The 221,570-nt window shown below is 34.3% G+C and carries 181 protein-coding genes, 4 tRNA genes and 1 pseudogene; 110 read left to right on the forward strand and 76 right to left on the reverse strand.

The window, feature by feature from the left end; genetic code table 11:
• Positions 1-174: 174 nt before the first annotated feature.
• The 4 genes from GJV77_RS01075 to GJV77_RS01090 all read left to right on the forward strand — a co-directional run bounded on the left by GJV77_RS01075 (position 175) and on the right by GJV77_RS01090 (position 5,988).
• Positions 175-2,607: a TonB-dependent receptor gene (locus tag GJV77_RS01075; RefSeq protein ID WP_155034513.1), complete on the forward strand. Its 2,433-nt coding sequence runs from the start codon at positions 175-177 to the stop codon at positions 2,605-2,607.
• A 15-nt stretch (positions 2,608-2,622) separates the two neighbouring features.
• Positions 2,623-3,888 carry a hypothetical protein gene (locus tag GJV77_RS01080; protein WP_155034514.1) on the forward strand — a complete coding sequence of 422 codons (1,266 nt, stop codon included), beginning with the start codon at positions 2,623-2,625 and terminating at the stop codon, positions 3,886-3,888.
• A gap of 290 nt (positions 3,889-4,178) precedes the next feature.
• Positions 4,179-5,018, forward strand: a complete 840-nt coding sequence (locus GJV77_RS01085) for a mechanosensitive ion channel family protein (RefSeq protein ID WP_155034515.1) — start codon at positions 4,179-4,181, stop codon at positions 5,016-5,018.
• Positions 5,019-5,055: 37 nt separating this feature from the next.
• Entirely contained in the window at positions 5,056-5,988 is a 933-nt protein-coding gene (locus GJV77_RS01090; protein WP_155034516.1) for a glycoside hydrolase family 25 protein, read from the forward strand.
• 1 nt (position 5,989) lies between these two features.
• Here the strand turns inward: GJV77_RS01090 and GJV77_RS01095 are convergent, their stop codons facing one another.
• Positions 5,990-7,075, reverse strand: a complete 1,086-nt coding sequence (locus tag GJV77_RS01095; RefSeq protein ID WP_155034517.1) for an ABC transporter permease — start codon at positions 7,073-7,075, stop codon at positions 5,990-5,992.
• A 32-nt stretch (positions 7,076-7,107) separates the two neighbouring features.
• Positions 7,108-9,291, reverse strand: a complete 2,184-nt coding sequence (locus GJV77_RS01100) for a carboxy terminal-processing peptidase (RefSeq protein WP_155034518.1) — start codon at positions 9,289-9,291, stop codon at positions 7,108-7,110.
• Between the two features lie 182 nt (positions 9,292-9,473).
• Between GJV77_RS01100 and surE the strand changes: the two genes are divergently transcribed.
• Genes surE through GJV77_RS01130 form a run of 6 tightly spaced genes read left to right on the forward strand, consistent with a single transcriptional unit; the run spans position 9,474 to position 14,021 of the window.
• On the forward strand, positions 9,474-10,241 hold the full coding sequence (gene surE / locus GJV77_RS01105) for a 5'/3'-nucleotidase SurE (RefSeq protein ID WP_193563666.1): 768 nt from the start codon (positions 9,474-9,476) through the stop codon (positions 10,239-10,241).
• Positions 10,229-10,519, forward strand: coding sequence for a hypothetical protein (locus tag GJV77_RS01110; protein ID WP_240142793.1), 291 nt, complete (start codon positions 10,229-10,231; stop codon positions 10,517-10,519). Before surE ends, GJV77_RS01110 begins: the two co-directional genes overlap by 13 nt.
• A complete protein-coding gene (gene lpxB, locus GJV77_RS01115; protein ID WP_155034520.1) occupies positions 10,520-11,644 on the forward strand; it encodes a lipid-A-disaccharide synthase in 1,125 nt (374 codons plus the stop codon). It abuts the gene before it with no gap.
• Between the two features lie 14 nt (positions 11,645-11,658).
• Positions 11,659-12,258, forward strand: a complete 600-nt coding sequence (locus tag GJV77_RS01120; RefSeq protein WP_155034521.1) for a C40 family peptidase — start codon at positions 11,659-11,661, stop codon at positions 12,256-12,258.
• Positions 12,259-12,306: 48 nt separating this feature from the next.
• Positions 12,307-12,831, forward strand: coding sequence for a hypothetical protein (locus tag GJV77_RS01125; RefSeq protein WP_155034522.1), 525 nt, complete (start codon positions 12,307-12,309; stop codon positions 12,829-12,831).
• A 26-nt stretch (positions 12,832-12,857) separates the two neighbouring features.
• Entirely contained in the window at positions 12,858-14,021 is a 1,164-nt protein-coding gene (locus GJV77_RS01130; RefSeq protein ID WP_162521547.1) for a ComEC/Rec2 family competence protein, read from the forward strand.
• A 235-nt stretch (positions 14,022-14,256) separates the two neighbouring features.
• On the opposite strand, the gene GJV77_RS01135 is transcribed toward GJV77_RS01130, so the two are convergent.
• The 6 genes from GJV77_RS01135 to GJV77_RS01160 form a co-directional block, all read right to left on the reverse strand.
• Positions 14,257-14,709, reverse strand: coding sequence for a thioredoxin family protein (locus GJV77_RS01135; RefSeq protein ID WP_155034524.1), 453 nt, complete (start codon positions 14,707-14,709; stop codon positions 14,257-14,259).
• 25 nt (positions 14,710-14,734) lie between these two features.
• Positions 14,735-16,843, reverse strand: coding sequence for a peptide MFS transporter (locus GJV77_RS01140; RefSeq protein WP_155034525.1), 2,109 nt, complete (start codon positions 16,841-16,843; stop codon positions 14,735-14,737).
• A gap of 1,145 nt (positions 16,844-17,988) precedes the next feature.
• The gene (locus tag GJV77_RS01145) at positions 17,989-19,626 is read right to left on the reverse strand and encodes an MFS transporter (RefSeq protein ID WP_155034526.1); all 1,638 of its coding nucleotides are present in this window, start codon (positions 19,624-19,626) and stop codon (positions 17,989-17,991) included.
• 131 nt (positions 19,627-19,757) lie between these two features.
• Positions 19,758-21,296, reverse strand: coding sequence for a peptide MFS transporter (locus tag GJV77_RS01150; protein ID WP_155034527.1), 1,539 nt, complete (start codon positions 21,294-21,296; stop codon positions 19,758-19,760).
• Positions 21,297-21,334: 38 nt separating this feature from the next.
• Entirely contained in the window at positions 21,335-23,107 is a 1,773-nt protein-coding gene (locus GJV77_RS01155) for a peptide MFS transporter (RefSeq protein ID WP_155034528.1), read from the reverse strand.
• Positions 23,108-23,182: 75 nt separating this feature from the next.
• The gene (locus GJV77_RS01160; RefSeq protein ID WP_155034529.1) at positions 23,183-25,348 is read right to left on the reverse strand and encodes a S9 family peptidase; all 2,166 of its coding nucleotides are present in this window, start codon (positions 25,346-25,348) and stop codon (positions 23,183-23,185) included.
• A gap of 397 nt (positions 25,349-25,745) precedes the next feature.
• Here GJV77_RS01160 and GJV77_RS01165 point away from each other — a divergent pair, with 397 nt between their 5' ends.
• The 3 genes from GJV77_RS01165 to GJV77_RS01175 all read left to right on the forward strand — a co-directional run bounded on the left by GJV77_RS01165 (position 25,746) and on the right by GJV77_RS01175 (position 29,718).
• Positions 25,746-27,062 carry a hydroxymethylglutaryl-CoA reductase, degradative gene (locus GJV77_RS01165; RefSeq protein ID WP_155034530.1) on the forward strand — a complete coding sequence of 439 codons (1,317 nt, stop codon included), beginning with the start codon at positions 25,746-25,748 and terminating at the stop codon, positions 27,060-27,062.
• Positions 27,062-27,973 (forward strand): GYDIA family GHMP kinase, encoded by a 912-nt coding sequence (locus tag GJV77_RS01170; RefSeq protein WP_155034531.1) that lies wholly within the window; start codon positions 27,062-27,064, stop codon positions 27,971-27,973. Before GJV77_RS01165 ends, GJV77_RS01170 begins: the two co-directional genes overlap by 1 nt.
• Positions 27,974-28,989: 1,016 nt before the next feature.
• On the forward strand, positions 28,990-29,718 hold the full coding sequence (locus GJV77_RS01175) for a YqjF family protein (RefSeq protein WP_155034532.1): 729 nt from the start codon (positions 28,990-28,992) through the stop codon (positions 29,716-29,718).
• Between the two features lie 466 nt (positions 29,719-30,184).
• On the opposite strand, the gene GJV77_RS01180 is transcribed toward GJV77_RS01175, so the two are convergent.
• Positions 30,185-30,733, reverse strand: coding sequence for a hypothetical protein (locus GJV77_RS01180; RefSeq protein ID WP_155034533.1), 549 nt, complete (start codon positions 30,731-30,733; stop codon positions 30,185-30,187).
• Positions 30,734-30,845: 112 nt separating this feature from the next.
• Between GJV77_RS01180 and GJV77_RS01185 the strand changes: the two genes are divergently transcribed.
• The 11 genes from GJV77_RS01185 to GJV77_RS01235 all read left to right on the forward strand — a co-directional run bounded on the left by GJV77_RS01185 (position 30,846) and on the right by GJV77_RS01235 (position 40,550).
• The gene (locus GJV77_RS01185) at positions 30,846-32,057 is read left to right on the forward strand and encodes a BaiN/RdsA family NAD(P)/FAD-dependent oxidoreductase (RefSeq protein ID WP_155034534.1); all 1,212 of its coding nucleotides are present in this window, start codon (positions 30,846-30,848) and stop codon (positions 32,055-32,057) included.
• Between the two features lie 3 nt (positions 32,058-32,060).
• Complete coding sequence (locus tag GJV77_RS01190) at positions 32,061-32,543, forward strand: PH domain-containing protein (protein ID WP_155034535.1); 483 nt, start codon at positions 32,061-32,063, stop codon at positions 32,541-32,543.
• 368 nt (positions 32,544-32,911) lie between these two features.
• Complete coding sequence (locus GJV77_RS01195) at positions 32,912-33,502, forward strand: DUF6266 family protein (RefSeq protein ID WP_317162540.1); 591 nt, start codon at positions 32,912-32,914, stop codon at positions 33,500-33,502.
• A gap of 116 nt (positions 33,503-33,618) precedes the next feature.
• Complete coding sequence (locus tag GJV77_RS01200) at positions 33,619-34,704, forward strand: diphosphomevalonate/mevalonate 3,5-bisphosphate decarboxylase family protein (RefSeq protein ID WP_155034536.1); 1,086 nt, start codon at positions 33,619-33,621, stop codon at positions 34,702-34,704.
• A gap of 63 nt (positions 34,705-34,767) precedes the next feature.
• A complete protein-coding gene (locus tag GJV77_RS01205) occupies positions 34,768-35,181 on the forward strand; it encodes a hypothetical protein (RefSeq protein ID WP_155034537.1) in 414 nt (137 codons plus the stop codon).
• Between the two features lie 36 nt (positions 35,182-35,217).
• Positions 35,218-35,811, forward strand: a complete 594-nt coding sequence (locus tag GJV77_RS01210) for a penicillin-binding protein activator LpoB (RefSeq protein ID WP_155034538.1) — start codon at positions 35,218-35,220, stop codon at positions 35,809-35,811.
• Positions 35,812-35,824: 13 nt separating this feature from the next.
• Complete coding sequence (locus tag GJV77_RS01215) at positions 35,825-37,258, forward strand: COG3014 family protein (RefSeq protein ID WP_155034539.1); 1,434 nt, start codon at positions 35,825-35,827, stop codon at positions 37,256-37,258.
• Positions 37,259-37,261: 3 nt separating this feature from the next.
• Entirely contained in the window at positions 37,262-37,615 is a 354-nt protein-coding gene (locus tag GJV77_RS01220) for a cysteine-rich CWC family protein (protein ID WP_155034540.1), read from the forward strand.
• A 71-nt stretch (positions 37,616-37,686) separates the two neighbouring features.
• A complete protein-coding gene (locus GJV77_RS01225; protein WP_155034541.1) occupies positions 37,687-38,625 on the forward strand; it encodes a mevalonate kinase family protein in 939 nt (312 codons plus the stop codon).
• A 48-nt stretch (positions 38,626-38,673) separates the two neighbouring features.
• Complete coding sequence (locus GJV77_RS01230; protein ID WP_155034542.1) at positions 38,674-39,597, forward strand: geranylgeranylglycerol-phosphate geranylgeranyltransferase; 924 nt, start codon at positions 38,674-38,676, stop codon at positions 39,595-39,597.
• A gap of 74 nt (positions 39,598-39,671) precedes the next feature.
• Positions 39,672-40,550 carry a pseudouridine synthase gene (locus GJV77_RS01235; protein ID WP_155034543.1) on the forward strand — a complete coding sequence of 293 codons (879 nt, stop codon included), beginning with the start codon at positions 39,672-39,674 and terminating at the stop codon, positions 40,548-40,550.
• A 36-nt stretch (positions 40,551-40,586) separates the two neighbouring features.
• On the opposite strand, the gene GJV77_RS01240 is transcribed toward GJV77_RS01235, so the two are convergent.
• Both GJV77_RS01240 and GJV77_RS01245 read right to left on the reverse strand, forming a co-directional pair.
• Complete coding sequence (locus tag GJV77_RS01240; protein ID WP_155034544.1) at positions 40,587-41,318, reverse strand: pirin family protein; 732 nt, start codon at positions 41,316-41,318, stop codon at positions 40,587-40,589.
• Between the two features lie 163 nt (positions 41,319-41,481).
• Positions 41,482-42,747 carry an acetyl-CoA hydrolase/transferase family protein gene (locus GJV77_RS01245; protein WP_155034545.1) on the reverse strand — a complete coding sequence of 422 codons (1,266 nt, stop codon included), beginning with the start codon at positions 42,745-42,747 and terminating at the stop codon, positions 41,482-41,484.
• A 168-nt stretch (positions 42,748-42,915) separates the two neighbouring features.
• Between GJV77_RS01245 and map the strand changes: the two genes are divergently transcribed.
• The 6 genes from map to pruA all read left to right on the forward strand — a co-directional run bounded on the left by map (position 42,916) and on the right by pruA (position 48,839).
• The gene (gene map, locus GJV77_RS01250; RefSeq protein ID WP_155034546.1) at positions 42,916-43,734 is read left to right on the forward strand and encodes a type I methionyl aminopeptidase; all 819 of its coding nucleotides are present in this window, start codon (positions 42,916-42,918) and stop codon (positions 43,732-43,734) included.
• A gap of 18 nt (positions 43,735-43,752) precedes the next feature.
• Positions 43,753-44,523: a class I SAM-dependent methyltransferase gene (locus GJV77_RS01255; RefSeq protein WP_155034547.1), complete on the forward strand. Its 771-nt coding sequence runs from the start codon at positions 43,753-43,755 to the stop codon at positions 44,521-44,523.
• A gap of 104 nt (positions 44,524-44,627) precedes the next feature.
• A complete protein-coding gene (gene hxpB, locus GJV77_RS01260; protein WP_162853980.1) occupies positions 44,628-45,302 on the forward strand; it encodes a hexitol phosphatase HxpB in 675 nt (224 codons plus the stop codon).
• Positions 45,303-45,315: 13 nt separating this feature from the next.
• On the forward strand, positions 45,316-46,569 hold the full coding sequence (locus tag GJV77_RS01265) for a type IX secretion system plug protein (RefSeq protein ID WP_155034549.1): 1,254 nt from the start codon (positions 45,316-45,318) through the stop codon (positions 46,567-46,569).
• Positions 46,570-46,754: 185 nt separating this feature from the next.
• Positions 46,755-47,141: a Co2+/Mg2+ efflux protein ApaG gene (gene apaG / locus GJV77_RS01270; protein ID WP_155034550.1), complete on the forward strand. Its 387-nt coding sequence runs from the start codon at positions 46,755-46,757 to the stop codon at positions 47,139-47,141.
• Positions 47,142-47,213: 72 nt separating this feature from the next.
• Positions 47,214-48,839 (forward strand): L-glutamate gamma-semialdehyde dehydrogenase, encoded by a 1,626-nt coding sequence (gene pruA / locus GJV77_RS01275; protein ID WP_155034551.1) that lies wholly within the window; start codon positions 47,214-47,216, stop codon positions 48,837-48,839.
• Positions 48,840-48,953: 114 nt separating this feature from the next.
• On the opposite strand, the gene rsmG is transcribed toward pruA, so the two are convergent.
• Positions 48,954-49,583, reverse strand: coding sequence for a 16S rRNA (guanine(527)-N(7))-methyltransferase RsmG (gene rsmG, locus GJV77_RS01280; RefSeq protein ID WP_155034552.1), 630 nt, complete (start codon positions 49,581-49,583; stop codon positions 48,954-48,956).
• 118 nt (positions 49,584-49,701) lie between these two features.
• On the opposite strand from rsmG, the gene GJV77_RS01285 reads away from it, so the two are divergent.
• Both GJV77_RS01285 and GJV77_RS01290 read left to right on the forward strand, forming a co-directional pair.
• A complete protein-coding gene (locus GJV77_RS01285; RefSeq protein WP_155034553.1) occupies positions 49,702-50,892 on the forward strand; it encodes a pyridoxal phosphate-dependent aminotransferase in 1,191 nt (396 codons plus the stop codon).
• 45 nt (positions 50,893-50,937) lie between these two features.
• Positions 50,938-51,516 carry a Crp/Fnr family transcriptional regulator gene (locus GJV77_RS01290; RefSeq protein ID WP_162521548.1) on the forward strand — a complete coding sequence of 193 codons (579 nt, stop codon included), beginning with the start codon at positions 50,938-50,940 and terminating at the stop codon, positions 51,514-51,516.
• 72 nt (positions 51,517-51,588) lie between these two features.
• Here the strand turns inward: GJV77_RS01290 and gpmI are convergent, their stop codons facing one another.
• Positions 51,589-53,106, reverse strand: coding sequence for a 2,3-bisphosphoglycerate-independent phosphoglycerate mutase (gene gpmI / locus GJV77_RS01295; protein ID WP_155034554.1), 1,518 nt, complete (start codon positions 53,104-53,106; stop codon positions 51,589-51,591).
• Positions 53,107-53,940: 834 nt separating this feature from the next.
• Here gpmI and GJV77_RS01300 point away from each other — a divergent pair.
• Positions 53,941-54,687 (forward strand): murein L,D-transpeptidase catalytic domain family protein, encoded by a 747-nt coding sequence (locus GJV77_RS01300; protein WP_155034555.1) that lies wholly within the window; start codon positions 53,941-53,943, stop codon positions 54,685-54,687.
• Between the two features lie 108 nt (positions 54,688-54,795).
• Here GJV77_RS01300 and GJV77_RS01305 read toward each other — a convergent pair whose 3' ends face one another.
• On the reverse strand, positions 54,796-56,388 hold the full coding sequence (locus tag GJV77_RS01305) for a L,D-transpeptidase family protein (RefSeq protein ID WP_155034556.1): 1,593 nt from the start codon (positions 56,386-56,388) through the stop codon (positions 54,796-54,798).
• Positions 56,389-56,620: 232 nt separating this feature from the next.
• Between GJV77_RS01305 and GJV77_RS01310 the strand changes: the two genes are divergently transcribed.
• Positions 56,621-58,510: a TonB-dependent receptor plug domain-containing protein gene (locus GJV77_RS01310; protein ID WP_155034557.1), complete on the forward strand. Its 1,890-nt coding sequence runs from the start codon at positions 56,621-56,623 to the stop codon at positions 58,508-58,510.
• 130 nt (positions 58,511-58,640) lie between these two features.
• Here the strand turns inward: GJV77_RS01310 and GJV77_RS01315 are convergent, their stop codons facing one another.
• The 7 genes from GJV77_RS01315 to GJV77_RS01345 form a co-directional block, all read right to left on the reverse strand.
• The gene (locus tag GJV77_RS01315; RefSeq protein WP_155034558.1) at positions 58,641-59,291 is read right to left on the reverse strand and encodes a WG repeat-containing protein; all 651 of its coding nucleotides are present in this window, start codon (positions 59,289-59,291) and stop codon (positions 58,641-58,643) included.
• Positions 59,292-59,324: 33 nt separating this feature from the next.
• On the reverse strand, positions 59,325-60,071 hold the full coding sequence (locus GJV77_RS01320; RefSeq protein ID WP_155034559.1) for an SDR family NAD(P)-dependent oxidoreductase: 747 nt from the start codon (positions 60,069-60,071) through the stop codon (positions 59,325-59,327).
• A 27-nt stretch (positions 60,072-60,098) separates the two neighbouring features.
• Positions 60,099-62,369 carry an AsmA family protein gene (locus GJV77_RS01325; RefSeq protein ID WP_155034560.1) on the reverse strand — a complete coding sequence of 757 codons (2,271 nt, stop codon included), beginning with the start codon at positions 62,367-62,369 and terminating at the stop codon, positions 60,099-60,101.
• Positions 62,370-62,424: 55 nt separating this feature from the next.
• On the reverse strand, positions 62,425-62,997 hold the full coding sequence (locus tag GJV77_RS01330) for a pentapeptide repeat-containing protein (protein ID WP_155034561.1): 573 nt from the start codon (positions 62,995-62,997) through the stop codon (positions 62,425-62,427).
• A 97-nt stretch (positions 62,998-63,094) separates the two neighbouring features.
• A complete protein-coding gene (locus GJV77_RS01335) occupies positions 63,095-64,237 on the reverse strand; it encodes a glutathionylspermidine synthase family protein (protein ID WP_155034562.1) in 1,143 nt (380 codons plus the stop codon).
• Between the two features lie 9 nt (positions 64,238-64,246).
• Positions 64,247-64,618, reverse strand: coding sequence for a hypothetical protein (locus tag GJV77_RS01340; protein ID WP_155034563.1), 372 nt, complete (start codon positions 64,616-64,618; stop codon positions 64,247-64,249).
• 2 nt (positions 64,619-64,620) lie between these two features.
• Positions 64,621-64,926 (reverse strand): hypothetical protein, encoded by a 306-nt coding sequence (locus GJV77_RS01345; protein ID WP_155034564.1) that lies wholly within the window; start codon positions 64,924-64,926, stop codon positions 64,621-64,623.
• Positions 64,927-65,133: 207 nt separating this feature from the next.
• On the opposite strand from GJV77_RS01345, the gene GJV77_RS01350 reads away from it, so the two are divergent.
• Entirely contained in the window at positions 65,134-66,009 is an 876-nt protein-coding gene (locus tag GJV77_RS01350; protein WP_155034565.1) for a helix-turn-helix domain-containing protein, read from the forward strand.
• Positions 66,010-66,050: 41 nt separating this feature from the next.
• On the opposite strand, the gene GJV77_RS01355 is transcribed toward GJV77_RS01350, so the two are convergent.
• The 3 genes from GJV77_RS01355 to GJV77_RS01365 all read right to left on the reverse strand — a co-directional run bounded on the left by GJV77_RS01355 (position 66,051) and on the right by GJV77_RS01365 (position 67,681).
• A tRNA-Trp gene (locus GJV77_RS01355) sits at positions 66,051-66,121 on the reverse strand.
• Positions 66,122-66,172: 51 nt separating this feature from the next.
• Entirely contained in the window at positions 66,173-66,547 is a 375-nt protein-coding gene (locus GJV77_RS01360) for a DUF983 domain-containing protein (RefSeq protein WP_155034566.1), read from the reverse strand.
• Positions 66,548-66,715: 168 nt separating this feature from the next.
• Complete coding sequence (locus GJV77_RS01365; protein WP_193563667.1) at positions 66,716-67,681, reverse strand: hypothetical protein; 966 nt, start codon at positions 67,679-67,681, stop codon at positions 66,716-66,718.
• A 284-nt stretch (positions 67,682-67,965) separates the two neighbouring features.
• Here GJV77_RS01365 and GJV77_RS01370 point away from each other — a divergent pair, with 284 nt between their 5' ends.
• Positions 67,966-68,541 carry a cytochrome b/b6 domain-containing protein gene (locus tag GJV77_RS01370; RefSeq protein WP_155034567.1) on the forward strand — a complete coding sequence of 192 codons (576 nt, stop codon included), beginning with the start codon at positions 67,966-67,968 and terminating at the stop codon, positions 68,539-68,541.
• A gap of 64 nt (positions 68,542-68,605) precedes the next feature.
• On the forward strand, positions 68,606-69,043 hold the full coding sequence (locus GJV77_RS01375; protein ID WP_155034568.1) for a hypothetical protein: 438 nt from the start codon (positions 68,606-68,608) through the stop codon (positions 69,041-69,043).
• A 780-nt stretch (positions 69,044-69,823) separates the two neighbouring features.
• Here the strand turns inward: GJV77_RS01375 and GJV77_RS01380 are convergent.
• From GJV77_RS01380 to mce, 3 genes are all read right to left on the reverse strand, one after another.
• Positions 69,824-69,897 (reverse strand) — tRNA-Ile (locus tag GJV77_RS01380).
• A gap of 23 nt (positions 69,898-69,920) precedes the next feature.
• A tRNA-Ile gene (locus GJV77_RS01385) sits at positions 69,921-69,997 on the reverse strand.
• Positions 69,998-70,066: 69 nt separating this feature from the next.
• Positions 70,067-70,468, reverse strand: a complete 402-nt coding sequence (mce, locus tag GJV77_RS01390) for a methylmalonyl-CoA epimerase (protein WP_155034569.1) — start codon at positions 70,466-70,468, stop codon at positions 70,067-70,069.
• Positions 70,469-70,535: 67 nt separating this feature from the next.
• Here mce and rbfA point away from each other — a divergent pair, with 67 nt between their 5' ends.
• The 8 genes from rbfA (at position 70,536) to GJV77_RS01430 (ending at position 81,194) form a co-directional block, all read left to right on the forward strand.
• Positions 70,536-70,928, forward strand: coding sequence for a 30S ribosome-binding factor RbfA (gene rbfA, locus GJV77_RS01395; protein ID WP_155034570.1), 393 nt, complete (start codon positions 70,536-70,538; stop codon positions 70,926-70,928).
• Positions 70,929-72,143 (forward strand): ABC transporter permease, encoded by a 1,215-nt coding sequence (locus GJV77_RS01400; protein ID WP_155034571.1) that lies wholly within the window; start codon positions 70,929-70,931, stop codon positions 72,141-72,143.
• 296 nt (positions 72,144-72,439) lie between these two features.
• On the forward strand, positions 72,440-74,968 hold the full coding sequence (locus GJV77_RS01405; protein WP_155034572.1) for a tetratricopeptide repeat protein: 2,529 nt from the start codon (positions 72,440-72,442) through the stop codon (positions 74,966-74,968).
• Positions 74,968-76,749: an HSP90 family protein gene (locus GJV77_RS01410; RefSeq protein ID WP_155034573.1), complete on the forward strand. Its 1,782-nt coding sequence runs from the start codon at positions 74,968-74,970 to the stop codon at positions 76,747-76,749. The genes GJV77_RS01405 and GJV77_RS01410 overlap by 1 nt, the downstream gene beginning before the upstream one ends.
• A gap of 5 nt (positions 76,750-76,754) precedes the next feature.
• Positions 76,755-77,831 (forward strand): hypothetical protein, encoded by a 1,077-nt coding sequence (locus tag GJV77_RS01415; protein ID WP_162521549.1) that lies wholly within the window; start codon positions 76,755-76,757, stop codon positions 77,829-77,831.
• A gap of 2 nt (positions 77,832-77,833) precedes the next feature.
• Positions 77,834-78,898, forward strand: coding sequence for a hypothetical protein (locus tag GJV77_RS01420; RefSeq protein WP_155034574.1), 1,065 nt, complete (start codon positions 77,834-77,836; stop codon positions 78,896-78,898).
• A 108-nt stretch (positions 78,899-79,006) separates the two neighbouring features.
• Complete coding sequence (locus GJV77_RS01425) at positions 79,007-80,080, forward strand: hypothetical protein (protein ID WP_155034575.1); 1,074 nt, start codon at positions 79,007-79,009, stop codon at positions 80,078-80,080.
• A 31-nt stretch (positions 80,081-80,111) separates the two neighbouring features.
• Positions 80,112-81,194, forward strand: a complete 1,083-nt coding sequence (locus GJV77_RS01430) for a hypothetical protein (protein ID WP_155034576.1) — start codon at positions 80,112-80,114, stop codon at positions 81,192-81,194.
• A 35-nt stretch (positions 81,195-81,229) separates the two neighbouring features.
• Here GJV77_RS01430 and GJV77_RS01435 read toward each other — a convergent pair whose 3' ends face one another.
• Positions 81,230-82,342: a hypothetical protein gene (locus GJV77_RS01435; RefSeq protein ID WP_155034577.1), complete on the reverse strand. Its 1,113-nt coding sequence runs from the start codon at positions 82,340-82,342 to the stop codon at positions 81,230-81,232.
• A gap of 375 nt (positions 82,343-82,717) precedes the next feature.
• On the opposite strand from GJV77_RS01435, the gene GJV77_RS01440 reads away from it, so the two are divergent.
• Entirely contained in the window at positions 82,718-83,716 is a 999-nt protein-coding gene (locus GJV77_RS01440; RefSeq protein ID WP_155034578.1) for a 2-hydroxyacid dehydrogenase, read from the forward strand.
• Complete coding sequence (locus tag GJV77_RS01445; RefSeq protein ID WP_155034579.1) at positions 83,717-83,974, forward strand: hypothetical protein; 258 nt, start codon at positions 83,717-83,719, stop codon at positions 83,972-83,974. It abuts the gene before it with no gap.
• Between the two features lie 132 nt (positions 83,975-84,106).
• On the opposite strand, the gene GJV77_RS01450 is transcribed toward GJV77_RS01445, so the two are convergent.
• The gene (locus tag GJV77_RS01450) at positions 84,107-86,473 is read right to left on the reverse strand and encodes an outer membrane beta-barrel family protein (protein WP_155034580.1); all 2,367 of its coding nucleotides are present in this window, start codon (positions 86,471-86,473) and stop codon (positions 84,107-84,109) included.
• Positions 86,474-87,098: 625 nt separating this feature from the next.
• Positions 87,099-89,483 (reverse strand): outer membrane beta-barrel family protein, encoded by a 2,385-nt coding sequence (locus tag GJV77_RS01455; RefSeq protein ID WP_155034581.1) that lies wholly within the window; start codon positions 89,481-89,483, stop codon positions 87,099-87,101.
• 352 nt (positions 89,484-89,835) lie between these two features.
• Between GJV77_RS01455 and GJV77_RS01460 the strand changes: the two genes are divergently transcribed.
• A complete protein-coding gene (locus GJV77_RS01460) occupies positions 89,836-90,120 on the forward strand; it encodes a helix-turn-helix domain-containing protein (protein ID WP_155034582.1) in 285 nt (94 codons plus the stop codon).
• A gap of 28 nt (positions 90,121-90,148) precedes the next feature.
• Here GJV77_RS01460 and GJV77_RS01465 read toward each other — a convergent pair whose 3' ends face one another.
• From GJV77_RS01465 to GJV77_RS01490, 6 genes are all read right to left on the reverse strand, one after another.
• Positions 90,149-91,150: a beta-ketoacyl-ACP synthase III gene (locus GJV77_RS01465; RefSeq protein WP_155034583.1), complete on the reverse strand. Its 1,002-nt coding sequence runs from the start codon at positions 91,148-91,150 to the stop codon at positions 90,149-90,151.
• 155 nt (positions 91,151-91,305) lie between these two features.
• Entirely contained in the window at positions 91,306-92,205 is a 900-nt protein-coding gene (locus GJV77_RS15025; protein WP_162521550.1) for a helix-turn-helix domain-containing protein, read from the reverse strand.
• A 100-nt stretch (positions 92,206-92,305) separates the two neighbouring features.
• Positions 92,306-95,485, reverse strand: a complete 3,180-nt coding sequence (locus tag GJV77_RS01475) for an efflux RND transporter permease subunit (protein ID WP_155034584.1) — start codon at positions 95,483-95,485, stop codon at positions 92,306-92,308.
• Between the two features lie 22 nt (positions 95,486-95,507).
• On the reverse strand, positions 95,508-96,572 hold the full coding sequence (locus tag GJV77_RS01480) for an efflux RND transporter periplasmic adaptor subunit (RefSeq protein ID WP_155034585.1): 1,065 nt from the start codon (positions 96,570-96,572) through the stop codon (positions 95,508-95,510).
• Positions 96,573-96,597: 25 nt separating this feature from the next.
• On the reverse strand, positions 96,598-97,926 hold the full coding sequence (locus GJV77_RS01485) for a TolC family protein (protein ID WP_155034586.1): 1,329 nt from the start codon (positions 97,924-97,926) through the stop codon (positions 96,598-96,600).
• Positions 97,927-97,942: 16 nt separating this feature from the next.
• Positions 97,943-98,542 carry a TetR/AcrR family transcriptional regulator gene (locus tag GJV77_RS01490; protein WP_155034587.1) on the reverse strand — a complete coding sequence of 200 codons (600 nt, stop codon included), beginning with the start codon at positions 98,540-98,542 and terminating at the stop codon, positions 97,943-97,945.
• 626 nt (positions 98,543-99,168) lie between these two features.
• On the opposite strand from GJV77_RS01490, the gene GJV77_RS01495 reads away from it, so the two are divergent.
• Together GJV77_RS01495 and GJV77_RS01500 are read left to right on the forward strand one after the other, a co-directional pair.
• Positions 99,169-100,146, forward strand: coding sequence for a polyprenyl synthetase family protein (locus GJV77_RS01495; RefSeq protein WP_155034588.1), 978 nt, complete (start codon positions 99,169-99,171; stop codon positions 100,144-100,146).
• A gap of 60 nt (positions 100,147-100,206) precedes the next feature.
• Entirely contained in the window at positions 100,207-100,551 is a 345-nt protein-coding gene (locus tag GJV77_RS01500; RefSeq protein ID WP_155034589.1) for a hypothetical protein, read from the forward strand.
• Positions 100,552-100,612: 61 nt separating this feature from the next.
• On the opposite strand, the gene GJV77_RS01505 is transcribed toward GJV77_RS01500, so the two are convergent.
• Positions 100,613-101,188, reverse strand: coding sequence for a hypothetical protein (locus GJV77_RS01505; protein WP_155034590.1), 576 nt, complete (start codon positions 101,186-101,188; stop codon positions 100,613-100,615).
• A gap of 116 nt (positions 101,189-101,304) precedes the next feature.
• Here GJV77_RS01505 and GJV77_RS01510 point away from each other — a divergent pair, with 116 nt between their 5' ends.
• The 8 genes from GJV77_RS01510 (at position 101,305) to dgt (ending at position 112,811) form a co-directional block, all read left to right on the forward strand.
• Complete coding sequence (locus GJV77_RS01510; protein ID WP_155034591.1) at positions 101,305-104,076, forward strand: 2-oxoglutarate dehydrogenase E1 component; 2,772 nt, start codon at positions 101,305-101,307, stop codon at positions 104,074-104,076.
• Positions 104,077-104,126: 50 nt separating this feature from the next.
• Positions 104,127-105,347 carry a 2-oxoglutarate dehydrogenase complex dihydrolipoyllysine-residue succinyltransferase gene (gene odhB / locus GJV77_RS01515; RefSeq protein ID WP_155034592.1) on the forward strand — a complete coding sequence of 407 codons (1,221 nt, stop codon included), beginning with the start codon at positions 104,127-104,129 and terminating at the stop codon, positions 105,345-105,347.
• A 307-nt stretch (positions 105,348-105,654) separates the two neighbouring features.
• The gene (locus GJV77_RS01520) at positions 105,655-106,632 is read left to right on the forward strand and encodes a ribonucleotide-diphosphate reductase subunit beta (RefSeq protein ID WP_155034593.1); all 978 of its coding nucleotides are present in this window, start codon (positions 105,655-105,657) and stop codon (positions 106,630-106,632) included.
• Positions 106,633-106,650: 18 nt separating this feature from the next.
• Complete coding sequence (locus GJV77_RS01525; RefSeq protein ID WP_155034594.1) at positions 106,651-109,044, forward strand: ribonucleoside-diphosphate reductase subunit alpha; 2,394 nt, start codon at positions 106,651-106,653, stop codon at positions 109,042-109,044.
• Positions 109,045-109,156: 112 nt separating this feature from the next.
• Positions 109,157-109,384, forward strand: coding sequence for a hypothetical protein (locus GJV77_RS01530; protein WP_155034595.1), 228 nt, complete (start codon positions 109,157-109,159; stop codon positions 109,382-109,384).
• Positions 109,385-109,530: 146 nt separating this feature from the next.
• Positions 109,531-110,607 carry a hypothetical protein gene (locus GJV77_RS01535; protein WP_155034596.1) on the forward strand — a complete coding sequence of 359 codons (1,077 nt, stop codon included), beginning with the start codon at positions 109,531-109,533 and terminating at the stop codon, positions 110,605-110,607.
• Positions 110,608-110,744: 137 nt separating this feature from the next.
• Positions 110,745-111,449, forward strand: a complete 705-nt coding sequence (locus GJV77_RS01540) for an AAA family ATPase (protein WP_155034684.1) — start codon at positions 110,745-110,747, stop codon at positions 111,447-111,449.
• 24 nt (positions 111,450-111,473) lie between these two features.
• On the forward strand, positions 111,474-112,811 hold the full coding sequence (gene dgt, locus GJV77_RS01545; RefSeq protein WP_155034597.1) for a dGTP triphosphohydrolase: 1,338 nt from the start codon (positions 111,474-111,476) through the stop codon (positions 112,809-112,811).
• An 88-nt stretch (positions 112,812-112,899) separates the two neighbouring features.
• On the opposite strand, the gene rpmA is transcribed toward dgt, so the two are convergent.
• Positions 112,900-113,160: a 50S ribosomal protein L27 gene (gene rpmA / locus GJV77_RS01550; RefSeq protein WP_155034598.1), complete on the reverse strand. Its 261-nt coding sequence runs from the start codon at positions 113,158-113,160 to the stop codon at positions 112,900-112,902.
• Between the two features lie 27 nt (positions 113,161-113,187).
• Positions 113,188-113,544: pseudogene (rplU, locus tag GJV77_RS01555) on the reverse strand (50S ribosomal protein L21); the annotation flags it as partial.
• A 342-nt stretch (positions 113,545-113,886) separates the two neighbouring features.
• On the opposite strand from rplU, the gene GJV77_RS01560 reads away from it, so the two are divergent.
• The 3 genes from GJV77_RS01560 (at position 113,887) to GJV77_RS01570 (ending at position 117,745) form a co-directional block, all read left to right on the forward strand.
• The gene (locus tag GJV77_RS01560; RefSeq protein ID WP_155034600.1) at positions 113,887-115,206 is read left to right on the forward strand and encodes a M16 family metallopeptidase; all 1,320 of its coding nucleotides are present in this window, start codon (positions 113,887-113,889) and stop codon (positions 115,204-115,206) included.
• Positions 115,207-115,223: 17 nt separating this feature from the next.
• Positions 115,224-117,278, forward strand: a complete 2,055-nt coding sequence (locus GJV77_RS01565) for a M16 family metallopeptidase (RefSeq protein ID WP_155034601.1) — start codon at positions 115,224-115,226, stop codon at positions 117,276-117,278.
• Positions 117,279-117,367: 89 nt separating this feature from the next.
• Positions 117,368-117,745 (forward strand): heavy-metal-associated domain-containing protein, encoded by a 378-nt coding sequence (locus GJV77_RS01570; RefSeq protein WP_155034602.1) that lies wholly within the window; start codon positions 117,368-117,370, stop codon positions 117,743-117,745.
• A gap of 360 nt (positions 117,746-118,105) precedes the next feature.
• On the opposite strand, the gene gldD is transcribed toward GJV77_RS01570, so the two are convergent.
• The 3 genes from gldD to mutY are packed head-to-tail and all read right to left on the reverse strand — an operon-like array spanning position 118,106 to position 120,239.
• Positions 118,106-118,705: a gliding motility lipoprotein GldD gene (gldD, locus tag GJV77_RS01575; protein WP_155034603.1), complete on the reverse strand. Its 600-nt coding sequence runs from the start codon at positions 118,703-118,705 to the stop codon at positions 118,106-118,108.
• A gap of 20 nt (positions 118,706-118,725) precedes the next feature.
• Positions 118,726-119,175 carry a single-stranded DNA-binding protein gene (locus GJV77_RS01580; RefSeq protein WP_155034604.1) on the reverse strand — a complete coding sequence of 150 codons (450 nt, stop codon included), beginning with the start codon at positions 119,173-119,175 and terminating at the stop codon, positions 118,726-118,728.
• 17 nt (positions 119,176-119,192) lie between these two features.
• Positions 119,193-120,239: an A/G-specific adenine glycosylase gene (mutY, locus tag GJV77_RS01585; protein ID WP_155034605.1), complete on the reverse strand. Its 1,047-nt coding sequence runs from the start codon at positions 120,237-120,239 to the stop codon at positions 119,193-119,195.
• Between the two features lie 138 nt (positions 120,240-120,377).
• Between mutY and GJV77_RS01590 the strand changes: the two genes are divergently transcribed.
• The gene (locus GJV77_RS01590; protein ID WP_155034606.1) at positions 120,378-120,674 is read left to right on the forward strand and encodes an HU family DNA-binding protein; all 297 of its coding nucleotides are present in this window, start codon (positions 120,378-120,380) and stop codon (positions 120,672-120,674) included.
• Between the two features lie 288 nt (positions 120,675-120,962).
• A complete protein-coding gene (locus tag GJV77_RS01595) occupies positions 120,963-122,519 on the forward strand; it encodes an Rne/Rng family ribonuclease (RefSeq protein ID WP_155034607.1) in 1,557 nt (518 codons plus the stop codon).
• A 48-nt stretch (positions 122,520-122,567) separates the two neighbouring features.
• On the opposite strand, the gene pbpC is transcribed toward GJV77_RS01595, so the two are convergent.
• The 3 genes from pbpC to GJV77_RS01610 all read right to left on the reverse strand — a co-directional run bounded on the left by pbpC (position 122,568) and on the right by GJV77_RS01610 (position 130,971).
• Complete coding sequence (pbpC, locus tag GJV77_RS01600; RefSeq protein WP_155034608.1) at positions 122,568-124,949, reverse strand: penicillin-binding protein 1C; 2,382 nt, start codon at positions 124,947-124,949, stop codon at positions 122,568-122,570.
• Positions 124,950-125,010: 61 nt separating this feature from the next.
• The gene (locus GJV77_RS01605) at positions 125,011-130,518 is read right to left on the reverse strand and encodes an alpha-2-macroglobulin family protein (RefSeq protein ID WP_155034609.1); all 5,508 of its coding nucleotides are present in this window, start codon (positions 130,516-130,518) and stop codon (positions 125,011-125,013) included.
• Positions 130,519-130,530: 12 nt separating this feature from the next.
• On the reverse strand, positions 130,531-130,971 hold the full coding sequence (locus tag GJV77_RS01610) for a nucleoside deaminase (protein WP_155034610.1): 441 nt from the start codon (positions 130,969-130,971) through the stop codon (positions 130,531-130,533).
• Positions 130,972-131,046: 75 nt separating this feature from the next.
• Between GJV77_RS01610 and GJV77_RS01615 the strand changes: the two genes are divergently transcribed.
• The 3 genes from GJV77_RS01615 to GJV77_RS01625 are packed head-to-tail and all read left to right on the forward strand — an operon-like array spanning position 131,047 to position 134,722.
• On the forward strand, positions 131,047-132,813 hold the full coding sequence (locus GJV77_RS01615) for a 1-deoxy-D-xylulose-5-phosphate synthase (RefSeq protein ID WP_155034611.1): 1,767 nt from the start codon (positions 131,047-131,049) through the stop codon (positions 132,811-132,813).
• Positions 132,814-132,816: 3 nt separating this feature from the next.
• Entirely contained in the window at positions 132,817-134,031 is a 1,215-nt protein-coding gene (locus tag GJV77_RS01620) for a DUF3078 domain-containing protein (RefSeq protein WP_240142794.1), read from the forward strand.
• 10 nt (positions 134,032-134,041) lie between these two features.
• Complete coding sequence (locus GJV77_RS01625) at positions 134,042-134,722, forward strand: porin family protein (RefSeq protein ID WP_155034612.1); 681 nt, start codon at positions 134,042-134,044, stop codon at positions 134,720-134,722.
• A gap of 3 nt (positions 134,723-134,725) precedes the next feature.
• On the opposite strand, the gene GJV77_RS01630 is transcribed toward GJV77_RS01625, so the two are convergent.
• From GJV77_RS01630 to GJV77_RS01660, 7 genes are all read right to left on the reverse strand, one after another.
• Entirely contained in the window at positions 134,726-135,361 is a 636-nt protein-coding gene (locus GJV77_RS01630; protein ID WP_155034613.1) for a hypothetical protein, read from the reverse strand.
• 26 nt (positions 135,362-135,387) lie between these two features.
• A complete protein-coding gene (gene rpoN / locus GJV77_RS01635; RefSeq protein WP_155034614.1) occupies positions 135,388-136,845 on the reverse strand; it encodes an RNA polymerase factor sigma-54 in 1,458 nt (485 codons plus the stop codon).
• 111 nt (positions 136,846-136,956) lie between these two features.
• The gene (gene asnS, locus GJV77_RS01640; protein ID WP_155034615.1) at positions 136,957-138,390 is read right to left on the reverse strand and encodes an asparagine--tRNA ligase; all 1,434 of its coding nucleotides are present in this window, start codon (positions 138,388-138,390) and stop codon (positions 136,957-136,959) included.
• 188 nt (positions 138,391-138,578) lie between these two features.
• Positions 138,579-139,664, reverse strand: a complete 1,086-nt coding sequence (locus GJV77_RS01645; RefSeq protein ID WP_155034616.1) for a Glu/Leu/Phe/Val dehydrogenase dimerization domain-containing protein — start codon at positions 139,662-139,664, stop codon at positions 138,579-138,581.
• 338 nt (positions 139,665-140,002) lie between these two features.
• Positions 140,003-140,566 (reverse strand): ribosome recycling factor, encoded by a 564-nt coding sequence (gene frr / locus GJV77_RS01650; protein ID WP_155034617.1) that lies wholly within the window; start codon positions 140,564-140,566, stop codon positions 140,003-140,005.
• Positions 140,567-140,574: 8 nt separating this feature from the next.
• The gene (pyrH, locus tag GJV77_RS01655) at positions 140,575-141,294 is read right to left on the reverse strand and encodes a UMP kinase (protein ID WP_155034618.1); all 720 of its coding nucleotides are present in this window, start codon (positions 141,292-141,294) and stop codon (positions 140,575-140,577) included.
• 45 nt (positions 141,295-141,339) lie between these two features.
• Positions 141,340-142,134 (reverse strand): patatin-like phospholipase family protein, encoded by a 795-nt coding sequence (locus GJV77_RS01660; RefSeq protein ID WP_155034619.1) that lies wholly within the window; start codon positions 142,132-142,134, stop codon positions 141,340-141,342.
• A 75-nt stretch (positions 142,135-142,209) separates the two neighbouring features.
• On the opposite strand from GJV77_RS01660, the gene GJV77_RS01665 reads away from it, so the two are divergent.
• Positions 142,210-142,809, forward strand: a complete 600-nt coding sequence (locus GJV77_RS01665; RefSeq protein WP_155034620.1) for a thioredoxin family protein — start codon at positions 142,210-142,212, stop codon at positions 142,807-142,809.
• Positions 142,810-142,987: 178 nt separating this feature from the next.
• Here GJV77_RS01665 and GJV77_RS01670 read toward each other — a convergent pair whose 3' ends face one another.
• Positions 142,988-143,611, reverse strand: coding sequence for a YiiX/YebB-like N1pC/P60 family cysteine hydrolase (locus GJV77_RS01670; protein ID WP_155034621.1), 624 nt, complete (start codon positions 143,609-143,611; stop codon positions 142,988-142,990).
• Positions 143,612-143,922: 311 nt separating this feature from the next.
• Between GJV77_RS01670 and GJV77_RS01675 the strand changes: the two genes are divergently transcribed.
• Positions 143,923-144,414, forward strand: coding sequence for a 3'-5' exonuclease (locus GJV77_RS01675; RefSeq protein WP_155034622.1), 492 nt, complete (start codon positions 143,923-143,925; stop codon positions 144,412-144,414).
• A 375-nt stretch (positions 144,415-144,789) separates the two neighbouring features.
• Here the strand turns inward: GJV77_RS01675 and truB are convergent, their stop codons facing one another.
• From truB to GJV77_RS01695, 4 genes are read right to left on the reverse strand one after another with little or no spacing between them, the layout of a single operon-like run.
• Positions 144,790-145,506, reverse strand: a complete 717-nt coding sequence (gene truB, locus GJV77_RS01680; protein ID WP_155034623.1) for a tRNA pseudouridine(55) synthase TruB — start codon at positions 145,504-145,506, stop codon at positions 144,790-144,792.
• A gap of 2 nt (positions 145,507-145,508) precedes the next feature.
• A complete protein-coding gene (locus tag GJV77_RS01685; protein ID WP_155034624.1) occupies positions 145,509-146,315 on the reverse strand; it encodes an undecaprenyl-diphosphate phosphatase in 807 nt (268 codons plus the stop codon).
• Between the two features lie 23 nt (positions 146,316-146,338).
• On the reverse strand, positions 146,339-146,575 hold the full coding sequence (locus tag GJV77_RS01690) for a DUF3098 domain-containing protein (protein ID WP_155034625.1): 237 nt from the start codon (positions 146,573-146,575) through the stop codon (positions 146,339-146,341).
• Positions 146,576-146,585: 10 nt separating this feature from the next.
• Positions 146,586-147,467 carry a cell division protein FtsX gene (locus tag GJV77_RS01695; RefSeq protein WP_155034626.1) on the reverse strand — a complete coding sequence of 294 codons (882 nt, stop codon included), beginning with the start codon at positions 147,465-147,467 and terminating at the stop codon, positions 146,586-146,588.
• A 173-nt stretch (positions 147,468-147,640) separates the two neighbouring features.
• On the opposite strand from GJV77_RS01695, the gene leuS reads away from it, so the two are divergent.
• The gene (leuS, locus tag GJV77_RS01700) at positions 147,641-150,454 is read left to right on the forward strand and encodes a leucine--tRNA ligase (protein WP_155034627.1); all 2,814 of its coding nucleotides are present in this window, start codon (positions 147,641-147,643) and stop codon (positions 150,452-150,454) included.
• A gap of 86 nt (positions 150,455-150,540) precedes the next feature.
• Here the strand turns inward: leuS and GJV77_RS01705 are convergent, their stop codons facing one another.
• Positions 150,541-150,921: an SPOR domain-containing protein gene (locus tag GJV77_RS01705; RefSeq protein WP_155034628.1), complete on the reverse strand. Its 381-nt coding sequence runs from the start codon at positions 150,919-150,921 to the stop codon at positions 150,541-150,543.
• A 217-nt stretch (positions 150,922-151,138) separates the two neighbouring features.
• Here GJV77_RS01705 and GJV77_RS01710 point away from each other — a divergent pair, with 217 nt between their 5' ends.
• The 27 genes from GJV77_RS01710 to tsaB all read left to right on the forward strand — a co-directional run bounded on the left by GJV77_RS01710 (position 151,139) and on the right by tsaB (position 185,546).
• The gene (locus GJV77_RS01710) at positions 151,139-152,419 is read left to right on the forward strand and encodes a cytochrome c3 family protein (protein ID WP_155034629.1); all 1,281 of its coding nucleotides are present in this window, start codon (positions 151,139-151,141) and stop codon (positions 152,417-152,419) included.
• A 38-nt stretch (positions 152,420-152,457) separates the two neighbouring features.
• On the forward strand, positions 152,458-155,520 hold the full coding sequence (locus GJV77_RS01715; RefSeq protein WP_155034630.1) for a TAT-variant-translocated molybdopterin oxidoreductase: 3,063 nt from the start codon (positions 152,458-152,460) through the stop codon (positions 155,518-155,520).
• 39 nt (positions 155,521-155,559) lie between these two features.
• The gene (gene nrfD, locus GJV77_RS01720; RefSeq protein ID WP_155034631.1) at positions 155,560-156,969 is read left to right on the forward strand and encodes an NrfD/PsrC family molybdoenzyme membrane anchor subunit; all 1,410 of its coding nucleotides are present in this window, start codon (positions 155,560-155,562) and stop codon (positions 156,967-156,969) included.
• Between the two features lie 6 nt (positions 156,970-156,975).
• Entirely contained in the window at positions 156,976-157,497 is a 522-nt protein-coding gene (locus tag GJV77_RS01725) for a DUF3341 domain-containing protein (protein ID WP_155034632.1), read from the forward strand.
• A 7-nt stretch (positions 157,498-157,504) separates the two neighbouring features.
• Positions 157,505-158,053 (forward strand): c-type cytochrome, encoded by a 549-nt coding sequence (locus GJV77_RS01730; RefSeq protein ID WP_155034633.1) that lies wholly within the window; start codon positions 157,505-157,507, stop codon positions 158,051-158,053.
• Between the two features lie 31 nt (positions 158,054-158,084).
• Positions 158,085-159,383 (forward strand): quinol:cytochrome C oxidoreductase, encoded by a 1,299-nt coding sequence (locus tag GJV77_RS01735; RefSeq protein WP_155034634.1) that lies wholly within the window; start codon positions 158,085-158,087, stop codon positions 159,381-159,383.
• Between the two features lie 17 nt (positions 159,384-159,400).
• Complete coding sequence (locus tag GJV77_RS01740) at positions 159,401-160,543, forward strand: cytochrome c oxidase subunit II (RefSeq protein ID WP_155034635.1); 1,143 nt, start codon at positions 159,401-159,403, stop codon at positions 160,541-160,543.
• A gap of 33 nt (positions 160,544-160,576) precedes the next feature.
• Positions 160,577-162,379, forward strand: a complete 1,803-nt coding sequence (locus GJV77_RS01745; protein ID WP_155034636.1) for a cytochrome c oxidase subunit I — start codon at positions 160,577-160,579, stop codon at positions 162,377-162,379.
• 70 nt (positions 162,380-162,449) lie between these two features.
• The gene (gene ruvB / locus GJV77_RS01750; RefSeq protein WP_155034637.1) at positions 162,450-163,475 is read left to right on the forward strand and encodes a Holliday junction branch migration DNA helicase RuvB; all 1,026 of its coding nucleotides are present in this window, start codon (positions 162,450-162,452) and stop codon (positions 163,473-163,475) included.
• Between the two features lie 6 nt (positions 163,476-163,481).
• Positions 163,482-164,408, forward strand: a complete 927-nt coding sequence (gene queG, locus GJV77_RS01755) for a tRNA epoxyqueuosine(34) reductase QueG (protein WP_155034638.1) — start codon at positions 163,482-163,484, stop codon at positions 164,406-164,408.
• Between the two features lie 63 nt (positions 164,409-164,471).
• A complete protein-coding gene (locus GJV77_RS01760; protein ID WP_155034639.1) occupies positions 164,472-166,751 on the forward strand; it encodes an NADP-dependent malic enzyme in 2,280 nt (759 codons plus the stop codon).
• A 101-nt stretch (positions 166,752-166,852) separates the two neighbouring features.
• On the forward strand, positions 166,853-167,434 hold the full coding sequence (ruvA, locus tag GJV77_RS01765; protein ID WP_155034686.1) for a Holliday junction branch migration protein RuvA: 582 nt from the start codon (positions 166,853-166,855) through the stop codon (positions 167,432-167,434).
• Between the two features lie 126 nt (positions 167,435-167,560).
• Positions 167,561-174,919, forward strand: a complete 7,359-nt coding sequence (gene sov / locus GJV77_RS01770) for a T9SS outer membrane translocon Sov/SprA (protein ID WP_449406769.1) — start codon at positions 167,561-167,563, stop codon at positions 174,917-174,919.
• Positions 174,920-175,383: 464 nt separating this feature from the next.
• A complete protein-coding gene (gene gcvH / locus GJV77_RS01775) occupies positions 175,384-175,764 on the forward strand; it encodes a glycine cleavage system protein GcvH (RefSeq protein ID WP_155034640.1) in 381 nt (126 codons plus the stop codon).
• An 85-nt stretch (positions 175,765-175,849) separates the two neighbouring features.
• Positions 175,850-176,131 (forward strand): VanZ family protein, encoded by a 282-nt coding sequence (locus GJV77_RS01780; RefSeq protein ID WP_240142796.1) that lies wholly within the window; start codon positions 175,850-175,852, stop codon positions 176,129-176,131.
• A 51-nt stretch (positions 176,132-176,182) separates the two neighbouring features.
• Positions 176,183-176,929, forward strand: a complete 747-nt coding sequence (deoC, locus tag GJV77_RS01785; RefSeq protein WP_155034642.1) for a deoxyribose-phosphate aldolase — start codon at positions 176,183-176,185, stop codon at positions 176,927-176,929.
• Positions 176,930-177,021: 92 nt separating this feature from the next.
• Positions 177,022-177,936, forward strand: a complete 915-nt coding sequence (gene cyoE / locus GJV77_RS01790) for a heme o synthase (protein WP_155034643.1) — start codon at positions 177,022-177,024, stop codon at positions 177,934-177,936.
• Positions 177,937-177,938: 2 nt separating this feature from the next.
• Positions 177,939-178,520 (forward strand): cytochrome c oxidase subunit 3, encoded by a 582-nt coding sequence (locus GJV77_RS01795; RefSeq protein ID WP_155034644.1) that lies wholly within the window; start codon positions 177,939-177,941, stop codon positions 178,518-178,520.
• 44 nt (positions 178,521-178,564) lie between these two features.
• On the forward strand, positions 178,565-179,569 hold the full coding sequence (locus GJV77_RS01800; RefSeq protein ID WP_155034645.1) for a cytochrome c oxidase subunit 3: 1,005 nt from the start codon (positions 178,565-178,567) through the stop codon (positions 179,567-179,569).
• Positions 179,570-179,590: 21 nt separating this feature from the next.
• Positions 179,591-179,947 (forward strand): cytochrome C oxidase subunit IV family protein, encoded by a 357-nt coding sequence (locus tag GJV77_RS01805; RefSeq protein WP_155034646.1) that lies wholly within the window; start codon positions 179,591-179,593, stop codon positions 179,945-179,947.
• A gap of 81 nt (positions 179,948-180,028) precedes the next feature.
• Positions 180,029-180,685 (forward strand): hypothetical protein, encoded by a 657-nt coding sequence (locus GJV77_RS01810; RefSeq protein WP_240142797.1) that lies wholly within the window; start codon positions 180,029-180,031, stop codon positions 180,683-180,685.
• A gap of 1 nt (position 180,686) precedes the next feature.
• The gene (locus GJV77_RS01815) at positions 180,687-181,310 is read left to right on the forward strand and encodes an SCO family protein (RefSeq protein WP_155034647.1); all 624 of its coding nucleotides are present in this window, start codon (positions 180,687-180,689) and stop codon (positions 181,308-181,310) included.
• The gene (locus GJV77_RS01820; RefSeq protein WP_155034648.1) at positions 181,310-181,855 is read left to right on the forward strand and encodes a DUF420 domain-containing protein; all 546 of its coding nucleotides are present in this window, start codon (positions 181,310-181,312) and stop codon (positions 181,853-181,855) included. Before GJV77_RS01815 ends, GJV77_RS01820 begins: the two co-directional genes overlap by 1 nt.
• A 26-nt stretch (positions 181,856-181,881) precedes the next feature.
• The gene (locus tag GJV77_RS01825; RefSeq protein ID WP_193563668.1) at positions 181,882-182,109 is read left to right on the forward strand and encodes a hypothetical protein; all 228 of its coding nucleotides are present in this window, start codon (positions 181,882-181,884) and stop codon (positions 182,107-182,109) included.
• A 107-nt stretch (positions 182,110-182,216) separates the two neighbouring features.
• Positions 182,217-183,617 carry a TolC family protein gene (locus GJV77_RS01830; RefSeq protein WP_240142798.1) on the forward strand — a complete coding sequence of 467 codons (1,401 nt, stop codon included), beginning with the start codon at positions 182,217-182,219 and terminating at the stop codon, positions 183,615-183,617.
• Positions 183,618-183,622: 5 nt separating this feature from the next.
• Entirely contained in the window at positions 183,623-184,867 is a 1,245-nt protein-coding gene (locus GJV77_RS01835; protein WP_155034650.1) for an efflux RND transporter periplasmic adaptor subunit, read from the forward strand.
• 1 nt (position 184,868) lies between these two features.
• Positions 184,869-185,546, forward strand: a complete 678-nt coding sequence (gene tsaB, locus GJV77_RS01840) for a tRNA (adenosine(37)-N6)-threonylcarbamoyltransferase complex dimerization subunit type 1 TsaB (protein WP_155034651.1) — start codon at positions 184,869-184,871, stop codon at positions 185,544-185,546.
• Between the two features lie 2 nt (positions 185,547-185,548).
• On the opposite strand, the gene GJV77_RS01845 is transcribed toward tsaB, so the two are convergent.
• Both GJV77_RS01845 and GJV77_RS01850 read right to left on the reverse strand, forming a co-directional pair.
• Positions 185,549-186,316, reverse strand: coding sequence for a mechanosensitive ion channel family protein (locus tag GJV77_RS01845; protein WP_155034652.1), 768 nt, complete (start codon positions 186,314-186,316; stop codon positions 185,549-185,551).
• Between the two features lie 2 nt (positions 186,317-186,318).
• Entirely contained in the window at positions 186,319-188,331 is a 2,013-nt protein-coding gene (locus GJV77_RS01850) for a thioredoxin domain-containing protein (RefSeq protein WP_155034653.1), read from the reverse strand.
• Positions 188,332-189,190: 859 nt separating this feature from the next.
• Here GJV77_RS01850 and GJV77_RS01855 point away from each other — a divergent pair.
• On the forward strand, positions 189,191-191,470 hold the full coding sequence (locus GJV77_RS01855; protein WP_155034654.1) for an inorganic phosphate transporter: 2,280 nt from the start codon (positions 189,191-189,193) through the stop codon (positions 191,468-191,470).
• A gap of 331 nt (positions 191,471-191,801) precedes the next feature.
• Here the strand turns inward: GJV77_RS01855 and GJV77_RS01860 are convergent, their stop codons facing one another.
• Positions 191,802-192,701, reverse strand: coding sequence for a NifU family protein (locus tag GJV77_RS01860; RefSeq protein WP_155034655.1), 900 nt, complete (start codon positions 192,699-192,701; stop codon positions 191,802-191,804).
• 116 nt (positions 192,702-192,817) lie between these two features.
• Here GJV77_RS01860 and GJV77_RS01865 point away from each other — a divergent pair, with 116 nt between their 5' ends.
• The 3 genes from GJV77_RS01865 to GJV77_RS01875 are packed head-to-tail and all read left to right on the forward strand — an operon-like array spanning position 192,818 to position 196,996.
• The gene (locus tag GJV77_RS01865) at positions 192,818-195,421 is read left to right on the forward strand and encodes a T9SS type B sorting domain-containing protein (RefSeq protein ID WP_155034656.1); all 2,604 of its coding nucleotides are present in this window, start codon (positions 192,818-192,820) and stop codon (positions 195,419-195,421) included.
• 6 nt (positions 195,422-195,427) lie between these two features.
• Complete coding sequence (locus GJV77_RS01870) at positions 195,428-196,435, forward strand: PorP/SprF family type IX secretion system membrane protein (RefSeq protein WP_155034657.1); 1,008 nt, start codon at positions 195,428-195,430, stop codon at positions 196,433-196,435.
• 45 nt (positions 196,436-196,480) lie between these two features.
• Complete coding sequence (locus GJV77_RS01875; RefSeq protein WP_155034658.1) at positions 196,481-196,996, forward strand: gamma carbonic anhydrase family protein; 516 nt, start codon at positions 196,481-196,483, stop codon at positions 196,994-196,996.
• 78 nt (positions 196,997-197,074) lie between these two features.
• On the opposite strand, the gene murI is transcribed toward GJV77_RS01875, so the two are convergent.
• The 8 genes from murI to GJV77_RS01915 form a co-directional block, all read right to left on the reverse strand.
• Positions 197,075-197,854, reverse strand: a complete 780-nt coding sequence (gene murI / locus GJV77_RS01880) for a glutamate racemase (protein ID WP_155034659.1) — start codon at positions 197,852-197,854, stop codon at positions 197,075-197,077.
• A 71-nt stretch (positions 197,855-197,925) separates the two neighbouring features.
• Positions 197,926-198,441 (reverse strand): OmpH family outer membrane protein, encoded by a 516-nt coding sequence (locus GJV77_RS01885; protein ID WP_155034660.1) that lies wholly within the window; start codon positions 198,439-198,441, stop codon positions 197,926-197,928.
• Between the two features lie 49 nt (positions 198,442-198,490).
• Entirely contained in the window at positions 198,491-199,756 is a 1,266-nt protein-coding gene (locus GJV77_RS01890; protein ID WP_155034661.1) for an OmpH family outer membrane protein, read from the reverse strand.
• A gap of 26 nt (positions 199,757-199,782) precedes the next feature.
• Positions 199,783-202,449: an outer membrane protein assembly factor BamA gene (gene bamA / locus GJV77_RS01895; RefSeq protein ID WP_155034662.1), complete on the reverse strand. Its 2,667-nt coding sequence runs from the start codon at positions 202,447-202,449 to the stop codon at positions 199,783-199,785.
• A 12-nt stretch (positions 202,450-202,461) separates the two neighbouring features.
• Complete coding sequence (locus GJV77_RS01900) at positions 202,462-203,202, reverse strand: isoprenyl transferase (protein ID WP_155034663.1); 741 nt, start codon at positions 203,200-203,202, stop codon at positions 202,462-202,464.
• A 4-nt stretch (positions 203,203-203,206) separates the two neighbouring features.
• A complete protein-coding gene (porG, locus tag GJV77_RS01905) occupies positions 203,207-203,926 on the reverse strand; it encodes a type IX secretion system protein PorG (RefSeq protein WP_155034664.1) in 720 nt (239 codons plus the stop codon).
• Between the two features lie 135 nt (positions 203,927-204,061).
• Positions 204,062-204,946, reverse strand: a complete 885-nt coding sequence (locus GJV77_RS01910) for an NAD kinase (RefSeq protein WP_155034665.1) — start codon at positions 204,944-204,946, stop codon at positions 204,062-204,064.
• Entirely contained in the window at positions 204,946-205,614 is a 669-nt protein-coding gene (locus tag GJV77_RS01915; protein WP_155034666.1) for a CBS domain-containing protein, read from the reverse strand. The genes GJV77_RS01910 and GJV77_RS01915 overlap by 1 nt, the downstream gene beginning before the upstream one ends.
• Before the next feature lie 94 nt (positions 205,615-205,708).
• Between GJV77_RS01915 and GJV77_RS01920 the strand changes: the two genes are divergently transcribed.
• The 8 genes from GJV77_RS01920 (at position 205,709) to clpX (ending at position 214,516) form a co-directional block, all read left to right on the forward strand.
• Positions 205,709-206,422 (forward strand): pyridoxine 5'-phosphate synthase, encoded by a 714-nt coding sequence (locus GJV77_RS01920; protein WP_155034667.1) that lies wholly within the window; start codon positions 205,709-205,711, stop codon positions 206,420-206,422.
• Positions 206,422-207,198 carry an alpha/beta fold hydrolase gene (locus GJV77_RS01925; RefSeq protein WP_155034668.1) on the forward strand — a complete coding sequence of 259 codons (777 nt, stop codon included), beginning with the start codon at positions 206,422-206,424 and terminating at the stop codon, positions 207,196-207,198. Before GJV77_RS01920 ends, GJV77_RS01925 begins: the two co-directional genes overlap by 1 nt.
• A 651-nt stretch (positions 207,199-207,849) precedes the next feature.
• Positions 207,850-209,097, forward strand: coding sequence for an OmpP1/FadL family transporter (locus tag GJV77_RS01930; RefSeq protein ID WP_155034669.1), 1,248 nt, complete (start codon positions 207,850-207,852; stop codon positions 209,095-209,097).
• A 19-nt stretch (positions 209,098-209,116) separates the two neighbouring features.
• On the forward strand, positions 209,117-210,718 hold the full coding sequence (locus tag GJV77_RS01935; protein WP_155034670.1) for an SGNH/GDSL hydrolase family protein: 1,602 nt from the start codon (positions 209,117-209,119) through the stop codon (positions 210,716-210,718).
• Positions 210,719-210,747: 29 nt separating this feature from the next.
• Positions 210,748-211,089: a phage holin family protein gene (locus tag GJV77_RS01940; RefSeq protein WP_155034671.1), complete on the forward strand. Its 342-nt coding sequence runs from the start codon at positions 210,748-210,750 to the stop codon at positions 211,087-211,089.
• Between the two features lie 114 nt (positions 211,090-211,203).
• Complete coding sequence (gene tig / locus GJV77_RS01945; protein ID WP_155034672.1) at positions 211,204-212,529, forward strand: trigger factor; 1,326 nt, start codon at positions 211,204-211,206, stop codon at positions 212,527-212,529.
• Positions 212,530-212,611: 82 nt separating this feature from the next.
• On the forward strand, positions 212,612-213,271 hold the full coding sequence (gene clpP / locus GJV77_RS01950) for an ATP-dependent Clp endopeptidase proteolytic subunit ClpP (protein WP_155034673.1): 660 nt from the start codon (positions 212,612-212,614) through the stop codon (positions 213,269-213,271).
• 3 nt (positions 213,272-213,274) lie between these two features.
• The gene (clpX, locus tag GJV77_RS01955; RefSeq protein ID WP_155034674.1) at positions 213,275-214,516 is read left to right on the forward strand and encodes an ATP-dependent Clp protease ATP-binding subunit ClpX; all 1,242 of its coding nucleotides are present in this window, start codon (positions 213,275-213,277) and stop codon (positions 214,514-214,516) included.
• A 46-nt stretch (positions 214,517-214,562) separates the two neighbouring features.
• On the opposite strand, the gene GJV77_RS01960 is transcribed toward clpX, so the two are convergent.
• The 4 genes from GJV77_RS01960 to GJV77_RS01975 all read right to left on the reverse strand — a co-directional run bounded on the left by GJV77_RS01960 (position 214,563) and on the right by GJV77_RS01975 (position 217,739).
• Positions 214,563-214,904, reverse strand: a complete 342-nt coding sequence (locus GJV77_RS01960) for a hypothetical protein (protein ID WP_155034675.1) — start codon at positions 214,902-214,904, stop codon at positions 214,563-214,565.
• A 129-nt stretch (positions 214,905-215,033) separates the two neighbouring features.
• Positions 215,034-215,708, reverse strand: a complete 675-nt coding sequence (locus tag GJV77_RS01965; RefSeq protein WP_155034676.1) for a response regulator — start codon at positions 215,706-215,708, stop codon at positions 215,034-215,036.
• Positions 215,701-217,440 carry a tetratricopeptide repeat-containing sensor histidine kinase gene (locus GJV77_RS01970; protein WP_155034677.1) on the reverse strand — a complete coding sequence of 580 codons (1,740 nt, stop codon included), beginning with the start codon at positions 217,438-217,440 and terminating at the stop codon, positions 215,701-215,703. The genes GJV77_RS01965 and GJV77_RS01970 overlap by 8 nt, the downstream gene beginning before the upstream one ends.
• A gap of 35 nt (positions 217,441-217,475) precedes the next feature.
• Positions 217,476-217,739, reverse strand: coding sequence for a hypothetical protein (locus GJV77_RS01975; RefSeq protein ID WP_155034678.1), 264 nt, complete (start codon positions 217,737-217,739; stop codon positions 217,476-217,478).
• A gap of 259 nt (positions 217,740-217,998) precedes the next feature.
• On the opposite strand from GJV77_RS01975, the gene GJV77_RS01980 reads away from it, so the two are divergent.
• Positions 217,999-218,943 carry a hypothetical protein gene (locus tag GJV77_RS01980; RefSeq protein ID WP_155034679.1) on the forward strand — a complete coding sequence of 315 codons (945 nt, stop codon included), beginning with the start codon at positions 217,999-218,001 and terminating at the stop codon, positions 218,941-218,943.
• A 12-nt stretch (positions 218,944-218,955) separates the two neighbouring features.
• Positions 218,956-219,111 (forward strand): transposase, encoded by a 156-nt coding sequence (locus GJV77_RS01985; protein ID WP_240142799.1) that lies wholly within the window; start codon positions 218,956-218,958, stop codon positions 219,109-219,111.
• Positions 219,112-219,248: 137 nt separating this feature from the next.
• Here the strand turns inward: GJV77_RS01985 and GJV77_RS01990 are convergent.
• The 3 genes from GJV77_RS01990 to GJV77_RS02000 form a co-directional block, all read right to left on the reverse strand.
• A tRNA-Leu gene (locus tag GJV77_RS01990) sits at positions 219,249-219,334 on the reverse strand.
• A gap of 276 nt (positions 219,335-219,610) precedes the next feature.
• Positions 219,611-220,489, reverse strand: a complete 879-nt coding sequence (locus GJV77_RS01995; RefSeq protein WP_155034680.1) for a DUF3806 domain-containing protein — start codon at positions 220,487-220,489, stop codon at positions 219,611-219,613.
• A gap of 153 nt (positions 220,490-220,642) precedes the next feature.
• Positions 220,643-221,176 (reverse strand): RNA methyltransferase, encoded by a 534-nt coding sequence (locus GJV77_RS02000; RefSeq protein ID WP_155034681.1) that lies wholly within the window; start codon positions 221,174-221,176, stop codon positions 220,643-220,645.
• Positions 221,177-221,570: the final 394 nt, after the last annotated feature.

Genomic DNA, 221,570 nt, shown 5'->3' on the forward strand with positions numbered 1-221,570 from the left:
GAGTCCTTTTACCCGCACAAAGCCTCTTCAATCGAAGGGGCTTTTTTATTTTCCTCTCTTTTCTATTCTTTTTTAGAGGATTGCTAATTGTGTATATAATACTGTGATTAGCGTATATCGTGGCTTGTATATTTGCTTTAGTTTATAATAATTCTAAATAATACAAATATATAGATGTTTAAAATTGACAAGAAATACGTACTGAGTTGGTTGTTTTTTCTCTTACTATACGTTACCAATGGAGTAGCACAATCGGGAGGAATAATAAAGGGGGTTGTATTATTAGATAATGGACAAAGCGCTATAGGAGCAACCGTTGAAGTAAAAGGATTGGGCGTTTTGGCAGTTACAGATGAGCAAGGTGCTTTTTCAATTTCTAATTTAACAACAGGTAGTTATGAAGTGTTAGTCACCTACTTCGGAAAAGAACCAGTAAGTAAGTCTGTGAAAGTATCGGATAGTGCGATGTCCTCTTTACACTATGTCTTAGATGTGGATCAAGTACATCACTTATCCGAAGTGGTAATGACTATGAAGTCTGAAAATGAAAAAGCTAAGAGAGCTATAGTTAAAGCCGAGATAGTAGACACAAAAGCAGTACAAGAGCAAGCTGTAACACTAGTGGAGATGATGAATAGATCGGCAGGTATTCGCGTTCGTCAAAGTGGTGGTCTGGGAAGTAATACAAATATTGTGCTTAATGGTTTTCAAGGAAAGTCAATTAAATTATTAAAAGATGGAATTCCTTTAGATTATTTAGGTGCGGGGTATAATATCTCAAGTACACCTGTTAATATGATGGAACGTGTGGAGGTGTACAAAGGTGTTTTGCCCACAACTATTGGGGCAGATGCTCTAGGTGGGGCGATCAATATGGTGTCAAAAAAGGTTAATGATCGATCAGTTGCTGTCTCTTATGAGTTAGGATCATTTAACACGCATAGAGTTTCTTTTAACTTTAACCATACTAGCGATGATAATCGATTTTTTATCGGAACAGATTTATTTTATAATTATTCTGATAATAATTATCGTGTAGATGCACGAGTAGTAAATCCTGAGACTGCTACAGTAGATGTTGAGCGGGTGCGTTTGTTTCACAATCGTTATCGACAGTTTTACAGTGAATTGTATGGGGGAGTTTACAATTTGTCTTGGGCAGATGAATTGCGATTTGGAATAAATAGTTTTCTAGTAAAAAGAGATAATCAGTTTGCTGCATTGATGGAAAGACCATTTGGTGCTTCCTATGCAGAGGAAAAAGCAGTAGCTATTCCTACTTTGCGCTATAAGAAATCGTTTGATGAAGGAAAGGGACAACTAGATCAGTTTTTTGCTTATAGTGAGATAAAGGGGAAGCAGGTAGATACTTTAAGAGGCTCTTATGATTGGCATGGTCAATATCACCCACCTATCAATACAGGAAGTGTAGGTGAATCTGGGAGGCCAACATTGGCAAATCTTACCTTTACAAATTTTACGTCGAGAACAGGTCTAAGTTATCAATTGTCAGATAGACATCGTATAGATATGAATGTTGTGATCAACGATTACCTACGCAAAGGGAGTGATGTGTACGGCCCGACTAGTATAGGAGATCATCCAGTAGATTTATTAAGCTTACCAGCAGAATACACTAAAGTAGTGGGAGCAATTGGTTGGAATGGGGTATTTGTCAATGAATTTATTGAAAGTTTATTACAAGTTAAGTATTATATGACTTCGGCCCGTGGGCAAGAAGTAAATGGAAGGACAGGATATCTCAAAGATCAAACGTCACGTGCTGAATCAAGTAAATTCGGAATAGCACAATCACTAAAACTTAATATCACAGAAGCATCATACTTGCGTTTGTCAGGAGAGTTAGCTACCCGTTTACCAGATCAGACGGAAATTTTGGGTGATGGATCCTATATATTGTCGAACACGAGTATTAAGCCAGAGCAAAGTATCAATTTTAATGTCGGTTTTACCAGTCAATTGGGACAGAAGTGGACAGTTGAAGGAAATGGGTTTTATCGTCTGACTGAAGATATGATTTTGACAGCGCCAATTAATTTGATTTTTGCACAGAGTACAAATGTTGAGTCTGTAAAGGGCATAGGAGTGGAGTTGGATTTGAGTTATGTACCTTGGTCATGGTTAACTTTTCAAGGAAATATCACTTATCAGGATTATCGCTTATTTGATATACAAGAGCCCTTAATGAAATATTTAGAAGGGGCTAGACTTCGTAATACTCCCTATTTATTTTCAAATTTAGGAGCAACTTTTCAATTTTCAAATGTGTTATCTAGACAAGATGCTTTACGAGCATACTATAACTTTAGCTATGTACATGCATATTATTTGAACTATATTCCTAAAGATGCTGAGCCTGGTGGACTACTTGGGTTGTGGGGTAAAGCTAAGGTAGATGCACCTAATATTATTCCTAGCCAAGCAGTACATAACCTAGGTGTTTTGTGGAAGCCAAAGCAATCTCTTCCGTTAACCATTAATGTTGAATGTAAAAATATCTTAGACAGTAATATCTATGACAACTTTAAGATTCAGAATGCTGGAAGGAGTTTTCATGTGAAGTTAAGTTATATGTTGAATTATTAATTATAAAATAGAGTAATGAAAAGACAGAATTTTAAATCAAGTATTATAATAGGAGCCTTAGCATTGTTGCTTAGCTCTTGTAGTTCAAGTGATGATTCGACTGTCGGGAGTCAAAATCCGGTAGAAGATTCGAAAGGAAAGTACGTGGTTTTGACTGCAGAATGGCAAGTAAATGATGGATCAGGGTATTACGCTACCTATGATGAGATGCCAACAGGAGAAGTGGATAATATAGGAGGGTATTCTATACAGGCAAGAAATTATGGTGGTTTTAGACACTATAAAGACTGGGTATTTAGCCGCGCGAATTTAGCAGGGGAGACGGGGATTTTACGTTATAGCATCGGAGCAAATGGGAAACTGAAAGAGAGTGGATTCATTAAATGTGGGACATCTGCTCAGCATGTAATAGTAGATGAAACGACAGGGTTTTACTTCGACGGAGAACGTGGAAATAATAAAGTACAAAAGTTTAACCCTAGTACAATGCAGCGTATAGGAGAGTTAGACTTGACATCAGCAATCGAAAAAGGAGAAGGTATTAGTAAGAATGTTTTTACAGGGATACAAACATTAGCAAGTAAGGAGGGTAAATTATTTGTAAGTATAACTTATTCACCAGAGAAGGGCAATGGAAATATTGATAATACAGGTCAATATACATTGGCAGTAGTTGATATTGCAAGTGGTCAGGTAGAAAAAACAATTACACATCATAAAGCTAGAAATCACGGCTATTCAGTGTCAGAATATCCAGCTTGGACTTTAGGAGACGATGGAGCCTTGTATTTTATGACTTTAGGTTGGGATTTTAATGAGAAAAGAGAGTTAGTGCAACAAAATGCTTTTATATTTAGAATTAAGGCTGGAGAAACGGAATTTGACAAGAAATGGGAGTTAAATACGAGAGATTTAGGGTTGCCAGACGGGGCAAGTTTATGGAGTTTCCGTACGTTGAATGGTAAATTGTATATAGATGCTTCTATTGAGAAAACATCACCGATGTCTACTAATTTCTATAATAATATTTATGCATTTTATGCAGTTGATATTGCCTCAAAACAAGTAGAAAGAATTAAAGGTGTTCCTAATACTGTTTTTGGGTTGTCAACAGGTAATGTTGAAATTGTAGATAATCAAGTATTTTTACGAGTTATAAATAGAGAGGAGGGGTTAAATGCTTATTACAAAGTAGATACAAGTGATTTTTCAGCTATTCCTGCGTTTAATGTTATTCGTGGAGGAGAGGCCAGTGGATTTATTCGATTAAGTGTAAAATAGAGCTAATCAATGCTATATATGAACACATACCTTTAGCCCTAAAGGTATGTGTTTTTTTATGAGCTTTTTTAAATAATAAAAAAACAGTATGTAAAAAGATATACAGCCTAATAAGTTAGATTGTGAATGTGTTTTAGATAACCTCTTATTGTAGCGCAATAATACTAAAATAGCTGTATTTTTGTTTCTATAAGTAAGGAATGAAAGCCCCAATATTGATGCTTAGTAGATGTGACTTTTAGGCAAAAGGGGTGTCTCAAAATATAAGAGAATAAACAGCACAAGTAATTATGTTAGATCTAAAGAATTTTCTTTCCCAGTTGTTAGAATATGAATTATATACGAGTAAGTCAATTTCAATAACGATAGGAACAGTTATATTTATAGCGTTCACATTGACGGTTACCAAATATGGATTGCGCATCCTAAAGAATACATTTATGAAGATGGCGACACCAGATGTAGCTGCGCGATTAGGAAGTGTATTTAATTTTGTTAATTATTTCATCTACTTAATTATCTTCTTGTTTATATTAAATGTTGTAGGGATTAATATCAGTATGTTTTTGACAACCTCTGCCGCTTTATTTGTAGGGCTAGGGTTTGCCTTACAAGATATTTTCAGAGACTTGATAGCAGGTATATATATCTTGATAGATAAAACATTGAATGTAGGCGATGTAATCGAAACACAAGGGCAGGTAGCAAGGGTTAAGACAATAAATTTGCGCTGTACTATTGTAGAGACACGTAATATGAAAGATATTGTTATCCCCAACCGCAAATTGATTGATGACATAGTGTATAATTGGACTCATGAAGACCCAGTTGTGCGTGCACGCATAGACGTCGGAGCATATATAGGTACAGACTGTGAGCTGATCAAGGCAGTGCTATTATCAGCCGTTGAGAATAATAAAGATGTATTAAAAGATCCAAAACCTATTGTTTTTATCGATGCATTTGGAGAGTCATCAATTCGCTTTATCCTTTATTATTTTATTGATAACTCTTTTGATAATGATCGTATCGGAAGTGATATACGGTTTGAGATAGATAAAAAATTTAAGTTGAATGGTATAAAACTACCAGTACCTGTTTTAAAATTAGATCAAGAGAAAGAAGTTTAAAATAAGCTGTGTTTTAAAGTTATTTTTAATAAAGAAAATGAGTGTATCTGGAAATAAGCAAAGCAAGGTAAAAGGAGAAGATGTATTAAAACAATTACCACGTACAACAACTCAACGTACTACTAACACAAGAAAAAGAAAGACTACGTCTAGATCAAAGAAAACAAAGCAAAGAAATAGTAATAGTGCAATCAAGAAATTGACATGGTTGGTCGCTATTTTTGTATTTATTGGTTTAGGTGTTTGGTTTGGTGTAAAATATAAGCATGCATTAGATTATTTTTTTAGTGATTTACGCGCAAAAAAAACGGAGAAGAATATGTTTGACTTTCGAACAGCTGAGGTTGTTGCTCGACATGAAGGCAAATTATTTGGTATCGATGTGTCCCATTATCAGTCAGCTATTTCATGGTCTAAGGTAGATTCAGTCATTGGGAAAGCTCCAGTAGAATTTGCATTTATCCGAGCTACGATGGGCAAAGATAGTCAGGATAAAAGATATGTAGAGAACTGGCGTGGTGCGGGTGCTAATCATATAATTAGAGGAGCATATCATTATTATCGCCCTGATGAAAACTCAACGGAACAAGCAAATAACTTTATTAAGAATGTAACGCTGACAGAAGGAGACTTTCCTCCTATATTAGACATTGAAGATTTACCAAAGAAGCAGTCTATGGAAAACCTTAAAGTTGGGTTGAAAAACTGGATAGCTATTGTAGAGGCACATTACAAGGTAAAACCGGTTTTGTATTCAGGAGAACATTATTACAATAACTATCTACACAGAGAGTTTCCAGATCATATTATTTGGATTGCTAATTATAATTTCTTCGTTGAAGAAATTAAAGATCATTGGCACTTTTGGCAATTTACAGAGAATGGTCGTATAAAAGGTATAAAAGGAAAAGTAGATTTAAATGTGTATAATGGCACAAAAGCAGATATACGTAAATTATTGATTAAATAAACTATTGTTTAACGTCTAGAGCATCTCTTAGTGCATTACCGATTAGCATGAAACTAACTACTAATAAGAACATAGCAAATCCAGGTAAAAGAGCTAAATAAGGTTTTCCTAAGAGAATGTAATTGTAGTTTTCTTTAATCATCGCCCCCCAGCTTGGTGTTGGCACTTGAGTCCCTAAACCTAAGAAGCTAAGACCACTTTCCATCAGAATAGCTGATGCGAAATTAGCTGCTGAGATAACAATGACTGGTGCCATACAGTTTGGCAAAATATGCTTTGTAATAATACGATAATCGTTGTAGCCTAGTGCACGAGCAGCCGTTATGTACTGCTGTTCTTTAGTGCTAATCACTTGGCCTCTAACTACACGGGCCACTTCTACCCACATGGTTAATCCTACAGCGATAAAGACTTGCCAAAAGCCTTTGCCTAAGGCTAATGTAATAGCAATAACAAGTAGTAATGTTGGAATAGACCAGAATACATTGATTAGCCACAAGATACAAGTGTCTATTTTTCCTCCATAATATCCGGCAATTGCCCCTAGGCTAATACCGATAACTAAGGATATAAGCACGGCTACAAATCCGATAGATAGAGAAACACGTGATCCGATGAGTAGTCGACTTAGGTAATCTCTTCCTTGATTATCAGTGCCTAACCAAAAGTTTTTTGTACGAACAATCTCGTTGATATTCTCCGTTTTAAAGGAATGCAAGGATAGTTGCTTGTAATCTTCAAGATCAGGTCTATCACTATAGGTTTTGTAAAAAAGAATGTCATTTTGGACATAATAGGTACTTATAGCAATCTGTTTTAAAGGCTCTTTTCTTCCTGTCCAATATTCGCTAAAACTTCTTTTATAGTCATCGGGAAGTTGTATATAATCAACTGAAAACCCTGGTTGTTTTGAATGTAATGCAAGATCGCCTGTATTAGCATTTGCAGTATAATCTGGAATATAGAAATAAGCCGTCAAGGATACGACGCTAATAAATATGATAAAGTAAAAAGACAAAACGCCCCAAAAATTCTTTTTAAATTTTTGGAGCGCTAATCTTGTATAAGAATAACTTGTTTGTGGCATTTTAATTAGATGCTATACATTGTTATAAGTTATTATTTCGCTTTTTCAGCACTAAAGCTTTTTAAGTCATTTAGGATATTAACTCCTTCTTCGATATATACATCACCTTGTAAGCGCTCATGCCATCTATCTCGTTTATCTTCTAAAATTGTGTCTGTTGCTACTCGTTCAATTTCACTTGGTAAAGAAGAGAATTTCAATGTGTTTTTATACTTTGAAATTGCTTTAAACTTTTTCGCTTTTTCCTCGATTTGTTTTTGACGTTCTTGGTATTTATCAAGGTTAAGAGCAAAAGTCTTTTCGTCTTTACGTTGATTAATCCATTGAGCATTTTCATCAATTAAGTTAAATTGCTCATTCGTTTTTATACGATTTCTACTCAAGTTAACGATAGGTGTAAAGTCATTTTTATAAGCTACATAATCAGCTCTTTCAATTTTATCCCATGGCATAGCATTGTCTAAGTCTCTTTCTCCCATGTCGATGTAGGAGTATCTATCTGGTAATATTATATCACTTAATACACCTTCTCTTTGTGTAGAACCTCCATTAATTCTATAAAACTTTTGTAGAGTAACTTTTAACGCTCCTAGGTCACCGAAAGGTTGTTTGCTTAGTAGTTCGTTTAGATCCACTAAGTTTTGAACAGTTCCTTTACCATAAGTATGTTCGCTTCCGATGATTATACCTCTTTTGTAATCTTGTATCGCAGCAGCAAAAATTTCAGATGCTGAAGCAGAGAAGTTATTTACTAACACAACAAGAGGACCTTCCCATACGATAGGAGTTCCTTTGTCATCTAGTACTTGCTGTTTTCCTTTTGAGGATTTCACTTGAACTACTGGGCCTTCTTTGGCAAATAACCCCATCATGTCAACAACTGTAGAAAGAGATCCTCCTCCGTTGTTACGCAAGTCCATAATGATTCCTTCAATACCTTGCTGTTTTAGCTCTTTAATTTCTTTTTGAACATCAGTAAACGCATTTCTACGGTCTTTGTTCTCGAAGTCAATATAGAATTTAGGTAAGTGAATTAATCCGTATTTTTTGCCATTCAGTTCGATAACAGCTGATTTAGCATATGTTTCTTCTATTTCAATCATTTCACGCATTAAAGAAATTACGCTAATAGTACCATCTATTTTTTTGATTGTTAAGTAAACTTTTGTCTCTTTTTTTCCTTTAATAAGTTTCACAACATTATCAAGGCGCATACCAACAACATCAATTGGCTCTTCATCAGCAGTCTGTGCTACCTTCAGAATGATATCACCAACCTCTATTTTTTTGCTTTTTTCGGCAGGTCCCCCAGGTACTAGTTCGTTGATTTCAACACCTTCAGGTTTCTTTCTTAAAACGGCACCAATTCCCTCGAAACTACCACTCATACTAGCATCGAATTTCTCTTTGTCTTCAGGAGCAAAGTAGAAAGTATGTGGGTCATAACGCTCAACAATTGCATTAAGATAGATTGAGAACCAATCTTTTCTCTCTAAATCATTTAACATGTCGAAGTACTCGTTAAGAGATTTTAAAGTGCTATCTCTTGCTTCTTCTTCTAGTTGTTCAAATGATTTTTTCTCAACTGGTTTAGTGTCTTTTTTAGTATCTTTTTTGATAGTTTCAATACTATCTTCATCTTCTTCAATAACTTCTTTACCTTCTTGTATCTTTAAGTTATCTGTTAATGTAGAAAGTACATTTAGTTTCAATTGTTTTTCCCAACGGGCTTTTAATTCTTCTTGATCCTTAGCATAAGGAAGACTGTCATAATCAGCGTCAAAAGTTTCGTCAATTGTAAAGTCAAATGGTTTTGCTAATACTTCAGCATAAATACTTTTGGCCTCTTGCATGCGTTGTGTGATACGATTGTACGATAAATCGAAGAAAGATAAATCTTTCATTAATATCATATCGTCAATTAGTAGCTCGTATTCAGAGAATTCAGCCATATCCTGTTGAGTGAAATAACGCTTCATAGGGTCTAAAGACTTTAGATATTCTTTATAGACCTTTTGAGAGAATTTATCATCGATTTTGGGAGGATCATAATGTGTACGATCCAATAGATAAGTAACTAACTCTAGTAAGAGTTGGTCTTTTTCTGGACTTTCTTTAGGTTCTTTAGGCATAAAGCTCCATAATAGAGCAGATATACCTAGTAAGATTAAAATAACCTTATAATTTCTTTTCATAAATAACTTAATAGCATTCATTAATAAGTTTTCAACTAAAGTAGTTAAAAAAGTAAAGATACGGACTAGTAACCAAATAATTATTTGTTAAAATGGAAATATAGTATCTAATGACTACTTTTTTATGGTTAGACAAGATTAGTAAAGCTTTAAAATCAGCTAATATTTACTATTTTAGCGAATGTAAATAAAAATAAGAGATGATGCAAAAACCTTTAATATTAGTAACTAATGATGATGGTATAACTGCTCCTGGAATTAGAGCTTTGATTTCGGTGATGAAAGAGATCGGAGATGTAATTGTTGTAGCGCCAGATAGTGCTCAATCTGGAATGGGACACGCTGTGACAATCAATAATACATTGACATTAGAGAAAGTAATGATTGATGAAGGATTAGAAGCAGAATACGCTTGTTCGGGAACGCCAGTTGACTGTGTAAAGATAGCGTTGGGGCAAATATTGGATCGCAAGCCTGATTTATGTGTGTCAGGAGTAAATCACGGTTCTAATTCGTCTATTAACGTAATATATTCAGGGACAATGAGTGCTGCGTTAGAAGCAGGTATGAGTGGTATTCCAGCTATAGGTTTTTCACTACTAGATTTTAGTTGGAACGCAGACTTTGAACATATCAAACCTTTTATTATGAAAATTACACGAGAGGCTTTGAACAAAGGTATTCCGGCTGATGTAGTATTCAATGTTAATTTTCCAAGACTTAGTTCAGATGAGATCAAAGGAGTGAAAGTTTGTCGTCAAGCTAAAGCTACATGGGTAGAAACGTTTGATAAACGTATCAGTCCACATGGGAAAGAATACTATTGGCTTAAGGGAGAATTCATTAATCAAGATAAAGGAGAAGATACGGATGAATGGGCTTTAGATAATGGATATATATCGTTAGTACCTGTTCATTTTGATATGACTTCTCATCATTCAATTAAAAGCATTAATGCATGGGATCTATAATGGATAGTCGTCTAGTAGGTATGTTGGTTGGTTTCTTGTCAGGACTTGTTGTAACGATAATAGGTTCAGAGATTTACTTGCTTTTATTTACTCATTTTGATTTGTTTAGTGACTTTGACTTTATAATAAAAACAGGGTTGTTAGGAAGAATCATGGCGATAGGAAGCCTATTCAATTTAGCTTTGTTTACTTTTTTTATTACAAAACGTTACGACTTTTATGCGAGAGGGTGTATTTTAGCAGTCTTTATCATAACTTTGATTACATTTATTATCTAGATGAAGTATTATATTATAGCAGGAGAAGCATCAGGAGATTTGCATGGTTCTAATTTGATGAAATCTATTTATAAGAAAGACCCTCAAGCAGATATTCGCTTTTGGGGAGGGGAATTGATGGAAGGTGTCGGAGGGAAGCTAATCAAGCATTATAAAGACCTCGCTTTTATGGGGTTTATAGAAGTAGTTCAGAATTTACGTACCATTTTACGCAATATTTCATTGTGCAAAAAAGATATTGAATCATTTAATCCTGATGTTTTAATCTTTATCGATTATCCTGGCTTTAATATGCGTATAGCAAAGTGGGCAAAGAAGATAGGAATACCAACACATTACTATATTTCGCCACAGATATGGGCATGGAAAGAAAATAGAATAAAGGCAATCAAGCGCGACGTCGATTATATGTATGTTATTCTGCCTTTTGAGAAAGACTTTTATGAGCAGAAGCACAATTATCCTGTGACATTTGTTGGACATCCGTTGATAGATGCTATTGCACACTATCGGGAGAAAGAACATGAAGATTTTAGAGTCAAACACAACTTAGATGAGCGGCCAATCATCGCATTGCTACCTGGAAGTAGAAAACAAGAGATAAGTCGTTTGTTGGGAGAAATGCTTTCCGTGATACACAACTATCCACAATATCAATTTGTAATAGCTGGTGCGCCTGGTCAAGAACCTGTATTTTACGAGCAATTTATTCAAGATAAAAACATTTCATTTGTGTTTAATGAGACTTACGCCTTGTTAAATATAGCTCATGCAGCTTTAGTAACATCGGGTACGGCTACTTTGGAGACGGCTTTATTCCGTGTGCCTCAAGTAGTTTTATACAAAGGAAATCAGATATCATATGAAATAGCTAAGCGAATTATTACCTTGCGATATATTTCATTAGTAAATTTGATAATGGATGATGATGTTGTTGTAGAATTAATCCAAGGGGATTGTAATTCTAAGCGTATTGAAGAAGAATTTAAAAAAATAGTAGAAGGTGATGATCGAGAAAAGCTATTGACAAACTACGATAAGTTAATAACAAAACTTGGTGGTGCTGGAGCAAGTGATCATGTGGCGGATGAAATAATAAAAAATAGTAAACACCTACTTAATTAGTAAATAAGAGCACTATGAAAGTACTAAAGAATATAGTTTTACCCCTTTTGTTACTTAGTTCTGTATCAATTAATGCCTCTGTACAAGACAAGTTAGAACTAAATAATAATCCTGTAAAGGCACAGACCATAGTGCTGAAAGAGAGTAAACAAGTTGATGAAGACATTCAAGCACAGCTTGATGTGTTATTAGATGAGTTTATGGAGGAGCTAGATAAGACTGCATATATGATTACAGATGATATATTAAGTACTGCTTTTGACTATGAAGGTGTACGATATCGCTATGGGGGGACTTCATATTCGGGTATTGACTGCTCTGGATTAATTGTTAATGCTTTTGCTAGTACAGATTTGAACTTGCCCCGTACTTCTAGAGATTTAGCAAGAGTGGGTGAGAAAGTGAAGAAGAGCAAAGCTAAGAAGGGGGATCTTATATTTTTTAATACAAGAGGAAACCGCATTAGTCATGTAGGAATAATTACTGAGGTGACGCCAGATGACATTAAATTCATCCACTCCTCAACGAGTAGGGGGGTAATTGTTTCTTCTATCAATGAAAATTATTATAAGAGACGGTTTGTTCAGATAAATCGTGTGTTATCAGATAATTAAGTTTATCTTTTAAAGATATTTTGGAGAGAGTTTTGATGCTTTTTATATATGAAAGTATTGAAATTCTCTTTTTTATTTTATGCTATATTTCTTTGTGTAGGGATTATCTTACAAAGCTATGTGGCTTTTGTTTTTAGTATTGTCGTTCTTGTTATTTCACTTTGTTTTTTGTGGATAACTAGTTGGAAGGCCTATAAGGTAAGAGCGGTTCGATTAAATGCTATCCTCTATGGAGGAAGTATTAGTTTGATCTTTTTTTGTTTGGGTCATCTAAGTATGAGCTTTCAAGTGTTTAAAAAGTCATTAATTGATTTAAGTCATACGAATGAATCCTCACTAGTTTTTGTTATCGAACAGAATTTGCCCTCAAGTACGGTAAATAATAATCGTTATATCGCTAGAATCATTAACGTTGATGATCAGATAATTAATAAACCTTTGCTGGTTAATTATTTCAATAAAAATGGTGAAGAATTAGCAGTTGCCCGTACTTATTATTCTAAATCAACTCCTAGAGTTCTTAATTCATCAAAAATAAAGGAAGTTTTGATTATCAAAGGTATATGTATGTAACTTTTCAGATAACAGAACAGGTTTATATGTCAGACGTTTTGGAATTAGGTGAAAGTAATTTGTGGAGAGATCGATTGCGTAGGTTTAGAGAGTTTCTGATAAACAATGTTAGTCATGAAGAGCAATTGACTACAACAGCTAAATCATTTGTCTTAGCTCTTGTTTTTGGTGATAGAAGTATGCTAGATGCAGATATAAAAAGCAAATTCAGCACACTTGGTATTATGCATATTTTAGCGATTTCGGGTTTACACATTGGCATAATCTACCTGTTGCTTTTAGGGGTAGTAAGTTACTTTAATCGCAAAGTACGCTTTGTTTTAATAACTATTGCCCTATGGTTTTTTGTCTTCCTATCCGGTTTTTCTCCTCCTGTGTATCGAGCTGTTCTGATGTTTAGCTTTATCAGTTTGAGTTTTGTGCTCAATCGAGATACTAATTTAGCGAATAGTGTAGGAATAGCATTGGTCGTTAGCCTTTTACTAGAGCCTTTGTTAATATATAATGTAAGCTTTCAATTATCCTATTTAGCAGTATTAAGTATTGTATTTTTCTATCCTTTAGTAGGTCGAATTAAGGGCAAATATAAATTAGTAAATTACTTTATTGATATACTATTAATCTCTACAGTAGTCCAAGTAGGACTTATTCCCTTACAATTATACTATTTTGAGCAGTTTTCATTTGGGTTTTTAATCGGGAATTTAATTGCTATACCTGCAGTGACTATCTTACTTATTCTCTCCATTTTCAATGTATTTATACTAGTGATTTTTGGACGCATCTCTTTTGTCTTTACAGAAGTTTTGAATATAACAACTGCTGGGTTTACTTGGGTGATCGATCAGTTACAGTGGTTTAGTTTTTTAGTTTTTGAAGGAGTGAAGATTAATCAGTATCAAATTGGTATCTACTTTATGTCAATTATATGTTTGTATTTTATTTATCGTACAAGGAAAAAACTATGGTTAATCCCTTTACTGTGTTCGTTTAATTTGTTTGCAATTCTCTCTAATAGTAAGTTATATGATGATGTTCATAAGGAATACCTAGTGTTTCCTTATGTTTATAAAAAGGATACTGTAAAGTTTTTTTACTATCAGAATGATGCGTTAAAGCACGTTTATTTTTTAGAAGCGGAAAAGGTTGTGCGTATTTTGCCCTTTCAACAATATACCTTTTTGTTTTAACTGAAGATAGTCCATACTATTTATCATCGGTTCATTACGAATATCTAATTGTCAGTGGGAAAGTTCAAATTAACTATGATCGATTGTTTTCTCAGTGTCGGTTTAAAGAAGTCATTATTGGTAATCGTACACCTTTTTGGATTAGGAAATATATAAAAGATAGTTGTACAAAAAACAATATCCCTTTTCACGATGTATATGAAAAGGGATATTGGCAATTATAAAATGGATATATCTATATCTGATTTAATAGTTTTTCTGGAGTTTGGTAACCGACAATAGTTTTATTTACATTTCCTTTGTCGTCAAAGATAACCATTGATGGGTATCCGGGAATTCTTAAAAACTCGGTAAAATCATGTGTTGCATTTTTGTGCTTTCTATCTGAATCAAAACCAGGATTGGTATATTTCACTCCTTTGTAATTGATAGTTTCATTTCCTTCCGCATTAAACTTTACAGCATAATAGTTCTTGTTGATGTATTCAATTACTCCTTGATCTGAAAAAGTATTAGCATCTAGCATTTTACAAGGACCACACCAGCTTGTAAAAGCATCTACAAAGATAGGCTTTGGGTCATTTTTCTGAGCCTCGAGGGCTTCATTAAAAGATATCCAATTGATAGACTGTGCTTGTATAGTTAGAGTCGTTAGTGATAGTGCTAAGAATAAAAATAGTTTTCTCATGAATTCAATCCGTTTGTTTTTAATGTTATTTTACTCCGTGCATTAATTTTTTAAGCACTGGGTTTAATGCAATAACCAAAATACCTGCTATAATTGGTACTACTGTAAAAATTAAGAAAAATACTGAAAGAGAGTATTTCTCAGTAATCACCTCAATTTGCCCTCCTAATTTGGCTGCTAGATTATTTCCTATTGCGATGGCAAGATACCACATTCCAAACATTAAAGCAATCATTCTTGGAGGTACTAATTTCGATACATAGGACAGTCCAACAGGTGAGGAGAATAACTCACCTAAGGTGTGGAAGAAGTAAGCGAATACAAGCCACATCATAGAGACTCTTGTGCCCTCTGTGATACCATGTGATCCATAAGCTAAAATCCCAAAACCAATAGCCATAATAATTAATCCTAATCCATATTTAATAGATGCTGGTGGATTGTACCTTGAATCCCATAGTTTTGATACTAGAGAAGCTAATGCGATAATAAAGAATGAGTTTAGGATAGAAAACCAAGAAGCTGTGATCTCTATCTGATTGTCATTAAGGGCAGTAACTTCTGCTTGGACGATTGTTGCTTGTTTATCTGCTTTTTCAAATTCGCTAATTAAAAGGTCCTTTTGCTTATTAGATAAGATATTGTAATTTCCTAGTTCTTTGTATATTTCAACAGGTTGACCTATTTCATAAGTTTCCAATTGAGAAATACTAGCTGTATGCTTGACTACATTATCTCCTTCTTTTGGTTGATTTGCTGCAGATAAAGCAATGTACTCATAAATTGGTTGGTTGTGTTTATCAACTACAGGCTTTTGATTATCATCTAGTATTTGTTGTTTAATTGCTGAATATGTAACTTCATATGTGGTTGACGACATATCACGTGACAACATCCAAATTGCAGTACCCCAAACACCAATAAAAGTAATTGCCAAAACGATGTTTGAAATAAATGCTTTTTTGATAGTCTGTTTAGCCAATAAAATTAGCACCCACGATATAATAATTAGCGGTACTACAGTCAATAGAATATTGAAAATATTAAATATAGTTGCTGCATTTCCTGACAGTATACGCTGTGTATTATCTCTTGCAAATACAATTAGTGAAGTAGCTCCTTGTTCGAAAGACATCCAAAAGAAAATGGTGAAGAAGGCAAATACAATTACTGCAATCATTCGATCTCTTACGATTCTTGGATAACGAATGATACGAGAGATAATCAAATAGAGAAATATTAATAGTCCAGCTAAGATTACGACTGTTTTTCCATCATACCCTAAGATAGTTTCAGGAAATAAACGTATTTGTCCAACGATAAAGAAAGCATCATCGAAAGCGTATAAAAATCCAATAATTGAAGTAATGATTATAAGTATATAATCTGTGACTGTAAAAGGGTTGCGCTTCTTGCTCTCCTCTGGTTCTTCAACAGCATTAGCAAAAGTCTCTTCATTTACTTCTGCAATCTGAATGTTTTTGTTTGGAACATCTCCAATGTTTCCAAAAATTGGTTTGGCTAACCAAAATTGTAATGTTCCTAAAAGCATGAAGATACCTGCTAGTCCAAAACCATAGTGCCACCCAATGCGTTCACCAATGTATCCACATAACATCATTCCGAAGAAAGCTCCGGCATTCACTCCCATGTAGAAAATGGTATAAGCTCCGTCTTTTTTCTCAGGAAAAGATTTATACATTTCAGATAGGATAGAAGTCATATTTGGCTTAAAGAACCCAGTTCCTATTACTAGTAGTATTAAGCCTAAATACATAAAGAATTCAGTCTCTAGTGTCATGGAAGCATGTCCCAAAGTCATAATTAAAGATCCCAAGACTACAGCCCAACGATAGCCAATATATTTGTCCGCTATGATTCCTCCAAAGATGGGAGTAATGTATAATAGTAAGGCATAGGTAGCAAAGATTGCACTGGCATCTACCATGTTCATTTCCCAACCGGGGTTAAGTCCAATTACAGACATCGTTAAGAATTGAATAAGTAATACGCGCATTCCGTAGAAGGAGAATCGCTCCCACATCTCTGTAAAGAATAGAACGAATAATCCAGAAGGGTGACCAAGGACTTTGCTGTCGAAAAAGTCCGGTTGTGTCTTAGTGTCTACTTTCATTATTTATTTCATGTTTTAAGGTTTGTCTTTTTATTTTGATTGTCAAGGCTCTAAAAATAGTAAATTAAAGTTAATAGTAAAGATTATTTGAAAATTTAAGACATATATTTGTGTGAATGAGACAGGTTTGAATACTATTTAGAGATGAGTCTATGCTAGTCTTATCTCATAAAAAGCAATCGTAAGAGTCATGTGTCAAGTAAAAGCAATAGCTATTTGTATTGTTTAAAATGAGAAAATAGCTCGTTTAGCTCTATTGGATTTGTATTACATAAGGACTAATACAAAATACTTGTAGAGGTATTTTGCAATTCTAGAAATATCCTAATAATTTAGTGTGAAAAGTGAGTCCGAGAACTACCGTACCAATATTAGTTTCTAATAAATAGGGGAGACTAAGGGAAGTGTGCTAGCATTTTTTGATGTACTTTAGGTAGAAGTACCAAAAATAAGGTGAATTGAAGAAGGTTTACAAGGGTAAAGGATAAAGCCTTGCAAATACTGCTGTTAATTGTTGAACTGATGATGAAATAAATAAAGTAGAAGACATACTATCCTTTTTACATTTCGAAAAGCTATTATTTTGTCTATTATGGTATTAGTATGATACTAAATAGGGGATTTTTTCTAATAAAAAGTCATTTGTTTTAGGGTATAGTGATTTTAAAATAAGGACTTTTGTTGCCAAGCTTGTGCAATGCGTGCAGAATACGTGCAGTTTACGAGCCCAGAAGCAGGTTCTTGGCAAGGAAAGTGCAGGAATACTGCACGTATAGGTCAAGAAAGTTTGGGATAAGATTGTCTGTTGGGAAATGATTAGTTACAATAGTCGAACTGTTTTTAAAAAACTAGGCTGACTAAAGTATTCGATAGCGTGATTTATAAGAGGGTATGAATATCTGTTTGACGTGAGAAGGGTAGCAAATTAATATTTTTCTTAGGAAATAAGGTAGAACTACATTTTTAAGATTTGTATGATAGTTAGATATGTTTTGCGATTGACTACTTGTGTTCTTGCTATATCCTTGTTTTAATAGAAAACGGAGATACATAAAGTTTTATGTATAGATAGAACTTTTTGGATATATTTGAAAAAAAGCACGCTAACTATTAGCGTGCTTTTGTATAATTATCGTGTAAATTATTTATTTACTCCTTTTTTCTAATGGTCGAATGATTAATCTATCATAGATCATAAGTGTTACTACTGAGAATATTCCAATACCAAAAATAACGTACCATATTTTATTAGGGTTATAGGTATTCCATAACATATCTACCATTTCCCAATGGGACATACCTAGTTTTTGTTCAGCAAGTGCAAAATATTCATTCTTAGAGAAAGGTAAGTGTACTTGGCTGATGTCTATGCTTTTAGTGGTTGCAAAATCTTTAAAAGATTGGGCGACTATTGACCAATCTACGTTTTCAGCTTTTAAATTGAATTGTTTTTCAAATGCTGAAATAGGCATATTTAATGCTTTAGCTCCTTGTTCTATGAATTGTTCATGGGTAACTACTTCAGGCATTTTAATACCTCTTCCAGTCATCTCTGTTTTTAGTAGAGAAAGTTTATCTGACCATGATTGATATAGGTTTCCAGAAATATATTCTGTGACTTTATAGCTGGCAGCTACAGGTAAAAAGTAAGTGCTTTGATAAAGTCCCTCTTTACCTTTTGGTGTAATTAGGGCGATAAATGAGGATACCGTAGGGCTAGACATCATTTCTCCAATAGAGAAAACCATTGTGCCTATAATTGTAAATATGGGATTGTGGGTATAGAACGTAAGTCCAACTCCAATACTAGCAATAATAGCTCCTCTGATCACGGCATTGATATGACGCATTTTTGTAACGAAGTATGAGATACTCACCTGACAAATGATAATCATAAACGAGTCGATGTTAGTAAACCACTCAGGTTTTACTTGTCCATCTTGTGTCATTAATCGTCCTAAGAAAGGAATATTTTCATTTAACCAGCCACTCAATGCAGCTGAGTTTACCCAATCTTCAATGAAGTTTGGTAAAGTATTGAATAGTTGGTTAAACATTGTCCAAAAACCAACCATTAGGATTAAAAGTACTCCAAGCCTTACATCTCTTAACGCTTCAAAAATCCCCATAATAGAGTCTTTGATTGCTTTACCAATAGAATCTTTTGGTTTCTCTGTTTTAGGTTCTTTGTAAAAGAAAAGCAGTACTAATAAGTTGATACAAATTACGATTGCTGCCTGGATGAAGATTATTTTCCAGCCATAAGTTGTACGTAAACCTGAAGACATCGTTGGTCCAATAAAACCACCAATATTTACCATCATATAGAAAATACCAAAACCTACGGTACCCGTTGATTCGTCAGTATTTCTCGCTATAATAGCTGATGCTACAGGCTTAAAGAATGCGGCTCCAATGGCAACTAATAAAAATGCTAGATAGACATTCGTAAAGGTACTTACTTCTCCTAGTAGGTAATACCCCATAATCATAATGATAAAGGCTATAGTTAGGGATATTTTATAACCTATTCGGTCAGCTATAACACCAAATACTAAAGGTAAAAAATAGAGAGTACTAACAATTCCCCCCATAATACTTCCTTTTTGTATGTGGTCAAACCCAAGGCCTCCTGTGTCTGTTGACCCTACTAAATAAAGACCTAATAAGGTGTAAATTCCGTACCAAGCCCAACGTTCCATCAGCTCCATAAAGCTTCCTATCCAGAAGTTTTTATTGAAAGACGTCAAGGTTTGAAAAAAAGATTTTTTATTCTGTGACATAATCGTATTAGAAGATGTTTGATTAAGGGTGTAAGTTACTTCCTAATTTCTGTTTTTCAATGAGAAAAGTGCATAAAAAAGCACCTAATTATTTAGGTGCTTCTTTAAAATATACTTTTTTATAGAATTAGTTATCTTACTTCTTGCATTAATTTTTTCATCAATGGAGATAAGGCAATTAAAACTACCCCTGCAATAACGGCATATAAACCTAAGTCTTTATACCCATCTGTGTAAGCGATTAAAGCATCATAATTAGGGTGGTTACCAGTTGGTACTTCTGAACGTGTTTTAGACATCGCTGCTCCCAAAAGACCGGCTACATATTGTCCGTATGCACTTGCTAAGAACCACATTCCCATCATCATTCCTTGTAAGTTCGCTGTCGATAATTTTGTCATAATCGATAGACCTATTGGCGACAGACATAACTCCCCTAATGTAATTACTAACAGAGCAAAAGTAAAGAAGTCTAGTGATGTCATACCTACTGTGTCTGCGAAGAAACGTGTTCCAAATAAGGCATAGTATCCTGCACCTAAAAGAATAAAACCTAAACCGAATTTCATCACTGTGTTTGGTTCTATTTTCTTTTTAGCCATCCATATCCATAGAAGACCTAATAATGGAGCAATAAATATGATAAAGAAAGCCCCTCCAGAGTTATTTACACCATTTGGATCTAAGTGCATACCCAACAAATCAGAGTTTAGGTTCTTAGCTGCAAAGATACTTAGTGATCCACCTGCTTGTTCATAAATACCAAAGAATAGGATAGAAAAGAAGATAAAGACTAAAGCTGCAATAATCTTTTTACGCTCTGAACTATTTAACTTTGTCATTTCATAGAATAAATAGATAAGAGCTAGTGGACCTACAGTATACATAAAGTAAGCAGTATAGTCTGTATTGTCAATCATAAATACAATAACAGGAACCATAGCGAAAGTCAGAATATAGGTACCTATTTCTTTCCATAGAGGCATTCTGATTTCCTTACCGTCTTTCGTGATTTCTTTTGGTTGTAAACCAATTGGACCTAAGTGTCTTTTTGTAAATACGAAGTTTACTAAACTGATTAGCATTACAAAAGCAGCAAGTCCAAAAGCAACACTCCAACGGTGTGCTTCATCAATTGTATCTTGTAATAAGTGACCTTTACCAATAGCAATACATAAGTATCCTCCAATCAATGCTCCTAGGTTGATACCCGCATAGAATAGCGAGAATCCTGCATCTGTACGCGAGTCTCCTTTTTTGTATAGATATCCTACCATTGTAGAAATATTTGGCTTGAAGAAACCTGTACCGATAACGGTGAATGCAATTCCCAAGAAGAAATATGCGTGTGGATCAACAGCCAGAATAATACTACCTAAGATCATCATTGAGCCTCCCCAGAATAGAGATTTACGGAAACCTAATATTTTGTCTGCAAATAAACCTCCTAAGAATGTAAATGCGTAAACGAATGCCTGCGTAGCTCCATATTGTAAGTTCGCTTGGGCTTCTCCAAAATTTAGTTGGTCAATCATAAAGAAAACCAACATACCTCTCATTCCGTAGAAACTAAAGCGTTCCCACATTTCTGAGAAGAATAGACTCCAAATTTGTTTAGGGTATTTACCCTCAAAATTTTGAATATCTTCTAATGTCTGTGTTTGACTCATTGTTTTTATATTTTATATTGTGCAATGCACGGATGTTCTTAACGAACACCGTGCATTAGTTTTTTCAATAGTGGATTGACTAACATCACTAAAATAGCAGCAGCTGCAGGGATGATAGTAAATAGGAAGAAGAAGTGACTCAATGAATATTCTTCTCTGATGTTTTCAATTTGTCCCCCTAGTATAGCTGCAAATTTTTGTGCAATAGCAAGGGCTAAGTACCACATACCAAACATAAATGCAAGCATTTTTCCTGGTACTAGTTTAGAGACATAAGACAGTCCTACTGGAGAGATAAATAATTCTCCTAAGGTATGGAATAAGTAGGTAAGAACTAAGAACATCATCGACATTTTTACTCCTTCACTTGCTCCCATAGAACCTAAACCTAAGATTAAAAACCCGATTGCAACGAATAATAATCCTATTCCGTATTTGAATGCTGCAGATGGGTTGTATTTAGAATCCCATAGTTTAGACACTGACGACGCTAAGGCGATAATAAAGAATGAGTTAAGAATTGAGAACCAAGAAACAGTGATTTCAGAAGATTCTTTACTAAACTCTTGGTTTAACATATAGATGGCCATTGCCCAGATTGCTGCAAAACAAATGAATAGAATTATATTTGATAATGCGATCTTTTTCCATGTAGCTTTAGCTAATAGTATTAATACCCAAGAAATGATCAGTAAAGGAATAATCGTCAAACAAGTGTTAATAATGTTGAAAATTAATAAGGCGGGACCTTCTAAAGTTCTATCCACATAGTCTCTTGCTACTAATACTAACGATGTAGCTCCTTGTTCGAAACTCATAAAGAAGAACATCAAAAAGAAAGCAAGTAGAATAACAGCAAACATTCTATCTCTGATGATTTTTCCATAACGTAGAATACGTGAAATCACTAAGTATAAGAAAGTTATTAAGGCTAATACAGCCATAATGTTTTGTCCTCTCAATATATCTGTATCTAAGAAAGAGAATAAGTCTAATACACCGTTTTTAGATAGTGGATCGTTAAAGGCATACAATAGACCAATTACAGATACAATTGCTATTAAAACATAGTCGATTGTAGTATATGGATTTTTAGTTTCTTCGTCTTCTTTTATTTGTTCAGGTGTTTTATCAACAGTAGTATTTACTTCTTTCAATTCTCCTAAAGTACCCATCAATGGTTTTGCTAACCAAAACTGTATTGTACCTAATAACATGAAGATACCTGCTAAACCAAATCCATAGTGCCATCCTTCTGTTTCTGCTAAGTATCCACAAAGCATCATACCGAAGAACGCTCCTGAGTTTACTCCCATGTAGAAGATAGTATAAGCACCATCTTTTTTCTCTGGAAGTGATTTGTACATCTCTCCTAAGATAGAAGGCATGTTTGGTTTAAAGAATCCTGTACCAATTACTAAACAGGCTAATCCTAAGAAAAACCATAGTTTTGAAAAACCTTCAGCAGCCATAGATGCGTGACCTAGTGTCATGATAATAGCTCCAATAATAACTGCCCAACGCGAGCCGATATATTTATCAGCGATTACTCCACCTAATATTGGTGTAAGGTATAATAGCATGGCATATGTTCCGTAAAGTGCACCTGCTTGTTCTGCAGACCATCCCCAACCAGAGAAAGGATCATCAAATAGTACCTTTGCTGTTAAGAATTGAATCAATAATACTCTCATCCCATAGAATGAGAAACGTTCCCACATTTCAGTAAAGAACAGAACGAACAGACCTGCTGGGTGTCCTAGTACTTTCGAATCGAAAAGACCTGCTTTAGTAGCTGTTTCTGCTGCCATTTAAATAAAAATTATTAGTTTGTTTAAATTAAGTACGTTATAAAAGATTGTTTTTCGGTGGTATAAATCTGTGTTTTATAAGTTGTTTAAGACAAAATTAGTCATCTTAGTGTATAATTGTAGTCTAGTATTACCTCCGTAAATGCCGTGATTTCTATCAGGGTAGATTAGCCAATCAAAGTCTTTGTTTTTTTGTACTAATGTTTCTACCATTGCCATTGCATTTTGAACGTGAACATTGTCATCTGCTGTTCCGTGGATTAGTAGGTATTTTCCTGTTAATTGATCTGCATGTGTGAAAGGTGAATTGTCATCATAGCCTTTAGGGTTTTCTTGAGGTGTGGTCATGTAGCGCTCTGTGTAGATACTGTCGTAGTATCTCCAGTTGATTACGGGTGCTACAGCGATTGCCATTTTAAATACGTCATTTCCTTGAAGTAAACAGTTTGAAGACATAAAACCTCCGTAACTCCATCCCCAAATACCTATTCTTGTTGCATCTACATAACTTTGTTGCCCTAAATGTTTTGCAACATTTATTTGATCTTCTACTTCATATTTTCCTAGTTGTAGCTGAGTTACTTTTTTGAAATCTGCACCTCTAAAACCTGTACCTCTACCGTCTACTGTTACTACGATATAACCTTGTTGAGTTAGCATAATATGCCAATAGTCGTTTGAGTCAAACCATTTGTCTGCTACTTGTTGTGAACCTGGTCCACTGTACTGATACATGAATACAGGGTATTTTTTAGCAGGGTCAAAGTCTTTAGGTTTCATTACCCATGCATTAAGTTGTAAACCATCAGTAGTTGGCAGTTGTACAAACTCTTTTTCGGGTAAATTGTAAGCTGTAAGTTTGTCTTCTAGCGTTTCATTATTTAAAATCTCTTTGATCTTTCTTCCTGTTTTAGCGTCGTTTAAGGTATAGACAGGAGCGTGCTTACTAGAAGAATAGGTATTGATATATACATCAAGATTAGGGCTAAAAATAGCGCTATTTGTCCCTGTTTGTGTAGAAAGTCTTTTTTTGTTTTTTCCTTTAAGACTGATAGAATAAATATCTCTATAGATAGACCCTTGTTCTACGGATTGGAAATACAAGGTTTTATTTTTGTTGTCAATTCCATAGTAGTCAGTTACTTCCCAATTTCCTTTTGTGATTTGGTTGATTAGTCTACCTTCCTTGTTGTAGTGATATAGGTGGTTGTAGCCATCTCTTTCACTTAACCAAATAAAGTCATTATTATCTTGAAATGTAATACTTTGAATATCAACATAAGCTTTGTCTGTTTCGTTTAGAATCAGTTTTTTATCTAAAGTATTTCCATTGATAAAGAATAGCTTTAAATCATTTTGGTGTCTATTGATGATTTGAGCACTTAAGTATTTGTTGTCATTTGTCCATTTGATTCTAGGAATATAGAAATCATTGAACTCAGACAAGTTGACATCCGCTGTCTTAGCTGTCGCCACGTCATAGATATGTATAGTAACTTCAGAGTTCTTCTCACCTGCTTTGGGATATTTGAATTTATCTTGAGTAGGATATAGACCTGTGCCATAGATATCCATTGAATATTCCGGCACCTCAGTTTCATCGAATTTTACATAAGCTAATTTGTCACCATCTTTACTCCAATCAAACATTTTAACGATGCTGAATTCTTCTTCATACACCCAATCAGCAATACCGTTAATCACGTGATTTTTCTTTCCATCATCTGTTACCTGCTGAGTGCTTCTATTAGCAATATTGTAGATATACAAATTGTTTTGATAGGCATATGCTATTTTAGAACCATCATTTGAAAAAGTTGGTTCCATTACTGGGTGGTCGGCTATCTTAACGAGTGACTTTGTTTCTGTGTTGTACAAGAAATAATCAGCAGTTGCCGATCTTCTATAGATAGCTTTGCTATTTGTTCCAATGAGAATTTGCTTTTCATTGTGATCAAATACATAACTATCTATGTTTTTAATAGCAGAGAAATCTTCTGTACTAAAGATAGTTGTGTTTTTCTCTAAGGTTTGGAAACTATATAGGTTGATTCCTTGATTATCACTTGAAGTATTTTCAATACGTGCATACTGGTTACTGTGCTCCATAGCATTTACGGACTGCATCGCTTTTGTACGGAAAGTACCGTCCCAAATTTCAGTAAGTTCAATCTTTTTTTGAGCGAACCCAATTTGTGATGCTATAACACAAATTAGTAGGGTAAAGTTAAGGTGTTTCATTATGTATTTAATCGAAAAAACTTTCAATTTTAATGAAAAAATATGATTTACACCAATTTATTTTTAGAATTAACCAATAAAAGCTTAATTCTATTGACACACTTTTGGTAATAAAATTCACAATTCACTGAACAAATATTATTAATTCTTCTTTTTTTGGTTTTTTTAACCTTGTATCTGTGTTCTATTATTGTTGCATAAATAAAAAATAGAATGTGTTAGCTATCTATGCATTTTTGTTATTTTTATGCTATTTAAATAATTAATTGTATAAATAGTGGGCTAGATTTTTTAATAGTTTATTTTTTTCTTTTTGTTACTTTTAAATAGGTAAAGGTGTAGTTTGTTTTAGTCCTTCGTATAAAACTTTATCTTTGTTATTTAAAAGAAGATTATAATGACTGCTAATATTAATGGTTTTTCAAAATTAAGTAAACACGATAAAATTAATTGGATCGCTCAGACCTATTTTTCTGATGCGAACGATATTGTTGAGCTGATTGAACAATATTGGAATACAGATGAGGAGCTACAAAAGCTACACGATGAGTTTATTGAAAATACAATTACAAATTTTTACTTGCCGTTTGGTGTAGCACCCAACTTTAAGATTAATGATCGTTGGTATACAATTCCAATGGTTATCGAGGAGAGTTCTGTTGTAGCCGCTGCTTCAAAGGCAGCTAAGTTTTGGTCTGAAAGAGGCGGGTTTAAAGCGACAGTACTTGGAACAGAAAAAATAGGTCAAGTACACTTCATTTATAAGGGAGATAAGGATAAATTACAGAGTTACATTGATAGTCTGCAGCAAACTTTTTTAGACGATACTCTATCAATTACTCAAAATATGCAGAAGAGAGGTGGTGGTATCTCCGCTATTGTTTTAAGAGATAAAACAGAAGATTTGGCAAATTACTATCAACTACACGTTACTTTTGAGACCAAGGATAGTATGGGCGCTAATTTTATCAATTCATGCCTAGAGCAAATTGCTAAGACGTTAAAACATGGTGCTTTGAGTTACAGTGAATTTACAGAAGAGGAAAAGGAAATTGATGTGGTAATGAGTATTTTGTCAAACTATGTTCCTAATTGTGTTGTACGTGCGGAAGTAAGTTGCCCTATTGCTGATCTAAAAGGAAAAGATATAGCTGACCCTCAATTATTTGCTGAAAAGTTTGTTCAAGCAGTTCGTATAGCTGAAATAGAGCCATTTCGGGCAGTTACTCACAACAAAGGAGTGATGAATGGGGTAGATGCTGTTGTAGTGGCTACGGGTAATGATTTTAGAGCAATAGAAGCAGGTGTCCACGCTTATGCTTCTCGCGATGGTCAGTATAGAAGTTTGTCACATGCTAGTATTGAAGATGGTGTATTCCGTTTTTGGATTGATTTACCTTTAGCTTTAGGGACAGTAGGAGGATTGACTTCTTTGCATCCAATGGTGAAAGTTGCATTACAGATGCTACAAAAGCCGTCAGCAGCCGAATTAATGCAAGTTATAGCTGTCGCAGGTTTGGCTCAGAACTTTGCAGCTGTCAAGTCATTGACAACTACTGGAATTCAACAAGGCCATATGAAAATGCACTTGATGAATATTCTGAATCAGTTTAAAGCAACAGATGCAGAGCGTGTAAAAGTTGTTGCTCATTTTGAAAAGCACGTTGTTTCACATAGTGCTGTGGTTGAGTTATTAGAAAGTCTAAGAAAATAATGACAAAAGAGTTTTATAGTAATGGGAAGCTCCTGTTATCAGGTGAATACGTTGTCTTAGAAGGGGCGGTTGCTTTTGCATTGCCTACTAAGTTTGGTCAATCATTAAGTATTGTTGAGACTGAGACTGATTGTATCCACTGGGTAAGTTATGATGTAGATGGTCAGGTTTGGATGGAGGAAGAGGTAGATTTAACTGATATAGCCGGTGATCATACCATAATAAATAAATCAACGTATTATACTACATTAGTGCAAGTGCTACGTGCTGCACATAGACAAAATCCAACTGTACTTATTCGAGGTTTTGAAGTAACTTCTAAGCTTACTTTTCCGCGTTTATGGGGGTTAGGGACTTCTTCTACTTGGATTAATAATATAGCCCAATGGTTAGCTATTAACCCGTATCAATTACTTAATGAGTCATTTGGAGGGAGTGGTTATGATATTGCTTGCGCGCAGTATCCCCAAGGTTTGTTTTATACCTTAACAAAGTCAATAAACCCCTCAATAGAGCTGGTTTCATTTCAGCCGTCATTTATTAGTTCTATTTATTTTGTGTATTTGAATCAAAAGAAAAGTAGTAAAGAAGCAATTGCTAACTTTAAAGCCAATCACAACTTACTCGATGAATCTATAGGACGGATTTCTGAGATCAGTAAGGAACTGGCTGTTAGTAAATCTTTAGCTAAGTTTACTGCATTGGTTGAAGAGCATGAGCAAATTATGAGTAATGTTTTAGGGATACAGCCTATAAAAAAGCTCTTGTTTGAAGATTTTGAAGGAACTATTAAGAGCTTAGGAGGATGGGGTGGTGATTTTGTAATGGTTCTTTGTGAAACTAATCCGAAGGAGTATTTTCAAAGCAAAGGATACGAGACTATATTGTCTTTTGAGGAAATGATTTTATAGTTCAATTTATAAGGGATTGTCTTGGAATGGTGTGTTAACGGTTATTGGGAGTTTTTACGTATACGAAGAGATTTTTTGTGATTTGAATAATGTATTTTTAATGTTATGTATCTGATTAATATTGTAATACATGTAAAAATATACGGAATTTTCAAAGGATAGATCCCCGTTTTTCAATCAGGCACTATCTGAATTTACGTAATGTTTTATCCTTTTAACTAGTTTAATCACTGTACTCAGTTGTGCCAATAGGGTATTAATTAACAAATTAAGGAAGGAAAAATCCTAAAGGTAGAGTTGACCTGTATTCAATTAGTTCAGTTTTATGTATGAACAGAGTCTTTGGGCTAGCCTCGATAAACACAATCTTTAAGATAATCTCCTTTATACAATTGTATTTGGAATAGGTATAAAATGAAAGCATAGCGATGTTCGATCGCTATGCTTTGCTTGAAAAGAAAATTGTTTTGTTGTCCCATCGCCCTATATCGCTAATTCAGATTATCGTGTTGTAGATTTAGAATTATATAGGTCGCTTTATTGTAATGAACTCGTTAAGAGTTATATTATTCTAATTGTCTAAATACAGACTAATAAATTAGTTGCTTGTATTTAATGTGTTAAAATTAAGTGTTTTAATGATTTTAGTATAATGTTTTATAATAAAATATATTATTTTTTTCGGTGTTTTAAGTGATTATTGGTGTTATTTAGTTTTTATTTGTGAAAATATTGTTGGTTTTGTTCATTGTGAGAATTTTTGACAACCATTGTTTTAGAAGTTTTTAGTATATTCGCATTTATTCAAAACAACAATAAACAAAATTCAACGAAACGAGATAGTTTATCAATTGAGCAAATTGGAAGACTGTCAGCTCAGAGGGTGTCTATTTAGGCACCCTTATTTTTTAAATTTACTTTTTTTGGAAAAGTTAGGTGGTATTCTTATTAAGAGTAATAGTCTGTTAGTTAACAATTAGCGCTGAAATGTATTATCTTTAATAAAAATATTGATTATGAGTAAAATATCTGATGTATTGTCAAGTGTAGAACATCGACCTTGGTCTCTTCCTCAAAGAGAGTGGGTGTATTATCAAGAGTGGAATCGCTTATTGTTTTTGCACTTTGAAATTCCATTTGAAGATTTGCGTGCTTTAGTACCAGAAGGGCTGGAATTGGATAGTTTTGAAGGGAAATATTACATATCCATCGTTCCTTTTACGATGGAGAGTATACGTCCTAAGTTTTTACCATCTGTTTCTTACATTTCGGATTTCGATGAATTGAATGTGCGTACATATGTTAAATATGGAAATAGAGGAGGAGTATATTTTTTGAATATTGAAGCAGGTAAGCGGTTGTCAGCATTTGTTTCTCGTCTATTATCTGGTTTACCATATGAGAAAGCTAAGATGAAAAGGAGTAAAGGACAATATCTTTCTTTGAATGAAGAAAAGAAATTTTTCTTCAAAGCGAAGTTTACTGTTGGAAAACCCGTTGTTGAAAAAACTGCACTGCAGTTATGGTTGACAGAACGTTATTGTTTATATGTTTTTGACAATGAAGAATTATTCAGTTATGATATTCATCATAAGGAATGGGATATAAAGGAAATAGCTTTTGAAGATTTAGTGTTTAACTACCGTTTTGGTAATATCCACTTGACAGAGGATAATTACATTTGTCCGAATTACTCAGAAGGAATAATTGTCGTTTCTTGGGGTAGGGAGAAGGTTAGTGTGTAATATTTGCTGACTTACTTGTAAGGTATAAAGAGGGGGTGTTGTAGCGAAGAGCTATTTTGAGATAATAACTTTCGAAAGGTTATTATTTTACGATCTCTTTCTTAGTCATAGTTTTTATTAGTATCAGAGATGTACTTGTATAAAAGTAGGATTTTTCTGATTATAGGGGGTCTTCTGTTATTCAGGTTATCTTACTTTTTAGTGCAAACGATCTTAATATGTCAGCTAATACCTCTAAGTTATCGAGATTCATTTCTTGAATATGTAATAGGTAGAGCAATGCGTCTTTATCTGCTGTATTGATTAATGTGTCTATATCTATGAGAAGTATCTTTAAGAGTTGTGGAGAAATCTTGTATTTCTTGTTCTGTTTTAAAGTCTTCGATAGGTATAGAATTACAAACGACTCTTAATAGTTGAGCCGTTTGTTGTATCATTCTAAGTACTAAATCTCCTTTTTCCTATGTTAACGCACAGGACGTAAAGTATTGCTGAAAGTGACTTTAAAAGGAGTCTCTTTGTCACTATTGTTTTTCATGATATAGATGAATTTAAACATTTTAGCATGATCAGTAGTGATAACTACATCTCCTTTAGTATAGTTGTCATAAACTGTAATATCTGCAGTATTTTCTACTCGAATAGACTTTGCAATTCCAGTAGATAGATTGCTCATGACCATTGATTTAGAAAAGGTCTTAACCTCGTTTTTTATGGTGATATCTTCTCCTTTGTATCCTTGTGTAAGAATGATAACAGAGTACTTATCTTCTGTCGCACGCATTCCTTTTAAGTAGGCTTCTTTTGTTTTTTCTGTAACTGAACGGAAATCATCTCTTACTTGCGCATAGTCTGGTAAGTCAATAACATCAGCCGCTTCTGGCAAACGATCTTCATTTTTAATTTCTTCAATTCGTTCTTCTATAGTAATGTCTTTCTTAGGTGTGCTGATATGCGAAGCGGACTTACACATAGCGAATAAAGCAATTAAAGCTAAATAGGGTAGTTTTTTCATATTCTTAAATTAACGATGATAAGTATGCGATCGTAAGTAAGTATCTTTGTGGCGTAAAGGTAAATTTATTTTAAGCATATTAAAATATTGAAAAGTTAAAAATTGAGAATTGATGAGATACGATGTCATTATTGTAGGCGGAGGGGCTGCGGGTTTTTTTACAGCTATCAACATAGGCGAACAAAATAAAGTACTAAAAATAGCGATTATAGAAAGAGGAAAGGAAGTGCTTTCTAAGGTTAGAATTTCAGGAGGAGGGAGATGTAATGTAACGCATGCTTGTTTTGATCCTAAAGAGTTGACTCAATTCTATCCGAGAGGCGAAAAGGAATTGTTAGGGCCATTTCATCAGTTTTGTTCTGGAGATACGATTGCTTGGTTTGCTGATCGAGGAGTGAATTTAAAAATAGAAGAAGATGGTCGTATGTTTCCTGATACAGACTCTTCACAGACAATAATTGATTGTTTTTTGAAGGAAGCAAAGCGATTGCGTATTGATGTTTTGACAGGAGTCAGTGTACAGCGTTTCTTTGAAAAAGAGAATAGTTGGAAGTTAGATACTTCCAAAGGAGATTTTGAATGCGAGTCACTAGTTGTTACTACAGGGAGTAACCCTAAAATATGGGGGCAGATGGAAAACTTAGGACACACAATTGTAGAGCCAGTACCTTCTTTGTTTACTTTTAATATTAAAGATAAAAGGATAAAAGACTTAATGGGAATTGCTGCTCCTGCTACTGTAAGTGTGAAAGGGACAAAATTAGAAGCTAGCGGTCCATTGTTGATTACGCATTGGGGAATGAGTGGACCTGCTATATTAAGGTTGTCAGCGTGGGGAGCACGTATCCTGGCTGATAAACAATATCAATTCCATATTCAAGTCAATTGGGTACCTCAATATGATGTTAATTCGATATTTGAGCATTTGCAAGAGATTCGTAAAGAGCAATCTAAAAAGACAGTGATTAAAAGAAGTTTGTATGAGTTGTCTAATCGTTTATGGGAACGCATTGTGTCTGCTAGTGATATATCTGCTGATGTTAAATGGGCAGATTTGAACAATAAGCAGTTAAAAGCATTAGCCGGGGAATTGACAGAAGCCTCTTTTCAGGTGAATGGTAAAAGTACATTTAAAGATGAATTCGTAACTGCTGGAGGAATTGATTTGAAAGAAATAAACTTTAAGACGATGCAAAGCAAAATAAAAGAAAACCTTTACTTTGCGGGAGAAGTTATGAATATAGATGCTATTACAGGAGGGTTTAATTTTCAAAATGCATGGACTACTTCCTATATAGCAGCTCGTACAATCGCTAATAAATAATTTATGAAATATAATTATTACAATATCAGTAGTCGAATTATTCTCCTTATTATTAGTATAGGGCCTTTTTTAGGAGCAGGTCTTTATTTCTTAATTCAAGGAGTAGGTATTGCTAAAATAATGTCTGTTTTTTTATTCTTTTTATTTTTAGTGTTCTTCTATAAGTCAATGTGTATGAATGTAACAATTGACGAAGAAGGAATCACTTATAAAAGTTTATTTAAACAACAAACTTTTGGATGGGAACAAGTACACGATGTGTTAATTGTAGTTCGTCAGCGACGTTCAGTTCCTGATTATTACAAATTTTCGGATTGGTTTGGAGCTGGGTATTATGGAAAAAGTTATTTTATTTTGTTTCGAACTACTCCGGCGTTTCCGGAGAATCCAATGTTTATGTTCAGTGCCCCTGTGGGGCCGCATTATATAAGTGTGCAGTACAGGAAAGGTATGGAAGATTTAGTGGATAAATATTTAGATCAATAGTCAAACAGGTGTTCTTCTTTGTTTGTGTACGTTTTTGATTGTTCGACTTTTATGGGGGTATTTTAGGAGATTCGGTGTCTATATGCTTTTTTGTCGAAGGAATGTGCTAATATACTTTGGGCTATCCTCTATAGGAATGTTCGTGAAACCAGAGGCTAGAAGATCAAAAAACAAATAGTGTAATACAAATAATGAAACTTTTTAAATAATAATTCTTCTCTAAAACGTTTTTACTGACATCGTCATAGGTGTAATAAATACACTATCTTACAGATAACAAATAATAGATTTACCTTGCCAATAAAAAATGGCAGAAGCAAAAAAAGGAATTTTAGGTGGTGTCACTGGTAAAGTTGGACCTGTGGTAGGTGTTCAGTGGCGTAATAGTTTTTTTTTGGAGGAGTAAAGCAGAGCGTAGTAATAAGTCTGCTACTGAGAAGCAATTACTTCAACAAGCAAAAATGACATTAGTCTCTTCATTTTTAGCGAAGGCAAGGTCATTTATTAACAGGTATAATCCTAAGGTTATGGGTAAAAAGTCTTTGATAAATGGTGTTGAGCAGCAATCTTCACATTTGTTAAAGCGAGGTGTAGGAATACAAGATAATAAACCTTATTTATTTCTTAATCTAGTGACTATGTCTATAGGTTCACTTCCTGTCGCTTATATCAATAGGATCACTATACTAAGTGATGGGCAAGTAGAGATAGTGTGGGAGGACAATAGTTTTAACGGGATTACAATGGATACGTACCTGTTATCTGTGGTGTTATTTCATCCGGATCTAGAGGAACTTCATATCTGTGAGGATGTCGGACAGCGCGTAGATAAATTAGGGTATATCAGCTTACCAAATCATTGGACGAGTAGTATTATACATGTCTGGACAATGTGGAAGAACAGTGAAGAAACACTTAATAGTACTAGTGTATATTATCAGATTTATAGTGAAATTTAGTATAGGAAGTTGTTGTTTTGTGTGTTGTGTAAAAGGAGAATTTAGTTACTTTTTTATGGAATAGATGAGGTATCAATAAAAGATAGTATTTTTGTCTTTCAAGAAATAAAAAAACAATGAAGATAGAAGATTTTATATATAGTCATGAAATAGATTTGTCAGCTGTACAAACAGGTAGCCTTACGTGGAGCGCTCCTAGTAATATTGCTTTGGTAAAATACTGGGGTAAAGTAGGAGATCAAATACCTGCAAATCCATCGTTGAGTTTTACTTTGTCAAAATGCAAAACAATTACAACTCTTGATTATAGTGTAAAGTCTGAGAAGGGGATAAGTTTTGATTTATTGTTTGAAGGACAACCTAAAGAGGACTTTAAGCCTAAAGTTCAAAAATTCTTTGAACGCATAGTAAAGTATTGTCCTTATATAGAGCAATATCACTTTGTGATTGATACAACAAACACTTTTCCTCATAGTTCAGGAATTGCTTCGTCTGCATCTGGAATGGCGGCTATGGCAGTAAATATAATGTCGCTTGAGAAAGAATTAAATCCAGTGATGAGTGAAGAATATTTTAATCAAAAAGCTTCATTTTTGGCTCGATTGGGGTCTGGTAGTGCTTGTAGGAGTGTGAGTGGCAGTGTAGTTGTTTGGGGAACACAAGAAGACGTATCGGGTAGTTCAGATCTGTATGGAGTAGAATTTCCTTATAGTTTACACGAGAATTTTAAAGGGTACCGCGATGTAATTTTGCTGGTTGATAAAGGAGAGAAACAAGTTTCGAGTACTTTAGGGCATAACTTAATGAATGGTCATCCATATGCGGAGCAACGTTTTGCTCAAGCGCATGAGAACATGACAAAATTAAGAGCAATTCTAGAACAAGGAAATATTCCGGAATTTATTGCGTTAGTAGAAAGTGAAGCTTTGACTCTTCATGCAATGATGATGACTTCAATGCCTTATTTTATTTTAATGAAGCCTAATACCCTTCAAATAATAGAAAAAATATGGGCATTTAGAGAAAAAACGAGTATACCTGTTTGTTTCACCTTAGATGCAGGGGCTAATGTACATGTTTTGTTCCCTAAAGATAATGAGCGTTTTGTCATGGATTTTATCAATGAAGAGTTAGCAGTATTTTGCGAGAATGCACAATATATAGCAGATGAAATGGGAGCGGGAGCTATACGTATTAAATAATTTTTGTACCTTTATATAGTGGTATATTTATTGTCTAATGTTTAATAAACTAAAATATTGGTTATGAAAAATTGGATTAAAATATTTGGAATAGCATTAGGATTGTTGTCTGTAGGACAAACAGTCCATGCACAAGAGTTAGTAGAAGATCAGAATCCAGACTACAGAAATAGTATGTATAAGTATGTGGCAATCTCGGATTCATTGACTACTACATTAAGTACGACTATACAAGATACTTATAAAGCATACGATTGGTATGAAGTGAAGCAAGAGCGAAAAGCACAGCGAAAACTTTGGAGACATGAAGAACGTATGACAAGAGCAAAGTATGGAAGAAGCTATTATAACGATTACTATGGCAATGGATATAATGGCTATTACAATAGTTACTATAATAATGGTTATAACAACAGTTGGAATTGGTTTAGACCAAGTATTGGATTTAAAACAGGTAATTGGTTCTTCTCAATTTAGAATTGAATCTATCAGAAAAATTAAATAAAAAAAACTATGCAAATGAAACGTATTGCGTTAGCAGCAATCTTAGCAGTGTCAGGATTGTTTATATCGTCTTGTGGACGTCAAGTAACTAGAGTAAGCACAGATGAAACAATCGATATCAGTGGTCGTTGGAATAATACAGATTCAAGAGAAGTTGCTCAACAAATGACTAGACAGATTATGGAAGGGCCTTGGATTTACAATTTTCAAGATGAAAATGAAGGAAAACGTCCTGTGGTTATTGTAGGTATGGTATACAACAAAAGTCATGAGCATATTGAAGCAGAAACTTTCGTAAAAGATATCGAACAAGCATTTATTCAAACACAGCGTGTACGTCTTGTACAAGGTGGGAAAAAACGTGAAGAGTTAAGAGGTGAGCGTGCTGACCAACAGACTAATGCATCTGTATCTTCAATGAAAAAATTTGGTTTAGAACAGGGAGCGGATTTTATGCTTCAAGGTTCTATTAATTCAATTGTTGATGCACATAAAAAACAAAAGGTAGTTTATTATCAAGTTAATTTAGAGTTGACTAATATTCAAACAAATGAAGTGGTTTGGGTAGGAGATAAGAAAATTGCTAAATATGTAAAACGTTAATAAATAGACATTCATGGTTTTAGGTAGAACCATTGATATAATGCAAAGAACATCAGTGCTTATTGTGCTGATGTTCTTCCTATTTGGATGTGCATCGTATCACGATAGAATTACGGATTATTATACCAAAGTAGGAGCGGGTGATTATGTGGAGGCAGAAAAGGCTTTGGATAAAAATTCATTGATTCAGAAAGACAGGAATAAACTTCTTTTTTTAATGGAGAAGGGAAGGTTGGCGCATTTGAAAGGAGCTTATGAAGAAAGCAATACCTATTTTAATGAGGCGGATCTTCTAATAGAGGATGCGGTCACGAAAGTAGGAGATGTTGCTGTAGGATTATTCTTGAATTCAATGTCTCAAAGTTATAAAGGAGAAGAGTTTGAGATTTTTATGATTCACTATTATAAATCTTTAAACTATTTATACTTAGGGCTTAGTCAGGAGGCATTAGTAGAAGCTAGACGAATTACATTACAGAATTATTCTCAGGGAGATAAGTATAAGGATAAGTCAACAAGGTATTCAAAAGATGCGTTCTCCTTAATTTTACAAGGTATGATATACGAATCAACGGGTAACTATAATGATGCTTTTATTTCTTATCGAAACGCGGTTGAGGTGTATAAAACGAGTAAAGGTACTTACTACGGTGTTTCTATGCCTGAACAGTTGAAGCACGATGTGATACGCTTAGCAGCCTATAATGGTTTTACAGGAGAACAACGTGCTTATGAAAAAGAGTTCGGGATCAAGGCGAATGCTGATAAGTCAAAAGAAGGTCGTGAGTTAGTTTTGTTTTGGGAAAATGGTATGGCACCCATAAAGGAAGAAGAGAATGTTATTTTTACACTAGTAGAAGGAGAGAAGGGAAGTTTGTTTTTTACCAATGCTCTAGGGATAATGATTCCAATTGACTTAGGTATTAGTGGAAGTACATCATTTAATGGGGTACACAGTTTAAACATAGCATATCCCAAATACATAGTTCAACCAACGCCTTATTTTAGTGCGTTTGTAAAAGACTCTAAGGGCGATACGAAACAATTACAATTAGTAGAAGATATTGATGCTTTGGCTGTTATGACTTTAAAGGAAAGAGCAGGTAAGGAATTAGGAAAGATACTTACTCGTATGGCTGTTAAGAAATCAGCGGAATATGCCTTAAAAGCAGCAGCTAAGTCGAATGGGCAAAACGGCGATGCAAATGCAGTGTTAGAGGGGATCGGTTTTGGAGTGCAATTGTTTAATATGCTTTCAGAGAAAGCGGATACAAGAAACTGGCAATCCATTCCAGCAAAGATTAGTTATGTTCGTTTGCCTTTACAATCTGGTGAGAATACGATTGATGTAGTTATGGAACGTCCTTCAGGACAACGGACTACACATAGTATAACTCTTGACGGAAAAAAGGGAATTCAGTTTTATAATTTTGCTACAATGCGCTAAGAAATGGAAAAGAATAAAGTATGTACCCATTGTAAACAAGAAATAGTGTGTAAGGCTGATGACATTGTCAATTGTGCATGTTCTCAAGTAGAGCTAGCTGAAACAACACGTATTTTCTTAAAACAGAGTTATCACAAATGTCTGTGTAATTCATGTCTAGAGAAGTTTAATGAACTCGTTCTTTCTGCTAAAGGGAAGGAGTTGCCAACGCGCAGGAGTGAGATGGTAGAAGGTTTACATTACTATATTGAAAATGGTTATTTTGTCTTCACAGAATACTATCATTTACTAAAAGGATATTGCTGTCAAAACGGGTGTAGACATTGTGTTTATGGCTTTAAAAACAGATATTTATAAAAAATAATACAAATTAATACTCATGTGTTTTATATTGATTACTTTTGCAAAGTAAAATTTACAAATTAGCTATGAAAGGACCTTTATTTTATTCAAAAATACTTCTATTTGGTGAGTATGGAATTATCAAAGATTCGAAAGGATTGTCTATTCCTTACAACTTCTATAATGGAGCATTGAAGGTAGAAGAAAACTTAGAAGGGTTTGCTTTAAAGTCAAACGAGAGTTTGCGTAATTTTGCATTCTATTTAAAGGATTTACAAGAAGGAGAGCCTAGCTTGGTTCAATTTAATATTGACGAGTTATTGACTGATATTAATAACGGTTTATATTTTGATTCAAGTATCCCACAAGGGTATGGTGTAGGAAGTAGTGGTGCTTTGGTAGCAGCGATTTATGATCAATACGCTAAAGATAAAATCACTGTTTTAGAGAATTTAACGAAGGATAAGCTTTTAGCTCTAAAAGGCATTTTTGGAAAAATGGAGTCTTTTTTTCATGGAACAAGTTCAGGATTAGACCCATTAAATAGTTATCTGAGCTTACCGATCTTAATCAACTCTAAAGATAATATTGAGCCTGCAGGGATTCCTTCACAAATAGTTGATGGTAAAGGAGCTGTATTTTTGATTGATAGTGGTATAGTTGGTGAAACCGCTCCGATGATCACAATCTTTATGGAGAAGTTGAAAGACCATGGGTTTAGAAATGTTTTGAAAGAGGAGTTTATTAAACATACAGATAATTGTGTAGAAAACTTTTTAAAGGGAGACTTCAAAAGTTTGTTCAGCAATACAAAGCAATTGTCTTCCGTAGTGTTTAATCACTTTAAACCAATGATACCAGAGCAATTTCATCAAGTATGGCAAAAAGGTATTGAAACAAACGATTACTATTTGAAGTTGTGTGGGTCAGGAGGTGGAGGATATATTCTTGGATTTACTCCTGATATAGACAAAGCAAAAGAATCACTGAAAGACTATGAGCTAGAGGTAGTCTATCAGTTTTAGAAATATAGTTATAACCTTTCGCAAGAGCGATTAAAACAAGCCTAATTTATGTTATCTAGGAAAAATAAAGTACTGTTAGCTAAAATTTTCAGCTTGTTCTCTGTTGTGAGAGGTTATAATATTTTGATAATTGTCATCGCTCAATATTTGGCGTCAATATTTATATTTGCGCCTGAATTAAGAGCATTAGATGTGCTTTTGGATTGGCGATTATTTCTAATTATATTTTCATCTTCCTTAGCAATCGCAGGAGGGTATATCATTAATAACTTTTACGATGCTGAAAAAGATCTGATTAATAGACCATTTAAGTCTATGGTAGATCGACTAGTTAGTCAAGCAACAAAACTACGTGTATATTTTGCATTAAACTTTGTGTCTGTAGTTTTGCTCTTACCGGTGTCTGTTCATGCATCAGTTTTTTTTGCTCTATATATTTTTCTACTTTGGTTTTATTCACATAAATTGAAAAAGTATCCATTGATAGGGAATATAATGGCTTCATTGTTAGCAATCTTACCGTTCTTCGGTATTTTTATGTATTTCCAATCCTATCATATAGGTGTATTTATACATGCTTTCTTTTTATTCATGATTATTTTTACTCGTGAAATTTTGAAAGATATGGAGAATATTAGAGGGGACTTTGCTAATAATTATCAGACATTGCCCGTTCGTTTTGGTGAATCTTATACAAAAAGAGTTGTCACTGTATTAGTATTTATTTCATTCATTCCTATAATTGTACTAACAACCTATATGGATATTGGCTATATGAATTATTATTTCTATAGTAGTATGGTTGTTTTGGTTTTGTTTTTGATTCTTTTGTGGAAAGTGAATACAATAGAGGAATATCATAAACTTCACATCTGTTTGAAGTTATTAATTCTACTTGGAGTATTTTCTATTGTATTAATAAAACCTGAAGTTATAGCAAGTGGTCAGACCTTGTTAAGAGAAACTTTGTAAGTTTCCTCACTAAATTTCGCAACACATCTAGTTGAAATATTAAGTTTAATTATCTTTGCAAAAATAATTTATATATGAATAACGGTAAGTCAAATTCGAGAAACAGTAATAAACCACGTGGGGGTAAGAGTACCGATAAGAAAAAATCTTTTAAAGGAGGTGCTAGTGAAGGAAAGAAGTTATTTGGTAAATCGAATAAGCCATTTGACAAAAAGCCTAAACCTGTTAAACAAGTAAAAGAATCGGAGGATATTCGATTGAATAAATATATTGGAAATTCAGGCATATGTTCTCGTAGAGAAGCAGACGTATATATTGTGTCTGGTAATGTAAAAGTGAATGGAGAAGTAATCACAGAGTTAGGTTATCGAGTAAAGCCTACAGATGTTGTGAACTTTGATGGAACTGTCATTACTCCAGAAAAACGTGTATATGTGCTATTGAATAAACCTAAAGGTTTTTCGACTATTAATGAAGAGATTATTAGTCCAGAAAACGTATTGTCATTGATAAAGGGTAGTTCAAAATATCCTGTAGCACCAGTAGGAAGAATGGATAAAACAACCTTAGGATTAATGTTGTTTACAAATGATACGAACCTATTGCAGAAGTTGAATTCACCAGAACAAAGAAGTTCTAAAATGTATCAAGTTTCGATTGATAAGAATTTAAAATACGACGATTTAGAAAAAATCCAAAAAGGGGTATATATCGATGAGCGTAGAGTTTTTGTTGAGGAAATAGCTTATGTAGAGGATCAACCGAAAACAGAGATTGGTATCAAGTTAAAAGCCTCGAATGTTAAGTTGGTACGTGCTATTTTTGAAAGCTTAGGGTATAATGTAATCAAAGTAGATCGCGTAATGTATGGACAATTGACTAAATGGAATTTACCAAGAGGTAAATGGAGATTCTTGACAGAAGAGGAAGTTCGTAACTTGAAAAATGGTTAAATAAATAATAATAAGCTCGGCATTTACCGAGCTTATTTATTTTAGGTAATCGGGTAATTCCATAGGAATATCCATTAGCAATATTTTTGCATTTTCTGTAGCTGAAAGTGTGATTTCGTCTTTTTCTATAATACCTATTGCATCTCTTCTCCCTAAAGATGTATTTTCAATAAATATACTTCCTTCTAATACGAAAAGATATAAGCCATTATTTTTCTCTTTTTTAGTATACTCTAATTGTTTGTCTTTATCTAGGTCAGCAAGAGAAAACCAAGCATCTTGATGAATCCAAACACCGTTATCATCAGGATTAGGTGATAATATTTGATCCCATTTGTTAAGTCTGTTTTCTGGATTGAGAGTAATTTGATCATACCGAGGTTTCACATTTAATTTGTTTGGGAATAGCCAGATTTGTAAAAACTGGGAAGGTACGTCGTCATTAGGATTAAATTCACTATGGTTAATACCAGTGCCAGCACTCATTATTTGTATTTCTCCTGTTTTAATAATCGTTCCATTGCCAATACTGTCTTTATGAGAGAGTTCGCCACTTAGTGGGATTGAAATGATTTCCATATTATCATGAGGATGAGTTCCAAACCCCATACCAGGAGCCACCAAGTCATCATTGAGAACTCTTAGTACTCCAAAGTGTACTCTATCTTCATTTTTATAATTAGCAAAGCTAAATGTATGATATGATTTTAGCCAACCATGATCTGCATAACCTCTACTATTGGCTCTGATAATAATATTGTTTTTCATAGTTCTCTCATGTTTTGTTATTCTAGACAAAGATAGCTTAAGCTTTACAGATTATACTTAATGTGGGTTAAGAATGGCAGGCTTATATCTACTTATAATAAGCAAAAAAAACGAGCAACTTATGTTTTAAGTTGCTCGTTATCGTTTATTAGAAATAGAGAGTTTATCTAATAGATTGATAATACTCTTTTACAATGTCTTCTCTAAAGTTAGGATGAGCAATATTTGCTAAGGCTTGTACGCGTTGATCAATAGACTTGCCTCTAAGGTCAGCTACTCCGAATTCAGTAACAACGAATTGAGCATGCGCACGAGAAGTAACTACACCAGCACCCGCTTTTAAAGCAGGTACTATTTTATTTTTTCCTTTTTTAGTAGTTGCAGATAAGGCTATGATGGCTTTACCTCCTTTACTCATCGTAGCTCCTCTCATAAAGTCAACTTGTCCTCCAACTCCAGAGTATAAGCGATGACCAATTGAGTCAGCACAGATTTGTCCTGTCACGTCAATCTCAACAGCAGAGTTAATTGCAACTACGTTAGGGTTTTGTCGAATGATAAAAGGATCATTTGTATGTGAGCATTCTTTGAAAACAAAGAAAGGATTGTCATTGATATAATTATATAGTTTTTCTGTACCAACACAGAAAGTAGACATTGCTTTATTGTTGGTAGTTTTTTGTCTAGAACAGTCTAAAGCACCTGCTTCAATTAAGTCAATAACACCGTCGGCAAACATTTCAGTATGTAAACCTAGGTATTTGTGATTTTTTAATTTTTGTAATACAGCTTCAGGTATTGAACCAATCCCCATTTGTAGAGTACTACCATCTTCAATCATTTCAGCGATGTATGCTCCAATTTTGTCTTCAGCATCACTGATCGTGGCAGAATATTCTGTCAAGATAGGTGTGTCATATTCTACCATTACATCAATGTGAGAAGAGTGAATAGTAGCATCACCGAATGTGCGAGGAAGGTATTTGTTTACTTGTGCAATAACTAATTTTGCGTTAGCAATAGCTGCAGGCTCTGCTACTACTGAAGGACCTAAAGAACAGAAACCATTAGCATCAGGTGTTGAGACTTGTAGAAGTACCACATCTAAAGCAACTAAATTTTCTCTAAATAGCTTAGGTAACTCACTTAGAAAAACAGGTGTATACGTACCGTTACCTGCTTTAATTGTATGTCTAACGTTACCTCCAATAAAGAATGAGTTTACTTTGAAACTATCTTTAAATTTTGGATCAGCATAAGGTGCTTTTCCTAAGGTATGAATATGACAAAATTCAACATTGGATAGCTCATCTGCTCTTTCAACAATAGCATCTATCAAGTGATTAGGTGTAGATGCTACAGAGTGTACATATATTCGGTCGTTAGATTTAATTAATTTGGCTGCTTGTACGGCGGTCAAGTTTTTCATCAGTGTGTATTGTAAAAAAAATTAATACTCTAATTGTTTCCGCTAGGGAATAAAATAAATTGGACTAATTTACGCTTTTGTCGATGATTCCCAAAGTAAAAACTATAGGTATTCATTTTTTTCATTGAATCTAATGATGTAATTTTGTAAGACAAAAAAATACAAGGTATGATTATTCCAAAAACTCAAGAAGAAATAGAGTTAATGAGACAAAGCGCCCTTTTAGTTTCTAAGACATTAGGGATGCTAGCAACCGAACTAAAGCCAGGAGTAACGACTTTAGAATTAGATAGAAAAGCAGAAGAATTCATTAGAGATCATGGAGCTGTTCCTGGTTTCAAAGGTTTGTATGGATGTCCTTCTACTATTTTGACAAGTGTTAATGAGCAGATTGTTCATGGACTACCTACAGATAAGCCGATTGAAGAAGGAGATATTGTATCAATAGATTGTGGTACAGTGATGAATGGATTTTATGGTGATCATGCTTATACTTTTGAAGTAGGAGAGGTAGATGCAGAAGTTAAGCGTTTACTACAAGTAACAAAGGAGTCACTTTATGTAGGTATTCGCGAATTTCGTATAGGAAACCGTGTAGAAGATGTCGGAAGTGCTATTCAAAGATATTGTGAAGCAGAAGGATATACAGTAGTACGTGAATTAGTAGGACACGGATTGGGTCGTAAAATGCATGAGTCTCCTGAAATGCCAAACTATGGTAAACCAGGTAGAGGTAAGAAATTTATCGAAGGACAAGTTGTTGCTATTGAACCAATGATCAACTTAGGAACGCGTAATATTAAACAACTAAATGATGGTTGGACAATTGTTACACGTGACGGTAAGCCATCAGCTCATTTTGAGCACGATGTGGCTATGGTAAACGGTAAACCAGAATTGTTATCTACTTTCCAATACATTTATCAAGCATTGGGTATTACTAGTAATGAAGAAGATGAGTTTAGAGCAAAACCATTAGTTCTTTAGTATACTCTTGTTTGTTTTATGAAAAAAATATTCAAAGCAATACTAAACATAGTACCTCGGCCGATTCTCATTCGGCTGAGTTATATTGTTCGTCCTGTTTTGGCTTTGTACTTAAAAGGCAGTACGTATACTGACCCAATTGACGGTAAGAGTTTTCGTTCATTTTTACCGTATGGATATGCCAAACAACGATCAAATGTACTATCACCTAGTACACTTTCTTTGGAAAGACATCGTTTGTTGTGGCTTTATTTGCAGAATGAAACAGACTTTTTTAAAAAATCAAAATTAGTGTTGCACTTTGCGCCTGAACAAGCATTCTATAAGCGCTTTAGGAAGCAAAAAAACTTAACTTATACTACGACTGATTTAGAGTCTCCTTTAGCAGATGTGAAAGCTGATATCTGTAACTTGCCTTTTAAGGATAATAGTTTTGATGTGATTTTTTGTAATCATGTCTTAGAACATATCCCAAATGACACAAAAGCAATGACTGAATTGTATCGTATATTAAAGCCTGGGGGAATGGGGATTTTTCAAGTGCCCCAAGATTTGAATAGAACTGTTACTTTTCAAGATGATTCTATTACTGATCCCAAAGAACGCACACGTATATTCGGCCAATATGATCATGTTCGTATATATGGGCAGGATTATTTTGATAAATTGAGAAAGGTAGGTTTTCGAGTAGAGGAAGTAGATTATACTACTACATTTTCTAAAGAAGATATAGAACGATATTGTTTAGCTGCAGGTGAGATTATTCCTGTATGTTTTAAAGATATATAGAATTGTTATGCTCCTATAGGAGCATTTTTTATTTTATGTAGAGTTCAAGTTAGGCCTAAATATTTCTGTATCTTCGTATGGTATTCAATGAAATGATTAAAACTATGATAGATACTGTAATATTTGATATGGATGGAACTCTAATTGATTCCGAAAAGTTTTGGCAACAAGCAGAACGAGAGATTTTCACAAGTCTTGGAGCTGTATGGAAAGAGGAAATAGCCAATCAAACTACAGGGAAAACAGTACGAGAGGTATCGGAATTGTGGTATAGCCTTTATCCTTGGGAAGGACGTACTTTTGATCAAGTAGAACAAGATGTCATTGATCGAGTAGGAGTCCTTATGCAACAAGATGGCCGGGCAAAAGAAGGGGTTTTGGAAACGCTTGAATTTCTTTGTGAGAGTGGTATTAAGATTGGTCTAGCTACGAATTCTCCTGTCCAATTAATTCATATCGCCCTAGAGAAGTTAGGTATTTCAAAGTATTTTGAAACATTAGTATCTGCCTTCGATGTCCCTGAAGGGAAGCCTGCTCCAGATGTTTATCTTAAAGCTGCGAAAGACTTAGGGTCATTACCTAAGAATTGCATAGCTGTAGAGGACTCTATTACAGGGTCAAAAGCGGGTAGCAATGCTGGAATGACTGTTGTAGCAATACCTGATAACCTTCCGTTTGATGACATTCGTTTTGACTTTGTTGATTACAAATTGCATAGTATGAAAGAGTTTTCGGATCGCATAAGTGGTGTTTTAAAAAAAGGTATATTAGAGTCTTAAAAAAAATATCATTATGTCATTACGCGTCTTTTTTTCTATTATTGCTTTACTCTTAATGATTGTGACTCGTGGACAAGTGCCTCAAAACAAGACGGCGGACTATATTAAATCAGCTGGTTTTGTAAGAGGAAACCAATCTACTTTTCCTCACTTTAAACTGGGAGAATCATTTACTTTAGAGTTTGATGATCTGTATGCAGATGAAGGTAATTACTATTATCGTGTCATTGCTTATAATTATGATTGGTCACCTTCTGACTTGCGTAAGATTGAATATGTAACAGGAATGGACAATCAACGTATTCGTACGTATGAAAATTCATTCAATACTTTACAGGATTATACACATTACTCTTTAACTCTTCCTAATACACAGTACTCAATAACGAAGAGTGGTAATTATACTTTGGAGATTTACGATGATAATAATGAAGTTGTCATTCGTAGAAAGTTTGTTTTGTATGAAGATGCAATCAATGTACCTATTCAAGTAAAACGTACGAGAAACTTGGAGTTTTATGATACTAAGCAACGACTTGAATTCACGGTGCCATTAGGGGATGTAGAATATCAGAATCCTTTAAAAAATATAAGAGTGGCCATTTTTCAAAATGGTCGTTGGGATACATTCTTGAAAGATATTACTCCTCAATATACAGTTGCTACTGATTTAGTTTATAAGTATGATGCAGAAACACAGTTTTGGGGGGATAATCAATATTTGAATTTTGACAATAGTGATATTCGTCAAGTTAATAATATGATTGGCGCAACTAATGTAACGAATGGAATATACAATACTTATTTACATATTAATGATAGTCGTCGCGATAAGACTTATACTTATTTTCCAGATTTGAATGGACATTTTTATCCGAGAACAATTAATAAGTTTAAAAAAGTAGCAATTGAGGGTGAGTATAGTTGGGTTTATTTTACTTATAGTCCACCTCTTGATATGCCTGTGGGATCAGATTACTATGTTACAGGAATGTTTAATGATTATGAATTGACTGCTACAAATAAGTTGGAGCTTAATGATGAGACTGGATTGTATGAGAAAGCTATTCTAATCAAACAGGGTTTTACCAATTTTAAATATACAGTAACGGTAAATGGAAAAGTAGCTCCAGAATGGAATGCAGATGGAAACTTTGCTTTTACGACTAATACTTACCAAGTTATCGTTTATTACAGAGGAACATTAGATAGGTATGACAGAGCGATAGGATACGGTTTTGTCAATGCACAAGATATTACTTATTAATGCGTCTTTAGTAGGATTAATTCTCTACAAACGACAGTAGTCGCTAAACTGACTGAAGTATTGGATTTTTAGTCTTTTTACTGTAAAAGGTTTTTTTATCATTTACTTTAAAAGCATTTTAACCTTATTCATTGTGGATTCTATAAGTAAATGTTTAGTTTTGAACTGTCATTATAGCAATAATTATGATTACGAAGGTAACCAAAGGGGTGAAGATATCTGTTAAGACGAACTACGAAGGGAGTTTTTACAGAAAAAATAAGCTTAGTTATGCTTTTACATATGAAATAACTATTGAAAATAATTCCGATAGAATGATTCAAATTGATTCCCGATTTTGGAAGATATTTGATGTGTCTAAAGGGTATGAGTACATTGAAGGAGACGGTATAGTTGGTAAGCAACCAATTTTGCTCCCCAATGATGTACACAGCTATCAAAGTGGGTGTGTTTTAAGTTCAGCTATGGGATCTATGGAAGGAAACTATCTTGTGGAAGATTTAATTGATAAGGAGCAGTTTAAAGTGGTTATACCTCGCTTTCAATTGATCGCACCATTTAGTATGAACTAAACATTATATCCTTATTTTTTATATATATTTGTAATAATTCAATTTTTAATAAACTACATAAACTTTAAAAATATGCCAAAAGGAATCTACAATGTTCCCAAAGCTTTTAACGAGCCTGTAAAAACATATGCTCCAGGGACTAAAGAGAGAGAATTAACTTTAAACTCTTTCAAAGAGCAATATAATTCTCAAGTTGATATTCCATTATATATCGGTGGAGAAGAAATTAGAACCGGAAATACAAAAGACTTATTTCCTCCTTTTGATCACAAACATAAATTAGGTGTTTATCATCAAGCGGACAAAGCTTTAGTTGAGAAAGCAGTTTCTACAGCATTGGAGGCTAAAAAGAAATGGGCAGCTATGCCATGGGAGCACAGAGCTTCTATTTTCTTAAAAGCAGCTGAGTTATTAGCAGGACCATACCGTGCAAAAATCAATGCAGCAACAATGATTGCTCAAGCAAAAACGCTTCACCAAGCGGAAATTGATTCAGCATGTGAGTTTATTGACTTCTTAAGATTTAATGTAGAGTATATGACTCAGATTTATTCAGAACAACCAACGTCTACTGATGGTGTTTGGAATAGGTTAGAGCACAGACCATTAGAAGGGTTTGTATACGCTATTACTCCATTTAACTTTACTGCAATTGCTGGTAACTTACCTACTTCTGTAGCTATGATGGGTAACGTAGTTGTATGGAAACCATCTGCAACTCAAATTTACTCTGCTAGAGTAATTGTTGAGGTGCTTAAAGAAGCTGGTCTTCCTGACGGTGTAATTAACGTAGTATATGGTAATTCAGCAATGATTACAGATACTTTATTAGCAAGTCCTGACTTTGCGGGTATTCACTTTACAGGTTCTACAGGAGTATTTAATAGTATGTGGGCTAAAATTGGTCAAAACATTAATAACTATAAGACTTACCCAAGAATTGTTGGTGAGACTGGTGGTAAAGATTTCGTAGTTGCACATCCATCTGCTTGTCCAAAAGAGGTTGCTGTGGCATTGACTAGAGGAGCTTTTGAATATCAAGGACAAAAATGTTCGGCTGCTTCTAGAGCGTATGTTCCTGCTTCTATGTGGAATCAAGTGAAAGATTATATGGCTGCTGATTTAGCTACGATTAAAATGGGAACTCCAGAAGACCCTACAAACTTTGTGTCTTCAGTTATTTCTGAAGGTTCTTTCGATAAATTGGCTAAAGCGATTGATGAAGCAAATGCTGCATCTGATGCTGAAGTTGTATTAGGAGGTAAATATGATAAGTCTGTGGGATATTTTATTGAGCCTACAGTTATTTTAACTTCTAACCCTAAATATGATACAATGCAAACTGAGTTGTTTGGACCTGTATTAACTATCTATGTTTACGAAGATACTAAATGGGAAGAAACTTTAAAATTAGTTGATGAAACTTCAGCTTATGCATTGACAGGGGCTATTTTTGCTAAATGTCGTTATGCAGTAGTTGAAGCTACTAAAGCTTTAGAAAATGCTGCTGGTAATTTCTATATCAATGACAAACCAACAGGTGCTGTTGTAGGACAACAACCTTTCGGTGGTGCTAGAGCATCTGGTACTAACGATAAGGCTGGATCTATCTTGAACTTACTTCGTTGGGTATCTCCTAGAACGATTAAAGAAACTTTCGTTCCTGCAACTGATTATAAATATCCATTCTTAGGATAATCTATATTTAGAATACAAAAAAGACCTCTCAAAAGAGGTCTTTTTTTTGCATATAGTATAAATAAAAAGGCAAGTCTAATATGACTCGCCTTCATTATTTCTAGGTGATTTCTTCTATCCTTTGTATTTTAAAGGTAAATACACTACTTTTTTTGTATCGAAAAATTCATCATCAAAAATATTCTTCAATTCGAATTCGACAGCTTTAGGAAAGTCCTTTAACTCTTCTGTTAGGTCTCCTCCTTTTAGGTAGAGAATACCATTCGTAAATTCGTGATTGTTCTCTTTCTTAGTTTTATGTCTAATCCAGCTTACAAAGTCTGGCATATTGGTCACTGCACGACTTACGATGAAGTCAAACTTCTCATCAACTGTTTCAGCTCTTTTTTGTTCAGCAACAACATTCTTTAATTCTAAAGCATTGATAACTTCGTTAACAACGCGTATTTTTTTTGCGATAATATCTATTAGGTAGAATTTTGTTTCGGGATATAAAATAGCTAAAGGAATCCCTGGGAATCCTCCCCCAGTACCAACATCTAATATTGAGGCACCTGGTAAAAACTCCATCACTTTAGCAATGCCTAAAGAATGCAAAACGTGTTTTGTATATAATTCGTGTATATCTTTTCGCGAGATTACATTAATCTTAGCGTTCCATTCAGTATATACTTCCTCTAGTTTTTCGAACTGTGAAATCTGTTCAGGTGTTAGATTTGGAAAATGTTTTAAAATTTCTTCCATGACTTAAATTTTGGTAAAAGTAGCCTTTTTATGGGGAAAAATTTAATAGAAAAAGAAAATATGAAGTATTATTAATTACCTTTGGTAGGTTAAGAATAAAAAAGTAACTGTATTTGGCATGAATAATAAGTTTTTATCTGATAGAATCCAAAGTCTTACAACTTCTCAGACTTTGGCAATGGCTGCAAAAGCTAGAGAATTAAAATCACAAGGGAAAGACATTATCAGTCTTAGTTTAGGAGAACCAGACTTTAATGCTCCCGAATTTATTAAGGATTCAGCTATACAGGCTATTAAAGAGAACTATAGTAAATATCCTCCAGTAGATGGTTACCCTGAGTTAAAAGAAGCAATTAGCAAAAAGTTTAAAAGAGATAATAATTTGAATTATTCTCCTAGCCAGATTGTTGTTTCTACTGGGGCTAAACAATCATTGTACAATGTAGCTCAAGTAATGATTAACCCTGGTGATGAAGTGGTTATTCCAGCTCCATATTGGGTTAGTTACGCTGAGATTGTAAAGATTGCAGGTGGTATTCCAGTTGAAGTTACGACGTCTATTGATAGTGATTTTAAAATTACTCCAGCACAACTGGATCAAGCGATTACACCAAAGACAAAAATGATCTGGTTCTGCTCTCCTTGTAATCCTAGTGGATCTGTTTACAGTAAAGAAGAGTTTGAAGCTTTAGCAGAGATATTGAATAAGTATCCTGATGTTTTTATTTTATCAGATGAGATTTACGAACATATCAACTTTACAGGTTCGCATTGTAGTATTGGTACAATAGGTAATTTGAACGAACGTACAATTACAGTAAATGGTATTGCTAAGGCATTTGCTATGACAGGATACCGTATTGGTTATATTGGTGCGCCTGAGTTCATTGCTAAAGCATGTACTAAAATTCAGGGACAAGTAACTTCAGGTGCCAATAGTATTGCTCAACGTGCTACTATAACGGCTTTAGAAGCTGATCCTAGTGTATTAAACGAGATGGTACAAGCTTTTAAAAATAGAAGAGACTTAGTTGTAGGCTTATTACGTGACATTCCTGGTGTAAAGATTAACGTTCCAGAGGGAGCTTTCTATGTATTCCCAGATATTTCAGCTTTCTTTGGTAAGACACTAAATGGGGTGCATATAAAAGATGCTAATGACTTTTCAATGTATTTACTTGACAAAGCAAATGTTGCAACAGTAACAGGTGAAGCTTTCGGTAATCCAAACTGTGTACGGATGTCTTATGCGACTAGCGAAGACCAATTGAAAGAAGCATTCAGAAGAATTAGAGAAGTACTTGTTTAATGTTAATTAATTGACTCTTTTTAAAGAGTAATTTATTCATTTAGTGTGGATTTATTATTAAAGAACATAGCAAATCATATACACCTGACTAAGGAAGAAGAAGCAATTGTCTTAGCTTCATTCGAAACAGTTAAGGTACCGGCTAAGTCAATGATATTGAAAGCAGGGGAGGTTTGCGTTTCGTCTTCATTTGTTCTTTCGGGTATTTTACGAAATTATTGTGTCGATGAACAGGCTGTTGAGCACACGATGAGCTTTGCGACGACAAACTGGTGGGTGGCTGATATGTATAGTTTTTTATCTCAGAAAGAGGGAGGGTCTTATATAGAGGCTGTTGAAGATGCAATTATCATGACACTAACGCGAGAAAACCAAATAAAATTATTTGATCACGTACCTAAAATGGAAAGGTATTTTCGTATCTTGATTGAACGATCATTAGTAGCAAATCAACAAAGGCTAATGGATAACCTATCTTTACCTGCAGAGATTAGGTATGAGCACTTCTGTCAGCGATATGCGACTATCAAGTATGCTCTACCTCAAAAACAGATTGCTTCATACTTAGGGATAACTCCTGAGTTTTTCAGTAAAATGAAAAAGCGAATGTTGACAGGTAAATAAAATATATGTCTATTTTTTAATGTGTTTTATAAATAAAAAGACCATGCTCTAATTAGCATGGTCTTTTTTGTTTTATACCAGTGAATATCTTGTCATCTCTTTTGGTTGTTCTACCCCGATTAACTTTAATATGGTAGGAGCTAAATCTCCAAGTACTCCATTTTTAATCTCTTTAATATCCTTATCAACTAAGATAATTGGAACAGGATTGGTGGTATGAGCAGTATTTGGTGTCCCATCAGGATTAATCATTACTTCACAGTTACCGTGATCAGCTAATATGATTACTGTGTATTCATTTTCAATAGCAGTTTCTACTACTTCTTTCACACATTGGTCTACCGCTTCACAAGCTTGAATAGCCGCACTCATTACTCCCGTATGTCCTACCATGTCCCCATTAGCAAAATTAAGACATACAAAGTCAGCTTCTCGCTTACGTAATTCAGGTATAAGTGCATTCTTAAGATCATAAGCACTCATTTCAGGCTTTAAATCATAAGTTGCTACTTTGGGTGAAGGACATAAAATACGTTGCTCTCCGTCGAATGGCAATTCTCTACCTCCAGAGAAGAAGAAAGTTACGTGTGGATATTTTTCAGTTTCAGCAATGCGTATTTGTTTTTTATTGTGTTTTTCTAGTACTTCACCTAGTGTATTTTCTAAGTTTGCCTTGTCATATACAACATGAACATTTTTAAAGGTATCATCATAGTTTGTCAATGTAACAAAATACAACGGTAATTTGTGCATATCTTGTTCTGGGAAATCTTCTTGAGAAAGTACTTGTGTTAATTCACGTCCACGGTCAGTACGGAAGTTGAAAAAGATTACCACATCATCAGCTTCTATATTACCTATTGGTTTGTCATTTGTGTCAACGATTACTACTGGTTTTAAGAATTCATCAGTAATGTCGTTTGCATAACTTTGTTGTACAGCTTCGACTGGATTAGTAGCATGAGTTCCTTGTCCATTGACAAGTAAGTGGTAGGCAAGAGCAACGCGTTCCCATCTTTTATCTCTATCCATCGCGTAGTATCTACCTACGAGAGAAGCTAATTTCGCTGTAGTGCCAACGAGTTTTTCTTCTAACTCTGCTACGTGCTTAACACCTGACTTTGGATCTACATCTCTACCATCAGTAAAAGCATGTATAAATACGTTTTCAACTTGTGCGTCACTAGCAGCTTTTACTAATCCATATAAGTGTTGTTCATGCGAATGGACACCACCATCTGAAAGTAGACCTAAGAAATGAACTTTTTTATTGTTTTTCTTAGCATATTCAAAGGCATTTTGTAATTCAATTTCTTTTGCAATATCATTACTTTCAACAGCCATATTGATTTTTACTAAGTCTTGGTAGACTATTCTACCAGCACCAAGGTTCATGTGACCAACTTCAGAGTTTCCCATCTGCCCTTCAGGAAGACCTACATTTAAACCATCTGTTAGAACATAAGTATTTGGATATTTTTGATATAGAGAATCAATATAAGGAGTATTTGCGTGTTCGATAGCTGATACTTTTGGATCTTGTGTTTGTCCCCAACCATCTAAAATCATTAAGATTACCTTTTTATTCATAGCTATATAATATTTAATCGTGTATGTAGTACAAAGTTACGTATTCCTTAGCCGAAGTGCATAATGAATGAGCTAAATACTTTATTTAAATGTTAGTTTTATTTTGAAGTTAGCCTTGTACTGATTAGTTTGTTTTTATACTATGTATTGGACAAATAGTCGAAGTAATTGATATTTAAATGATCGTATTTGTATTAGAGCGTGAAACCTAGTTAGGTAGCAAAGTCTAGGTAGCAAAGTCTAGGTGTAAAGTCTAGGTGTAAAGTCACCAGTAAATCTATTACTGTAATTTTTGATTGGGATAGGTTTGCTAGTGTCTATATAGTCTTCATTTTTAGAGCGCCATACAGAAGTAATCATCATTAATATGACTAGTTTTTCAAGGTTGATAATTTTTTGTAAGAGTTTATCTACTTTGATCAATCTACTTGTTTTGAGAGTCTTAAATATTGTTTCAACCTGCCATTTTATATTATAAGTATCTATAATAACTTCCGCTAATGTAAATTGTAAATTAGCATAAAGTCAAATCTAAAAAGGAAAAATTCTTGCAATTTTAGTTTGTTCCTGAAAGGGAAGTGTAGGGAATATGATAAGGAGGTGGTCGGGAGATTTTGACTAAAAATATCCCGACCACCTCCTTATCATATCCCGATCATAAAAAAAACGTGCAAGAATCAAAAAAAAAATTCTCAATTTATACAGAAAGGTAAGAGGGGGCTTCATGCAAAAATTTCTTCATAGTTTAGAAAAATTATCTATGAACTTATAAGATAATTTCTAACTTTACGTTTATTAGGTAAGTAGATGTGTTAAACAATTTAATCAAGTGAAATGAAACTAAAGTATGTCGGGCTAATTGCAGCTGTTTTTTCTTCTATATGGACTGTAAATGCAAATTATCATAGTGACACGTATATTACAAATGAAGAGCGTTGGAAAAATGTGATGGAAATTAATAGAGAAACAAAGAGTGATGACAGTTTTGAAGAAGTTGTAACTTCTACTTATAACTCACTTGAATTAAATTCGTATGAGGCTCCTTCTTTAAAAGTTTTTACATCTGCGTTAAGAGGATATTACAAAATGGTTGAAGAGGGTAATATTCAGAATGCAAAGCTTACAATTGTTGACTTTAGTTTGTCTTCGTCTAAGCAACGTTTATGGGTTATAGACATGAACAACAATGAAGTAGTGCTTCAATCTTATGTAGCACACGGAAGGAAGACAGGTGACGAGTTTGCTACAACATTTTCAAACAGAGTTAATTCTCATATGAGTAGTCTTGGATTTTATATTACAGGTGAAACATATATGGGACGTAATGGTTTTTCGATGCGTTTAGATGGTGTAGAAAAAGGAATAAATGATAATGCTAGACGTAGAGCGATTGTAGTTCATGGAGCGGATTATGCTTCAGAAGAATTAGTAGAAAGACAAGGGAAGTTAGGACGCAGCTATGGCTGTCCAGCTGTACCAATGGAAGTAAACAGAACATTGATTGAGTTGATTAAGGATCATTCATGTTTGTTTATCTACTTCCCTAGTAATGATTATATATCGAGATCGTCAATTGTATAGTCAAATTATATTTCAAAGATTTACTTGACATAAGTTATATTTGCCAACAATGACAAAGCCAGAATTAATCAATTCTGGCTTTGTCATTGTTGGAGTAGTTTTAAACTCTTATTTTAATCGTTTATACAGATCGTTATCAAAGTTGTAAACGTCTTTAAATTCAGTTATTTTTCCGTGTTTATCGACTTGTATTGTCCAATATAGTTGGTGAATATAGATTGGTGTTTTTGAAACACCGTAGTTAGTCGTTTCATGAGAATCAAGTACCTCTTTTATTTTTTCTTCTGAGATATCTTTATTTTGTACTTGGAAGATGTATTCAGCTAGTGAAAAAGGATCTTGGACACGTACACATCCTGAACTCATATTTCTATTGGTTCTATTAAAATAACCACGGTTTGGGGTGTCGTGTAAATAAACTGAGTGATTGTTGTTAAACATAAACTTTATTCGGCCTAATGTATTTCCTGGCCCTCCTTTTTGTACATAGCGATAAGATCCATATTTTTCAGCGTTCCAGTTTTCTGGAGAAATCTCTTTTCCTGTTGCTCTTTCATAAATAGTAAAATTACGCTTATTAAAGTAAGTGGAATCTTTAATAGCCTTTGGAGTAACATCATTCTTAAGAATAGTAGGTGGTACAGTCCATGTTGGATTAATAGAAATGACCGTTAGCTTAGAGGTTAATATTGGAGTCATTCTTTTCGTTGTACCTACAATTACTTTATGCGAACGAATAGTATCCTGCTTAGCTACTGTAACTAAAGAAAAATCAGGTATATTAATCAGTATATAGTTCTCACCTAAATCGTGTGGAAACCATCTCCATCTTTCTAAGTTGAGAATTAGTTTTTCTTTAATTCTAGATTCTTCATTTACAACAGCTTTGACTAGATCAGCAGAAGGCAATCCTGTTACAGTTAGTTTCTTATCTGATTGGAATTTCTCAATAGATGACTTTAAAGGTTCGTTGTATATATCATCTATTGCAATAGAATCACTTAATCTTGAAATAAAATTCAAGTGTTTTTTTAGGGTTTTAATTCCTTCAATAGTATCGTTGAGTACAAGGTCTTGAGTAATGGCTTGTAGAGTATCTTCTTGTATTTTATATAGATCTTCCAGCTTATGCTTTAGAGATCCATATACTTGATGAGTTGGTCTTAGACTATCAAAGGCTTGTGTAATTGTTTTGTTTTTTAGCGCACTTAATAAATATGCACTTGCATCTATTTCTTTAGGCTTTAGGTCCCATTCTTTTGAAATCTTTCTTGGGTTAACGACTCCATTGTAGTAGTTGTTTACGTTTTTCAAAAAGCTTGTATTAAATAGTATATCGGCTTGTGCTTTCTGCAATGGGTTTAGTTCCTCATACATTTTGTGATAGTAAGTCAAACTGTCTATGTGTAGACCTTTTTTTTGCAGAATACCCTCTTTGTAGTTGTTTTCAATTACATTAATGTATTGTTGTCTATTGGTATTGTCATACCACAGTGTTTCAGGTTTATCTGCACTGTATAAGGCGATGATTTCTTTTTTTTGTTTAACCAATAAAAGGCTATCAACTTTGACAGGTACTTGTTTGATAACGATATCTTTGACATCATTTAAAAGCTGTTCGTCTAAGCCTTGCTTTTGTCCTTGGTCTTTACAAGAAAATAAAATTGAGCTTAAGAAAAGGATATAGTATAATTTTTTCATTTTAAGAAAATAAGGGCGAAATTAAGAATATTTTTTGTTTTTCTTATACCCCTAGTATCTTTAATATCACAATATGTGCATCTTTATTGTTTGTACAAGCATTACAATTCATGGATAGCTATGAGAGTTTTAGCACAAATACTGGACTAGTATAAATTAGTAAACCGGACTACCTGAAGCGTTTTTAAGAGCATTACATTTGCCATGAATAACTATTTGAATTAATTGTACAATGAGAACACTTTTTTTGACGAGCATGTTATCTCTAACTTCTTTGGCGGTATTTGCACAAGAAAATGGAGAGAAAACAAAAGGGATAAAGGAAACTGAGACAACGAATATAGAAGAGATTGTAATCTATAATCAGCGTTTACAATTGCCGAGCACTTTAAAAAATAGAAATATTACCATCATTGACCAACAAGTAATAAAGCAATTGCCAGTGTCCTCTGTAAATGAGCTACTGAGTTATAGTGCAGGGGTAGATATTCGCCAACGTGGACCATTTGGTACTCAAGCGGATTTGAGTATTGATGGAGGAAGTTTCGAACAGAATATACTATTGTTGAATGGACAGAAGATCTCTGATCCTCAGACAGGACATAATAGTTTAAATATTCCTATTCCACTTGAGGCAATAGAACGCATTGAGATTGTTCGCGGACCTTCAGCTCGTTTATATGGAGTGAATAGCTTGACAGGGGTTGTAAATATAGTTACGAAGAATCCTAAAAAAGATGGAGTATTTGCTCATTTGTACGGAGGTACTAACTTCAAAAAAGATAAAGAAAATGACCATGGAGAAGTTTATAACGGTCGAGGTATTCAAGTAGGAGGTACTTTAGTTGGCAAAAAGAGTAATCACATGTTGTTTGGTAGTCACGACTCTAGTAACGGATATCGATACAATACAGCATTTCACAATAATAAAGCCTTTTATCAGGGTAATTTTATTCCAAATGAGAATAACAGTATAATGGTTTTAGGAGGATATGCTAGGAGTTCGTTTGGAGCAAATGGTTTTTATGCAGCTCCAGGGGATAAGGAGTCTAAAGAAGTTGTATCGACAACGATGTTTAATATTAGTTCCAGACATTATTTAAATGATCGTTTTACACTATTGCCTAGTGTTGCTTATCGCTATAATTTCGACGATTACCGTTATTTTAGGCATAACCTTGACAGAGCGAGAAGTAGACACTATTCGCATGCGATAACTTCAAATCTAAGAGGAGAGTATTTGACAGACTTTGCTAAATTATCATTTGGAGGAGAAATGCGCTATGAAGAGATTAACTCTACCAATATTGGAGATCACAGTAAAGTTAACTATGGTTTGTATGCAGAGATGCAAAAAGAGTTTTTTAATCGGTTAAATGTTAATGTAGGAGCATACATCAATTACAATACACAATATGGATGGGAATTCTTTCCTGGTATTGATGCAAGCTATATTGTTAACGATCATTGGAAAGTATTGTTTAACGCAGGTACAGCGAGTAGATTACCAAGCTTTACCGATTTGTATTTAGATCAAAGACCTGGAAATATTGGTAATCCTGCCTTAGAACCAGAACGCGCCTATCAAATAGAGATAGGAGGTAAATATCAAAAGAATCGCTTCACAGCAGAAGCATTTGCTTTTTATAGAGATATAGATGATTTTATTGATTGGATTCGCGTTGATACTTCTAATCCTTATCAACCGTATAATGCGATGAAAAATAAGACAAAGGGGGTAAATACTAAAGTAAACTATCAACTGGGTAGTAATGCTTCTTTATGGAACTTGGGACTTTCTTATACATACTTGGATCCAAAAATTGAAAATAGTGACCCTACGAAATTGTCAAAATATGCAATTGAAAGTCTTAGAAACCAGTTAGTAGCTACGGTAAACTACTCGCATAAGAATTTTAATGCAACGTTAGCAAATCGCTATAGCGAGCGTATAAGCTATAAGAGTTATTGGGTAACAGATGTACGTTTGAATTATACATTAGACAAATATAATATGTATATCGATGCTCAAAACATATTTGATACCACGTTTATTGAGGCAGGAGCTGTTCCAATGCCTGGTAGATGGTTTTCAGTTGGTGTTCGTTATAACGGACTATAATAAATTGTAATGAAAAAGAAGATTATCCTTCGAGTTGTTGATGTATTTTCTTTTCAACGAGAAATGAACAGTTAGTAAATAAAGCGAGAAGTGAAGAATAAGGGAGCCTATAGAGCTCCCTTATTGTTTTTTATAAATCGGCAATTTTAATACCTTTTTTGTTAATGATGAAAGATTGTAATTTAACTTCTACTTGGGCTTGGCCGTCTTCAAAGTTACTAGCATATTCATATTGAAACGGGATAACTACATTCCCTTTTTTGTCAAGGTAACCAAAAAGATTGTCTTTTGATGCTAATACTAATCCATCAGAGAAACTACCTACATATTCTAGGGTTGGCTCAATAGCTATTACTCCAGTGGTATCAAAGAAGCCCCATAATCCGTTTTCGTAAAAAGCGATTAACCCTTCACTACTTGTATGTAATTCTTCGTACTGGAAGGGAATAATAATCGTCCCTTTATTATTAATAGCTCCTTGTAAGTCATCAAAAGTGACTATTGAGATATTGTCAACAAAAGACTCTATCTCCGTAAACAAGGGCTCAATAAATAAATCACCTGTTTTCTTTTTAATACCAAACAAAGCTAAATCCATGTCCTGGAACCAGTAAAGGCCATTAGTGAATTTGAAGTCAGGGTCGTTTTTGATATCTATGACTATAGTATCACTATCAGCTCTTTTATCCATCAGCAAGCGATGATGATTAGTAAGGGGAGCTCCCCAGCTAGTGACAAAAAATGAGCTGAAAAGAAAAATAAAGTTTCCTATTTTTTTCATATTTGACTGAAATACAAAATTGTAAGTGCCTGCTTAGTTTTTGTTGATTACTGTTGAGCTTGCCTGTGCTTTAGGAAAGATAGTAATATCTGCTAACTGAACATAGTCAGGAGCATTTACTACATAAGCAATGGTATTAGCAATGTCAGAGGCTTGTAATGGAGTGTATCCTCTGTAAACATTATCTGCCTTACTTTTATCCCCTTTAAAACGGACAATAGAGAATTCTGTCTCTACTGCACCTGGAGCAATATTCGTTACTTTAATTCCTGTATTTACTAGATCTAAACGCAAACCTTTTGAAATAGTTTCAACTGCTGATTTAGAAGCACAATAGACAGTACCATTCTGGTAAGTTTCTTTTCCAGCAATCGAAGATAGGTTTACAATATGTCCACTGTGTTGTGGTAACATCATAGGTAAAACGGCTTTAGTTACATAAATTAGCCCTTTAACATTGATGTCTATCATCGCTTCTAGATCCGTTAGATTAGCTTCTTGAAAAGGAGCTAGTCCATGGGCATTACCTGCATTATTAATCAACACATCAACTTGTTTCCAAGTGGATGGTAATGACTCAATTGCATCAAATGTCTGTTGTTTGTCGCTTACGTCAAAAGTTAGGATATGTACTTCTGTTTTAGCTTGTAATTCTTTTTTAAGCTCTTCGAGTTTGTCTAATCTTCTTCCACATAGAATAAGACGATAGTTGTTTGCTAGGGCGATAGCTGTAGCTCTTCCGATGCCTGATGAAGCACCTGTTATTAAGGCAGTTTTCATTTGATAGTTATGTTGCTTTTATTATAGTTACAAAATTGTTTGGCGTAGTCCTTGCAGAATGCACAACCAAAGGTAATTAAAGAATGACTTTTCTTCAACTTTTTGGACTTCTTTAATTGCTACATTCTTCACCTCTCCTTTTGAATTATTATGAATAATGAGGTTACCTATAGCAGAGAGGGTTCGACGTTTTACTTTTCCGTTTTTTCGATAGAGTGAGACTCTCAAGTCATGGTATTTTATCCCAAAATTACCCGTTGCACTTTGTGCATTTCCTTTAAAGTCAAAAGTAACGACATCAATGCTACCTTCTGTAGAGGCTTTGATATACGGTTGTAGAAATGGTTGCATTGCACCAGCAGGGAAGTCTTTAATATTTCCTTTGATTCGAAAATTATCCGCTTTATTCATTACGTTGAATGACCAATCTACGTGAAGTGGGGCAGCATTCATAAATTGAGCATCTACAGCGATTGTTGTACTAGGTACTTGTTTTTTATTGTATCCGCTGACTAAGTGATTTATAGTAGCATTAAATTGCCCAAAGGTTAGTTTTCCTGGGGCAATAGCTTTTGGACTAGTTTCCTCATAGGTCAGTAGAGAGTTTTTAATAAGTGTTTGATCAATGGAGATCCCTAACTTTAAGTCTCTTAATTTTTTACTGAACAGAGGCTTGTTACTCATATTGTGTGGAGGAGTTTTATCTCTAAGGATATTAGCATTTACTTGATTAGCTATTAACTTTTTGGCGTAGAAAAGCGGTTTACCTCTGTCCCAGTTTAGTTCATAGTCTGTTATTTTTACACTTTTGGCCTTTATCCAAAAGATATCATCTGCATACTTAAATGTTTTGACCATGCCTTGTCTAGATAAGGTCGGCAGGTAAGAAAATTCTGTAAGACTTAGTTGTTGATTATCCTTTATAAGACTTTCAATCTTCAATTCATAGTGCTTATTTGTTCGATAGGTTATTCTATTTGCTTTTAAATAGGTAGAAGTAAATGTAAAAGGAATTTGTTTGCGTACACTTAGTCCATTGATGGTGAGATTACGAAACGTTGTGTTGATATCTTCTACTTCTAGTATCTCTTTTTTGTTATTGCGTAGAGATAGACGAGTATTTGTAGTATTGATTGAGTCAATTGTTATATCTGGTAAGTCTAGCGTTTGTTTGTTACTAATTACTGCATTGGTCGTTTTCTTTTTGTTATTAGCCTGCAATTGTATCCATCCACCTTGTGTTTTCAGGGATTGGATGTGAATAGTATCTGTGGATGTCTTTCTAAATTCTTTTAGAGATACGTTTAGGTTATTTAATGCCCAAATGTTATCTTTCTTAGCTTCAATACTATCAATAGCAACGTGATGAATTGCTATTTCTATAGGATTGTTTTTTGGCTTCGTGTTCTTTTTAATTATACTATTTGTCTTTGGCTGTTCCTTTGTTGATGAAGGTATCGTAAGCTTTACAGTAGTAGCTTTGACTTCATCGATTGCAAGTTTAATTTGGTCTTCGAGTGCCAACTGTATTCCAGTAAGGTGTAAATCGGGAATCCATAGCATTGGTTCGCGGCCATTTATTGTTATGCTGTCATTTGCATAAACCTTGAAGTGCTGAATGTCTAACTGATGTTTAGTTAGCTTTGTTTCTTGTGTTGTCAGGTATCGCTTTTCATCGATGAGATGATACATTGTATCCCATTGTATATTTAATTTTTCATAAGTAAAGGGGAGACCTTGATGATCATCAGTCGTGTCAAATTTTACTTCTTGAATTGCAATATTTACATTGTCTAATGAGGTGTTTGTCTGTTGAGTTTTGCGATCGATGAATTGCAATTTACCTTGTATTATGTTTATCTGAGTTAGGTCAATTTCACTTGTTTTTTGTACAGACTTCTTACTTTGTAAACTATCCCTTTTTGCTTTCCATAGGGTAAGTGTAGGCTTATTAAGCGTGATATAATTAGCCTTTAGTCTGTGTTCCTTAAGGAGTGTCCATATTTCAACTCCTTGTATCTCAATTGAAGAGACTGTTCCGTCAAGTTTTGTTTCATTTATGATTAGGCTATCTTTCTTAGGTTTTATTGATAGTCCTTCAAGTGTTAGCTTCCTTAACGCTAGAGAATAGTTGATTCCTGTATAAGTAAATTCGTATGGTGTATGATTTTTTTCTGCAATTATTTTTGGAAGTTCACGTCGTATAAAGCGGTCAAAAGCATATTGCCCCAATGTGTATAGCACAAGGAGGAAAAGGAATAGACCACTTATTTTGAGGAAGTTCTTTTTAAATGCCATTTCTTAATTTCTGTTGAATTCGATTCTAATTTACGGAAATTAATATTGAATTTTACTATTTTAGGACTAATTGATGTTTGGATAATAAACCAGCTAAGCCATCTTTTGAAAAGATTGCTTTTTTAAGTTTAGTAGATTGAGGATCAATATCGTAATTGTAACTGGTGTAGAAGTCTGCTCTTTCGGCAATAGCCTTAGTAAATACAGCTCGGTACAAGTTGCAATTGTCAAACATAGCCATTGTTAGGTCTGTTTCCATGAAGTCTGCACTAATCAGACTACAATTAGTGAAGAGTTGTTTTTTTAGTTTAAGCCCATAGAATTGAGCAAACTCTAAATTACAATCTGTGAAGGTAAACTCATAGATAGTTTGGTCGATCTGAGCAAAATTAACATTGGTGAAATTACACTGATTAAAGTGACAAGATCGCAAACCAACATAATTAATAGCCGCTTCTTTAAAGTTGCAGTTAATGAAATCACTATCTATAAATAACGTTGCTAGAAATGAGCATTGTGTAAAATCACAGTTGATAAATTTACAATTTTCAAATTCTTTAAAAGAGATTGCATTTAGATCAAAGGTAGTATCTGAGTAAGTTTTATCATAGATAAATTCAGGAGTCATAGGCTGTGATAAATATAGGGTGTATTAGTAATATGTTATTTGATGAGGTGGTGGTCAAAAAAAGCTGATAGCTCAAGACTATCAGCTTATGAATTGTTTATTCTATTATATGAGGTATAAATCTACTTTTGTCCGTGGTGATCAGTTGATTGCTTTCTCGGAAAGTGATCCCACAAGGTTGTTGTCCAATTAACCAGCTACCTATTATTGAATAGCCTGTTGTTTCTTGATGTAAATTAGCCAAAGCTTGGCAAATATATCCTTCATCACCATACTCTCCAGGTGTTGCTTCAACGATTTGCCCATTTTTGTACAAGGTTACATTTGCACCTTCTCTGGATAAGAAAGGTTTTTTTACATAATCTTTCATTCTATGTGGCTCATCAAAGTAGGCTTCTAATAATAATGGGTGGTTTGGGTATAGTTTCCATAAAATTGGCAATATTGCTTTGTTTGAAAGCAATAGTTTCCAAGATGGTTCAATCCAATTGGCCTGTGCTATATCATTCGGAATATGGAGTGAGAACCGCTCGTATATCAGCCATTCCCATGGGTATAACTTAAATATATCTGTGATTACTTCATCTTCTAGATCAGTAAATGTCTCTCCGTCCCAACCAATATCTTCGACAAAGACTAGTTTGGTTTGTATTCCTGCTTGTATCGCACAATCTCTTAGGTACTCTACGTTTGTTAAGTCTTCTAAATGATCTTTTATACAGCTAAAATGTAGTATATGACCTTTTAAATAGGGCTTGATTTCTTTCCAGGTATGTATTAGCTGATCGTGAACAGAGTTGAATTGATCTACTCTAGAGCCAAAGTAGTGCTGCATCCACTGCCATTGTATGACTCCTGTCTCGAAGAGTGAAGTAGGTGTATCTGCATTAAATTCTAGTACTTTGAGTTGTTTTAACTTGTGATCATACGCAAAGTCAAAGCGACCATAGATACTTGGAGAGTCATTCTCCCAGCTGTTCTCAATGTGCTCTTGAATGTATAAGGGGATGTGAAACTGATCATATAGTTTGTTGCTGATCACGTGTTCCACTGCTTCTAGACACATTGTCCACAATTCAGCAGTTGCCTCAAAAACTTCATCAGCAAAGTCTTCAGAAATACTATAGTAATATTCTTCGATCCAATAAGGAATATTGTTTTCGTCTGTATGGAAGCCAAAACCATTATCTTCTAATCGTTTTTTCCATTCTCTATCAACCGTTAGGTATTTAATCTTCATTGGTGTTGCTTAAGAAGTTGCGCCACTTGACTTTGCTTTAGAAGTACTTCCAAAGCCTCCTCGTGTCGTTGTTTTTACAGCATTTGCTTTAGCTGTGTTAGTTCCTACATTAGACTGAGGGTGTAAACCATTACTCGTATATCCCATACCAGCGCCCATCATTGGACGGAATGCCATATACCATAATAAGGCGCTTCCCATTCCTCCACCATGTGAACGTTGGTTTTGATACTGATCGGTTACTTCGGTGTATTGTGCAGTACTATCTGCTCGCATATATACGCGTTGTGCCTCTTCTTTTGGTTCATTCACTCTTGAACATGAAGCTAAGGCTGCTGTGATTAAAACTAGACTTACCGCTTTACTACTCTTTCTATTCATAATTACTCAACAGTTACATAAATTGGTGCCTTCACTAATGTCGTGATTTGTTCATTATTCCAGCCTTTTACTTCTTTGACTGTTTTTATTGTATCTCTTTTTTCGATGATTAACTGACCATTTGCCCATACTTTTTGATCAGTGATGTGGAAGATACTATCACCTACTGCTACTGACTTTAAAGAGACTTCTCTTGCTGATTTCTTGTCTAGTGTTGCTAAGTTATTCTGAGAACGAGAAGAACCTGTACATGAGGTTATCGTTAGGAATAGTCCTAACAGTACAACTAAAGTATATATCTTTTTCATTCGATTGTTTGATTTAGGGTTAAAGATAAGAAAGTTTACTAAAAATGGAAGTATATGACTTATAGGTTTATCTCAATAGGATCTTTTTTATTTTGTGAAGTAAATTCGTCTTTATCTTCTATTTTTGTATTTACTTCTAAGACTACTTCAATATTTGTCTAGTCTAGATGGAAGATGAAAGAGTAGTATATTCTAATTTTATTGTCTATGAGTGACATTACTGTATTGCAAATGGGAGATCTTACGCATGATCAAAATAGAAGTGTTTTTTATGCGAATACGATTCCAAAACATTTAATGACAAACCACGAACACATTGCTAAGCCACATAAGCACAATTTTTATGTTTGTATGTTGTTTACTAAGGGTAGTGGTAAGCACGAAATAGACTTTAATACTTATGATGTGATTCCAGGGAGTGTTTTTATGATGGCACCTGGGCAAACACATAGCTGGGTATTGTCAGAGGATATAGATGGCTATATTTTCTTCCATACGCAAGAGTTTTTTGATTTATATTACGTTCGTGAGACCATAAGAGAATACCCTGTTTTTCGTTCTGTTTTTGCGCCTAATGGGTTCTATGTCTCAGGGAAGGAATTAATGAGTATATCGACATGGTTTCAGCTGATGGTTGAAGAGTTTTTACAGCAGCAATGGAAAAAGAATCAGCTGCTGTTAAATCTAGTTTCGTTATTTTATATTGAGGCCAATCGAAAATTGCTGACAGATGAAACGTTGAGTATGCAGTACAATTCAGCTTATTACAACCATTTTCAAGCCTTTGAAGATCTGTTGGAGAAATTCTTTATTTTTGAAAAGTCGGCTGCGGTGTATGCAAATAAATTAAATATGACGCAAAAGCATCTTAATCGCATATGCCGTACACTGGTGAATCAAACGACAACGGATATAATCTTAGATCGCGTAGTGCTGGAAGGAAAGCGTATGTTGATGTACACAGGTAAAAGTTTTTCTGAAATTGCCCTAGATTTAGGATATGAAGATTATTCTTATTTTTCTAAAGTGTTTAAAAAAAGGGCTGGTTGTACACCTAAAGAGTTTCAAAAACGTTATGAATAAAAAAAGCTCCTTTACAATTGTAAAGGAGCTTTTTCGTTGTGCACGGGTGGAGGGATTCGAACCCCCATCAACGGTTTTGGAGACCGCTATTCTACCCTTGAACTACACCCGTTTCTGCGTTTCGTGGGGCAAATATAATAACTTTTATTTTAATAATCCTAGCCTATTCGTCATCTTTTTTATAAAAGATATTTAACCACATGATTCTTGATACTCGGTAGTTGAACGTCCATAAAACAAATACTAAAACGACAATCGCTATAAATGCCTGAAGCATAGTTATGTTAAGTCCAAATGCACTGTTTAGAATTAAACGGATCACCATAACTGCTACCATTTCTGCTACTGTTAAAGCATAACTTACATACATTGCTCCAAAGTAAAATCCTGTCTCTCGGTGAAAGTTATATCCACAAGAACTACATTCTTTTGTCATTTTAGGCATGCGGAAAGTGATTGGGTTTCCTTTATCGTGAAATATTTTCTCTTTATTACAGTTAGGACATTTTCCTCCTATTACTTTACTTAAATATGACATAATCTTCTTTTTGTGCAAATTTCGCTAAAAAAATGAAACATAACTTGGTTAATATACTTGAATTATTGTCTAATTCGGACATTTTTACCTCAAAAGTGATACTCGCTACTAGTAGTGCATAAAAAAAGGAGATTGTACAATCTCCTTTTTTGCTTGACCTTAAGTCGGTTATTTTTTCTTTAAGTTACCATACTCGTCATATAGTTCCTCATTGATTGGCTCTGGGTTGATTAGATTACCATACTCATCGTATAGCTCTTCATTAATCGGTTCTTTGTTAATTAAGTTGCCGTATTCGTCGTATAATTCCTCATTGATTGGTTGAGTATTAATTAAATTACCATATTCATCATATTGTTCTTCTTTGATGTCTAAATAATCTAGTGCATTTGTATTGTTCTGTTTGTCATAGTACTCATCGTAATCTTTGTAAAGATTAGCAATTTCCTCTAGTGTCAATACTCTGTTTTCTTCATCTACGATACCATTTTCTTTATTTCGGTATTCTTCTATAAGATCACGTTTTTGCGTTTCATAAGCTTTTTTAGCAATATTTCGCTGTGCGTAGTAGATTTTGCGATCGTATTTGTATTGTTTGTATATCCTCTTTGTTTCTATTTTATATTCGTGATTTAAATCTCTTAGAACAGTTTTTAAGTCTTTTTCCTCTTCTTTAACGGTATTGTTTTTCTTGATAATAGCCCATTGATCGATTTGTTCTTTGTTTAATGTTCTACTAATAAAGTTCTCATACGATACAAATAATTTTCGTACACGAGCTTCTTTTTCAATAGGGTGCATTATCTTATTACTGTTTATGGTAAAAAGATCTCTTTTGATGTATTCATTTTTGATATTGAAAGCTATAGCTTGTTCGTTTGTCAGTTTTAATTCTTGTTGGTTGTCTAAAATTAATTTGACATCTGTATATTCTACGATTACATTTTCTTCTTTTTTCTGATCTCTTTCTTTTTCAGCTTTTTTCTGTGCCTTTAAAAGTTCTTTCTCAGCCTTTCGAATCTCTTTTTCGGCTTCTTTTTCAGCTTTTAAGGTCTCCTTATCTTCTCCATTTTGAGCAAATGAGGTAGAGGTAATAGCAATGGTTGCTAGAAGTATGGTAAATATTCTTTTCATTCCAATTTTTTTTATATTTTCTTTTCCCTAATTAAAATCAATATTACAAATTTATAATAAATAATGGTATGTTAATTTGCTTTTGCTTCCTTTTTATCTACTCGAATTTAAAAAGAAAGTTTTTCGTTCAAACACAATTCCTTTGATTTCTTATAACGTTTGATATAGGTGTTTATTGTATGGGGTTTAATTCTTTTGTATTGTTAATTAAATGAGTTTTATTTATTTATAATCATATTATATTTGTATTTTAATGGTTTGAAATGTAGTAGGAATTATATAAGATGACAAAAGGATATAGTGTTTTTTATCGATTGATGCATTGGTCAATAGCGATAGTTATGTTATTATTACTATTGACGATTATACTTCGTATGACTTGGCTTAATAAATCGGCGATGAGTGAACTGATACTGTCTTATGCTAGTCAGCACGATATTAGTATCTCTAAAGGTGATGCTATTAATATGGCTAAGACTATTCGCTATCCGATGTGGCGTTGGCATATTTACCTAGGTTATGTATTATTAGGGTTGTTTGCTATTCGTATCTTTGCAGGTATATTTAATATTATTCACTTTCAAAATCCTTTCAAACAGAATATTACTTTTAAAGTTCGTTTTCAACGCTTGGTGTATATTGTTTTTTATTTGAGTGTGATTGTTTCGTTAATCACTGGTTTGATGTTGGAATTCGGTATTACGAAGTATGTAAACTTGGTAAAAGATATTCATAAAGCATCGATTTATTATTTTGCCATCTTTCTTGGTTTACACTTTATAGGAATCCTCATTGCTGAGTTTACTTATGAGCGCGGTATAGTTTCTAGGATGGTTAATGGAAGAGATAAATTCGAATGATTTTTTTGCTAGATTAGATTGTGTATAGTATTTTAGTTTGTAATTAACTAAAAATACGGCTTAAATGAAATCATTCTTCTTATTGATTGTAATATTTTTTATAGGTGGTACTTTTAAGGGAAGTGCTCAGCAATTAATGACTTCTCAATTCTTTGAATACATAGATACACAGGATATGGGTAATATCAAGGAAGAATTGGAACTTTTTCGATTTGCCGTACTTGGTAGCAGAGAAAAAGAAGGGAAGCACTCAACCGCTTTTCAGAAGAAAAGTTCCTTAGGAGAGGAGTATATTACAATAGTTGTAGACTCTGTGTATTTTAAAATTTTTTACAAAACAACTTTTTCACCTACTTATGATCATTACAAACAGCAATTGTTAATAGGGAGTAAGAATTATCTTAAAACGTTGAATAACACAAAATACTATGGGCTTTATGATATAATTGTAGGTTTTAACGATGAAACAAAGGTGATTTCATTTATTAAAGAAGTCAAGTAAACCTATTGTTTCTTTGGTTGAATTACATCTCGTCACGTCTTTTTTTTAAATCATAAAAGTTTACAATTAGTATAGCAGTGGTTATTCACGTAAAGTTATAATGATATTATGTGTTAGGTCAAATATGTAATAAGTGAGTCACTGAACAGTCGTTTTATTTCCTCTTAATCATGAATAGGCTAAAGGGTAGTGACTATCATATTGTACCGATAGAATTGATAGCAAATTATTGTTTCAGTCAATCGTTTTTTTTATTTTCAAACATTTTTCTTCTTATCTATTCTATTACTAAAAGGAAGGAGTAGATCGATATTTGCCTATATAGGCATACATACTTTAGTCTTTTAAAACACCTGAAACTTAGGTAGAAAATAGGGCTTTTGTTGCCAAGCTTGTGCTATGCCTGCAGTATACGTGCAGTATAGTAGCCCAGAAACATGTTCTTGGCAAGGAAAGTGCACGCATACTGCACGTATAGGTCAAGAATGTGTGGTTAAGATATAGTGCTATGGGGATTATAGTCTATAAGTCGCTCAACTTGTGTTGACGAATTAGAATAAATTGATCTGTTAATAATAAATAGAGTTTCAGTTACTCAATTGTTTAAGTGAAGTTCAGTTTTGAACTATGTATTTAAAGTACGCAAAATCGTTTTTTAGAGTCTGGTATATTGTATTGTAAGTTGATCAAAATTTTAAGGAATGAACTAAAGTTTTTTCCTGAATGAACTCCCCTAAAAAAATAAACCCCTCATACACAAATTGTTGAAGGGTTCTTTTGTGGTCCCACCTGGGCTCGAACCAGGGACATGCTGATTATGAGTCAGCTACTCTAACCAACTGAGTTATAGGACCGGTCTCTTGACCGTAAAATTTCGTGGTGGTCCCACCTGGGCTCGAACCAGGGACTTGCTGATTATGAGTCAGCTACTCTAACCAACTGAGTTATAGGACCAGTTAAAGCTGCGTTTAACGGGTGCAATATTACTGCGTTTTATTGGTTTTTGCAAGAGAAAAAACAAAATTATCTAATTTCTTGACATAATTCTATTAGGACTCCGTTGGTCGTTTTTGGGTGAAGAAAGGCAACTAGCTTATTGTCAGCACCTTTTTTGGGTGTTTCGTTTATTACTGAGAATCCTTCTGCTTTCAGACGTAGAATTTCTTCTTTTATATTATCTACTTCAAAAGCGATATGGTGAATACCTTCACCTTTTTTTTCGATGAATTTAGCGATAGGACTATCTGGATTTGTTGCTTCTAGAAGTTCTATTTTGTTCGGTCCTGTTTGAAAAAAAGAGGTGGTTACTCCTTCGCTTTCGACTGTTTCTTGTTTGTATGCGGGTGTATTGAATAGTTTTTCAAATAATAAGTTAGAGGCTTTTATGTCTTTGACAGCAATGCCTATATGTTCAATCTTTTTCATATCTTTATTTTTGGGTGATATACAAATATAACAAAGTTTGCAATTTAAAAAATTGTATTTTTGCAGCATGGAAACGAATAGACAGAAAAAAATGGGGGCATTATTGCAAAATGATATCGTTGATATTTTGCAAGGAGAAGTGCGTAAAAACGGGATATCAAATTTGATTATCTCTGTTTCTAAAGTTAATATATCATCAGATTTATCTATAGCTAAAGTATATTTGAGTATTTTCCCTGTGGATAAAGGGGGGGAGTTGTTGAAAGCTATTCAATCTAATTCGCCTTTAATTAAACATGAATTAGCAAAACGCGTTAGACATCAATTGCGAAAAGTACCAGATTTAAACTTCTATATAGATGATAGCTTAGAGTATATTGACCAAATCGATAAGGCATTAAAAGGGGATGAAAACCCAATTGAAAACCGTGATTTATTGGAAAAAAGAAAAAAGAAATAATTGAACTTCTCGTACTACATCGCTAAGCGATACGCTTTTAGTAAAAGTAAGAATAAAGCGATTAATATTATAACAGCAATTGCTTCTGCTGGTATAATTGTGAGTGCTATTGCGATGTTTGTAGTATTATCTGTATTTAGTGGGTTGCGTACCTATTCTTTATCATTTGTCAATGATTTAGATCCTGATTTAAAGGTTTATCCTGAGGAAGGAAAGAGCTTCTTCGTAGGAGATAATCAAGTGCAGCAGTTGTGGGAGTCAGGACTTTTTGAAGGTGTTAGTCGTGTCATAGAGGATAGGGTGCTTATCAATTATAAAGAAAAGCAAACGGTAGTCTATATCAAAGGGGTAGATTCTGATTTTACCTATGTGAGTGATTATGATGAAAAAGTTGAGTACGGCAATTGGCTTGAATATGATACCAAAGAGTGTGTAGTTGGGCTAGGTGTAGCTAGACTACTTTCTTTGGGGTTATATGATAATGAAAACTCTTTTGAAGCAATAGCTATTAAGCCTGGAAAAGGGGTTATTGATAACCCTGAGTCTGGATTTCTACGCAAGAATTTCTTTCCTGTGGGAGTCTATTATGTATCTAATGATGAGCTTGATGACAAGTATATTTTTGCTGAGATAGATGAGGTTCGCCAATTATTAAGTCTTTCTGATAGACATATTAGCAGTTTGGAGCTGAAGTTGACTCAAGGAGTATCTGAGCGAGAAGCAAAGAAATTGTTGGGACAAGTCTTTGGGACAAGTGTTCTGGTTAAGAATAAAATTCAGTTAAACGATGCTTTGTATCGCATGTTGAATACGGAGAATTTTGTAGTTTATTTAATTTTTGTCTTGGTCGTTATCATGGCTCTATTTACGTTAGTGGGTGCATTGATTATGATAATTTTAGAGAAACAAGCAAATATTCGTACGCTGTTTAACTTAGGGGTTGAGCAGAAAAGCTTGAAGCGTGTGTTTCTATATCAAGGACTGATTATCACTATTGTTGGTAGTGTGATGGGTATATTTTTAGGTGTGCTATTGGTTCTTTTACAAGAAAAATTTAGTTTATTGATGATTCGAGAAGGGTTAGCCTATCCTGTTGAATTTGACTTTTACAATGTTGTCATTGTGTTTTTATCGATTACTGTGTTAGGGTATGTGGCATCTTATATAGCCTCAACTCGTGTAAATAGAAATTACTTAGATCTGCCAAAAGAGTAATAATCGATTAAATCTATCTTATATTTTTAATTTTTATGTTTGACACTTGATTTTTTTAAGTGTTCATATTCCTGTGTTTGAAGTTATAGCTTACTAGGAAAACGCTCCAATGTAAAATACCTTGGTTTTAGTGTATTTAGGTACATATTATTTTGTATTTTTAGTTCTGAATATCGGTTTTAGAATGTTACTATAAAATAGTGTCTTATTTGTAATAAGAGGCTTAATTATATTTGGTTGTTTTTTTAAAATCGGTTTAATACAATAAAATAAATACACTTGATTAGATTAAAGTTATGGGAACATTTAATACAGAATACTTGAATTATGTAAGTCAGGTAGCAAACGATTCAAAATCTTTGGTTGATCACGCGCGTGAGCTACTTCAGTTAAACAATTATGAAGATCCGCATATGTGGTTTAAAGCACATGCAGTATGTATGTTTGCTACTCAAATTGGAGAAGAAAGTGAGGAGATTATCAAGTTATACAATCAGTTGTTTGAAGAATCAAATTGTATTCATAGTGGGATGAGATTAAATGAAGCAGATTACCGTTTGTGGTTTGCAGATGTTCAGGAGTTAAATAGAGTATATATCGAAAAAGGGTACGCACGTGCGTATGCCTATCAATATGAGTTATACGAAAGAGGGCGTTATGGCTTTAAAAATAAAGAAATTTGCAAAGAACTATTAGATAAAGGTTGTTTAAGTGGTGATGATTATTGTCAAATATACAAAGGGAACTGTATATACTACGGTATCTTTGGCTATGAAGAGAATAGAGAAGAAGGGTTGCGATTAGTTACTGAAATAGCAGATCGCACAGGAGGAGATTTAGCTGAGTTGTTCTTATTAAATATGAAGACTCGTTCATGTGAAACGAGTGAAGAGTTATGGGCAATTATTGAACAATATGATAAACTGCTTAACATAGATAAGAAAGGGAAGTATATACTCGCTGATTACTATCTACGTGTAGAAAATGATGCGAAAGCTGTCGAGTCTTTATTAGAAGGAATTGATAACGGTAGTCCATTTTGCAATTACCTTATGGGGTTATTAATTGTCAATGGTCGTTTTGCTTCGTTTGGTTATACAGAAGAACAAGGAAGGGCTTATTTAGATGTAGCTTTTGATTATGGTGTTATTCACGCAGGATTTATACAAGGCTATTTTTATTTGTATCCAGTAGATGGAGGAGCAAATGATTTTGAGCATGCACTTCCTTATTTAAAAGCTGCTGCACTGTATAATTCTCCAGAGGCATTACTTGAATTGGCAATGTTATCAATGTATCATAACGATTATAAAGATATTGCGCAAGGGAGGGTATATTTGGATAGAGCAGTAGAAGAAGAATTTGTTAAAGCGTATACAGAAAAAGCTTATATGCTGTTAGATTTCCCTGAAGTAGAACGCAATGTTCCTGAAGCAAAACGATTGTTGGAACTAGCGATGGATAAAGGAAATGATTATGCACCTTACCGTTTGGGATTAGGATATCAAAATGCTGAGTTTGAGGAAGAGTCAGATTATGAAAAAGCTTTGTATCTATATGAATTAGCTGCAGAGCGCAATAATTTGTCAGGATTGGAAATGGCAGGAAGATATAATCGATATGGTTATGTAAATGAGCCTAATCTAGCAAAAGCTATAGCGCATTATGAGCGTGGAATTGCCGATTTTGGGTCAGATTATTGTCGCGTAGAATTAGCTATGATGTTAGTGAATGGAGAAGGACAAGAGCCAGATGCAGTTCGTGCAGAGCAATTGTTTCATGAGGCATTGGAAAACGGGTATATATACGCATCGTTACGACTTGGATTTTTATATGAAGATGGTTATTTAGGAGAATCAGATCCAGTTAAAGCGAGAGAATATTTTGAAAAAGGTGCTTTAGGCGAGCAGCCATTGGCAGAGTCAGTGTACCATTTGGGACGTTGTTATCGCTATGGAATTGGAGGAGAAGAAGATCACGTGAAAGCAATGGAGTTATTCGAGCAAGCATTAGAATTAGGTTTTGTAGATGCGAATGTAGATATTGCTTTAGCTTATGAAGAAGGAACTTGTGGAAAGGAGAGTAATCCTCAAGAAGCGATTAAATACATGAGTATAGCTGCTGAGGCAGGTATTAATTATGCGCAGTATAAGTTAGGATCTTATTATCTTTTTGGTTATGACATGGACGTTAATTTAGAAGAAGGTAAAAAGTGGTTGATGTCTGCTGTAGATAATGGTTCTCCATTAGCTATGCTAACGATGGGGGATTATTACTTATATGGATATGAACCAGAAACTGTCTATGATCCTGCTTTTGAGTTTTACAAAGGAGCCGAAGAAAGAGGCTATATATCGGAAGGATTAGGTATCTGTTATCAATATGGTGTAGGAGTAGAAAAAGATGAGACACTAGCTTATAGTTGTTATACACGTGCAGCAGAACGTGGATACGATTCGGCTACTTACCGTTTAGCACAATGTTATTATTTTGGAATTGGTACAGATAAAGACAGAGTAGAGGCGTTTCATTATTTTAAAGAAGTTGCGGATAGAGGTAATATAGATGCAGCTGGTTATGTAGGGATAATGTTAGTAAGTGGAGATGGTGTAGAGCAAGATGCAGAATATGGGGTAAGTTATCTAATACAAGCGGCAGATGCGGATAATGATTTAGCTCAATATGAATTGGCAAATTGTTATTTGAAGGGTGAAGGAGTAGAACAAAGTGATGATCTGGCAATGGAATGGTATAGTAAAGCTGCAGAGAACGGAAATGAGGACGCTCAAAAAATAATAGGAGGGCCACGTAAACGAAGAAGATAATGGAGGATAATCAGAAACAATATCAATTTCAAGTAAATATGAAAGGAATGATAGAGTTGTTGTCAGAGCATATTTATAGCTCTCCGACAGTCTTTATCAGAGAATTACTACAAAATGGGATGGATGCCGTTACTATGCGTAAAGGTATTGATCCAACATTTATAGGACAGATAACAGTAACATTTAATGGAGATCAGTTAATCTTTCAAGACAACGGTATTGGTTTAACACAAGATGATGTTCATCAATTTTTATCAGTAATAGGACAGAGTTCAAAACGTGGAGAGTTAGCCGACAAGGATTTGATTGGAAAATTTGGGATTGGTTTGTTGTCTTGTTTGGTTGTTAGCGAAACGATTGTGGTAGAGACTCGATCTCTTTATAAAGAAGAGTCTGTTCGCTGGATAGGACATGCAGATGGTACTTATGATGTAGAACAAATTGACTTATTACCTGAAATAGGGACAAAAGTTATTTTGAATGCAAAGAGAGCTTGGCGTACACTATTTAAGAAATCAGAGGTAAAAGAAAATATCTTGTTTTATGGTAGTGCTCTACCAATAGCAGTGAGCTTAGTAGAGGAAGATACGACAGAGTTAATATTAGATGGTAATCCAGTATGGTTAGATCCAGAAAGTTCTAAGGAGGACTTGTTGCATTATGGAAAAGAGGTATTTAAGACTAAATTTTTAGATGTATTTAGACTTGAATCAACTACAGGGGAACTTCAAGGTGTAGCTTATATTATCCCTAATAAAGTAAATTCAAGCTCAACCAAAGAGCACAAGATCTTCCTAAAGCGCATGTATTTGTGTGATCAGGCTACAAATTTATTGCCTGAATGGACTTCTTTTGTTCGCTGTATTATTAATTCAAATGCATTGCAGCCTACAGCTTCAAGAGAATCATTGATGAATAATACGGTTCTACAAGAGACTAAAAAAGAGTTGAGTGAGTGTTTTAAAGACTATCTAAAGACTCTATCCCTGACCAATATCGATGTACTAGAAAAGATTATTTCGATACATCATATATACATTAAATCTCTAGCAGCAATAGATACAGAGATAATGAAAATGTTTGAAGATTATCTACCTTTTGAAACAAATCAAGGGTTGATGTCATTTGGAATGATTAAGGAGTCTTACCGAGAGATTTATTATACCCCTTCGTTAGACGACTATAGACAGATTCGTCGAATAGCAGGTTCTCAAAAGAAATTAGTTATAAATGCGGCCTATAGTTATGAGACTGATTTAATAGATAAAATTAAGCGATTGAATTCGGATTTAATAATTGAAAAGATTGCTCCGAATGATATTTTACAAGAGTTTGAAGCTGCTATTGTAAAAGATGATACTATTCATGAGTTTGTCAATAAGGCAAATGCAGTATTGAAAAAACATTATTGTAAGGCAGAAGTCAAACGATTTGAGCCTAAAGATACAACTGCTATATACATAGCAAATGAAGATGCGCTGTCTAGTAAGAATATACAGAGTTTGTCAGAATCTGCTAATCCATTTGCTTCCACATTAAAGCATTTCAAAAAACAAGAAGAGGTAATGCCGACGCTTTGCTTTAATCAACAAAATGAGTTGGTTGAAAAAATTATGGTGATCGATGATCAGGAGTTGTTTGAAGCTTTGATTAATGTATTGTATGTACAATCATTGATGTTAGGAGGGTACACGATTAATAAGCGAGAAATGGATACTTTTAATGATGCATTATATCAGTTTATGATTCTGGGAATGTCTAGTTTTTTACCTAAAATATAAGTGTAGTGTATAGACTAGAAATACAGAAAATACTATTAGCTATAGAAGAGAATTTTTCTGATCCAGAGTATTGTATGAATTTGTTGAAGCAAGGTATACAAATAGCAGATAAACACAATGATTTGGCTTGGGGTATAGACCTGCGCTATGATTTAATTCACGAAGAGCGAGCAACGTCTTCTTGTAGTGAGAGTATAGCAGCATTTGCTTGGATATTAAATATATGTGATCTGTATCCTGAGGAATTTGACGAGTCAGAGTTTATGTTAGAGTATCAATGGATGTTGTGCTCTGCTTATAGCAATTCACTTTTAACACTCGATCAGATAAATGAAGTTGCCAAAGACCTATATATTCGACTGGATAGAAATAATTTATCTAAGCGAGGATATTATTTTACAATGGCCGAGTTTGCACATAATTTGGGAGATTATGTGACGAGTGAAGAATATATAGCAAAAGGAGTTCTAGAAGCTTATGACGACGAGAATACTGAAGCCAGTGAATATGACTATCGCATAGAGCATTTGTGTTTGATTAAGGATTTTGATCAAGCTATTCGGTTGATGGATCAGATGGAGGTCAAAAAGTTAGCTGCTTTTGCACTGCCTTTTGAAACTTATTGTGCAATGGCATATACGATGGCACGTGCAAATGATAAACGAGCAATAATATATCTCAATAGAGCTAAAGAGGCTTTCGATCATTTGAAAGAGGTTAATAGTTCAATGCTGTATAGCGTTGTTCGTTTAACCTATGCCATGTACCAATTGGGTGATGAAATGTATTTGCAATTATATGAACGTATAGCGGAATGGGAAATTGATGCAGAAGATGACTTACTATATATGTTAAGTAGACACATGACTGTGATCTTTCGCAAAGGCGGAACCTTAACTTTAAACCTTTCTTCTCGATTGATTTTCTATGAAGAAACAGGGATCTACGATTTAGGTCAGTTAGCTGTTTATTATGAAGGTGTTGCTAAGCAATTAGCGACTCAATTTGATCATCGCAATGGGAGTTTGTTTGCGTCAAGTGAATATTCAGAATTGCTATTAGAAAACACAAAAAAAGACTAGTCATGAATTATAACTTGGAAATACAAAAAATTCTGCTGAAAGTAGAGCAGATGGAAAAATTTAGTGATAAAGTTGTTGCTTTGAAAGAGGCAATTCAAATAGCAGATCAACATAATGATATTGATTGGGGATTTGATTTGCGTTTAGATTTGATAAGAAATGAACGGAATACTTCGCGCTGTGAAGAGAGTTTCCCTGCTTTTGCTTGGATATTAGCTACAAGTGATAAAAATGAAGGATATTTTGAAGAGTCAGATTTTTTGTGGGAATATAAATGGATGTTCTGTTCGGCTTATCGCAATGTTTCTATTCCTTTAGAACAAGTATTGGAGATTGGAGAAGATTTAAAAGCACGCTTAACTAAAAATGGATATAGTCTAAGAGCGTATTACAATGTAATGACAGGCTTACATCTACACTTAAGAGATTATGCGAAGGCTCAAGAATATGTAGCTTTAGCAGATAATGAGGTGATTGATGATATGACGAATTGCCCAGCTTGTGAATTGGATACTAAAGTGGAGATATTAGTTGATTTAGGAAAAATGGAAGAAGCTTTGGCAAAAGCACAAGATCTTATTAATAAGAAACTAACATGTTATTCAATGCCTTTTCAAACGTTTTGTTGTTTTGCTTATAATTTATATCTTTTAGAAGATGATCGTGCAACTACGTATTTTGATAAGGCACTAGAAGAGTATTATGCTCATGATAAATACGATAGTTCAGTGGGGTATTCAATGGCTCAATTGATTTGTTATATGCACGCAACTAATCATCCAGATACTTGGACGTTCTTTAGTCGTGTAGCTGAATGGCAGTTGGGAGCAGAAGATGTTCATATTTATAATTTTGCAAGATATATGAGCGTAATAACGAAAGGTAAAGGAGAAGTAAACTTGGCATTATCCCCTCAGTTACCTTACTATAGAGCAGACGGTGTATATGATATTTCAGTTTTGCACGCTTACTTTAAGCAATTAGCTTTTGAATATGCAGATGCTTTTGATCGACGAAATAAACAGGACGGTGTGTACCGTCAAGAAGTAGAGAGTTTACTTCGATAGATAATAAAAGCGGAAAGAATATATTCTCTTTTCGCTTTTTTATTGTGTGTTATGCTACACGTACTAGGAAATGAATAACTAAGTAATAGAAAATGATTAGACTAATAGATGGATAACTATATATTAGAAATACACAAAACATTATTAAAGAGTCAAGGTTTATCTAATCCACAAGATCGGATAAAACTAATTAATAGTGCAGTTGCATTAGCAGATAAACACAATGATGTTCTTTGGGGATTTGAGACGCGAATGTTTTTGATTAATGCAGAAAATTATACACCTAGCTCTCGTTATAGTTTTCCAGCATTTGCTTGGATTCTAGACCAACATGAGCGAAATATAGGGTTATTTGAGGAGAAGGAGTTTTTACTAGAGTATAAGTGGCTTTTAGGAACTGCTTATGGGTTGACAAGTATTTCGCTGGATCAAATTCATCGAATAGCTAATGATTTTAAGGAAAAGCTGCTGGCAAATGGATATAGTTTACGGGGATTGTATCACCTTGAGGCTTTAGGGTTACAGCAATTTAGAGATTTCGAAAAGGCAAAAGAAGTGATAGCATTAATTAAAGCATCGCCTTTAGATGAGTTATCTGACAATCCACCTTTTGAACAAACGTTAGAGGTGTTTAATTATTTAGGTACTGGAGATATTGATGCAGCATTAATTGCAGCCCAAGAGTTATTTTTGGATCGATATGAAGGACTGAATACTGCTTTTGAGACCTATACTATTTTTGCAATGGAGTTTTATCGAATAAAAGATTCTCGTCAATTTGAATACTTTGAGTTAGCCCAAAGAAAACTTCCTGTTTTTGATTCAAATGACTGTATAACAAATATTCGTTCTCGAGTTTTGTATATGTACTTATTACATCAATACGAAGATGAGGTTTGTTGGGATTATTTTGAAAAAATATGTATATGGGCACATGAGAGTGATGATTATTATTCTTTCTTTTTTCTAAAGTACGCTTCTTGTATGTTGAAAAATGGAGGAAAACGCAAGTTTAGTTTCCCTGTTTATTTGCCATATTATAGAGAAGGGATGTATGATTTAGGAGAGTTATTTGTCTATTTTAAGGCTAGAGCATTGGAATATGCGCTAGCTTTTGATAAGCGAAATAACAATGGAAATTTTGTAAGAGAATTAGATAATTTGTTAGCTTTAAGTAAATAGGTTTTAAGATAATCAGAAAAGAATACAAATCATGGCAACTAATTACGGTTTAGAAATACAGAAATTGTTACTACAAGTAGGAAGTAGTAAAGATGCTCGTAAAAATATAAAACTGCTAAAGCAAGGAGTCAATTTGGCTGATGCCAGTCAGGATTTAGATTGGGGGATTGACTTGCGAATGCGGTTGATTAATATGGAGTCTGAAATATTTGAGTGTAAGGAGAGTTTTCCTGCTTTTTCATGGATGTTAGAAAAGTATAATAGTAATCCAGATTATTTTGATGATGAAGATTTCTTATGGTTTTATAATGCCATGTTTTCTTCATGTACTACCAGTGTTTCTATATCAAAAGAAAAGATGATTGAAATCGTGGAAGATTACAAGGTAAAATTAGTAGTAGCGGGGTATAGTTTACGTTCTTATTATCATTTATTAGCGTTATTTTATATTCGTACCAAAAACTTTGAAAAGTCTTTAGAAGTAATTGATTTAGCTGAAGCAACAATTATTGATGCTCTGAGTGGAGGAAGTAATCAGACATGGGAAAAGGAGATGAGGGTAGGAAACTTATTAGCCTTAGATAGCTTAGAGGAAGCACTCGTAGTTATACAGCCACTGTTTTTAGTTCGTGATGAGTATAATCTTACGGCATCTTGTGCTTATATTGAAATAGCCTTTCACTATGCTAAATTAAGAGAAGACGAGATTGCTAAAGAGTATTTATCAACTGGGTTGAGTTTGTTTGATTTAGGAGCTCTATATAATACGAATTACGTTGTGACTACAAAAGCGATGCTGATGTATTTACTCAATCGATATGATATGGAAGGAACTTATTCTCTTTTTGAAGAACTAAGTCGATGGGGAGAAGAAATTGAAGATTTCTTGTTTTTCTTTTTTGCGAAGTTTGCGGCTGTTATATTTAAAGGAGGTGGGAAAGCTAGATTAGATTTACAATCTCATTTATCCATATATCAAGATACTGGAGAGTATGATTTGCATGTATTGCATGAGTTTTATAAAACGAAGGCTTTCGAATTAGCAGATCAATTTGACTTGAGGAATGGTAATACTTGGCAACGTGATGAATTAGAACGTTTGTTAATGAACTAAACAAAGAAAGGAGACTACAATAGCTCCTTTTTATATTAAAATAAACTTATTTGTCCTTCTGAAGTAGAGGTGTTGTTTTTCTTTTCCTTCTTTTTACTGTCTGATTTACTGTTTTTGGGCTCAACGAAATCTTTTGTTGTAGATGCTGTATTTGCCTCAAATATATCTCCTTGTATAGTTAACTTTTCTTCATCTAAGTTGTTTATACTAGGCATATTAATTGTTGCTGATACGTCGTTATTTAAACCTCTTTTAGGGAAGTCAAAGTATGCTGCAAAAGTACCTGTTTCTTTTTGAAGCTTATCGTTTTTAGAGTTTTCTTTTGATGTGTCATCTAGTTCTAGAATAAGATGGTTGTTTTCATCAAGTGTCTCACTAAATAATAGAGAAGAATTCTCTAAAGGAATGTCTTTTGTTTGTCTTGATTGAGTATTAATTTCTTGTTTTTCAAGAGTATCTAGTTGGCTAGTTACATTTAATTCACTTTGTTCGTTAGAAATCAAGTCATTACAATTTGGAATTATCTTGATTTCATCAAATGATCCATCTAGTCTAAATTGAATAGTAGTCTTGTTTGTATTATCTATTTCCTCGTTTTCTAAGTTTTTTTCAACTAACGGTTGTTGTGCGTTGGTTGTTGTATCGATTACCTTGGCACAAGGAGTTTTGCCAGTGTTTTCTTGTTGGTCAAGTGTTTCTTGTACCGGAAAAAGCAAAGGATTGATGTTAGTTTGAACCTCACGATTCATATGTAAGTCAATGGTCTCCTCTTCAAGATCTCTAAAATCATCTTCTTTTGCAAAGATGTCCACCTTGTCTTTTAATTCTAAGATCAGTTTCTTTATCTTCTTTATGTATATATGATCATTGAATATGCCTTTTTCTTCTACAGACTGTATTAACTTGAATAAAGAGTATGCTTCGTGATATTTAAGTATAATCGAATGCTTTTTGTTGTGATCAAGAATTGATGTTTGTTTTTGTATGTTTTTCGCTTTGTCTTCCAACTTAGTTATAAGATCTTCTTTTACACTAATTAAAAGTGCATCTGTAACATTTTCAATGATATAGTCATTGGTTTGTTTGACCATTTGTATAACTGTGAGTAAGATATCATTATTAAGTTTAAGTTGAATTTTTGCAATCATTGTGAGGTATTGAAAAAGCTTGTTTTGTATAGTAAATGAGAAGGCACAAAATAATGAAAAATTCTCGTAATTTCTACTTATATAATGAAATTAATTAGCCGTTTAAATTGTCGTGTAGTTATGCCTGTTTTTATTTATTCTAGTGAAAGAAATGCTGTGAGTAAACGTTTAGATTTCTAAGTAATTTTGAAATAAATAATATCTTACGCAGACTTGATTTACTTGTTATTTTTACATAAAAACAAGTGCTTTTACGTATTTATAAGTTGATTTATAAGTGGGATATATGGGGAATAATGAGTAAATTTATTAGTTCGAAAATCAATGTATATTTTCACTTACCACAAATAAAATATAATATTAAAACACACATTTATGAAAATAGCTTTTTTCTCATCACAACCTTACGATATTACTTTTTTTAATAAGTGTAATAAAGACTTCGGTTTTGATTTAGATTACTTTGACATGGCTTTAGACGAACAGTCAGTTAACTTGGTGACAAGTGAGTTTGATGTAATCTGTGTTTTTGTCAATGATAAAGTTGATGCAGGAGTTATAGAAGTTCTTAGTGAACGAGGTGTTAAATACATTGCTTTGCGTTGTGCGGGGTTTAACAATGTAGATTTAGAAGTAGCACATAAAAAGGGAATACGCGTATGTAGAGTACCAGCTTATTCGCCAGAAGCAGTTGCTGAACATACTTTAGCTATGCTATTTACATTAAACCGAAAAATACATAAGGCGTATAACCGTGTGCGCGAGCAGAATTATTCTCTTAATGGACTATTAGGAACAAATATTTATAAGAAAACAGTAGGGGTTATCGGCACAGGGAATATAGGAGCTGTTTTTTGTCGTATGATGAAAGCCTTAGGGACAGAAGTGCTAGCGTACGATTTGTATCCTAATGAACAATTGAAGGCGGAAGGAATTAGATATGTCGATTTGGATACTATTTTCAGTCAATCGGATATTATTTCTTTACATTGTCCATTGACACCAGAGACCCTGCATTTGATTAATGATGATTCTATTGTAAAGATGAAATCAGGTGTAATGCTGATCAATACTAGTAGAGGTAAATTGATAGATACTAATGCTGTGATCCAAGGTTTACGTGAAAAGAAAATAGGAGCGCTAGGTATTGACGTTTATGAGCAAGAAGAGAAGGTGTTTTTTAGAGATTTATCAGAGACTATATTGGAGGACGAAAGGTTACAGTTGTTAACGTCTTTTCCTAATGTTTTAGTGACCGCACATCAAGCTTTCTTTACTGATGAAGCATTAACTCAGATAGCCTTTGTTACTTTAGATAATTTAAAGCAATTAGATGCTACTAATGAGATAATAGGTAGAAATGCTGAGTTATAAATGTATGTCATCAAGCGCAAAACTTTTATAGCACTTAAAGGGAATGTGATTGATTATCACACTGTGTCAGATTGTTTAGGAAGTAATCGTCGAATGGTTGATTATTTTGCAAAAGAGTGGACAACTCTGGTGGGTAAGAATGAAATAATTTATACCCGAAATCCTGAAGGTAGAACACGGTTACTATCTTCGCGTATCAATAGTTTATCTAATATATTAAGCAATAATCCAATTGAGGAAGGTACAATATGGACATAATGTATTTGAATATGCATGTCGATGTGATTATAATTAGTAGATAAGCTTACTGTGAGTAAGCTATTATGTGGCGATGATAAAAAAGAACACCTGCTAAGGTGTTCTTTTACTAACTAAGTCAATCATATCTATTTATATGTTACTACGGTTTTTATCTTCGAAGTTTACTTCTTTAATTGCTTTTTTGTTTTTACTATTACCAAATTGATAGGTAGCGCCAATTATAATTTTTCGTGAGCTCCAATCGTTACTGTAGGTTTGTGTATTGTCTGTGAAATACATTGTCCCAGAACTTTTACCCGTATTGAATATATCATATAGGGTTAGGTTTACGCTAAGTTTATCTTCTAGTAACTTTAATTTTAAACCAGTGGATAAAGTCATGTATTCGTTGTATTTAGTATTGTCTTCTTTGTTGGGTAACATGTGATACCAATTTAAGAAGGCATTAATCGTTTTCTCTTGATTAAGGTTAATTGTATTCTGAGAATAGTAGCTAAAGGTCGAGCCAGGCATTCTTTTTTGTTTCGCTTCAGCTGAATAAAAAGGTGATGAAAAATAATAGTTTGCACCTGTACTAGTTTCCCACCAAGAGATAACTTTATTATTGTATGATACGTCAATACCATAGTTGTCGCTATTGAGCATGTTGTACCAAGATTCCTTAAAATAGCCATTCTCAAGTACGCTCAATTGATCAAATGAATCAACTATATGATAGTAATTTAATGAAAAGGATAAGGTACTCTTGAATACATAGTTTAATTCATAATTATCGGTAAAAGATGGATTTAAATTCGGGTTACCAGAAGTATAAGAATAGGTGTTACCATAATATTTGAATGGGTTTAAAATATAAGAATTAGGTCTATTGATACGTTTGGAATAACTAAAACTAAAAGCGTGGTCATCGTGAGGGTTATATGCTATATAAGCTGTGGGAAACCATTTGTGATATGATTTTGAGAATTTCTCGTTACTGTCAATTAAAGTGCCTTTAACTTCAGTTTGTTCAAATCTAAGGCCTCCTTTTATTTCCCATTTATCACTTAACTTTTTGCCTAGGCTTATGTAAGCGGCATAGTTGTCCTCTTTATAATTAAACTTGTTGCTCTTAGTGGGATCATAGAGTGGTGTGCCATCTTCAATCGTATAGAAATACACTTTAGATTTGTTATCAAAGTTTGTGAACTTAGCTCCAGTTTCTATATTAATCCATTTTAGATCATAGTTCAAGTCGATATTAGCACTCCATACATTGTAGTTTAATAAACTTTGATTGAGTATTTGATTTTTTAATGTATTCGCGCTGTTGAAATCATTTATCTGGGCTTTTGTCTCAGGGCTATTGTTAAAATAGTTTATTCCAAAAGATAATTTATTGCCCAAGGTATCTAGTTTTTGATCATAAAAAACATTGAACGTATGATAAGAAGTTTTATCATCATTATAAATTGTAGATTTTAATATTGAGTCATTTACTACTCTTGGCACTGAAAAATATTCCATAACTCCATTCTTAGTGTTATTACTATTTGAGTTTGTATAGTTATAGGTCAATCCCACTAGTGCTAAGTCAGTAACCTGATAGTTAGTAGTAAAATCAATACTTTGGCTTTTATACTCACCTGTTTGATTACTAGTGTTTTCTAATCCATTTTTTGTGCCAGTATAGGAATAATTGTTTTTGATTTCGTTGCGTCCATCATTTGCATTAGCTTTTAAGGAAAAGTTCCATTTGTCTTTCTGATAGTTGATGTTGCTATTGATACCCATAGTACGTTTATTATTGTAACTAAAGCTGCCTCCAACTGAGCCATAGAGTCCTTGGCGCTTGTTTTTTTTAAGGATAATATTGATTAATCCACTATTTCCTGCCGCTTCGTATTTAGCGGGAGGACTAGTGATAACTTCTATTTTTTCTATATCGTCAGAGCGAAGTGTTTTTAAGTAGTTTGCTAATGCATCACCATCTAAGTGTATGATTCGATCATCTATCATCACTGTGACACTACTTTTTCCTATAATAGATATTTTATCATTTTGTACTTTAACCATTGGTGTATTCGACAGGGACTCCATTGCATCCATTCCTTGAGCCGTAATGCTATTTGACGTATTAAACACTAATCGGTCTGCTTTTCGTTCGATTAGTTTCTTTTCAGCCTTTATGACAATTTCTTCTAATTGATTATTTCCCTCCACTAGTATATCTTCTAATACAATGTCTTGCGCAAGATGTATATTTAGTTCCTTTAAGATACTTCCTAGATATAGGGCTTTTAGTTTGTATTGACCAGTAGCTAGATTATCAATGTTGAAAATCCCCAATTCATTAGAGAATGCTTGTTTGATAAGAACTTCATCTTTTTGCAGTTGTATTTCAGCATATTCGATTGGTACCTTTTCTTTGGTTAATACTTTTCCTTTGATACTGAATTGTGCTTGTGAGATTAGGCTACAAAGTAGTAAAATCAATGTTATTGTAAGTCTATTCATAGCTTTGATTGTTTTTCTTTATATGTTAAAACGTATATTGTTGTTTTATGTTTTACTTAATTTTTTAAATATTTGATTTGTTATTGTTTTTTTTAAAATCAATATAGGTAAAATTATAGCTCTTCAAAATAGCATTTTAACGTTATTGTCTTACAAAAATATTAACTTACCTATTTCTTACATTAGTCATATATTCATAAACGCCTTTTAAATCCTACTAACTAATTCTTTAATAAGTATTGTATTATAAAATGGATGTGGTTACTGCAATTGATAATCTAGTTACAGACCTTTTTTTCCCAGCTTTCTTGACCTATACTTGCAGAATGCGTGCACTTTGCTTGCCAAGGATCTAATCCTGGGGTAGTATACTGCACGAATACTGCATTTATAGCTATAACTTGGCAACAAATGTTTGTATTCTAACTTCTTTAAGAGTTAAAAACAAGTTACCTAGTTAAAAAAAAATTAGCACTTTCGTTTAGTAGCAGACTAATAATTTAGTAGAGAAAACCAATATCTTATCGAAAAAAACAATATGTAGTCTTTTTATGTAGTAATCTTAGGTTATTTTGTTTGATAATTATCAAGGCCTTCTCTTGATTACGTCAAGCACTATATATTTTTATTTTCTACTTTTTTCGTCAGTATTTCCTCCTTGGTGTTCTTTTACTTTGATTTTAGCGTTACCAAAAGAATAACTAATTCCTACATTGATATAACGCTGGTCATAATCTGTCTTATATTTTTGTCTAATATCATTAGTTGTAGTATATACCGTTTTTGCATAAGAGCGGAAGATGTCATCCGCGTAGATAGACATATTTAGCTTGTTATCTAGCATGCTATACTTTACACCAACCCCCAATTTGAAGGAAGGATCTAACTCCCATAAATTAGCTTTTACTTTTGATTCATAAGTAAAGTCAACTTGTGCACTAAGTGATTTTTCAGTGTTGAAGTAAATCGTGTTATTCGTTGAAAAGAATACTGCGCCTCCATCTTTAAAATTTATACTTACATCTTTGATTAGTTTATTTTCTAAATAAAATGCGTTTACATTCAACTGTGATTGTAGCCAAGGAAGTCTATTGTACATATAGTTTACACTTAGTGAGTAATAGGTAGAATTCATAATGTTGTCTCTTAAGTAGATTTGTCTGTTTAGCTCTTTGTCAATTGTAGGGTATTGAGAAAACATATTGTCCGCTTTGGAGTAAGTTAGGGTTGTAGTCAATTTGTTTTTATAGGTGTGACTTAATTCTACCTTATTGGTATAAGAGGGTTCTAATTTAGGGTTTCCACTAGCTATAGCGTAAGCTGATACATACCATTGAAAAGGATTTAATTCCCAAAAAGCAGGCCTTCTAATTCGTCTATTATAGTTTAAAATGAATGTATTGTCATCGTTTAATGTATGGGATATATATAAAGTTGGAAATAGTTTAGTGTAGTTTTTTTTGCTTTCAGTTTCGTATGTAACTGAATAACCTTTTGTTTGAGTGTTTTCTAAACGCAAGCCAGCTTGTACTGTCCATTTGTCATTTATTTTTTTGTTTGCACTAGCATAGATAGCTTGGGTATTTTCGTTGTATTGGAAGTTATCTTTCTGTTTTATATCTTCTACTGCATGACCATTAGTTAGATCATAAAAGTTATTCTTGTTTTTTGTTGTCACAAAACTTGTTTTTATTCCATAAGATAAATTCATCCAATTCAATGGTTGTTCAATATCAACTTTCGCACTGATATTTTCGATGTTTTGGTTTCCAGTGGTTGAAGCTATTAACAACTTATCACCAATGTTATTAACACCTTCTGTTTTTGTGTTGAAAAGTCTTGTTTGATCATTAGTATAATTGAAGTAATCTAGGTCTGAATTTAATTTAGTTCCTAGAGTATCAATATTATGTGTTAGGTGTAGGTTTACAGCATGGCTATTGTTTACCCCTGTATTTTTAGCGTTAGTATAGATGTTTTGAACAGAGTTATCAACATAGTTATTCACAGTTATGTGATCGGTATCATCTGACTTTGGATCATATACATTACCCATGTATTGTATTCCTATTGAAGTTTTGTTGTTGAGCTGATAATCTAGTTGAAAGTTTCCAGCGATGTTATTGTTGTTGTCAAAACGAATGGATTGACCATCCCATAGTTTTTCAGGATAGTATATAGTAGCATTTTCGTTGATTTGGCTTTTTCCTAACGCTGTGCTGAAACTACTTTTGATAGAGACTTTACCTTTATTATAGCTGAATACATTGCTTAATCGGTATGTTCCTTTGCGACCTTGTTTATAGCCTGTACTGATGCTATTGTTCCATGCATTAGCTCGGTTTTCTTTCAGTACAATATTAATCAATCCGCTATCTCCTTCTGCTTCGTATTTTGCTGGTGGAGTTGTGATTACTTCTATTTTTTTAATGGAATTAGAAGGTAGGCTTTTTAAGTATTGTATAAGTTCTTCTCCATTCAGTTGAACAAATTTGTCGTTTATCATTACGCGTAATTCATTTTTACCAATAAGTTTGATTGATTGATTGTCAACTTGTAGTCCTGGAGTTAGTTTTAATAACTCTACAGCGTCATTGTTGATGGCATGAACAGAGTTTTCAATATTAAATACAGTGCGATCAGCTTTACGTTCAAATACTTTTTTATTTGTTTTAACGACAATTTCCTCTAATTGGGTATCTTGTTCTATGATGACTGTTCCTAGATCTATAGGTTTATTTATGAAAATTTCTTTATCGAAGTGCTTTTTACCTAAACTATATATTTGTACTAGATAAGTTGCTTCCTTTATACTATCTATAGTAAATGAACCATCTGTTGAGGTGTAAGATTGCTTAGCTATAGCCCCATTACTCTTTAATAGGTAAATTTCCGCGAAATCAACTGGAGATTGATTAGATGTTTGGATATTACCTGTCAGAGAGTTTTGCGCATAATTATTTGTAATTGATAGTAGAATAATGCTAATTAAGGATGCTAGTGTTTTCATGTTGATTTGTTTTACACTATAGGTTTCACCAATTTTGTTCCAATTAGTTTTTATTTTGTAATCATTTGTAAATCAGTGTTTTTTATTGCTGATAATTTTATGAGTTGTTCATTTTCGTACAATTTTTTTGCGGTAATGAACAATAAGTGCTACTTAGTGAGTGTTCAGTGAGATATTATTTTTTCTCTAAGTTAGAGATTCTATGGTCTTTTAAAAAGTATATTATAGGTTATTTTACTTACTTATTCTTAAATCATTGTGTTAAGTGTCTTAAAATTATTAGTTAATTGTGTAATTTGTTAAGATATTAATGTTACTTTTGTAGTAGAAAAGTAAAGTTAATCGTGTGAATATGGATACAGATAAAATAAAAGAGAGAAGAAAGGCCCTAGGTTTTTCTCAGGAGTATGTAGCTATGAAGCTAGGTATATCGCAAAAAGCGTATTCTGATATAGAAAGTGGTAAAACTAAGTTGAAAACAGAAGTGCTTAATGAAATAGCCGAAATTTTAGAAATTTCTCCATTTTCAGTATGTCCAATTGCATGTGACTGTACCAAAACGTTAGAAAAAAAGCATGAACGCTTGCTTAATTATCTTTCAGATAAAGGTATTGCAGTTCCCAAAGAATATTTATAAAAAAAGAGGCAATTAATTGCCTCTTTTTTTATATTGTCCATTTAAGTATACTAGCTCCCCAAGAGAAGCCTGCTCCGAAGGCTGTTAGTAATAAACGATCTCCTTTTTTGAATTTTTCTTTATGCTCCCATATACACAATGGAATAGTCGCTGCTATAGTATTTCCATAATAGGTAATATTATTTAAGGCTTTATCTGATTCGATACCTATTTCTTTTCCAACAGCATCTATAATGCGTTTGTTTGCTTGATGAGGTACTAACCAATCAATATCATTTATTGTGAAATTATTGCGATTTAGCAAATCTTTACATGCTTCAGACATACCGATAACTGCATTTTTGAAGACTACTTTGCCATCTTGTTTGATGTAGGCTTTTTCTTTGTCTTCGTTGCTGCTGTTCAAAGGATATAGTGAGCCTCCTCCTTCTATATTTAGGTATTCTTTTCCAAGGCCGTTACTTAATAGTAGGGCATCTGTGATTCCTTCCTCATCGGTTGGCTCTAGCCATACCACACCAGCGCCATCTCCAAATAAGATATTCGTTGATCGGTCATTAATATCTACGAAAGTACTGATCTTATCAGCTCCTATTACTAATATATTTGAGTACCTCCCTGTTTCTACTAATGAAGCCCCCATATCTAAGGCATATAAAAAACCAGAGCATGCAGCATTTATGTCAAAAGCCCATACATTTTTTAAGTTTAGTTTACCACAGATGATATTTGCGGTGGAAGGCATCGGCATATCAGGTGTCGAGGTGGCAACAATAATTGCATCAATTGAGGAAAGTTCTTTGTTATGATTTACTAAAAGGTTCTCTATTGCGCGAATAGCCATATCTGAAGTAGCTAAATCTTTATCTAATATGCGACGTTCTTTAATTCCTGTTCGCTTGGTAATCCATTCGTCGTTTGTGTTTGATATTTTCTCTAAGTCTTCATTTGTTCGTTTATTCTCAGGAACATATCCACCGATAGCTGTAATGCTAGGGTAGGTTGTTTTTTTTTGTGGTTTATTTGTCATGTAGCAACTTTTTTATACTAGTTTTTTGCTTCAAACAATGTGATATACGTTGTGTTTATTGCGAATTCAAATGTCTCTTATTTTTCTATGAGGTAAGTAGAGATTTAAACGTTTTAATTTGTTATAAAGACGTATTTATACTAAAACCTTCTGAATTAATATTGCTTGTTTTTGAAGTCTGTAGGTGTTGTATTGGTATGCGTTTTAAAGAATTTACTGAACATTGATAGATCGGTGAAGTTCAATTCTGATACAACTTCAGATACTGTTGTCTTTGGATTTTTTAGTAACATTTTAGCTTCGAGTATTATAGTTTCAGAAATAATATCTTTAGGCGTTTTATTTAATACTTCTACAATTACCTTTGTTAAATGTTTTCTACTGATGTATAAGTGGTCTGCATAGAATTGTACACTTCTCTCTTTCTTGAAGTGTGCTGATACGAGATATAAAAATTGCTTTGAAATCTCATCTCTACGTATAGGTTTATCTGTTTCTTTTTTGAGGATTGTTTTCCCGTGAAACTCTCCGATTTCATACATTAGAATGCAAAAGTGATGAAGCACTTGGTTTTTAGCGAATAAGTGATCACTATTGTAGCTTAATTTTTTAAGTTTGAACAAGTGGTAGTTTACCTCTTTTAGACAAGAGCGGTTTAAGGATATTATTTTAGGGTATTGGGAGGATAAGAATTGAACTAAGCTATTTGCTTTTAGGTGAAAGCCCGCTTCTAAGATCATATCAGGATCAATAAAAATGGTCTTGACGGCAAAGTCCTTAGAACAATTTTTAATTTCAAAAAATTGCTGGGTTAGAACAATTAGTAAATCTCCTTTTTTGATAATCTGTGGTTCTAAATTTACTGTGACTTCGCATTGTCCTGCTGTTACTAGTATCAATCCAAATGTTGTAAATTGATAAGGTTTATTTACTACGAAATATTTACTGTGTTTCGGACCAATGTCTAGGATGACTAGGCGAGGATCCGTAAGCACATTGATATAGCGTTTGGCTATGTCCTGATGGGTGTAAACTTGTATATGTGATCTAGGCACTGCTTGAGATTATTTAGGTTGTTCGTTTCTGTAAATAGACAAAAAAGGGAGATAAAAATACTAGTTTTATCCCCTTTTTTGATTGTATTGTTACAACTTCCTAGTTGTGTTTTTTTGGTTCAAATTCGTCAACGTAATCTTTGTTTAGTGTATACTCTTGGCTGATTAGGCTTGAATAATCAATAGGTTCTTTTTTACCAAAGAAATTGCTAATCTTGTCAAAGATGTAATAAACTATAGGAACAATTACCAAGGTTAAAAGTAATGAGGAAAGTAGCCCTCCTATAATTACAATGGCTAGTCCATTGTTCATCTCCGCTCCCGCACCATCTGCCAATGCAATTGGAATCATACCGATAACCATAGCTATCGTTGTCATTAAAATAGGACGTAACCTAGCGTGGTTAGCTGCAATTAGAGCATCGTGTACACTATCTCCCGCTTGAACGCGATGGTTAGCAAAGTCAACTAACAAGATGGCATTTTTACATACTAAACCAATCAACATAATAATTCCTAAAATGGTAAATATGTTTAATGATATATTAGTAAGCGCCATAGCTAGTAGGGCTCCAATGAACGATAGAGGAACTGAAAAGATTACAATAAACGGTTTACTGAAACTATCGTATAGTGCTACCATTACTAAGTAAACTAAGATGATTGCTGCTAATAAAGCTATTCCAAGTGTTCCAAAACCTTCTTGTTGATCTTCCATAGATCCAGACCATAAATAATTAACTCCTGGTTTCTTTTCTAGTGTGTCAAATTTTGATGTCCACTCATCAGCGATAGCTCCTGCAGAACGTCCGATGGTTTGTGATTTAATAGTTACTGACGGTGTTTTATCTCTTCTTTCAAGGACAGATGGCCCTGAACTATAAATTACTTGTGCAAATTGTTGTAATTTGATTTGTTGACCCATTGCATTTGTGAACGTGATATCTTTGACATCGTCTATTGTCCTTCTAGCATAATCCTGAAAGCGTATGTTAATGTCATATTCATATTCTCCTGCTCTAAATTTACCATCAGTGTTTCCGTTAAAGGCAGTTTGCATGGTCATACCGACAGTATACATATCTAGTCCTAGTGCTGCCATTTTATCTCGATCAACTTGTACATTGATTTCTGGACTTCCTGTTTCAGCAGTCAGCTTAACTTCCATTGAACCTGGTATCTGCTCCAAGAGTTCTTTTGCTTGAATGGCAAAGTCCATGGCGTCATCTATCGTTGATCCCGTTACTGTTAGTGAAATAGGTGCTTCCTCAGCTCCCATCATTCCCACGGGTACTGTTTTTACTTTTGCATTAACAACAATTGGAATTAGTTCATTCTTCAATTTAGCTGCATAAACAAATGAGTTTTCTTTACGCAATTTCTTGTCAGTTAGTATAACTTGTATCTCTGATTTGTATTTTGTCGCTTGAATACCTCCATACCCTTCTGATGATTGCCCTACTGTAGTGATCATGTCAACTATTTCTGGTTTCGTTCTTAGGTAAGTTTCTACTTCTTGTGTTAGCTGGTTTGTTTGCTGAACAGATGCGTCTTTATCTAGTTCTAACTGTACTAAGAACTCGCCTTTATCTGTTTTTGGGAAAAAGTCAAACCCTATGTATCCCATTGGCAGTAATGCTATAGATACAAAGAAAGATATTCCTACTACAATGATTACGATAATTGTATTTTTAGTTGATTTTAATGACCATACAAGTAAATCTGATATACCGTGTGTAAAACTATTTAACCCTTTTTCAAATCCATGGATAATCTTACCAAAAAAAGATGTTGGCTTGATTACTTCTATTTTTCCAAATCTAGAAAACAACCAAGGAACAACGGTAAAGGACACTAATAAGGATAGCATGGTGGCTATAATTACAGTAACACAGAATTGTTTAATAATGTTCGGTACTAATCCTGACGACATAGCTATAGGGAGAAATACGACAACGATTACTAAGGTAATTGCTGTAACTGTAAAACCTATTTCTTTTGCACCATCGTAAGAAGCGCGAACTTTGTTTTTTCCCATTTCCATGTGGCGGTGTATATTTTCAATTACCACAATAGCATCATCTACTAGGATACCTACTACTAGTGAAAGGGCCAATAAACTCAGTAAGTTTAGTGTATAGTCAAATAAGTACAATCCTATAAATGTAGCTACTAAGGATAAAGGTATTGCTACCATTACGATTACTGCATTTCTCAAACTATGTAAGAAGAACAACATTACAAAAGCTACTAATACGATCGCCAGGAATAAGTCAAACATTACTCCATCTGCTGCCTCTAAGGTAAAGTCAGAGGTGTCATTGGCAATATTAAAATGTATATCTGAATCCGCATAGTTCTTTTCTACTTCTGTGATTGCCTGTTTGGTCAATTGACTTACAGATACTGCATTTGCATCTGACTGTTTGATCACTTGCATTAAGATCGTTGATTCTTGATTGAATCGAGCTATTTTCTCTATTTCTTTGATCCCGTCTTGTACGTCTGCGATTTCTCCTAGACGGATATCTATTCCTCCTTGAGAAGCGATTACTAGATTACGCATCTCTTCAATATCTTTGTATTTACCTGCTAGACGAATAATGGTCTGCTTGTCATCTGTCTTAACATTTCCTGTTGGGAAATCAAGGTTTGAAGCTAATATTACTTGCTGTACCATTGGCACATTTAACCCATAAGCTTCTAATCTTTTTGGGTCAAGTAAAACTTGTATTTGCCTTTCTTCTCCTCCTATAAGGTCTACTTTTGCTACTCCATTAATACGTGAAAAAATTGGTTGAATCTTTTTGTCTAATAAATCATAGAGCTCTTTTTCACTTAAATTACTCGTGATACTCAAGGTCATAATCGGTAAATCACTCAAAGAGTATTTTTGAAGTGAGGGTGGATCTACGTCCTTTGGTAAGTCTTTTAGGATTGCATTAATTTTTCGTTGTGCATCATTCAGTGAAAGGTCAGCGTCAGCATCAGAGTTTAGGTAAATCATAATGGTTGATAGACTTTCGAATGACATCGCTTCTACTTTTTTTACATTTTCAAGGGAAGCGACTGCATCTTCTATCTTTTTTGTAACGGTGTTTTCTATTTCTGAAGGTGATGCTCCTGGGTAGACGGTTGCTACTGTAATTACGTTAATTTCAAATTTTGGAATTAACTCGTAACTAAGGTTTTTGTAACTAAATATTCCCCCAAGTAATAGCGCAATAAACATTACGATGATTATACTTGGACGTTTTATAGAAATTTCTGCTATTTTCATATTTAATGCTTGTTGATTGACATTAGTCAATGATTGTTATTGGACTATTATCACTTAGATTGATTTGTCCAGATGTAATAATTGTCTCTCCTGCTTTCAATCCATCAAGCACCTCTACTAGGTCTCCAAAATTTCTTCCAGCGACAACTTTGGTTTCGATTGCTTTGCCATTTTTTGCTATAAATACTGTGTTCGAACTAACACTTCCAACGAAGGCATTTCTAGGAATTAACAATAAAGGAGTGTCTTGATCTGCACTAGCATCAAAATATGCTGAACCATACATTCCAGCTCTTAGTTTTGCTTTTTCATTGTTGTTTTCAACGAGTAAATCTACAGGATAGTTTAATGTAGCATCAGCTTTTGGCGCAATAAATGTTACTTTGCCTTGAAAATCAATGTTCGGTAATACGCTAGCTTTTATTTTGATAATATCTCCCTCAGTTAGCGTAGCTACATGACTTTCATCTACATTGACTCTTAGTTTTAGTCTTTGTACATTTACTATGTCAAACATTGGCACTCCTGGACCTACGAAAGTTCCTATTTCAATGTGCTTTTTATTTATAATTCCATTTATAGGTGCTTTGACATTAGCATTACTAGCTGTGATTTTTGCGGAATTCAAATTCGCCTCAGCATTTTTAAGCATCATTTGTACTTGATCAAGTTGTTGTTTAGTTACACCTCCTGTATCATATGCACTTTCAAATCTCGCTGCATCTGCTTTTGCAGTAGCATAGGCAGAAGTTGCGTTCTGTAGTTGTACATTGATTTGATCGATGTTTACACGTGCTAAGATTTGCCCTTGTGTAACTTTTTGTCCTTCTTTTACAAATATTTGAGTTATTCTGCCTGGAGTTTCTGCAGAGACTATTACTTCATGCTCTGGCAAAAAGTTACCGTTAACTTTGTATTGCGTATCTGTTTTTTGAAGTGTTGCTTTTTGTGTTCGGACACTTACTGTAGCACTCTTTTGTGCTACAATTGCTGTTTCTTCAGCGTTTTTGGCTTTATTGTTATTTAATATATATACGGCTCCACCAATTAAGAAGAGAACGACTAAGGCTGTAATTATTTTTTTCATTGGAGTTCTTTTTTCTGATGACTATCTATTCTGCTAAGGTTGATAGATTACCCTTTGCTTTTATTAATTGAATTTCTGCTAGTTTGAAGTCTAATAGTGAATTGGTATAGTTGTTTTCTGCTTCAGTAAATGCATTTTCGGCATTTAGAAGATCTGTTAGTGTAGCTAAACCATGCTTATAGTTGTTTTGAATGTTTCCTAAAATACTTTTAGCTAGTGTTACATTTTCTTTTTGAATATTGATTGTTATTAATGCATTCTCAATACTCTTTTGTGCATTTCTAAAATCTAGATCAAGTGCTTGTTTTGTATCTGCTATTTGTAAGTCAACCTTCTTTAATTCGACATTTACCTGTTTTACTTTTGCTCTTGTTTCAAAACCGTTGAATAATGGTATTTTTAGACTTACCCCTACTACTGCATTACTCGTCCAAAAAACGCCTTCACTTGGTTTGCCTCCCCATACAAAATCATCGCCAAACCCTTGGTAGCTCATTGTTCCAAAGGCAGCAAGGGATGGATAGTAGTCTGCTAGTGTTGCTTTTTTCTTGTAGTAGAGTAAATCCTTTTGTTTTTCTAATAGGTGTAATTCAGTTCTATTGTTTACATCATTTTCTGCCAATACTATTGATTCATCTATTGTGAATGTATTGTCTGGAAAATTTAGATCTGTATCTAAGGGCATTCCCATAAAAAACTTTAATGCATTTTGTTGAAGTTCAACTGCATTCATTACTTGCTGTTTTTTAGCTTGAAGATTACTCAGTGCTACTGTTGTTCTGTCTAAGTCTATTTTAGTTGCTAATCCATTGGAATATAACCCCTCAATGATTTCCTTTATTTTTGTTGTACTATTTATTGTTGTTTCAAATGTTCTAAGCATTTCTTTAGTTTGGAAAACTTGGTAGTATGTCGTCGAGACTTTTTCGATGATTTGCTCATCCGTCAGCTCTTTGTTTATCACATAGAATTCCTTTGCTGTGCGTGCCGCTTTTAGTCCCATGAATACAGCTTGATTGAAGAGTACTTGGGTTAAGGTTGCTGAAGCTTGTGAATTCCACTCTTTATTGAAGGGGATCATTTGTGTTTGTCCTCCCATGGTCAAGGGCATTTCTTGAATTAGGGGGTTGTTTGTCAGATTTGCTTCTACGTTGAGATGAGGTAAGGCATTAGCTCTTACTTCTTCTATCTGATATTGACTGTTTTCGATATCAAGTGAGGCTTGTTTTGCCTCAGCTTTATGTTCTAAAGCATACTGAAGTGCCTGTTGAAGGGTTAGTTCGCTCGACTGGGCCGAAGTATAGGTGATACCTCCTATTAAGAATAGTAAACCTATGTATAGGTGTTTGTACATCTTTTTGATTAATTATTTATAGTTCTTTTTTTAGTTTTAGAAACAAGGCTCTTCCTTCTTCTGTTGCAATACTTCGAATGAAATATTCAAGGTGTAAGGCGTGTAATTCTGAGTAAGCATATTCAGACTCGGGAAAGTAATCTAGATCTTCTACTGCAATCAATGATGCGATGTGAAAACGCGAGATAAAGTCTATGTCTATATCTGCTCGATAAACTCCTTCTGTAATTCCTTTTATAATGTTTGCCTCTATTAATTTGACATATTTTTTTTCATGAAATACCTTTTGTTTGTGTGCTAACTTTGGGTAGTATTTTGACAATTGGTAGAAACAGCCTGTTGAGTCAACCAAAAGCAAATCATTAATTTTTTTATGTGCATTTAATAACTCTGGAATTGCCTCTTGATTTAGTGATAAAGTTGTCTCTAATAGCTTAAGAAAATTTGCATTTATACTCGCTAAGCTTTTTTCAATTAATTCTGGTTTCGAGCTGTAATGTTGGTAAATGGTTTTTTTTGAAATGGCTAAGTCATTAGCAATATCATCCATCGTTACGGTTTTAAATCCTTGTTTTAGAAATAATTCTGTTGCTTTTTCTAGTATTTTTTTATCCATTATTCTATTGTTTTGTAGTACAAATATAGTTAGGAAACTTTTTCTCTGTAGAAGTTTTTCTGTTTATTTATGAAAACTTTAGCAAATATTATTGTTTCTGTTTTATTGTAATAAATTGATAGTTAAGTAAATATGTTGTGTTTTGATGGAAACTTTTTAGATGTATTTAGTTTCTTTGTTTGTAGGTGACTATTGAGAGAGTGGTTTAATTTGGGAGTTTTGATTTTGAATAAGGTGATGATATTCTGTCTTACTGTTTATTTTAAATAAGGGATAAGTCATTAGAACTATTGACCTGTTGGAGGTGGGGAGGTTTGCATTGGATTTTTTTTCGTTTTTTGATGGTTTCTAAAGTTATAGGGAAATCATCAGAATGTGATTAGGACATGGTCGGGATATTTTTAGCTTAAATATCCTGACCATATCCCAATCACCTCTCGATCATATCCCGACCATTGAAAAAAGGAAGTCGGATCATTTTGGATGACATTACTACGTTAGTTTGTTAAAATGATTTAATTGTTATGTATCTCGATGTGTTTCAGTAGAAATAAAGTCAGAAATAAGAGGTGTGTATAAGTTATGAACTTCCGAAAAAACACGTATTTTTACGAAAATTTTAAAAAATGCAATCAATAGTAAAATATAAAGAGCAAATAGCAGAGTTTATTGATTCTATTTCATTGACAGGTACTCCAAAAGAACTATACGACCCGATATCATATATATTATCACTAGGAGGAAAACAAATTCGTCCAGTTTTGACTTTAATGGCGGCGGATATTTTTGGGATAGATTCTAGAAAGGCAATTTATGCGGCTACAGCGATTGAGCTGTTTCACAATTTTTCATTAATGCACGATGATATTATGGATGATGCTCCACTGAGACGTGGACATCAAACTGTTCATGAGAAATGGAATGTAAATACAGCTATTTTATCTGGAGATGCCATGCTAATTTTGGCATATCAATATTTTGAAAATTATGAACCAGTTATTTTTAGAGATTTGGCGAAGCTGTTTAGTAAAACAGCGATAGAAGTATGCGAAGGTCAGCAATGGGACATTTGTTTTGAAGAACGCAATGATGTTGCGATTCCAGAATATATTCAGATGATTAAGTTTAAGACAGCTGTATTAGTTGGTGCTGCACTTAAAATGGGTGCTATTGTAGCAGAAACGACTGAGGATAATGCAAATAAAATTTATGACTTTGGTTTAAATTTAGGAATTGCTTTCCAATTACAAGATGATTATCTAGACGCTTTTGGAGATGAGGCTACATTTGGAAAGACGATTGGAGGAGATATTCTTGAGAATAAGAAGACGTACTTATATCTGAAAGCTTTGATTAATGGTACAGATGCACAAAAAGAAGAGTTAGAGAAGTTTTTTTCAACGACTAGTTGTAACGACAAACAAGTTAAGATTAATCGCGTTAAGGAATTATTCGTTGAAACTAAATCAGCAGAAGATTCTCAAAAACTGATCGAGGAATATACTTCAATTGCATTGAGGTTATTAGATGAAATGGATATTGCAGAAGAGAAAAAAGAGCAATTGCGTATCTTTAGTAATGAATTGATGAATAGACGAGTATAACGGATCGAAAAATAGTATTTTAGAAATTTATTGAAGACATTTGGTCGTAAATAGTAGTTTATGCAAGAATTGGTAACTTTTATTGAAGAGCGAGTAGTAAAAAAGGATTTTTTCGAAGACTTGGTTTCTCAGATACAAAAGGACTTTCAGACAGCTGTTGATGTAGATATTGTTTTTACAGCTTCTACACCTGAGGTTTTAGTAAGTCAAGTGGAAGGAGAATTACACCGCGTAATAAGTTCGACTACGGTGTCTCGATTTTCTAATTTACTTTATCGAATTGATGTTCCTGAAAGCGATGTGAAATCAATTTCAGGGGTTGATATTCAGGAGTTTGTTCGTCAAATTACGTATTTAATTATCAAAAGAGAATTTCAAAAAGTATATATACGCAAGACGTTGTAAAATAAAAACACCAATCCCAAAATGGTTTGTGATTGGTGTTTTTTACTTTTATAGAATTGATTTAAAAGTACATTCGTACAAATGGCATATATGCACTTCCGTAAACCATGTCTTTTTCTTTAAAAAGGACATTGTATCTAATGCCAACAGTAACAGGACCACTACTATATCCAATTCCTAAGAATAACGCAGTATTCCAGAAGTTAGCCTCTCTTTTTTCTGCATCTTTATAGGTATAAGTATTGTTTACTCTTAATTGCTCTAATTCAGCAGAGAGTTGAAGTTGAGGGATTGGGTTGGATAGGGCAATCAAGCTACCTCCATAGATCCAAGATTGATACTCTCGGATTGAATTATAGTAATAGCCTCGGTCCTTACTCTTAATGTAACTGCCTTGTAATCCAATACCTGCGCTAAAATAAGGGTTGAATTGGTACAAAGCACTAGGAGCTATCATAAGGTCAGTATAGCCACTTCCGATTCCTAGCCCAAAGCCTCCTCCGAATTTCCAATTTTTATTAAAATCATAATTTTTTGCTTCATTTTCCTTTTCTTGTGCGATAATTGAAATGCTATTAGTTAAAAAAAATGAAATTGTCAAAAAAAAGGGCATTATGTTAGTAGAATATCTTTTCATGTTGTGGGAATTTAGTAGAATAGTGTATAAAAATAAGTAAAAGTTTGTACAATTGTCATATAAGAGTTGTATTTTTGTAGTTATAATATTTAAACAAAAGGTCTTTAGACGAAATTATGGATAGATATTCCTTTTTAAATGCGGCTCACACAGCATTTTTTGCAGATTTATATGATCAATATTTAGAAAGTCCAGATAGCGTAGAACCTAGCTGGAGAGCTTTCTTTCAAGGATTTGACTTTGCAAATGAATACAACGATGGGCCTGTTGAGCAGTTATCGCAAGCTTATACATCAAGTAAGAGTGTTAGTGGAGATAGTTCAGCGCAGTTAGGGCAAATTCAAAAAGAATTTGCTGTATTAAGATTAATTGACGCATACAGAACTTATGGGCATTTATTGACTAAAACAAACCCATTAAGAGACAGAAATGTAGAGCATCCAGATTTAAGTTTAGAGAAGTTTGGTCTTTCTCAAGCAGATTTGAATGTTAATTTTGAGGCTGCAAAAACTATACAACTACCAACTACAACATTAGGGCAAATAATTGCTCAATTAGAGAAAATTTACTGTACCACATTAGGTATTGAGTACAAGTACATCACGAATGAGTCGACTGTACAATGGATTCAAGATCACTATGAAGCTACAGAAGCAAAATTTGATAATGAAGAGAAAAAAGAAATCTTGCACAAGTTAATTGAAGCAGTTTCTTTTGAAAACTTCTTAAACACAAAGTACGTAGGACAAAAACGTTTCTCATTAGAGGGGCTTGAAGCTGCAATACCAGCGATGGACTTCTTGATGGATGCTGCTGCTGAAAAAGGGGTAGAGGAAATCGTGGTAGGAATGGCACACCGTGGTCGTCTTAATGTGTTAGCAAACGTATTCAAAAAGCCAGCACAAGATATTTTTGCTGAGTTTGATGGTAAAGATTATGATGCAGTTGAAGGTTTTGACGGTGATGTTAAATATCATTTGGGACTTACTTCTACTCGTAAAACTCGTTCTGGTAAAAACATTCACGTTAATTTGACGCCAAATCCTTCTCACTTAGAGACTGTAGGAGCTGTTATTGAAGGTATTGCTCGAGCGAAGCAAGATACTGTTTTTGTCGATCAACCAGCTAAAGTATTACCTATCGCTCTTCATGGAGACGCGGCTATTTCAGGACAAGGTATTGTTTATGAAATTGTTCAAATGGCTAAATTAAGAGGATACAATACTCAAGGAACTATCCACGTGGTGTTGAATAATCAAGTTGGTTTTACTACAAACTATACTGATGGTCGTTCGTCAACGTATTCTACAGATATTGCTAAAGTAACTCAATCTCCAGTATTGCACGTAAATGCTGATGATACTGAAGCGGCTGTAAGAGCATTCTTATTTGCATTGGATTATCGTATGCACTTCGGAACAGATGTGTTTATCGACTTAGTAGGTTACCGTAAGTATGGACATAATGAAGGTGATGAGCCTAAGTTTACCCAGCCAATTCTTTATAAATTGATCTCTAAACATCCTAATTCTCGTAATATCTATAACGCTAGATTACTTGAAGATAAGATTGTTGATGATGCATTTGTAAAGTCATTAGAACAGCAATATAAAGATGTATTGGAGCAGGAATTATCAACTTCTCGTGAAGGAGAGTTCGCTAAAGTGAGAACTTTCATGGAAGAGAATTGGGAAGGATTCCATATTGCTGACCGCGATAAAATGGTAGCTGATTACGATACAAAAATTTCTAAAGAGGAATTAACAAGTATTGCAGAAGTTATTACCGAATTGCCAGGTGATAAGAAATTTATTAATAAAGTTAAGAAGCTTATCGGAGACAGAAAAACGATGTTCTTCGAGAAAGATGCTTTAGATTGGGCGATGGGTGAGTTGTTAGCTTATGGATCTTTATTGACTGAAGGGTATGATGTACGTATGTCAGGACAAGATGTAGAGCGTGGTACTTTCTCTCACAGACATGCTGTTGTGAAAACAGAAGATACTGAAGAGCCAATTATCTTACTTAATCAATTAAAAGAGCAAAAAGGTAAATTGAGAATTTTCAATTCTCTTTTAGCAGAATATGCTGTTTTAGGATTTGAGTATGGATATGCATTGACTAATCCAAATACATTAACAATCTGGGAAGCACAGTTTGGAGATTTCTCTAATGGTGCTCAGATTATGATGGATCAATATATTTCTGCAGCTGAAGATAAGTGGAGTAACCAAAATGGTATCGTGATGTTATTGCCTCATGGATATGAAAACCAAGGTGCTGAACACTCTTCTGCTAGATTAGAGCGCTATTTACAGTTGTGTGCTGAAAGTAATATGTTCGTTACGAATATTACTACTCCAGCTAACTTCTTCCACTTAATGAGAAGACAAATGATTACTGACTTCAGAAAGCCATTGATCAATATGTCTCCTAAGAGTTTATTAAGACATCCTGCTGCTGTATCATCGATTAGTGAGTTTACAGATGGTAAGTTCCAATATGTGATTGATGACGCAAATGTAAATGCTGCTGATGTTAAGTCTGTGGTATTGTGTAGTGGTAAGTTTTACTATGACTTGGTAGCTAAGCGTGAAGAATTAGGACGAAAAGATATTGCTTTTGTACGTATAGAGCAGTTGTTCCCATTGCCGATTGAGCAGATTGCAGAAGTATTCGCGAAGTATACAAATGCAGATGACTATGTATGGGCACAGGAAGAGCCTAAAAACATGGGAGCGTATAGTCATATGTTGATGAACTTTGATTTGAAACCATTGCGTTATGCAGGTAATCAAGCATTTAGTGCGCCAGCTTCAGGAAGTTCAGTACGTTCTAAAAAACGTTACGCTGAGGCAATCGCAAAAGTATTCGACAAGAATTTATAAAGAAAAAAAACGTATTTTTACATAACAATATTTAAATAAAGCAAATACAGATGAGCATCTTAGAAATGAAAGTTCCTTCACCAGGTGAGTCAATTACTGAAGTGGAAATCGCTACTTGGTTAGTAAAAGATGGGGATTACGTTGAAAAAGACCAAGCTATTGCTGAAGTAGATTCAGATAAAGCAACTTTAGAATTACCAGCTGAAGAAAGTGGTATTATCACTTTGAAAGCGGAAGAAGGTGATGCAGTTGCTGTAGGTCAAGTAGTATGTCTAATCGATATGAGCGCTGCAAAACCTGCAGGAGGTGCTTCAGTAGAAGCTAAGCCAGCTCAAGAGGCTCCTAAGGCAGAAGCTCCTAAAGTAGAAGCAGCTCCAGCTGCTGCAAATACTTATGCAACAGGATCAGCTTCTCCAGCAGCTAAAAAGATTTTAGATGAGAAGAATATTAATCCAGCTACAATAACTGGTACTGGAAAAGATGGTAGAGTTACTAAAGAAGATGCAGTAAATGCTAAACCATCTATGGGTACTCCAACAGGAGGACCTAGAGGTGAAGAGCGTAAGAAAATGTCTATGTTACGTCGTAAAGTTGCTGAGCGTTTAGTTGAAGCTAAAAATACGACTGCTATGTTAACTACTTTCAATGAAGTTAACTTAACAAATGTAAACAAATTAAGAGCTGAGTACAAAGAAGCGTTCAAAGCGAAACATGGTGTTAGCTTAGGATTTATGTCTTTCTTTACTAAAGCTGTTACTCGTGCTTTAGCATTGTACCCAGATGTAAACTCTATGATCGATGGTCAAGAGCAAATTAAATATGACTTCGCTGATATCTCTATCGCTGTATCAGGTCCTAAAGGATTAATGGTACCAGTAGTGAGAAATGCTGAGTTATTATCATTCCGTGGTGTAGAAGCTGAAATTAAACGTTTAGCTCTAAGAGCACGTGATGGTCAAATTACTGTTGACGAAATGACAGGAGGTACTTTCACTATAACTAATGGTGGTGTATTCGGATCTATGTTATCTACTCCAATTATTAACCCTCCTCAGTCAGGTATCTTAGGAATGCACAATATCATCGAGCGTCCTATAGCTGTAAATGGTAAAGTGGAGATTCACCCAATGATGTATGTAGCGTTATCTTATGACCACAGAATCATCGATGGACGTGAGTCGGTAGGTTTCTTAGTAGCTGTAAAAGAGGCGTTAGAAAACCCAACAGAATTATTAATGGATAATAATCCTAAGAAAGCTTTAGAACTTTAGTAGTTTTAGACTTTAGAAATAGATTAGACGGCAACTGTTTTAGTTGCCGTTTTTTTGTTGTATAGTTGAGGTTTTTCGCTGTCTTTAATAGGTCTGAGGACTATAAGGAGATATTTATTGTGATTTTAAGTTGTTGTGCGTTAGTGATTTGTGTAACTAGTTGATTATTAGTAATTGTTGATAACTATGCTTTTTTGTGAATAAGTTCGAATGTTAATCTTTTTAAATTGGAGGTAAAAAGTTTAATCTTTGTAGATATACCAATCTTCGATTGAAGAACATTTTTAAACTTAAAAATCAAATTGTTATGATAAATCAAGAGCCTATTTTAACCGAAAATAAGAATCGTTTTGTTATTTTTCCAATTAAACACCATGATATTTGGGACTGGTATAAAAAAATGGAGGCTAGTTTTTGGACAGCAGAGGAGATTGATTTACAGCAAGATTTGGTCGATTGGAATAATAAGTTAAACGATGATGAACGTTACTTCATCAAACATATTCTTGCCTTTTTTGCTGCGTCTGATGGTATTGTAAACGAAAACTTAGCAGAGAATTTTGTGAATGAAGTTCAATATCCAGAAGCTAAGTTTTTTTACGGATTTCAGATTATGATGGAAAATATTCACAGCGAAACCTATTCTTTGTTAATTGATACGTATGTGAAGAATGAAGAGGAGAAAGATCAATTGTTTCGCGCAATAGAAGTATTTCCTGCGATTAAAGAAAAGGCTGAGTGGGCATTAAAATGGATTGAATCAGATTCATTTGCAGAGCGTTTGATTGCTTTTGCAGCTGTTGAGGGAATTTTCTTCTCGGGAGCATTTTGTTCTATTTTCTGGTTAAAGAAAAGAGGTTTAATGCCTGGGCTGACATTCTCTAATGAATTAATTTCAAGAGACGAGGGTGTACATTGTGACTTTGCGGTACACTTACATAATAATCACTTAATAAATAAAGTATCAAAAGAGCGTATTAGAGAAATTTTAGTCAACGCCTTAAATATTGAAAGAGAGTTTATCACAGAATCTTTACCAGTTAGTTTAATTGGAATGAATGCTACTTTGATGACACAATACTTAGAGTTTGTAACAGATAGACTATTGGTAGAGTTAGGATGTGCAAAAGAGTATAACGTAGGTAATCCATTTGATTTTATGGACATGATTTCATTACAAGGGAAAACAAATTTCTTTGAGAAGCGTGTATCAGAATATCAGAAATCAGGTGTTATTTCAAAAGAAGAGGGTGGAAATACAATTAGCTTTGATGCTGATTTTTAATTTTTAAAGAAGAAAAGTATGTATGTAATAAAAAGAGATGGAAGAAGAGAACCTGTTAGTTTTGATAAAATTACAGACAGAATTCGTATTCTTTGTTATGAATTAAGCGATTTAGTAGACCCTGTTAAAGTAGCTATGCGCGTAATCGAGGGGCTGTATGATGGAGTGCAAACAGCTGAATTAGACAATTTAGCTGCTGAAACCGCAGCATCTATGACAGTTTCACATCCTGATTATGCTTTATTGGCTGCACGTATTGCTGTATCTAACCTTCACAAAAATACAAAGAAGGTATTTTCTGAAGTTGTAGAAGATTTATATACTTATGTTAATCCGAGAACTAATCAGGAGGCACCACTTATTTCTGACGAAGTTTATGAAGTAATTAAAGCAAATGCGGAGCGTTTAGATTCTGCTATTATTTATCAACGTGATTTTAACTATGATTACTTTGGGTTTAAAACTTTGGAGCGTTCATATCTTTTAAAATTGAATGGAAAAATTGTAGAGAGACCACAGCACATGTTGATGCGCGTGTCTGTAGGGATACATCTAGGAGATATTGATGCGGCTATAGAGACATATGAATTAATGTCTAAAAAGTACTTTACTCATGCTACTCCTACACTTTTTAATTCAGGAACACCAAAACCTCAGATGTCTTCATGTTTCTTGTTAACCATGAAAGATGATAGTATCGAGGGAATTTATGATACCTTAAAGCAAACGGCTAATATTTCTCAGTCGGCTGGGGGTATTGGGCTTTCAATTCACAATATTAGAGCGACGGGCTCTTATATTAGAGGTACAAATGGTACGTCAAATGGTATTGTGCCAATGCTACGCGTATTTAATGATACTGCTCGCTATGTAGATCAGGGTGGAGGAAAGCGCAAAGGTAGTTTTGCTATCTATTTGGAACCATGGCATGCTGATGTTTTCGATTTTATTGAGTTGAGAAAAAACCACGGAAAGGAAGAAATGCGTGCACGTGATTTATTCTTGGCATTATGGATGAATGATTTGTTTATGAAACGCGTTGAGTCTGATGCACAGTGGACATTAATGTGTCCGAATGAGTGTCCAGGTTTATGCGATGTGTACGGAGATGAATTTGAACAAATGTACACCTCATACGAAGCAGCAGGTAAAGGACGTCGAACAATAAAGGCGCGTGAGTTGTGGGAGGCTATATTAGATGCTCAGATTGAAACAGGAACGCCTTATATTTTATATAAAGACGCAGCAAATAAAAAATCAAACCAGAAGAATTTAGGTGTTATTCGTTCTTCTAATTTGTGTACAGAGATTATGGAGTACACATCACCAGATGAAGTAGCTGTATGTAACTTAGCATCTATTGCTCTACCAATGTTCGTGGAGAATGGAGTGTTTAATCATCAGTATTTGTTTGATGTTACTAAGCGTATTACTCGTAACTTGAATAAAGTAATTGACCGTAATTACTACCCAGTAGAAGAAGCGCGTAATTCTAATATGAGACATAGACCTGTAGGTCTAGGAGTTCAAGGATTGGCGGATGCCTTTATTTTAATGCGTTTGCCTTTTACAAGTCCTGAAGCGAAGAAGTTAAATCACGAAATATTTGAAACGATTTATTTTGCGGCTGTAACGGCTTCGATGGAAATGGCAAAAGAAGAAGGAGCTTACTCTACATTTGAAGGGTCTCCAATTTCACAAGGGGATTTCCAATATAATCTATGGGGAATGAAAGATGAAGAGTTAAGTGGTCGTTGGGATTGGGCTTCTTTGAGAAAAGAAGTAATGGCAGCAGGAGTTAGAAACTCTTTATTGTTAGCACCAATGCCTACAGCTTCTACTTCACAAATCTTAGGTAACAATGAGGCTTTTGAGCCATATACTTCTAATATTTATACTAGACGTGTATTGTCAGGAGAGTTTATTGTTGTGAATAAACACTTATTAAAAGATTTGGTAGAATTAGGTCTATGGAATGAAGAGCTTAAGCAAGAAATAATGCGTGCAAATGGATCTATTCAACATATAAACTATATTCCACAAGATATTAGAGACTTGTATAAGACTGTATGGGAGCTGAGTATGAAAGATATTATTGATATGTCTCGTGATCGAGGTGTGTTTATTGATCAGTCTCAATCACTTAATCTGTTTATGGAAGGAGCAAATTACGCTAAGTTAACTTCTATGCATTTTTATGCATGGAAGGCAGGACTGAAGACAGGTATGTATTATTTGCGTACAAAATCTGCTGTTGATGCAATTAAGTTTACCTTGAATAATGATAAGAAAGAAGTTGTAAAACAAACAGAAGAAGTACAGAATATATCAGTTGAAGATTATCAAGCTATGATACAACGAGCTAGAATGGCAGCAAATAATGATGATGACTGTGAAATGTGCGGTTCATAATATTGAAAAGGAGAACTTTGTGTTCTCCTTTTTTTATTTAGTAAGTTATTTTCTATTCGTGTCAGAAGCAGTTAATAACTATGTATATTTGCGCTTTAAATTGTAACGCATTATGGGTAAAGAAACTAAAAAAGGAGTTTTTAGAGGGATTATAGAGAAAGACGAAAAAGGGAATTACTTCTGTGGTCCGTATATGTTGGATTATCAATATACTGAAGCTAACTTCAAGTTAGGAGATTTGATTAGTATAAAAAAGGTTATAGCTAACCCAAGTAGTAAAAGTAATGAGACTTATCCAATGAAGTCTTTAAAGTTTTTCTTGGCGAGTGACGAAGAATAGTAAGAAAGGCGATGATTTAGAAATCATTGCCTTTTTTCTTATATGTATATTTTAGCTTTTTACCTTATGTGACTCATTGGCTAACTTATTTCATCATTAGGTTCTGTAGTTTACATTTCTTATTTTTAGCATTAAATAAAAAGGAAATGAGCAGATCGATTATAAGTGGTGTTTTACTAATGAGTAGTTTTTATGTTTATAGTCAAACATATTTTAATACGAAGATTGGTGTAAATGATATCAAACAGTTGTTGGGTTCTAATGCTAAAATAAGTACAATATTGGTCGATGAAGAAGAGAGTTTTGAAGCCAACTATTTGTTTCATCTAAATAATGGTGAGGATTTGCGTATCGAAAGTCAGAATGTTTATTATTATGACAATGGGACCGCTGATGTTGCTTCAGAGGGATATATTCGGTTTATTGATGACCAAACTAGATTAGTTGGCTTGTATGATGAAAAAGGAGAAGTTGCTATACCTGCAGTCTATAATTACTTGACAAGGGTAGAGAATGGGTTAGTTGTTGGTATTAAGGGGGCTGAGAAAAAGTATTTAGGTAATGACAAGGAGCACTTTACTTATGATGGTGGGGATCGGTTGTTAATGAATGTAAAAGGGGAAGTGTTGGTAGATGATTTTACTGCCTCAAAATCACTTGATTTTTTCAGTTTATCAATTGAGGAAAACAATCTGATTGAATTGCCTTGTCGTACATATTTTAAAGGAAATGATGGGTTATATTATTCATTCGTCATATTAGAAGACTTCTTTCAATCCTTTATAATGAAGGATTTTATACCTGGTTTAAGAAAAGAAGGAATAGAACAATATTTACAGCCTAATGAATTTAAGCTGTACTATCAGATCGGCGATGAGGACGAAGGGGTATATGAAACGCTCATTAAGCAAGGAGATACTTATTATGAAGTGTTGAAAAACGAAGACACCTCTAGGGTGTTGTCTATTGTACAGAAAGTTTTGTCTCCTGAAAATAAGGAGAAAGGAGCGTATTTTGTCGGTAATACGTTTTTAGATCCTTCTATAGTAGGTGAGTCAGTTTATTATGATGGTCATGGTGAATGGTTAGAAAGTGTATTTCCAACGTTTACGTATGTGATTACAGAAGATAATAATAGGAAGGTAAAGCAGCACTTGTTTAGTTTTTTTCGTGATATAAACGGAAATATGAAATTGTATCAAGTTTATATTAGAAACGAGTAGGAGTAATGCGAATATATAGTTGGATTAATGTATAATATTCGTAATTGTTGTCTTATTAGTGTAAAGTATAATTATTCTGAATGAGATTCGAAGTATATTTGCATTTAGACAACACAAAACTAAACACAATTTATATTATGAGTTCTTTGTATTATTTAGATCGAAGCAAGATATCTTTAGACGATGTCATGTTCAATGACAATGTGAAAGAAGCGTTAGAGCAATTTTTAAAAGAGTACAAGTATCGTGAAGTTATCATGAAGTACAATTTACCTGTGAGTAATAAGATATTGCTTTATGGTAAAACAGGCTGTGGAAAAACAATGACCGCAAAGGCAATCGCTAAACACTTAGATAAAAAGCTTATTGTGGTAAATCTAGCGACTATTGTCTCGTCTAAATTAGGTGAAACAGCTAAAAATATTGAAAGTCTTTTTAAAGAAGTTCAATATGAAAGCTCAGTATTATTCTTTGATGAGTTTGACTCATTGGGTCAAATTAGGGATTATGATAATAAAGATAATAGTGAGATGAAGCGTGTGGTAAATGCCATTCTTCAGTTGATTGACAATTTGCCTGAAAAGTCTATTTTAATGGCAGCAACTAATCAGATTCACATGATAGATGAAGCTTTGAGACGTCGTTTTGAACTGCAGTTGGAATATACTTCTCCTAATGCGGAAGCATTAGATTCTTATTACGATAAGATGTTGGCTGTATATCCAGAGGAGTATAGAGCTGTAGAGCGTATTTACGATATCTCTTATGCCGAGGCTAAGACACATATTTTTAAAACAGTAAAAGATAATATCATTAATAGTCAAATTGCTTTAGAGCAATAGTTAAACTTAATATAAGAGAGATATATGATGAAATGGGAGAAGCTTTTGTCGCTTAAAAAACAAGGAGATACATTCGAAAGACATCGTTTAGATGAACGAGAGACACGTATAGGGTTTGAAGTTGATTACGATCGTATTGTGTTTTCATCTGCCTTTCGAAGTCTTCAAGATAAGACACAAGTTATCCCTTTGTCAAAGACCGACTTTGTGCATACTCGATTGACACACAGTTTAGAGGTTTCTGTCGTTGGACGTTCTTTAGGTAGGAATGTAGGAGAGAAATTACTTAGTAAATATTCTTATTTAGCGCAAGAATATGGTTACACGGTTAATGATTTTGGCGCAATTGTAGCTGCGGCTGCTTTGGCACATGATATTGGAAACCCTCCATTTGGTCATTCTGGGGAGAAAGCAATAGGTGATTTCTTTTCGACAGGTAAGGGTCAACAATACAAAAAGTTCTTAACAGCTTTAGAATGGCAAGACTTTGTCGATTTCGAAGGGAATGCTAATGGATTTACTGTATTGACGAGGTCTAGGCCAGGAGTATCAGGTGGACTTCGTATTTCGTATGCTACTTTAGGGGCTTTTATGAAGTATCCTAAAGAGAGTTTACCAAAACGACCATCTACTGATATTTCAGATAAGAAATATGGCTTTTTTCAAGGAGATAAGCAGGCATTTTTAGATGTAGTGGAAGAGTTAGGAATGATTAGAAAGGATAAGAATACGATTCGTTATCATCGTCATCCATTAGCTTACCTAGTAGAGGCTGCAGACGATATCTGCTATACAATTATTGATTTTGAAGACGGTATTAATCTAGGGTGGATTGCTGAAGAGCGTGCTTTAGAGTTTTTGATTAAGATTGTAGAGAAGAATATTAACCGTGATACATATTCTCAACTTACTTCAAAAGAAGATCGTATTAGCTATTTACGTGCGTTAGCGATTGGAAGTTTAATTCAAGATGTTACACGTGTGTTTATTGAGAATGAAGAAAGGATTTTAGCAGGTGACTTTCCATATTCCTTAACGGATAAATGTAGCTTTATTGCACAGATGAAAGATATCATTGGTGTTAGTGTAGAGAATGTTTATCACAGCAAGGAGGTTGTAGAGAAGGAAATCATAGGGTATAAGGTTATCCATAGTCTATTGGATAGCTTTACAACAGCTGTTAATAATAAGCATAATCAATGTGAGACGCATTACGATGAGTTAGTATTAAAGTTATTACCAGAAAAATATTACCTAGAGACAGATAACCTTTATGATCGATTGATGAGCATTTGCTATTTTGTATCAATGCTTACAGATGGGAAAGCATTGGAATTATATCACTCGTTGAAAGTAGAATAATAACGTCAATTATATTATACAAAAAAAAGCACTTAATTTATAATTAAGTGCTTTTTTTATTTTGTTACCTATAAAAGGTATTTGATTCTTAAGCTTCAAATGGAATTACAGAAACGTATGACTTGTTGTCTTTTTTCTTTTGAAATTTAACAACACCGTCAATTTTCGCGTGTAAAGTGTGATCTTTACCCATGTAAACGTTTTCACCAGCATTGTGCTTAGAACCTCTTTGTCTAATGATGATGTTACCAGCGATAGCTGCTTGACCACCGTAAATCTTAACACCTAAGCGTTTCGATTCTGATTCTCTACCGTTCTTAGAACTACCTACACCTTTTTTGTGTGCCATGACGTTTTAAATTTTGTTTGTTAATTACTCAGCTGCTTCAGCTGTTTTTTTTGTTGCTTTCTTTTTAGCTCCACTTGCATTGATTCCTTCAATAACAATTTGAGTTAAAGCTTGTCTGTGACCGTTTTTCTTTTTGTAACCTTTTCTTCTTTTCTTTTTGAAAACGATTACTTTATCACCTTGTAGGTGTTGTAAAACTTTAGCTTCTACAGAAGCACCTTCTATAGCTGGGGCGCCAAGAGTAACGTTGTTGTCTTCATCGATTAAAAGAACTTTGTCAAAAGTAACAGTTGTTCCTTCTTCAGATGCTAAACGGTGAACGTATACTTTTTGGTCTTTGCTCACTTTGAATTGTTGCCCTGCTATCTCTACGATTGCGTACATAACAATAAAATTAAAATGTTAATTAAGGCTGCAAATATAGTTTTATTTTTTGGTTTCTAAAAATATATCATTCATAATTTTTGTTATTGATTCATTATATACTTCTGTATAGTAGTGTTTTATCAGTGAGTGACTTACCTTTTTTATTTCGTTTCCTCTTTTTGCTTTTAGCGATTGTGATTTTGTACTGAATATGTCATGATTTTTTTCTGCCTAAGATGTTTGTGTAATTATTTATCGGTGCGAAAGTGTATTTAAAAAAAAATGCGAATTATTTGTAACAAACTTTATAAAGTACCGACTCATTAGGTAGAATAACCTAATTTCAAAAATAAATATAGAATGAGAAAATCCTTTTTGATTTTGAGTGCTTTGCTTCTAGGTGTAGGAGCTACTGCTCAAAAAGTGGAATTTGAAGAGTACACGTTAGACAACGGTCTTCATGTGATCTTACACCAAGACAAGTCTGCTCCTGTGGTAGTTACTTCTGTGCTATATCATGTAGGAGCAAAGAATGAGAATCCAGATAGAACTGGTTTTGCTCACTTTTTTGAACACTTATTGTTTGAAGGAACAAAGAATATTGAACGCGGTGAGTGGTTCAAGATTGTAACTGCTAATGGTGGACAGAATAATGCTTATACGTCAGACGATAAAACATATTATTATGAAGTTTTCCCGTCTAATAACTTGGAGCTTGGTTTATGGATGGAGTCTGAGCGTATGATGCATCCTGTAATTAACCAGATTGGTGTGGATACTCAAAATGAGGTGGTTAAAGAAGAAAAGCGTCTGCGTATGGATAACCAGCCTTATGGACAGTTGTTGCCTGAAGTTAAGAAAAACTTGTTTTCAAAACATCCTTATAGATGGGCGCCTATTGGTTCTATGGAACATTTAGATGCAGCCACTTTGGAGGAGTTTTTAGCTTTCAATAAGAAGTTTTATGTGCCAAATAATGCTGTTTTAGTTGTTGCTGGGGATATTGATAAGACGCAGGCTAAAAAGTGGATTGAACAATATTTTGGACCTATCAAACGCGGGGCTGATGTAGAACGTGTGATGGTAGAAGAAACACCAATCACTAAGGAGATCAGAGCGGAATACCAAGATCCAAATATTCAAGTGCCAATGCTTGTACAAGCTTACCGTATTCCTTCTATGAAAACTAGAGATGCTCGTGTATTAGAAATGATATCTTCTGTTTTATCAGGAGGAAAGAGCTCTCGTTTGTATAAAAAGATTGTTGACGAAAAGAAAATGGCTTTACAGCTTGCGTCATTTAGTTTTAGCCAAGAGGATTATGGTATCTACTTTATCTATGGATTGCCGATGGAGGGTTATACATTGAATGATCTAACTAAAGAAATTGATGAGGAAATTGAGAAATTACAAACTGAACTTATTTCTGAACGTGATTTCCAAAAGTTACAGAACGTTTTTGAAAAGAATTATGTAGATGCAAATTCTGACATTGAAGACTTAGCGGATAACTTAGCGACTTACTACAAATTATACGGGGATATCAATTTGATCAATACTAATATTGATATTTATAGAAGTGTAACTAGAGAAGAAATTAGAGAAGTTGCAAAGAAATATTTAAGCAAGAACCAACGTTTGATTCTTGACTATATTCCTGAAAAGAAAGCTAATAACTAATTAATCGATTGAAAGAAATGAAAAAAGTATATATATATGCAGCCTCTTTAGCTATTGCTTTTACAGCTATGCAGGGGTATGCTCAAGATAGAAAGCAACCAATACCTGGTCCAGCACCAACTATTAATGTAAGTGAACCAACAAGTTTTGTGTTGAAAAATGGCTTGAAGGTTATGGTTGTGAAAAATTCAAAACTACCTCAAGTCTCTTATATGTTGACTATTGATAACCCTATTGTTTTTGAAGGTGAGAAAGCAGGGATGTCTAGTTTGGTTTCTGGACTGATGGGGACTGAAACTAAAACTAAAAAGAAAGATGTTTACAATGAAGAGATTGACTTTTTAGGTGCATCTATTCGCTTTCATGCTGGTGGAGCATATGGTTCAGGATTGTCAAAGTACAATACTGAAATCTTAAGTTTATTAGCTGATGGTGCTTTAAATTCTGTGTTTACGCAAGAGGAGTTTGACAAAGTTAAAACACAAACATTAGAGTCGCTTAAAGTAAACGAGAAGAGTGTAACAGCTGTTGCAAGACGTGTTGAAAATGCATTGCTTTATGGTAAGAACACTGCGGCTGGTGAATTTGAAACAGTTGAGTCAATTGAGAAAATTACACTTAAAGACGTAAATGATTACTACGCTAAATACTTTACACCAACTAATGCTTATTTAGTTATCGTAGGAGATGTTGATGTGAAAGAAACAGAGAAGTTAGTTAAGAAATATTTTAATGCTTGGAAGGGTTCAAATGCTTCATTTGCACCAGTGAGCGTAAAAGGTAACGTAAATTCGATGGAAATCGATTTTGTTAATATGCCAAATGCTGTTCAATCGGAAATTGCTCTAGTTAATGAAGTGGATTTAAAAATGAACGACAAGGATTACTTTGCGGCTTTAATGGCTAATCAAATTTTAGGAGGTGGAGGAGAAGGACGTCTATTTCTTAATTTGAGAGAAGCTCACGGTTGGACATACGGTGCGTATTCTGCGTTAACGACTAGCCGTAAGTATCCTGGGAAATTTAAAGCGACTGCTTCTGTTAGAAATGCTGTGACGGATAGTGCTGTGACTGAGTTTGTCAAAGAGATCGACTTAATGAGAAATACTTTGGTAAAAGCGGAAGAGCTTAAAATGGCGAAAGCTAAGTATGTTGGTAATTTTGTGATGAGCATACAAAAACCAGAAACAGTGGCGCGTTTTGCTTTGAATAAACAGTTACATAAATTGCCTAATGATTTTTATGAATCATATATTAAGAATATTAATGCTGTAACGGCTGAAGATGTTCAACGCGTAGCTAAAAAGTATTTCTTAAAGGATAATATGCGTGTTGTCATTGTAGGAAAAGGTAGTGAAGTAGGTAAGCAAATTGAGCAATTAGGATTGCCTATTAATTACTTTAACACATTTGCGGATCCAATTGAAAAGCCTGTATTTGAAAAATCGGTTCCTGAAGGAGTTACTGTTCAGTCTGTATTAAATAAGTATATTGACGCTATCGGTGGTGAAGCAAAACTTAAAGGGATTAAGTCTGTTGAAGTTACTAGTAGCGCTACAGTACAAGGAATGACATTAGAGTCTGTAACTAAGGTAAAAGATGGTTACCTTTCTTTAGAACAAAAAATGATGGGAAGTGTTGTTTCTAAGCAAATTGTTACTCCTACAGAGGCATTTGTTATGGCTCAAGGGCAAAAGATAGCGATGGAAGGTGATGTTCTAGCAGAGGCTAAAGAAAGTGCTTTCATTTTTCCTGAATTGAATTGGGTAAAAGATTTGTCTTCTTTTTCTATACAAGGCATAGAGACTATTGATGGAAAGGATGCAGTAGGTATCAAGAAAGGTAATTCGGTACACTATTATGCTGTTGATTCTGGATTAAAATTGGCAACTAAAGTTACTAGAGAACAAATGGGACAAGTAATGGTACAGGCAACAACATATCAAGACTATAAAACAGTAGATGGAGTTAAATTTTCATTCAAACAGTTAATTAATGTTGGTGTAGAGTTTGAAAACGTTGTTAACGATATAGTTATAAATAAAGCATTTACAGACTCAGATTTTCAATAATTGATTTTTGATACGTCTAGCACGAAAAAGCAACTAGAAATAGTTGCTTTTTTCTTACCTTTGAACTTATAATTTTCAAATAACATACTATGAACTTTTCAAGATTAGCAATCGTATTTTTGGCTGCAGGAGCTGTATTCGTTAGTTGTAACGATAAAAAATCTCCTGCGGAGACTGTAACTGAAGCGACAAAAGAAGTTGCTAAACAAGAGGTAGCAGGAGTTGTGGAGAAAACAACTTTTCAAATTGAAGGAATGACATGCGCTATTGGTTGTGCTAAGTTAATTGAAGGAAAACTAGCTGGTCTAGATGGTGTGAAAGTTGCAACTGTAGATTTTGAAACAAAAACAGCTACAGTAGAGTTTGATGATAATAAGCAAAATGTTGAATCGCTTATTAAAACAGTGGAGAAAATAGCAAATGGAATATACACAGTGGATACATCTAGTATAGCAAGTGTAAAATAGGTAAAACAGTTGTTTTATGACAAGTTCGAGACTGCTTCTTAGTAATAAGGAGCAGTCTTTTTGCTTTTATATTTGTCGTATTTGTTGCCAAGAATGCAGATTTCTTCCACTATACCTGCAGTATGCATTGGAAAACGGTAGCTATTGGCAACAAAGGGTCAAGAAAACTGCACGTATTCTGCAGGCAGTGTAGTAAACGAATCCCAAACTTCATTCGTGAGCAGAGGAGATTAAGTTAGGGTCGATAAATGCATTTAAGAGCACTTTGACTTAAAAATAGCTAGGGTATTTCGTTTTGAGAAAAAGAGAAGTATTACTTGTTAAAATTGAGTCTTTTGGCTATTTATCTACTGTATGTACCTAATTGATTGATTTAGTAAGTGACGATTGGTTTTTCCATTGAAGGGTTTCAATCATTACTCTCATATCTTCAGCTATATACTCTTTTGCTGGATAGATAGAATCGTAATTAGGCGTAACATAAAAGTATAACGATGCTGTCATAAAGTTATGGATACTATCAGTCGCATAAAATTGCACGTTAGTGGCGGCATCTCCTTGGAGGGTATAATACATTCCATACACTTTATGTGTGGGGTTTAAATAGGGCTGCTCTACGATATCATCAGCTTTGATAAAGTGTTCGTAAGTTAACTTTTGAGCATCTTTAAGCAGATTGTCTAAATTGTTGTTTACAACTTTATAGTTTAGATATACCGTAGCTTTCATCTCAGGATAGTGAATTTCAACCGAATTCGCTTTAACTTCTTTGATAGTTGTATTCTTGTTCTTTTCAAAAGTAAAGTTAGAATTTTTGTTTTCAAATAGGGTGTACTCCTGATTTGGATATTCTAAGGCTAAAAAGGCAGTAGGCTTAGGAAGACTATCGCGTTTGCATGAAAAAAATAATCCACTAATGAAGAGTAAAGACAATATGGTTAGACCTTTAAATTGAGGCATGTGTTTGTTGATTTATTGAGTTAAAACGGAACGTTGTCATTATTGTTTTCTTTTGGAATGACGAAATTGTCAACGGCAGTTTGTTTTTGTTGAGCAATGTTATCTTGTGGTTGATTAGCGTTATTGCTAGTTTTTTTTACATCAAGAAATGTAAAGTCAGTAGCAGTAATTTCTACGATAGATCTGTTGCTACCATCTTCGGCTACCCATTGACGAGTGCGAATTTTTCCTTCGATATAGATGCGGTCTCCTTTAGAAAGGTATTTCTCACACAGTTCAGCCATTTTGTTTTTCACTACGATATTGTGCCATTCGGTTGAAGTGATGCGTTCATTCGTTGTCTTATTGGTATAAACTTCATTCGTTGCTAAAGAAAAACGACCAATACAATTTCCGCTTTCAAAATAGTGCATTTTCACATTGTCGCCTAGATGGCCGATTAAGATTACTTTGTTTAATGTACCGCTCATGATGGAAATATTTAAGGTTAAAACGCTAGTGAGTTGATAAAATTATGTATAACAATTGGAAAAGCAAAGGTATTAATTTGTTGCCAATGTATTTTTTCGTGCTCTTTTTTTGCTGGTAGGGATAGACAGTCAACAAGCCAAAAATTAATGTGTAATTTTTGGTGAGAGAGTTGGTGTATGATGGTTTCTTCGTTTAATTGTTTGATTTGGTTATAACTGATTTCTGGATATATTGTGTCAACTGTTGTTTGAATATTTATTTCTTTTTTGTCGAAATGATCGATTACAGGAAATTGATACAATTTTTGCCAAATGTCTTTTTCTTGCCGTTTTATTAGATAGGTGTTTTTTTCTTTATCTAAGAAAACGAGGAAATTAAGAAAGCGGCTTTTAACTTTCGTTTTCGTTAATTTTACAGGCAGTTGTTCAATTTTATTGGTTTGATAAGCTACACAGTTTACGATAAAAGGACAGGTATCACATAGTGGTTTTTTTGGAGTGCATTGGATCGCTCCAAAGTCCATAATCGCTTGATTGAATAATGCGGGTGTCTCTTGAGAAATTAATTCAGCGGCTTTTAACTGAAACTCTTTTTTAGTAGGTCCTTTTGAAATATCAGAGGTGATACCATATATTCGTGCGATTACTCGAAATACGTTACCATCTACTACGGGTACTATTTCACCAAAGGCAATAGAAGCAATCGCTGCAGCGGTGTATTCGCCAATCCCTTTTAGCTTAAGTAATTCTTTATAGTTGTTTGGAAACTGCCCGTTAAGTTCGTAAGCAACAGTCTTGGCAGTATGGTGAAGATTTCTTGCTCGGCTGTAATACCCTAAGCCTTGCCACAATTTTAATACGTCATCTTCTTCTGCATTAGCTAAATCAAAAACGGTTGGGTAATGCGTTAAAAAGGCTTGAAAATAAGGTAATCCTTGGGCAACTCGTGTTTGTTGAAGTATAATTTCTGATAACCAAATTGCATATGGATCAGTTGTTTCTCGCCATGGTAAAGTTCGTTTATTTTCTAAATACCAAGTAATGAGTTTATTATAAAATATCATTGTCAAAAGTCTTGAATGCAAACTTAAAACTTTATATAATTAAATTTTAATCGATTAAGGTTGAATTATTGGATTTTAAATTAATATATTTGCACACTCTAAAAATTCGGACAACAACAAAATAATTTATATCTAAAAATGACGAAAGCAGACATTGTAGCTAAAATTTCTGAGAAATTAGGGCTTGAAAAAGGGGACGTACAGGCAACAGTTGAATCTTTTATGGATGAAGTAAAAGCGTCGTTAGAGTCAGGTGAAAACGTGTATCTAAGAGGTTTTGGTAGTTTTATCATAAAGACAAGAGCTGAGAAAACAGGAAGAAATATTTCAAAAAATACTACAATTAGAATTCCTGCTCATAATATTCCTGCATTTAAACCAGCAAAGGTTTTTGTAGAAGGAGTGAAGTCAAACACAGAAGTTAAAGTAAAATAATTTATTAATCTCTAAATTACACACATTATGCCAAGTGGTAAAAAAAGAAAAAGACATAAGGTAGCGACTCACAAACGTAAAAAAAGAGCGAGAGCTAACCGTCACAAGAAGAAAAAGTAGTTTAAAACTACTTTTTTCTTTTACAGAAAGAAAAAGAAAAAAGACTTATCTCTTCGAGAGATAGGTCTTTCAGGTTATATACCTTTTATTGTTGTTTAATCCATCTATACAAACTCATTTTTGTAGAAATAACTTATTAATGGATGAGTATGGATATAAATGTACAGTATGAATAAAGAGCTAATTATTAGGTCGAATTCTGATACAGTAGATTTTGCCTTATTAAAAGATGGAAAACTTATAGAATTACACAGAGAACGTGAACAAACAGAAGACAAGGGTTTTCAAGTAGGTGATATTTTCATTGCCAAAATTCGTAAACCAGTTGCAGGATTAAATGCCGCTTTCGTTCATGTAGGGTTCGAGAAAGATGCTTTTTTGCATTACCACGATTTAGGTCCTAACCTTAAAACTCTGTTGAAATTTAGTAAACTTGTAAGCGGAGGTAAGTTAAAAGATTTTTCTTTAAAGAATATTCCTTTTGAAGAGGAGATAAGTAAAGATGGTGTAATCACCGATGTACTTAGTGCAAATCAATCATTACTGGTTCAGATTGTAAAAGAACCTATATCTACAAAAGGACCGCGTATTAGTTCAGAATTGTCAATTGCTGGACGTTATGTAGTTTTAGTTCCGTTCTCTAATCGAGTGTCAATCTCTCAAAAGATAGACTCAAAGGAAGAGAAAGAACGTTTAAAGAAAATGGTACAAACAATCAAGCCTAAGGGGTTTGGTGTTATTGTGCGTACTGTAGCAGAAGGTATGTCTGTTAGTGATATCGAGAAGGATTTAGAAAACTTGATGGAAAAATGGAATACCATGTGTAGAAAGTTAACAACTGCTCATCATCCTTCTAAAGTATTGGGAGAAGTAAATAAAGCTTCTTCGATCTTGAGAGATGTATTTAATGATACTTTTACAGGTATTATTACAGATGATGAGGACATGTATTACCACACGAAGGATTATTTGCAGGAGATAGCTCCTTCGAAGGTTTCTATTGTAAAGCATTATCAGTCGAGAGAAGTTCCAATTTTTGAAAAATATAGTATTGAGCGTCAGATAAAAACGTCTTTTGGTAAGACGGTTTCGATGAGCAAAGGTGCTTATTTAATAATCGAACACACGGAAGCTCTTCACGTAATTGATGTGAACAGTGGAAACAGGTCAAACAAAGCTCAGTCTCAAGAGGACACTGCTCTAGAAGTAAATTTAATCGCTGCGGCTGAAATAGCTAGGCAATTGCGATTAAGAGATATGGGAGGAATTATTGTTGTCGATTTTATTGATATGGGTAATCCAGAGAATAGAAAAACACTATATGATTTCTTGAAAGAGGAAATGAGTGATGATAAGGCCAAACACAAAATCTTGCCGCCAAGTAAATTTGGATTGATCCAAATTACAAGGCAAAGGGTTAGACCTGAAGTAAATATCGAAACGAGAGAGGAAGACCCTAATGAACATGGGGAGATAGAAGCTCCTATTCTTGTAATAGATAAGATTAAGGCTGACTTGGAAAGTATTATAGCAAAAGATAATTCGACGAAGATTATCTTGAATATGCATCCATTTGTGGCTGCTTATTTAAAAAATGGGTTTCCATCAATCCGTATGAAGTGGTGGTTGGAGACTAAAAAGTGGATAAAGATTGTTCCACGTGATGCTTACACGTATTTAGAGTACCATTTCTTTGATAACAATGGAAATGATTTATCAGAATAAAAAAAGACCTGCTAGTTGAGATTAGCAGGTCTTTTATATTTAACACGTTTAATCGTCGTGTGCATTCTGTATATTTAGTTCAATCGTTTTACTATCTCCGAGTGAGTTGACGATGGTTAGATAATGTATTCCAGGTGTTGCTTGGACAGGCATTTCATGGAAGAGTGTCGTTTGTCCTATATACTCTTGGTCGATATACCAATAGAGGTTTTTATCTTCGGTGTTTACAGCCGCTTTAGCAACTATAGGTTGAAGGTCTGAATTAAAGTTTTTGGTAAGGTAAATAACTTCACCGTGAAGGGGGTATATGAACTCCAGACTCTTTTTGTTTATATCTTGTTTACAATCTTCTCTAAAAGGTGGTAGATCTAAGTATGTACTGTGAAAATTTTTGTAATAAGAAGCCATAGTAGGTGGTAGATTAAACCAAGGTTTAGCTATCATATTACCTACGAGTTCACATTTGCTATTTACACGGTATGTTTCTGTTTGATCTAAATGTATCAGTATGTGATATGGGCACAGTTCCATTTTTTTAGAGCGATAAGGTATTAATTGAGTCGTGGTAGTGCAATATGGACCTGCAGGATATCCAGATAAAGTACAAGTTTCTTGTTCTTCTAGATCATCAAGTGGTATGTCGAACCAATCTGATTTAGGAAGCAGTTTGAATAGGTCAAACAGGATAGGTCCTGCCATGCGTACACCACTGATTGAAGGCCTTCCTTCTCCAGTAGCATTTCCAACCCATACGCCAATGACATATTTTTTGTTTGTTCCAACTGCCCAAGCATCTCTACCTCCAAAACTTGTACCTGTTTTCCAGGCTATTTTCACTGCGGAATCATAATATCTCCAAGCAGAGTCATCTTCTGGTCGATTGACTTGAGTAAGTGCTTTAAAAGTGCTGTAAATTGCTCCAGCACCTACTGTGGTAGATTCTTTTAGTGTGTTTCCGAAGTCCAGTGTGGAATTTTCAGTATTCCAGATTAATTCTTGTGCTTCTTTTTCTCTATATTCTCCTTGGTGTGTATTAAAATGATTTAAGGTTGAAGTCATTGTCGTATAGGCTCTAGTAACCTCCCATAAACTACTTTCAGCTCCTCCCAGAACAAGTGAAAGTCCGTAGTGGTAAGGATGTTTGTCAATGCTACTAAACTTGAAATTATGTAGTTGATCATAGAATTTATATACGCTGTATTTTTGTAACATTAGAACAAAAGGTATGTTAAGTGAACGAAATAAAGCTTCATCAGCAGGTACTCCTCCTTGATAGGTATTATTGAAATTCTTTGGTTTATAACCAGAAATCACTATAGGGATATCTTGTACTAAAGTTTTTGGTAATAATTCAGCTTCATCAAGCATAGCGGCGTATAAGAAAGGTTTAAGTATACTACCTGTACTTCGTTGAGCTCGAATGATATCAACGTCTTTTTTATGTTCAATTGTAGTTGGTGAGTTACCAATATAACTTAGAATTTGTCTAGTTTCAACATCTATAATAATTGCAGCTATATTGTGTACTTCTGTTTGACTGTAATTTTTGTAATAGTTAGCTATAATCGTGTTTGCTTGATTTTGAAGACTAAAATCAAGTGTTGTTTTGATGCGTTGCCCTTTGTGTTGTCCAGTAGCTAAGTGCAAAAGATGCTGTGCAATTTGAGGGAGTTCATGAGGTTTATTTGGCAAAGGCTCTATGAGCGATAGATCATATGTACTTTGATCAATAATATCATTCTCAAGTAATTTCTTGAGTAGTGTATTTCTTTTTTTAAGTAAAATTCCCTGATTTTTTCCAGGATAGATTAGTCTAGGAGCGTTTGGCAATATAGCTAAGGTAGCGGATTCAGCCCATGAGAGCTGATCAGGTGTAGTGCCAAAGTATCTCCATGCAGCCACATCGATACCAACTACATTACCTCCAAAAGGTGCATGCGAAGCATATAAGGCAAGAATTTTTTCTTTACTATATTTAAATTCTAATCGCGTAGCTAATATAGCCTCAATTAGTTTCTCACCATAACTGCGTTCTTGTCCTTTTCGGGCTAAACGAATAGTTTGTTGGGTTAATGTACTTCCACCTCGAACGACTTTCTTGGCTTTTAGGTTTGCAACAAATGCTTTGGACATAGAGATAGGGTTTATTCCCCAATGGTAATCAAAATATTCATCTTCAAAATATGTAATACACATTTCAAACTTATAGGGTACTGAATCAGTTTCAGGAAATCTCCATTGTCCATCTGTAGCAATTTGTGCTCCCATTAGCTGTCCTGTCCTACTCTCAATAACAGTAGAGTAGGGAGTTTTAAATAAAGTTTTTGGCAAGCAGAAGTAGTAAAGAACTAGTAGAATAAATAATAGACTAACTATTACCTTCTTTTTAGTACTCCACGTAGACCATTTTAAATGCTTTTGAGTAAACATAGGCGTATAAATAAGTATAGGGAGTTTCCTCCCTACACTTTGATTGTGTTTTTGAATATTTTTAAGGGGTTACCTCTATCCATTGACCAGCTTTTCGACATCTATAGGTATTGTCATACATTGCATCAGCATAGATTCCAGGCATGTAGTATTTACCAATATATGAAGCATTAAGTGTTACTTTAAACGTTTTACTTTCTCTAGCTTTTAGGAAGAAGTAAAACTGTGTTCTATCGTCCCTTATATCTGTGTGGTCTACTTGGTTATTTTCGCCTCCTGCTTCTGTGAAACGAAGGTTAACAATTTCCCAACCAGAAGGTATAATCTGAGTTAATGCCACATTTTCAATAGACTGACCGCTGTTATTGGTAATCGTAATATAAGCAGCAAACTCAGTACCTTGTCTAATAGTTGATGGATTAATCGGGACGTCATTTGTATTTGTAAAACCTATGCGGATATCAAGCTTACTTTCTTCTGTTAATTCTTTGCCTATCGGAAGAATACCACTCACGGCTACTTTAGCATATAATGTACCTTCTTCCTTATTAGTGATAGAAATTTCATTATTAGGTTTAACAGCTAAGTTTACATTTGCAATATTTGATTTTGAAGTCAAGGTATTATCCTTACCGTTAAAGTTGTACTCTGTTCTTATCGTAGAGGCAACTTTATTCTTTTGCAAGTATTTCGAAATAACATTTAAACTATATGCAGTAGTCTGTGTACTCATCCATGTATCAGAACCAAGTCTATTGGCTAGTTTGATTGCTAAATCATTTGTGAGGTTAGTGTCCGTCCCTGTACTTAATAATGTTTCAAGTTCCATGGCCATGTTGCGTTCATATGAGCCATAGTAGTAATAAGTGTCGTTTTCACTACTATCCGTTTTTGTTGTACTGATAAGTTTATTAGCCGCATCTTTTTGACCGATCAGGGCGTAAGTAGCCGCAAGACGCAATTGAGCTTGGTTGCTCAGTCCTTTAGTTTCTCTTAGTCGGTTCATAGCAGCTACTTCTGGAGCATTTGCTAAGGCTAAAGTGTACAAGCGATAAGCTTGTGCCAGGTCGTTTGAATAACGCGTGTTTTGACGCCATTCACGAGCTTCTCTTTGCTGATAGGCAATCCAATTGGCTTTGCTGTTAACAGGTAAAGCATATCCTTTTTTCTCAGCTTCGATAAAGAAGTGACCTATGTATGATGTTACCCAGTCACCAGCATAGCTAGAACTGCTCCAATAGCGGAATCCTCCATTAGGTAGTTGACGTTGTGCAAGCATAGCAATACCAGCATTTATATTGCGTTGTGTACTTGCTTTTTTCGAATCATCTAATGGTGTGAAATCTGCCAAGTACAACTGAGGGAATACACCAGACGTAACTTGTTCGCTACAACCGTGAGGGTAGCTGATTAGGTATTTTAAACGCGATGTTAAGTTTATACTTGGGAAATTAGATAATTCTAGTACAGCCCCATTACTGTTTTGAATACCAAAACTATCCCACTTAATTTTACTTGACTGACCAGGTAGAATGGTAGCGGCATAATTAACTGTCGTAACAGGGTTTGGATTTAGTACATCTAATTCAATTTCATAAGTTGCTTTTTCTTTTCCAGAAGTAGCTTCAATAGTTACTTTTGAAATACCTGTTTTTTGTAATACATCTAAATCAAAGTATAGGACTTTTTCTTCAGGTTTACTAAAATTAACATTTTGTGTGTTTGAAGATAAAATGTTGAACTTATCATCTGTAATTACTTTTACTTTTACATCTTTTATGTGCTTTTCCATTGCGAAAACAGTAACTGGTAATGTAATTTTTTCTCCAGGAACAGCACGACGAGGAAGTGAGCCAAGAATCATTAATGGGTTGTTTACCTTTGTAGCTTTTTCTGCACTTCCATAGGCTTTTGTTTCTGTGTTTGCAGCAATTATCATTGTACGGACAGAACCAATATATTTTGGCATTTTTAGTTTGTGATTCACTGTTTTTCCAGCCTCAAGTTCGAAAGGCCCTTCAAAGAGTACAACAGGTTTGAAGCGGTTTGCCTTTTTCACTTGACCAGCTCCTAAGTCTTCATCACCACCGATACTGAATACTTGGTTGATAGATCCTCCATATGCTCCGATTACATCGTTGTAAATATCCCAAGTACGTATTCCTAAAGCTGTTTTACTATAGAATTTGTCCCAAGCATTAGGGGTTTTAAAACGTGTTAAATCAAGTAGTCCTTCTTCGACAACTGCGATAGAATAAGTCATCTTTTGCCCATTTTTCTCTTTGATTTGGACATTAAATTCTGTATTTGGACGCAATGTTTCAGGCATTGTAATGACAGGTTCTAGCTTCGTCTTTTTATTGAATACATTAATAGGAGCTATGCCATAAAGACGAATAGGAGAGTCGTTAAGCGTGTTTGCATGCGGTTGAATAGATGTAATGCTTATATATGCATTAGGCGCCATACTAGGTTTGGTCGTTAGTTCAAAAGAAGTTTCTCCTTTAGTCGTTTTAACCCAATGTGTTTCGATAATATTTGTTCCGTTTTCAACAGATATTAATGCTCTACCCCCCTCACTTGAAGGGAATGAAATCTTGACAGTTTCTCCAGTGTTATAGTCTTTTTTGTCGGTTGATATAGCAAGCATAATAGCATCTTTTGCTTCATTGCCTTTTGAGCGAGACATATAGTAAGGCCAATCTACATAAACGCTTGTCGCTGCAATATGTTGGCTTGAATCATCAGTAGCTACGATTTCATATCTACCCCAATCCTGTTCAGGAATAGTAATCGTGTATTCTGCCGTTCCATTGGTATTAGTTGATACTATTTCAGATGCGTATAAACTATAATAGCTAGATGTGCTATAGTTTGAATAGCCATTACCTCCTTCGCTCCACCACCAAGAGCCTTTAGTTCGATAAACTTTTACATTTATTCGACCTTCAAGTGTTTCTTGTTGGTCATTGATTTTTATAAGTTTGAAGCTTAGTTTTTTATCAGTTTCGTAATAGCCATATTTGTTAGGTTCAGGTGCTTTGATACCCACATAAGAAGAAAAAGGAGAATAGGTAGCTGTAGAGACATCCGTAGAGACATCACCTCCTTTTTCGTGTACTTTCGTTACGAAAACAGCTTTGAGTAGTCCCGCATTAGTAAAAGATTGTTTTAGATTAAGGTCAAAACTAAAGTTACCAGAATCATTCGTTTGCCCATTGAACAATGTTTGGTCTTGAGAGTAATCAGAGTAAAGGTTATTGTCAAATGTATAACTTTTAAACTTGCTAAAAGTGGTTGGTTGCTTGATTAACTTCATGTTTACACTTGCTTGTAGATCACGTGCAATACCTCCTTGTAACCACTGGACATTAAAGTCAACACGACTATTAGTACGGCTAGATATAGTTTTACCTTCTACATTGTTTTTAATTTTTAAGCGGTTAGGCTTAATGGTCTCTACTTTAATTGTTTTGTTGAATTTAACTCCTCCAATATTAATTTGTGCAGACCAATTTCCTGTAGGAGATTCATCTGTTGTTTTTAGTTGAAAAATGTAGTGGTTAATATTGTTTTTCTTTTGAACAATTTGATCAACAAGTTTTCCATATGGATCGAAAAAAGATAGTTTGATAGGATGATTTGTTGGTAATGGCTTAGCAGTATCATCTAAAATAAAACCAAGATAAATGTTATCACCAGGTCTCCAAACACCTCGTTCCGTATATACATATCCATTAAGTCCTTTTGAATATTCAGTACCATCTACATCAAAATTACTAACCGATAAGGCATTCTTGTTTTCAATATTGACATAGGTCGTGTTTTTATTGTACTTAACAACTGCAAAGGCCGGTGTTTGATTTTCTAGGTTGATATTTAAAAGCCCACTTGAATTTGTTTTAGCAGAGGCTATTAATTGTTGTTGATAAGTATAAAACTCAACAGTAGCATCTCCGATAGGCTCAGTAGTGATTAAGTTGGTTACAATAGTTGTATATACGTTGTTGCTTCCTCCTTTAACGATCACACCTAGATCGGTAGCAAGAACATTTGTTGCTTTTTTACCTTGGTAATAATAGTAAGATTCATTACATGGATTTTTTCTTTCAGACCAGTCATAATAGTAGTAGTAATCACCGTAGTCATCATCTTCATAGTATTCGCTATCATTGAACTCTTCTTCAGTTTCTCCATCACCATTATCTGGACAGTTATATAGTGAATATGCTTTTTTCATAGAAAACTCTACTCTGTAAATAGCTCCTGGCTCAGGCTTGATAAGCTCTGATAAATCAAGAGCATAGGTGTTCCAATTTAACAATGCTTTTTTGTTAGGATTGGTTAGGTTAATTGTTTTTTGAGCAATTGGAGATGCTACTTTTTTTAGGTAATAGCTTCCACTAAGCCCATTATCTTGTAAGAATTGTAATACATTGTTTTCGTATATTCTATAGACTTTTACATCAACCGCATTTAGAGTAGTTGCTTTGAAGTTTATTTTTAAGTTTTGAGAGCTAGGTAGAATTGTTCCATTACTTAATAACTCTACGGCAGGTTTTTGAATTCCAAAATTGACAAAGAATGATTTATTGTAAGTAGTAGATAGGGTAGAAGTTCCGTTCATTCCTTTAATACCACTATGAACAATTACTTCTGCTTCATTGTTGAAAGGTTTATCACTATATACTTTCAAAACGTTGCCATCTGTTGTATAAGTTAATTTAGCACTGCTATCAGATACTGTAATTAAACCGTCAAAGTTTTGGTTTTTCTTTATAGGGTAATTGAAGTTTACCCAAAAAGTTTGATCATCACCAATAAAGGTTTTAATGTTAAATGCAGCAAAGCCTCCTTCTGTTGGGAGGTTATAAGTAAATTCAATCTTTTGGTTAATATCGATTGGCTTACCGTCAATCTTTGCTGTTAGAATACTAGAGGTATTGTCAATATTTTTTACAATGAAAGGAAATTCTTTAGTTTCAATATCGTTATCACCTGTCAGTTGTATTTCAACTTTTTCATCATCTGTATATGCTGATATTATTTTCTCAATTTGTTTCTTCTTAACAAAATCAGTTGATGATAATACTGCATTAACTAAATATTCATTAGATTTAGTTGATTGAAGATCAAGAAAGTCAATGTGAAAAGATAAAGGAATAGTGTTTAGTTGAAACGTAAAATTATCTAGTGTTTCATCACTTTGGATAATGTCTTTAAGTTTCAGTGTGACAATGTATCGTTGATCTTGTACCAATTTTTCATTTGGTTCAAATCGAATAGTATTTGATGGGGCAAGAAAGTATAGTTTACCATTTACTTTTGGGGAGATTGTAAATAAGTTTTCCTCTAATTCCTGATTGGTTTCCCAGTTTCCCCAGTTTTTAGTTAATACTATATCTATAGGAGAATTTGTTGGGATTACTCCTGAAGTGAAAGAACTGATATACTCTGTATACAGTTTTGGGTTTGATAACTGCTCATTTTCAGGTGTTTCTTTCTTACATGATTGTAAGAAGATAAAACTGAGAACAGTTAAGATTAATAGTAGTTTTTTCAATTTCATAGTGTATATTTATTATGTTCTTTTTTTTGTAAAAAATTCAATCATTAAGTTACGACATTCTTCTTCGAGCACGCCGTATTTAATCGTGGTTTTAGGGTGTAATTTACCTCCGAAAGCTCGATATCCTCTTTTAGAATCCTCAGCTCCACAAACAATATGAGAGATTTGACTCCAGTATAAAGCTCCTGCACACATTTGACAAGGTTCTAAAGTTACGTATAAAGTGCAGTTTTTTAAGTATTTAGCGTTTAAATAATTTGCAGCAGCTGAAATTGCTTGGATTTCCGCATGAGCAGTGACATCGTGAAGTAGTTCTGTTAGATTATGACTTTTGGCAATTATTTGGTTGTTGGCAACAACAATAGCGCCAACGGGAATTTCTCCCTTTTCTTTCGCTTCTTTTGCTTGATTAATTGCTATCTGCATAAAGTATTCATCAGAAAAAATAGTCATCTTATTTGTCTTAACATATTAAAGAATCAAAAGTAAAAACAAAATTGTAATTTTGTTTTCTATTTGTTAAAAAGAATGTATCAAACTATACTAAATCATACACTAACACCAAGTGCTATAAAGAAATTAACGCTTGAAGAACTTAAAGTACTAGCTCAAGAGTTAAGAGAATTTATTATTGAAGTTGTAGCTACTAAAGAAGGACATTTAGGAGCAAGTCTAGGGGTAGTGGAGCTGTCTATTGCTTTGCATTACGTGTTTGACACTCCATATGATTTGTTGGTATGGGACGTCGGTCATCAAGCATATGGTCACAAATTACTAACTGGTCGATTAGATCGCTTTCACACAAATAGACAAAAAGATGGTATCAGTGGATTTCCTAAGCGTGAGGAAAGTGAATTTGATACCTTTGGTGTAGGTCATTCTTCAACATCTATTTCTGCTGTATTAGGTATGGCTATAGCCTCGAAGATAAAAGGAAATCATGATAAACAGCATATAGCTGTCATTGGAGATGCTTCTATTGCTGCAGGTATGGCTTTTGAAGGTTTAAATCATGGAGGTGTGTCTGATGCAAATATGCTGGTTATACTAAATGATAATGCTATTGGTATAGATCCTAGTGTGGGTGCTTTAAAAGATTATTTAGCATCCGTAAAGCAAGGTAAGAACCCTCGCGTTAATAATATGATCAAATCATTGCATTTTAGATACGAAGGTCCTGTTGATGGCCATGACTTAGCTTCTCTAATAAGAGAATTAGAGTTGCTAAAGAAAGCCAAAGGGCCAAAGTTTCTGCATATTATAACAACTAAAGGTAAAGGGTTAAAGCAAGCTGAAGAAAATCAAGTTAAATACCATGCGCCTGGTCGATTTGATAGTAAGACTGGTGAATTGATTAAAAGTAATCAAACCAATTTATCAGAGAAATACCAGGATGTCTTTGGTAAAACGCTTGTTGAGCTTGCAGAACATAACAAGTCTATTGTTGGAATCACCCCAGCTATGCCTACTGGAAGTTCGATGACTTACATGATGCAGGCATTCCCTGAGCGAGCTTTTGATGTTGGAATAGCAGAACAACATGCTGTAACTTTGGCGGCTGGAATGGCTACTCAAGGTTTATTGCCTTATTGTGCTATCTACTCTACGTTTTTGCAAAGAGCATATGATCAGATTATTCACGATGTAGCTTTGCAAAAGTTACCTGTTGTTTTTTGTATCGATAGAGCTGGGTTAGTTGGGGAAGATGGAGCAACCCATCAAGGGGTGTTTGATATTGCCTATTTAGGATGTATTCCTAATCTAGTTATTGCTGCTCCTCTGAATGAAATCGAGTTGCGAAATCTATTATATACGGCTCAATTGGGAATCGATATGCCGTGGGCAATACGCTATCCTAGAGGTCGTGGAGTGATGAAGGATAGTTGGAAGGATAATTTTACGAAAATTACCATTGGAAATGTCAAAGAGTTTAGAAAAGGGAATAAATTTGTTATCCTGTCTACTGGAACGATAGGTAATCATGTGATAACTGCTTTTGAGTCTTGTGATAATTTAGATTGGGGACATTATCACTTTACTTTTGTAAAGCCATTAAACAAAAAGGTTTTAGAAGAAATATGTAAGCATTATCAACGTGTTGTAACGATTGAAGATGGGGTTATAACGGGTGGTTTTGGTAGCCTGATTAGCCAATACATAGCACAATATTTTCCACATATTCAAGTTGAGAATCTTGGTGTGAAGGATTCTTTCATAGAACATGCTACCGTAGGAGAACAATATGAAGAATGTGGTATAGATATCGAATCGATTAAAAAAATTATAAAGGAGTAAGTTTTGAAAAGGTTTAAAAGTTTTTTATTTAGTTTATTATTAGTTGTAAATACGATTTCAGTGGTTCATGCTCAGGAGGATTTATCGAGTGATAGTCAGCCTAACGTATCGGTGCCAGCTGTGCAAATGAAGAGTGATACTATTAAGTTTCAAGAGAATCCTTTTAACCCTTTAATGGGATTTTTACCTATGAAGGATTATGGAACGAATACAATGAACTATACTAGAGGAAGTGGAAATTATGATTTGCCTTATTTTAAACCGGAGTTTTACGTTAAGGCGACTAAGCCAAAATTTACTGAAGTTGAAATAAAGTATAATCCTAATATTGATTTGAATCTTGTGCCTTTAAATGATGAGGTTATTGGTTATTGGGATAAGAAAAATAAGTTAGGATTAGACCTAAATCAAATTGCTTTTGTCAATTGGAGTAGTGGTGGGGAGAATTCTATTTCTGGTATTATCAAAGGAGATTTTCAAAGAAAGTACACTAAGGGACGTTTTGTATGGGATAACACATTAAGTTTGCGCTATGGAGTCAATAAGCAATCTGATAGAGAACTTAGAAAGACCGATGATGTTTTGGATTTGAATATTTCATTAGGGTATCGTAAATCTAATATCTCAGATTGGTATTATGTTACTAAGGTAAACTTTAAAACTCAATTTACAGATGGTTTTAATTATCCGAACATTGATGACCCTATCTCTAGATGGTTTGCTCCAGCTTATTTATTCGTCGGTATGGGGGGGGAGTATGTGATGCCTAAAAGTCGTATGAAGTTTTATATCTCTCCTGTTACTTATAAAGCAACATTTGTCTTAGATCAAACATTAGCTAATCAAGGAGCCTTTGGAGTTCAAAAGGCAGAGTATGACGATCTTGGTAATATGATTAGGAAAGGAAAGAATTCACGTGCAGAGCTTGGTTTTTTATTGAGTAACGAGTGGAAAAAAGAAGTGCTTAAGAATATATTTTTAGATCATAAGCTTTCACTATATAGTGATTATCTGAATAACTTTGGTAATATTTACGTCTCGTGGGAGATGAAGATAGATTTGAAGGTTAATGAATATGTGCACGCTAATATTGGTACTTATTTCATTTATGACGATAACGTTAAAAGTAAAGTTGAGAGAGATGGTGTTCAAGTAATGGAAGGACCTAAGCCGCAATTTAAACAAACGTTAGGTGTAGGTCTTGTTTATACTTTTTAAATGTTTTGCAATGATGAGAAAAGTCTTTTATTTATGGTGTATAAGTTTTTTTACTATTCATGGGATAGCTCAAGAACAGTGGGATTACGAAGAAAATACTGTTGATTTAAAATATCGTGAGGATCAGTTCTACTTTGGTGTAAGTCATACGCTAATGCAGGATAAGTTTAAAGGTTATAGTCCCTATTCTTTTTCGATAGGAATTAATGGAGGTTTCCTTAGAGACTTTCCTATAAATCAAAATAGAACTATTGCTATTGCTCCAGGTATTGGGTATTCATATTTGAATCTACGTAGTAATTTTGGACTATCGGAAACGAATGAGTACTTAATGCTGTCAAATTACAAACAGAGTTCCTTATCGCTACATTCTATTGATCTTCCTATTGAATTGCGTTGGCGAACATCTACTCCGGAAAGTCATAAGTTCTGGCGCGTTTATCTTGGCTTTAAAGCAAGTTATAATTTTAACAATAGGTTTAAGACTACTACGAGTTCCTATTCGATCATCCGTACAGGAGATATGAATATTAATAAGTGGATGTATGGGGCTTATGCTTCTGTCGGATTTAATACATGGAATTTTTATGTGTATTACGGATTGAATAGTATTTATAAAAATGAAGTGTTTGCTAATGATCCAACACGTTTGAAAATGCTAAATGTTGGAATGATGTTTTATATTCTTTAATTCTTAGTTTAAAACTATAAATACTAACTGTGGAATAATACCAATAAATGTTCCTAAAGCAATCTCTAACGAAGTATGTGCTTTGAGGTATAATCGAGCACTTCCTGTGATTCCCATTAGCATAATCATAATAATGATATGTATAATATCTGATACTTGATATTTAAAAAAAACATAGGTAAGGAAAGTAGTTAAAGCTGCTAACATTGTCATGTGTACACTCGACTTTATTTTGAAAAACAAAGAAAGTGTAAGTAATAGGTAACTGCTTATGATTCCCCAGAAATAAACATTTAATTCATATGCGTTGTTCTCAATTAGTATGTATTCTTTTAAGGCTATTAAAAGAAAGATATTAATTGCAAAAGGTATTAACCTATCCTTTGCGTCGCTTAGCATAACTGTCGATCCGATGAGTCGTAACGAACTTAGTAAAAAATATATTGAAATTGGTAGTAATACGGTAATAATCCCTATTTGTATCAGCATGATGTTTATCTCGTCAGCAAAGAAGTAATTAGCCGTATAGTGAAAATACAACCATACCGTTAATAGTGGCATTATTAACGGATGGAGTATATAGGATATTATTTTGAAAGCTCTAATAGCCTTTTTATTGTATTCAGTTTCCCCTTTCATTGATTGCCTTTAGATACAATTACGGACTAAATACGCTTGCGCATTCTTGCCACAGGTATATCAAGTTGTTCTCGGTATTTCGCGACTGTCCTACGAGCAATGGGATATCCTTTCTCTTTTAAGAGTTCAGCTAATTTATCATCCGGATATGGCTTTGCTTTATCTTCATCAGCAATGATTGTCTCTAAGATTTTTTTGATTTCTATTGTTGATACTTCTTCTCCTTGATCATTAACCATAGCTTCCGAAAAGAAGTTTTTTATTAAAAATGTACCGTACGGTGTGTCCACGTATTTGCTATTAGCAACCCTCGATACCGTTGAAATATCTAAACCAATACGATCTGCAATATCTTTTAGAATCATCGGTCTAAGTTTAGTTTCATCTCCAGAAATGAAATAGTCATACTGGTATTCGATAATCGCCTGCATAGTCACGTATAGGGTTTCTTGCCTTTGCTTGATTGCATCAATAAACCACTTAGCACCGTCTAATTTTTGCTTGATAAATTGTACAGCATCTTTCTGAGCACTATTTGATTTTGAAGACTCCTTATAAGACTGTAACATCTCTTGGTAATCTTTAGAAATATGTAACTCAGGTGCATTTCTTCCATTAAGAGAAAGCTCTATTTCTCCATCAGAAATCTTAATGATAAAGTCTGGTGTGATATGTTCTACAATACGTGTATTACCAATATATGCACTACCTGGTTTTGGATTTAGTTTCTCAATTTCGTCAATAGCATTGCGCAGTTGCTCTCTTGTTACTCCATATTTTTGAAGTAATTTATCGTAGTGCTTTTTAGTAAAAGCATCAAATTGATTTTCGATTATATCTTTTGCCAAATCTACAGCGTCTGTAGGTGTCTTGTGTCTAAGTTGTAACAAGAGACACTCTTTTAAATCACGAGCTCCTACGCCAGAAGGTTCTAATTCATGTACGATATTTAGAATTTTCCCTACCGTCTTTTCATCAGTATAGATTCCTTGAGTGAATGCTAAGTCATCTACGATATCTTGAATATCTCTTCGAATATAACCCATATCGTCAACACTACCAACTAAAAACTCTGCGATTGCTCGATGTTCGTCAGTTAATATGAATGTATTTAACTGATTAATTAAGTCTTGATGGAAGCTTTCAAATGCTATTATAGGCGCTTCATAGTCATCATCATCTTTACTGTAATTGTTGGTCTGAAGCTTATACTCAGGAGTTTCATCATCGCTTAGGTATTCATCTATATTGATGTCTTCTGCTTCTATTCGATCATTGTCGTAGTCGTCATAGTCATCACCATAGTTGTCTTCCTCTGCCGAATAATCATCTTCTTTTCCACTTTCGAGTGCAGGGTTTTCGATAAGCTCTTCTTTCAAACGCTGTTCAAATGCCAAGGTTGGCAATTGGATAAGTTTCATCAACTGAATCTGTTGAGGAGATAGTTTTTGAGATAGCTTTAATTGAAGACTTTGTTTAAGCATTTTATGAAAATTGTGTGAATAAAAAAATGTTTACTTTACCACAGGATATTATTTATCAAAAATAATAAAAAAATGTGATAAAGTAAACATTAATAAGAAGTATCAGTTCCTTTAAAACTCCGCACTTTGAGGGGTTCTTGGGAATGGAATTACATCTCTAATATTTGTCATACCTGTTGCGAATAAAACAAGTCTCTCAAAACCAAGACCAAATCCACTGTGTGGCGCTGTTCCAAATTTACGTGTATCCAAGTACCACCATAATTCCTCTTCTTCGATACCCATTGCCTTCATTTTTTCTACTAAAACATCGTATCTTTCTTCTCTTTCTGAACCTCCAACAATTTCTCCAATTCCAGGGAATAGGATATCCATTGCTCTTACTGTTTTTCCATCTTCATTCATACGCATGTAAAACGCTTTAATTTCAGCTGGATAATCAAATAAGATTACGGGACACTTGAAGTGCTTTTCTACAAGGTAACGCTCGTGCTCACTTTGTAAATCTGCTCCCCATCCATCAATGATGTATTTGAATTTTTTATTTTTATTAGGTTTACAGTTTCTTAGGATATCAACAGCCTCTGTATAGCTAACGCGTTTGAAATTGTTTTCAACTACAAAGTTTAACTTTTCAAGTAGGGACATTCCACTTCTTTCTGCTTGTGGTTTGTTTTTCTCTTCGTCTTGTAATCGTTTATCTAAGAATACTAAATCATCTTGACATTTTTCAAGTGTGTATTTGATCACGTATTTGATAAAGTCTTCTGCTAAATCCATATTGTCATCAAGATCGTTGAATGCAACTTCTGGTTCTATCATCCAGAATTCAGCTAAGTGTCTTGATGTATTCGAATTCTCAGCACGGAATGTAGGTCCAAATGTATAAACAGAACCTAATGCCATTGCATAAGTTTCTGCTTCTAATTGTCCTGATACTGTTAAGTTTGTAGTCTTTCCAAAGAAATCCTCCTTAAAGTTTATATTTCCCTCCTCTGTGCGAGGTAAATTGTTTAAATCTAAATTAGTTACTCTAAACATTTCTCCTGCTCCTTCAGCATCTGATCCTGTAATGATCGGTGCATTGAAATAAAAGAATCCGTTTTCTTGGAAGTATTTATGTACGGCATACGATAATGTGCTACGTACACGCATAATAGCTCCAAATATATTTGTGCGTACTCTTAAGTGAGCATTCTCACGTAAAAATTCTAAAGAGTGTTTTTTCGGTTGGATTGGATACTCTTCAGGGTTTGCCTCACCATATACTTTAAGTTTGTTTACTTGAATTTCTACGGTTTGACCTGCTCCTTGACTTTCTACTAACGTTCCTGTTACTGATAGGGCAGCTCCTGTATGTATCTTCTTTAGTAATTCTGCTGGGAATTTATCTAAATCAACAACACACTGAATATTATTTATAGTTGAACCATCATTCAAGGCTATAAATTGATTGTTTCTAAAAGTTCTTACCCATCCCTTAGCTTTTACTTCATGTAGTAAATTTTTACCCGTTAGAAGATCGACGATTTTCGTGTGTTTCATGATGAAATATATTGTTTATAATCTCTGATTCTGTTTTGTAAAGACAGAAATACTCGCAAATTTACTAATTTTAAATCTATATTTAGAAGTTATTTGTCGGTTTGATTTTTTTTATTGTTGGCATTAAATTTATTAGTCATAAAAAAAGTCAGCTAATTGGCTAGCTGACTTTTAGTGTTAGTTGTATTCTATTTTTTCTTGAAGCGTTTTTCTGCTTTTTGCATAGCTGCTTGAAGTGTAGTGATATTTTTTTCTTTAGCTTCATTTAAAACTTCTAATGTTGTATTGTAGATGTTTTCTGTTCTTTTTAGTGCTTCATCTTGACCATAATGGGCGATCTCTCCAAATACATTAATAATTCCTCCTGCATTAATCAAAAAGTCTGGTGCATATACGATTCCTCTTTCTTGAAGAATTTTTCCATGAACGCTTTCTACAGCAAGTTGGTTGTTTGCCGCTCCAGCGATTACTTGTGCTTTTAATTTATTGATTGTATCGTCATTGATGGTTGCTCCTAAAGCACATGGCGCATAGATATCCATGTCTTCTAAGAAAAGATCTGTACCTGTAAATATGTTGGTGTTGTATTTTTTCGATACTTCTTCTACGCGTTCTTGGTTTAGATCTGTAATCGTTACAATAGCTCCATTTTCTGTTAGGTGTTTTACTAATGTTTCTCCTACATTTCCAATTCCTTGAACAAATATCTTTTTACCACTTAAGTTATCTGTTCCCCATTTGAAGTTAGCAGCAGCTTTTAACCCCATGAATACACCATAAGCAGTTACTGGAGAAGGATTACCAGAACCACCTAGCTCTTTAGATATTCCAGTTACATGTGGTGTGGTGCTGTGTATTAAATCCATATCCGCTGTTGTTGATCCTACATCTTCTGCTGTGATGTATCGACCACTTAGGGAATCTACATACTTGGCAAATGCCTTGATCATTTCAGGCGTTTTATCTTTTTTTGAATCTCCTATGATTACTGCTTTTCCACCTCCTAGATCTAATCCTGAAATAGCTGATTTATAAGTCATACCACGTGATAGACGCAGCACATCGTTTAGTGCTTCCCATTCAGACTGATAGTTCCACATTCTTGTTCCTCCTAAGGCTGGTCCAAGATTTGTGTTGTGGATTCCAATGATTGCTTTTAGTCCTGACTCTTCGTCGTGACAAAACACTATTTGTTCGTGATTATCAAAAGACAGTTGACCAAAAACAGGACTTGTTTTTTGCAGTTCTTCAGGTGTTAAGATTCGTGTATTCATATTTGAATTTAATTATAGTGATTAATTTATGTAAGTTACTTAATCAGAATTGAATACAATATGATAAATGTTATTTTTACATTGTTAGAAAGAAAAAACACGAATGCCTTGAAATAATGTGGTGTAAACTTTAAATTTAAGAAAGATATTTAGTAAATACGAGATTTTAATGACACTATTGTGCAGTAGCTTTTTTTAATGATGAGACTGATCTTCTAGAGATTGATTGGATAATCTGGTGGTTTGAATGATATGGGATTAGCTGTCAGTGTGTTGGCGATGAGGTTCGCTAAAGAATACAGTAGGGATAAAAAAAAATCCGCATTCCTGCGGATTCTTTATACTTTCATGATTTCAGCTTCCTTCACAGCTAGAATATCATCGATTTTTTTTACGAAACTATCTGTTAATTTTTGAACTCTTTCTTCAGCATCTTTGCAGATGTCTTCAGAAGTACCATTCTTTTCTTCTTTTTTGATATCGTTATTTGCATCTTTACGAGCATTTCTGATACCTATTTTTGCATCGTCAGCTTCCGATTTTGCTTGCTTTGCCAAGTCTTTACGTCTTTCTTCTGTAAGCGCTGGAATATTGATGATGATGTTTTCCCCGTTATTCATAGGGTTAAGCCCTAGATTAGCAATCAAGATTGCTTTTTCAATAGGTTGTAGCATATTCTTCTCCCAAGGAGTAACAGTTAATGTACGCGCATCTGGCGCATTGATATTTGCTACCTGTGAAAGTGGTGTTTGAGATCCGTAGTAATCTACGAATACTGCCCCTAACATTTGAGGAGAAGCTTTTCCTGCGCGGATGTTTAATAATGATTTCTCTAAGAAAGCTACAGTGTTGTCCATAGACTCTTTTGCAGCGTCGATTATTAAGTTGATTTCTTCTGTCATAATTTTAATTAATTGATGTTCACAGATACTGTAGTACCTACAGAATCATTCCCTTGACAAACTTTTAATAAATTATTTTCTTTGTTCATGTCGAATACAACAATTGGCAATTCGTTTTCTCTACTTAGAGTGAATGCTGTTGTATCCATTACATTTAATCCTTTTTTTAGCACATCACTAAAAGTAATGTTTTCAAATTTAATCGCTGTTGGATCTTTTTCTGGATCTGCTGTGTACACACCGTCTACACGTGTTCCTTTAAGAATTACATCTGCATTAATCTCTACCCCTCTTAGTACGGCAGCTGTATCTGTAGTGAAGTAAGGATTCCCTGTTCCTGCACCAAAGATCACAATTCTTCCTTTCTCTAAGTGGCGTACAGCTCTTCTCTTGATATAAGGTTCAGCTACTGCTTCAATCTTTAAGGCTGTTTGCAATCTTGTTAGCATTTCTGATCCTTCCAAGGCTCCTTGTAGTGCTAAACCATTAATGATTGTTGCTAACATTCCCATGTAGTCACCTTGTACGCGATCCATTCCAACATTTGCTCCCGCAACTCCTCTAAAAATATTTCCTCCTCCAATTACAATTGCTATTTCAACACCTAAGTCGTGAACTTTTTTAATTTCAGCAGCATATTCTGCTAATTTTTTTGGATCAATACCATATTGCTGATCTCCCATCAGAGCTTCTCCACTTAATTTCAGTAGAATTCTTTTGTATTTCATTGAAAGATATTTTTAAAGTTTTGCAAATATAAAGATTATATACTTTTAGAGAATAGCTTTTTGCAATTTATCTTTATTCCTTTCAAATGATTCTTTTGTTGACTGATAACCAATCTCATATATTTTGTCCATTTTTTCTTTACTCCTTTCAAAGGTTGAGTAGTTTATTAACTCTTCGGGTTCGATCAACCAATCGCAATGTTTACTCTGTTGTATATTGCTCATGGCGGTCATTAATTCATACGCGCGAAAGGTTACGGAACGAATAGAGGTTAATTCTTCTTGTTTGACTTCGTGGATTGGTGTTACGTTGATCCCAATCACGAAATTAGAAACTTCTTTCATGATATTGATGGGGAAGTTATTCACGATTCCTCCATCACTATAGATAGTGTCTTTTATTTTATAGGGTGAAAATACTCCAGGAAAAGCGCTAGACGCCAGTATAGCATCAGTTACTTTTGTTTGATTGTCAAAGATGTGTAGGGTTCCCTGAACGATATTCGTCGCTGTAATGTAAACTGGTATATTCAGTTCTCCGATCGTTTTGTCTCCAAATACGCTATGTAGGTATTTATCGAAAGCATTAACATCCATTATACCTGCTTTTTTGAAGGTGAAATGGGACCAATCGAAGAGGTTGACAGATTTGAAGAAATTGAGGATTTCTTGGGGTGGCATTCCAATAGCATGTAAACATGAAACAATAGACCCAGCACTTGTACCTGCTAGTACTTGTGGATGTATATTTTGTTCTTGTAAAAATTGTAGTGCGCCTGCATGGGCTAGTCCTTTATAGCCTCCACCTGATAAAACCAAACCGAGCGTTGTCTTGTCCATTCCTTATTAGATTGTATAAACGTTTATTTAAAAAAGCCGTATCTTTGAGTAATACAAAAACTAAAATTACACAAAATGATACATATCAACTCAAAAACAATAGAGAAAAGTTTTTCTTACACTGAATTTAGAGCTTTTGTTACAGATTCTTTAGCTAATAATGTAGATGCTTTAGAACTTAATGATGATTATCTAGCCTATGCAAAATTAAATGAAGCACGTCTTCATCGACTTGACAAGACTTTAAAGGCTAGTGAAGAATCGGCGTTTTATTTGAATAACCTTGATAGAAAGGTGCTGTGGATTGCGATTACTGAATCTTGGTGTGGTGATGCTGCACAATCTGTTCCTATGCTTAATAAATTAGCTGAATTGTCGGATAATGTAGAGTTGAAATTGGTCTTGCGTGATAAAAATCTTGATTTAATGGATCAATTCTTGACCAATGGTGGTAGGGCAATTCCTAAGTTACTTATTGTCGATAAGCAATCCCTTGAGGTTTTGGCTGATTGGGGACCTCGTCCAACTGGTGCTCGTACTTTGATCGAAGACTATAAAAAAGAACATGGAGTAGTAGATGAAACGTGCAAAATCGAATTGCAAAAATGGTATACAAAAGATAAGGGACACGAAGTAGAAAAAGAAGTCATTGACTTGATGAAGTCTGTATTATAGCTTTTTGCCTAAGAAATGGCTAGTCTCTAGGCTTACGTTAGGCTATCAAGCTTAATAGTAGTGCGTAAGTTAGTTGGTTTATTAGGATCTTATTTAAAAAAGAGAAAGGAATATGTATTCATGACGTATTCCTTTCTCTTTTTTTATTGCAAAACTCGATGTGATAGTCAAGTTGGGTTTAATTGATAGGCCCTAACATTGTTAAATTCTTTGAAAAGGACATACCTGCTGGATTTAGCCCTGGTAATCCTTCAGGAATAGGCTGCTCTAGTTTTTCGAAGTATTCCACCCAAACAGGGAAAAACTCTTTCGTATATTTCGATTTATACGTCATCGCATAGAGGTAAAAGAATGTTTTTCCTTTATTCGCAGCCATAAAGGCATCGTATAGTAACTCTGAACAATAGTATTTGTCATTGTCTAACAAGTAATTTTCATCATAAGGTATCCCTACTTGTTTAATGGCAAATTCTTTGGCTGGTTGTATTAATTTCTTGTATTTTTTATTAATTCGACCGACGTGACTTGGGTTAGTTGTTTTGTTTAGAAACTCATCAACAGGCGTGATACAAACAGTTGGGTGTGTAGCTTCTATTACTTGTAGCTTTCCTTCATAGTTGATGACCATGCCGATGTGATTAAAGTTGTTGTCTTCATATCCATAGGTTACTTCGTTAATTGCATCACATAAAGGACCGCAATTGAGGTTTTGGAAGATCAAATCACCTTCTTGCAATTCTATTTTTTGAGCAAATCCAAGTGAGGTAAAGGTAAATACTATTAGAAGAACAATGTGTTTCATGTTTTTTTTCGCTAAGGTATTAGAATTATCGAATTATGTCAAATATTGCATTGTAATCTAAGAAAGTTGTTTTTTGATGAATACACTGCTAATTGAAATAGTTTCACTTGGTAAAATAAGCTTGGAAAGGCTACTTAGTCTTTTTCCGTCTAGTTCACTTAATAGTTAATTGAAGTTTCTGAATTGTATAAATTATATTTTGTATTTTAAAATAGTTATTTTTAGTGCAAATAATATCTCGGCTAAAATAGACAATTACAACAGCAATTTAGTCGTTATAAGGGCGTTTAAATGATTGAAAAAATAGGATTATGGATAGTTTTGTAGCTATTGATTTCGAAACAGCAAATCAACAACGAACAAGTGTATGTAGTGTAGGGTTAGTATTGGTAGAGAATAGAAGAATAATCAATACCTATTATAGTTTGATTAAGCCTATACCAGACTTTTATAGTTATTGGAATACCCAAGTACATGGGTTGACTTCTTGGGATACCCGAGAAGCGTTATATTTTCCTGAGATATGGGTGGAAATTAAAGAGTTTATTCAAGATTTACCTTTAGTAGCCCATAATAGCGCTTTTGATGAAGGGTGCTTAAAGGCTGTATTAGGGGCGTATGATTTACCTCTGCATCAAAATCCTTTTTATTGTACTTGCCGTATGGCTCGCAAAGTTTTCCCTGAGTTAGTTAATCACAAGTTGGGTACAGTGTCTAAGTATATTGGTTTTGATTTAACTAATCACCATAATGCATTAGCAGATGCTGAGGCATGTGCACATATAGCTATAGAAGTGTTTTAGGAGTAGTTGATTGTTGTTGTGATTAATTGACGAATATTCTAAAGAGAATGACGATTTATTTTTACATCTTTTAATATAGATTTTTGTATGTTAGTGCAGAAGGTTGTGACTCATATTGGACTGATTATTCGTTCATTTGTTACCAAGGTTGAGGGATGAGTGCAGAATAGGTGCAGTTTACTAGCCCAGAAGCCTGTTTTTGGCAAGGAATGGGCAAGAAAACTGCACGTATACCTCAAGCATCAAGGAGGAAGAGTTAGACGGATCTTAGTTTTTTAAGAACGCTAATGAGGAATCTTATAGATTTAATTTGATAGGAGATATACTAAAGGTGAAAAAATAAAAAAGCTACAAATTAATTGTAGCTTTTTTACTTTAATTATCTTGAGCAGTTGCTTGTATTAGTTGTTCTTCGAAAGCATCAGGAGTGACTGCGTTTGCAACGTCAAAATCACCAATTTTGGTTCTGCGTAAAGCGCTAAGGTGAGCTCCTGAATTTACTTTTTGGCCAAAGTCGTAAGCTAAAGAGCGAATATAGGTTCCCTTTGAACATATAACTCTAAAATCTACATTAGGCAATGCAATATGAGTGAGTTCGAATTCTTCTATTGTGATAGGTCTAGTCGCTATTTCTACTTCTTCTCCTTTGCGCGCATGTTCGTATAGTCGCTTACCATCTTTTTTAAGAGCTGAGAAGATAGGCGGACGTTGTTCTGTCGTACCGATAAAGGATAGTCTAGCATTATCCAATATAGTTTCTGTAATATGATCAGTAGGGAAAGTTTGGTCTATCTCTGTTTCTAGGTCATAAGATGGTGTCGTTCCGCCTAGGGTTATAGTTCCTGTATACTCTTTTATTTGCCCTTGTAATTCACTGATTTGTTTAGTGGATTTACCTGTGCAAATAATTAATAGGCCAGAAGCTAATGGATCTAGTGTGCCAGCGTGTCCTACTTTAATTTTTTTAAGTCCAAAGTTTTTCTTTAATAGCCATTTTATTTTGTTCACGGCTTGAAATGAAGACCAGTGTAAAGGTTTGTCTATTAAAAGAATTTGGCCATTTTGAAAGGCCTCGGCAGTGTATTGTATCATGCTTATTTAAGGTATCCGAAATATAATAATAGTAAAGCTCCTGCAATAATTCTGTAGTATCCCCAAGGTTTGAAACCGTATTTTTTGATGATACCGATAAAGAATTTAATAGCTATAATAGATACAATAAAAGCGATTACATTCCCTAATAGAAATAATTTTAAATTGTCTGGGTTGTCAAGGAGTATTTCATAACCAATCCTACCAGACTCATATTTCTTTAGAACGATTGAATATACTGTTACAGCTGCCATGGTAGGTACGGCTAAAAAGAATGAGAATTCAGCAGCAACTTGTCTAGAAAGCCCTTGTTGCATTCCTCCTATAATTGATGCAGCTGAACGGCTGGTACCTGGCATCATTGCAAGGCATTGCCAAAAACCAATGGTTACAGCTTGCTTTACAGTGATATCTTCTTCTTTTGTTGTTTTAGGATTTTTGAAATATTTGTCAATAAAAATTAATACAAATCCACCGATAATAAGCATAATAGCAATATAGATAGTCTCTCCTAGTACTTGATCAATAGCTTCGTCAAATAGTTTTCCAAGTACAAGTGCTGGAATTACAGCGAGTACTAGTTTCTTGTAGAAGTTGAGTTTACTAAAGTCAAAGAATTTTCTCCAGTAAAGGGCAACTACAGCAAGGATAGCTCCAAATTGGATAGCTGTTTGAAATAGTTTTACGAATTCGTCTTCTTGAATGCCGTAAGCGGAACTTACGAAGATCATATGTGCTGTAGAAGATACAGGCAAGTATTCAGTTAATCCTTCAACAATAGCTAGAAGAATTGCTTGTATTAAATCCATCGATTATTTATTTGGTAAATGTATTAACGTTTAAAAATTGAATAAATAGCTACACCAATTCCAACAAAGAATAGTGTAGGAGCTACATGTATTCTTCTGAAGCTGTAAATTGCTTCATTGAACTTTGTAGGGTTATCATTAGTCGCTCCGCTCATAAGAATAAAGCTAAGAGCAATGATAGCTAGACTAGCAAACAGATAAGGGTAGTTTTTCTTGTTGAATAAGAATTTGCTACTGGTAGTATTTTCTTTTGTTTTCATAGAATATAGCTTAATATAAGTCGTCTGATTTTAAATTTAAATAGCGTTGTGTCGCAAAAAAAGTACTGATACTTGTGATGATTAATCCAAGAATTAATATACCAGCAGAAACAGCTACTAATGGTAAGTAGTTTTCTTTAGGGTTAAGGTCTAAGTCTGGGAATCTGTTATCAATATAGAAAACAAGAATAATCAGAGCAACAATTGCAATAAAAGAACCTATAAGGCCTAATCGTATACTGTGTTTTATGAATGGGCGACGGATAAAGCTTTTAGTAGCCCCGACCATCTGCATTGTTTTAATTGTAAATCGACTAGAAAAAATTAATAAACGAAGAGAGCTATTAATCAATAACATCGAAATAAAGGTAAGCACAGTTGTTATAATTAGTGCCCATTTTGTAATTTTAGTGACATTGTTATTTACTAAGTCAACTAATTCTCTGTCGTATATTAATTCCTTAACACCTTTACTGTTGATTAGCTCTTTTTCAATCTTTGCGATACTGTCACTAGCGACGTAATCACCTTTTAGGTGCATATCAAAAGAGTCTTGCAAAGGATTGTAACCAATAAATTGAATAAAGTCTTCTCCTAGATCTTCTTTGTGTTGAGTAGCGGCACTATCTTTAGAAATAAAATTATAATTTTTGATATAGGTTGCTTTACCTAGTTTTTTGTCTAAGTTATCTATTTCTGTTTGTGATACTTTTTTGTTTAAAAAAATAGTCATAGGGATATTTTCTCTAAACTTGTCAGAAATTCTTTTTGAATTTAAGACAAACAAACTCAGTGTGCCTAAAATAAAAAGCACAAGTGTAATACTGAAAATAACTGAAAAATAAGAGGAAATAAGTTTTCTCTTTTGGTATTTTTCGTAACGGTTAGTCATATTCTTTTCTTTAAGGCAGTAAAAATAACAAACAAAAATGTTTTTATAAGATAATAACGATTAAAGTTTTCTAATTGTTATAAATATAGTTTATTTTTGCGTATTAACGACTTGAGAACGATTGTCGTTTCTTGAAGTCTAGTATTGTGAAATTTACTTATTAACTGAATAGCATGAAGTATAATCCGAACGAAATTGAAGCTAAATGGCAAAAATTTTGGAAAGAGAACCAAACGTTTAAAACCGATAATATATCGGATAAACCAAAGTATTATGTATTAGATATGTTTCCTTATCCATCTGGAGCAGGGTTACACGTAGGGCATCCACTAGGATATATTGCCTCTGATATCTTTGCGCGATATAAGCGTCAAAGAGGATTCAATGTACTGCACCCACAAGGATATGATAGTTTTGGTTTACCAGCAGAGCAATATGCTATTCAGACAGGACAACATCCTGCAATTACGACAGAAGAAAACATTTCTAAATATAGAGAGCAGTTAGACCGTATTGGATTTTCATTTGACTGGAGTAGAGAAGTTCGTACTTCAAATGCTGACTACTATAAGCATACGCAGTGGATCTTTACTCAGTTGTTTGATGCATGGTATAATAAGGAGAGTAATCAAGCAGAAAAAATAGAAACACTTGTAGCATTATTTGAACAATCAGGTAACGCTAACGTACAAGCAGTAAGTGATGAGGGAATTAACCTATTTACTGCTGATCAATGGAATCAGTTTTCTGTAGAAGAGAAAGAGTTGATGTTATTGAAGTATAGAATGACTTATTTGGCAGAGACAGAAGTGAATTGGTGTCCAGCATTAGGAACTGTTTTGGCGAATGATGAAATTAAAGACGGTCTTTCAGAAAGAGGGGGGCATCCTGTTGTACGTAAAAAAATGAAGCAATGGAGTATGCGTATCTCTGCTTATGCTGAGCGTTTACTTCAAGGTTTAGAAAGTATTGATTGGACAGAAAGCATCAAAGAAAGTCAACGCAATTGGATTGGTAAGTCAGTGGGTGCATCAGTTGTGTTTAATCTGAAAGAAAGTGATGATACAATTGAGGTGTTTACTACGCGTCCTGATACAATCTTTGGTGTTAGTTTTATGACTTTAGCACCAGAGCATGATTTAGTATTAAAAATAACTACAGATGAGCAACGTGCAGCTGTAGAGGAATATATTGAGGCTACTGCTAAGCGTAGTGAACGCGATCGCATGGCGGATGTGAAAACAATATCGGGTGTGTTTACGGGAGCTTATGCAGAGCATCCTTTTACAAAAGAGGCAATAGAAATTTGGATTGGTGATTATGTGTTAGCTGGTTATGGGACAGGAGCTGTTATGGCTGTTCCGGCTGGTGATACGCGTGATTATGCGTTTGCAAATCACTTTGATATTGCGATCAAAAATATCTTTAATCAAGACATTTCTGAAGAGGCTTATGCGGAGAAAGATGGTTTTGTATTAGAAAATTCGGACTTCTTAAATGGAATGAATTGTAAAGAAGCTACAAAGAAAGCTATTGAGGAATTAGAAGCCATAGGTCAAGGTAAAGGAAAAGTAAACTATCGTTTGCGCGATGCGGTATTTTCTCGTCAACGCTATTGGGGGGAGCCATTCCCAGTTTATTACGTGGATGGTCTTCCAAAAATGATAGAGCAAAAACATTTACCAATCTTATTGCCAGAAGTAGAGAAATATTTACCAACAGAAGATGGACAGCCACCATTAGGGAATGCAGCTGTATGGGCTTGGGATACTGTAAATAATTGTGTTGTTGAAAATAGTTTAATTGATGGAAAGACTGTTTTTCCATTAGAGTTGAATACAATGCCTGGTTGGGCGGGGTCTTCTTGGTATTGGATGCGTTATATGGATCCTCAAAATACAGAAGCTTTCGCTTCAAAAGAAGCATTGAACTACTGGCAGAATGTTGATTTATATATAGGTGGTAGTGAACATGCTACTGGTCACTTGTTGTACAGTCGTTTTTGGAATAAGTTTTTAAAAGATTTGAATTATGCGCCTACTGAGGAGCCATTCCAAAAATTGATTAACCAAGGAATGATTTTAGGTACTTCAGCGTTTGTATATCGTATTGAAGGAACAAATACGTTTGTTTCTAAAGATATGATCACGGATCAAAAAGTTCAGAAATTGTATGCTTATGTTGGACTAGTTAATTCTTCTTCTGAGTTAGATATGGAAGGGTTTAAAGCATGGAGACCTGATTATGCTACAGCAGAGTTTGTGTTAAATGCAAATGGGAAATACGTAGTAGGGCACGAAGTAGAAAAAATGTCTAAGTCTTACTATAACGTAGTTAATCCAGATGATATTTGTGAAGAATATGGAGCTGACACGCTTCGTTTATACGAAATGTTTTTAGGGCCATTGGAGCAAGCTAAGCCATGGAATACAGCAGGTATTTCTGGGGTTGCTGGGTTTTTGAAAAAATTGTGGAAGCTATATGCTGATGATAATGGTGTTGTAGTAGTAGATGAAGAGCCGACTAAAGATATGTATAAGTCTTTACACAAGACAATTAAAAAGGTGATAGAAGATATTGAGAATTTTTCATTTAATACTTCAGTATCCCAATTTATGATTTGTGTGAATGAGTTGTCACAACAGAAATGTAATCATCGTGCAATCTTAGAGCCTTTAGCTATAGTAGTTTCACCTTATGCGCCACATATCGCTGAGGAGTTATGGTCGATGTTGGGGCATAAAGAATCAATTGCTGATGCAGAATTTCCTGAATTTAAACAAGAGTATTTAGTAGAAAGCTCAAAAGAATATCCAGTTTCGTTTAATGGTAAAATGAGATTTAAAATTGAACTGCCTTTAGACTTAACAGAGGAACAGATTAAAGAAATTGTGTTAGCAGATGAGCGCACACAAGCACAGCTTCAGGGAAGAGAACCTAAGAAAGTAATTATAGTGCCAGGTAAAATTATTAATTTGGTAGGGTAACATAAAAAACGAGCATTTGATTTCAAATGCTCGTTTTTTATTTATATCAATCACTAGTTGTTAGTGTTAAAAAAACAATTTGACGATTATTTCCCTGGACGAATGAGTAGGGTCTTTGGGAAGTTTTCTTTTACAGCTTTTAAGTTTCTTTCAGCTTCAATTCTTGTTTTGAAATTCCCAGCCATCACTTTGTAAGAAGGGGTGCTATAAATAATAGTAGCGCCTATTTCAGGGTATTGATTTCTAAAAGAAGCTAGTGCTTGTCTGGCTTGTGTTCCGTCTCCGTAAAATACTTGTAATCGGAAGCCATCTTTGGTTGAGATTGTAGAATTGTTGTTTTTCTTAGTTTCTACTAATTTCGCGATGTTATATGGTTCGTTTACAACGACCTTTTTGTTTTGAGCAGCGATTTGAGAAATGCTAAAAAGACCGAAGGTAATTAATGAAAAAACTCTTAAAATTCTCATAATGAAATGTATTTGGTACAAAAATACGATTTATCTGCAAAAGTCTTAAGTTTTGCTTTATTTAGAACGTATATAAATTGGATTTAAAGGGCTGTAAAGGTTTTTAGAGTAAGTCATAAATTGTATTTTTGTCGGAGTTTGTAAATAAGGTGTATAAGATAGCGGTCTAATTGGCTGTTAAAAAAGACCAAATTTAGTTGAAAATCATTTTATAACTATGAAAAAAGTGGGTAACCATAATTCGTTTTCAAAGATTTTATTCTTTTGTTTAGCGTTAATGCTATCGTTTACGACAATTTCATTTGCTCAAGATGTAGCAAAAGGTAAGGAATTGTTTAATTCAAAGTGTGCTGCTTGTCACAAGTTAGATGCTAAATCTACAGGACCAGCTCTTCGTGGTGTAGTAGAGCGTCATGATGGAGATGTGGAGTGGCTACATAAATGGATTAAAAATAGCTCGGAATTAATTAAATCGGGCGATGCAACTGCTGTTAAGTTGTTTGAGGAGTGGAATAATGTGCCTATGAATGCCTTCCCTGAATTGTCAGATGAAGATATTGATAATATTTTAGCATATACTTCACAAGAGAAAGCGGCTCCAGTTGCTGCTGCAGGAGCGGGTGCTGCTGCACAAGGAAATAGTAATTCAGATGCAGTGTCTAATGTTGTTGTTCTAGGAGCGTTAGTTGTTGTTTTAATGATGTTAGTAGCAATGCTTTTCTTCGTACGTAAAGTACTTAAAAAAGTAATTGAATCTAATGGGTTGGAACAAGAAATTGTGCAAGGAACACCGATCTGTAAGGCATTTGTTAAGAACAAGTTCTTGGTGATTGTTTCTGTATTGGTAATGGTACTTATCGGATCTTATTTTGCGTTTGGATTCATGATGCAAATTGGAGTTGATAAAGGGTATGAGCCAGTTCAGCCAATTCACTTCTCTCACAAAATTCACGCAGGTGATAATGGTATTGATTGTAAGTATTGTCACTCAGCAGCTAGAACAAGTAAAACATCGGGTATTCCTTCGTTGAACGTTTGTATGAACTGTCACAAGAATATCTCTGAGTTTACAGGAGAGCCTGGTAAGGATTATGGTAAATATACGCCAGAATTCTACACAGGCGAAATTCAAAAATTATACGATGCTGTTGGATGGGATGTAAACACTCAGAAGTATACGGGGAAAGAAAAACCTGTGAAATGGGTGCGTATTCACAACTTACCTGACTTTGCATACTACAACCACTCTCAACACGTAAATGTTGCTGGATTAGAATGTCAAACATGTCATGGACCAGTTGAAGAAATGGAAATCATGAGACAACATTCTCCATTGACAATGGGATGGTGTATAGATTGTCACAGAAAGACAGATGTTAAGTTAGAGAATAATGAGTATTACGCTAAGATTCACAAAGAATTAGCTGGTAAGTACAACAAAGAGAAGTTGACTGTAGCAGATATGGGTGGATTAGAATGTGGTAAATGTCACTATTAATAAGTAATTAAGAATAAAGAAGCTAATATATATATACAATGGCATCAAACAAAAAATACTGGAAAAGTGTTGAAGAGCTGAACGAAAATAGTTCTATTGTTGAGACGCTAAGAGATAATGAGTTTGTTGAGGAAATTCCTACAGATGAATTCCTTGGTGATAAGGAAAAGTTGTCTTCGTCTTCTACTACTCGTCGAGACTTTTTGAAATATGTAGGTTTCTCTACAGCAGCTGCAACTTTAGCTGCGTGTGAAGGGCCTGTAGTTAAATCTATACCGTATGTGGTACAACCAGATGAGATCGTTCCTGGTGTAGCAGATTATTATGCTACTACGGTTGCTGATGGATTTGATTTTGTTAATGTTTTAGTGAAAACAAGAGAAGGTCGTCCAATCAAGATTGAGAACAATAAATTAGCTGGAGCGTATTCAGGAGCGAATGCTCGTGTTAACGCTTCTGTATTAACAATGTATGATAATCTACGTTTGAAGCAGCCTAAAATTGCTGGTAAGGAAACAACGTGGGATGAAGTAGATGTTAAAGTAAAAGCTAGTTTAGAAGATGCTAAATCAAAAGGAGGTAAAATTGTATTGTTAACAAATACAATGGCGAGTCCTTCGACTGATAAATTAATCAATGAATTTGCTGCGGCTTATCCAACTACAGAACACGTAGTATATGATGCAGTATCTTCTTCATCTGCTCTAGATGCTTATGAAAAAGCTTATGGAACGAGAGGTTTGGCTGATTACGATTTTAGTAAAGCTGACGTTATTGTTTCTGTTGATGCGGACTTCTTAGGTGACTGGCAAGGTGGTGGTTATGATTCGGCTTATGCTCAAAAGCGTATACCTAAGCGTACAACGCTTGAGAGTAAAGTGATGTCTAAGCATATCCAATTAGAGTCAAATATGTCTTTAAGTGGTGCGAATGCTGACGTGAGATTACCATTAAACTCTGCGGATTTAAAAGCTGCATTAGTTAAAATATACAATGTAGTAGTTGGTGCTAATGTTGGTACTAACACTACAGCTTATGACGAAGCAATCATGAAAGCAGCTAAGCAATTAAAAGCTGCTGGAAGTAATGGGGTGTTAGTAAGTGGAATTGATGATGTTAATGCTCAGTTATTAGTGTTTGCTATTAACCAAGCTTTAGGTTCTTCAGCTTTCTTACCAGAACAAACGAAATTCGTTAGACAAGGTAACGATGCTAAAGTTGCTCAATTAGTTAAAGATATGGCTGCTGGAAAAGTTCATACTTTAATTATGTCTAATGTAAACCCGGTGTATTCGTTAGCTAACGGAGAGGCTTTTGCTGAGGCATTGAAAAAAGTTGGTTTAACAGTGTCTTTCAGCATGAAAGAGGATGAGACAGCTTTAGTTTCAGGTATTGCTGCGGCAACTCCTCACTACTTGGAGTCTTGGGGTGATGTAATGATTAATAAAGGACTGTATTCGGTAACTCAACCTACAATACGCCCATTATTTAATACACGTCAATTACAAGATGCTTTATTATTATGGACGAATAATAATACAGCTTATTATGATTACGTAAAAGCTGTAGGTCAATCTACAGTTGGAAATAAAACTTGGAATAAGATTGTACACGATGGTTTTGCAACTTTAGGAGAGTCTGCAAAAGTAAGTGCAAGTGCTGATTTTTCTTCTGCTGCAGCTGCAATAGCAAAAGCAAGAAAAGAGGGAGAGTTTGAGTTGGTTTTCTATACTAAAACTGGTATGGGAGATGGACAGCAAGCAAATAATCCATGGTTACAAGAGTTCCCAGACCCAATTAGCCGTGCTTCGTGGGATAACTATGCTACAGTATCTAGTAAAGATGCAGAGGCATTAGGAATCGTTAATAAACACGTAGCTAATGGAGGTTTAGATGGTAGCTATATAACATTAACTGTTAATGGTGTTACTATTGAAAATGTACCAGCTTTAATTCAGCCAGGTCAAGCTCAAGGAACGATTGGATTAGCATTTGGTTATGGTCGTAAAGCGGCTTTAAAAGAAGAAATGCAAGTTGGTGTTAATGCTTATAAACTATATACTAACGCTTCTAAAGTTCAACCAGTAACTGTTGCAATGGGGAATGGAATGCATGAATTTGCATGTGTTCAGTTGCACAATACATTAATGAGTAGAAGTGATATAGTTAAAGAAACAACAGTAGCTAAATATCATGCGAATGATGAAGAGTGGAATCCACTACCAATCGTAAGTTATGATCACCAAAATGTTAAAGCTAGAACAATTGATATTTGGGAATCATTTGATCGTACTGTAGGACATCATTTCAACTTATCTATTGATTTGAATGCTTGTACTGGATGTGGTGCTTGTGTGATTTCGTGTCATGCAGAGAACAACGTGCCAGTTGTAGGTAAATCAGAAGTTAGAAGAAGTAGAGATATGCACTGGTTACGTATCGATAGATATTATTCTTCAGAAGCAACTTTTGATGAAGATGTTAAGAAGAAAAAAGATGCAAGTGGATTTGGTGAGTATAGAAAAGCATTCCAAGAGTTAGAGGATCCTGCTGACAACCCACAAGTTTCTTTCCAACCTGTAATGTGTCAACACTGTAATCATGCACCATGTGAGACTGTATGTCCAGTAGCTGCAACATCACACGGACGCCAAGGTCAAAACCACATGGCTTATAACCGTTGTGTAGGTACTAGATACTGTGCGAATAACTGTCCATATAAAGTGAGACGTTTCAACTGGTTCTTGTACTCTAATAATAGTGAATTCGATTACCACATGAATGATGATTTAGGACGTATGGTATTAAATCCAGACGTAGTAGTTCGTTCAAGAGGGGTAATGGAGAAATGTTCATTGTGTATTCAAATGACGCAAGCAACTATCTTGAAAGCTAAGAACGAAGGAAGAGCTGTTAAAGCAAATGAGTTTGAAACTGCATGTTCAGCGGCATGTTCAAGTGGAGCGATGATCTTTGGAGATATCAATGAAAAAGAATCAGATATTACTGAATTAGTAGAGTCAGATCGTTCATACTACTTATTAGAGCATATTGGTACTAAACCAAATGTATTCTATCACGTGAAAGTAAGAAACGTGTAATTAACTAGAATTATTAATTAAAGAAACATATAAAGGATTATGTCGTCACATTACGAAGCACCCATTAGAAAACCTTTAGTTATTGGTGAGAAGACTTACCATGATATAACTGTGGATGTGGCTAGACCTGTAGAAGGGAGAGCGAATAAGTTATGGTGGAGAGTATTCGCTATTGCTTTAATAGCTTTTCTATGGGGAGTTGGATCAATGGCTTATACTGTTGGAACAGGTATTGGTACTTGGGGATTAAATAAAACTGTAGGATGGGCATGGGATATTACCAACTTCGTTTGGTGGGTAGGTATCGGTCACGCGGGTACACTTATCTCAGCTGTATTATTATTATTTAGACAAAAATGGAGAATGGCAATTAACCGTTCTGCAGAGGCTATGACAATTTTCTCTGTAGTTCAGGCAGGTCTATTCCCAATTATACACATGGGTCGTCCATGGTTAGGGTACTGGGTATTACCATTACCAAACCAGTTCGGTTCATTATGGGTTAACTTTAACTCACCTCTTTTATGGGATGTATTTGCGATTTCAACGTATTTATCAGTATCGTTAGTATTCTGGTGGACAGGATTACTACCTGACTTTGCGATGTTACGTGATAGAGCAATAACACCATTTACGAAAAGAGTTTATTCAATTTTATCATTTGGTTGGTCGGGAAGAGCAAAAGATTGGCAACGTTTTGAAGAGGTATCTTTAGTATTAGCTGGTTTAGCTACACCTCTTGTACTTTCTGTACACACGATTGTATCTTTTGACTTTGCTACTTCAGTTATTCCTGGATGGCATACAACAATCTTACCACCATACTTCGTAGCAGGTGCTATTTTCTCAGGATTCGCAATGGTAACAACGTTGTTAATCATCATGAGAAAAGTATCTAACTTAGAGGCTTATATTACTATTCAGCACATCGAATTGATGAACATTATTGTTATGATTACTGGTTCTATTGTAGGTGTGGCTTATATCACTGAGTTATGGGTAGCTTGGTATTCAGGAGTAGAATATGAACAATATGCATTCCTTAACCGTGCTACAGGACCTTACTGGTGGTCATATTGGTTAATGATGACTTGTAACGTAATTTCACCACAAGTAATGTGGTTTAAGAAAATACGTACAAATATCATGGCTTCATTTATTATCTCGTTAATTGTAAACGTAGGTATGTGGTTTGAGCGTTTCGTGATTATTGTAACATCATTACATAGAGATTACTTACCATCATCATGGACAATGTTCCAACCAACATTTGTAGATGCTGGTATCTACATTGGTACGATAGGTTTCTTCTTTGTATTATTCTTATTATATTCGAGAAGTTTCCCTGTAATTGCACAAGCAGAGGTGAAAACAATCTTGAAATCATCGGGAGAGTACTATAAGAAAGAGAGAGACAGTAAAGAAAATCATCAATCTTTAAATCATTAATTCGTTATGAGTAATAAAGTAGTTCACGCAATATACAATGATGATGATGTATTGTTAGATGCAGTAAAAGAAACTAGAGCAGCTCATCATCATATTGAAGAGGTATATACTCCTTTTCCAGTCCATGGTCTTGATAAGGCGATGGGCTTGAAACCAACAAGAATTGCTATATGTGCTTTCTTGTACGGATTAGTAGGTTTGTCATTTGGTACAGCTATGATGTACTATATCATGATTGTTGATTGGCCTCAAGACATTGGTGGAAAACCAAGTATGAGTTTTATTCAGAATATGCCTTCTTTCGTTCCAATTATGTTCGAAATGACGGTGTTATTTTCAGCTCACTTAATGGTATTAACGTTCTTTATGAGAAGTAAGTTATGGCCATTTAAAAAAGCTGAAAATCCAGATGTAAGAACAACAGATGACCATTTCTTAATGGAGGTTGCTTTAAATGGAGATGAAGATTCAGCAGTTGAGTTCTTCAAGAAAACTGGAGCAGTTGAAGTTAAAGTAATCGAAAAGTAATTGTAGAATGAATACGATATATAAAATAGTAGCTTTAGTAGGAGTATCAGTATTGACTACTTCTTGTTTTAATAAAGAGCGTCCTAATTATCAGTTTATGCCAAATATGTACGAATCAGTAGCATATGAGACATATTCGGAGGTACCTACTACGGTATTCGAAAACGGTAAAGAAGGACAATTACCTGCTGAAGGTTCAATCCCAAGAGGATATGAACCGGAGGCTTACCCAGATACTCCAGAAGGATTAGAATTGGCAAAAGTAAATCAAAAGTCACCTTTAGCTGAGTCCGATAAAAATTTGGAAAAAGGTAAAGAATTGTATACAATTTACTGTTCAGTTTGTCATGGTGCAAAAGGAGATGGAAAAGGTAATTTAGTGAAGAAAGAAAAATTCTTGGGGGTTCCAGATTATAAAGATCGTGAACTTACAGAAGGAGGGATTTATCACGTAATTACTTATGGTTTGAATTCAATGGGGTCTCACTCTAATCAGTTATCTCAACACGAGCGTTGGTTAGTAACAGACTACGTATTAAAATTGAAATCAGAATAATAAATTGTAAAACTTATTTGAAAGTTTAGATATGTACACATTTTCAAAAAATTTGAAGACTTTTGCAATCGTCCTTATGGTTTTAGGATTATTAGGAATTGCATATGGATTCTTCAGTGCACCAAAAGATCTTGACGAAGTAAAGCAGATCTTAACAGAACAGGCTCATCATGGGGATGGTGGGCACCATGTATCTGCTGATGCGCATTCTGATGCTGATTTTGAGCATCATGCAGAGCACGTATATGGACAGTTAAAGAATAAACCTTGGACAGCGTTATACGTAGGTTCTATATTTGTAATGTTTGTTTCATTAGGAATTTTAGTTTTCCACGGAATTAATTATGCAGCATCTGCAGGTTGGTCACCAGTATTGTTTAGAGTAATGGAAGGACTATCAGCATATTTATTACCAGGGTCTATTATCTTTTTCCTTATTTTATTAGCTTCGGTTTTAGGTGGAAATCACTTATTTATTTGGGCTGATGATGCAGTAGTAGCTAAAGATGCTATTATTCAAGGTAAAGTAGGTTACTTAAACGTTCCTTTCTTTATCGTGAGAGCTCTTATCTTTTTAGGAGGATGGAATCTTTACCGCGTTTATATGCGTAAACAATCTCTAGCACTTGATGCAACAGGAGATTTAGTATACCACAAAAAGATGTTTAAAGCGTCAGCAGGTTTCTTAGCATTCTTTATTGTTACAGAATCAATGGCATCTTGGGATTGGATTATGTCAATTGACACTCACTGGTATAGTACGTTATTCGGGTGGTATGTTTTTGCTAGTTTCTTTGTAACTGCAATTACAACAATCGCTTTTGTTACATTGTACTTAAAGAACAAAGGATATTTAGATTTTGTTAATACTAGTCACATACATGACTTAGCTAAGTTTATGTTTGGATTGAGTATTTTCTGGACTTACCTTTGGTTCTCTCAATTTATGTTACAGTGGTACTCTAACATTCCAGAGGAGGTAACTTATTTCATCTTTAGAATTCAAGAGTACAACTTACCATTCTTCGGTATGTTAGTTTTGAACTTTATATTGCCATTATTATTATTGATCAATACAGATTTCAAACGTTTAACTTGGATCGTAGTTATGGCAGGTGTATGTATCATCATAGGTCACTATATTGACTTCTTCTTGATGATTGCTCCTGGTACAGTAGGTGGTTCTTGGTTTATCGGTGTAGAAGAAATAGGATCTTTGATGTTCTTCATTGGATTATTTATCTTTGTAGGATTCAATGCGATTTCTAAAGCGCCATTATTAGCTAAGAATAATCCATTGATTGAAGAAAGTAAACATTTCCATTATTAATATTTAAAAATAAACAAATGACAAGTTTATTAATAATAACTGTAGTATTATTGTTAGGTATTGCTATTTGGCAATTAACTAAAATATTCGATCTTACTCAAGTAGGATCAAAGCCTAACGATATTAGTTCAGAAATAGCTAATGAAAAGGACAATAACGTAAATGGTTATTTGACTTTTGCTTTCTTAGGATTTATCTATGTTTTCACTATTTTTTGTTTAGTTGAATATGGAAGTTTTCCTTTGATGAGTGATTCTGCATCAGAACACGGGGAGAAAGTTGACTTTTTAATGTGGGTATCTATGGGACTAATCTTTGTAGTTCAGATTTTTACTCAATTCTTACTACACTACTTTGCATTCAAAGGAAGAGGTATAAATGGAAGAAAGGCACTTTACTTCTCTGACAATGATAAGTTAGAGGCAATTTGGACAATCATTCCTGTAATTACATTATCAGGTTTGATCCTTTATGGTCTATTTGCTTGGAACGACATTATGTTTGTTGATGAAGAAGAAGATGTGCTAGTTGTAGAAGTATACGCTAAGCAATTTGGTTGGGATGTACGTTACTCTGGTACAGATAATACATTAGGTAAAGCGAATGTTCGTTTTATCGAAGGTATCAATGTAGTAGGAGTTGATATGTCAGATCCTAACGCAGCTGATGATAAGATGGCAAAAGAATTACATTTGCCACTTGGTAAAAAAGTAGTCTTAAAATTCCGTTCTCAGGATGTTTTACACTCTGCTTATTTTCCACACTTTAGAGCACAGATGAACTGTGTTCCAGGTATGGTAACTCAGTTTGCATTTACTCCAACAATTACTACGGAAGATATGAGATCTCGTGATGCGATGATTAAGAAAGTTAATAATATTAACAACATTCGCGCTGAAAAGAGTCAAGAATTAATTGCAGAAGGACATGAAGCTTTAGAACCATATACTTTTGATTACTTACTATTATGTAACAAAATTTGTGGAGCTTCTCACTATAACATGCAAATGAAAGTAGTAGTTGAAACTCCAGAAGAATTTGAATCTTGGTTAAACGAATTACCAACGTTACAAGAACAAGTAGCTTCAGAGAAAGGAACTAATGCTCCAGTAGTAGAAGAGAAAGTTGAAGAAGCAACAGAAGCAATTGCTCAGTTGTAAAATTAAACTCACGTATTAAAACTAATTTATACTATGTCAGCAGTAGGACACGAAATAAATCTTGATCACTCACACGATCACGATCATCACGATAAAGGAAATTTCTTCACTAAATATGTATTTAGTTTAGATCATAAGATGATTGCTAAGCAATACCTTATTACAGGTATTATCATGGGAATCATCGGTATTGCGATGTCACTTTTGTTTAGAATGCAAATCGCATGGCCAGAGGAATCTTTTACAGTTTTCAAATGGTTATTAGGTGACAAAATGGCTCCTGATGGAGTTATGAGAAATGATGCATATTTAGCGTTAGTTACAATGCACGGTACTATCATGGTATTCTTTGTATTAACGGCAGGTTTGAGTGGTACGTTTTCGAACTTACTTATTCCGTTGCAAATTGGAGCACGTGATATGGCTTCAGGTTTCTTAAACATGTTATCATATTGGTTATTCTTCATTTCGGCTGTATTAATGATTATTTCATTATTCGTTGAAGGTGGGCCGGCTTCTTCTGGATGGACGGTATATCCTCCATTAAGTGCTTTACCACAAGCAATTCCAGGTTCTGGTATGGGAATGACTTTATGGTTAGTTTCTATGGCTATATTTATTGCATCTTCGTTAATGGGATCATTAAACTATGTAGCTACAGTTATTAACTTAAGAACGAAAGGAATGTCTATGACAAGATTACCTTTAACAGTATGGGCTTTATTTGTTACTGCTATTATTGGTATCGTTTCCTTCCCAGTATTATTATCAGCTGCTTTATTATTATTATTCGATAGAAGTTTTGGTACGTCATTCTTCTTGTCAGATATTTATTTAGCAGGAGAGGTTCTTCATTACCAAGGGGGGTCTCCAGTATTGTATGAGCACTTATTCTGGTTCTTAGGACACCCTGAAGTATACATCGTTATTTTACCAGCGATGGGAATTACTTCTGAAGTTATTGCTTGTAATGCTCGTAAACCTATTTTTGGTTACCGCGCGATGATTGCTTCAATCTTAGGTATAGCATTTTTATCAACGATTGTATGGGGTCACCACATGTTCGTATCTGGTATGAACCCTTTCTTAGGATCGGTATTTACTTTTACAACATTATTGATTGCTATACCATCTGCAGTTAAAGCATTCAACTATATTACTACGATTTGGAGTGGTAACATTCAGATGAACCCGTCAATGTTATTCTGTATTGGTTTCGTTTCTACGTTCATTACAGGAGGTTTAACTGGGATTATCTTAGGAGATTCAACTTTAGATATTAACGTTCATGATACTTACTTCGTTATTGCTCACTTCCACTTAGTAATGGGTATTTCTGCTCTTTATGGAATGTTTGCTGGTATTTACCACTGGTTCCCTAAATTATTCGGAAGAATGATGAACAAGAACCTTGGATATATCCACTTCTGGGTAACTGCAGTATGTGCGTACGGTGTATTCTTTCCAATGCACTTCATTGGATTAGCTGGATTACCTCGTCGTTATTATTCAAATACAGCGTTCCCATTATTCGATGAGTTCTATGATGTGAATGTATTAATTACTGTATTTGCATTAGTAGGATCTGCATTCCAATTAGTGTTTTTATGGAACTTCTTCGTAAGTATTTTCTATGGTAAGAAAGCAACGCAAAACCCATGGAGAGGTAATACGTTAGAGTGGACTACACCAGTAGAGCACATCCACGGAAACTGGCCAGGTGAATTACCAGTTGTTTACAGATGGCCTTATGATTATAGTAAGCCTGGTTTACCTGAAGATTATGCTCCTCAAAATATGCCTTATATGGAAGGTGAGGAACAATTAAATCACTAGAATTTTATTTTCTATATAAAGATAAAGGTCACTCTAATCAGAGTGACCTTTTTTCATTTATCTTTGTCGTATGAATGCAAATTTAGACCCAAGTAATAAAAATTTTTCATCTGAAGAGCACGATATAGAAAGAAAGTTACGTCCGCTTTCATTTGATGATTTTGCTGGTCAGCCACAAGTGTTAGATAATCTAAAGGTTTTTGTTAAAGCCGCAAATCTTCGTGAAGAGGCGTTAGATCATACTTTGTTTCATGGACCTCCTGGTCTAGGTAAAACTACTTTAGCTAATATATTAGCTAATGAATTAGATGCAGGAATCAAGATAACTTCGGGACCTGTTCTGGATAAGCCCGGTGATCTTGCTGGATTATTGACTAATTTAGAAGAACGTGATGTTTTGTTTATTGATGAGATTCATCGTCTTAGTCCTATCGTTGAAGAGTATCTATATTCAGCTATGGAGGATTTTAAGATTGATATAATGATTGAGACTGGTCCAAACGCACGTAGTGTACAAATTAATTTGAATCCTTTTACTTTAGTAGGAGCAACTACACGCTCAGGTCTTTTAACCTCACCAATGCGTGCACGTTTTGGTATTCAATGTCGTTTACAATATTATAGTAAGGAATTGTTAGGTACAATAGTTGAACGTAGTTCTGAAATTCTTGGTGTTGCTATTTCTATTGAAGCTGCATTAGAGATAGCAGGAAGAAGCCGTGGTACACCTCGTATTGCTAACGCACTGTTACGTCGTGTTCGTGATTTCGCCCAGATTAAAGGAAATGGTAGTATTGATATAGAGATTGCTAAGTATGCATTGAATGCATTGAATGTCGATTCTTTTGGACTAGATGAAATGGATAATAAGATCCTTCTTACTATTATTGATAAATTCAAAGGAGGGCCAGTTGGTGTTTCTACTTTAGCTACGGCTGTTTCAGAGAATGCTGAAACAATAGAGGAGGTTTATGAGCCTTATTTAATTCAAGAAGGTTTTATTGTACGTACACCACGTGGTCGTGAAGCTACAGATAAAGCGTACGCGCATTTATCACGTGTACGTCAAACTAAACAAGGCGATTTATTTGATTAGTGCATTATGTTAGATAATAAGGGGAAAAGGTCTCTAGCAATTAAGCAAGAGGCTATAAGACTTGGTTTTTCTTCATGTGGGATTTCAAAAGCAGATTTTTTAGAAGAAGAAGCTCCTAGGCTTGAACGCTGGTTGCGACTTGGAATGCATGGTTCTATGCATTATATGGAGAATTATTTTGACAAACGCTTAGATCCACGTTTGTTAGTAGAAGGGGCTAAGAGTGTTGTATCACTTTCTTTAAATTATTATCCTTCAGAAATACAAAATGCAGACGGTTTTAAGATTTCTAAATATGCTTATGGGGAAGATTATCATTATGTAATTAAAGATAAGCTTAAGGAATTGTTGAGTTTTATTCAAGAGACAATAGGAGAGGTTGATGGTCGAGTATTTGTGGATTCTGCACCTGTCTTAGATAAAGCATGGGCAAGTCGAGGGGGACTAGGTTGGGTAGGTAAGAATAATAATTTAATCGCAAGGAACTCAGGTTCCTTTTTTTTTATCGCTGAATTAATAATTGACTTAGAGTTAGAGTATGATGGACCTACGACAGATCATTGCGGTACATGTACTCGTTGCATTGATGCATGCCCTACAAATGCCATAGAGGGGCCTTATGTTGTGAATGGCAGTAAATGTATTTCTTATCTAACGATCGAACTTAAGGATAATATACCTATTGAGTTTAGTGGTAAACTTGATGATTGGATGTTTGGTTGTGATGTCTGTCAAGATGTTTGTCCTTGGAATCGCTTTGCAAAGCCTCATCAGGAAGAACGATTTAATGCTAATAGAAAGTTAATAAATATGTCTAAAAATGAGTGGCAAGAACTGACAGTAGAGACATTCAATGAAATATTTAAGAAATCTGCAGTAAAGCGAACAAAATATTCGGGTTTGTTGAGGAATATTGATTTTTTAAAGGATTGATTTCTATAGATTTTAATTATTCTACAAAAAGACTACCTTTGTCACGAACCTAAAACGAATTTTATGAATAAAGATAGTTTGCGTAGAGAGGCTCTAAAATATCATGCAGAGCCAGTACCAGGTAAAATACAGGTAGTACCTACGAAAAAGTATTCTTCACAAAGAGACTTAGCATTAGCTTACTCACCAGGGGTTGCTGAGCCATGTCTTGAAATCGAAAAGGACTTAAACAATGCTTACAAATATACTGCTAAGGGAAACTTAGTGGCTGTAATATCTAATGGTACAGCGGTATTAGGTCTTGGTGATATTGGGCCAGAAGCATCTAAGCCTGTAATGGAAGGTAAAGGGTTGTTGTTTAAGATATTTTCAGATATCGATGTATTCGATATTGAGGTCGATACTAAAGATGTTGAAAAATTTATTGAGACAGTAAAGAATATAGCACCAACGTTTGGTGGTATTAACTTAGAGGATATTAAGGCTCCTGAGTCTTTCGAAATTGAAAGACGACTGAAAGAAGAGTTGAATATTCCTGTAATGCATGATGATCAGCATGGAACGGCTATTATTTCTGCAGCAGCATTATTGAATGCTGTTGAGTTAGCTGGAAAGAAAATGGAAGAGATTACAATGGTAGTTTCAGGAGCAGGATCTGCAGCTATCGCATGTGCTAAATTATACGTTGCTTTTGGTGTTCGTATTGAAAATATTAAGATGTTTAATAGTAAAGGAGTATTGAAGAAAGACGATCCACGTATTTCTGAATTACAACGTGATTTTGCGATTGAATCTGATATTTCTTTAGCGGATGCAATTAAAGGAACAGATGTTTTTATTGGTTTATCTACAGCTGATGTATTAAAACCAGAAATGTTATTAACAATGGCGGATAATCCAATTGTATTTGCAATGGCAAATCCAAAGCCAGAGATTGACTACAATTTAGCTGTTGAGACACGTAAAGATGTGATTATGGCTACGGGTCGCTCGGATTATCCTAACCAAGTAAACAATGTATTAGGGTTTCCTTATATCTTTAGAGGTGCATTAGATGTACGTGCTACAAAGATTAACGAGGAAATGAAAATGGCTGCAGTAGTTGCTTTAGCTAAGTTAGCAAAAGAGCCAGTTCCTGAACAAGTAAATATAGCTTACGGAGAGACTAAACTTAGTTTTGGACGTGAGTATATTATTCCTAAACCTTTTGACCCTCGTTTAATTTCAGTTGTACCTCCAGCAGTTGCAAAAGCAGCAATTGAGAGTGGTGTGGCTCCAAAGCAAGAAATGGACTGGGAAAAATATTGTCAAGAGTTACAGGCGCGTATGGGGAATGATAATAAATTAGTACGTATGCTTATCAATCGTGCTAAGATCGAACCTAAACGTGTTGTATATGCAGAAGCAGATCATTTAGATGTGCTTAAAGCAGCTCAAATTGCTTTTGAAGAAGGAATGACTATTCCTATTTTATTAGGAGATAAGGAGACAATTATAGAGCTTAAAAAGGAGATAGATTTTACTGAAGAAGTAGAGATTATTGATCCAAAATCTGAAGAGCAAAAAGAAAGACGTGAGCGTTTTGCAAATGCTTATTGGAAAACAAGAAAGAGAAAAGGTATTACATTATATGATGCTTCTAAATTAATGCGTGAACGCAATTATTTTGCGGCTATGTTAGTTAATGAAGGAGAAGCTGATGCAATGCTTACTGGCTATTCGAGAAGTTACCCAACAGTTCTTAAACCAGTGTTAGAGTTGATTCCTCGCTCACAAGGTGTATCTAAAGTAGCTACAACTAACTTGATGCTTACCAAAAGAGGACCGATGTTTTTGGCTGATACAGCAATTAATCCAGATCCAACAGCTGAAGAGATTGCGAAAATTGCGGTTATGGCTGAGCGTACGTTAAAAATGTTTGGTATGGAGCCAGTAATTGCTATGTTGTCTTATGCTAATTTTGGTTCAGCTCAACAAGCTTCTCCAAGTAAAATGAAACAAGCTGTAGCTATTTTACATGAACAATATCCAGATATGATTGTTGATGGTGAAATTCAAATTGACTTCGCATTGAATGATGAGATGCTTAAAAAGAAATTCCCATTCTCTAAATTGGTGGACAAGAAAGTAAATACTTTGGTATTTCCAAATTTAGATTCAGCTAATATTACATATAAAATGCTTAAAGAGCTTAATAAAGCTACATCTATCGGGCCAATCATTTTAGGGTTAGATAAAGCAGTTCATATTTTCCAATTAGGTGCTAGTGTAGATGAGATGGTTAACATGACTGCAGTAGCAGTTGTTGATGCTCAAGTGCGCGATGGCAGAAAGAAGAAATAAGAAACTAATTATATACAGATCTTCATTTTAATGGTATAGCTATTCTTTCTATTAGTTATTAGTATAGATAATTACTATTTTTGAATAAAATTAGTAAAAGAATGATAGCGCATATAGAAGGAAGATTAGTTGAGAAAACACCTACTGAGGTAGTAATAGATTGCGGGGGAGTTGGATATTCTATCCATATTTCCCTGCATACCTATTCTCAGATTGGTACATCTGAGAAACTTAGATTATACACATTTCTACAAATAAAAGAAGATGCTCATACTTTGTTTGGTTTTATAGATAAAATCGAACGTGAGTTATTTAAACTTTTAATATCTGTTTCTGGTATTGGTGGTAATACTGCCAGAAATATCCTTTCCTCTATACCACCAAAAGAGTTACTTCAGGCTATCGCAGCTGGGGATTCAAAAACAATTCAAGCGGTAAAAGGTATCGGTGTGAAAACTGCTCAAAGAGTTATTTTAGATTTACAAGAAAAAGTAGTGAAACTCTATAACATTGATGAAGTTTTACCTATTATTAATAATACAAATGCCGATGAAGCGTTATCAGCATTAGAAGTATTAGGTTTTGTCCGTAAATCTGCAGAAAAAGTAGTTGAAAAGATTATTAAGGCTGACCCTGAAGCTTCTGTAGAGGTTATAATCAAGCAAGCTTTAAAAAATTTATAAGTTTTGAGGGGGAGTAGTTTTTTTCTTAAGCGATTATCTATAGTCGTTTTATTGTTGTTGTCCATATCTTTTAATATTTATGGGCAAGAAGAGCTATTGCCTACTCAAGAAGAACAAAATCAATGGATTGAAGCGTTTGAACAAGAGAGAGATACTTTATTGCCAAAGTATGATTTTGGTGACTTTCTTTTGCCAGATCCAAGTGTTATACGTGAGGCCTATTCTTATAAACCTAGTACAGATCGATATTATTTTACCAAGACAGTCGGTGACTTTAATGTCAATTTACCATTGATTTTAACTCGTAAAGAGTATGAGGAGTTAGTTCTTCGCAGTGAAATACGCAAGTATTTTCAACAGCGTTTTAACGCAATGCATGGACGACTAGATGATGAAGAAGCTCAGCGTGATATGTTGCCACGTTATTATGTCAATTCAAAATTATTCGTAGGTATATTTGGGTCTAATACTATTGATGTGAAGCCAACTGGTTCTGTTGAGTTTGACATGGGGGTTCGTTATTCTAAACAGGATAATCCAGTCATGTCTGCCCGTAATCGCAAGAATATGATGTTTGACTTTGATCAACGCATTAGTATGGGATTACAAGGTATGGTGGGGACGCGTTTAAGTGTAAATGCTAATTACGACACACAAGCTACCTTTGACTTTCAAAATTTAATGAAATTGTCATTTGAGCCAGACGAAGATGATATCGTTAGGAAGGTAGAAGTGGGTAATGTGAGTATGCCTATTACGGGGTCATTGATACGTGGTGCACAGAGTTTATTTGGAGTGAAAACTGAGTTGCAGTTTGGGCGTACAACTGTACGTGGAGTATTTTCTGAACAAAAATCACAGACAACTTCTGTTCGTGCTGATGGCGGTGGAGCATTGGAGGATTTTGAATTATTAGCTATTGATTATGATGAGAATCGACACTTTTTTCTATCTCAATACTTTAGAGAAAATTACGATGATGCTTTAAAGAAGTATCCTTATGTTAATACACGGGTTCGTATTACTCGTGTAGAGGTGTGGATAACTAACCGTTATAGTCGTTTAGGACAAACCAATAACAATGCTCGAAACTTAGTAGCTATTCAAGATTTAGGGGAAGGAAAGAGTAAGCGAGGAGATAATCGTTATGTTTCTGCACAGGAACCTAATTTCTTTGTAAATACAGCTAGTAATGCGCTTCCAGATAATGCTAACAATTTATATGATCCAAAGAAAATTGGGCAACCTCTCTATTTTCTAAAACCTGATATTCGTCTTGGAACTTCAGGAAGTACTGGTTTCGTCAATGCTGTACAGGAAGGAAGAGATTTTGTGAAAGTTGAGAGTGCCCGTAAGTTAACAAATTCAGAATTTACTTACCATCCTCAGTTGGGGTATATTTCGTTAAATCAGCGTTTGTCAAATGATGAAGTCTTGGCTGTGGCTTTCCAATACACGATTGGTGATAAGGTGTATCAAGTCGGGGAGTTTGGAACAGATAGTAATAATCAGGCAAATGAAAGTCAACCAACGGATAATGTCCCTTTGGCTCAGAATATAGTTGTTAAACTATTGAAAAGTAGTATTACATTAACTAATGCTCCTATTTGGCGTTTGATGATGAAGAATATTTATCAGATTCCGAATGCATCTTATATATCACAAGATAGATTTCGTTTTAATATTCTTTATACTGATCCTTCTCCGTTGAATTATATAAAGTCGGTCACTAGTAATCCTCTTCCTGAAGGGGTTGAACGTACGCCTCTTTTAAAAGTTTTTCATTTAGATCGATTGAATTATACTAATGATCCACAGGCAGGAGGTGATGGTTTCTTTGATTTTATTGCCAATGGAAATATGCAGAATGTATTTGACCCAAATAATCCGAATGCAAATATGGGGTCTAATGGTTATAATAATCAAAATTCCAACAATAACTATGGGAATGGTTATGGAAATAATGGCGGTTTTGGTGGATTTGGTGGAAGTAATGGTTACGGAAATAATGGCTATGGTACAGGAAATAATAATAACCAATACGCTAGAAATACAATTGATGGTTTAACAATTGATGCGATTAATGGACGTATTATATTTACTACTGCAGAGCCTTTTGGAGAACATTTATTTAATAAATTAAAAGAAGGCGCATTGGATAACTCTGACTATGAACTAGGTGTATTCAATGAGAACCAAAAGAAGTATGTCTTTAAAGAACTTTATACTGGGACAAAAGCATCAGCTATTCGTAGTCAGAGTCAAAAGAACAAGTTTCAGTTAAAAGGAAAGTACTCAAGCTCAATGGGGCAGGGTATTCCAATAGGAGCTTATAATGTAGCACCAGGGTCTGTAATAGTAAAAGCTGGAGGACGTTTGCTTGTTGAAGGAGCAGATTATACAGTGGACTATAATAGAGGACGTGTGATTATACTTGATCCTGCACTTTTAGCATCGAACACTCCAATTGATGTATCTGTAGAAAACAATACAATGTTTGGCCAACAAACAAAACGTTTTTTTGGTGTTAATGTTGAACACAAGTTTAATAAAGACTTTATTGTGGGCGGTAGTTTTTTACGTCTTTCAGAACGGCCAATGACACATAAGTCTAGTTATGGATCTGAGGCAGTGAACAATACTATTTGGGGATTCAATGCTCAATATTCGACTGAGGTTCCATTTTTTACTCGTTTAGTTAATAAGTTGCCGAATATAGATACAGATGTAGAATCTCGTGTATCTTTTAGAGGGGAGTTTGCTTATTTACAACCTGAATCTTCTAAGATGGACAGTATGAATGGTGAGGCTACTTCTTATGTTGATGACTTTGAGGGGACACAATCAACTATTGATATTAAGAGTCCTTTCGCTTGGAGATTAGCGAGTGTACCTAAAGGGTTTTATTACAAAGACAGGGTTGACGATTTTACAATCCCGAGTTATGACAATACTTCTAATGGTCAAGGTCGTTTAGAAGACGGTTACCGAAGAGCTAAACTTAGCTGGTATACAATTGATCCTGCTTTTTATGTAGGAGCTAAACCTAATGGTGTTACGGAGTTTGATTTATCGTCTAATGCAACACGTCGTGTGTACAGTGAGGAACTATACCCAAACAAAGATATTGCTTATGGAGAAAGTAGAGTTTTAACTACACTGGATTTAACATATTATCCTGAAGAAAGAGGTCCTTATAACTTTAATCCTGAATACGAAAAATCTAGAAAATCGAGTACTCCAAAGAATAATTGGGGAGGTATTATGCGTAGTCTAAGTACCTCTAATTTTGAACAAGCCAATATTGAAGCTTTAGAGTTTTGGTTGATGGATCCTTATGAAGTGGGAAATATCGGTAGTTCTAATACAGGACAATTGAAATTGAACTTTGGATTAATATCTGAAGATATTTTACGAGATGGTTATAAGCAGTATGAAAATGGATTGCCTACTTCTGCTATTAATGAGAATAGTATTATCAAGACAGCTTGGGGTAAAGTGCCAGCAGCACCTTCTCTGATTTATGCTTTCGATACTAATGCAGACAATAGACGTAAGCAAGATGTTGGTCTCGATGGATTAAGTGACGAAGAAGAGAAAATATGGTTTCCAAAGTTTGCTCATTTAGCAGATCCAGCTGCGGATAATTTTGTACACTATTTAGATGCTGAGGGTGGTATTTTACAGCGTTATAGAGACTATAATGGTACCGAAGGGAATAGTCCCGCAGGAGGAGGACGTTCAGGAAATAATTCACCTGATGCGGAAGATGTAGATGGGGATAATACGATGAATACTTTAGATGCTTATTTTCAATATGGTATAGATATTAAGCCTGGTATGCAAATTGGTGATCGCTATTTGGTTGATATAAGGGAGTCGGATATTAAATTAGCCGATGGTTCTATATCAAAGGTTCGTTGGCTTCAGTTTAAAGTTCCTATCGACAAGAATGGCGAAAAGATTAATGGTAATAGTGATGACCTTGAAATAGATATGCGTTCGATGCGTTTTATGCGAATGTTTGTTACTGGATTCGAAAAGCAAGTTACTTTGCGTTTTGGAAGTCTGAATTTGATTCGTTCTGATTGGCGTAAATCGGATCGCAATTATAGTGATTTTGATCGTGAGGGAAGTGAATATGAAGCAGAGAAAGAAGGAAGTTCTACAGCATTTGATGTTACGTCTGTGAATATCCAAGATAACCATGCAAAAAAACCAATTCCTTATGTTACTCCTCCGGGTGTATATAGAGAGCAAATGTATATGAATAATACCTTGGTCAATCAGAATGAACAATCTTTAGCATTAAAGATTTATTCAAAAGATTATAATGCAGGGTATGGTTTGACTTCTGGAGATGCTAGGGCAGTTTATAAGAACTTCAATGTGGATATGCGTCAGTATAAAAAATTGCGTATGTTTATTCACGCTGAGGCAATAGCAAATGGAATTAATAATGGTCTATTAGACGATGAAGCAGTTGCTTTTATTCGTATCGGTAATGATTTAGTGGATAATTATTATCAAATAGAAATTCCATTGAAAGTTACTGAATCATCAAAAACACTTGCTGAGGATATTTGGCCAAAAGAAAATGAGCTTAATCTAAACTTGGATTATTTGACTAAGTTAAAGATTATGAAAATGACTGATGGTCGTCAAGGCAATCAATTAAATTCAGCTTATATGTCAAAGACAGAAGCTGAGCTAGGAGGAGAGCGAAAAGATATTCTAATTGGTATTAAGGGGAATCCGAATTTTGCTAAAGTCCGCATGATGATGATAGGTGTGAGAAACAAATCATTGAACCCGATTCAAGGAGAGTTTTGGTTTGACGAATTGCGTTTATCTGATATGGAAAACGAAGGAGGCTGGGCAGCTACTGCAGCAGTAGATGCCAACTTTGCTGATTTTGCTACTATATCGGCTACAGGTATGCGTTCAACTGTTGGTTTTGGAGGACTTGAACAAGGGCCACAACAGCGAAGTAGAGAGGACTATAAGTCATATAATATTGTTACGAATGTAAATCTTGGTCACTTGTTGCCTAAGCGTTGGGGAGTGGTTTTACCGTTTAATTATTCGATTAGTGAAGAATTTATTACGCCAGAATACGACCCTAATAATCTTGATTTGAAACTTAGTTTGGTTAAGTCAAATGCGAAGTCTTCCGCAGAAGCAGAGGAAATAGAAAAGCGTGCAATGGATTATACCAAACGAAAAAGTATCAACTTCATTGGGGTAAATAAACAGAGAAACCCTGAGAAAAAAGCAAGGATTTGGGATGTCGAAAACTTGACTGTATCACATAGCTATAATGAAGTTACGCACCACGATTATGAAATTGACTCTAGTTTAGAACAGCAAGTAAGAACTTCAGTAGATTACGGATATTCATTTCAGAGTAAATCTATTGAACCTTTTAAGAAATTAGACTTTTTAAGTAGTACTTATTTAAAGATTATTAAGGATTTTAATTTTAATTTGATTCCAACGAATATTTCGTTTAGTTCAAATGTATTAAGACAGTATAATAGACAACAGTTCCGTTTGTTGGATGTTGAAGGAATAGGTTTAGATCCTTTGTATAGGAGAAATTATTTCTTTAATTACAATTATGGGTTTAATCTTGATTTGACTCGTTCACTGCGTATGACTTATGTGGGGGGGAGTAATAATGTCGTGAGAAATTATTACGATAGTACTACAGGTGTTATCGATGAGAGTAATACGATTTGGGATGACTATTTTAACGTTGGTAAACCAAACCAGTTTACACAACAGGTTAATCTTACGTATGAATTGCCTTTAAATAAGATTCCTTTCTTGGCATTTGTTCGTTCAAGTTATACTTATACAGGGACATATAACTGGCAAAGAGCTTCTGAGGCATTTTCGGAAGTCGAGTTAGATGGTGTGACGTATAGTCTAGGAAATACAATTCAAAATTCTCGTAGTCAAGCATTTAATACTACCTTTAGCATGGAGACTTTGTATAGTTATATTGGAATTGGTAAAGGGGGTAATCGAAGACAAAAAGATCAAAATAAAGCGAAAAAAGCGACTATTGTCCCTGGACAAAAAGTAGTGCAAAAAAAGAATGCAATAGAAGATGATAAACCTAGTATAGCTGGTAAGACATTAGGAGTGTTTAGAGATTTATTGACTTCTGTAAAGAATATACAGATTAACTATACTGAAAATAGTAGTACACTATTACCAGGTTATATGCCTGGAGTAGGATTTTTTGGGACGAGTAAGCCTACACTTGGTTTTGTTTTTGGAAGTCAGGCAGATGTACGCTTTGATGCTGCGCGCAATGGTTATTTGACAGAGTTTCCAAACATGAACCAGTCATATACTCAAGTTAGTAATAAAATGCTAAATGTTACTGCTTCCGTTCGTCCACTTAATGACTTGGTGATTGATGTTACTGCGAACCGCATGAGGTCAGATAATATGTCAGAACAGTTTGTGGTTGAAGCGGGAGTGTATATTCCTCAGTCGCCAAATAGCTACGGGAACTTTACGATGTCAACTATGATGATTAGGACTTCCTTTTCTAATGACAATGCTTTTGATCAGTTCTTAGCTAATCGTTTGGTTGTTGCTAATAAATTAGCAGTGGCAAATGGTATAGACATTTCTAACCCTGCAAACTTAGATGCCAAAGGGTATCCGATTGGTTATGGATCGAATAGTCAAGCTGTCTTAATACCTGCTTTTTATTCTGCTTATTCTGGAGGTACGACAAGTAAGGCCTCGACGAGTATCTTTAGAGATGTACCTTTGCCAAACTGGAATTTGCGCTATACTGGACTGATGAAAGTAGGATTGATTAAAGATAATTTTAGAAAGTTTTCTATTCATCACGGTTATAGAGCAGCTTATACATTAGGGTCTTATTCTTCAAATTACGATTATTACAATTATCAAAAGAATCCGAGTGAGTTTGATGGTAAGAATATTCCGTCGGAATATGTGGTTAATAACGTTACGATGTATGAGCAATTTAATCCTTTGGTTAAATTAGATTTAGAAACAAAATCGTATATTAGAGTAATGGCAGAGATAAGAAAAGACCGAATGCTGTCTTTGAGTTTAGATAATTTGTCATTGACCCAAACAGTAGGAAATGACTTTGTACTTGGGTTAGGGTATCGAATAAAAGATGTTGGTTTTAATTCGATGTATGCCAATGGAGGTATGGGCGGTAGAGTAGAAAGTGACATAAATATCAAAGCTGATTTAACCTTGAGTAAACGCGAAACACTGGTACGTTATTTAGACTTTGAAAGTGAGCAAGTCGGAGGAGGACAAGACATGTGGTCACTGCGTATCACAGCAGATTATATGTTGAGTAAGAATTTAACTGCTATCTTCTTCTATGATCATTCATTTTCTAAAGCAATGATGTCAACAATGTATCCAATTACTAATATTCGATCAGGATTTACAGTTCGATATAATTTTGGAAATTAATCATATTTTAAAAGTGCACTAAAAACTTTATTTAGTGCGCTTTTTTATTCCCCTCCCTTTTTTGAATCTAAATTTTTTCTGGTTACAAATTCCGATTTGCAATTGTCACGATGTGTTGGAGTAGTGATCGGGAGGTGGTCGAGACTTTTCGATGGAAAAAGTCCCGACCATTGTCAAAGCGTGAAAAAAACGAAAAGTGAATTTTTACCTGAATAATCGCTCTTGATGCAATATGTTTGAATTTTTGATGGGATTACTCGAGTTTGATTTATGAGTGAGTATTTTGATTATCAAAGGATATGTTTTTGTTTGAACAAAATAAATTAAATAGGATTAGTTTCCCCCTCTAGGGGTAGTCTTTTACTTGAGAATATAATAAAGACTAAGTAGAACGAATGAAAATTTGGTAGAAGAGAGTGACAAATTAGTAATAATATTATACATTTGCTTAAAACTAAATTATAATGAACATACCAGCTAATTTAAAGTACACAAAAGACCACGAATGGGTTGCAATTGAAGGAAACATTGCTACAGTAGGAATCACTGATTTCGCTCAAAAGGAATTAGGAGATATCGTATATGTGGAAGTAGAAACAGTAGATCAAACATTAGATAAAGAAGAAGTGTTTGGTACAGTAGAGGCAGTTAAAACTGTTTCTGATTTATTTCTACCATTAACAGGAGAGATTATTGAATTTAACGAAGGATTAGAGTCTGAGCCAGAATTAGTAAATACTGATGCATATGGTGCAGGATGGATGATTAAAATTCAATTCACTAATGAATCAGAATTAGCTGATTTGTTATCTGCAGAGGAATACAAAGAATTAATTGGGGCATAGGCTTTTATTTTGGTTAGGCGCTATCTGGACTGTTTTTGTTTTAATAGCGTGCCTAAGTGAAGGAAGTTCAGTTCCTAAAGTATCAATGCTGAATATACCGCATAAAGACAAGATAGCGCATTTTGTTTTCTATTTGGTATTTACAGTTCTTTGGTATAATTATGCTGCAAAAAGAAGGCAAAAGATCTCGAAAGTTTCTTTAACATTTGTTATCTTTACATTAGTAGTTGTGATTGGTGGATCAATAGAATTAATGCAATACTATTGTACATCGAGTCGAAGTGCTGAATGGGCAGATTTTTTTGCAAATTGTTTAGGAAGTAGCATAGGATTAATACTGTGCAACGCAACAATTAAGAAATGGTAAAATATTGAAAAGCCCCTTTATAGGGGCTTTTTTACTTTTAATAATTATACTATGAGAGATTTAAGAGAATTTATGGATTCGACTTACTTAAAGACTGCTGAGCAAGCAGGTTTAAGTGAAGCTGAAAACAACCAAGTGGTAAATGATTTGGTTGAAGAGGCTATTCAAGAACATTTTAAATTAGCAATGATTCGACCAGAACAAGTGGCTACAGGTCGTAAATTGGTAGATGCAGCAAATTCTAAAGTATTAATTGGGACAGTAATTGACTTTCCAGTAGGGAATGGCGGTCTAGAGGCAAAATTAAAAGAAGCTAAACAAGCGATTGTTGATGGAGTAGATGAATTAGATTACGTTGTAGATTACAATGCTTTCAAAAAAGGGTTGACAGAGCAAGTAAAAGATGAAGTAGAACAATGTACTGCGCTAGGGCTTAAAGCAGGAAAAGTTGTGAAATGGATTATTGAAGTTGCAGCGTTAAAAGATAATGAAATTGTACAATTAACAGCATTGATAAAAAATGTTGTGATGAGTAAGTTTAGTGAAAAAGATTATTCAAAAGTATTTGTAAAATCGTCTACTGGTTTTTATAAAACTCCTGAAGGAGTGCCAAATGGAGCTACTATTCCATCGTTAGTTTTAATGGTAGAGAATGCAGGTCCACTACCTGTGAAAGCAGCAGGAGGAATTAGAGATAGAGAAATGGCGATTAAAATGATTGAGTTAGGAGTAACTCGTTTAGGAACATCTTCTGCCAAGACGATAGTAGAAGGAAGTGGAGAGGTAAATAACTACTAATTTACAGAAGTATTGTTATATTCAAAGCTGTTGTTGCTGTTTTTACGGTTTGTTTTAAAAATTGAGTTATATTTGCAACTCATTAAAAACAAATGAAAGCAGCTTTGAATATATCTTCTGAAAAAAGTACTTCCGTTTCAGTACTTAAGGAATTTAAAGAAATGACTAAAATGGGACTAGCGCTAAGCGTAGTCTTTTCTACTATAGCAGGTTACTTATTAGCTGTCCCAGATTTAAAAAGTATCGATTTAGGGATACTAGTTGCCTTAGCTATCGGAGGCTATTGCATGGTAGGAGCATCAAACGTGTACAATCAAATTATTGAACGCGAGTTAGATGCAAAAATGAAACGTACAATGAATCGTCCAATTGCTTCAGGACGAGTAAAACCTTCAGCAGCTTTTGTATTAGCTACTGTATTAACGGTTTTAGGTATTGGTATACTATATGCTGTAAATCCAAAAACAGCAATGTTTGGAGCTATTTCTATCTTTTTATATACAAGTGTATATACTCCATTAAAGACAATTACACCTCTTTCTGTATTTGTAGGTGCCTTTCCAGGTGCTATACCATTTATGTTAGGTTGGGTAGCAGCGACTAATAATTTTGGGATTGAAGCAGGGACATTGTTTATGATTCAGTTCTTTTGGCAGTTTCCTCACTTTTGGGCTATAGGGTGGTTCTTATACGACGATTATAAAAAGGGAGGTTTTTCGATGTTGCCAACAGGTAAACGCGATACCAAAACAGCGACACAGACAATTTTGTACACTGTGTGGTTAATTATCGCATCATTAGTTCCTGTGACAGGAATGACGGGAAGACTTTATTTAACACCAATATCAGGTGTATTAGTTTTGTTGGCGGGATTATGGATGTTGAGCGCAACAATTAAGTTGTATAAGCGTAGAACAGATAAAGCAGCTCGTTCATTGATGTTGGTAAGTGTAACTTATATCTCATTAATTCAAATAATTTATATACTCGATAAAATACTAAGATAAATATGGAAATGACTGCTCAAGAACATTATGAAAAAAAGGGGAAGGCATTAAAGATAATGATGCTTTTCGCGTTGGGAAGTATAGCAATGGTGTTTGCTGGACTGACAAGTGCTTATGTAGTAAGTAAGTCTCGACCAGACTGGTTAACCGATTTTGTATTACCCAATTCATTCTTATATAGTACAGTAGCTATCTTGATAAGTAGTATTACAATTCATTTAGCACTAAAAGCAACGAAAGCTGGTCAAAATAGCAAAGCGACAACTTATTTGCTTATTACTTTGATATTAGGATTGTTATTTGTTTTTTTGCAATTCAAAGGCTTCGGTCAGGTTATAGAAAACGGATATTTCTTCACTGGAAGCGAGAGTACAATCACAACTTCATTTTTATATGTAATAGTTATTGTTCACATCGCCCATCTATTTGGAGGTATAATCGCTTTAATGGTTGTAATTTATAATCATTATAAACAAAAATATAATGCACAGCAATACGTTGGTATAGAGTTGTGTGCATGGTTCTGGCACTTTTTAGATTTGCTATGGATTTATTTGTTTTTGTTTTTTACATTCTATAAATAAAAAAATTAAATTAAATTTGAGAACTTTATAACTAACAACTTTTTATGGGAGCGACAGTTACTACAGCAGCTACTAAAGAAAACACATGGGGCGGAGGAAATGAGCCTCTAAAAGTAAGCTACGGTAAAATGATGATGTGGTATTTCATATTATCAGATTCATTAACATTTTGTGGATTCCTTGTAGGATATGGATTTACACGCTACAAGTTCATGGATACTTGGCCAATTGCTGACGAGGTATTTAATCACTTTCCTTTTCTACACGGAGTAGATGCACCAATGTACTATGTTGCATTGATGACATTTATCTTAATTTTCTCTTCAGTTACTATGGTACTAGCGGTTGATGCTGGTCACCAAATGAAAAAAGGGAAAGTTGCAACGTATATGTTTTTAACTATTCTAGGAGGTTTAGTTTTCTTAGGATCTCAAGCTTGGGAGTGGAAAAACTTTATTAACGGAACTTATGGTGCTGTTGAAACAAGAGGAGGTTCAATTCTTCACTTTGTAAAAGGAGAAGGAACTGAAGCTAAGCAAATAGCATTAGCAGATTTTGCTATTGTAGACGAAAACAGAGATGAGGCAACTTTAACGAGAGGAAAAGGTACTTGGTTCTTAAAAGGACCTGAAGCGGCTACTTATTCTATAGCAGAGGTTAAAGCTGGTTTATTAGCTAATCCTGATGTAAAAATCAGAACGCAAAAAACTATTCAAGATCCTGAGACTGGTCGTCGATACAAAGAAGTATTAACAAGAGAACAATCAGTAGAACGAATTAATGACGCTACTATCGTTGTTGAAGGTGCAAGCTTAATCCGCAACGAATATGGTCACAAGACATTCGGTGATTTCTTCTTCTTTATTACAGGATTCCACGGATTCCACGTATTTACAGGTATCTTGATCAATATTGTTATTTTCTTTAATGTTCTTTTAGGAACATATCAGAAAAGAGGATCATACGAAATGGTTGAAAAAGGAGGATTATACTGGCACTTTGTTGACTTAGTGTGGGTATTCGTATTTACATTTTTCTATTTGGTTTAATTTTAAAAAAAAATATTGATAATGGCATCAGAAGGAACTCATCAATCAAATACAAAGAAAATTTGGACTGTATTTGCTATTTTATCTATTATTACTCTTGTTGAGGTTGTATTAGGTATCATTAAACCAGAATCGTTACACCAAGTTTATATTTATGGTTTAAGTTTATTAAATTATATATTCATTATTTTAACAATTGCTAAAGCATACTACATTATGTGGTCTTTCATGCACTTAGAGCATGAGAAAAAATCATTCCAGTGGTCTGTAGCAGGAGTTTTAGGATTTTTATGTGTTTATTTAATCACATTGGTTTTGATTGAAGGAAACTACATATATGATGTATTCCAAAGCTCACAATACAAGTGGATTTTTTAATAACATATTATATATTGAAAAGGCGGTTTATTAACCGCCTTTTTCTATTTTTGTACGTCACATATTGAAACTGACTGTATAATGAAAAAATACCTTATTCTTATCCTGTTGTTTATTATGCCGATTAGTGCATATCTCTTTTTTGCATCAGGAGTTAATCAATTCGAACGTTTACCGATCATATCAGAAGGCGTGAATGAACTTCCAAAAGGGGAAAGCTTATTGGGTAATAGCCCTGCCTTGGAAGGAAAGATCACTGTACTTGGTTTTCCAGGAGCTCATCTATTTAAAGATAGAGGTGATGCTTTTAACTTGAATCAAAAGATATATAAAAAGTATAAAGACTTTGATGATTTTCAATTAGTGATGGTTTTGCCAAAAGGAAGTGAGGCAGAGGCGCAGAAGGTAGTTGATGAATTGAGCCCAATATCGGATATGTCTAATTGGAATTATCTGTTCTTAGAGCGAGATGAGATTCAAACATTTTATAATTCACTAGGTCTAGTGGGGAAATTAGATGAAGACATGGCAAGTGTTAATGTCTATCTTGTGGATAAAGATAGAAATGTGAGAGGGCGCAATGGAAAGAGCAAAGCAGGACAATTTGAATACAAAGAAGGGTATTCTACAATTAGTGCTGCAGAATTGCACAATGATATGATGGATGATGTGAAAGTATTGTTAGCTGAATATCGCTTAGCATTGAAGAAGTATAAACGAATTAATAAAGACCAATAATATGAAAGATAAATCGTATATCTGGATCTCCTTTATAGTTTTAATTTTTGGTATTTGGGTGATGCCAAAAGTTATAAAGAAGTTTGAAAAGGCAGATCTAATGACTATGGGAAAAGCTCCACATTTTGAGTTAATCAATCAGGATGAAAAAGTAATTAATAATGAATCGTACGCAGGTAAGGTTTATGTGTTAGAGTTCTTTTTTGCAAAATGTCCTACGATCTGTCCTATAATGAATATGAATATGTTGAAGTTGCAAGATGCTTTCTATGGCAATATGAAGTTTGGTATCGCCTCAATTAGTATTGATCCAGTTAATGACACACCAGCAGCTTTAAAAGAACACGCAAAAGAATTAGGGGTGAAGAACCCTTATTGGAATATGATGACAGGTGAAGGGGAATACATATATGATGTAGCGAAGAAGTTTAACTTGTATACAGGAGTAAATCCTGAAGCAGCTGGAGGATTCGAACACTCAGGATTGTTTGCATTAATTGATAAAGAAGGAAACATTCGTTGTCGTGTTGATGAACATGGTAATCCGATTTTATATTACGATGGAACGGATGATAAAGCTGTAGAGTGGTTGAAAGAAGATATTAAATTGTTATTAGACGAATAATGGAAAATGCGAATTTAGAGAAGAAGTATAACAAGTGGATTTGGGTATTGTCCATTGCAATCCCTTTAGTTGTTGCTATCTTGTTTGGTGTAAATCTTCAAAAGTTAGGGTATGATGTAAAGCCATTGAGCTTTTTGCCACCAATATATGCAACGATCAATGGTATTACTGCTATTTTATTGGTTGCAGCGGTATATGCTATAAAAAAGAAAAATAACATCAAGTTACACGAGCGCTTGATTAAAGTTTGTATTGGGTGTAGTATTGCTTTTTTAGCGATGTATGTAGCTTATCACATGACTTCTATCGAGACTAAGTTTGGAGGTGAAGGAACTATACGCTATGTGTACTTCTTTATTTTAATTACCCATATTTTGTTGTCGATTATTATCATACCATTTGTGTTGTTTACATTTGTGAGAGGAATTGCAGGTGCCTATGAAAGACATAAGAAATTAGCACGTATTACATATCCTATGTGGTTATATGTAGCTGTTACAGGAGTAATTGTTTATATTATGATCTCTCCGTATTATATTAATTAAACTGTTGGTTTATTAACTTAACTAGTATGATGAAAAAAATAGTATTTCTTTTTTTGTTTTTAATGGTTAGTGTGGCTGATACCTATGCACAGTGTGCTATGTGTCGAGCAGTACTAGAGACGGAAGATGGAGGAGTGAAGGCTGAAGCAGTAAATGATGGGATTGTTTATTTGATGATTTTTCCTTATTTGCTTGTGCCTACAGCACTTTATTTCAGTTATCGAGTTTATAAAAGCAAGAAAGTTGCAAAATAAGTATCAAAAAACCGCTGTTATTAGCGGTTTTTTTTATTCCTTTATATGAAATAGTATTTTAGGATTATTTAACTATGAGAGTCAAAAGGTTTAAATATTTAGTCTTTATGTTTCTAGGAGGCAGTATGTTTTGTATTGCTCAAGAGAAAAAATGGACTTTGGAAGAATGTATTTCCTATGCTATCACACATAATATACAAGTAAAACAAACTGAATTAGAGAAAGAAGCGTCTACAGTTAGAAAGCAAATGGCTAAAGGAGACTTTCTACCATCTGTTAGTTTTAATGGTCAGCATAATTGGACTATAGCTAATAGTACACTATCTGAAGAAATCGGAACGAATGCTAAGACTGTTCAGGCATCGTCATTTGGTCTAAATGTGGCGGTAGACTTGTATAAAGGGCAAGTGAATCAACATCGTTTAGTGAAAGCCAGATTGGATCAACTGGCTTCAGAGTATCAAGCTCAACAGATGAAAGAAAATATTGCATTGCAAGTGATTAATTCTTATTTGCAAGTGATGTTTAATAAAGAACTAGTTCGCACCAATGAAGTGCAATTGACCTACGATAAGGATCAAAGCATTCGAATGCAAACCTTAGTTGACGCAGGTGTGGTTCCAGCAGGTGATCTGTTAGAAGCTAAAGCAACTGTGGCTATATCTAGTCAACGTCTAATTACTTCAGAAAATCAATTAGTCATGGCTAAGCTTAATCTAGCTCAGCTACTGCAATTAGAATCTTATTCGACATTTGATGTAACAGATACTAATTTTGAAGTGAAAGGTGAAGAGATATTAAAACATAGTCCTGAAGAAATAAAAGAGCGTGCATTTGAGTCATTGATGAATGTGCGTATTGCGCAAACGAATTTAGCAATAGCTGAGCAGAATGTAAAAATAGCTCGAACTTCATTTTATCCTACTTTGACAGGAGTTTATAATTTGACAACGAATGCTAATTATCTTGATCGAGTTACGGGGTATACTATTGGAAGTTTTCCTCGTGAGATAGGGTATGTCGAGGGTAGTAATGCCAAAGTTTTGGCGCCTAGTACAGTGCCAATGATGGGTGGAGCATCTCCTTTTTTTGATCAGCTATCGGATAATTTGAGATCCTTTGTTGGATTGACATTGAGTGTGCCTATCTTTACTGGGTTTAGGACAAGAAATAGCTTGAAATTAGCTAGGCTATCTAAGCAACAAATTTCCAATGAGAAAGAAGTTGCAATATTAGAATTAGAGCAACAAGTATTCAAAGCATATACTGATACTAAGAATGCGCATAAAAGTTATGAAGCTAGTGTAGTAACTTTGGAGTCTAGGGAAAAGTCTTTGGAGTATGCGAAAGAGCGTTATGCAGTAGGTTTGATCAATGTATTTGACCTAAATCAGAACCAGAATTTGTATGTAGCTGCTCAATCAGATATGCTTAAGAGTAAGTATGAATATATATTTAAGACGAGAATACTAGAATATTATTTTGGTGTTCCTTTATTTTCCAATTAGTCAATATGAAAAAAAAGTATGTAATAGGGGGTAGTGTTCTTATCCTTTTAATAGTAATAGGTCTAAGTACAGGAGTCTTTAGTAAGAGGAAGGAAGGTGTCGTTGTTGAAGTTAAGGTATTAGGAAGAGATGATATAATAGAGAAAGTTTCAGGTACGGGTAAGGTACAACCTGAGATAGAAGTGAAACTAACATCAGAAGTATCAGGAGAAATTATAAATTTGCCGATTAAAGAGGGACAAGTTGTAAATAAAGGAGACTTACTAGTAGAGATTAATCCAGATTTATATGAATCTATTGTTGATCGTAATCAAGCCGTATTAGAAACAAGTATGGCAGGGCTCTCTCAAGCGCAAGCGCAGTTGAAGGAAGCACAAGCAAATTATGAACGAAATAAAACCCTGTATAGTAAAGGTGTTATTTCGGGTTCTGAATGGGATAAAGTTGTTTCTAATTATGAAGTTACAAAAGCAACGAATAAATCAGCTTACTATAACGTAGAAAGTGCTAAAGCAGCCTTGACAGAGGCAAAGAGAAATTTATTGCGTACAACTATATATTCTCCTACTTACGGTACAATTTCAAAAGTCAATGTGGAATTAGGTGAGCGCGTTTTAGGTACACAGCAAATGGCGGGTACAGAAATCTTGCGTGTGGCTAACTTAAGTAAGATGGAAGTAGAAGTAGATATTAATGAAAATGATATAGTGAAAATCAATGAAGGAGATGAAACCATCATTAATGTAGATGCTTATTTAAAAAAAGAGTTTAAAGGAATTGTAACAAGTATATCTAATTCGGCATCAAATCAAACACTGTCTGCTGATCAAGTAACGACATTCAAGGTAAAGATTAAGATATTAGAGGAGTCGTATAAGGATCTAATTGAGGAAGGAGTAGAGAATGATTCTCCATTTAGACCGGGTATGACAGCAGCCGTGGAGATTATTACGAATGTTCGAAAGGGTGTTTTAGCAGTGCCTATTAGTGCTGTAGTAATGCGTAGTCTTACTGATACTATCCAAAATAAGGATGTAGAGAACAAAGCCTACGATAAGGATAAAATGAAAGAAGCTGTATTTGTATCTAAAGATGGTGTAGCGCATCTTAAGTTTATAAAAACAGGTATTCAAGATGATACAAATATTGAAGTAGTTGGAGGATTAGAAGCCGGAGAGGAAGTGATTACAGGGCCTTATTCCGTGGTTAATAAGCAGCTACAACACAAAGAAAAGATTAAAGTAGAATAGAATGATTACACTTTTGAATATTGAAACTGCAACAAAGAATTGTTCGGTATCTTTATCAGTTGATGGGCAGTTAGTAAAATTACAAGAGATTGCAGAAGAAAACTTTTCACATGCCGAGAAGCTTCATGTGTTTATAGAGGCTGTCTTAGCTTCTGTAGGTAAAACACTAAAAGACTTAGACGGTATAGCAATTAGTCAAGGACCAGGGTCATATACTGGATTGAGAATAGGGGTTTCTTCAGTGAAGGGACTGTGTTATGGACTAAGTATTCCAATGATAGCAGTGGATACATTAGAAGTATTAGCTAGAGCGGTACCCTATACAGATGGGTTAATAGTACCTATGATAGATGCACGTAGGATGGAGGTATTCGCGAGTGTTTTTGATCAAACATATCAACAACTTCAGCCCATAGAAGCTGTAGTAATTGATGAGAATTCATTCCAAGAATTGAGACAAGTGGATAAAGTTTATTTTGTTGGTGATGGTGCAGCTAAATGTGAAGAGATCTTAAAACAAGATAATTTCACTTTTTTAAGTAAGATCGTTTATCCTTCAGCAAAAGAGATGGTGACAATTAGTTATCAGAAATATATAAACAAAGAGTTTGTAGACGTCGCATACTTTGAGCCTTTTTATTTGAAGGACTTTGTGATGGCTACTAAAAAAAATAAGTGATGCTATAAGGCATCACTTATTTTTTTTGCTTCATAAAGTATATACGAAGTGACTGTCGTGCTATCAGAACTTTCTACCCAAGCATGTACGGTATAAGTAATCTTTGTATCAAGTAAATCTTTTATGTAAATATGAGGTGCAGGCTGTGTGAGGATTAAATTGTTTTGTTCAAGTGAGGCTTGTAACTTATCAATGAATTCACTGGTGTTTTTGAGTAAGGTCGTCTGTAAATTGATTTCTAATTTTCTCAAGTTATTTTGAGATAGGTTTTTTATTTTTCCGTTGGAAAGTATTCCATTAGGTAGATAGACTACATTGTTTTGAGAAGTCTGGATTTGTGTTGAAAATATATGTATTCCTAGCACTTTGCCTATTTCGCCTTGAGCTTCAATGGTATCTCCAATGCGAAAGGGTTTGAATAAGATGATTAATACCCCTCCAGCAAAATTACTCAATGAACCTTGTAAACTTAAACCAATCGCTAGAGTCATTGCACCTACTATGGCTACAAAAGAACTAGTTTGAATCCCTAATTTGGAAGCAATGATAACAAATAGTAAAATGCGCAGTCCCCAAATAAGTATGTCTATTAAAAAACTTGCAAATGTAGGGTCAATGCGCTTTTCTAAAAATAACTTGTTTGCTAGTTTTTTCAAGAATTTGATGGCAAACATTCCAACTGCCAAGATAAAAAGTGAAGTTACTACTTCGGGTAGAAACTTTATAATAGTGTCTATGTAATTGCTTAATAAGCCGTCTAGTTTTTGCATGTTTATAGTTTATGATTGGTTAGAAAAGATGGATTATTTTCTGGTTTTAAACAAGTAGAATTTGTACATAAGTAGTATTGACTATTTACTGTTTGGTTTATTGTATATTTACTTAAATAAGGTATTGATGATTCTGTTTGAACCGGAAAGATAAAAGAATGGGTAATATTCTCTTTTCTCAGGTTTAAAGATAGTTCTAAAGCATCATTAGCAACAATGGTTAACTCTTGTGGGTGTTCAATGTATAGATTTGCCAATAGCCAATGTGAATAAGCCGAAGGATAGTCAACTTGAGAACACATCGTACCGTTCATAGTTTTTGCTAGTTTAGTGTAATAGTTATTTTCGAATAAAACACCTAGTTTTAATAGGTTGATACACATGATTGCATTAGATGACGGGATTACATTGTCCTCTGTTTCAAAGATACGTGTTACATAAGCTTGTGTTTTTGCGTTTAAGAAGAAAAACATAGCGTTTTCATCGAAGAAGTTGTCTAAGCAATAGTCTGTTTGTTGTTTTGCTATTCGTAAATAAGATTCTTCGGCCGTACACTCATAAAGCTGGATACAAGCTTGAATAAAAAATGCATAGTCATCAAAATATGCCTTAATAGGTGTTTTGTTTCCGTTTATAAAATTGTGATATAGCTCTTGCGTTTCGTTATCCATTAAGTGTATTTGGATGAAACTGAACAATGTTTTTGCACGTGTGAGATAAGTTGGCTCACTTAGCGCTGTATAGCTATCAAGTAATCCAGTAATGTACATAGCATTCCAAGATAATAGTGCTTTGTTGTCAATACGGGGGTGTTTTCTTTTTATTCGGTATGTCAATAATTCTTGTTCCCATTTTTGTTTGAGTTGGTGAATTTCATCAGTTGACTTATTGTAATATTTAGCAATAGCTTCAATGGAGTTATTTTGGATTAGGACATATTTTTCGTCTTCCCAATATCCGAAGCTATTAATATTGTATAAAGTAGAGAAAATATCAAAATTAGTACTAATAATTGCTTCTAATTCATCAATGGTCCAAACGTAGAACTCTCCTTCTACTAATTGACCTTTTGCATTTAGGCTATCAGCATCATAGGCTGAATAGTATCCCCCATAGTTGTTTTTCCAATTAGTTTCTATGAATTGAATAGTTTTTTCTATAACTTCTTTATATAGTGTATTTTGTGTTCGTTTGTATGCGTCTGCATAGACTTGCAGTAATTGTGCATTGTCATATAGCATTTTTTCAAAATGTGGGATATGCCAACGGTCGTCAACAGAATATCTCGAAAAACCACCTTCTATAGTATCAAATAATCCTCCCCATGCCATTTTGGTTAAGGTGAGGTCTACGTATTCTAGTAGCGAGGTATCTTCTTTTAATAGGCCGTAATTTTGAAGGAATAGTAAATTTGTTGGCATCATGAACTTTGGAGTTCTGCTGTATCCACCATATTCCCAGTCAAAGCTTTTTTTCCATTTGTCTAATAATGGAGCAAAGTCAAAGTTGTTTTCTGTAACAAGACTAGGAGCAGCACTTAGTACAGATATTCCTTGGTGTAATTGTTCTGCATACTCTAAAGCAGTGTTTGGTTTAGATTGGTACAAGGCAGATAATTGAGTTAAAGCATCACACCACTTTTCTTTCGAAAAATAAGTACCTCCCCAGATTGGCCGACCGTCAGGAAGGCATACAACATTCAAGGGCCACCCTCCTTGATTTGTCATTAGTTGTACAGATTTCATATAAAAAGCATCAATATCTGGCATTTCTTCTCTATCGACCTTAATCGATACAAAGTGTTGATTCATTAAATCAGCAACTTCTCGGTTTTCAAAACTCTCATGTTCCATTACATGACACCAATGGCAAGTAGAATACCCTATACTGATAATGATTAATTTATTAGTTTGTTTTGCCAATGTAAGGCTTGAGTTGTTGTATGCTAACCAATGTACTGGATTAGTGGCATGTTGTAATAAATATGGACTTGTCTCTTGGTATAATTTATTCATAATAACGTCTTATTGAGATGATGTAAAAATAAGAGTTAATAAAGAGATTAGCGCATGTTGGTAATAAAAATAGGTAAATACTTCTTTTTATAGAAAAATTAAAGTCTGTTGATTTTAAGGTAAGTATTTGATTTATAATTATGGACTATATTTGATAGGAGTGGCTTTGGGAGATAAGCTGATATTTCTTTAACCAAGCTACATATGGTTACTTTTAAAAACGGAGGTATGCTATGTTTTATACTTTTCGAAAAGCTTTTGCTTTTTCTTTTAAATTATTAGTAAGACACTGAATAGAGAAATGGTAGGTTTTAAAAATCAAGTAGCTTGTTTTAACTCATCGATATTTCAAAATAGTAGTATTTCGAGCCAAGCTTGTGCTATTAGTGCAGTATTTCTGCAGTATACTACCCTAGGAGGGCATTCTTGGCAAGGAATGTGCACTCATACTGCAAGTATAGGTCAAAAGAGCATGGAAAAATAACGTCGATCAGTTGTAGTAACCTGATCGATTAGAAAAACGAATGCCCAATAAAGTATTAAATAACCGGATTTATAAGATGTATCTGCATATCTGTTTGATGTGAGAAAGGGAGGTAAGTTAATGTTTTTCTTAGAAAAAAACGTAAAAACACTTTTTCTGATGTCTGTATAATAGCTTATTGTTTTTTTTTTGAATGACTACTGGTTTTCTCTTTTAAATCAAGGCTATAATAGTAAATGTAGATAGGTAGTAATTTTCTAAAAAATGTTTTTGTTAAGAGGTGTTGTTTTCGCTTAAATCATAACATTGACTTAACATAGGTTTTCAGATTTATAATCAAATTTGCAGCTCACTTATAATTAAATATTTAGATTAATGGAACAGATTTTTATCGTAATGCTTATCGCATTGGCAGTTCTAGCGATTATTGATATTACTGTAGGAGTTAGTAATGACGCTGTTAACTTTTTGAACTCGGCTATAGGTTCAAAAGCAGTAACTTTCAAAACTATTATGATAGTAGCTTCTTTAGGTATATTGGTAGGAGCTTTATTTTCGAGTGGTATGATGGAGATTGCCCGAAGTGGTATTTTTATCCCCAAGATGTTTACGTTTAACGATGTAATGATCATATTCCTCGCCGTAATGATTACGGATGTACTTTTGTTAGATGTGTTTAACTCTTTAGGGTTACCAACTTCAACAACAGTATCAATTGTATTTGAATTACTTGGGTCAGCAGTTTGTTTGGCAGTTATTAAGATTGTAAACAGCGGTTCAGGTTGGGATACGCTGCCGGAATATATTAATACGGCTAAGGCAACTCAGATTGTAGTAGGTATTCTATTGTCAGTACTACTATCTTTTACCATAGGTTCGATTGTACAGTATTTGTCTCGACTAGTATTTACGTTTAATATAGACAAGAAGTTAAAGACTTTTGGTGGGATTTTTGGTGGTATAGCGATTACTGCAATTACCTTCTTTATCTTGATTAAAGGACTTAAAGGAGCTAGTTTCTTAAGTAAAGAAACAACATTGTGGATTAAAGAAAATCAAATGACAATTGTAGCAATTAGCTTTGTTATTTGGACGATTATCTCACAATTACTAGTAAGCGTATTTAAAATAAATATTTTACGTGTTATCATTGTTATAGGTACATTCGCCTTAGCTCTTGCTTTTGCAGGTAACGACTTGGTGAACTTTATTGGTGTGCCAATCGCTGCATTCCAATCGTTTGGATTCTTCCAAGCATCCGGAATGGGAGCAGATGAATTTATGATGGGAGTGCTGGCTGAAGAGAGTGTAGTAGCTCCGTTCTATTTCTTATTGATTGCAGGAATAATCATGGTAGTAACGCTATGGACTTCTAAAAAAGCAAAAGCTGTAGTTGAGACAGAAATGAACTTAGCTAGACAAGATGCTGGAGGTACAGAAGAGAAATTTGATTCTAATGTGCTATCACGTTCTATTGTTCGAGGTACTGTATTTATGGGGAATATGATTGATTTTGTATTGCCAAAATCACTTCAATTAAAATTAGACAAACGTTTCGAGAAACCTGCAGTTACTGTAAAAAGAGCAGCAAAAGATGAACCAGCGTTTGATATGGTACGTGCTTCAGTTAACTTAATGGTTGCAAGTATATTGATTTCGATAGGTACTTCGATGAAGCTACCTTTGTCAACTACTTATGTAACGTTCATGGTAGCAATGGGTACATCATTTGCAGATAGAGCATGGGATAGAGACTCTGCAGTATATCGTGTAGCGGGTGTATTTAATGTAATTGGAGGTTGGTTTGTAACAGGTATTGTTGCTTTCCTTGCTTCATTTGTAACTGCATATATCTTAAAAATAGGTGAAGTATATTCACTTGTGTTAATGTTGATTATTGTAGGGATCCTACTTTATAGAAGTAATAAAGTTCACAGAAGAAAAGAGAAAGAAAAAGAATTAGAGGAAGCGCAATTAAGCCGTGTAGATGTTGTAAATATACAAGGTGTAGCTGCTGAAAGTTCGACTCAGATTGCCAATGTTCTTACTCGTGTAAATGAACAATATACTGTAGTAATTGATGCTATTGCTCTTCAAGATATTAATGAACTGAAGAAAAGTAGAAAGAAATTAAAGAAATTAGAGAAAGAAGTTGATAACCTTCGCGGTAACGTTTATTACTTCATTAAAAACTTAGACGATACATCAGTAGAGGCAAGTAAGTTTTATGTTGTAACATTGGGTTATCTACAAGAAATGATTAAGGCTGTGAGTTTTATTTCTCAAAACAGTTTAACTCACGTTGATAATAATCACAAAAAACTTAAGTTCAATCAGATTAGAGACCTTAAGTTAATCGATCAAAAACTTCAAGAGTTCTTTGATCAAATTATCAAACTGTTCTCAGAAGAGAAGTACTCAGAAATAGAAGCTATTCTTGCAAATAAAGAAGAGATTATTTCGACAGTTGATAAATTAATTCAAAAACAAATTATTCGTATTAGAACGACTGAAACAAGTCCGAAGAATAGTAAATTGTATTTTTCTATTTTGTTTGAATCAGATGACTTGATTAAAGCGACAATCGGATTATTAGAATTGTTTAAGAATTTTGAAATGGATGTTAAGAGGAAATCGTTCATAAGAATGAGATAATCTTATATATTTAATTACAGTGAAGGAGAGGTTGTTTTTACAACCTCTTTTTTTGTGTTTATTAGAGAAGTTTAGGTAGTTTGAATGTTAGATTAGTCGTTGTTTCTATTTAATGGATTTTGTTTTGAATTATGATGTTCTGCATTGTAATTTTACATCGATAAATCATTGACTATTAATAATTAACTTAATCTTAGATATATAAAAATATAGGCGAACAATTAAGTGTTTAGGATAAAATAACCTAAAGTAAAAAGGCAGTAGCAAACTTGTGTTTACTACTGCCTTTTATGTTGTAATAATAATGTGCTTTTAACTTAACAGAGTGTATTTAACCATTGTAGGCTTCTACGATAATATCATTGTCTTGTAACATTTGTCTAAGCATGTTTTCAATACCGTTCTTAAGGGTAAAAGTAGAAGAAGGACATCCACTACATGCGCCTTGTAGGATAACGTTTACCGTGTTGGTTTCTTCGTTGTATTTTTGAAAAGCAATATTTCCTCCATCAGCTTGTACTGCTGGTTTAACATATTCTTCCAAAATATTGATGATTCGTTGAGATTTTTCATCTAGAGCGTCGAAGTGTTGATCAGCTTGCTCTTCTACTTGTTTAGTATCCAGTATAAGAGATTCATCAACTGCTAGATTGCCATTTTCTAAAAATTCTTTGATGAATGAACGAGTGGATTGAATATAATCATTCCATTCGTAAGCATCAAATTTAGAAATAGAAACATAGTTTTCATCAATAAAGACTTCTTTTACGAAAGATTGTTTAAACAATTCTTTGGCAAGGTCTGAAGTTTGTGTTTCGTCGATATTTTTATATTCAACGTGCTTTTTTGTTAATAATTTATTAGCTACAAACTTTATTACAGAAGGATTTGGTGTTGATTCAGCGTATATAGTGATTGGTTGCTTTTTTATTTCTTTTTTAGAATCAATTAGTATTTTCTTACCTTTAGCAAGAAATAGTTCTATTTGATCAGCAACTGTTTCTTTTACATCATCCCATTCAACGATAGAAAATTTTTCAATGGCAATAAAATTATTTGAGATATAAATCGTTTTAACAAAAGGAAGATAGAATAATTCGCGTGCTAATGGTGAATTAGCCGTTTCATCAATATTTTTGAATTCGAAGTTTTCTCCTTTAGTTATAAAATCAGGTAAAACAAATTTTATAATTGTAGGGTTAGACGTATTTTGAATTTGTATTTTTGACATATTATTTTAGTTTTTTCAAAATTAACAAAGAAAATTACTATGTGTCTTGAATAACGTTTATTTAAACATATAATTAACAAATAAGTAAGCAGTAATAATTTTAATATAGCGATAAAATGAGCAAGAATTTCTGGCTTTTATTTTTTGTTCTTTCTGTATTTACAAGCACTCCGAGTGCTTTGGCAGGAACGAAATCCATAAATTATTTAAATAAAGCAAGTATTGCTATTGTAGCGGATCAGCAACAGCCCAACCAGGTTGTATTTGGAAAACCATTCAATGTAGAGCAATGTGTGCCTGGCTTAGATGCTAATAAAGTAGTAGTATCTGATAAAATGGTAGTTTATTTAGGTGAAGCCTTAAAAGATAAAGCTACAGGAAGTGTTGTAGATGCTTCTGGAAATGCAATTGTCCCAAAAGGTTATAAATATAGCTTTCATGCAACAGAAGCAGCTGCTAATGCAGGAACTAATCCATTGACTGATGATAGAATAGAGATTCAAAGTCCAACAGCAGGTACCAGCTCGTTATGGTTGCGTGTGTATTCGGTTATAAATCCTAATGATCAACCTAATGTAGAAGAGTTTACTTTGACGATTAAAGATGCAAACTGTACGTTATCAGAGCGATTGGTGAAATTGCAAGATATGTATGCTTGTAAAGATGATAATGGACAAGGTACTTTTAATTTATCTAGTTTAATAGGTGAATTATACTATGGACAAAAAACAGTTGAGCTGTTTCAAAACGGTGTTCAAATAACGTCACCTTTGAATAACTTTAAAGCAGTAAATAATACTGATATAGAAGCACGTATTAAATTGCTTAATACTGTAGAAGAAGGTAGTTATACTTTTACCTTGTATACGGAGTCGTTAGAATTAAATCCAGTACAAGCAAGTCTAGAGGTAGTTCAAAGTAAAGAAGACGCTAATGGACGTTATGGTATCTTTGATTTGAATAAAGCAAAACAACAGCTAGTGGTAGCTGGGGATAGTGTAGGTTATTATACGTTTAGTTTCTATAAGACGAAGTCAGATGCAGAAAGAGCAGTGAATGTTATTGCTTCTCCTGAAGCATATGAAACTTTAGATGGTAGTTTTGTCTATGTACGAGCAGAGAGTAAATTGACTCGTAATAGCTGTATTAACGTTGAAAAGATGGTTGCGTTAAAAGTAACAGAGAAACCGTATATTCCAGAGTTAGAAAATGTGTCTTACTGTGATAGTAATGTGACTTCCTTTAAGCTATCTTTGACTGAACAAACGATTAAGATTGCTGATGGTCGAACTTTGGCAACTGAAGATGAAATAAAGGATCCGAACTTTGATCCTACAGGGAAGTTTACTGTAGAGTTTTTTAATTCAAAGGATGATGCAGAAAAAGCGCAAAATAAAATAGTAGGAGCAGAGATTGAAGTACAAATTAATGAGGCTAAACAGATTTGGGTAAGAGTTACTGATCTAATGACTGGTAGTTATAATACAGCCTATTTTTATGCTTCAATCGGATATAGTAAATTAAAAACGGAGGTAGCTAATAATCGTGCTTTTAATGTTTGTCAAGTTGATAATTCAGCAGATGGGAAGTATTATGTTAATCTTCGTACGACTGAGTCTTATTTTATTGGTAAATTGAAATCAGATCAATATGGTCCAAGCCTAAACCCTGAAGGAGCTAAACTAACAGTGCATTATTACGCTAGTGAGCAAGATGTAATTAACGATGTAAGAATGGATGAGTCGTTAGTAACAAAGTATGCTATACCAATGGGAGGTAAAACACCTACAATCTATGCACGCGTTGGTATGCAGAAAGAATTTGATTGTCCATTGGCAGAGAATTATAGTTCGTTTCATATCACATTAAGTACAGTACCTGTTACAGAAAAATACCCTTCAGAAAATACGCTTCAATTGTGTGCGGACTCACAAACAGGAACAATAACACCAATTATATTAGGGGTGACATCAAAAGATGTTAAAAATAGACCATTAAAAGCAATTTGGTCAAAAAGGGAGTATGATTCAAACAACGATGCTTATTGGAAAACTATTCAAAGTGGTGATCAGTTGACTTATGCAGTTACTATTGCAGGAGATTATATGGTTTCTGTAGGGTTTCAAGACGAGCCATTTCCAGGAACAACATCGTGTATTATTACTCATTCATGGACAGTTAAAGATTTAATAAATGTATTTGTTGAAAACGCTGATGCGACGGGTATGGTTAATTCATTAGACGTGAATGAATATGGGGAAGCTGAGGTTGTGATTGGATCTAAAGGTGGTTTGTCAGGCAATTATGAATTTGCTATTGATTCAGGTGCATTTCAAATGAGTAATCGCTTTCTTAATGTTCCAATCGGAAGTCATACTGCTTGGGTAAGAGATGTCGTATCAGGATGTATGGCATATACAGATTTTACTGTTTTTGGTTATCCTAAATATTTTACGCCAAATGGTGATGGATATAACGATACATGGACTATACCTGGATTAATGAAGCATCCAGAAGCAAGAATAGCTATTTATGATCGATATGGAAAATTGATCAAACAATTAAGTTCTCAAGGAGAAGGATGGGACGGAACGTTCAATGGAAAACTAATGCCATCAACCGATTACTGGTTTACTGTAGAGTTTACTAACGATGTACCTGGACAGCCAAAAGATGGTCAAAAAATGAGCTATAAAGGACACTTCTCTTTAAAAAGATAATTTGATATGAATAAGATATTTAGAAACGGTTACCTTGTTTTAGTTTTATTGGTAGCTCAATTGGGTAAGGCACAAGAGGGAATGCCTGTATATTCGGAGTACTTAGCAGATAATTATTATCTTTTACACCCTGCGATGGCAGGTATTAAGAATAGTCTTCAAGGAAGAATGACCACGAGACAGCAGTGGAGTGGAGTGGATGATGCTCCTCGTTTGATGACGTTGAATGCGAGTGCTAGATTAAATGATCAATCTGCTATAGGAGGTGTTTTTTATAACGATAAGAATGGTTACCATTCACAAGCTGGGTTTAAGGGAACCTATGCTTACCACTTGACCTTTAGTGAGTCGAGATATGACTTACATTTACTATCATTTGGTATTAGTGCAGGATTTGCTAGGACCTCCCTTGATGAAAGTGAGTTTGGAGGATTTGACCCGAATGTTGATGGAAGTAATACATTAAAGGATTCTTACTTTACAGTAGATGTTGGAGCAGCTTATCACTACAAAAATTTCTTCTCGATGTTGACTGTTAAGAATGCTGTAACTAGTAAGTCAAATTTATATTCTGATGTAGAGAGTAATAACTTGCGTAAGTATATGGCAGGGGCTGGTTATGCATTCGGGAATACCAAATATGGGACAGGTTGGATTTATGAGCCATCTACATTGATACAATATACAGAGAAGCTTGATGAACTATCTTTCGATATTAATATGAAAGTATATAGACAATTTGAGTTTGGAAGATTATGGGGAGGTATTTCTTACCGTACAAACTTAAATGGTGCTGATTATGAAAAATTAGGTGAGATTAAAACTCAGCGTTTACAATACTTCACTCCACTTATAGGAGGTAACTATAGGAATTTTACCTTTTCTTATGCGTATACTCAACCAGTCGGTGATGTGAAATTTACAAACAGTGGTTTCCATCAATTTACAATAGGGGTTAATTTATTTCCTAAACGTGTAAGTTTAGATTGTAATTGTCCAACAGTAAAAGATTAAAATAAAAAATCCCGATATTTATCGGGATTTTTTATTTTACAAGATATGATTATAAGAGCAGTACGTGGGAAGTCACCACAAATACCAGAGGATTGTTTTATAGCAGAAAATGCAACTATAGTTGGAGAGGTAACCTTAGGAGAACAATGTAGTATATGGTTTAACGCTGTAATACGAGGTGATGTGAACTCAATTTCAATTGGGAATAAAGTTAATGTTCAAGACGGTGCAGTTATTCATTGTACATATGAAAAACACCCTACAATAATCGGAAATAATGTATCAATTGGCCATAATGCTATGGTGCATGGTTGTGTGATTCATGATAATGTCTTAATCGGAATGGGGGCAATTGTTATGGATAACTGTGTTGTTCACAGTAATACGATTATAGCAGCTGGATCTGTTGTTACTCAGAATACAGTAGTGGAGTCTGGAGCAATTTATGCAGGTGTACCAGCTAAAAAAGTAAAAGAGATCAATGCTTCTGAATTTGGCGGTGAGGTAGAAAGAATTGCCAATAATTATGTGATGTATTCGAGTTGGTATAAAGAAGAGTAATTCTTTAAAGATTTGGAGAAAAAAATCATCGTGTTAAATATAAAAGGTTGCTAATTTATGTTTAGCAACCTTTTATATTTAGAAGTTTTTGTATTCTGCAATATCTCCATCATCAAGGAAAGACTGTAGAATGGTGGTATCTGTGTTGGTGTAGAAAAGGCACTTTCCAATCGATGTTTTATTGTTAAGTAAATCCAAATCTTGTAAGACATTTTTTGTTTGTTTAGCTACAGCTTTACCTGAGTCAATAATTGTTATTGAATCCCCTAGTAGTTCTGTTAGTATCGGTTTGAGATATGGGTAATGGGTACAACCTAATACTAATGTATCCATACCTTGAGCTATCATAGGGTCTAAATATTCTTTGAGCAATGCTCTCATTTCAGGGGTGTTTGTTTTACCACTTTCAATAAGGTTAACGATGTTATAGCCGATTTGCTCAATTATTTTCACATTAGGGTATAACTTTAACTTAGAAGAGAATAAGTCGCTAGTAATCGTTCCTTTTGTAGCTAGAACACCTATAGTAGAAGTTTTTGTCAAAGAGGTAGCTGGTTTAATGGCTGGTTCTATTCCAATAATAGGAACTTGAAACTGTTGCCTAATCTCTTTAATTGCATTCGTTGTAGCTGTGTTACATGCTATAATTATTAGTTTACAGTTCAATTGAAGTAAACACTCGACATTCTTAAGTGAAAGTGCTATGATTTCACTTTGTGTCTTTATACCATAGGGTGCGTTGAGCTGGTCCCCAATGAATATAGTATCTTCATTAGGCAGAAGTTTGTGTACTTCACGCCATATTGTTGTCCCGCCAATGCCAGAATCAAATAAACCTATGGGATTGTTTTTAGTCATGTACAAATTTAAAAAAAACCACTCTATATACATAGAGTGGTTTTGGTATTAATTGTTTAAAATAATCAGGATTATTTAACTCCTAATTCTTTTTTTACATCTTCTAATAAGCTTGGTCCATCAGCAACTAAAAGTCCTCCACCTACTGTAGCATCCATTACGTAATCATATCCTTTTGCTTTAGCTACTTTTTTGATAGCTGCTTGTGCTTTTTCCATGATTGGTTGTAATAAAGTCATTCTTTTTTGCTCTAATTGTTGAGAAGCTGAAGTTTGGAATTCTTGGATTTTTTGCTCCATTTCACCTACTTCTTTAGCTCTTTTTTCGTTCTCAATTTCACCTGCAGTAGCTGCTTCAGCTTGATATTTTTGAACTTTAGTTTGGTATTCAGTAACCAAAGCTTTGAAATTAGCTTCAAATCCTTCTCCCATTTTTTTCAATTCAGCATCTGCAGTTTTCATTGCTGGTAAGTCTCCCATTAAAGCTTGTACGTCGATATGAGCTACTTTAGATTGAGCCATTACAGCAGTTGAACTTACTCCAAAAAACATTGCTGCTGCAATTAATAAAGATTTCATTTTTCTCATGTTACTCGATTTTTTTGATTTATTTTCTATAATTAATGTTCTAGTTATTCTATTTATTTTCTTGTTTACGTCTTTCAATTTCTTTTTTTCTTTCTTCTATTTTTTCTTGAATACGACGCTTTCTTTCTTCTTCTTTCTTTAGAGCTTCTTGTCTTCTCAGCTCTTGTTGTTTTTTTATTTCCGCTATTTCCGCTTCGCGTTTACTTTTCTGCTCTTCTTTTTGTTGGCGCGCTTCTTCTCTTTTTTTCTCTAGCTCTATACGTCTTTCTTCTCTTAGCTTTTCAATATCAACTGTATTTGTTGTTTTAGACTTGCTTTGGGCTTCACTACGTCTTTGATCTAGTTCTTCTTGAATCAACTGATCGCGTTCTTCTCGTTGGCGTCGAAGTTCTTCTTTTTGCTCTTCAATTTGTTTTTTGCGATCTTCTATTGCCTTTTCTTTAGCAAGCTGAGCTTCTTGACGTCGCTGCTCCATTTCGAGTTGCTTCTGCTCAATGATTGCTTTTTGGGCTTCGATACGCTCTAAACGTTGTCTTTGCTTTTCCTCTTGTTTTGCTTGTCTTTCCTTTTCTCTTTCTTCTTGCTGACGGCGAATAGCTTCTTTTCGTAAAGAATTAGGATCGTTTGCTTCTTCCTGTTTTCTTTTCTTTTCTTCTTGTCTTAATAGTCGATCAGCTTCAGCCTTTCTTCTTTGCTGTTCTTCTCGACGACTTTGACGTAGTGCCATTTCGTCTTCAAGCTTTTCTTCTTTCTCTACTTCTTTGACTTGCTTTCTAGTCATATTTTGTTTGCGTCTTGCAGTAGCCATACGCTTTATAACTAGATCACTAATATCGTGCCTTTTTGTGGCAAGTACCATAGTGGACTCTGTATTTTTATCAAGAACGTAATCAAATTTCCTAGCTTCTGTGATGTCTTCAACAATAGCAAAAACTTGATCTTGGATTGGCTTGGATAACATTACTTTTTGAGTAATTAAATCTCCTTTGGTACCGAATCGCTTTTGCTGATACTCATAAAGCTCCGCTTCTTTTATTGCTATTTCCTCTTCTTTTTCTTCAATGAGTTCTCTTGTTAAGAGAATTCTTTCAGTTGCTAATTCATCTTTTAGCTTTTGGATATCAGTTTGCATTTTATCAGCTTCTGACTTCCATTGATTGGCTCTAGCATCAAGAGCTGTAGTAGCTTCTATATATTCAGGTGTCTGCCCTAATATATATTCCATATCAATGTATGCTATCCGAGCACTTCCGCCCTGTGGATACATTGTTAATGTCGTAAATATACAAATAATAGAAGCTAATACAAGTCTCATGTTGTTTCATTTTTTATCGAACTACATTAGAACGATTGACCTAAGATAAAGTGCGTTTGCCATCCACTTTTTTGTGGTTGTCCTGGTGCTGGATCAAATCCATAACCGAAGTCTATTCCTAATAGACCAAACATAGGCATAAATACACGAACTCCTAATCCTGCAGATCTTTTTAACTCAAATGGTTTATAGTTTTTAAATGTATCATATGAGTTACCTGCTTCAGCAAATGATAATACATAAACTGATGCACTCGGTTTTAATGTAATTGGGTATCTTAACTCTAACGAAAATTTGTTGTAAATAGTACCCCCAATTTGTTCTCCTCTTTCATTTATTGGTGTTAGTGTTTGGTTTTGGTACCCTCTAAGCTGAATTACTTCTCTACCATCTAGTGAGAAATTCGCTAACCCATCTCCACCTAAGTAGAAACGTTCGAAAGGTACGATACCTCTTTTGTCGTTATACGATCCCATGAAACCAAATTCTCCAACGGTTCTTAATACTAGCTTGTCATAGATAGTTGTATACCAATCTCCTTTAAATTTGATTTTATAATACTCTAACCAATTGAATCGTTTTTGATCGATTTTACTTTGGTCTGCAGCTGCATCTTTCCAATCATAGACTGGTTGACCACTACTATTGATATATGTCCCTTCTGGCATTGGTAAGCCTGTAGAAGGATCTATAGCTCCTGCTTTTGATTTTAACTTGTATTCTTGTTGGTCTTTTAATGTTGTGTAATCAATATTGTTGAATAATGAATATGGCGGTGTGAATTTACCACTTACACTAAATAGTGATCCAAAAGTAGGGAAAATTGGATCCATACCACGGTTATCTCGTCTAAGTTCTATCTGGTATGATAAGTTACGTGACGAACCATCTCCAAATGTAAATAGACCTGTATTATAATTATTCATGTCATAGTATTGGAAACTCAATGTATGTGATAACACAAAATAATCATCAGGTACATTTAAGTTCTTCGCCATACCAAATGACAAAGTCGTAATATTAAATCCTCTACTGCGGTCTGTACGACGGCTGTAGTAGTCGTATAGGTTTTGTTTACTATATGCCACTGTACCGAAGAAACTCACTGGTTTTTTTCCTCCAAACCATGGTTCTGTAAAGCTTAAGCTATATGTCTGGTAGTAACTACTTCCTTGTAAACGAAGTGCTAACGATTGACCATCTCCCATTGGGAATGGTTTGTATGCCTCTTTATTAAATATATTTCTCAAAGAGAAGTTGTTAAAAGAAAGACCCAGCGTACCGATGAATCCACCTCCACCATATCCTCCTTGTAACTCTACTTGACTCGATCCTTTTTCTGCTACTACCCAGTTTAAATCTACGGTTCCAGATGCTGGATCAGCATTCTTGATATCTGGTACGATAGCTTGTGGGTCGAAGATTTGTAATTGAGATAATCTACGCATTGTTTCCATAACAAGAGCCTTACTCCAAGTTTCCCCTGGACGTGTCTTTAACTCGCGTTGGATTACGTGATCATGTGTATGGTGGTTCCCTGACATCGTGATGTTATTGAACTTAGCAATAGGTCCCTCCATGATACGTATCTCAAAATCTATCGTGTCATTAGCTGTCTTAACCTCTACTGGTGTAACTTGTGAGAATAAATATCCTGAATTTTGATATAAATCACTGATGTTGTTACCATCTTGGTTTGTAGGGTCAGCAATACGTTTACTAAGTAATACACCGTTGTAAACATCTCCTTTACTGATACCTAATAGATTTTTTAAATCTGAACTTCGATATTCAGAGTTACCGATAAATCGGATATCTCCAAAGTAGTATTTATTACCTTCTTCTACTTTAATATCAATGGCAATTCTATTCGTTTCTGGGTTGTAACTTGTAGAATCAGTGATAATACGAGCGTCGCGGTATCCACTTTCTTTATATTTCTCGATTAGTTTATCTAAATCTTCTTCGTATTTATTCGCAATGAATTTAGAAGGCTTAAATAGACGCAATGGATTAAAAGGACTACGTTGTTTTGTATCCTTCATTGCTTTTTTAAGCTTTTTATCTGCTAGTTTATCATTTCCTTCGAAGTTGATCTCTGAAATACGAACTTTTTTACCCTTGTCAATTCCAATAACTAAATCTACTCTTCTATTTGTAGAGTCAGTCGGAACTGTGTTTAAGGTAACTTTCGTATTGTAGTAACCATCTTTCTTGTACTTGTTTAACAAGAAGTATTTTGTCGTTGATAAGAAGTTTTCATTTACGATCTTACCTTTAGTTATTTTAGCTTCTTTGATTAATGCTTCAGACTTTGATTTCTTATAGCCTTTAATCTTTACGCTATTTAAACGTGGTAATTCGTTTAAACTCAACTCTAGGTTAATAGTATCATTTACGATTGATGTTTCATAAATGTTGATATCTGTAAAGAATCCAAGATTCCAAAGCTTTTTTAAAGCATCAGATATTTCTTCTCCAGGTACTGTTATTTCTTGTCCTTTACTTAGTCCAGTAAAAGTGATAACTGTTTGTGGATTGTAATTGTATTTTCCAGTTACTTTTACGTCCCCTAAAGTATAAGTTTTAGGAGCTTCATAAGTAGGAATGTTTAAACTGTCTTGTGCTTGTGCATTCGCATAGATTAATCCAGCAATAAACAGTGCAAAAAGAGAGGTTCCTTTTTGAAACATTATATTCGTTTTTTATTTAATTTGTTCACTCGTTTTTCCAAACCTTCTTTCTCTATTCTGAAATGTAAGAAGGGCTTTTGCTAATTCTTCTTCTGTGAAGTCTGGCCAAAGTACTTCAGTAAAATATAACTCTGCATAGGCTATCTGCCACAACAAGAAATTACTTATTCTTTGTTCTCCACTGGTTCTAATTAGCAGGTCTACATCAGGTAGACCATTCGTGTAAAGATGCTCATTAATAATTGTTTCATCTATATCACTTTCCGAAATTAAGTTATTTTTAACTTTAAAAGAAATTTTTTTCACAGCTTCAACTAACTCTGCTCTTGAGCCATAGCTGAGTGCTAAAGTCAAGGTCATTTTGTCTAAATCTTTAGTCTGATCAATTACTTCTTGTAAGTTTTTTTGAACTTTATCTGGCAGTAATGATAAGTTGCCAATTGCATTTAACGAAATCTTATTTTCAATAAAAGTAGGTAATTCTTTCTTAAGGGATTTAACTAATATTTCCATTAGCTTGTCCACTTCGAATTTTGGTCTATTCCAGTTCTCTGTTGAAAATGCGTATAATGTTAGGTTTTTTATACCCAATTTAGCACACATTGTTAATGTAGAACGTACTGATTTAATTCCGTTTTCGTGTCCTATTGTTCTTAAAAAACCTTGCTTTTTTGCCCAACGACCATTACCATCCATAATGATAGCCAAGTGTTGAGGTAACTTATTTACGTCAATGTGTTCTTTCCAATCCATTTATTTAATCTGCGCAATAACATGGGTTTTTTCCGAAGGTATAACTGATAGATATACCTGTGAAAAAAAACCAATCGTTTCCATTTTTACCAAAACTGTAATATTCTTTTGACGAACCTGTAGGGTGACTACCATCTAGATTGTCCGTGTATGTATAATTAGCAATGATTTCTGCATTGATAATTAACTGTGGAGTAGCTCGTATTTTTACTCCTCCGCCAAAGGGAATTGCAAAAGAATTTTTCTTTTTATCTTTTACTAAATCTACCTTGTCAATGTGTATTTCTTCCTCAATTGGTTGTTCGAAAGGCTTGAAGTATAAGTCTGTATATCGTATGCCTGATACTCCAGCATATATATATGGTGTTATGGCAAACTTTTCTTCGTGTAGGTCAAATTCGAAAAAATTAAACTCTATTCCTACTGCCAATTGTTCAACTTTATTGTCAAATTGATACCCTCTTTCTCTGCGAGAAGGGATACTTGACTTTAGATCATCGCCACTTATTTTATTATGTGTGTAGCTTACTCTATAGGAGTGACGGGGGCTTCTGTTTAATCTGTAATATAAATTAAATGAAACATCAGTCGGTTTAATAAACTGAGTAGAACCTATATCTCCAACGTAATTAGCCCCACCAACACCAACACCAACTTCATGAATCTGTCCATGGGCTAGATTGGCAAATAATAGTAATACTAAAGAGAGTAAAATTCTATTCATTTTATTAAAATAAGCTACAAATATACTAATATTGAGTTTTAATTAACCTTTTTTGGATATTTAATAGTGCAATTAAAACCATGTTATCCATTAGTAAACGTATCTTTTGAGAAAAAAGTATAAACGTTTAGGGGACTAATTTCTTTTGTCTTCTCCCCAAAGTAGTTTGTTTCGCAAGGTTTTGATAAAACTCTGTGAAGGAAACTCTACCAAATCCATTGTGAAAGGTGCTTTTGAAATAATGATTTCAGTCTCGTTTGTCACTGTCTTTGTGGTTGTGTCTAAGGATAATAAGAACTTTTTCTCACGACTGCTCACTTTTAATTTTATCTCGAGATTATCTCTAATAATTAATGGGCGTACATTTAGATTGTGTGGTGCTAGTGGTGTGATCACAAAACAATTTGTCTCTGGCTCGATAATTGGTCCTCCACAACTAAGTGAATAACCTGTCGATCCCGATGGTGTAGCAATGATTAATCCATCAGCCCAATAAGATGCTAGAAATTCATTGTCAAGATAGGTATCTACCGTAATCATCGAAGTCGTGTTTTTTCGTGAAACTGTTATCTCGTTTAAAGCATATTGAATTTCAAAATCATTGTTTTTGGGTGGATTGCATTGAAGGCTAACTAATGATCTTTTTGACAATTTGAAATTACGTGTAAAAACATTGGGTAGTAGTTTCTCTATTTCATCTTGTTGCACATTTGCCAAGAAACCTAGTCTGCCTGCATTGATACCTATCACAGGTATGTTTTTATCTTTAATAAAGTTTGCTGCCCTCAACATTGTTCCGTCCCCACCTATACTAATAAAGAAATCAGTATCTGCGCTCAATTCTGTATTCTTACCAAAAATGTCATATTCTTTTGAAAGAATATTGTTGTTTTTAAGTAAGTTGTAAAATGCTTCTTCAAAGACTATTTGATGTTCGTAGTTTTGAAAAACATTTAGAAGCCTTAGTATAATATTTTGTACAATTGGCTTACTAGTTTGTCCATAAATTGCAAACTTCATTATATATTCATGTATTTATTTAGGTAGTTTGATCTCTCTTTTAATTCATTGCGATACATATCGTCAATATTATTCGAATCGATTATATAGCCATGCCTACGTAGGTCATCTAAAATAGCGTTGGTGTTTATCTGATTTGTCTTTAATAAGATATAGGTGTAATCTTCTTCTCGTGACAAAATCAGAATACCGTATAGTTTGGCATTGTTGCTTTCTACGAGTTGTGTGATTTCAGATAGGCTATAGGTGTCGTATTTTTTAGATACGACAATATATTCTCCTGGCTCATCGATGAAGGTTGTTTCATTCCAAAAGGAAAGGACTTGGTCTTTTAGTACTAGACTAACTAATTTTCGATGTCTATCTACAACAGGCAAAATATTAGTATCATTACTACTGAATAGATTCAGTGTTTCAAATAAGCTAATATCACTTGCGTAGATTAGTTGAAAGTGTTCTAGTTCATAACCTAGTTCTTCCAGTGTGTCACTATCTTCCAGGGTCTCGATATCTTCTGCTAATAAGCTTCCTAAAAACAGATTTGACTCATCTACGATTGGTAAATGCGTCAGGTTAGTTTCTCTTAAATACGACATACATTCCTCTGCTTTTGAATGAAGAGAAAAGAACGTCGGAGAAACAAAGAATTCCGCTTTTATTGAAAACATATTTAATAGATAGTTTTATTCAGTGCAAAATAATCAAATTTAATCAATAGACGTAAATTATACTTTGTATTTTTGCGTATAATTTTTTTGAACTATGACTAAGTTATCTGTAAATATTAATAAAATAGCCACTTTACGTAATTCACGAGGGGGTAATGTTCCTAATTTACTTCAAGTAGCAAAAGATGTGCAAAAGTTTGGTGCTGAAGGTGTGACTATACATCCGCGTCCAGATGAGAGACATATTCGTTACCAAGACGCTAGGGATTTGGTAGATGTAGTTTATACTGAGTTTAATATTGAAGGTAATCCAATGGATAACTTCATGCAACTCGTTTTTGAATGTAAACCTACTCAAGTTACTTTAGTTCCTGATGCGGTTGATGCACTGACATCAAATGCTGGTTGGGATACGATTAAACACAAGGGCTTTTTGCAGGAAATAATTGCTGAGTGTAAAGCTCAAGGTATTCGTACTTCTATCTTTGTAGATCCTGTATTGGAAATGATAGAAGGAGCTAAGGTAGTAGGAGCAGATCGTATCGAATTATACACGGAAGAGTTTGCTACACAATATAGTTTAGGTAATGAAAAAGCTATTATTCCTTACACTAAAGCAGCTGAATTGGCAAATGAATTAGGACTTGGAATTAACGCTGGACATGATTTAAGTTTGGATAATATCGAGTTTTTTAAAAATAATATTCCTAACTTGTTAGAAGTATCGATAGGCCATGCTTTGATTGCTGAGTCTTTATATTTGGGTATTGAGAATGTAGTGAATATGTATATTAGAAAATTACAATAATGGCAGAAGTATTATATTCAAATATCGAAGGCGAGGGTGGTATTCCGTTAATTGTGATGCACGGTTATTTTGGTACATCTGATAACTGGAAGACTTTTGGAAAACAGATGGTTGAGTTGGGGTATGAAGTTCACTTATTAGATTTGCGCAATCACGGTAGAAGTTTTCATTCGGAGGATTGGTCGTATGATTATATGGTCGAAGATATTATTCGTTATATGGACTATCACGCTATGTGTGATGCTATTGTATTAGGGCATTCAATGGGGGGGAAAGTAGCGATGAACTTGGCTGTAAAATACCCGTCACGTGTTGAAAAATTAATAGTAGCTGATATATCGCCAAGGGCTTATGATCCGCATCATCAAGTGATCATAGAAGCATTGCAGGCAGTTAATTTTGATGAAAAGCCTAGTCGTCAAGAAGTAGATGCAGTTATTAGTAGTATGATTTCTGATGCAGGTACTCGTATGTTTTTGATGAAAGGTCTTTATTGGAAAGAACCAGGTCAATTAGCCTTTCGATTTAATCTTGATGTGTTTGCTAGCCATCCTGAGGTAGTTGGTGAAGGATTAGCTGATGGAGGCGTGTATGAAGGAAAAACTCTTTTCATTCGCGGTGGAAAATCAAACTATATTCAAGAAAGTGACTTTGAATTAATTCATGAGCATTTTCCACAAGCAGTGATTGAAACGATACCAGGAGTAGGACATTGGTTGCATGCTGAGAATCCGCAAATGTTTTACGATATAGTACACTCCTTTCTAAACAGGTAGGTAAACAGTGTAAACTTCATATAAGGCTATTTTTCAAACAGAGAAGTAGCTTTTTTTATATCTATAAACCAATGTGTAAAATAAGATAAAATTATTGACTAAAACTGTACAGCTATAGTCGTACAAGACAGCTCGCCTTCCTAATGGTCGGGATATGGTCAGGACATGGTCGGAATATTTTCATTCAAAATATCCCGATCATATCCCAACCATCTTTTATGCATGTCTAAATCATCTGCATAAAAACGATGAATTGTGCACGTAGGCTTGATAAAAATTTTTCATTTTTTTTTTGATGAGAAGAGGTGGTGGTTAATTGAATTTTAGTTGGTGTGAAGTGTGGTTGAGAATCACACAAGAAGGTAGCGATAGCTTTCAGTAGTAGATGTACTAAAGATAGTAAAAGTGACGAGTAAAAATACTAAAAAAATGTAATTAGGGGCTGATTTTTTAGGGTGCTTTCTTAAAGTTTGTATTGCTATTTTTTCATGTCTGTGTTAAAATATAGGTTATTTTATAAAGTGAATGTTGTTTTTATTTAATTAAAATTTATTTTATTTTTTATATATGTTAAAATAAGGCTTAAAAATTTGTAAAATTATAATATCTGTATATATTTGAAATTAGACAAATTATAACAATACTTAGATTATGGTTAAAAAGTTTATATCATTATCCCTTATTACTTTGTTATCTTATTCTGCTTATGCAGGAGGATATAGAGTTGCAATGCAAGGAAACAAACAACTTGCAATGGGACATACAGGTGTGGCTGTAGTGAATGGAGCAGAATCAGTGTTCTTTAACCCTGCAGCAACAGTTTATTTGAAGGATAAATGGAGTTTCTCTGCTGGAGTAAATGTGCTTATAGCAGACACAAAATTTCAGAATAAGACATATGGTTGGGAAAACGAAACGCGTAATGTAGGTACACCAATTTACGCTTATGGAGCTTATAAGGCGACAGATTGGTTGTCAATAGGTTTGGCAGTTTACTCTCCATACGGAAGTGCAGTGGATTGGGATAAAGATTGGCAAGGAGCGCATTTAGTTAATAATATTGACTTAAAGGCATTCTATTTTCAACCAACAGTAGCAATAAAGGTAAGTGAGCGTTTTAGTTTTGGTGGAGGGCCAATCTTTGTAAATGGAGGTGTAACGTTTAACAGAAACGTATCTCGTAGTATGGCTGATGAGCAAGGGAATAAAACAGACGTGACGATTGAAGCGAAGAATGTAACTGCCTGGGGATGGTCAGCGGGATATTTATTTAATTTCGACGATCATTTACGCGTAGGGATGAATTACCGTTCAAAGATTATCATGAAGGAAACGGCAGGAACAGCAAAGTTTCACGATGTACCAGCGTTTGGGCAAGGCTTATTTAAAGATGGAACGATAACGGCAGAGATGCCATTACCAGCAGAGTTGTCTGTAGGGGTTTCGTATGAATGGAATAAGTGGTTGTTTGCTTTTGATTACAATCGTACTTTCTGGAAAATTTACGATGCTTTAGTGATAGATTTTGTCGATAGCCCATTAGGTACGTCTGTGAATCCACGTAATTATAAAGATTCAAGTACTTATCGTTTGGGAGCTCAGTATACTGTAAATGATCAGTTGTCTTTGAGAGCTGGTTGGTACTATGATGAGAGCCCTGTACAAGATGGTTATTTTGCACCAGAGACACCGCGTAATGATTCTCGTGCTTATACAGGAGGACTTACTTATAAGTTTAAAAATGGTTTAGGTGTAGATGTAGTGTTTAGTTACTTACACTTTAGCGATACAAACAACTCGTACGATTACTTTAATGAAGATGGGCAGAATGTTTCTTTTGGAGGAACATACAGAAGCGCTGTGACAAGTGGAGGTATAGGAGTAAGCTATAGTTTTTAATCTTTAAAAGAAAACAATCATGAAAAAAAGATATTTATTAGTGTTGCCAGCTTTAGCCTTAATGGTGAGCTGTAAACCAGAGATTAGTGAAAAAATTGACTCAAACACCTATTATCCTGGAAAGGCTGATTTTTCTTCGTATGTAGCGATAGGGAATTCATTGACAGCGGGATATATGGATGGTACGGTATATAAGTCGGGTCAGTCTAACTCGTTTCCAGCTATATTAGCAGGTCAATTCAAAGTTGTTGGAGGAGGCGAGTTTACTCAGCCTTCGTTTGCGGACGATGTTAATGATGTCGGAGGCTTGCTTTTTAATGGAGTAGGTAATCCTAGCTTTAAGACAAAAATGATTATCAATATGTCAACGGGAGGACCAGAAAACATTAAAGGAGAGTCGACAATCGAAGTGTTTAAACAACAAAAAACAGCTTATCACAATGCAGGTGTACCAGGAGCTAAGACGTTTCATGTCGTAGCACCAGGCTATGGTAGTATGGCAGGATTAGCGGTAGGTAAAGCAAATCCTTATTTTGTGCGTACGGCTACCTCTGAGAATGCAACGGTGTTAGGAGACGCTCTTTCATTAGAACCAACTTTCTTTACCAACTGGATTGGGGCAAATGATGTATTGTCATATGCAACCTCTGGAGGAGAGGGAGTAGATCAAAATGAAGTAGGTGGATTAGACCCTAGTAAATACGGTGGTAATGATATAACACACGTAGGTGTTTTTCAAAAGGTGTATGGTGATATTACTAATGCATTGACAGCAAATGGAGCAAAAGGAGTATTGGCTACCGTACCTGATGTAACGGCAATTCCATTCTTCACAACGGTACCTTATAATCCATTAACGCCAGAATTGATTGGTGTTGAAAATATTGATAAATTAAATGGATTGATAGGGATGTTCAAAGTGATTTTGAGCAGCCAAGGACAAGGCGATAGGTTTCAATTGATCTCTAAAGAAGCGGCTAATCCACTATTAATTCAGGATAAAACGCTAGCAGATATGTCTCCTGTGTTGGAATATGGAATTACACAAGCAGTAGCATCAGGACAATTTCCTATTGAATTGACTCCAGCACAAATAAAAATGATAGCAATGTCATTTGGTCAAGCAAGACATGCAACTGCTAAGGATTTAATGTTGTTGACTAGTAAATCTCAAATAGGCGCTTCATTACCTGTATCTACAGGAAGTCCAGTGATGGATGCATTGTTGAAAAAAGGCGTGTCTTTTCCAATCGGAGATGAATTTGTATTAAATACGGTAGAACAACAAAAAGTTAAGACAGCAACAGTTGCTTTCAATACGATTATCAAACAAGTGGCCGCTAGTAAGGATTTAGCCGTAGCTGATATGAATGACTTGCTTAATAAAGCTGTAGCTGGATTAAGAGTAGAAGATGGTCAAATTTATACAGCAGATTATTTCAAAGGAATGGGGAATCTAAATACAGTGATGTTTTCACTAGATGGGGTGCACCTAAATCAAAGAGGTTATGCCTTTATTGCTGCAGAGATACTACGCGTAATCAACAAACACTATGAGGCTAGTATTCCATTAGTAAATCCTGCTGTTTATCCTGGGCCAGTATTATTGCCAACTAATTAATAATTCAGTACATTTACAATAAAAATATTATGAATTTTATCATTAGATTATTAATTACAACGGTAATTGTAGTATTACTTTGTCAATTTATGCCAGGAGTAAGCGTTGATGGTTGGACATCAGCCTTATGGGTAGCTGTAGCGATGGGGATTTTGAATGCGACACTAAGACCATTGTTGGTTTTTATGACGTTGCCAGCAACTATTGTGACACTCGGTCTCTTCTTGTTTGTGATCAATGCGATTATTATACAAGTGAGTGCTTATTTTGTCAAAGGATTTATGGTAGATAATTTTTGGTATGCCTTGTTATTCAGTATTGTATTGACATTTTTTCAATCTTTAGTGAATGGGAAGCAGAAGGAAGACTAGTGTAGAAAGTAAATAAAAAATTATTGATTGAAATACAATCACTTAAAAACTTGGAAGGGTTGCAAAAATAATTTATTTTTGCAACCCAAATTTATTATGTAAATACATCAAAAAATGAATATTACAAGAAATAATGTAGATGCTCTTAATGCAATCGTAACAATTGAGCTTGCAAAAGAAGATTATCAAGGTAATGTAGATCAAGTATTATCTAACTACAAAAAGAACGCTAGTGTTCCTGGATTTAGAAAAGGAGCAGTACCAATGAGTTTAATTGTAAAACAATATGGAAAAGCTGTATTGTTCGAAGAGGTGAACAAAATTTTGCAAGACAAATTGAATAATTATCTTGTAGAGGAGAAAATTGATATTTTAGGAAATCCACTTCCAGTATCAAACGAAAGTTTTGATTGGGATGCTGATGTATTAAAATTTGATTTCGAATTAGGGTTAACTCCTGAGTTTACTTTAGACTTAGAAGGGAAAAATAAAATCACTAAATTCAAAGTTGTTGCTGATGACGCTATGTTAGATGAGCAAGTTGAGTTTATCCAAAAACAATATGGTAAGTTAGTATCTAAAGAGGCAGTTGAAGAAACTTCTGACTTAGTAGGTACATTTACAAACGAAGAAGAAGGAATTAACCAAGAGGCAACTCTACCAGTTACTGCTTTCAGAACTAAAACAAACCAAAAGAAATTCTTAAACAAGAAAGTTGGAGATCAAGTTACTGTAAGTACAAAAGGATTATTTGATGATGATCACAAACTAATGGAGTACTTAGGTTTAGATCACGATAAAGTACACGGATTAGAAGTTGATGTGGTATTCACAATCAAAGAGATTAACGAAACTGAATTAGCAGAGTTAAACCAAGAGTTATTTGATAAATTGTTTGGAGAAGGTGTAGTAACATCAGTAGAGCAATTAAAAGAAAAAATCAAAGAAGACGCTGAAAAGCAATTTGCAGGTCAAGCAGATCAAAAATTTGTAAACGATGTTTACGAGCACTTGTTGGCAGAGACTAAATTTGATTTACCAGCAGAATTCTTAACAAGATGGTTACAAACAGCAGGAGAAACTCCAATGACAGCTGAAGCTGCTGCTGCTGAGTATGCAAAATCAGAAAAAGGCTTGCGTTACCAATTAGTAGAAGGTAAAGTAATGTCACAATATGATTTGAAATTAGACTTCGAAGAAATCAAAGCATATACCGTTAAGTTAATCAAAGATCAGTTAGCTCAATTCGGTCAAGCTGAACCAGACGAAAAAACGGTAGAAGATATCGTAGCAAGAGTTATGACTAACCAAGATGAGGTAAGACGTATTTCTGAGCAAGTGATGAATGATAAAGTATTAGTATTATTCAACGAAAAAGTATCTGCTAAAGAAAAAGAAGTTTCTTATAAAGATTTCGTAAAGGAAATGTACGGAGAATAGTTTCCGAAAAAAAATAAGTATATTTGAGCGTCTTTCCGAAAGGAAAGGCGCTTATTTTTTAATACTAAAAAAAAATAAATAAATGGATTACGGAAAAGAGTTTCAAAAGTTTGCAACAAAGCATCACGGAATAAATAGTATGTACTATGACAAGATAGTTAGTAGTATGACCCCTTATATCATAGAAGAGCGTCAAATGAATGTAGCGACAATGGATGTGTTTTCGCGTTTGATGATGGATCGTGTTATATTCTTAGGGACAGCAATAGATGACTATGTAGCTAATATTATTCAAGCGCAGCTTTTATTTTTAGAAAGTGTAGATAACTCTAAAGATATTAGTATTTATGTAAACTCTCCAGGAGGAGGAGTGTATGCAGGTCTAGGAATATATGATACCATGCAGTTGATCAAACCAGATGTAGCGACGATATGTACAGGAATGGCAGCTTCAATGGGAGCAGTGTTATTGTGTGCAGGTGCAGCAGGGAAGCGTTCGGCATTGCCACACTCACGCGTAATGATTCATCAGCCATTGGGTGGAGCACAAGGACAAGCTTCAGATATTGAAATAACAGCTAGAGAAATTTTAAAACTTAAAGACGAATTATATCAAATCCTTGCAGATCATTCAGGACAATCGATAGAGAAAATTCACAATGATAGTGATAGAGACTATTGGATGATAGCTAAAGAAGCTAAAGAGTACGGAATGATTGATGAGGTGTTAATTAGAGAATAATATATGGCGAAGGTAGAAATGCGTTGTTCTTTTTGTGGACGTCCAGAGTCTGAAACGAATATATTGATTGCAGGAATGGATGCTCATATATGTGATCGATGTGTAGAGCAGGCTTTTGGTATCGTAGAAGAAGATGGAGAGGCAAAAGAAAAGGAAAGTCTTGCGAATGATTTATTGTTGAAAAAGCCGAAGGATATTCGCGCTTTTCTAGATGAATATGTAATTGGTCAAGATCAGACAAAGAAAGTGATGTCTGTGGCAGTATATAATCACTATAAGCGTTTATTACAAGAGGCAAGCAATGATAAAGATGATGTAGAGATTGAAAAGAGTAATGTACTGATGGTGGGGCAGACAGGTACAGGAAAGACATTAGTTGCCAAAACAATTGCGCGAATGTTGAATGTGCCTTTGGCAATTGTCGATGCAACTGTATTAACTGAAGCAGGATATGTAGGGGAAGATGTAGAAGGTATTTTGACAAAGTTATTGCAAGCGGCTGATTACGATGTAGAACGCGCTCAGAGAGGTATAATATTTATTGATGAGATAGATAAGATAGCACGTAAGAGTGATAACCCATCGATAACTCGTGATGTGTCAGGAGAGGGAGTGCAACAGGCGCTGTTGAAATTGCTAGAGGGTAGTATAGTCAATGTACCGCCAGAAGGAGGAAGAAAGCATCCAAATCAAAAATTTATAGAGGTAAATACAAAAGATATTCTTTTCGTAGCAGGAGGAGCTTTTGACGGTATAGAACGTATTATTTCTAAACGATTGAATTATCAAGCAATCGGATACAATGCTTCTAAGGAAAATGAAAAGGTAGATAAGGAGAATTTGATGCAGTATATTGTTCCTAAGGATATTAAAGACTATGGTTTAATACCCGAAATAATTGGACGTTTACCTGTCTTGACTTATATGAATCCACTGGACAAGGAGACTTTACGATCAATCTTGACAGAGCCTAAAAATGCTTTGATTAAGCAATATGAGAAGTTGTTTGAAATGGATAATATCAAGTTTACTATTTCAGATGAGGCATTAGATTTTATTGTAGATAAGGCCTTAGAGTATAAATTAGGAGCTCGTGGATTGCGCTCTTTATGTGAAGCTATTTTGACAGATGCAATGTACGAATTGCCTAGTCAGAAGAAGATTAAGAAGCTACATGTAGATAAAGCGTATACGGAACAAGCTTTGGATAAGAACTTATTGCAGAAGTTACAAGCTTCTGTTTAAGAGGATAAAAAAAGCGGATATCAAAAGTTTGATATCCGCTTTTTATTTAAGGAGTGAACCTCTTCTTCAATGAAATATATTTTTTTAATTGATTAGACGTTAATCTTTGTTGGTCAATTAGCTTGTTTAATTTTTGATTTGATTCATCTACTTTAAGCATTAAGTCAGAATATGATTTAAGGGCTTTTTTGTCCCCGCTAAGCGCTTTACTGTATAAATCTTTATAGTTGTTTACATAATTGGTATACGTGCTTAGCATTGACTCTATTTCATCTTGTGAATTTTTTTTGACTTTATCTTCTGGATAGTGATTTTGGTCATTGACAGTATCACATCCTATAAAACCAAGAAGTAGTAACAATATAATAGAGGGAAGTAAACGGTGCATATTAAAGTTCTAAGAATCTACGATGCAAAAGTACATTGTTGTACAAGGAGTGTTTTACGGAAAACCACATTTTGACAATATTTTTTATAAATGAATCAAAAGTGTTAGTTGTGATAGGGTATATGTAGTTTAAATGATGCCTAAGTCTTTCACTATACTGATTAGATGTATTGTGTTTTTTGCATCAAAAGTAGCTCTGAGTTTGCTAATTCTCTTTTCAATACTACTAGTACTAGTGATTGTATAGTTTTCTTCTTTAAGCTTTTCACCAACATCATTTTGTGAATATCCTTCAGAAAGTAATCTTAAAATCAATAGATCATCATCTTGCAAAATCAAGGAGCTTGTGCTGCTTTTTACATCTTTGATATCAGGGGAAAGATATACCATATTGCCTTCTTGTTGAATATGCTTAATGGCAGTTAGTAGTTCTTGGATGCTATTTCTACCTTTACTGACAAAGGCGTTTACTTTTAAGTGATCAATTAGTTCGTGGATTTCAATATATCGGTTTTCGATAGAATAGACAATAATCTTTAGTAAGGGTTGAGTTTCTCTAATTGTACTAATCAGATCAGCCCCACCCTTTAGTTTAGCGTCTCTATAGTCTTCTTGAAAAGATAGGTCAGATATGATTAAGTCAAAAGGCGCGTTGTTCGCAAGAGCACTTTGAATTTTTAACCATGCGTCATCACAATACTTTGTATTGTAAACTTCAGCGAGTGGCATTTTTTCAGTTAAGGCTTGAGCAATGCCTATATTTATGCTGTCGTAATCTTCAACAATTAGAATTTTCTTAAACATAGTTTTTTTTGGGTATTAGAATGTTGTATTTGATACCGAGCTTATTCTCGTAGTCAAATGTAAAGCTTCCTCCAATATTTTTAATACGGGTTTCCACATTCAGTAATCCATTTTTAGTTTTTAAGTCTTCTTGGATGATTCCTACGCCATTATCAGAATAAAAGATTTGAAGCATTTTTTTGTTTTCAGAGAATTTGAAGACTACAATTGTCGCCATGCTATGCTTTTTCATATTAACTAATAACTCTTGTATTACTCTGTAAATAGTTATCTTTTGATTTTTGTCTAAGCAATTAAAATCAAAGGAGTCTATGCCAGAGAGTATGATTTGACAAGTGTCAGTTGAGTACTCATTAAAGAGTGTAGTAAGATAAGTAGCAAAGGTTTCATCTGTAGTTACTGAGCTATGAGCAAGAGAAATATTTCTAGCTTTATTGTAAATTGATTCTAAATCAAGGAGTAAATGTTTTTTTGTTTCAGCAGCTTCGAGATTGAAATTTTGGATATACGTCAAGACATTGAATACATCATTAGCCAATTCGTCGTGTATTTGTTTAGAAATACGCGTCTCCGTTAGGTAGGATTGTTGTATTTTTTCTAATCGATGGCGTTGTTTGGTCTTGTAGTAGATAAAAGAGAGTATAACACCGCCAACTACTAATAAAATTAATGTGAATAAAAAGGCATTTTTATTTTGAGCAGAAATCAATTCACTTTGTTGTAAATCTATTTTTAGTTTTGTAGCCTCTTGTAAATGTTGGTCAAAGTCGTAACGTAGTTTAGCGAATTGATTTTTTGTTTTTAGACTTTCAGAATAAATGGCTTTAGACAAGTCAATATATTCTGAAAAGTAAAGTGAGTTTTGTTTATTTTGTGTTTTGATTAATAGACCTAAAGCAAGAAGTTTATCTTTCTTGTAGTCTGTTTTGGCTGTTTGAATGTAAGCTTTATTAGCATAACTATAGGCCTCCTTAAGATTGTTGTTAAGTAAATAAAATTCAGCTAAACTTAAGTAACTGCGATTGATATCTTCGTTATTTTTTAGTTTAAGTCTTATTTGATAGGCTTCTAGGAGTTGTTCTAATCCTTTACTAGGGTCCTTTTTATATAGAGCTTTTCCAAGATTATTTAGGATACGAGCTTTTAAAACAGGAGTATTGTTTGTGGATTCATCATTGATAATGGTGTTTAGAATACCAATTGCTTGGTCATATTGTTCCGATGAAATGTAGTTACTAGCAATATTGTTTTTTAGAATGTTTTTTTCAGTTTCAGTAGTAGAGAAAGCTAGAGATTGGTCATAGTAAGTATTGGCTAGCTGGTAATCTTCCAATTCAGTGAAACAGATAGCTAATGTGTTGTATATATAAACTTTAAAAGAATTGTCTTTTGTATCAATGTTTGGCAATTCTCTAGTGACAAGTTCTTGGGCACTATTAGGGTCATCAATCAAAAGATAGATACTGGCTATTCTAAGGTTGTTATAAGTGATAGAGGTATCACTCCCTGTGTTGCTAAAATACTGGTTAGACTTAAGGTACTTATTAAAAGCGTCTTCTAATTTATTTAGTGAAAATAAACTATCTGCATTTTGTTGGAAGCTATAACCTAAATCAATATCCACTTGGTTAATTGTTTTTATCTCTTCTTCTTTGCAGCTAAACAAAGAGAGGCAAACGATTAACAATAAAATAAAACTCGAAGAATGAATTGTGTGTAAAGTACTTTTCATTCTTCGAATTTAGACTTTATTGCTTAATAATTAAATTATTTTTTTGGTTTAGGAGGTTTTATAGGAGTTAGTCCCCAGTCATTGTTGGTGTCTCCTTCTTCCATTTCTAAACTTAGTGATTTAGGTTTTGGAGGTTTTATGGGAGTTAGTCCCCAATCATTATTCGTATCATTGTCACTCGCGCTAATTGCTTTTTCTTTAGGTGATTTTGTTTGTAAGTAATCATCTTCTTTGTCACAACTAATAGTAATAAAGGTTAAACTACTTAATAAAATGATTAATGTTTTTCTCGTTTTCATCTGCTTTGAATTTTAAGTTAAAAGCAAGGAATCAGAAGGTAGTTTTTGGAAGCTAGTTAGGAATGATAACAATAGAAAAGCTCCCATTTTTTAATGTCAATATTCCTAACCCATGAATATGTTTCGTATTTTTGAAACACTATAATACATTTCTGATTTTTTGCTTCGACAAAGAAAAGATGACAATTAGAGGTTAATGTATTGTAGTTCTGATGATTCTGATAATTCCGATTATGCCGTTTTGTATTAAGTTGTAATTATGACCTTATTGACCATAAATGATTATATCGCTCATTTAAAAGAGCATATTGAAAACGTAGATCACAAACCTAAGTACAATGTATTACTGTCTCCATCTCCAGCACAGCTTAGGGACTATTGTCTAATCTTGTGCGATGAGGGTAATGTGTCAATAGAAGATAAGAATGTGCTCAAAGACTTTTTTAAAGCGAATAGTATTGAGCTTTCCGATATATCTAATTGTATTAGAAAATTTGACATTGAAAGGTTTAAACCAATTCAGTATTTTTTGAATGGAAAAACAACTATGTCTAAGAATCATATGGTCATTGAGATGGTCGCGCTTATGTACGATTATGAGCAAAGACCTTATAGCAGATTTAGAAAAAAAGACTTGGTCTTTTGTAAAGAAGAGAAAAGTAAGGTTAAGCAGTTAAATACCTCTACTATTGATGCAAATAATAGAGGGGGCGTAGAGTTAGAAGATAGTATAAAGCTTGTAGAGTCTAAAGGTAGGATTGGCAATACTTATTCTAAGTCAGCAATTTTTCAAAAGAATAAGTTGTGGTATTGGCTATTAGGTGTTGTATTGATGATTGGTTTGCTACTGTTAGTTTTAAAGTTATCAGTGTTGAGTCAAAATGACCAATGTATGAGATGGGTAGTTGATAAGTATGAAGAGTGTGATTGTGGAGAAGCGACACGATTAAGTTTTATTGATGACGGTGTAAGTCCTATTAAATTTGATCAGCGTATTGTAGAAGAGTTTAAAAAAATTGAAGTAAGTTGTAATACCGTTTTTTTTAAAAATAGCAAACCCAAAATTTGGTTTGTTAAAATAAGTGCGAGGAAACACGAATACTTTAATGGTCCTGGGACGGGTATACATCCAACTTTGGGAAAACCACTAAAGCCAATAACGAAATATCATTTAGATAAATATATTTACCCCCAATGCCCATAATAGAGGAAATATATGCTTTACAAATTAATTACAAAACAATACTTAACTAGAAGTACCAATGCTTTTGCTGAATCCTTTAATGCGAAAATAAAAGCTTTTAGAGCTCAGTTTAGAGGGGTAAGAGATATTGATTTCTTTTTATATAGAATCTCCAAACTTTATGCATAAGCACAACTTTTAGGATTGATCCCTTTTAGGATTGATCCGAATTAATGTTTTAATAAGGTCTATCCTGTTGATAAATAATGAAATAGCTGAAAATGAAAACGGGAGAAATGAACAAAAAATTCAATTCTCCCGTTTAGTACTCGAGGCGGGACTTGAACCCGCACGAACATTACTGTTCACTGGATTTTAAGTCCAGCGTGTCTACCACTTCCACCACTCGAGCGTCTTGTTAGACTGCAATATTACTTCCGTATTGCGAGTGCAAATATAGAATACTTATTTTTACTATACAACTAATAAATGCTATTTTTTGAATTAATAATAATATGAATAAGCTTGTTTGTTGATTAATAGATTGTTATTGTATAGTTTTTTTGATAAAAATTAAATACTTTTCATACTGTAAAGCGTCTGATAGTATTTACATGTCAAAAAAAACTCTCCATAATAGAGAGTTTTTAGTATGAATGCTACTTAAAACTTGAATAAGTAGGTTAGTCTAGTAATTATAAGCTAGGTATTTGTAATCTTCTTCTTGCTTAAGGGTTGCAAGTATTTGTTCGTGTGTGTTGGATAAAAGCATCTCTATATTTACGGCTTCACCATCTTCAATGTGTTTTACTATCATGCTAATTGGGAAGCACTGAATAGCTAAGTTCTGGTATTGAAGAGCTAATTCTCTACCGTATTGGTCATTTACGACCACCCAATGTAAATCAGGGTATTTGTAGATTAACGCTATCCCAAAAGCCATACCAAGGGTAAAGTGTAATGAGCGTTCCTGTTTGCTGAGTTCTCGATCATTAAAAATCTCTTGTAAGCGTTTAATTGCTTTTCCACTTGTGTAATATTCATCTACACTTTCTTGTTTTATGAGAAATAGGTTGGCTATCTCTTGAGACATATAATACATATCATTATATGTGGGTTCAAGTAATGGTAGTTCAAGTGAAGCAAGTGCATCAATACTTTCTACCATGTCTTTTAATTCCACAAGGTGATCTAATACGTCTTCTTTGCCTTCAGTACCTTTAGTAGCAGATAGAGAAACAATAATTAACTGGTCTCCAAACATTACTTCATATACCTTCATGTAAACATCTTCAAGAGCATTACTATCATAGGAGTAATAAGCTTTATTAGGCATGCAGATACACTCCGTTTTGTGTTCTTTAGCTTGTGTTTTGAATTCTGTTAAGCGTTGTTCTTCTGAACGCTGCTCTGTTTGTTTTAGACTGAGTAAACTTACTCGTATAATAGGCTCATCTTCACTTTTCGCTCTATAAATTTGTAGTGTTTGTTCGTTTTCAATAGCGCAGTAGTAATGGCTTGGTGCCATCATTATCGCTTGTCCATTACCTATTTCAAATATTTTCATTTTTATAATTTTATAGCTTATTCAAATATATCACTTCCAAATCATACCTCAATAAATAAAAAGTAACTTACTTGAAAAGAAAGATGTTGTTGTATAGGCTTGTGTCTAAATAAAAAAGAACTCCTTTATAAAAGAGTTCTTTTCTATATTTGATTACTTGTTTTTCATTTGTTGGAAAAGATCCCAAATAACGATACCTGCACTAACAGATATATTAAGTGAATGTTTGGTTCCTAATTGAGGAATTTCAATTATGCCATCACTTAGATCAACTACAGCTTGACTAACTCCTTTTACTTCATTTCCAAAGACAAGTGCATATTTGGTAGTCTCTTGTACTTTGAATTCATTTAACATAACGCTGTTTTCAACTTGTTCTACAGACTGAATTGAAACGCCATCTTCTTTTAATTGTTTGATTACTTCCAATACATCTTTGGAGTATGCCCATTCTACGGTATCTGTAGCTCCTAATGCTGTTTTGTGAATTTCTTTATTTGGTGGTGTTGCTGTGATTCCGCACAAGTAAACTTTCTCAATTAGAAAAGCGTCACAAGTTCTAAACACAGAACCAATATTGTGTAAACTTCTAATATCATCTAATACAATGATGATAGGTGTTTTTTCTGAAGCTTTAAATTCCTCTATATTTTTACGTTCTAATTCGCTATTGGCTAATTTTCGCATATCTAACTAATTTTTGCAAAACTACTTAATTAAATTAAAAGTCAGTCACGTTAATGCTATCATTCTAAAAAATGAAGAACTCTAAAATAAAACAAAGAAGAGTCTTTGATATATAAAACATAACAAATAACTCGTTTTTTTTTAACTCTTAGAATCTAGTATAATAGCTAAATTAGATTATACAGCTAAAAAACACTTTACTATGAGAACTCGAACCTTAAATCAAATTGCATTTTTTAATTTACTTATCAATGCCTATTTTTTAGTAATACTATATAAAAGTCTTACTATTAATTTTTATGCAAATAAACTTTTCGCCTTGTTTTTTGATATTACTTGGATTCCATCAATTATTGCTTCTTAGATTCAACAAATAAATGCAACAGCATTTAAA

This window comes from Myroides pelagicus, assembly GCF_009711055.1.
Taxonomy (GTDB): Bacteria; Bacteroidota; Bacteroidia; order Flavobacteriales; family Flavobacteriaceae; genus Flavobacterium; species Flavobacterium pelagicum.

Coding starts and splice junctions, on each gene's coding strand:
- GJV77_RS01440 (WP_155034578.1), top strand. CDS start 82,718: ATGAAAATAGCTTTTTTCTCATCACAACCTTACGATATTACTTTTTTT.
- GJV77_RS01690 (WP_155034625.1), bottom strand. CDS start 146,575: ATGAAAACAAAAGAAAATACTACCAGTAGCAAATTCTTATTCAACAAG.
- GJV77_RS01100 (WP_155034518.1), bottom strand. CDS start 9,291: ATGAATGCTATTAAGTTATTTATGAAAAGAAATTATAAGGTTATTTTA.
- GJV77_RS01930 (WP_155034669.1), top strand. CDS start 207,850: ATGGTTAAAAAGTTTATATCATTATCCCTTATTACTTTGTTATCTTAT.
- GJV77_RS01580 (WP_155034604.1), bottom strand. CDS start 119,175: ATGAGCGGTACATTAAACAAAGTAATCTTAATCGGCCATCTAGGCGAC.
- GJV77_RS01200 (WP_155034536.1), top strand. CDS start 33,619: ATGAAGATAGAAGATTTTATATATAGTCATGAAATAGATTTGTCAGCT.
- GJV77_RS01350 (WP_155034565.1), top strand. CDS start 65,134: ATGAGTGACATTACTGTATTGCAAATGGGAGATCTTACGCATGATCAA.
- truB (WP_155034623.1), bottom strand. CDS start 145,506: ATGATACAATACACTGCCGAGGCCTTTCAAAATGGCCAAATTCTTTTA.
- GJV77_RS01665 (WP_155034620.1), top strand. CDS start 142,210: ATGATACATATCAACTCAAAAACAATAGAGAAAAGTTTTTCTTACACT.
- GJV77_RS01155 (WP_155034528.1), bottom strand. CDS start 23,107: ATGGCAGCAGAAACAGCTACTAAAGCAGGTCTTTTCGATTCGAAAGTA.
- GJV77_RS01425 (WP_155034575.1), top strand. CDS start 79,007: ATGGATAACTATATATTAGAAATACACAAAACATTATTAAAGAGTCAA.
- GJV77_RS01745 (WP_155034636.1), top strand. CDS start 160,577: ATGTCAGCAGTAGGACACGAAATAAATCTTGATCACTCACACGATCAC.
- GJV77_RS01435 (WP_155034577.1), bottom strand. CDS start 82,342: ATGATTGCAAAAATTCAACTTAAACTTAATAATGATATCTTACTCACA.
- GJV77_RS01565 (WP_155034601.1), top strand. CDS start 115,224: ATGAAAAAAGTATATATATATGCAGCCTCTTTAGCTATTGCTTTTACA.
- rsmG (WP_155034552.1), bottom strand. CDS start 49,583: ATGGAAGAAATTTTAAAACATTTTCCAAATCTAACACCTGAACAGATT.
- GJV77_RS01360 (WP_155034566.1), bottom strand. CDS start 66,547: ATGTCATATTTAAGTAAAGTAATAGGAGGAAAATGTCCTAACTGTAAT.
- pruA (WP_155034551.1), top strand. CDS start 47,214: ATGCCAAAAGGAATCTACAATGTTCCCAAAGCTTTTAACGAGCCTGTA.
- GJV77_RS01675 (WP_155034622.1), top strand. CDS start 143,923: ATGGATAGTTTTGTAGCTATTGATTTCGAAACAGCAAATCAACAACGA.
- GJV77_RS01525 (WP_155034594.1), top strand. CDS start 106,651: ATGTATGTAATAAAAAGAGATGGAAGAAGAGAACCTGTTAGTTTTGAT.
- GJV77_RS01175 (WP_155034532.1), top strand. CDS start 28,990: ATGAGTAAAATATCTGATGTATTGTCAAGTGTAGAACATCGACCTTGG.
- GJV77_RS01225 (WP_155034541.1), top strand. CDS start 37,687: ATGAAAGGACCTTTATTTTATTCAAAAATACTTCTATTTGGTGAGTAT.
- GJV77_RS01715 (WP_155034630.1), top strand. CDS start 152,458: ATGGCATCAAACAAAAAATACTGGAAAAGTGTTGAAGAGCTGAACGAA.
- rpmA (WP_155034598.1), bottom strand. CDS start 113,160: ATGGCACACAAAAAAGGTGTAGGTAGTTCTAAGAACGGTAGAGAATCA.
- ruvA (WP_155034686.1), top strand. CDS start 166,853: ATGATAGCGCATATAGAAGGAAGATTAGTTGAGAAAACACCTACTGAG.
- GJV77_RS01245 (WP_155034545.1), bottom strand. CDS start 42,747: ATGAAAAACTTGACCGCCGTACAAGCAGCCAAATTAATTAAATCTAAC.
- GJV77_RS01230 (WP_155034542.1), top strand. CDS start 38,674: ATGTTATCTAGGAAAAATAAAGTACTGTTAGCTAAAATTTTCAGCTTG.
- GJV77_RS01975 (WP_155034678.1), bottom strand. CDS start 217,739: ATGAAAACGAGAAAAACATTAATCATTTTATTAAGTAGTTTAACCTTT.
- ruvB (WP_155034637.1), top strand. CDS start 162,450: ATGAATGCAAATTTAGACCCAAGTAATAAAAATTTTTCATCTGAAGAG.
- GJV77_RS01865 (WP_155034656.1), top strand. CDS start 192,818: ATGAGCAAGAATTTCTGGCTTTTATTTTTTGTTCTTTCTGTATTTACA.
- GJV77_RS01780 (WP_240142796.1), top strand. CDS start 175,850: ATGCTGAATATACCGCATAAAGACAAGATAGCGCATTTTGTTTTCTAT.
- apaG (WP_155034550.1), top strand. CDS start 46,755: ATGATTACGAAGGTAACCAAAGGGGTGAAGATATCTGTTAAGACGAAC.
- GJV77_RS01630 (WP_155034613.1), bottom strand. CDS start 135,361: ATGAAAGGGGAAACTGAATACAATAAAAAGGCTATTAGAGCTTTCAAA.
- GJV77_RS01490 (WP_155034587.1), bottom strand. CDS start 98,542: ATGGATAAAAAAATACTAGAAAAAGCAACAGAATTATTTCTAAAACAA.
- hxpB (WP_162853980.1), top strand. CDS start 44,628: ATGATAGATACTGTAATATTTGATATGGATGGAACTCTAATTGATTCC.
- GJV77_RS01445 (WP_155034579.1), top strand. CDS start 83,717: ATGTATGTCATCAAGCGCAAAACTTTTATAGCACTTAAAGGGAATGTG.
- GJV77_RS01255 (WP_155034547.1), top strand. CDS start 43,753: ATGAAAAAAATATTCAAAGCAATACTAAACATAGTACCTCGGCCGATT.
- GJV77_RS01085 (WP_155034515.1), top strand. CDS start 4,179: ATGTTAGATCTAAAGAATTTTCTTTCCCAGTTGTTAGAATATGAATTA.
- GJV77_RS01475 (WP_155034584.1), bottom strand. CDS start 95,485: ATGAAAATAGCAGAAATTTCTATAAAACGTCCAAGTATAATCATCGTA.
- GJV77_RS01850 (WP_155034653.1), bottom strand. CDS start 188,331: ATGAATAAATTATACCAAGAGACAAGTCCATATTTATTACAACATGCC.
- GJV77_RS01535 (WP_155034596.1), top strand. CDS start 109,531: ATGAGCAGATCGATTATAAGTGGTGTTTTACTAATGAGTAGTTTTTAT.
- GJV77_RS01170 (WP_155034531.1), top strand. CDS start 27,062: ATGACAAAAGAGTTTTATAGTAATGGGAAGCTCCTGTTATCAGGTGAA.
- GJV77_RS01310 (WP_155034557.1), top strand. CDS start 56,621: ATGAGAACACTTTTTTTGACGAGCATGTTATCTCTAACTTCTTTGGCG.
- GJV77_RS01810 (WP_240142797.1), top strand. CDS start 180,029: ATGAAAAAATACCTTATTCTTATCCTGTTGTTTATTATGCCGATTAGT.
- GJV77_RS01970 (WP_155034677.1), bottom strand. CDS start 217,440: ATGAAAAGTACTTTACACACAATTCATTCTTCGAGTTTTATTTTATTG.
- GJV77_RS01820 (WP_155034648.1), top strand. CDS start 181,310: ATGGAAAATGCGAATTTAGAGAAGAAGTATAACAAGTGGATTTGGGTA.
- porG (WP_155034664.1), bottom strand. CDS start 203,926: ATGAATAGAATTTTACTCTCTTTAGTATTACTATTATTTGCCAATCTA.
- GJV77_RS01805 (WP_155034646.1), top strand. CDS start 179,591: ATGGCATCAGAAGGAACTCATCAATCAAATACAAAGAAAATTTGGACT.
- GJV77_RS02000 (WP_155034681.1), bottom strand. CDS start 221,176: ATGCGAAAATTAGCCAATAGCGAATTAGAACGTAAAAATATAGAGGAA.
- GJV77_RS01205 (WP_155034537.1), top strand. CDS start 34,768: ATGAAAAATTGGATTAAAATATTTGGAATAGCATTAGGATTGTTGTCT.
- GJV77_RS01710 (WP_155034629.1), top strand. CDS start 151,139: ATGAAAAAAGTGGGTAACCATAATTCGTTTTCAAAGATTTTATTCTTT.
- leuS (WP_155034627.1), top strand. CDS start 147,641: ATGAAGTATAATCCGAACGAAATTGAAGCTAAATGGCAAAAATTTTGG.
- GJV77_RS01845 (WP_155034652.1), bottom strand. CDS start 186,316: ATGCAAAAACTAGACGGCTTATTAAGCAATTACATAGACACTATTATA.
- mce (WP_155034569.1), bottom strand. CDS start 70,468: ATGAAAAAGATTGAACATATAGGCATTGCTGTCAAAGACATAAAAGCC.
- GJV77_RS01370 (WP_155034567.1), top strand. CDS start 67,966: ATGACAAAAGGATATAGTGTTTTTTATCGATTGATGCATTGGTCAATA.
- bamA (WP_155034662.1), bottom strand. CDS start 202,449: ATGTTTCAAAAAGGAACCTCTCTTTTTGCACTGTTTATTGCTGGATTA.
- GJV77_RS01220 (WP_155034540.1), top strand. CDS start 37,262: ATGGAAAAGAATAAAGTATGTACCCATTGTAAACAAGAAATAGTGTGT.
- GJV77_RS01685 (WP_155034624.1), bottom strand. CDS start 146,315: ATGGATTTAATACAAGCAATTCTTCTAGCTATTGTTGAAGGATTAACT.
- GJV77_RS01890 (WP_155034661.1), bottom strand. CDS start 199,756: ATGAGACTTGTATTAGCTTCTATTATTTGTATATTTACGACATTAACA.
- GJV77_RS01130 (WP_162521547.1), top strand. CDS start 12,858: ATGTCAGACGTTTTGGAATTAGGTGAAAGTAATTTGTGGAGAGATCGA.
- GJV77_RS01430 (WP_155034576.1), top strand. CDS start 80,112: ATGGCAACTAATTACGGTTTAGAAATACAGAAATTGTTACTACAAGTA.
- GJV77_RS01915 (WP_155034666.1), bottom strand. CDS start 205,614: ATGTTTTCAATAAAAGCGGAATTCTTTGTTTCTCCGACGTTCTTTTCT.
- dgt (WP_155034597.1), top strand. CDS start 111,474: ATGATGAAATGGGAGAAGCTTTTGTCGCTTAAAAAACAAGGAGATACA.
- GJV77_RS01140 (WP_155034525.1), bottom strand. CDS start 16,843: ATGAAAGTAGACACTAAGACACAACCGGACTTTTTCGACAGCAAAGTC.
- GJV77_RS01735 (WP_155034634.1), top strand. CDS start 158,085: ATGTACACATTTTCAAAAAATTTGAAGACTTTTGCAATCGTCCTTATG.
- GJV77_RS01485 (WP_155034586.1), bottom strand. CDS start 97,926: ATGTACAAACACCTATACATAGGTTTACTATTCTTAATAGGAGGTATC.
- GJV77_RS01335 (WP_155034562.1), bottom strand. CDS start 64,237: ATGAAGATTAAATACCTAACGGTTGATAGAGAATGGAAAAAACGATTA.
- GJV77_RS01340 (WP_155034563.1), bottom strand. CDS start 64,618: ATGAATAGAAAGAGTAGTAAAGCGGTAAGTCTAGTTTTAATCACAGCA.
- GJV77_RS01530 (WP_155034595.1), top strand. CDS start 109,157: ATGGGTAAAGAAACTAAAAAAGGAGTTTTTAGAGGGATTATAGAGAAA.
- nrfD (WP_155034631.1), top strand. CDS start 155,560: ATGTCGTCACATTACGAAGCACCCATTAGAAAACCTTTAGTTATTGGT.
- GJV77_RS01075 (WP_155034513.1), top strand. CDS start 175: ATGTTTAAAATTGACAAGAAATACGTACTGAGTTGGTTGTTTTTTCTC.
- GJV77_RS01315 (WP_155034558.1), bottom strand. CDS start 59,291: ATGAAAAAAATAGGAAACTTTATTTTTCTTTTCAGCTCATTTTTTGTC.
- GJV77_RS01405 (WP_155034572.1), top strand. CDS start 72,440: ATGGGAACATTTAATACAGAATACTTGAATTATGTAAGTCAGGTAGCA.
- rpoN (WP_155034614.1), bottom strand. CDS start 136,845: ATGCTTAAACAAAGTCTTCAATTAAAGCTATCTCAAAAACTATCTCCT.
- GJV77_RS01870 (WP_155034657.1), top strand. CDS start 195,428: ATGAATAAGATATTTAGAAACGGTTACCTTGTTTTAGTTTTATTGGTA.
- GJV77_RS01240 (WP_155034544.1), bottom strand. CDS start 41,318: ATGAAAAACAATATTATTATCAGAGCCAATAGTAGAGGTTATGCAGAT.
- GJV77_RS01965 (WP_155034676.1), bottom strand. CDS start 215,708: ATGTTTAAGAAAATTCTAATTGTTGAAGATTACGACAGCATAAATATA.
- pyrH (WP_155034618.1), bottom strand. CDS start 141,294: ATGAAATACAAAAGAATTCTACTGAAATTAAGTGGAGAAGCTCTGATG.
- gldD (WP_155034603.1), bottom strand. CDS start 118,705: ATGCCTCAATTTAAAGGTCTAACCATATTGTCTTTACTCTTCATTAGT.
- clpX (WP_155034674.1), top strand. CDS start 213,275: ATGGCGAAGGTAGAAATGCGTTGTTCTTTTTGTGGACGTCCAGAGTCT.
- GJV77_RS01210 (WP_155034538.1), top strand. CDS start 35,218: ATGCAAATGAAACGTATTGCGTTAGCAGCAATCTTAGCAGTGTCAGGA.
- GJV77_RS01730 (WP_155034633.1), top strand. CDS start 157,505: ATGAATACGATATATAAAATAGTAGCTTTAGTAGGAGTATCAGTATTG.
- GJV77_RS01365 (WP_193563667.1), bottom strand. CDS start 67,681: ATGAAAAGAATATTTACCATACTTCTAGCAACCATTGCTATTACCTCT.
- GJV77_RS01520 (WP_155034593.1), top strand. CDS start 105,655: ATGATAAATCAAGAGCCTATTTTAACCGAAAATAAGAATCGTTTTGTT.
- GJV77_RS01135 (WP_155034524.1), bottom strand. CDS start 14,709: ATGAGAAAACTATTTTTATTCTTAGCACTATCACTAACGACTCTAACT.
- gcvH (WP_155034640.1), top strand. CDS start 175,384: ATGAACATACCAGCTAATTTAAAGTACACAAAAGACCACGAATGGGTT.
- GJV77_RS01660 (WP_155034619.1), bottom strand. CDS start 142,134: ATGGACAAGACAACGCTCGGTTTGGTTTTATCAGGTGGAGGCTATAAA.
- GJV77_RS01540 (WP_155034684.1), top strand. CDS start 110,745: ATGAGTTCTTTGTATTATTTAGATCGAAGCAAGATATCTTTAGACGAT.
- GJV77_RS01320 (WP_155034559.1), bottom strand. CDS start 60,071: ATGAAAACTGCCTTAATAACAGGTGCTTCATCAGGCATCGGAAGAGCT.
- GJV77_RS01375 (WP_155034568.1), top strand. CDS start 68,606: ATGAAATCATTCTTCTTATTGATTGTAATATTTTTTATAGGTGGTACT.
- GJV77_RS01330 (WP_155034561.1), bottom strand. CDS start 62,997: ATGACTCCTGAATTTATCTATGATAAAACTTACTCAGATACTACCTTT.
- GJV77_RS01920 (WP_155034667.1), top strand. CDS start 205,709: ATGACTAAGTTATCTGTAAATATTAATAAAATAGCCACTTTACGTAAT.
- GJV77_RS01570 (WP_155034602.1), top strand. CDS start 117,368: ATGAACTTTTCAAGATTAGCAATCGTATTTTTGGCTGCAGGAGCTGTA.
- GJV77_RS01855 (WP_155034654.1), top strand. CDS start 189,191: ATGGAACAGATTTTTATCGTAATGCTTATCGCATTGGCAGTTCTAGCG.
- GJV77_RS01420 (WP_155034574.1), top strand. CDS start 77,834: ATGAATTATAACTTGGAAATACAAAAAATTCTGCTGAAAGTAGAGCAG.
- GJV77_RS01110 (WP_240142793.1), top strand. CDS start 10,229: ATGGGATCTATAATGGATAGTCGTCTAGTAGGTATGTTGGTTGGTTTC.
- GJV77_RS01095 (WP_155034517.1), bottom strand. CDS start 7,075: ATGCCACAAACAAGTTATTCTTATACAAGATTAGCGCTCCAAAAATTT.
- GJV77_RS01505 (WP_155034590.1), bottom strand. CDS start 101,188: ATGAAAAGATATTCTACTAACATAATGCCCTTTTTTTTGACAATTTCA.
- GJV77_RS01645 (WP_155034616.1), bottom strand. CDS start 139,664: ATGAATACACGAATCTTAACACCTGAAGAACTGCAAAAAACAAGTCCT.
- GJV77_RS01985 (WP_240142799.1), top strand. CDS start 218,956: ATGCTTTACAAATTAATTACAAAACAATACTTAACTAGAAGTACCAAT.
- murI (WP_155034659.1), bottom strand. CDS start 197,854: ATGACTAAAAACAATCCCATAGGTTTATTTGATTCTGGCATTGGCGGG.
- GJV77_RS01120 (WP_155034521.1), top strand. CDS start 11,659: ATGAAAGTACTAAAGAATATAGTTTTACCCCTTTTGTTACTTAGTTCT.
- GJV77_RS01885 (WP_155034660.1), bottom strand. CDS start 198,441: ATGAGAAAAATGAAATCTTTATTAATTGCAGCAGCAATGTTTTTTGGA.
- GJV77_RS01800 (WP_155034645.1), top strand. CDS start 178,565: ATGGGAGCGACAGTTACTACAGCAGCTACTAAAGAAAACACATGGGGC.
- clpP (WP_155034673.1), top strand. CDS start 212,612: ATGGATTACGGAAAAGAGTTTCAAAAGTTTGCAACAAAGCATCACGGA.
- pbpC (WP_155034608.1), bottom strand. CDS start 124,949: ATGTTTACTCAAAAGCATTTAAAATGGTCTACGTGGAGTACTAAAAAG.
- GJV77_RS01460 (WP_155034582.1), top strand. CDS start 89,836: ATGGATACAGATAAAATAAAAGAGAGAAGAAAGGCCCTAGGTTTTTCT.
- GJV77_RS01995 (WP_155034680.1), bottom strand. CDS start 220,489: ATGAAAATATTTGAAATAGGTAATGGACAAGCGATAATGATGGCACCA.
- GJV77_RS01215 (WP_155034539.1), top strand. CDS start 35,825: ATGGTTTTAGGTAGAACCATTGATATAATGCAAAGAACATCAGTGCTT.
- odhB (WP_155034592.1), top strand. CDS start 104,127: ATGAGCATCTTAGAAATGAAAGTTCCTTCACCAGGTGAGTCAATTACT.
- GJV77_RS01160 (WP_155034529.1), bottom strand. CDS start 25,348: ATGAAACACCTTAACTTTACCCTACTAATTTGTGTTATAGCATCACAA.
- GJV77_RS01265 (WP_155034549.1), top strand. CDS start 45,316: ATGTCATTACGCGTCTTTTTTTCTATTATTGCTTTACTCTTAATGATT.
- gpmI (WP_155034554.1), bottom strand. CDS start 53,106: ATGAATAAAAAGGTAATCTTAATGATTTTAGATGGTTGGGGACAAACA.
- rbfA (WP_155034570.1), top strand. CDS start 70,536: ATGGAAACGAATAGACAGAAAAAAATGGGGGCATTATTGCAAAATGAT.
- GJV77_RS01185 (WP_155034534.1), top strand. CDS start 30,846: ATGAGATACGATGTCATTATTGTAGGCGGAGGGGCTGCGGGTTTTTTT.
- GJV77_RS01455 (WP_155034581.1), bottom strand. CDS start 89,483: ATGAAAACACTAGCATCCTTAATTAGCATTATTCTACTATCAATTACA.
- GJV77_RS01180 (WP_155034533.1), bottom strand. CDS start 30,733: ATGAAAAAACTACCCTATTTAGCTTTAATTGCTTTATTCGCTATGTGT.
- map (WP_155034546.1), top strand. CDS start 42,916: ATGATTATTCCAAAAACTCAAGAAGAAATAGAGTTAATGAGACAAAGC.
- GJV77_RS01610 (WP_155034610.1), bottom strand. CDS start 130,971: ATGACTATTTTTTCTGATGAATACTTTATGCAGATAGCAATTAATCAA.
- GJV77_RS01935 (WP_155034670.1), top strand. CDS start 209,117: ATGAAAAAAAGATATTTATTAGTGTTGCCAGCTTTAGCCTTAATGGTG.
- GJV77_RS01080 (WP_155034514.1), top strand. CDS start 2,623: ATGAAAAGACAGAATTTTAAATCAAGTATTATAATAGGAGCCTTAGCA.
- frr (WP_155034617.1), bottom strand. CDS start 140,566: ATGACAGAAGAAATCAACTTAATAATCGACGCTGCAAAAGAGTCTATG.
- tig (WP_155034672.1), top strand. CDS start 211,204: ATGAATATTACAAGAAATAATGTAGATGCTCTTAATGCAATCGTAACA.
- lpxB (WP_155034520.1), top strand. CDS start 10,520: ATGAAGTATTATATTATAGCAGGAGAAGCATCAGGAGATTTGCATGGT.
- tsaB (WP_155034651.1), top strand. CDS start 184,869: ATGATTACACTTTTGAATATTGAAACTGCAACAAAGAATTGTTCGGTA.
- GJV77_RS01940 (WP_155034671.1), top strand. CDS start 210,748: ATGAATTTTATCATTAGATTATTAATTACAACGGTAATTGTAGTATTA.
- GJV77_RS01625 (WP_155034612.1), top strand. CDS start 134,042: ATGATGAGAAAAGTCTTTTATTTATGGTGTATAAGTTTTTTTACTATT.
- GJV77_RS01595 (WP_155034607.1), top strand. CDS start 120,963: ATGAATAAAGAGCTAATTATTAGGTCGAATTCTGATACAGTAGATTTT.
- GJV77_RS01345 (WP_155034564.1), bottom strand. CDS start 64,926: ATGAAAAAGATATATACTTTAGTTGTACTGTTAGGACTATTCCTAACG.
- GJV77_RS01960 (WP_155034675.1), bottom strand. CDS start 214,904: ATGCACCGTTTACTTCCCTCTATTATATTGTTACTACTTCTTGGTTTT.
- GJV77_RS01670 (WP_155034621.1), bottom strand. CDS start 143,611: ATGAAACACATTGTTCTTCTAATAGTATTTACCTTTACCTCACTTGGA.
- GJV77_RS01980 (WP_155034679.1), top strand. CDS start 217,999: ATGACCTTATTGACCATAAATGATTATATCGCTCATTTAAAAGAGCAT.
- GJV77_RS01500 (WP_155034589.1), top strand. CDS start 100,207: ATGCAAGAATTGGTAACTTTTATTGAAGAGCGAGTAGTAAAAAAGGAT.
- GJV77_RS01590 (WP_155034606.1), top strand. CDS start 120,378: ATGACGAAAGCAGACATTGTAGCTAAAATTTCTGAGAAATTAGGGCTT.
- deoC (WP_155034642.1), top strand. CDS start 176,183: ATGAGAGATTTAAGAGAATTTATGGATTCGACTTACTTAAAGACTGCT.
- GJV77_RS01860 (WP_155034655.1), bottom strand. CDS start 192,701: ATGTCAAAAATACAAATTCAAAATACGTCTAACCCTACAATTATAAAA.
- GJV77_RS01740 (WP_155034635.1), top strand. CDS start 159,401: ATGACAAGTTTATTAATAATAACTGTAGTATTATTGTTAGGTATTGCT.
- GJV77_RS01910 (WP_155034665.1), bottom strand. CDS start 204,946: ATGAAGTTTGCAATTTATGGACAAACTAGTAAGCCAATTGTACAAAAT.
- GJV77_RS01145 (WP_155034526.1), bottom strand. CDS start 19,626: ATGTCACAGAATAAAAAATCTTTTTTTCAAACCTTGACGTCTTTCAAT.
- GJV77_RS01305 (WP_155034556.1), bottom strand. CDS start 56,388: ATGAAAAAATTATACTATATCCTTTTCTTAAGCTCAATTTTATTTTCT.
- GJV77_RS01300 (WP_155034555.1), top strand. CDS start 53,941: ATGAAACTAAAGTATGTCGGGCTAATTGCAGCTGTTTTTTCTTCTATA.
- GJV77_RS01615 (WP_155034611.1), top strand. CDS start 131,047: ATGTATCAAACTATACTAAATCATACACTAACACCAAGTGCTATAAAG.
- GJV77_RS01235 (WP_155034543.1), top strand. CDS start 39,672: ATGAATAACGGTAAGTCAAATTCGAGAAACAGTAATAAACCACGTGGG.
- GJV77_RS01325 (WP_155034560.1), bottom strand. CDS start 62,369: ATGGCATTTAAAAAGAACTTCCTCAAAATAAGTGGTCTATTCCTTTTC.
- GJV77_RS01815 (WP_155034647.1), top strand. CDS start 180,687: ATGAAAGATAAATCGTATATCTGGATCTCCTTTATAGTTTTAATTTTT.
- GJV77_RS01725 (WP_155034632.1), top strand. CDS start 156,976: ATGAGTAATAAAGTAGTTCACGCAATATACAATGATGATGATGTATTG.
- GJV77_RS01495 (WP_155034588.1), top strand. CDS start 99,169: ATGCAATCAATAGTAAAATATAAAGAGCAAATAGCAGAGTTTATTGAT.
- GJV77_RS01150 (WP_155034527.1), bottom strand. CDS start 21,296: ATGAGTCAAACACAGACATTAGAAGATATTCAAAATTTTGAGGGTAAA.
- asnS (WP_155034615.1), bottom strand. CDS start 138,390: ATGAAACACACGAAAATCGTCGATCTTCTAACGGGTAAAAATTTACTA.
- GJV77_RS01925 (WP_155034668.1), top strand. CDS start 206,422: ATGGCAGAAGTATTATATTCAAATATCGAAGGCGAGGGTGGTATTCCG.
- GJV77_RS01480 (WP_155034585.1), bottom strand. CDS start 96,572: ATGAAAAAAATAATTACAGCCTTAGTCGTTCTCTTCTTAATTGGTGGA.
- GJV77_RS01835 (WP_155034650.1), top strand. CDS start 183,623: ATGAAAAAAAAGTATGTAATAGGGGGTAGTGTTCTTATCCTTTTAATA.
- GJV77_RS01285 (WP_155034553.1), top strand. CDS start 49,702: ATGAATAATAAGTTTTTATCTGATAGAATCCAAAGTCTTACAACTTCT.
- GJV77_RS01705 (WP_155034628.1), bottom strand. CDS start 150,921: ATGAGAATTTTAAGAGTTTTTTCATTAATTACCTTCGGTCTTTTTAGC.
- GJV77_RS01465 (WP_155034583.1), bottom strand. CDS start 91,150: ATGACAAATAAACCACAAAAAAAAACAACCTACCCTAGCATTACAGCT.
- GJV77_RS01190 (WP_155034535.1), top strand. CDS start 32,061: ATGAAATATAATTATTACAATATCAGTAGTCGAATTATTCTCCTTATT.
- GJV77_RS01560 (WP_155034600.1), top strand. CDS start 113,887: ATGAGAAAATCCTTTTTGATTTTGAGTGCTTTGCTTCTAGGTGTAGGA.
- GJV77_RS01695 (WP_155034626.1), bottom strand. CDS start 147,467: ATGACTAACCGTTACGAAAAATACCAAAAGAGAAAACTTATTTCCTCT.
- GJV77_RS01510 (WP_155034591.1), top strand. CDS start 101,305: ATGGATAGATATTCCTTTTTAAATGCGGCTCACACAGCATTTTTTGCA.
- GJV77_RS01450 (WP_155034580.1), bottom strand. CDS start 86,473: ATGAATAGACTTACAATAACATTGATTTTACTACTTTGTAGCCTAATC.
- cyoE (WP_155034643.1), top strand. CDS start 177,022: ATGAAAGCAGCTTTGAATATATCTTCTGAAAAAAGTACTTCCGTTTCA.
- GJV77_RS01830 (WP_240142798.1), top strand. CDS start 182,217: ATGTTTCTAGGAGGCAGTATGTTTTGTATTGCTCAAGAGAAAAAATGG.
- mutY (WP_155034605.1), bottom strand. CDS start 120,239: ATGATATTTTATAATAAACTCATTACTTGGTATTTAGAAAATAAACGA.
- GJV77_RS01605 (WP_155034609.1), bottom strand. CDS start 130,518: ATGAAATTGAAAAAACTACTATTAATCTTAACTGTTCTCAGTTTTATC.
- GJV77_RS01760 (WP_155034639.1), top strand. CDS start 164,472: ATGAATAAAGATAGTTTGCGTAGAGAGGCTCTAAAATATCATGCAGAG.
- GJV77_RS01875 (WP_155034658.1), top strand. CDS start 196,481: ATGATTATAAGAGCAGTACGTGGGAAGTCACCACAAATACCAGAGGAT.
- GJV77_RS01410 (WP_155034573.1), top strand. CDS start 74,968: ATGGAGGATAATCAGAAACAATATCAATTTCAAGTAAATATGAAAGGA.
- GJV77_RS01825 (WP_193563668.1), top strand. CDS start 181,882: ATGATGAAAAAAATAGTATTTCTTTTTTTGTTTTTAATGGTTAGTGTG.
- GJV77_RS01090 (WP_155034516.1), top strand. CDS start 5,056: ATGAGTGTATCTGGAAATAAGCAAAGCAAGGTAAAAGGAGAAGATGTA.
- GJV77_RS01900 (WP_155034663.1), bottom strand. CDS start 203,202: ATGGATTGGAAAGAACACATTGACGTAAATAAGTTACCTCAACACTTG.
- GJV77_RS01125 (WP_155034522.1), top strand. CDS start 12,307: ATGAAAGTATTGAAATTCTCTTTTTTATTTTATGCTATATTTCTTTGT.
- queG (WP_155034638.1), top strand. CDS start 163,482: ATGTTAGATAATAAGGGGAAAAGGTCTCTAGCAATTAAGCAAGAGGCT.
- GJV77_RS01795 (WP_155034644.1), top strand. CDS start 177,939: ATGGAAATGACTGCTCAAGAACATTATGAAAAAAAGGGGAAGGCATTA.
- GJV77_RS01165 (WP_155034530.1), top strand. CDS start 25,746: ATGACTGCTAATATTAATGGTTTTTCAAAATTAAGTAAACACGATAAA.
- surE (WP_193563666.1), top strand. CDS start 9,474: ATGCAAAAACCTTTAATATTAGTAACTAATGATGATGGTATAACTGCT.